Annotated in this window: 190 protein-coding genes, 4 tRNA genes, 5 pseudogenes and 3 riboswitches; of the genes and pseudogenes, 100 read left to right on the forward strand and 99 right to left on the reverse strand. The window is 60.0% G+C overall.

From position 1 onward, the window contains the following. Positions 1-219: 219 nt before the first annotated feature. Complete coding sequence (galU, locus tag ACVWYU_RS17765) at positions 220-1,059, reverse strand: UTP--glucose-1-phosphate uridylyltransferase GalU (protein ID WP_047529432.1); 840 nt, start codon at positions 1,057-1,059, stop codon at positions 220-222. Between the two features lie 291 nt (positions 1,060-1,350). On the opposite strand from galU, the gene ACVWYU_RS17770 reads away from it, so the two are divergent. Continuing rightward, on the forward strand, positions 1,351-1,539 hold the full coding sequence (locus tag ACVWYU_RS17770) for a hypothetical protein (RefSeq protein WP_090322268.1): 189 nt from the start codon (positions 1,351-1,353) through the stop codon (positions 1,537-1,539). 238 nt (positions 1,540-1,777) lie between these two features. Beyond that, positions 1,778-2,059, forward strand: a complete 282-nt coding sequence (locus tag ACVWYU_RS17775; protein WP_090327335.1) for a hypothetical protein — start codon at positions 1,778-1,780, stop codon at positions 2,057-2,059. Between the two features lie 11 nt (positions 2,060-2,070). Here ACVWYU_RS17775 and ACVWYU_RS17780 read toward each other — a convergent pair whose 3' ends face one another. Together ACVWYU_RS17780 and ACVWYU_RS17785 are read right to left on the reverse strand one after the other, a co-directional pair. Continuing rightward, a complete protein-coding gene (locus ACVWYU_RS17780) occupies positions 2,071-2,301 on the reverse strand; it encodes a hypothetical protein (protein WP_457373286.1) in 231 nt (76 codons plus the stop codon). 72 nt (positions 2,302-2,373) lie between these two features. Continuing rightward, positions 2,374-2,730: a hypothetical protein gene (locus tag ACVWYU_RS17785; protein ID WP_090322272.1), complete on the reverse strand. Its 357-nt coding sequence runs from the start codon at positions 2,728-2,730 to the stop codon at positions 2,374-2,376. Between the two features lie 212 nt (positions 2,731-2,942). On the opposite strand from ACVWYU_RS17785, the gene ACVWYU_RS17790 reads away from it, so the two are divergent. The 5 genes from ACVWYU_RS17790 to ada all read left to right on the forward strand — a co-directional run bounded on the left by ACVWYU_RS17790 (position 2,943) and on the right by ada (position 6,089). Then, positions 2,943-3,245 (forward strand): DUF1883 domain-containing protein, encoded by a 303-nt coding sequence (locus ACVWYU_RS17790; RefSeq protein ID WP_057400164.1) that lies wholly within the window; start codon positions 2,943-2,945, stop codon positions 3,243-3,245. A 33-nt stretch (positions 3,246-3,278) separates the two neighbouring features. After that, positions 3,279-3,449: a hypothetical protein gene (locus ACVWYU_RS17795; protein WP_090327338.1), complete on the forward strand. Its 171-nt coding sequence runs from the start codon at positions 3,279-3,281 to the stop codon at positions 3,447-3,449. A 127-nt stretch (positions 3,450-3,576) separates the two neighbouring features. Next, positions 3,577-4,263, forward strand: a complete 687-nt coding sequence (locus ACVWYU_RS17800; RefSeq protein ID WP_457373287.1) for a 2OG-Fe(II) oxygenase — start codon at positions 3,577-3,579, stop codon at positions 4,261-4,263. Positions 4,264-4,268: 5 nt separating this feature from the next. Then, positions 4,269-4,934: a DNA oxidative demethylase AlkB gene (alkB, locus tag ACVWYU_RS17805; RefSeq protein ID WP_390959941.1), complete on the forward strand. Its 666-nt coding sequence runs from the start codon at positions 4,269-4,271 to the stop codon at positions 4,932-4,934. Positions 4,935-5,021: 87 nt separating this feature from the next. Beyond that, on the forward strand, positions 5,022-6,089 hold the full coding sequence (gene ada, locus ACVWYU_RS17810) for a bifunctional DNA-binding transcriptional regulator/O6-methylguanine-DNA methyltransferase Ada (protein WP_457373288.1): 1,068 nt from the start codon (positions 5,022-5,024) through the stop codon (positions 6,087-6,089). Here ada and ACVWYU_RS17815 read toward each other — a convergent pair. Then, positions 6,086-6,545: pseudogene (locus tag ACVWYU_RS17815) on the reverse strand (GyrI-like domain-containing protein). The gene ada and the pseudogene ACVWYU_RS17815 overlap by 4 nt on opposite strands. Before the next feature lie 62 nt (positions 6,546-6,607). After that, entirely contained in the window at positions 6,608-7,591 is a 984-nt protein-coding gene (gene acuI / locus ACVWYU_RS17820; RefSeq protein ID WP_090322281.1) for an acrylyl-CoA reductase (NADPH), read from the reverse strand. A 314-nt stretch (positions 7,592-7,905) separates the two neighbouring features. Here acuI and ACVWYU_RS17825 point away from each other — a divergent pair, with 314 nt between their 5' ends. The 9 genes from ACVWYU_RS17825 (at position 7,906) to ACVWYU_RS17865 (ending at position 14,342) form a co-directional block, all read left to right on the forward strand. Continuing rightward, positions 7,906-8,970, forward strand: a complete 1,065-nt coding sequence (locus tag ACVWYU_RS17825; RefSeq protein WP_457373289.1) for an NAD(P)H-dependent flavin oxidoreductase — start codon at positions 7,906-7,908, stop codon at positions 8,968-8,970. Positions 8,971-9,123: 153 nt separating this feature from the next. Beyond that, the gene (gene modA, locus ACVWYU_RS17830; protein ID WP_457373290.1) at positions 9,124-9,891 is read left to right on the forward strand and encodes a molybdate ABC transporter substrate-binding protein; all 768 of its coding nucleotides are present in this window, start codon (positions 9,124-9,126) and stop codon (positions 9,889-9,891) included. Continuing rightward, positions 9,892-10,572, forward strand: coding sequence for a molybdate ABC transporter permease subunit (gene modB, locus ACVWYU_RS17835; RefSeq protein WP_390955935.1), 681 nt, complete (start codon positions 9,892-9,894; stop codon positions 10,570-10,572). A gap of 3 nt (positions 10,573-10,575) precedes the next feature. Then, positions 10,576-11,655: a molybdenum ABC transporter ATP-binding protein gene (gene modC / locus ACVWYU_RS17840; protein ID WP_457373291.1), complete on the forward strand. Its 1,080-nt coding sequence runs from the start codon at positions 10,576-10,578 to the stop codon at positions 11,653-11,655. A 76-nt stretch (positions 11,656-11,731) separates the two neighbouring features. Beyond that, positions 11,732-12,751, forward strand: a complete 1,020-nt coding sequence (locus tag ACVWYU_RS17845; RefSeq protein WP_457373292.1) for a DNA topoisomerase IB — start codon at positions 11,732-11,734, stop codon at positions 12,749-12,751. A 72-nt stretch (positions 12,752-12,823) separates the two neighbouring features. Next, positions 12,824-13,045 carry a hypothetical protein gene (locus ACVWYU_RS17850; protein WP_248916300.1) on the forward strand — a complete coding sequence of 74 codons (222 nt, stop codon included), beginning with the start codon at positions 12,824-12,826 and terminating at the stop codon, positions 13,043-13,045. Between the two features lie 131 nt (positions 13,046-13,176). Further along, positions 13,177-13,407, forward strand: a complete 231-nt coding sequence (locus ACVWYU_RS17855) for a hypothetical protein (RefSeq protein ID WP_008055683.1) — start codon at positions 13,177-13,179, stop codon at positions 13,405-13,407. A 207-nt stretch (positions 13,408-13,614) separates the two neighbouring features. Beyond that, entirely contained in the window at positions 13,615-13,899 is a 285-nt protein-coding gene (locus ACVWYU_RS17860) for a hypothetical protein (protein WP_090322299.1), read from the forward strand. A 236-nt stretch (positions 13,900-14,135) separates the two neighbouring features. Beyond that, entirely contained in the window at positions 14,136-14,342 is a 207-nt protein-coding gene (locus ACVWYU_RS17865) for a hypothetical protein (RefSeq protein ID WP_090322301.1), read from the forward strand. 139 nt (positions 14,343-14,481) lie between these two features. Here ACVWYU_RS17865 and ACVWYU_RS17870 read toward each other — a convergent pair whose 3' ends face one another. From ACVWYU_RS17870 to ACVWYU_RS17885, 4 genes are all read right to left on the reverse strand, one after another. After that, positions 14,482-14,877 carry a hydrogenase gene (locus ACVWYU_RS17870; protein WP_390955932.1) on the reverse strand — a complete coding sequence of 132 codons (396 nt, stop codon included), beginning with the start codon at positions 14,875-14,877 and terminating at the stop codon, positions 14,482-14,484. 195 nt (positions 14,878-15,072) lie between these two features. Then, positions 15,073-15,420, reverse strand: coding sequence for a DUF190 domain-containing protein (locus ACVWYU_RS17875; RefSeq protein WP_090322304.1), 348 nt, complete (start codon positions 15,418-15,420; stop codon positions 15,073-15,075). Positions 15,421-15,430: 10 nt separating this feature from the next. Further along, a complete protein-coding gene (gene crcB, locus ACVWYU_RS17880) occupies positions 15,431-15,814 on the reverse strand; it encodes a fluoride efflux transporter CrcB (protein ID WP_090322306.1) in 384 nt (127 codons plus the stop codon). A 140-nt stretch (positions 15,815-15,954) separates the two neighbouring features. Beyond that, a riboswitch (Fluoride riboswitch) is annotated at positions 15,955-16,015 on the reverse strand. 190 nt (positions 16,016-16,205) lie between these two features. Continuing rightward, a tRNA-Leu gene (locus ACVWYU_RS17885) sits at positions 16,206-16,292 on the reverse strand. Between the two features lie 616 nt (positions 16,293-16,908). Between ACVWYU_RS17885 and ACVWYU_RS17890 the strand changes: the two genes are divergently transcribed. Beyond that, positions 16,909-17,451: an Hsp20/alpha crystallin family protein gene (locus ACVWYU_RS17890; protein WP_247257474.1), complete on the forward strand. Its 543-nt coding sequence runs from the start codon at positions 16,909-16,911 to the stop codon at positions 17,449-17,451. 102 nt (positions 17,452-17,553) lie between these two features. Here the strand turns inward: ACVWYU_RS17890 and ACVWYU_RS17895 are convergent, their stop codons facing one another. From ACVWYU_RS17895 to ACVWYU_RS17925, 7 genes are all read right to left on the reverse strand, one after another. Continuing rightward, positions 17,554-18,696 (reverse strand): ABC transporter permease, encoded by a 1,143-nt coding sequence (locus ACVWYU_RS17895; protein WP_457373293.1) that lies wholly within the window; start codon positions 18,694-18,696, stop codon positions 17,554-17,556. Beyond that, complete coding sequence (locus ACVWYU_RS17900; protein ID WP_390955854.1) at positions 18,693-20,120, reverse strand: efflux transporter outer membrane subunit; 1,428 nt, start codon at positions 20,118-20,120, stop codon at positions 18,693-18,695. Before ACVWYU_RS17900 ends, ACVWYU_RS17895 begins: the two co-directional genes overlap by 4 nt. Positions 20,121-20,179: 59 nt before the next feature. Further along, the gene (locus tag ACVWYU_RS17905) at positions 20,180-21,067 is read right to left on the reverse strand and encodes an efflux RND transporter periplasmic adaptor subunit (protein ID WP_247257471.1); all 888 of its coding nucleotides are present in this window, start codon (positions 21,065-21,067) and stop codon (positions 20,180-20,182) included. Further along, positions 21,064-21,783, reverse strand: a complete 720-nt coding sequence (locus tag ACVWYU_RS17910) for an ABC transporter ATP-binding protein (RefSeq protein ID WP_247257470.1) — start codon at positions 21,781-21,783, stop codon at positions 21,064-21,066. Before ACVWYU_RS17910 ends, ACVWYU_RS17905 begins: the two co-directional genes overlap by 4 nt. Before the next feature lie 25 nt (positions 21,784-21,808). Beyond that, positions 21,809-23,182: an MBL fold metallo-hydrolase RNA specificity domain-containing protein gene (locus tag ACVWYU_RS17915; RefSeq protein WP_390955852.1), complete on the reverse strand. Its 1,374-nt coding sequence runs from the start codon at positions 23,180-23,182 to the stop codon at positions 21,809-21,811. 97 nt (positions 23,183-23,279) lie between these two features. Next, on the reverse strand, positions 23,280-24,200 hold the full coding sequence (locus tag ACVWYU_RS17920) for a universal stress protein (RefSeq protein ID WP_457373294.1): 921 nt from the start codon (positions 24,198-24,200) through the stop codon (positions 23,280-23,282). A 66-nt stretch (positions 24,201-24,266) separates the two neighbouring features. After that, positions 24,267-24,521, reverse strand: coding sequence for an Lpp/OprI family alanine-zipper lipoprotein (locus ACVWYU_RS17925; protein ID WP_390955850.1), 255 nt, complete (start codon positions 24,519-24,521; stop codon positions 24,267-24,269). 237 nt (positions 24,522-24,758) lie between these two features. Between ACVWYU_RS17925 and ACVWYU_RS17930 the strand changes: the two genes are divergently transcribed. Then, positions 24,759-25,406: a BON domain-containing protein gene (locus ACVWYU_RS17930; protein ID WP_090322524.1), complete on the forward strand. Its 648-nt coding sequence runs from the start codon at positions 24,759-24,761 to the stop codon at positions 25,404-25,406. A gap of 63 nt (positions 25,407-25,469) precedes the next feature. Continuing rightward, entirely contained in the window at positions 25,470-27,311 is a 1,842-nt protein-coding gene (gene ftsH, locus ACVWYU_RS17935) for an ATP-dependent zinc metalloprotease FtsH (protein ID WP_457373295.1), read from the forward strand. A gap of 23 nt (positions 27,312-27,334) precedes the next feature. On the opposite strand, the gene ACVWYU_RS17940 is transcribed toward ftsH, so the two are convergent. Then, positions 27,335-28,219, reverse strand: coding sequence for a universal stress protein (locus ACVWYU_RS17940; protein WP_390955848.1), 885 nt, complete (start codon positions 28,217-28,219; stop codon positions 27,335-27,337). 9 nt (positions 28,220-28,228) lie between these two features. Next, positions 28,229-30,625: a phosphoketolase family protein gene (locus tag ACVWYU_RS17945; RefSeq protein ID WP_457373296.1), complete on the reverse strand. Its 2,397-nt coding sequence runs from the start codon at positions 30,623-30,625 to the stop codon at positions 28,229-28,231. A gap of 221 nt (positions 30,626-30,846) precedes the next feature. Between ACVWYU_RS17945 and fnr the strand changes: the two genes are divergently transcribed. Further along, a complete protein-coding gene (fnr, locus tag ACVWYU_RS17950; RefSeq protein WP_457373297.1) occupies positions 30,847-31,593 on the forward strand; it encodes a fumarate/nitrate reduction transcriptional regulator Fnr in 747 nt (248 codons plus the stop codon). Between the two features lie 48 nt (positions 31,594-31,641). On the opposite strand, the gene ACVWYU_RS17955 is transcribed toward fnr, so the two are convergent. Beyond that, on the reverse strand, positions 31,642-32,565 hold the full coding sequence (locus ACVWYU_RS17955; protein ID WP_457373298.1) for a universal stress protein: 924 nt from the start codon (positions 32,563-32,565) through the stop codon (positions 31,642-31,644). A gap of 288 nt (positions 32,566-32,853) precedes the next feature. Here ACVWYU_RS17955 and ACVWYU_RS17960 point away from each other — a divergent pair, with 288 nt between their 5' ends. Both ACVWYU_RS17960 and ACVWYU_RS17965 read left to right on the forward strand, forming a co-directional pair. Next, on the forward strand, positions 32,854-33,780 hold the full coding sequence (locus tag ACVWYU_RS17960) for a universal stress protein (RefSeq protein ID WP_457373299.1): 927 nt from the start codon (positions 32,854-32,856) through the stop codon (positions 33,778-33,780). Positions 33,781-33,895: 115 nt separating this feature from the next. Beyond that, positions 33,896-34,459 (forward strand): N-acetyltransferase family protein, encoded by a 564-nt coding sequence (locus ACVWYU_RS17965; protein ID WP_457373300.1) that lies wholly within the window; start codon positions 33,896-33,898, stop codon positions 34,457-34,459. A 52-nt stretch (positions 34,460-34,511) separates the two neighbouring features. On the opposite strand, the gene polX is transcribed toward ACVWYU_RS17965, so the two are convergent. Further along, positions 34,512-36,296, reverse strand: a complete 1,785-nt coding sequence (gene polX, locus ACVWYU_RS17970; RefSeq protein WP_457373301.1) for a DNA polymerase/3'-5' exonuclease PolX — start codon at positions 36,294-36,296, stop codon at positions 34,512-34,514. After that, the gene (locus ACVWYU_RS17975; protein ID WP_457373302.1) at positions 36,296-36,940 is read right to left on the reverse strand and encodes a c-type cytochrome; all 645 of its coding nucleotides are present in this window, start codon (positions 36,938-36,940) and stop codon (positions 36,296-36,298) included. The genes polX and ACVWYU_RS17975 overlap by 1 nt, the downstream gene beginning before the upstream one ends. Before the next feature lie 268 nt (positions 36,941-37,208). Between ACVWYU_RS17975 and ACVWYU_RS17980 the strand changes: the two genes are divergently transcribed. Next, positions 37,209-38,576 carry an erythromycin esterase family protein gene (locus ACVWYU_RS17980; protein ID WP_457373303.1) on the forward strand — a complete coding sequence of 456 codons (1,368 nt, stop codon included), beginning with the start codon at positions 37,209-37,211 and terminating at the stop codon, positions 38,574-38,576. A gap of 14 nt (positions 38,577-38,590) precedes the next feature. Here ACVWYU_RS17980 and ACVWYU_RS17985 read toward each other — a convergent pair whose 3' ends face one another. The 3 genes from ACVWYU_RS17985 to ACVWYU_RS17995 are packed head-to-tail and all read right to left on the reverse strand — an operon-like array spanning position 38,591 to position 40,898. Continuing rightward, entirely contained in the window at positions 38,591-39,256 is a 666-nt protein-coding gene (locus ACVWYU_RS17985) for a dienelactone hydrolase family protein (protein ID WP_090322552.1), read from the reverse strand. Further along, complete coding sequence (locus ACVWYU_RS17990) at positions 39,249-39,956, reverse strand: phosphoribosyltransferase (RefSeq protein WP_457373304.1); 708 nt, start codon at positions 39,954-39,956, stop codon at positions 39,249-39,251. The genes ACVWYU_RS17985 and ACVWYU_RS17990 overlap by 8 nt, the downstream gene beginning before the upstream one ends. A 36-nt stretch (positions 39,957-39,992) precedes the next feature. Then, positions 39,993-40,898: a universal stress protein gene (locus ACVWYU_RS17995; protein WP_457373305.1), complete on the reverse strand. Its 906-nt coding sequence runs from the start codon at positions 40,896-40,898 to the stop codon at positions 39,993-39,995. A gap of 450 nt (positions 40,899-41,348) precedes the next feature. Here ACVWYU_RS17995 and ACVWYU_RS18000 point away from each other — a divergent pair, with 450 nt between their 5' ends. Further along, complete coding sequence (locus ACVWYU_RS18000; protein ID WP_457373306.1) at positions 41,349-41,915, forward strand: phosphoribosyltransferase family protein; 567 nt, start codon at positions 41,349-41,351, stop codon at positions 41,913-41,915. Positions 41,916-41,957: 42 nt separating this feature from the next. Beyond that, the gene (locus ACVWYU_RS18005) at positions 41,958-42,923 is read left to right on the forward strand and encodes a ribose-phosphate diphosphokinase (protein ID WP_457373307.1); all 966 of its coding nucleotides are present in this window, start codon (positions 41,958-41,960) and stop codon (positions 42,921-42,923) included. Positions 42,924-42,951: 28 nt separating this feature from the next. Here ACVWYU_RS18005 and ACVWYU_RS18010 read toward each other — a convergent pair whose 3' ends face one another. Next, the gene (locus ACVWYU_RS18010; protein WP_247257454.1) at positions 42,952-43,512 is read right to left on the reverse strand and encodes a nitroreductase family protein; all 561 of its coding nucleotides are present in this window, start codon (positions 43,510-43,512) and stop codon (positions 42,952-42,954) included. Positions 43,513-43,766: 254 nt separating this feature from the next. Between ACVWYU_RS18010 and ACVWYU_RS18015 the strand changes: the two genes are divergently transcribed. The 3 genes from ACVWYU_RS18015 to ACVWYU_RS18025 are packed head-to-tail and all read left to right on the forward strand — an operon-like array spanning position 43,767 to position 48,222. Then, on the forward strand, positions 43,767-44,615 hold the full coding sequence (locus ACVWYU_RS18015) for a polysaccharide deacetylase family protein (protein WP_457373308.1): 849 nt from the start codon (positions 43,767-43,769) through the stop codon (positions 44,613-44,615). Continuing rightward, on the forward strand, positions 44,612-45,880 hold the full coding sequence (locus ACVWYU_RS18020; protein ID WP_457373309.1) for a putative glycoside hydrolase: 1,269 nt from the start codon (positions 44,612-44,614) through the stop codon (positions 45,878-45,880). The genes ACVWYU_RS18015 and ACVWYU_RS18020 overlap by 4 nt, the downstream gene beginning before the upstream one ends. Beyond that, positions 45,832-48,222: an exo-beta-N-acetylmuramidase NamZ domain-containing protein gene (locus tag ACVWYU_RS18025; RefSeq protein ID WP_457373310.1), complete on the forward strand. Its 2,391-nt coding sequence runs from the start codon at positions 45,832-45,834 to the stop codon at positions 48,220-48,222. The genes ACVWYU_RS18020 and ACVWYU_RS18025 overlap by 49 nt, the downstream gene beginning before the upstream one ends. Positions 48,223-48,261: 39 nt before the next feature. On the opposite strand, the gene ACVWYU_RS18030 is transcribed toward ACVWYU_RS18025, so the two are convergent. The 6 genes from ACVWYU_RS18030 to groL all read right to left on the reverse strand — a co-directional run bounded on the left by ACVWYU_RS18030 (position 48,262) and on the right by groL (position 55,072). Then, positions 48,262-48,525 (reverse strand): acyl carrier protein, encoded by a 264-nt coding sequence (locus ACVWYU_RS18030; RefSeq protein WP_457373311.1) that lies wholly within the window; start codon positions 48,523-48,525, stop codon positions 48,262-48,264. A gap of 11 nt (positions 48,526-48,536) precedes the next feature. Then, positions 48,537-49,655, reverse strand: coding sequence for a dihydrolipoamide acetyltransferase family protein (locus tag ACVWYU_RS18035; RefSeq protein WP_457373312.1), 1,119 nt, complete (start codon positions 49,653-49,655; stop codon positions 48,537-48,539). A gap of 11 nt (positions 49,656-49,666) precedes the next feature. Beyond that, positions 49,667-50,647, reverse strand: a complete 981-nt coding sequence (locus ACVWYU_RS18040) for an alpha-ketoacid dehydrogenase subunit beta (RefSeq protein ID WP_457373313.1) — start codon at positions 50,645-50,647, stop codon at positions 49,667-49,669. After that, on the reverse strand, positions 50,644-51,627 hold the full coding sequence (gene pdhA, locus ACVWYU_RS18045) for a pyruvate dehydrogenase (acetyl-transferring) E1 component subunit alpha (RefSeq protein ID WP_390955829.1): 984 nt from the start codon (positions 51,625-51,627) through the stop codon (positions 50,644-50,646). Before pdhA ends, ACVWYU_RS18040 begins: the two co-directional genes overlap by 4 nt. Then, complete coding sequence (acsA, locus tag ACVWYU_RS18050) at positions 51,624-53,387, reverse strand: acetate--CoA ligase (RefSeq protein ID WP_457373314.1); 1,764 nt, start codon at positions 53,385-53,387, stop codon at positions 51,624-51,626. Before acsA ends, pdhA begins: the two co-directional genes overlap by 4 nt. A 68-nt stretch (positions 53,388-53,455) precedes the next feature. Then, a complete protein-coding gene (gene groL, locus ACVWYU_RS18055) occupies positions 53,456-55,072 on the reverse strand; it encodes a chaperonin GroEL (RefSeq protein ID WP_457373315.1) in 1,617 nt (538 codons plus the stop codon). 272 nt (positions 55,073-55,344) lie between these two features. Here groL and ACVWYU_RS18060 point away from each other — a divergent pair, with 272 nt between their 5' ends. Continuing rightward, a complete protein-coding gene (locus tag ACVWYU_RS18060; RefSeq protein ID WP_457373392.1) occupies positions 55,345-55,842 on the forward strand; it encodes a BCAM0308 family protein in 498 nt (165 codons plus the stop codon). A 109-nt stretch (positions 55,843-55,951) separates the two neighbouring features. Here the strand turns inward: ACVWYU_RS18060 and ACVWYU_RS18065 are convergent, their stop codons facing one another. Together ACVWYU_RS18065 and ACVWYU_RS18070 are read right to left on the reverse strand one after the other, a co-directional pair. Next, a complete protein-coding gene (locus tag ACVWYU_RS18065; RefSeq protein WP_457373316.1) occupies positions 55,952-56,854 on the reverse strand; it encodes a universal stress protein in 903 nt (300 codons plus the stop codon). Positions 56,855-57,005: 151 nt separating this feature from the next. Further along, positions 57,006-57,461 (reverse strand): hypothetical protein, encoded by a 456-nt coding sequence (locus ACVWYU_RS18070; protein WP_247257443.1) that lies wholly within the window; start codon positions 57,459-57,461, stop codon positions 57,006-57,008. Between the two features lie 17 nt (positions 57,462-57,478). Between ACVWYU_RS18070 and ACVWYU_RS18075 the strand changes: the two genes are divergently transcribed. Further along, positions 57,479-57,646, forward strand: coding sequence for a hypothetical protein (locus ACVWYU_RS18075; RefSeq protein ID WP_248916345.1), 168 nt, complete (start codon positions 57,479-57,481; stop codon positions 57,644-57,646). Between the two features lie 80 nt (positions 57,647-57,726). On the opposite strand, the gene ACVWYU_RS18080 is transcribed toward ACVWYU_RS18075, so the two are convergent. From ACVWYU_RS18080 to ACVWYU_RS18095, 4 genes are all read right to left on the reverse strand, one after another. Beyond that, positions 57,727-57,800 (reverse strand) — tRNA-Cys (locus ACVWYU_RS18080). Between the two features lie 314 nt (positions 57,801-58,114). Further along, on the reverse strand, positions 58,115-58,651 hold the full coding sequence (locus ACVWYU_RS18085; RefSeq protein ID WP_248916346.1) for a dihydrofolate reductase family protein: 537 nt from the start codon (positions 58,649-58,651) through the stop codon (positions 58,115-58,117). A gap of 93 nt (positions 58,652-58,744) precedes the next feature. Then, entirely contained in the window at positions 58,745-61,639 is a 2,895-nt protein-coding gene (locus ACVWYU_RS18090) for a sensor domain-containing phosphodiesterase (protein ID WP_457373317.1), read from the reverse strand. A 241-nt stretch (positions 61,640-61,880) separates the two neighbouring features. Next, a complete protein-coding gene (locus ACVWYU_RS18095) occupies positions 61,881-62,852 on the reverse strand; it encodes an isopenicillin N synthase family dioxygenase (RefSeq protein ID WP_457373318.1) in 972 nt (323 codons plus the stop codon). Between the two features lie 416 nt (positions 62,853-63,268). On the opposite strand from ACVWYU_RS18095, the gene hutH reads away from it, so the two are divergent. The 9 genes from hutH (at position 63,269) to hutC (ending at position 72,596) form a co-directional block, all read left to right on the forward strand. Further along, positions 63,269-64,798, forward strand: coding sequence for a histidine ammonia-lyase (hutH, locus tag ACVWYU_RS18100; RefSeq protein WP_248916349.1), 1,530 nt, complete (start codon positions 63,269-63,271; stop codon positions 64,796-64,798). 77 nt (positions 64,799-64,875) lie between these two features. Next, entirely contained in the window at positions 64,876-66,072 is a 1,197-nt protein-coding gene (locus ACVWYU_RS18105; protein WP_457373319.1) for an alpha-hydroxy acid oxidase, read from the forward strand. A 4-nt stretch (positions 66,073-66,076) separates the two neighbouring features. Beyond that, positions 66,077-67,453 (forward strand): FAD-binding oxidoreductase, encoded by a 1,377-nt coding sequence (locus ACVWYU_RS18110; protein ID WP_457373320.1) that lies wholly within the window; start codon positions 66,077-66,079, stop codon positions 67,451-67,453. Positions 67,454-67,583: 130 nt separating this feature from the next. Beyond that, complete coding sequence (locus ACVWYU_RS18115) at positions 67,584-68,420, forward strand: transporter substrate-binding domain-containing protein (protein ID WP_090322617.1); 837 nt, start codon at positions 67,584-67,586, stop codon at positions 68,418-68,420. 73 nt (positions 68,421-68,493) lie between these two features. Then, entirely contained in the window at positions 68,494-69,153 is a 660-nt protein-coding gene (locus ACVWYU_RS18120) for an amino acid ABC transporter permease (RefSeq protein ID WP_090322620.1), read from the forward strand. Beyond that, complete coding sequence (locus ACVWYU_RS18125; RefSeq protein ID WP_090322622.1) at positions 69,150-69,821, forward strand: amino acid ABC transporter permease; 672 nt, start codon at positions 69,150-69,152, stop codon at positions 69,819-69,821. The genes ACVWYU_RS18120 and ACVWYU_RS18125 overlap by 4 nt, the downstream gene beginning before the upstream one ends. A gap of 104 nt (positions 69,822-69,925) precedes the next feature. Then, positions 69,926-70,726: an amino acid ABC transporter ATP-binding protein gene (locus ACVWYU_RS18130; RefSeq protein ID WP_457373393.1), complete on the forward strand. Its 801-nt coding sequence runs from the start codon at positions 69,926-69,928 to the stop codon at positions 70,724-70,726. Continuing rightward, on the forward strand, positions 70,723-71,859 hold the full coding sequence (hisC, locus tag ACVWYU_RS18135) for a histidinol-phosphate transaminase (RefSeq protein WP_457373321.1): 1,137 nt from the start codon (positions 70,723-70,725) through the stop codon (positions 71,857-71,859). The genes ACVWYU_RS18130 and hisC overlap by 4 nt, the downstream gene beginning before the upstream one ends. Beyond that, a complete protein-coding gene (gene hutC, locus ACVWYU_RS18140; RefSeq protein WP_090322630.1) occupies positions 71,859-72,596 on the forward strand; it encodes a histidine utilization repressor in 738 nt (245 codons plus the stop codon). Before hisC ends, hutC begins: the two co-directional genes overlap by 1 nt. Positions 72,597-72,620: 24 nt before the next feature. Here hutC and ACVWYU_RS18145 read toward each other — a convergent pair whose 3' ends face one another. Continuing rightward, a complete protein-coding gene (locus ACVWYU_RS18145) occupies positions 72,621-73,574 on the reverse strand; it encodes a LysR substrate-binding domain-containing protein (protein WP_247257434.1) in 954 nt (317 codons plus the stop codon). Positions 73,575-73,786: 212 nt separating this feature from the next. On the opposite strand from ACVWYU_RS18145, the gene ACVWYU_RS18150 reads away from it, so the two are divergent. The 3 genes from ACVWYU_RS18150 to ACVWYU_RS18160 all read left to right on the forward strand — a co-directional run bounded on the left by ACVWYU_RS18150 (position 73,787) and on the right by ACVWYU_RS18160 (position 76,849). Next, complete coding sequence (locus ACVWYU_RS18150) at positions 73,787-74,563, forward strand: ABC transporter substrate-binding protein (RefSeq protein WP_247257433.1); 777 nt, start codon at positions 73,787-73,789, stop codon at positions 74,561-74,563. 71 nt (positions 74,564-74,634) lie between these two features. Beyond that, on the forward strand, positions 74,635-75,708 hold the full coding sequence (locus ACVWYU_RS18155) for an aromatic ring-hydroxylating dioxygenase subunit alpha (protein ID WP_457373322.1): 1,074 nt from the start codon (positions 74,635-74,637) through the stop codon (positions 75,706-75,708). A 1-nt stretch (position 75,709) separates the two neighbouring features. Beyond that, positions 75,710-76,849 (forward strand): FAD-binding oxidoreductase, encoded by a 1,140-nt coding sequence (locus ACVWYU_RS18160; RefSeq protein ID WP_457373323.1) that lies wholly within the window; start codon positions 75,710-75,712, stop codon positions 76,847-76,849. 399 nt (positions 76,850-77,248) lie between these two features. Here the strand turns inward: ACVWYU_RS18160 and ACVWYU_RS18165 are convergent. The 6 genes from ACVWYU_RS18165 to ACVWYU_RS18190 form a co-directional block, all read right to left on the reverse strand. Further along, a tRNA-Gly gene (locus ACVWYU_RS18165) sits at positions 77,249-77,324 on the reverse strand. Positions 77,325-77,387: 63 nt separating this feature from the next. Further along, positions 77,388-77,948 (reverse strand): CDP-diacylglycerol--glycerol-3-phosphate 3-phosphatidyltransferase, encoded by a 561-nt coding sequence (gene pgsA / locus ACVWYU_RS18170; RefSeq protein WP_247257430.1) that lies wholly within the window; start codon positions 77,946-77,948, stop codon positions 77,388-77,390. A gap of 32 nt (positions 77,949-77,980) precedes the next feature. Beyond that, positions 77,981-79,804, reverse strand: a complete 1,824-nt coding sequence (uvrC, locus tag ACVWYU_RS18175) for an excinuclease ABC subunit UvrC (protein WP_090327357.1) — start codon at positions 79,802-79,804, stop codon at positions 77,981-77,983. Between the two features lies 1 nt (position 79,805). Next, positions 79,806-80,447 (reverse strand): response regulator transcription factor GacA, encoded by a 642-nt coding sequence (gene gacA, locus ACVWYU_RS18180; RefSeq protein WP_008015884.1) that lies wholly within the window; start codon positions 80,445-80,447, stop codon positions 79,806-79,808. A 126-nt stretch (positions 80,448-80,573) separates the two neighbouring features. Next, entirely contained in the window at positions 80,574-81,017 is a 444-nt protein-coding gene (locus ACVWYU_RS18185; protein WP_457373324.1) for a GNAT family N-acetyltransferase, read from the reverse strand. Next, complete coding sequence (locus tag ACVWYU_RS18190; RefSeq protein ID WP_457373325.1) at positions 81,017-81,775, reverse strand: carbon-nitrogen hydrolase family protein; 759 nt, start codon at positions 81,773-81,775, stop codon at positions 81,017-81,019. The genes ACVWYU_RS18185 and ACVWYU_RS18190 overlap by 1 nt, the downstream gene beginning before the upstream one ends. A gap of 636 nt (positions 81,776-82,411) precedes the next feature. Between ACVWYU_RS18190 and ACVWYU_RS18195 the strand changes: the two genes are divergently transcribed. The 11 genes from ACVWYU_RS18195 to ACVWYU_RS18245 all read left to right on the forward strand — a co-directional run bounded on the left by ACVWYU_RS18195 (position 82,412) and on the right by ACVWYU_RS18245 (position 96,840). Beyond that, the gene (locus ACVWYU_RS18195; protein ID WP_457373326.1) at positions 82,412-83,500 is read left to right on the forward strand and encodes a 3-deoxy-7-phosphoheptulonate synthase; all 1,089 of its coding nucleotides are present in this window, start codon (positions 82,412-82,414) and stop codon (positions 83,498-83,500) included. A 317-nt stretch (positions 83,501-83,817) separates the two neighbouring features. Then, on the forward strand, positions 83,818-84,699 hold the full coding sequence (locus tag ACVWYU_RS18200) for an esterase/lipase family protein (RefSeq protein ID WP_247257426.1): 882 nt from the start codon (positions 83,818-83,820) through the stop codon (positions 84,697-84,699). 106 nt (positions 84,700-84,805) lie between these two features. Beyond that, on the forward strand, positions 84,806-85,087 hold the full coding sequence (locus ACVWYU_RS18205; RefSeq protein ID WP_007984657.1) for a peptidylprolyl isomerase: 282 nt from the start codon (positions 84,806-84,808) through the stop codon (positions 85,085-85,087). Between the two features lie 134 nt (positions 85,088-85,221). Next, the gene (locus ACVWYU_RS18210) at positions 85,222-87,090 is read left to right on the forward strand and encodes an extracellular solute-binding protein (RefSeq protein ID WP_457373327.1); all 1,869 of its coding nucleotides are present in this window, start codon (positions 85,222-85,224) and stop codon (positions 87,088-87,090) included. Continuing rightward, complete coding sequence (locus ACVWYU_RS18215; protein WP_457373328.1) at positions 87,090-88,151, forward strand: microcin C ABC transporter permease YejB; 1,062 nt, start codon at positions 87,090-87,092, stop codon at positions 88,149-88,151. Before ACVWYU_RS18210 ends, ACVWYU_RS18215 begins: the two co-directional genes overlap by 1 nt. Then, positions 88,151-89,173 carry an ABC transporter permease gene (locus ACVWYU_RS18220; protein WP_090322654.1) on the forward strand — a complete coding sequence of 341 codons (1,023 nt, stop codon included), beginning with the start codon at positions 88,151-88,153 and terminating at the stop codon, positions 89,171-89,173. Before ACVWYU_RS18215 ends, ACVWYU_RS18220 begins: the two co-directional genes overlap by 1 nt. A 13-nt stretch (positions 89,174-89,186) precedes the next feature. Then, the gene (locus ACVWYU_RS18225) at positions 89,187-90,764 is read left to right on the forward strand and encodes an ABC transporter ATP-binding protein (RefSeq protein WP_457373329.1); all 1,578 of its coding nucleotides are present in this window, start codon (positions 89,187-89,189) and stop codon (positions 90,762-90,764) included. Positions 90,765-90,924: 160 nt separating this feature from the next. Next, on the forward strand, positions 90,925-92,340 hold the full coding sequence (locus ACVWYU_RS18230; RefSeq protein WP_457373330.1) for a sigma-54 interaction domain-containing protein: 1,416 nt from the start codon (positions 90,925-90,927) through the stop codon (positions 92,338-92,340). A gap of 288 nt (positions 92,341-92,628) precedes the next feature. Then, a complete protein-coding gene (locus ACVWYU_RS18235; RefSeq protein WP_457373331.1) occupies positions 92,629-94,020 on the forward strand; it encodes a GntP family permease in 1,392 nt (463 codons plus the stop codon). Between the two features lie 7 nt (positions 94,021-94,027). Then, positions 94,028-94,801, forward strand: a complete 774-nt coding sequence (hbdH, locus tag ACVWYU_RS18240; protein WP_090322663.1) for a 3-hydroxybutyrate dehydrogenase — start codon at positions 94,028-94,030, stop codon at positions 94,799-94,801. Positions 94,802-94,884: 83 nt separating this feature from the next. Beyond that, the gene (locus ACVWYU_RS18245; RefSeq protein ID WP_457373332.1) at positions 94,885-96,840 is read left to right on the forward strand and encodes an acetoacetate--CoA ligase; all 1,956 of its coding nucleotides are present in this window, start codon (positions 94,885-94,887) and stop codon (positions 96,838-96,840) included. A 462-nt stretch (positions 96,841-97,302) separates the two neighbouring features. On the opposite strand, the pseudogene ACVWYU_RS18250 reads toward ACVWYU_RS18245, so the two are convergent. Continuing rightward, positions 97,303-97,803, reverse strand: a pseudogene (locus tag ACVWYU_RS18250) (ATPase, T2SS/T4P/T4SS family); the annotation flags it as partial. A gap of 130 nt (positions 97,804-97,933) precedes the next feature. On the opposite strand from ACVWYU_RS18250, the gene ACVWYU_RS18255 reads away from it, so the two are divergent. Both ACVWYU_RS18255 and ACVWYU_RS18260 read left to right on the forward strand, forming a co-directional pair. Further along, entirely contained in the window at positions 97,934-100,471 is a 2,538-nt protein-coding gene (locus ACVWYU_RS18255; RefSeq protein ID WP_457373333.1) for a PAS domain-containing protein, read from the forward strand. A gap of 65 nt (positions 100,472-100,536) precedes the next feature. Continuing rightward, complete coding sequence (locus ACVWYU_RS18260; RefSeq protein WP_007933743.1) at positions 100,537-100,812, forward strand: peptidylprolyl isomerase; 276 nt, start codon at positions 100,537-100,539, stop codon at positions 100,810-100,812. Between the two features lie 164 nt (positions 100,813-100,976). On the opposite strand, the gene ACVWYU_RS18265 is transcribed toward ACVWYU_RS18260, so the two are convergent. The 19 genes from ACVWYU_RS18265 to cobW all read right to left on the reverse strand — a co-directional run bounded on the left by ACVWYU_RS18265 (position 100,977) and on the right by cobW (position 126,275). Further along, positions 100,977-101,912: a sugar kinase gene (locus ACVWYU_RS18265; protein ID WP_457373334.1), complete on the reverse strand. Its 936-nt coding sequence runs from the start codon at positions 101,910-101,912 to the stop codon at positions 100,977-100,979. An 86-nt stretch (positions 101,913-101,998) separates the two neighbouring features. After that, a complete protein-coding gene (locus tag ACVWYU_RS18270; RefSeq protein ID WP_090322677.1) occupies positions 101,999-103,216 on the reverse strand; it encodes an amino acid deaminase in 1,218 nt (405 codons plus the stop codon). A gap of 39 nt (positions 103,217-103,255) precedes the next feature. Then, positions 103,256-104,020 carry an IclR family transcriptional regulator gene (locus ACVWYU_RS18275; protein ID WP_090322683.1) on the reverse strand — a complete coding sequence of 255 codons (765 nt, stop codon included), beginning with the start codon at positions 104,018-104,020 and terminating at the stop codon, positions 103,256-103,258. Between the two features lie 171 nt (positions 104,021-104,191). Next, a complete protein-coding gene (locus ACVWYU_RS18280) occupies positions 104,192-104,581 on the reverse strand; it encodes a RidA family protein (RefSeq protein WP_457373335.1) in 390 nt (129 codons plus the stop codon). A gap of 30 nt (positions 104,582-104,611) precedes the next feature. Next, complete coding sequence (locus tag ACVWYU_RS18285; RefSeq protein ID WP_247257414.1) at positions 104,612-105,409, reverse strand: amino acid ABC transporter ATP-binding protein; 798 nt, start codon at positions 105,407-105,409, stop codon at positions 104,612-104,614. Continuing rightward, positions 105,406-106,068 (reverse strand): amino acid ABC transporter permease, encoded by a 663-nt coding sequence (locus tag ACVWYU_RS18290; RefSeq protein ID WP_090322690.1) that lies wholly within the window; start codon positions 106,066-106,068, stop codon positions 105,406-105,408. Before ACVWYU_RS18290 ends, ACVWYU_RS18285 begins: the two co-directional genes overlap by 4 nt. An 8-nt stretch (positions 106,069-106,076) precedes the next feature. Then, positions 106,077-106,739: an amino acid ABC transporter permease gene (locus tag ACVWYU_RS18295; protein ID WP_008015908.1), complete on the reverse strand. Its 663-nt coding sequence runs from the start codon at positions 106,737-106,739 to the stop codon at positions 106,077-106,079. Positions 106,740-106,790: 51 nt separating this feature from the next. Then, positions 106,791-107,639: a transporter substrate-binding domain-containing protein gene (locus ACVWYU_RS18300; RefSeq protein WP_047529745.1), complete on the reverse strand. Its 849-nt coding sequence runs from the start codon at positions 107,637-107,639 to the stop codon at positions 106,791-106,793. 410 nt (positions 107,640-108,049) lie between these two features. Continuing rightward, on the reverse strand, positions 108,050-109,114 hold the full coding sequence (locus ACVWYU_RS18305) for a hypothetical protein (RefSeq protein WP_457373336.1): 1,065 nt from the start codon (positions 109,112-109,114) through the stop codon (positions 108,050-108,052). Between the two features lie 3 nt (positions 109,115-109,117). Then, on the reverse strand, positions 109,118-109,573 hold the full coding sequence (locus ACVWYU_RS18310; protein WP_457373337.1) for a hypothetical protein: 456 nt from the start codon (positions 109,571-109,573) through the stop codon (positions 109,118-109,120). Between the two features lie 69 nt (positions 109,574-109,642). Continuing rightward, entirely contained in the window at positions 109,643-110,704 is a 1,062-nt protein-coding gene (locus ACVWYU_RS18315) for a hypothetical protein (RefSeq protein ID WP_457373338.1), read from the reverse strand. 3 nt (positions 110,705-110,707) lie between these two features. Continuing rightward, positions 110,708-114,436: a hypothetical protein gene (locus ACVWYU_RS18320; RefSeq protein WP_457373339.1), complete on the reverse strand. Its 3,729-nt coding sequence runs from the start codon at positions 114,434-114,436 to the stop codon at positions 110,708-110,710. Beyond that, positions 114,433-115,128: a DUF4123 domain-containing protein gene (locus ACVWYU_RS18325; protein ID WP_457373340.1), complete on the reverse strand. Its 696-nt coding sequence runs from the start codon at positions 115,126-115,128 to the stop codon at positions 114,433-114,435. Before ACVWYU_RS18325 ends, ACVWYU_RS18320 begins: the two co-directional genes overlap by 4 nt. Continuing rightward, positions 115,125-117,191 carry a type VI secretion system Vgr family protein gene (locus tag ACVWYU_RS18330; protein WP_457373341.1) on the reverse strand — a complete coding sequence of 689 codons (2,067 nt, stop codon included), beginning with the start codon at positions 117,189-117,191 and terminating at the stop codon, positions 115,125-115,127. Before ACVWYU_RS18330 ends, ACVWYU_RS18325 begins: the two co-directional genes overlap by 4 nt. A 383-nt stretch (positions 117,192-117,574) precedes the next feature. Then, a complete protein-coding gene (locus ACVWYU_RS18335) occupies positions 117,575-119,134 on the reverse strand; it encodes a TerC family protein (protein WP_457373342.1) in 1,560 nt (519 codons plus the stop codon). Between the two features lie 416 nt (positions 119,135-119,550). Beyond that, a complete protein-coding gene (locus ACVWYU_RS18340) occupies positions 119,551-120,096 on the reverse strand; it encodes a vWA domain-containing protein (protein WP_457373343.1) in 546 nt (181 codons plus the stop codon). A 119-nt stretch (positions 120,097-120,215) separates the two neighbouring features. After that, positions 120,216-121,214: an ATP-binding protein gene (locus ACVWYU_RS18345; RefSeq protein ID WP_457373344.1), complete on the reverse strand. Its 999-nt coding sequence runs from the start codon at positions 121,212-121,214 to the stop codon at positions 120,216-120,218. A gap of 147 nt (positions 121,215-121,361) precedes the next feature. Beyond that, complete coding sequence (cobN, locus tag ACVWYU_RS18350; RefSeq protein WP_457373345.1) at positions 121,362-125,204, reverse strand: cobaltochelatase subunit CobN; 3,843 nt, start codon at positions 125,202-125,204, stop codon at positions 121,362-121,364. Positions 125,205-125,207: 3 nt separating this feature from the next. Continuing rightward, positions 125,208-126,275, reverse strand: coding sequence for a cobalamin biosynthesis protein CobW (gene cobW / locus ACVWYU_RS18355; RefSeq protein ID WP_248915816.1), 1,068 nt, complete (start codon positions 126,273-126,275; stop codon positions 125,208-125,210). Positions 126,276-126,374: 99 nt separating this feature from the next. Continuing rightward, positions 126,375-126,586: riboswitch (cobalamin riboswitch) on the reverse strand. Positions 126,587-126,711: 125 nt separating this feature from the next. Continuing rightward, a riboswitch (cobalamin riboswitch) is annotated at positions 126,712-126,937 on the forward strand. 119 nt (positions 126,938-127,056) lie between these two features. On the opposite strand from cobW, the gene ACVWYU_RS18360 reads away from it, so the two are divergent. From ACVWYU_RS18360 to cobM, 4 genes are all read left to right on the forward strand, one after another. Next, positions 127,057-127,251: a CbtB domain-containing protein gene (locus ACVWYU_RS18360; protein WP_090322714.1), complete on the forward strand. Its 195-nt coding sequence runs from the start codon at positions 127,057-127,059 to the stop codon at positions 127,249-127,251. Positions 127,252-127,262: 11 nt separating this feature from the next. Next, positions 127,263-127,967, forward strand: a complete 705-nt coding sequence (locus ACVWYU_RS18365; protein ID WP_457373346.1) for a CbtA family protein — start codon at positions 127,263-127,265, stop codon at positions 127,965-127,967. Then, positions 127,964-128,377: a cobalamin biosynthesis protein gene (locus ACVWYU_RS18370; protein ID WP_390955792.1), complete on the forward strand. Its 414-nt coding sequence runs from the start codon at positions 127,964-127,966 to the stop codon at positions 128,375-128,377. The genes ACVWYU_RS18365 and ACVWYU_RS18370 overlap by 4 nt, the downstream gene beginning before the upstream one ends. 82 nt (positions 128,378-128,459) lie before the next feature. Next, on the forward strand, positions 128,460-129,206 hold the full coding sequence (cobM, locus tag ACVWYU_RS18375) for a precorrin-4 C(11)-methyltransferase (RefSeq protein ID WP_248915820.1): 747 nt from the start codon (positions 128,460-128,462) through the stop codon (positions 129,204-129,206). A 166-nt stretch (positions 129,207-129,372) separates the two neighbouring features. On the opposite strand, the gene nfuA is transcribed toward cobM, so the two are convergent. Then, entirely contained in the window at positions 129,373-129,957 is a 585-nt protein-coding gene (gene nfuA / locus ACVWYU_RS18380; RefSeq protein ID WP_024781251.1) for a Fe-S biogenesis protein NfuA, read from the reverse strand. 294 nt (positions 129,958-130,251) lie between these two features. After that, a complete protein-coding gene (locus ACVWYU_RS18385; protein WP_457373347.1) occupies positions 130,252-132,549 on the reverse strand; it encodes a fatty acid cis/trans isomerase in 2,298 nt (765 codons plus the stop codon). A 155-nt stretch (positions 132,550-132,704) separates the two neighbouring features. Here ACVWYU_RS18385 and metH point away from each other — a divergent pair, with 155 nt between their 5' ends. Further along, complete coding sequence (gene metH / locus ACVWYU_RS18390; RefSeq protein ID WP_457373348.1) at positions 132,705-136,415, forward strand: methionine synthase; 3,711 nt, start codon at positions 132,705-132,707, stop codon at positions 136,413-136,415. Between the two features lie 68 nt (positions 136,416-136,483). On the opposite strand, the gene ACVWYU_RS18395 is transcribed toward metH, so the two are convergent. After that, entirely contained in the window at positions 136,484-143,113 is a 6,630-nt protein-coding gene (locus tag ACVWYU_RS18395) for an NEL-type E3 ubiquitin ligase domain-containing protein (RefSeq protein WP_457373349.1), read from the reverse strand. Positions 143,114-143,291: 178 nt separating this feature from the next. Here ACVWYU_RS18395 and ACVWYU_RS18400 point away from each other — a divergent pair, with 178 nt between their 5' ends. Next, positions 143,292-143,510: a DUF2970 domain-containing protein gene (locus ACVWYU_RS18400; protein WP_457373350.1), complete on the forward strand. Its 219-nt coding sequence runs from the start codon at positions 143,292-143,294 to the stop codon at positions 143,508-143,510. A gap of 6 nt (positions 143,511-143,516) precedes the next feature. On the opposite strand, the gene ACVWYU_RS18405 is transcribed toward ACVWYU_RS18400, so the two are convergent. Beyond that, positions 143,517-144,602, reverse strand: coding sequence for an ABC transporter substrate-binding protein (locus tag ACVWYU_RS18405; RefSeq protein ID WP_457373351.1), 1,086 nt, complete (start codon positions 144,600-144,602; stop codon positions 143,517-143,519). Positions 144,603-145,125: 523 nt separating this feature from the next. Between ACVWYU_RS18405 and ACVWYU_RS18410 the strand changes: the two genes are divergently transcribed. Next, entirely contained in the window at positions 145,126-146,784 is a 1,659-nt protein-coding gene (locus tag ACVWYU_RS18410; RefSeq protein ID WP_457373352.1) for a nitrite/sulfite reductase, read from the forward strand. Beyond that, positions 146,768-147,262, forward strand: a complete 495-nt coding sequence (locus ACVWYU_RS18415) for a DUF934 domain-containing protein (protein ID WP_090322739.1) — start codon at positions 146,768-146,770, stop codon at positions 147,260-147,262. The genes ACVWYU_RS18410 and ACVWYU_RS18415 overlap by 17 nt, the downstream gene beginning before the upstream one ends. A 49-nt stretch (positions 147,263-147,311) precedes the next feature. On the opposite strand, the gene ACVWYU_RS18420 is transcribed toward ACVWYU_RS18415, so the two are convergent. Beyond that, the gene (locus ACVWYU_RS18420) at positions 147,312-151,169 is read right to left on the reverse strand and encodes a dermonecrotic toxin domain-containing protein (RefSeq protein ID WP_457373353.1); all 3,858 of its coding nucleotides are present in this window, start codon (positions 151,167-151,169) and stop codon (positions 147,312-147,314) included. A gap of 236 nt (positions 151,170-151,405) precedes the next feature. Next, positions 151,406-152,428 (reverse strand): protease SohB, encoded by a 1,023-nt coding sequence (gene sohB / locus ACVWYU_RS18425; RefSeq protein ID WP_457373354.1) that lies wholly within the window; start codon positions 152,426-152,428, stop codon positions 151,406-151,408. Between the two features lie 200 nt (positions 152,429-152,628). Here sohB and ACVWYU_RS18430 point away from each other — a divergent pair, with 200 nt between their 5' ends. From ACVWYU_RS18430 to ACVWYU_RS18455, 6 genes are all read left to right on the forward strand, one after another. Continuing rightward, positions 152,629-153,339, forward strand: a complete 711-nt coding sequence (locus ACVWYU_RS18430) for a histidine phosphatase family protein (protein ID WP_090322745.1) — start codon at positions 152,629-152,631, stop codon at positions 153,337-153,339. A 64-nt stretch (positions 153,340-153,403) separates the two neighbouring features. Then, a complete protein-coding gene (locus ACVWYU_RS18435) occupies positions 153,404-153,718 on the forward strand; it encodes an SCP2 sterol-binding domain-containing protein (RefSeq protein ID WP_457373355.1) in 315 nt (104 codons plus the stop codon). Between the two features lie 293 nt (positions 153,719-154,011). Then, entirely contained in the window at positions 154,012-155,850 is a 1,839-nt protein-coding gene (locus ACVWYU_RS18440; RefSeq protein WP_457373356.1) for an amidohydrolase, read from the forward strand. A gap of 210 nt (positions 155,851-156,060) precedes the next feature. Then, positions 156,061-156,924 carry a LysR family transcriptional regulator gene (locus ACVWYU_RS18445; RefSeq protein ID WP_457373357.1) on the forward strand — a complete coding sequence of 288 codons (864 nt, stop codon included), beginning with the start codon at positions 156,061-156,063 and terminating at the stop codon, positions 156,922-156,924. 105 nt (positions 156,925-157,029) lie between these two features. Then, entirely contained in the window at positions 157,030-158,175 is a 1,146-nt protein-coding gene (locus ACVWYU_RS18450) for a sterol desaturase/SRPBCC family protein (protein ID WP_457373358.1), read from the forward strand. After that, complete coding sequence (locus ACVWYU_RS18455; protein ID WP_457373359.1) at positions 158,172-159,260, forward strand: SMP-30/gluconolactonase/LRE family protein; 1,089 nt, start codon at positions 158,172-158,174, stop codon at positions 159,258-159,260. The genes ACVWYU_RS18450 and ACVWYU_RS18455 overlap by 4 nt, the downstream gene beginning before the upstream one ends. 52 nt (positions 159,261-159,312) lie before the next feature. Here ACVWYU_RS18455 and ACVWYU_RS18460 read toward each other — a convergent pair whose 3' ends face one another. Further along, positions 159,313-159,501, reverse strand: coding sequence for a hypothetical protein (locus ACVWYU_RS18460; RefSeq protein WP_247256633.1), 189 nt, complete (start codon positions 159,499-159,501; stop codon positions 159,313-159,315). Between the two features lie 107 nt (positions 159,502-159,608). Further along, entirely contained in the window at positions 159,609-159,842 is a 234-nt protein-coding gene (locus tag ACVWYU_RS18465; protein ID WP_090322766.1) for a DUF465 domain-containing protein, read from the reverse strand. Positions 159,843-160,059: 217 nt separating this feature from the next. Between ACVWYU_RS18465 and ACVWYU_RS18470 the strand changes: the two genes are divergently transcribed. After that, positions 160,060-160,581, forward strand: coding sequence for a DUF4142 domain-containing protein (locus tag ACVWYU_RS18470; RefSeq protein ID WP_457373360.1), 522 nt, complete (start codon positions 160,060-160,062; stop codon positions 160,579-160,581). A gap of 54 nt (positions 160,582-160,635) precedes the next feature. On the opposite strand, the gene ACVWYU_RS18475 is transcribed toward ACVWYU_RS18470, so the two are convergent. The 4 genes from ACVWYU_RS18475 to ACVWYU_RS18490 all read right to left on the reverse strand — a co-directional run bounded on the left by ACVWYU_RS18475 (position 160,636) and on the right by ACVWYU_RS18490 (position 166,713). After that, the gene (locus ACVWYU_RS18475) at positions 160,636-160,824 is read right to left on the reverse strand and encodes a hypothetical protein (protein WP_090327362.1); all 189 of its coding nucleotides are present in this window, start codon (positions 160,822-160,824) and stop codon (positions 160,636-160,638) included. A gap of 135 nt (positions 160,825-160,959) precedes the next feature. Continuing rightward, the gene (locus ACVWYU_RS18480) at positions 160,960-163,596 is read right to left on the reverse strand and encodes an excinuclease ABC subunit A (RefSeq protein ID WP_457373361.1); all 2,637 of its coding nucleotides are present in this window, start codon (positions 163,594-163,596) and stop codon (positions 160,960-160,962) included. 157 nt (positions 163,597-163,753) lie between these two features. Beyond that, positions 163,754-165,865: an ATP-binding protein gene (locus tag ACVWYU_RS18485; protein WP_457373362.1), complete on the reverse strand. Its 2,112-nt coding sequence runs from the start codon at positions 165,863-165,865 to the stop codon at positions 163,754-163,756. Positions 165,866-166,023: 158 nt separating this feature from the next. Then, positions 166,024-166,713: a GntR family transcriptional regulator gene (locus tag ACVWYU_RS18490; RefSeq protein ID WP_247256629.1), complete on the reverse strand. Its 690-nt coding sequence runs from the start codon at positions 166,711-166,713 to the stop codon at positions 166,024-166,026. A 140-nt stretch (positions 166,714-166,853) separates the two neighbouring features. Here ACVWYU_RS18490 and ACVWYU_RS18495 point away from each other — a divergent pair, with 140 nt between their 5' ends. The 7 genes from ACVWYU_RS18495 (at position 166,854) to ACVWYU_RS18525 (ending at position 174,203) form a co-directional block, all read left to right on the forward strand. After that, positions 166,854-167,939 carry an ABC transporter ATP-binding protein gene (locus ACVWYU_RS18495; protein WP_247256628.1) on the forward strand — a complete coding sequence of 362 codons (1,086 nt, stop codon included), beginning with the start codon at positions 166,854-166,856 and terminating at the stop codon, positions 167,937-167,939. A 1-nt stretch (position 167,940) separates the two neighbouring features. Then, the gene (locus ACVWYU_RS18500; RefSeq protein ID WP_090322776.1) at positions 167,941-168,858 is read left to right on the forward strand and encodes an ABC transporter permease; all 918 of its coding nucleotides are present in this window, start codon (positions 167,941-167,943) and stop codon (positions 168,856-168,858) included. Then, a complete protein-coding gene (locus tag ACVWYU_RS18505) occupies positions 168,855-169,643 on the forward strand; it encodes an ABC transporter permease (protein ID WP_090322779.1) in 789 nt (262 codons plus the stop codon). Before ACVWYU_RS18500 ends, ACVWYU_RS18505 begins: the two co-directional genes overlap by 4 nt. Positions 169,644-169,660: 17 nt before the next feature. Beyond that, positions 169,661-170,719 (forward strand): extracellular solute-binding protein, encoded by a 1,059-nt coding sequence (locus tag ACVWYU_RS18510; RefSeq protein WP_248915882.1) that lies wholly within the window; start codon positions 169,661-169,663, stop codon positions 170,717-170,719. A gap of 128 nt (positions 170,720-170,847) precedes the next feature. After that, positions 170,848-172,044 (forward strand): amidohydrolase family protein, encoded by a 1,197-nt coding sequence (locus tag ACVWYU_RS18515; RefSeq protein ID WP_457373363.1) that lies wholly within the window; start codon positions 170,848-170,850, stop codon positions 172,042-172,044. Then, positions 172,041-173,528, forward strand: coding sequence for an amidohydrolase family protein (locus ACVWYU_RS18520; RefSeq protein WP_457373364.1), 1,488 nt, complete (start codon positions 172,041-172,043; stop codon positions 173,526-173,528). The genes ACVWYU_RS18515 and ACVWYU_RS18520 overlap by 4 nt, the downstream gene beginning before the upstream one ends. Before the next feature lie 12 nt (positions 173,529-173,540). Then, the gene (locus ACVWYU_RS18525; RefSeq protein ID WP_090322788.1) at positions 173,541-174,203 is read left to right on the forward strand and encodes a flavin reductase family protein; all 663 of its coding nucleotides are present in this window, start codon (positions 173,541-173,543) and stop codon (positions 174,201-174,203) included. A 131-nt stretch (positions 174,204-174,334) separates the two neighbouring features. On the opposite strand, the pseudogene ACVWYU_RS18530 reads toward ACVWYU_RS18525, so the two are convergent. Next, positions 174,335-174,466: pseudogene (locus ACVWYU_RS18530) on the reverse strand (hypothetical protein); the annotation flags it as partial. Between the two features lie 140 nt (positions 174,467-174,606). On the opposite strand from ACVWYU_RS18530, the gene ACVWYU_RS18535 reads away from it, so the two are divergent. Beyond that, positions 174,607-175,593, forward strand: coding sequence for an alpha/beta fold hydrolase (locus ACVWYU_RS18535; RefSeq protein WP_457373365.1), 987 nt, complete (start codon positions 174,607-174,609; stop codon positions 175,591-175,593). A gap of 1 nt (position 175,594) precedes the next feature. Here ACVWYU_RS18535 and ACVWYU_RS18540 read toward each other — a convergent pair whose 3' ends face one another. The 5 genes from ACVWYU_RS18540 to ACVWYU_RS18560 form a co-directional block, all read right to left on the reverse strand. Continuing rightward, positions 175,595-178,693, reverse strand: coding sequence for an error-prone DNA polymerase (locus tag ACVWYU_RS18540; RefSeq protein WP_457373366.1), 3,099 nt, complete (start codon positions 178,691-178,693; stop codon positions 175,595-175,597). Beyond that, positions 178,669-180,084: a Y-family DNA polymerase gene (locus tag ACVWYU_RS18545; protein ID WP_090322792.1), complete on the reverse strand. Its 1,416-nt coding sequence runs from the start codon at positions 180,082-180,084 to the stop codon at positions 178,669-178,671. The genes ACVWYU_RS18540 and ACVWYU_RS18545 overlap by 25 nt, the downstream gene beginning before the upstream one ends. A gap of 7 nt (positions 180,085-180,091) precedes the next feature. Beyond that, on the reverse strand, positions 180,092-180,709 hold the full coding sequence (imuA, locus tag ACVWYU_RS18550; protein ID WP_090322795.1) for a translesion DNA synthesis-associated protein ImuA: 618 nt from the start codon (positions 180,707-180,709) through the stop codon (positions 180,092-180,094). Next, the gene (gene lexA / locus ACVWYU_RS18555; protein WP_090322797.1) at positions 180,709-181,326 is read right to left on the reverse strand and encodes a transcriptional repressor LexA; all 618 of its coding nucleotides are present in this window, start codon (positions 181,324-181,326) and stop codon (positions 180,709-180,711) included. Before lexA ends, imuA begins: the two co-directional genes overlap by 1 nt. A gap of 109 nt (positions 181,327-181,435) precedes the next feature. After that, complete coding sequence (locus ACVWYU_RS18560; RefSeq protein WP_457373367.1) at positions 181,436-182,380, reverse strand: LysR substrate-binding domain-containing protein; 945 nt, start codon at positions 182,378-182,380, stop codon at positions 181,436-181,438. Positions 182,381-182,483: 103 nt separating this feature from the next. Here ACVWYU_RS18560 and ACVWYU_RS18565 point away from each other — a divergent pair, with 103 nt between their 5' ends. Together ACVWYU_RS18565 and ACVWYU_RS18570 are read left to right on the forward strand one after the other, a co-directional pair. Next, positions 182,484-184,226: an amidohydrolase gene (locus tag ACVWYU_RS18565; RefSeq protein ID WP_457373368.1), complete on the forward strand. Its 1,743-nt coding sequence runs from the start codon at positions 182,484-182,486 to the stop codon at positions 184,224-184,226. 108 nt (positions 184,227-184,334) lie between these two features. After that, positions 184,335-185,072: a TorF family putative porin gene (locus tag ACVWYU_RS18570; protein WP_457373369.1), complete on the forward strand. Its 738-nt coding sequence runs from the start codon at positions 184,335-184,337 to the stop codon at positions 185,070-185,072. A 108-nt stretch (positions 185,073-185,180) separates the two neighbouring features. Here ACVWYU_RS18570 and ACVWYU_RS18575 read toward each other — a convergent pair. Together ACVWYU_RS18575 and ACVWYU_RS18580 are read right to left on the reverse strand one after the other, a co-directional pair. Then, positions 185,181-185,309 (reverse strand): annotated as a pseudogene (locus ACVWYU_RS18575) (gamma-butyrobetaine hydroxylase-like domain-containing protein); the annotation flags it as partial. Next, positions 185,302-186,540, reverse strand: coding sequence for an MFS transporter (locus ACVWYU_RS18580; RefSeq protein WP_457373370.1), 1,239 nt, complete (start codon positions 186,538-186,540; stop codon positions 185,302-185,304). The pseudogene ACVWYU_RS18575 and the gene ACVWYU_RS18580, both read right to left, overlap by 8 nt. A gap of 1,511 nt (positions 186,541-188,051) precedes the next feature. On the opposite strand from ACVWYU_RS18580, the gene ACVWYU_RS18585 reads away from it, so the two are divergent. Further along, positions 188,052-188,771 (forward strand): AAA family ATPase, encoded by a 720-nt coding sequence (locus ACVWYU_RS18585; protein WP_090322826.1) that lies wholly within the window; start codon positions 188,052-188,054, stop codon positions 188,769-188,771. Between the two features lie 53 nt (positions 188,772-188,824). Here ACVWYU_RS18585 and ACVWYU_RS18590 read toward each other — a convergent pair whose 3' ends face one another. From ACVWYU_RS18590 to ACVWYU_RS18630, 9 genes are all read right to left on the reverse strand, one after another. Further along, positions 188,825-189,103 (reverse strand): DUF971 domain-containing protein, encoded by a 279-nt coding sequence (locus ACVWYU_RS18590; protein ID WP_457373371.1) that lies wholly within the window; start codon positions 189,101-189,103, stop codon positions 188,825-188,827. Further along, a complete protein-coding gene (locus ACVWYU_RS18595) occupies positions 189,100-190,062 on the reverse strand; it encodes a HEAT repeat domain-containing protein (RefSeq protein ID WP_457373372.1) in 963 nt (320 codons plus the stop codon). Before ACVWYU_RS18595 ends, ACVWYU_RS18590 begins: the two co-directional genes overlap by 4 nt. Then, a complete protein-coding gene (locus ACVWYU_RS18600; RefSeq protein WP_457373373.1) occupies positions 190,059-190,907 on the reverse strand; it encodes an ABC transporter ATP-binding protein in 849 nt (282 codons plus the stop codon). The genes ACVWYU_RS18595 and ACVWYU_RS18600 overlap by 4 nt, the downstream gene beginning before the upstream one ends. Continuing rightward, positions 190,907-191,689 carry an ABC transporter permease gene (locus ACVWYU_RS18605; RefSeq protein WP_457373374.1) on the reverse strand — a complete coding sequence of 261 codons (783 nt, stop codon included), beginning with the start codon at positions 191,687-191,689 and terminating at the stop codon, positions 190,907-190,909. Before ACVWYU_RS18605 ends, ACVWYU_RS18600 begins: the two co-directional genes overlap by 1 nt. Before the next feature lie 128 nt (positions 191,690-191,817). Further along, positions 191,818-193,236: an ABC transporter substrate-binding protein gene (locus tag ACVWYU_RS18610; RefSeq protein WP_457373375.1), complete on the reverse strand. Its 1,419-nt coding sequence runs from the start codon at positions 193,234-193,236 to the stop codon at positions 191,818-191,820. Between the two features lie 219 nt (positions 193,237-193,455). Next, positions 193,456-193,701, reverse strand: coding sequence for a 4Fe-4S dicluster domain-containing protein (locus tag ACVWYU_RS18615; RefSeq protein WP_457373376.1), 246 nt, complete (start codon positions 193,699-193,701; stop codon positions 193,456-193,458). A 26-nt stretch (positions 193,702-193,727) separates the two neighbouring features. Next, entirely contained in the window at positions 193,728-195,458 is a 1,731-nt protein-coding gene (locus ACVWYU_RS18620) for a fumarate reductase/succinate dehydrogenase flavoprotein subunit (protein WP_390955754.1), read from the reverse strand. Beyond that, a complete protein-coding gene (locus ACVWYU_RS18625; RefSeq protein WP_457373377.1) occupies positions 195,455-196,207 on the reverse strand; it encodes a GntR family transcriptional regulator in 753 nt (250 codons plus the stop codon). The genes ACVWYU_RS18620 and ACVWYU_RS18625 overlap by 4 nt, the downstream gene beginning before the upstream one ends. 164 nt (positions 196,208-196,371) lie before the next feature. Further along, positions 196,372-197,259 carry a Dyp-type peroxidase gene (locus ACVWYU_RS18630; RefSeq protein ID WP_457373378.1) on the reverse strand — a complete coding sequence of 296 codons (888 nt, stop codon included), beginning with the start codon at positions 197,257-197,259 and terminating at the stop codon, positions 196,372-196,374. A 328-nt stretch (positions 197,260-197,587) separates the two neighbouring features. Between ACVWYU_RS18630 and ACVWYU_RS18635 the strand changes: the two genes are divergently transcribed. Further along, the gene (locus ACVWYU_RS18635; protein WP_457373379.1) at positions 197,588-199,213 is read left to right on the forward strand and encodes an NADP-dependent glyceraldehyde-3-phosphate dehydrogenase; all 1,626 of its coding nucleotides are present in this window, start codon (positions 197,588-197,590) and stop codon (positions 199,211-199,213) included. Positions 199,214-199,257: 44 nt separating this feature from the next. Beyond that, a complete protein-coding gene (locus ACVWYU_RS18640; protein ID WP_457373394.1) occupies positions 199,258-200,301 on the forward strand; it encodes an FUSC family protein in 1,044 nt (347 codons plus the stop codon). 7 nt (positions 200,302-200,308) lie between these two features. Here ACVWYU_RS18640 and ACVWYU_RS18645 read toward each other — a convergent pair whose 3' ends face one another. Next, positions 200,309-201,202, reverse strand: a complete 894-nt coding sequence (locus ACVWYU_RS18645; protein WP_130204108.1) for a DMT family transporter — start codon at positions 201,200-201,202, stop codon at positions 200,309-200,311. Between the two features lie 136 nt (positions 201,203-201,338). On the opposite strand from ACVWYU_RS18645, the gene ACVWYU_RS18650 reads away from it, so the two are divergent. Continuing rightward, on the forward strand, positions 201,339-201,776 hold the full coding sequence (locus tag ACVWYU_RS18650) for an Lrp/AsnC family transcriptional regulator (protein WP_010461024.1): 438 nt from the start codon (positions 201,339-201,341) through the stop codon (positions 201,774-201,776). Positions 201,777-201,842: 66 nt separating this feature from the next. Here the strand turns inward: ACVWYU_RS18650 and ACVWYU_RS18655 are convergent, their stop codons facing one another. Further along, positions 201,843-202,514 carry a Bax inhibitor-1/YccA family protein gene (locus tag ACVWYU_RS18655; RefSeq protein WP_247256609.1) on the reverse strand — a complete coding sequence of 224 codons (672 nt, stop codon included), beginning with the start codon at positions 202,512-202,514 and terminating at the stop codon, positions 201,843-201,845. 123 nt (positions 202,515-202,637) lie between these two features. On the opposite strand from ACVWYU_RS18655, the gene ACVWYU_RS18660 reads away from it, so the two are divergent. The 5 genes and pseudogenes from ACVWYU_RS18660 (at position 202,638) to ACVWYU_RS18680 (ending at position 205,985) form a co-directional block, all read left to right on the forward strand. Further along, positions 202,638-202,725 (forward strand) — tRNA-Ser (locus ACVWYU_RS18660). Between the two features lie 205 nt (positions 202,726-202,930). After that, positions 202,931-203,137: pseudogene (locus tag ACVWYU_RS18665) on the forward strand (hypothetical protein). Between the two features lie 492 nt (positions 203,138-203,629). After that, positions 203,630-204,859, forward strand: coding sequence for an alanine racemase (gene alr, locus ACVWYU_RS18670; protein WP_247256937.1), 1,230 nt, complete (start codon positions 203,630-203,632; stop codon positions 204,857-204,859). 729 nt (positions 204,860-205,588) lie between these two features. Beyond that, entirely contained in the window at positions 205,589-205,810 is a 222-nt protein-coding gene (locus ACVWYU_RS18675) for a Rid family hydrolase (RefSeq protein WP_457373380.1), read from the forward strand. Then, on the forward strand, positions 205,803-205,985 hold the full coding sequence (locus tag ACVWYU_RS18680; protein ID WP_457373381.1) for a Rid family hydrolase: 183 nt from the start codon (positions 205,803-205,805) through the stop codon (positions 205,983-205,985). The genes ACVWYU_RS18675 and ACVWYU_RS18680 overlap by 8 nt, the downstream gene beginning before the upstream one ends. Positions 205,986-206,164: 179 nt before the next feature. Here ACVWYU_RS18680 and ACVWYU_RS18685 read toward each other — a convergent pair whose 3' ends face one another. The 3 genes from ACVWYU_RS18685 to ACVWYU_RS18695 form a co-directional block, all read right to left on the reverse strand. After that, a complete protein-coding gene (locus tag ACVWYU_RS18685) occupies positions 206,165-208,405 on the reverse strand; it encodes a TonB-dependent receptor (RefSeq protein ID WP_457373382.1) in 2,241 nt (746 codons plus the stop codon). A gap of 110 nt (positions 208,406-208,515) precedes the next feature. Beyond that, positions 208,516-208,917 (reverse strand): ParB N-terminal domain-containing protein, encoded by a 402-nt coding sequence (locus tag ACVWYU_RS18690; protein WP_247256963.1) that lies wholly within the window; start codon positions 208,915-208,917, stop codon positions 208,516-208,518. 26 nt (positions 208,918-208,943) lie between these two features. Next, positions 208,944-209,834, reverse strand: coding sequence for an HpcH/HpaI aldolase/citrate lyase family protein (locus tag ACVWYU_RS18695; protein WP_457373383.1), 891 nt, complete (start codon positions 209,832-209,834; stop codon positions 208,944-208,946). Between the two features lie 610 nt (positions 209,835-210,444). On the opposite strand from ACVWYU_RS18695, the gene ACVWYU_RS18700 reads away from it, so the two are divergent. The 11 genes from ACVWYU_RS18700 to ACVWYU_RS18750 all read left to right on the forward strand — a co-directional run bounded on the left by ACVWYU_RS18700 (position 210,445) and on the right by ACVWYU_RS18750 (position 224,432). After that, positions 210,445-211,839, forward strand: a complete 1,395-nt coding sequence (locus ACVWYU_RS18700; RefSeq protein WP_457373384.1) for a Y4yA family PLP-dependent enzyme — start codon at positions 210,445-210,447, stop codon at positions 211,837-211,839. A 14-nt stretch (positions 211,840-211,853) separates the two neighbouring features. Beyond that, entirely contained in the window at positions 211,854-212,897 is a 1,044-nt protein-coding gene (locus tag ACVWYU_RS18705) for a PLP-dependent cysteine synthase family protein (RefSeq protein WP_281439313.1), read from the forward strand. A 25-nt stretch (positions 212,898-212,922) separates the two neighbouring features. Beyond that, a complete protein-coding gene (locus ACVWYU_RS18710) occupies positions 212,923-214,083 on the forward strand; it encodes an NAD/NADP octopine/nopaline dehydrogenase family protein (RefSeq protein ID WP_457373385.1) in 1,161 nt (386 codons plus the stop codon). Positions 214,084-214,122: 39 nt separating this feature from the next. Beyond that, a complete protein-coding gene (locus ACVWYU_RS18715; protein WP_457373386.1) occupies positions 214,123-215,973 on the forward strand; it encodes an IucA/IucC family protein in 1,851 nt (616 codons plus the stop codon). A gap of 13 nt (positions 215,974-215,986) precedes the next feature. Next, complete coding sequence (locus ACVWYU_RS18720; RefSeq protein ID WP_457373387.1) at positions 215,987-217,231, forward strand: MFS transporter; 1,245 nt, start codon at positions 215,987-215,989, stop codon at positions 217,229-217,231. Positions 217,232-217,372: 141 nt separating this feature from the next. Beyond that, positions 217,373-217,888, forward strand: a complete 516-nt coding sequence (locus ACVWYU_RS18725; protein ID WP_247256970.1) for a sigma-70 family RNA polymerase sigma factor — start codon at positions 217,373-217,375, stop codon at positions 217,886-217,888. Further along, entirely contained in the window at positions 217,889-218,866 is a 978-nt protein-coding gene (locus ACVWYU_RS18730; protein WP_457373388.1) for a FecR domain-containing protein, read from the forward strand. A gap of 94 nt (positions 218,867-218,960) precedes the next feature. Then, a complete protein-coding gene (locus tag ACVWYU_RS18735) occupies positions 218,961-221,375 on the forward strand; it encodes a TonB-dependent siderophore receptor (protein WP_457373389.1) in 2,415 nt (804 codons plus the stop codon). A 62-nt stretch (positions 221,376-221,437) separates the two neighbouring features. Then, a complete protein-coding gene (locus ACVWYU_RS18740) occupies positions 221,438-222,625 on the forward strand; it encodes an ABC transporter substrate-binding protein (protein ID WP_457373390.1) in 1,188 nt (395 codons plus the stop codon). After that, positions 222,622-223,683 carry a FecCD family ABC transporter permease gene (locus ACVWYU_RS18745; protein WP_090322925.1) on the forward strand — a complete coding sequence of 354 codons (1,062 nt, stop codon included), beginning with the start codon at positions 222,622-222,624 and terminating at the stop codon, positions 223,681-223,683. Before ACVWYU_RS18740 ends, ACVWYU_RS18745 begins: the two co-directional genes overlap by 4 nt. Continuing rightward, the gene (locus tag ACVWYU_RS18750; protein ID WP_248915928.1) at positions 223,677-224,432 is read left to right on the forward strand and encodes an ABC transporter ATP-binding protein; all 756 of its coding nucleotides are present in this window, start codon (positions 223,677-223,679) and stop codon (positions 224,430-224,432) included. The genes ACVWYU_RS18745 and ACVWYU_RS18750 overlap by 7 nt, the downstream gene beginning before the upstream one ends. 45 nt (positions 224,433-224,477) lie before the next feature. On the opposite strand, the gene ACVWYU_RS18755 is transcribed toward ACVWYU_RS18750, so the two are convergent. Next, positions 224,478-225,263, reverse strand: a 786-nt coding sequence (locus ACVWYU_RS18755) for a heavy metal sensor histidine kinase (protein WP_457373391.1), incomplete at its 5' end; no start/stop codon positions are given.

The following is a 225,263-nucleotide window of genomic DNA, read 5'->3' on the forward strand; positions in this document are numbered from 1 at the left end:
ATGGCCTTGGCGGTGAATGCTTATAACCTCAAACGAGCAATTAGCGTGCTCGGAGCCCGCCAGCTGATGGCGCTAATGGGCTGAAAGGCCTTTTTCCGCCTGTTGCCCGCACAAAAAACAAACGCCCCGAACAAGTCGGGGCGTTTGTTGGGCTGGCCTTCAGTGTGTTTTCACACAGTCTTCGAAGGTGGCTTTTCAGTACAAGCAGCAAAGGCGCTATCAGTAAGCCTTGCCAGTCTTGTAGAAGTTCTCGAAGCAGAAGTTGGTGGCGTCGATGTAACCTTCGGCGCCGCCGCAGTCGAAACGCTTGCCCTTGAACTTGTAGGCAATCACGCAACCATCCTGCGCCTGCTTCATCAGGGCGTCAGTGATCTGGATCTCGCCACCTTTGCCTGGATCGGTCTGTTCGATCAGGCTGAAGATGTCCGGCGTCATGATGTAACGACCGATGATCGCCAGGTTCGACGGAGCATCTTCCGGTTTTGGCTTCTCGACCATGTTACGCACGCGGTACAGGTCGTCACCGATCAGGTCGCCTGCAATCACGCCGTACTTGCTGGTTTCTTGCGGGTCTACTTCCATGATCGCGACGATGGTGCAGCGATACTGCTTGTACAGCTTGACCATCTGCTTGAGTACGCCGTCACCTTCGAGGTTGACGCACAGGTCATCCGCCAATACCACGGCGAAAGGCTCGTCGCCGATCAGCGGACGACCGGTCAGAATGGCGTGCCCCAGACCTTTCATTTCCGTCTGGCGCGTGTAGGAGAACGAGCACTCATCCAACAGGCGGCGGATGCCGACCAGGTATTTCTCCTTGTCGGTGCCCTTGATCTGGTTTTCCAGCTCGTAGCTGATGTCGAAGTGGTCTTCCAGGGCGCGCTTGCCGCGACCGGTGACGATGGAAATTTCGGTCAAACCAGCGTCCAGTGCTTCTTCGACGCCGTACTGGATCAGTGGCTTGTTTACCACCGGCAGCATTTCTTTGGGCATGGCTTTAGTCGCTGGCAGGAAGCGAGTACCGTAACCGGCTGCTGGGAACAAGCATTTCTTGATCATAAAAGTCCTTGAAAGGGCTGTGTGTACGAGTTTCGGCGCAGTCTAATCAGGCGGCGAGCACCTTACAATGCCCCGCACCAGCTAACCGATGCCATCATAGAGAAATTTTCTTGCGGATAGTTCCGCAGACAGCTGCGCCGATCGCCCGGCGGCCTGTTATTGATAGCAGACGCCGTAAGACTTGCACGTTTGTCAACCGAACGGCAATCGCACCACCATACGCCCATCGACACCCGTTGCATGCATTTGGCGCTATCATGGCGCAATTGAACCAGCCAACGAGGCAGATAGATGTCGGCAGCAAAGAGCGTCAACGGTTTCCTGATCAACAAGGCGAAGGACGGACAATGGTGGGTAGGCAGCGTGGCCGGTGAAAATATCGCCGGACCCTTTGCGACCGAAGCCCTGGCGATTGAAGTGGCATCGGTGCTGGAGCTGGAGCACCCGGAACCCAAGCGACGCGGCAAGGACAAGAGCTGATCGACACCCTACACGCCCCATAAGCCCTGCCATTGTGCAGGGCTTTTTTAGGGGCATTGCAGCGTGGGCACCATTCTTAGTAGGAGCTCGCTCCTACAGGGTATTAGGTTAGCTTCGTTTCACGGGATTGCGTGAAGAACCCTTTTTATGAATTTCGGCAAGAAGTGGCCTATCGCTATAACCTTTTGCCGCCGGCGCTGTCACAGCTTTTGCCCACCTCCTTGACGATGACAACGACATGACTAAATTCTTGCCACTGATTGCGATACTGGCCCTGAGTGGCTGCGCAACATCCCAAACCACGTACCTCAATGACGGCGAACAAGGTCTGGCCATCGATTGTTCCGGGGAAGCCAACTCCTGGGCCACCTGCTACGAAAAGGCTGACGCCTCCTGCGCCGGCACCGGTTACCGGATCGTGGGCACCGATGGCACGCCAGCGACCAAGGAAAGCGACAAAACCCTGGGTGTCGACGTCGGTAACTACAAGAACCGCAGCGTCGTGGTGGTCTGCAAGTAAGGTATTTGGCCTTACATGTGGATTTCGGCGAACTTGATGCCGAGGCCGCGCACGGTCTCGATCAGATCGTCGAGGCGACTGAAGGATTCGACTTCATCGTTGTCATCCACCAGAAAAAAGCTGCGGCCGCCGCTTTTCTTGAAAAACACGATCCACTCCCCCCGATCCGCCGGGTTCTGAATCACATGGATGCCAGAGATTTGCCCCTGTGCATGGCGCTCCCGTACCTGCTCTCGCTTCATGCTCGACTCCAGAAATGACAATGCCGCCAAAGCCTTGCTTTGACGGCATCGATGCTGACTGTCGGCATTGTATCAGCCGGAAATGCACACGGTGGCGGCATCGCGCACATCCCGTGGGCGCAGGGGCACATTGGACATACGTTCATGCAGCTTGATGCTGCTGCCGCCGGAACGATGTTCGATATCAAATACCGCGGCCGGCCCCGACGAGAACTTCTGCGGCACGATTACCCGCACGTCATCCTTATGCGTTTCGATCTGCAAGGCACCACGGCTGCTGGCGAGCTTTTCGCTCAAGCATTGCGCGTACTCATGGGGCTTCTTGCCTGAAATGACGTTCATGGTGGGCAAGGTCTCGCTGATTTCCGCGACACTTGCACAACCACTGATTGCCAGAAACAACGGCAGGACCCACGCACCCCACTTCATAGAAAACCTCCGATAAAGACTCTCCGACAGCAAAGACGCTGTTTTTCTCCAAGGCATACTGTATTTAACGCCCAAGGAATGCCCGATATCAGTTTTTTATTGCCAAATCGGGCGTCAACGACCGGATAATAACGCCTGCGGGCTGATAAACTGCGCCAATCGCCCATTGCTATCGTTTTGATTTTGTAGAAAAAGCCCTTCTGGAGGCGCCCATGAAATTTATCCACCAGCGCGAGCACCTCAATGAAGACGACATCGTCGTCATCCAATGCTCCCAAATGTGCAATATCCGCTTGATGAACGACGCCAACTTCCGCAGCTTCAAGAATGGCGGCCGTCACACCTACCACGGTGGCGCGTTCGACACCTTCCCGGCCCGCATCACCGCGCCGAGCACCGGTTTCTGGAATATCACCATCGACACGGTCAACCGCCGGGCGATCAGCGTGACCCGCAAACCGACCCTGACTCACTCGATCAAGATCATCCGCCGCTCCAGCTCGAAATTGAGCTGAGTGCCCCCAGTCCGCACACAGACAGGTATGACCGTGGCCCAAACGACCAAATACGTCATCAAATACAAGCTCAACGGCGAGCGTCGCTTCGAATTTGCCCAGCTGGAACACGGCACCCCGGAAGAGGCCAAGGCCGCGCTGGACGCCATTCACGGCCAGAGCGAAGACGTCATCAGCGATATCAGCGTCAGCAAAGCGCTGTAATGCCTTGGGGAGCGGCAATACGGTTGTCTGCTCCCGGCGTTGAAAATTCGACCGCAAGTGTCGGAGTGTTCGCGCCATCACCGCCCCTTAGACTGGCCGTCTCACCTTTATTCAAGGAGTCGGAACCATGTCCATCGACTGGGCGCGAGTGGAACAGCAACTCGATCAGGACGGTTGCGCAGTCCTGCGGTCGCTGTTGAACCCTGATGCCTGTGACTCGATCAGCGCCCTCTACCCTCGATCCGAGCCCTTTCGCTCGCAAGTGATCATGGCTCGCCACGGATTTGGCCGTGGTGAGTACAAATACTTCCGATACCCGTTGCCGGATCTTGTCGCCCGATTGCGCAAGGCGTTCTATCCACGTCTGGTCCCGATTGCCAATCGCTGGCAGGAACGGATGGGGTTGCCGAACCGTTTTCCCCAAGACCATGAAGATTTTCTCGCCCTTTGCCACGCAGCCGGCCAGCAACGCCCGACGCCATTGCTCCTGCAATATGGGCCCCAGGACTACAACTGCTTGCATCAGGACCTGTACGGCGAATGCGTGTTCCCGCTGCAAGTGGCGATTTTGCTGTCAGAGCCGGGGGAAGATTTCACCGGCGGCGAATTCGTGCTGACCGAACAGCGCCCACGCATGCAGTCACGCCCACAGGTTATCGATCTGAGGAAAGGTGATGGCGTGATCTTTGCGGTCAGTCAACGGCCGGTCAAAGGTAGCCGAGGCGACTACCGGGTGACGATGCGACACGGCGTGAGTCGCCTGCACAGTGGAAAACGGCATACCCTAGGCATTATTTTCCACGACGCATTATGAACACCATGAAGCCGACCACCCTTGATCTGTTCGCCGACGCGGAGCCCGTGCAGCAACCCCGACGCGAGCAGATCGGCGAACAGTCATATGTCTTGAGGGGCTATGCCCTGCCCTGGCTGGAGCGTTTACTGCCGGCACTGGCGGCTGTGCTGACAGCGGCACCGTTTCGGCAGATGGTCACGCCTGGCGGTTTTACCATGTCGGTCGCCTTGAGCAGTTGCGGCCATTTGGGCTGGACCACCGACCGCAGCGGTTATCGCTACACGCGCCACGACCCGCAGACCGGCCAGCCCTGGCCGGAAATGCCGGAAGTGTTTTTGCAATTGGCACAAGCCGCGGCGCGGGAGGCCGGATTCAGCGATTTTGTCCCCGATTCATGCCTGATCAACCGATACGTCCCGGGGGCGAAAATGTCATTGCATCAGGACAAAAACGAAAACACCTACGCCGCACCGATCGTCTCGGTATCGCTCGGATTGCCAGCCATGTTCCTCTTCGGAGGTTTCGAACGCAGTGAAAAAAGCCAGCGTATACCGCTGCTGCACGGCGACATCGTGGTCTGGGGCGGTGTCGATCGCTTGCGATATCACGGCGTCCTGCCGATCAAGGAAGGCCAACATTCACTGCTGGGTGAACAACGGATCAACTTCACCTTCCGCACGGCGGGATGAATCTTTCGGATTTGACCGCAAGCAGCGGAGTGTGACGACACTCCAACGTGGTTAATCTGCCGCAAACAGGTCAACGGACGTACCGCCATGACAAGCCAATCGCCAAACATCAGCACCGAACAAGATCCTCGCTGGGCCGCCGTCGTCGCTCGTGACCCGCAGGCAGACGGACAGTTTGTTTATGCGGTGAAAACCACCGGAATCTACTGCAACCCCAGCAGCCTGGCGCGTTTACCAAAGCCGCAGAATGTCGAATTCTTCGATACCGCCGAACAGGCGCAAGCGGCGGGTTATCGTCCGAGCAAACGCGCGGCGAAGGATCAAAGCGCCGTTGCCGCGCAGCATGCCGCCACCGTGGCCGCTGCTTGCCGGCAGATCGAAAACGCGGACGTGCTCCCTGCGCTGAATGAACTGGCTGCGTCTGCGGGCCTGAGCAGCTTTCACTTCCATCGTGTGTTCAAGGCGGTCACCGGCCTGACGCCCAGGGGCTACGCTGCAGCGCATCGTTCACGCAGGGTTCGGGAGCGCTTGACCGATGGCGGTTCGGTAACCGACGCGTTGTACGACGCCGGTTTCAACGCCAACAGCCGCTTTTATGAAACCGCGGATCAACTGCTGGGCATGAAACCCACGGATTACCGCGCCGCCGGCCAGAACAATGACATCCGTTTTGCCGTCGGCCAATGCTCCCTCGGCGCGATTCTGGTGGCGCAAAGCGCACGCGGGGTGTGCGCGATTCTGTTGGGCGACGACCCGCAGCAACTGGTCTGCGATCTGCAGGACAAGTTCCGCCGGGCCAATCTGATTGGTGCCGATCAAGACTTCGAGCAACTGATCGCCAGGGTTGTAGGGTTCATCGAGGCTCCGGCGCTGGGCCTGGACTTGCCTTTGGATGTGCGTGGCACGGCGTTTCAGGAGCGGGTCTGGCAAGCCCTGCGGGACATTCCCGTGGGCAGCACGGCCAGCTACGCCGATATCGCCCGGCAAATCGGCGCGCCGAAAGCCGTTCGCGCGGTGGCTCAGGCCTGTGGCGCGAACAGCCTGGCGGTCGCGATCCCCTGCCACCGCGTGGTGCGCAGCGATGGCAATCTGTCGGGGTATCGCTGGGGTGTGGAGCGCAAGCGGCAACTGCTGGAACGGGAAGCGCAGCCCTAGCGGATGCCGATGTACACCGCCACGGCCTGCTCGGCGCTGTAGCGTTCGAAGTCAGTGGCGTAGCGCCGCTGGATCTGCGGGTTTTCCTGGAAATAGCCCCAGATGCGTTGCCAGGCCTCGATAACCGCCTCAGGCATCGGTCCCTTGCCTTCGAATACCAGGTACTGGCCCGCTTCGATGCTGATCGTCTCATAACCTTGGGCCGGGCTCGTGACGGCGATCCCGGCGGTCACATCGAATGCCCCGCCGGCATCCGACTCGTACCCGGAATACACGCCGTAGACCGCTGATTCGGGTTGTTCCGGGGCAATGCGCTCAAACAATCGTTCGCTGTAGAAACGCCCCCCACATCGGACCGATCTTCGCCGTTTCGGCCGATAGTTCCGCACTGTTGAAGGTCCGTACCTTCAGCCCCGAAATGTTCATCGGAGCCACGTAGACCTGTTTGATTTCCATTGAGGCGCCACTCCCTGTCGTGAGGTATGCGGCCCCCACGAGCCGCAATGGCGCCCACCTTGTCAGCGATTGACGTCGACGACAACCCTGCCCCGCAGTTGACCGGCGAGCAAGCGTGGTGCCGCTTCAATCGCTTCACTCAGACCGATCTCATGGCTGATCAGCGGCAACAGGGCGAAATCCAGATCCCTGGCCAGACGGTCCCACGCCTGCACGCGCTTGGCCTTGGGTTGCGTCACGCTATTGATGCCCGCCAGGGTCACGCCGCGCAAAATGAAGGGGGCGACAGAGGCCGGGAAGTCCATGCCCTGCGCCAGACCACAGGCCGCGACCGTCCCGTTGGCCTTGGTGCTGGCGCAGGCATTGGCCAGGGTGTGACTGCCGACCGAATCGATGACCGCGGCCCAGCGTTCCTTGGCCAGGGGCTTGCCCGGCTCGGACAACGTGGCGCGGTCGATGATTTCGCTGGCCCCCAGTTGCTTGAGGTAGTCGTGTTCCGAAACACGGCCGGTGGACGCCACCACCCGGTAACCGAGCTTGCTCAGCAGCGCGATGGCGAAACTGCCTACGCCGCCGTTGGCGCCCGTCACCAGGATTTCACCTTGCTCGGGGGTTACGCCGTTATGCTCCAGCGCGAGAATGCACAGCATGGCCGTGTAGCCCGCGGTGCCGATGGCCATTGCCTGGGCAGCGGTAAACGCCTTGGGCAGCGGAATCAGCCAATCGCCATTCAGACGCGCCTTCTGCGCCAGGCCACCCCAGTGCCCCTCGCCAACTCCCCAGCCATTAAGCAGGACTTTGTCACCCACCTTGTAATCCGGATGCTCGCTGACTTCGACGGTACCCGCCAGATCGATCCCCGGCACCATCGGGAATTTTCGCACCACCGGGCTGCTACCGGTGATCGCCAGGCCGTCCTTGAAGTTCAAGGTGCTGTAGTCGACACGCACGGTCACATTGCCTTCAGGCAACTGATTGTCGTCGATCTGCTGCAGCGCGGCGCGGTAACCGCTGTCGTCTTTCTCGATCAAAATACCTTGGAACATGACTGCCTCCTGGTGAGATCACTCGTTGTGGTGCGATTTAAATACCACATCGTAAAAAAATGCCGCATTCGACTTTAAGCCAATCCATAATACCGCCGGTTTTTTCCATGACCTGCGGTCATGCTTTTTTTGGCGTTCAGGCTGGCTCGTCCGGTAACTCGCGAATCGATGCCTGACCCATCACCTTTTTGGCGCCGATGGCGGGCTGCGTCGCCGCTGATTCAGCTGCAAACTTGACTGGCCTTGGGTCAGCCTTTGCTGCTACAAAACCGCTTAAACCCTCCTGCCCGGTTTCAACGTCGGAGACCTTCCAAATGAACCCATGGCCAGACACGCGAATTCTTGATCTGTTCGGGATTGAACTGCCCGTTATTCAAGCCCCCATGGCCGGTGCCACCCAGTCGTCCATGGTGATTGCGGCAAGCAATGCCGGTGGCCTGGGCTCCATGCCCGCCGCCATGCTCAGCATCGAGCAATTGCGCGCGGAGCTGACGACCATTCGTCAACACAGCTCGCGCCCGTTCAACGTCAACTTCTTCTGCCACCAGCCGCCGGCTGCCGATGAGCAACGCGCACGAGACTGGAAAAACCTGCTGGAGCCCTACTACCGGGAGCTGGGCGTCGACTTTGATGCGCCGACGCCAGTGTCCAACCGCGCGCCTTTCGATCACGCGGCCTGTGAGGTGGTCGAAGAGTTTCGCCCCGAAGTCGTAAGTTTCCACTTCGGTCTGCCGGAACAATCCCTGCTGGATCGGGTGAAAGCCACCGGCGCAAAGGTCGTGTCCTCGGCCACCACCGTCGAAGAAGCCATCTGGCTTGAGCAGCATGGCTGCGATGCGATCATCGCCATGGGCTATGAAGCAGGAGGACATCGCGGGATGTTTCTCAGTGATGACCTGAGCAGCCAGGTTGGGGTCTTTGCCCTGGTGCCACAAGTCGCCGATGCGGTACGGGTGCCGGTGATCGCTGCTGGCGGCATTGCCGATGCACGAGGCGTCGCGGCAGCCTTCATGTTGGGTGCGTCGGCGGTACAAGTGGGTACGGCCTATCTGTTCACCTCGGAAGCCAAGGTCAGTGCGTCTCATCACCGGGCGTTGCGCACCGCCCGGGAAAGCGAGACCGCCGTCACCAACATTTTCACCGGACGCCCGGCGCGCGGAATCCTCAATCGGGTCATGCGCGAGCTGGGGCCGATGAGTGACAAGGCGCCGGCCTTTCCGCTGGCCGGCGGCGCGTTGATGCCTTTGCGAGCGAAGGGCGAAGCGGATTTCAGCAACCTCTGGGCCGGACAGGCGTTCTCGCTGGGGATGGAAATGACAACGGCAGAGTTGACCCGGCGGCTTGCCGAAGAAGGGTTGGCCAAGTTGCTTGGGCGCTGACGATCCCTCAAGCCAACACCAATCTGTGGTGAAGTGGGCAAGCTCCCTCACCACAGTCCAGTGCAACTCATTCCGTTGGCAGGCATTTCGCTATATATTCCTGTATATAGCGTTACCACCCCTTCTCTGTAATGCCTGTCACGGAGCCGTTTCATGTCCCTTAGCGCCTCACGTTTTGCCCCCACTTGTCTGGCCAGCCTTCTCGCTGTATTGACCTTTGGCTCTGCCCACGCGGACGAAGTCCAGGTGGCGGTTGCAGCCAACTTCACCGCGCCGATCCAGGCAATCGCGGCAGACTTCGAAAAGGACACCGGTCACAAGCTGGTGACCGCCTTCGGCGCGACGGGTCAGTTCTACACCCAGATCAAGAACGGCGCGCCGTTCGAAGTGTTCCTTTCGGCGGACGACACCACCCCGAAAAAACTCGAAGACGAAGGCGACACGGTCAAGGGCTCGCGCTTTACCTACGCTGTCGGCACCCTGGCGTTGTGGTCGGCCAAGGAAGACTATGTCGATGCCCTGGGCAAGGTCCTGAGCGACAACCAGTACCAGCATCTGTCCATTGCCAATCCAAAAGCCGCGCCGTATGGCCTGGCGGCCACCCAGGTACTGGCCAGGGAAGGTCTGACCGACAAGGTCAAGGACAAGATCGTTGAAGGCCAGAACATCACCCAGGCCTATCAGTTTGTCTCCACCGGCAATGCGGAATTGGGCTTTGTCGCGCTGTCGCAGATTTACAAGGACGGTAAAATCACCAGCGGTTCGGCCTGGATCGTTCCGGCCAGCCTGCACGACCCGATCAAACAAGACGCGGTGATCCTCAACAAAGGCAAGGACAACCCGGCTGCCCAGGCACTGGTTGACTACCTTAAAGGGCCAAAAGCTGCCGCCATCATCAAGTCCTACGGTTACCAACTCTAAATGACGCTATCGAGTGCCGATTTTTCCGCCATCTGGCTGACCCTGAAACTGGCGTCCCTGACGACCGTCATCCTGTTGGTGATCGGCACTCCGCTTGCGTTGTGGCTCTCGCGCACCCAATCCTGGCTGCGCGGCCCGGTCGGGGCGATCGTCGCCCTGCCCCTGGTGCTGCCGCCCACGGTGATCGGCTTTTATCTGTTGCTGGCGCTGGGCCCGAACGGCTTTGTCGGCCAGCTCACCCAATCACTGGGGCTGGGTACCCTGACCTTCAGTTTTGCGGGGTTGGTCATCGGTTCGGTGCTGTACTCGATGCCGTTTGTGGTCCAGCCTCTGCAAAACGCTTTTTCCGCTATCGGCACGCGCCCGCTGGAAGTGGCCGCGACCCTGCGCGCCAATCCCTGGGACAGCTTCTTCAGCGTGACTCTGCCCCTGGCCCGCCCCGGCTTCATCACCGCTGCCATTCTCGGCTTCGCCCACACGGTCGGCGAATTCGGCGTCGTGCTGATGATCGGCGGCAACATTCCCGATAAAACCCGGGTGGTCTCGGTGCAGATCTACGATCACGTCGAAGCCATGGAATACGCCCAGGCCCATTGGCTGGCCGGGGCCATGCTGGTGTTCTCCTTCGCGGTGTTGCTGGCGCTGTACTCCAGCCGTAAAACCAGAGCAGGCTGGAGCTGAGTGATGATTCAAACGCGCCTGAAATTGACTTACCCGGGGTTCCACCTCGATGTCGACCTGCAACTGCCCGGCCGTGGTGTCACGGCACTGTATGGGCATTCCGGCTCGGGCAAAACCACCTGCCTGCGCTGCATCGCCGGTCTGGAAAAGGCCGATCAAGGCTTTATCCAGGTCAACGATGAAGTCTGGCAGGACAGCGACAGGAAGATTTTCGTGGCGCCGCACAAGCGGGCCCTGGGTTACGTGTTTCAGGAGGCCAGCCTGTTTGCGCATCTCTCGGTGCTGGGCAACCTGGCGTTCGGGCTCAAACGTATCCCGAAACCGCAGCGTCGGGTCGACATGGCCCACGCAACCGAACTGTTAGGCATCGGCCACCTGCTGGATCGCCATCCACAACACCTGTCGGGAGGGGAGCGCCAGCGAGTCGGTATCGCCCGCGCCCTGCTCACCAGCCCGAAACTGTTGCTGATGGATGAACCGCTGGCCGCGCTGGATGCCCAGCGCAAAAGCGAAATCCTCCCCTACCTGCAACGGCTGCACGACGAACTGGACATCCCGGTGTTGTATGTCAGCCACTCCCAGGATGAAGTGGCGCGCCTGGCCGACCACCTCGTCCTGCTCAGCGACGGCAAGGCGCTGGCCAGCGGCCCGATCGGCCAAACCCTGGCGCGCCTGGACTTGCCTCTGGCGCTGGGCGACGACGCCGGTGTGGTGATCGAAGGCAGCGTCAGTGCCTACGACAGTGACTATCAATTGCTCACCCTGCAACTGCCTGACACGGACTTGAACATTCGCGTGGCGCACACGCTGATGGCCACTGGCCAGGCGTTGCGTTGCAAGGTTCAGGCGCGGGATGTCAGCCTGAGCCTGCACGGTGCCGAGCAAAGCAGCATCCTCAATCGCCTGCCGGTCACCGTGGTCAGCGAGTTGGGCGCCGACAATGCCGCCCATGTGCTGATCCGTCTCGATGCGGCGGGGACCCCGCTACTGGCGCGTATCACCCGCTTCTCCCGCGACCAGTTGAACGTCCACCCCGGCCAGCAACTCTGGGCACAGATCAAAGCCGTGGCGGTGCTCGCGTAACGGCATTGGCACGACTGGGCCGGCGTGGGGTCAATGCCTTTAACGGCCCCCTGACGCCTTGCCAAGGACTATCGCCATGCCCGATGCGCTGCCTTCCGACTTGCACTATGTCGATGACACCCAACCGGGAATCAGCCGCAGGAAACTGCGCGGCAAGTTCTGCTATTTCGATCCGACGGGACAACGCATCACCGAGCCGGACGAGATCCAGCGCCTCAACGCCCTCGCGGTGCCACCGGCCTACACCGACGTCTGGATCTGCGCCGATCCGCGCGGGCACCTGCAGGCCACCGGCCGCGACGCCCGGGGTCGCAAGCAGTACCGCTATCATCCGCGCTGGCGAGAGGTTCGCGATCTGGACAAATATTCGCGCCTGCGGGATTTCGGCCTGGCCTTGCCGAAACTGCGCAAACGGCTGGAAGCCTTGTTGGCCGCTCCGGGCTTCAGCCGCGACAAGGTCATGGCCACGGTCATCACCTTGCTCGACGCCACGCTGATCCGCGTCGGCAACACTCAATATGCCCGGGACAACCGCTCCTACGGCCTGACCACGCTGCGCAACCGGCATGTCGAGATCAACGGCAGCGCAATCCTGTTCCAGTTCCGTGGCAAAAGTGGCGTCGAACATCAGATCACCGTGAAAGACCGGCGACTGGCACGCATTATCAAGCGCTGCCAGGAGATCCCCGGACAAAACCTGTTTCAGTACCTCGATGAAAACGGCGAGCGACACACCGTCACGTCCTCCGACGTCAACGCCTACCTGCAAACCCTGACCGGTGCCGACTTCACCGCCAAGGACTACCGCACCTGGGCCGGCAGCGCGCTCGCCCTGGCGGTGTTGCGAGAGTTGCAATGGCAACCGGAATCGGAGGCGAAACGGCATGTGGTGGAGATGGTGAAAGACGTCGCCCGTCAGCTGGGCAATACGCCGGCGGTGTGCCGCAAGTGCTATATCCATCCAGCCGTGCTCGAAGGATTTCTACTGGGTGCGTTGGCTGAGTTGCCCAAGCCACGAATGCGTAAAGGCCTGCGCGCCGAGGAAGTCGGATTGGCCATGTTGCTGGAGAAATGGGTGTCTGAACCGACGAATTGACTTGTCTATTTTTTGCACGATTGCAAATGACTTCTATAGTTGATCTGTACACGAATCAGCTGCGGTGACGCCATGGAAGACATTTTCGTCGTGAAGCGATGCAACAAGATCATCATTCACGGCCGCCGGGCCGGAGAAACCGCTCACCTACCCCCTGACGCCGCCGTCTGGTATCGCATCGCCGATACCCGAACCCACGGCTTCATTGGTGACGGTTACGATCTCGAGGAAGACGCCCGGCACGTTTGCCGACAGCTCAATGCCAGGTCACACGTCATGGCCCGTCAAGGCTGACGCGCTCTAGCATGCCCCATACGGGTCTATACTCAAAGGAGCTGAAGGATCAGCGCCCCATCGGTAGAAAGCTCGCCTCCCGCGGGCTTTTTACTGCCAACTGCCAGGTTTCTTAAGCGGAGGTGTTTCCCATGTCCGAAAAAGAGTCCATCACCACCCTGCTCACCTTGCTTGATTCGCGCCAGGTTCGCCTGGCTGCGGCGTGCAAGGAAATCGCCGACTGGGTCGATCATCAAGGCGGACATCCGACAGCCCTCAGAATTCGTGATCGTCTGAACGACATCGAAAAGGATACGCCGCTGATTCGTAACACCCTGTCGTCGCTCAAACCTGTCGACCCGCCGCTACCCCGGTTCAGATGATTCGATCCGGACGCTCGATGCGAAGACACGGCCCGACGCGGCACGCATGATCGGCGACGCCATCGTCACCGGTCGCGTGCCTGCCTGATCGCCTTCCACCTTTTCCTCGCCCCAGCCACGCGCCGGGATTTTTTGTGCTCCGGCAAATACCGAACGTCCCTGGTTGTGAGTGGTCCAACGCTTACACGTCACCAAGGAGACGTTCTAATGGTCACTCACTTCAAAGTCAGCGGGCATTTGGCCTGCGGTCACAAGGGCAGCAATCTCACCTCCACGCGTGAACTCAACCGGGTGAAATGCAGAAGCTGCCGCAACACCGACGTTTTCAAGGAAGCACGCCGGAACGAGCGTAACGCGGCACGTCGCGCCGCACGCAAGGCCAAAGTCGCGCATATCGTCACTGACTGGCGCCAGGCCTGGACCGAACGGTTGGCGGCCATGGCCGGACGGCAAAGACTGCCCCGGGGATTTGGCAGTCAGGCTTTCGTCTAGACGCACACATCGGGCCCATAAAATCGGCCCGATTTTCATCGGCCCGGACGACACCCGCACCTTCACGGTCGCCTCCCGCAAACGGCCAGATCAGAAAAGCACTCTCAACGTTGTTTAGACCTCTGGAGCTGATGTCCGACGCGCTGCATTGGCGATAATCGGCTTCCTCGACTAGGGTCTCAGACGTATCGAACTGCGACACCTTTTTTGACAGGAGCCTGATCAAGGAGGAACCGATGTCACCCACTCGTAGTGCCGAACAAACCTATCGTCAATGGTCCAGCCCCATCCTGCTGGAACTCAAAGCACGAGAGCACCAGTTGACCCCGTCAGACCGCGAAGCGTTGCAAAATATTCTGCTGGAAAGAAGGTTGATAAACAGCGGCAATCCCGCAGGCCCGGATCGGCGCATGTCAGCGCCGCCCGGTGACGCAAAGAGTTAAAACTGCTTGTATTGGAGAGCCCGGCCCCGATGTCGGGCTTTTTCATTTTTGCCGCTTGTCAGGCTCCCGGCACCTTCCCCGCCGATGCGGATAACTGAACGTCGCCGGCCAGGGCATGCATTCCACGGAAGGCGTGGATTCATTTATTGACGGGTGGTAGCTGGCGTAACCCCCAGAGCAGCAACAGCGCCGCCATGATGATTGCGATCCCCACACTCGCAAAACCGGCGGTCACCAGCCCCTCCTGCCATGCCCTTGCAGCCTGCCTTGCCCCGGTGAACGGCGACATGGCGGTCGTGCCGAAAATGGCCGCCAGTGTCGTGACCGCCCAGTTCGCATAGGCCCCGTAAAGCAGCGTCCAGTAAGCAATCGCCTTGTTGCGCGAAGAAAGATTCACCTCCATCCAGACCGCGCCGACTGCCAAGAGCAGGATTCCGTTCATCACCCCCTCTAGGTGCGCCGTAAGCCCCATGCGCGGATTGCTGAATTGCTGTTCGACGAGGCCGGTACACAGGCCCAGGAAGAACAGAAACATGCCATGCCACATCAATCTGCGTCGGGTGTGAACCATGAGCTAGTGCCTCTCGAGACTGACCGGAAGCTGATCCTCCAATCCATCAGAGATCAACTCTAGAGGGTTCTGCGACAGAGCGTGGGCCTGAGGCGGGCTGTACGTGGCTTGCGGATCGCCCTCACCGGTCGAGTTTGAACGACGTCAAGCAATGAGCATTCAGGGTGCCTGGAAACTCTGGAGCGATTCAGCCTTTCTTCCTGCGAACCCCATTTCGATGGGCGTTTTCAAGAAGAACACGGAAATGTCCTCAACCTCCAACCTCCTGAACAACCTTTCAGATTCATCCTCGGTGATAGCCATGCGAATCTCCGTAGGTTGATCCGCAAGCTCAAAAAAGTGCGAGGAATGCATTCGACCTGTGTGTCCAAAACCTTCAATGCCCGTGGACAACGTTGCGCCACGCAGCCCCATTTCTTTCGCCAGATCAACGATCCAGTCGCCGAGCATTTTCCCCTGATACCGGCGGTTCTGTTGAGTAAAGAAAATCACCAGGAACCCGTTCATTTTCATCTCCTCACCGCATGCCAATCATTTGATAGGTCAAGAGCCCGGCAGCGGTCATCACCAATGAGCCCACGACGTGCAATGAAACCGAGCCGAGTGCCCACAGGAGCCTGCCTTCCTGAATCAGGGCAACTGTTTCGGCTGAAAACGTGGAAAAGGTAGTCAGTCCCCCACAGAACCCCGTGATAACCAGCAGCCGCCACTCGGGGCTCAGGGAGGGGGATGCGGCCAGGAACGCGATAGCGAAGCCGATGATGTAGCCCCCGACCATGTTGGCCGCCACAGTGCCGGGAGGAATCGTCGGGAACAGCGCATTGAGCTTTATACCCAGCAGCCAGCGAAGCCAGGCACCAAGCGATGCGCCGACAGCAATAACCAGGAGTGATTTCAGCATGGTTGCAGGTCTCCTCCTGGCTGATCTGGCCGAGGGGATGCGAATAACCGCGTGGCACGAGAGCAAGCTGGCTGAAGAATGGGTGTCATGATTCTGTCCTGAGTTGAAGGACAGGTGCACGCCTACGCTCCCTGTCCTGGGTTGACGCAGGCATCATCAGCACAAGGCGGTTAAAGGAGGAATACCATCTCCTGTATTGAACCTATAGTACGCCGCCGCGCGGGCTCAAGCGTCACTTAACAGAGCCAGGCCGGGCATGCCAAGGAAAGTTTCAGGTGCACGACTGACAGGCAAAGGCGGCTACAGGGCGCGAATGCGGAAAAGACTTTTTGATGGCGAAAAAAGAAAGAAGGGCTTGCATGAGGTATCTCATGCAAGCCCTTGATATTCATGGTGCCCGAAGCCGGAATCGAACCGGCACGCCCTTACGAGCGGGGGATTTTAAGTCCCATGCGTCTACCAGTTTCGCCATTCGGGCGGTAGCGCGGTGAAGCGGTCTGAAGTCTGGCCAATACGATCCGGCAGCCCTGACCTTGTGCAGCAGAGGGGGAATATATACATCCCGACCTGGTGAAGCAAGTTCGCATATGCCCTTTTGCAGACTAAATCTTACCAGCCGGCGCGAATAAAAAAGCTCCGTAAATCATGGATCTACGGAACTTGTTTAACAGTGGACACCAAAGTCGGAACCGTAGCGCCCCAGGCAAGTGGCTCATCCACTGACAAAGCCAAGCAGATCAATAGGTTAGCACGACACCCGAAACGCAAGCCACTGATTTTCAAGGGATGAACCTGTTCGAAACCGCCGTCTGGACTGATTACCGACGGCCTTGGACAAAGGAAGTGATGACGGTTCCAGGCCACCAAAAGCGTTCGCCCTCTTCCTGATCTAAATCAAACACGCCTTGGGCGTTTACGCCGACATTAGAACCAGCACTCGCCCTCGAATTCGGCGTCTGCGCAAACGCTCGTCTCGTGAAGGCTTTCCATCAATGCGCGTCCGCAAGGCCCGAGACAGCCACATCGTTGACTACCCGTTTGATCTGGGCGGACTGGCATTCGCAGCCTGCCCTTCACCATAGGAGTCATGAAAAATGAGCAATTCCGTGAAAAAAATGCCCGAGCATCCCGACGAAAAGGCCAGTCAACACCCCGTGACGACAGACCTTTGGCGGCCCCTGGAAAAGCTTCGGCAGCAGGTCGATCACCTGTTCGACGACTTCAATCGCGGTTCGAGCCTGTCACCCTTCGGTCGCGGGCTGTTTGATGTCGAGCCCTTCTGGAAGCGTGAGCTGACAGGGCATGGCATGCCGGCCGTGGACATCAGCGAAAAAGACGCAAGTTTCGAAATCACTGCCGAATTGCCCGGCATGGATCAAAAGAACATTGAGATCAAAGTGTCGAACGGCAACCTGATCATCAAAGGCGAAAAGAAAGAGGACAAGGAAGAGAAAAGGAAGGGCTACTACCTTAGCGAGCGTCACTATGGCTCCTTCGAGCGGGTGTTCAACCTGCCCAAAGGGGTCGACGCCGACAAGATCGAAGCGAGTTTCAGCAAAGGAGTGCTGAGTATCTCGTTGCCGAAAAAGCCCGAGGCCATGAAAGCGGATAAAGTCGTGCCAGTCAAAGGCGAGTAAATCCCAGGCGGCTGCACCCTTGCCGGGAAACCGGCAAGGTTTTTTTTTGCCTCGCGGATCCGAGTGAAGACCGATGGTTTTAACCTTTGGCCCCGCCCCGCCTCACCCCCTGAAAATATCGAACGGCTCGATCCTCAGGACTTTGCGGATCCCCAGGTAACTGGAAAAACCGGCAATCAACAGCACCAGCCCAAACGCCAGGCCAAGATTCCAGAACGTGATGATGGCGGCATAGTTGGGCAGGTAGGTCCGTGCGATAGCGATCATCAGGGTCACCAGGCCGATGCCCAGCCCGTAACCGGTCATGGCCGTAAACGTTGCCATGAACAGGATCATGTAGACCAACTCCCGACTCTTGGCCCCAATGGCCTTGAGGGCGGCGAACTTGTCCAGGTTTTCCAGAATGAAGGTGTAAAACGTCTGGCCGGAAATCGACAGGCCGACCAGAAAACTGATGATCGTCATCATCAGGATGTTGGTGCCCACCCCGGTTTGATAGATGTAGTAATTGGCGATGCGCTGGTTGAACTCCTGCCTGGTCAGGGCGACATAACCCAACTGCGCTACTTGTTGCTTGATCGCGGCCTGAGCCTGTTTGCTCCTGGATTTGAGCAAGATGTAGGACACCTTGAAACGGGTGGTCGGAATGTACTCGGTGGCGCGCCGGTAGGTGGTGTACAGCGTCGGTACGCCGGTCAAGCCGCCGACCAGGACCTTGGCGATTCCAACAATGGTGCCGCGGTGGTCGTTGAGTTCAAAGGAGGTGCCGATCGTCGGGTTGCCCAGTTTCGAAAACTCCGCATCGTGGACCATGATGAAGGCGTTCTCGGCGTAGATATCCTCGATAACGCCCTGCTCCAGCGCCGGACGGCCAAACAGGCTGGTGTCGTCCAGGCCGATCACGCTGACCCCCTGGTAATTGCCATTGGCCAGGCGCACCTGCGCACTGCCGATGAAAATCGGCACGGCGTATTCCACTTGCTTCATGCTGCGCACGGCATCGAGCAGGTAGTCAGGCAAAGGGATGACACTGGTCGGGGTGTTCACCGCCGGATCAATGATCCACATCGGTGCGCCGATGTTAGTCACCGTCGAGTAGGCCCTGTTGAGGATGCCGGCAAACATCGCCGTCATCTGCATCATCAGGAACACCGAAAACGTGATACCCACCAGCAACGCGGAGAATTTGGCCCGGTCATTGACCAGGAGTTTGTAGCCGATGCGCAGGATGCCGTTGTACTTCATGGCGCGGGCCCGCCAGCACCGGCATCGGGCCGGTTCCACCACCCGCCTCCCAACGCCACGAACAGCGCGACGGTGTCCTGATGCCGCTGGGCCAGTGCCTGCAAGTAAGCGATGTTGACCTGATGCAACTGCACATCGGCCACCAACAGCTCCAGATACGTCACCAGGCCCGAGCGATAGTTGGCTTGCAACAGCCTCAGGGCCTCTTGGGCAGTGGCTTGCGCCTCGGCCTGTTTTTGCAGGACCTGCGCATCGTACTCCAGCGCCTTGAGGACATCGGCCACCTGGGCGAAAGACTCCAGCACCACCTGCCGGTAGTTCGCCGACGCTTGCTGATAGGCATCGATCGCGGCCTGGCGGCCGTACCACAGGCGACCGCCCTCGAACAGCGGGATGTCGACCGATGGCCCGACACTCCAGAATCGTCCGGCACTGCTGAACAATGAACCGGTGGAAGAGCCGGCGGTTCCGTAGGTGCCCGTAAGGCTGAAACTGGGAAACATCGCCGCCGTTGCCACTCCGATATCGGCGCTGGCCTGGTGCAACAGCGCTTCAGCGGAAAGGATATCCGGCCGCTGGCGGACCAGCACCGAGGGCAGGCTGACGGGCAGATTTTCGGGCAGCGACAGGCCCGTCAAGCGGATGTCGGGGAGCCTGGCGTCCGCCGGCATCACCCCTTCGAGCGTGGCCAGCAGATGCTCGGCCTGGCTGACTTTCTGCTGCAGCGCCGGCAACAACGCCTCGTTGCTGGCAATCAGGCTTTGCAGACTCAAGGTCGCCGAATACGGCGAGGTTCCGCTGCGCACCTGTACCTCGGTGGATTGCAGCTGCTGGCGTTGCAGCTCAATCAGCTGTTGCGTGGCCTCGATCTGCGCAGCGTAGGCGGCGCGGGCGATCGCGGTGTTGACGACGTTGGCCGTCAAGGTCAGATAAGCCGCCTGGGTCAGCCAGGTTTGATTCTCCACCTGGGCTTGCAGGCCCTCGATCGCTCGCCGTTCACCTCCGAAGACATCGAAGGTGTAGCTGATCGTGCCGCTGAGGGTCAGGACATTGAAGATTGAGCCGGTATTGGTCAGTCCTTGCTGAGCAAGGGTGCTGCGCTGGCGACTCGCACCGAAGCGGGCATCCAGCTGCGGGTAGAACACCCCATAACCGGCCATGAGCGTGTCCTGGCTTTGGCGCAAGCGCGCTTGTGCCGCCTGCAAGGTCATGTTGTCAGAGATTGCCTGCCGCACCAGCGCATCCAGCGGCGCCGATTGAAAGAACCGCCACCAGTCCGGCGTCACCTCGCCTCCGGGCACGAAGCGCTGGACCTGCCCCTCAGCCGCCACCGCAGCCGGCGTGGGCTCGCGCAGGTAAGCCTCCTGCCTGGGAGCTGCCGGGCGCGAAAAATCGGGCCCGACCATGCAGGCGCTGCTCAGCACCAGCAGACTCAGGACGAGACAACCGCTCCCTACACGACCCAACCGGCCTGGCCTGTCCATCATTTCTGACCTATGAAGACATCCACCAACTGCCCGGGGTAAACCCTCGGCAGATCTTTTTTCTCGAAACGGAAAACCACCGCCAGCACCCTCAGGTCGACCTTCTCCTGGCGCTGATTGGACAACTCGATCTTCGGCGACACATAGGGCTGAACCCGGACGAACTCCAGCGGCACCTTGATATCCGTGCCATGGATCAGCATCTGCGCCTGAATGTGCTCGGGGGCAGGCAAACGGGCAATCAGGATCTCGTCGACATAACAGCGCACCGCCAGATGATTCTGGTCGCCACTCATGACGATGAGCGGGCTGAATCCCTGGGTGTATGCGTCGTACGCACCTTGGGGCGACACATAGCTGCCGACGGTGCTGTTGATCGCCAGCACCACGCCGTCGGTGGGTGCGCGGATGACGTATTGCGCCAACGCCACCGCCGAGGCCTTGAGTGCGGCTTGGGCCTGGCTGGCCAGGTCCCTGGCCGTGTCCAGGGTGTCCTTGCTGATGGACTTCGGATCGATGCCATAGGAAACCAGCCGTTTGTTGTACTGATCCCGAGCGGTGGTCAGCGTGGCTTGTGCCAGCTCGAAATTGGCCTTGGGCAAGGCATCGTCCAGGGTCACCAACGGCATACCGCGGGTCACCTCTTGCCCCTCGTGCACCAGCACTTGGGTCACGGGCCCGGCCACCTGCGGGTAAATCACGATGTTGCTGCCACTGGACTGCTCACTTTCGATAATGCCGTTGGCATAGATGGCGGTTTCGTAGCTACTGCTCGCGGGGGCGAACGCTGGCGGCAGTGTCTGCGGCGTACGTCCGAACAGATAGGCCGCGATCAATCCGCCCAGGACACCCAAGATCGCCAGTGTGAACAGCAGGGGCTTGTTCACGGCGAAGTTCCCCTGGGCTCTGTGATCCGGCCGTCTTCCATGTAAATGATCCGATCGGCGTACTCGTTGATCCGCGCATCGTGGGTAACGATCAAGATGCAGCGCTGCTCATTGAGGACCCGCTCCTTGACGAAGGCAATGATCATTTTCCCGGTATCACCGTCGAGGGATGCCGTGGGCTCATCCAGAATCAGGATCTGCGGCCTGCTCACGATCGCACGGGCAATGGCCACCCGTTGTTGCTCACCGCCGGAAAGCTTGACCGGCAGGATGTCCCCCCGATCCTTGAGCCCCACCACTTCCAGGCTTTGCCTGGCCTGTGCGATGGCATCGTTCCAGTCGTGGTGCTGGAGAATCAGGGGAATGGCAACATTCTCCGCAGCAGTCAACCGTGCGAAGAGGTGGTAGTCCTGGAACACGAACCCGATGTTGTTGAGGCGCAGCTCTGCCAGTTGATCGCTGCTCAGGCTCCAGATGTCCTGACCATTGATCGTGACCGTCCCGGCGTCGGGCCGCAATATGCCGGAAATCATGCTCAGCAGTGTGGTCTTGCCACTGCCCGAAGGCCCGACAATGAACACCATTTCGCCAAACTGCGCGACCAGCGCCACCTCATCGACCGCCTTCATCCGCGCATCCCCTTCGCCAAACCACTTGCACAGCCCGCTGGAAACGATTGCCGGATGATGTTCCGTGGCGACGGCGGTGGTGCTCATGCGCTTTCCTGCCCTGTGCTGAATGTCAAGACGGGTCGACGTGGGTCAGTTCGACGCTGTCGCGATACTCCGGCACCGACACCGACCAGCCCAGTTCCAGACTGATCCGTCGACGCAGCACATCCGAGGCGTTGGGCTCTCCGTGCACGACATAGGTGTGTTTCGGTGGCCGCTTGAATCCGCGCAGCCATTGCATGATTTCGTCGGCGTCCGCATGGGCGGACAAGGTTTGCATCGGGACCACCTCGGCGCGTATCGGTACTTCCTTGCCGTGGATCCGCACCGAAGGCGCGCCCGCGACAATCTGCGCGCCACGGGTACCACCGGCCTGGAAACCCGGGACCAGCAGGGTGTTGACCGGGTTGGGGGCCAGGGTCTTGAGGTGGTGAATCACCCGTCCACCCGTGGCCATGCCACTGGCGGCGATAATCACGGCCGGGGTGTTGCGCTGATCCAGTTCAATGGAGTCCTTGGTGGTGCGTACGAACTGCGCCACATGGCACATGCCCTCGCATTCCTCCAGGGACAACCGGTGCTCGTTGCGAAACCGTTGGTACAGCAGCGTGACGTCGGTCGCCATGGGGCTGTTCAGGTAGATCGGCAAGTCCGGGATCGCCCGTTTCTGCATCAACCGGTACAGGTGATACATCAACAACTGCGCACGCCCGACGGCAAACGATGGCACCAGGGTGATGCCATGGCGCAACGCGGTACGGGTGATGACGTCCGCCAGCTGCGCTTCAGGGTCCTCGGCCGGGTGCTGGCGATCGCCGTAGGTCGACTCCACCAGCAGGTAGTCGGTCTGTTCGATGAGCTCCGGGGCGTACATCAAGGGATCGTTCGGCCGCCCCAGGTCACCTGAGCACACCAGCGTGGTGCCGTCGGCGACAACCTCCACCGTGGCGGCCCCGAGAATATGCCCGGCGCAGCGCATCAGAATGCTCATGCCGGGAACAATGTCCACCCGGTGATGCAGCTCTATGGGTCGCAGCAGTTTCAAGGCCCGTTGCGCATCGTCTTCGGTGTAGAGCGGCAACGCGGGCGTGTGTTTGGAGAACCCGTGCCGGTTGGCAAACTCGGCTTCCTCTTCCTGCAAGCGGCCACTGTCGAGCAGCAGGATCTTCACCAGTTCGCAGGTCGCGGGCGTGGCGTAGACCGGCCCGCGATAGCCATTGCGCACCAGCACCGGCAGGTAGCCGCTGTGATCCAAATGAGCATGGGTCAGGACGATGGCATCGAGGTCCTGGACGGGCAAGCGGAACGGTTCCCAGTTGTGCAAGCGCAGTTGCTTGTAGCCCTGGAACAACCCGCAGTCGATCAGTACATGCTGGTCACGATGCTCGAGTAAGTACTTGCTGCCAGTGACCGTGCCCGCCGCGCCCAGAAATGTCATTCGCATGGCCGTTTCCTTGAAGGTTCATCGGAGCGTTATTGATTGCTCTTTGCGGCCCATGTGCTGTTGATTTTTATCAACGATGGGTGCGACGACGGGTGTGTCAGTCAAGCCACGGCAATGGCTTGACGATCACCAGACTGCACGGCGCCTTGTTCAACACGCTTTCGGCGGTGCTGCCAATAAACCGGTCGATCCCATGGGCGTAGGTCGTGCCCAGCACTACGATGTCGAAGGCGTGTTGTCGGGCGACCCGTGTAATCACCCGATGCGGGATACCCGTCTCCAGATGCCGGCGCTTCTGTTCAATCCCGTAGCGATCGGCCAGTTCATCAAACGCCTCTTGCTGCGCATCGTTGATCGCGTCCCGCAAACTGTCATCCAGAGCGGGGGTCGGCAGACTCGCTGGCGAGTCGCCCATCACTGACCAACTGTTGACGTTGAGCAGGTGCAAGGCGGCGCCACAGGAGGCCGACAGGGTCGCTGCCAAATCGAGAATCCGGTCATTGAGGCCCTGGGTCAGTTGCTCCAGATGCGAAAGGTCAACGGCAGCGAGAATCTTCAACGGTTTCGGGTGTTGCGCCCCGGTCACCAGGTGCAGGTGCGCCGGACAGTCGCGTAGCAACAGCCAGTCCAGGGGACGGTGGAACGCGCGGTCGAGGGCCGGGACATGGTGGGTGTCCTTGATCACCAGGTCCGGATGGAAGTCATTCACATACTCAAGCACATGCGCCAGGCTGGTCCTGGCCCAGACCACCTCGGTGGTTACCGGCCGCCCGACGCAGCGGTGAAACCTGGCTTGCTGCTCCAGCCACTGGCGATGCACCTGCAAGTAGCCTTCCCGAGCCTGGGCCATGGCGTCGTGGTCAAACAGCCCGGCCACCGCCAGTGACTGCACATAATCGAACGCAACGATGTGCAACAACGCCCCGGTGGCACTGGCCAGGGCATGGGCCCGGTCAAACGCCGGGGTGCGAACCATTTCGTTGGGGGCAATCAACAGGATACGTTTGAGTTTCACCATCACAGACCTCGCCCTGCCTACCGGCGTACAGCCCACCCGACGTCCAGTCGTGCGGGCTATCACTCATTACTTGCGCGTGGCCTTTTCCAGCATCCGGCTGGCGCGGGTATTGGCTTCATCGGCCGTGCGTTGCGCCTGGGCGGCTGCTTGCGCCGCCTGTTCGGCCTTGTTGTAGGCTTCATCGGCCCTTAACCGGGCCGAAGCGGCATTATTTTCGGCGGCCTCCAGGCGGGAATCGACTTCCTGAGCGTGCTTGTTGCTGCACCCTGCCGTCGTGGCCAGAAATACACTCAGCAATGCAACGGACCAATACTTGTTCATGGTGTTTACCTCGTTTGGATGCAGCCGAAAAAATTCGGAGCACTTGACCGAGTATCGGGTGCCCGCGCCTGCGCACTCTGATTTTTGTCAACAGATCGCTGGCTGGCGGTTTGCACGGGCGCTCACTGGAGCCTTGTTGATTTAACTCAAGGTCTTCGCGTCGATCAGGCGTACAAAAAAACAAACCGGGTTCATGTGACCCTCTGCCATTCCGTACATCCGCCACAGGACACGATCATGAGCGACTTGAGCCTACGTAAAACCATTCTGGAAGAACTGGAATTCCAGCCGCACATCGACGCCGCCAACATTGGCGTGAGCGTGGAGAACGGCATTGTCACCCTCTCCGGCCACGTCAATACCTATGCCCAGAAGGTCAACGCCGAACGCGCGGTCAAAGCCATCAAAGGCGTACGCGCCGTGGCCGAGGAAATCCAGGTCAGGCTGGAAAAGGGCGCTGGCACGGCGGATGACACCATCGCCAACCGCGCCTTGAACATCATCACCTGGAGCTCCGACATTCCCGAGGGCGACATCAAGCTCACCGTGCAAAAGGGCTGGATTACCCTCGAAGGCCAGGTGGACTGGCAATACCAGAAAGAAACCGCAGAGCGTGCGGTGCGCAAATTGTCCGGCGTGGTGGGCGTGGACAACCGCCTCACCCTACGTCCGCGGGTGGATGTCGTCGATATCCAGCACAGCATCGAAGAAGCCCTCAAACGCAATGCCGAAGTCGACGCCAAGGCGATACGCGTCAAGGTCGAAGGCGGCGTGGTGAAACTCGAAGGCCGGGTGCATTTCTGGCGTGAGCGTCAGATCGCGGAACGGGCCGCCTGGGCGGTGCCGGGGGTCAGCCAGGTGGACGATCAGTTGCTGATTGCCTGAGCCCGCCCTGGGTGATTCAAGCGCCGCCTGCCGGCTCCCTGCGCCCATTACCGAGCCAAGGTCATGAAAAAAACTCACCAGTGGAACCTGTCTTACTTCTTGGTCGCGTTCGTCATGCTCAGCATGGTGCAAATGCTGTTTATCGAACGGCGGGTGGTGCAGAGCATTCCCTACAGCCAGTTTCTGCAATTGCTCAGCGAGCAAAAGGTCAGCGATTTGCAGATCGAGAAGGACCAGATCAGCGGCAAACTCCAGGAGCCGATTGACGGGCACACCCAGTTCTCGACCGTACGGGTCGACCCGACACTGGCGACCGACCTCGCCCACTCCGGTGTCGGGTTTACCGGGGTCAACGAAAACACCTTCCTCGCCAGCCTGCTGGGCTGGATTCTGCCCTTTGTCCTGATCATGGTGCTCTGGCATTTCCTGTTTCGCGGGCTGGCGGAAAAGCAAGGCATGGGCGGGTTGATGAGCATTGGCAAGTCCCGGGCCAAGGTGTTCGTGCAGCGCGACACCGGGATCACCTTTGCCGATGTGGCAGGCATCGATGAAGCCAAGGCCGAACTGGTGGAGATTGTTTCGTTCCTCAAGGACAAGGAGAAATACGGGCGCCTGGGTGCCCATATTCCCAAGGGCACATTGCTGGTCGGCCCACCGGGCACCGGCAAAACCCTGGTCGCCAAGGCCATCGCCGGTGAAGCCGGCGTACCGTTTTTCTCGATCTCCGGTTCTGAGTTTGTCGAGATGTTCGTCGGGGTCGGTGCCGCCCGTGTCCACGACTTGTTCGAACAAGCGCGGCAGGCGGCGCCCTGCATCATTTTCATCGATGAACTGGACGCCCTGGGCAAAATGCGCGGCGTCGGCGCGTTCGGCGGCAATGACGAAAAAGAGCAGACCCTCAATCAGTTGCTGGCCGAACTGGACGGCTTCGACCCGCGCGAAGGCGTGGTGCTGCTGGCCGCGACCAACCGGCCGGAGGTGCTGGACCCTGCCCTGCTCAGGGCCGGTCGCATCGACCGGCAGATTCTGGTCGATCGTCCTGACCGCAAGGGCCGCCAGGCGATCCTCAAGGTCCACCTGCAAAAGATCACCGTGGAACCGGGCCTCAATGAAGAGCGCATTGCCGACATCACCACGGGCTTCACCGGCGCCGATCTGGCCAACCTGGTCAACGAAGCGGCCATCGTGGCCACCCGCCGCGGCGCCGACGCGGTCAGCCTGAACGATTTCACCGCCGCCGTGGAGCGCATTGTCGCCGGGGTTGAACGCAAGAGCAGCGTGCTGCGCCCCGAAGAGCGCCAGGTGGTGGCCTATCACGAGATGGGGCATGCCCTGGCCGCCAGCAGCCTGCCGGCCATGGACCCGGTGCACAAGGTGTCGATCGTGCCGCGCGCCATCGGCTCGCTGGGCTATACCCTGCAGCGGCCGACCGAAGATCACTTCCTCATCAGTTGCCAGATGCTCAAGGACCGGATCGTGGTGCTGATGGCCGGGCGTGCGGCTGAATTCCTTGCCTACGGCCAGATTTCCACCGGCGCGGCCGATGACCTGGCCCGCGCGACGGATATCGCCCGGCAATTCATCACCCGCTTTGGCATGAGCCCCGAACTCGGTCAATCGGTATTGGAGCGGCAAAGCGCAACGTACCTGGGTGAGCGCATGCAGGGCGTCGGCGAGAAGGACTACTCGGAACAAACGGCCAGGGAAGTCGACATCGGAATTCGTGCCTTGCTCGACGAGGCCTACGGACGGGCCAAGGTTTTGCTAGAAAGCCGACGCGCCGACCTGGATGCCGGTGCGCGGTTGCTGCTGGAACGGGAAACCCTGACGCCTGAAGAGTTTCCCGCGCTTCTGCCGCTAAAACCCGTTGCAGTGGCTGGCCGGGTGACAGAGACCTCACCCTGAGGGTCTGTCACCCCTCGCCGCCTTTAGATCGCCATGACGCAGCAAGGGACCTGGTACAGGATGTGTTCGGTCGTACTGCCCAACAGCTTGTCCACTCCACCGGACTGGACTTTGCCCATCACGATCACATCGACGTTCTGCTCATTGGCAAACTCGCTCAGCACAGTGACGGGGTGTCCGATCACAAAGTGTCGATGATCGGCGGACACACCGTATTGGCTCGCCAGCTTGAGGAAGTTCTTTTCCAGGTCCTTGCGCAATGCCTTGGTCAGGTCCGCGAGGGTCAGACCGTCCATGTCCGCCAGGTAACCCGCCGAAATGTTGCAGGCGTAGAGCAAATGCAGATCGGCACCGCATTGCATGGCCAGGGCGGTGGCTTGCTGAATGATCCGCTCATTGAGTTCGTTGTCGGGCGACTCCTTGTCGGACACCTCCACCGCGGCAACAATCTTGCGCGGCAATACGAAACTGCTCGCACCCACCAGGTACACCGGTATCGGGCAGTGACGCAGCAAGTACCAGTCCAGGGGCGTGAAAAAGGCCCGCTTGAGCAAGGATTCATGCTGAACCTCCTTGATCAGCAGGTCGGGCTGCATTTCCGCGACATGCGCCAGGATGTCTTCGCGCAGGTCATCGGCCCATGCCACCTCGATCGTCACCTCGAGCCCCCGGGTACGCAAATTGTCGGTCTGCGCCTTGAGCCAGTCGCGGTGATCCTGCAGGTAGGCCTCCCGCGCCGTTTCCCGGTCACCCTGTTCAAGAAAGGACAAAAGGTCCAGCGGCCCTATCAATCCTGCGATGTGCAAACTGGCGCCGCTGGCCTTGGCCAGCGCGGCCGCATGATTGACTGCCGGGGAATGGCGCAAGGCCGGGTTGATGATCAATAACAGCTTTTGGTACTGGCTCATGATCTGCCTCTACTCGGGTGAGTGTTCGATTGCGCCGGCGGCCACGGGCGTCCATTGCCAGTTTAGGACTTCAGGCATGTCCTGCCCGTGTTCAATGAGATAGAGCTTGTGCTTCTCCATGGTCGACCAGTAGCGCGACCGCGCACCTTGCACCTGATCGTGCAGCCGGGGCACACGCTCGATGACGTCCAGGGCCAACTGATAACGATCCAGGTTGTTGAGTACCGCCATGTCGAACGGCGTGGTGGTCGCCCCCTCCTCCTTGTACCCGCGCACGTGGAAATTCTCATGATTGGTGCGCTTGTAGATCAGTCGATGGATCAGCGCCGGGTAGCCGTGGAAGGCAAAAATCACCGGTTTGTCGAGGGTAAAGAACTCATCGAAACGACTGTCCGGCAGACCGTGGGGGTGCTGGAACGACGATTGCAAAACCATCAAGTCCACGACATTGACCACCCGCACCCGCAGGTCCGGCACGTACTCGCGCAACAGGGTCACGGCGGCCAGGGTTTCCAGGGTCGGCACGTCACCGGCGCAAGCCATTACCACGTCCGGGTCGCCATCATCACGGCACGCCCAGGCCCAGCGACCGATACCTGCCTGGCAATGGCGGATGGCGGCATCGATATCCAGCCACTGCCATTCCGGTTGCTTGCCGGCGACGATGACGTTGATGTAGTTGCGACTTCGCAGGCAGTGGTCGGTCACGGACAGCAGGCAATTGGCATCCGGTGGCAGGTAGATGCGCACCACGTCCGATTTTTTATTGGCCACCAGATCGATGAACCCCGGGTCCTGGTGGGAGAAACCGTTATGGTCCTGACGCCAGACATGGGAGGTCAGCAGGTAGTTGAGCGAAGCGACCGGTTTGCGCCATGGCACCTCGGCGGCGATCTTCAGCCATTTGGCATGCTGGTTGACCATCGAATCGACGATGTGGATGAAGGCCTCGTAACAGGACAGCAGGCCATGGCGCCCGGTCAGCAAATAGCCCTCCAGCCAGCCCTCGCACACCTGTTCACTGAGGATTTCCATCACCCGGCCATCGGCTGCCAGATTGAGGTCGTCCGGCTCCAGCGGCTCCATCCAGGCCTTGGCGCTGACCTCATAGACGGCATCCAGCCGGTTCGAGGCGGTTTCATCCGGGCCGAACAGGCGAAAGTTGCTGGCGCTCAAGTTGTTTTTCATCACGTCGCGCAAATACGTACCCATGACCCGTGTGGCCTCAGCACGCAGGCCGCCCGGCACTTCGAGCGGCACGGCATAGTCGGCAAAGCACGGCAGATCCAACGCTCGCAACAGTGCGCCACCGTTGGCATGGGGGTTAGCGCTCATGCGTCGATGACCGGTCGGTGCCAGCGCCGCCAGTTCGGGCAACAACGCACCATTGGCATCGAACAGTTCGTCGGGGCGATAGCTGTTGAGCCACTCTTGCAGCTGGCACAAATGGGCCGGTTGCCGGAAATCGGCCAACGGCACCTGGTGCGCGCGCCAGGTGCCCTCGACACGATGGCCATCGACGAATTTCGGGCCGGTCCAGCCTTTGGGGGTCCGTAACACCAGCATTGGCCACAACGGCCGTTCCGGCGGCGCGGATCGCCAGGAGCGGCGCGCGTCGAGCTGAATGCCCTGGATCTTCAGCACCATGGTGTCCAGCGTCCGGGCCAGGGCCTGATGCACTTGCACCGGGTCGTCGCCTTCAACGAAATAAGGATCGTAGCCATAGCCATACAGCAGCGCCGACAGCTCGTCCTCACTGATTCTGGACAGCACGGTGGGGTTGGCGATTTTGTAGCCGTTAAGGTGCAGGATCGGCAACACCGCGCCGTCACGCACCGGATTGAGGAACTTGTTGGAATGCCAACTGGCGGCCAGCGTACCTGTTTCCGCCTCGCCGTCACCGATCACGCAAGCGACGATCAGTTCAGGATTGTCGAACGCCGCACCGTAGGCATGGGCCAGGCTATAGCCCAGTTCGCCGCCTTCGTGGATCGATCCGGGAATCTGTGCCGAGACATGGCTGGAAATGCCATAAGGCCACGAAAACTGCCGAAACAGGCGAACCAGGCCGTTGCGATTGCACTCCACCGACGGACAGAACTCGGTGTACGTGCCTTCAAGGTAGGTCTGGGCGACCACCGCCGGGCCGCCATGACCGGGGCCGGCGATGAAAATCATGTTCAGATCGTACTGCTTGATCAAGCGATTGAGGTGGGTATAGATCAGGTTCAATCCGGGTGTCGTGCCCCAATGACCGAGCAGGCGTGGTTTGATGTGCTCCAGGGACAACGGCAGCTTCAACAGCGGGTTGTCCTTGAGGTAAATCTGCCCAACGGCCAGATAGTTGGAGGCCCGCCAATAGGCATCCAGTCCCTCCAGTTGCTCAGCATTCAGAAAATCGCTCATGCCCTTCTCCGCCACAGCCCGGCCCATTGATAGGCCTTTGTCGATTCTACGAGCCTGGATCGCTTGAGACTTGATTTACATCAGATACCCAGGCCACTGCTCCGGTAGAAATGCGCAAGGACGTTTCCCGTTGGTCGATAACATCGGCCGACGCACGAATGAGGCGCGCGCCCGAAGTCCTGGCGCCTATGCTTAGTAGATCCACTGAGGCGTCATCTCTCATGCCGGAAACCCGCCCCCTGCAAATTCACTACCTCAAGGCTGCATGCTCCAACTGCAGCGTGCATGAGCTGTGCCTGCCGATTGGCATGACCGGCAAGGAAATCGAACGCCTGGACACCTTGATCGTGCAACGTTTCAAGGTCAAAAAAGGCGTCGCGCTGTACCGCGCCGGCGACCCGTTGCGCTCGCTGTATGCCGTGCGAATCGGCTCGTTCAAGACCAGCGTGCTGTCGGTCGATGGCCGCGAGCAGGTCACCGGCTTCCAGATTCCCGGTGAAATGCTCGGTCTGGATGCCATCAGCACCGATCTGCACGCGTGCAATGCGGTTGCCCTGGAGGACAGTGAGGTCTGCCCCATCCACTTTGCGCATCTGGAAGAGCTCGCCCATGAGCTGCCCTCACTGCAACACAACCTGAACAAAATCCTCAGCCGGGAAATCGTGCGTGATCACGACATGCTGATGATGCTGGGCAACATGAATTCGGATGAGCGGCTGGCCGCTTTCTTGCTCAACCTGTCGCAACGTTTGTACACCCGTGGTTATTCGTCCACCGACTTTGTCCTGAAAATGCGCCGCGAGGAAATCGGCTCTTACCTGGGGCTGCGTCTGGAAACCGTTTGTCGCGGCATCGCCCATCTGCGCGATCAGGGCCTGGTGGCAATCACTGGCCGCAACGTCAAGATCCAGAATATGGAAGGACTCAAGCAACTGGTCGTGGGCTGCCATCGACCGGCTCCTTGCTGATTCCCGCTCGCCCAACGCATCACCACACGACTCATCGCACCCCATTGCTCAGGATTGCAACATCCGGCCAGGCTTGATCGCCAACACACTGCACGGCGCCCGATGCAACAACTGCTCGGCCGTGGTCCCCAGTAGCTTGTCCAGTCCCTTGTTCTGAACCGTGCCCATGACGATGACATCCGAGTCGTGCTCGGCGGCGAACTCACAAATGCTCGGCACTGGCATGCCCTCCATGAAATGGCGACTTTCAGGCGGCACGCCATGGCGTTCGGCGATCGCCGCAAACGCATCCTGCTGAGCGGCGCCCAACGCTTCATAGATTCCGGTGGCCAGCGGCAGTGCGCCAAAGCCCATGTCCTGGGTGTACAAAGACGTCCAGTCAAACACATGCAGCAGTTCCAGCCGGGCATTACAGACTTCGGCCAGTTTCACGGCGGCGTCGATGATCTGATCGTTGAATTCATGGTCCTGCTCTTCACTGCGCAGCACATCGATGATCGCCAACACATTGCGAGGGCGCGGATTCAGCGAATGGGTCACCAGATGCACCGGTACCGGGCAGTCGCGCAACAGTTGCCAATCCAGCGGCGTGAAGAACACCCGTTTCAAGGCCGGTTCTTCCTGCGCATCCTTGACGATCATCACCAGCGACATCTCATTGACGAATTGCACAATCTCTTCGTAGGGGTGCTGGACCCACACCACTTCGCTGGTGACCTCGATGCCGAGTTTGCTCATCGACCCGGTTTGCTCCGTCAACCATTGCCGATGGGTTTGCAGATAGCCTTCAACGGCCTGGCTGATCTGGTCGGGGGCAAAAAAGCCGGCCACCGCCAGGGCCTGGACATAATCAAACGCCACAATGTGCAGGGGCAATTGCATGGCATGGGCCAAGGCGGCAGCCCGGTCGAATGCCGGTGTACGGGTCATGGCGGCGGGAGCAATCAACAGTAAGCGCTGGAGTTGCGACATGGAACACCTCGGCACGCGGGCAATGATATGGAACAGGCCTCCAGAATGAGCGCGCCACGTTCAACCGACTTGATATTTGTCAGTTAGCCGCGATCAACCGGGCACGAGGCGACTGGACAGGCTGCGTGTCACCGCAGGTCGGGCGCCATTGGCATTGCCATCTCTGTTTGACAAAGATCAAGCCCCGCTCCAGAGCCTGCTGCAGGATAAAGACGGGTTCCACTGCGCTGACGCACCGTTGCCATTGCGCACAAAAGCGTCCACGCCATTATCGACGGGAGATGTGCCATGCCTGATCAACCACGTTTCATGCTGGTCGTTTCGCACCAGATGGAAATCACACCGGCTTTCGACCGGGCCGCTGCGCTGGCCCAGGCTTCGGGTGCGGCACTGCACATCGTGGCGTTCGATTACCTCGAAGGTCTGGCGAGCGCCGGCATGGCCAATGACGAGGCGCGCGAGCAGATGCGCATTGACTACGTCGAACGTCATCGCCAATGGCTGGAGAGCCAGGCCCGTCCGTTGCGCAAAACCGGCATCCCCGTCACCACCGAAGTGGTCTGGGTGGAAAGACCCTTGCAGGAAATCCTCATTCATATCAAAGAGCAGCCGATGGCCTTGCTGATCAAGGCCCTGGAACACGAGTCGCTGCTGTCACGCCTGATGTTCACCCCCCTGGACATCCACCTGCTGCGCGAATGCCCGGTGCCGTTGCATTATGTCAGCCATGTACATCACGACTTGCCGCGCCGGATCGTCGCCGCCGTCGACCCGTTCCACCGCGACGGTCAGTACAAGAATTTCAATGACCGGATCCTGCACGAGGCGGCGAAACTGGCGAGTACCTGCAACGCCGAGCTCGATGTGATCTACGCCCATGACCTTTCCTCCATCAGCGCCGACGAATTCGGCTTCGATAATGCTTCGGCGTTTTTTTCTTCGAACAAAGCCAAGACCCTGTTCGATGCGCAGGCCGATGCCTTCCGCGAACTGGCCGAACGCAACGGCATTCCGCCTGAGCACCAGCACATGATCATGGGCGATCCGGCCAAGGTTCTTACCCTCTACGCCGATGCCTATGACATCGACGTGATCGTCATGGGCCGTGTCGGCCATCGCGGCATGGGCCGCCTGGTGGGCAGTACGGTGGAACATCTGCTGTACAAGATGCCTTGCAGCGTCTGGGTGGTTTCGCCGCAGGTATTGGCTGATTGACAGTGTTCAGTTCTGATCCAGATCATGTTCGCCAGCGGCCAACGGTGTAGAAAGAAGTGAACGGCGTCGTTCATCACGATGCGCCCACCTTTGTTACCGGACGGAGGATCACCCGATGTTCACTGCCAAAAATCATCCGTATCGGGCCGCTGAAGGCTATGCCAAAGTCACTGGCCAATACTGGATCGAAACCCTGCGCGATGGTCGTCACGTGTTGATCCGGCAATTGACGGATAAAGACCGCGAACGTGAATACGCCTTCATCAAACGCCTGGCCCCCGAGTCCCGGCACATGCGTTTTCTCGCACGGGGCAACGAACCGCAAAAAGCCATGCCGGGACGCTGGGTGGACAACGAAAATAAACAGCGCATGGCGTACATCGCCCTGGTCCACGAGGATGGCCAACTGATCGAGATCGGCGTCAGCCGCTATGGCGCCACGGGCGTGCACAAATGCGAATGCACCGTGACAGTCGCCGAACAATGGAAGCAACTGGGGTTGGGTACGCTACTGATGGAGCATTTGATCACCGCCGCGCGCAAGAATGCCTTCCACCACATTTACGCGGTCGACGAGTCGAGCAACGCACCCATGCGCGCCCTGGCCAGATCCCTGGGTTTCGAGACGCGCGACGATCCTTTCGAGACCCGCAAGGTCGTTCATCTCCTGTACCTGTAATCATCCCGGGCTCCGTTTGGCCCGGGTTGCTGATCAGCCTTGATCGTTCAGATCACCCGTTGCCGCCATTGCGTAAAAACGTCTTGAGCTCACTCAGCGAGCGGGTATTGAGAACGTCTTGTTTTTCGAGCCAGGCACGACGGGCCTGGGCGACGCCATAGCGCAAACAGGAAAAATCAGCGCTGCGGTGGGCATCCGAATTGATACTGATGAGCACGCCCTGCTCTTTGGCGGACTGGCAATGGATGTCGAACAGGTCCATGCGCTGCGGCTGCGCGTTGAGCTCCAGGCAGCAGCCACGGACGGAAGCGGCCTTGATGACAGCCGGCAGGTCCATGTTCAGCGGCGCGCGCTCATTGATCAGCCGACACAGCGGGTGAGCCAGAATGCTGAAGTAGCGATGCTCCATGGCTTTTAGCAGGCGTCGGGTTTGTTGCCGAGATGGCAGGCTGAAATGACTGTGGACGGCGCCCACCACCAGGTCCAGACGGCCGAGAACGTCGTCCGGCAAATCCAGGCTGCCGTCCTCGAGAATGTCGACCTCGATGCCCTTGAGCAAGGTCATGCCCTGCAAGCGGGCGTTGAGTGCATCGATCTGGTCGATTTGCTGCAACAACCGGTCAGTGTCCAGACCATGGGCCACCCTCAGGGAACGGGAATGGTCGGTAATCGCCAGGTAGTGCAGCCCGGCCGTCTGGGCCGCATTCGCCATTTCCTCCAGGCTATTGCCGCCATCCGACGCGCGGGTATGGGCATGCAAGTCACCCTTGAGGTCGTTCAACTCGATCAGACTAGGTAAACGACCTGCCAGCGCCGCTTCGACCTCGCCTCGACCTTCGCGCAGTTCCGGTACGATCCACACCAGACCCAATGCCCGATAAACCGAATCCTCGGTGGCGCTGGCCACGCATTCCCTGGCCTTGAACACGCCATATTCATTGAGTTTCAGGCCCTGCTTCTGGGCCCGCTGCCGAATCGCAATGTTATGCGCCTTGCTGCCGGTGAAATACACCAGTGCCGCACCATAGGCCCCCGGCTTGACCACCCGGATGTCCACTTGCAGACCAGAACCCAGGAGGACGCTGGCACGCGTGCGCCCTTTGGCCAGCACACGGGTCACGTCCGGATGGCGGATGAAATGCCCACTGACGTCCACAGACGGCCCGGCAGCCACGAGGATATCGATGTCGCCAATGGTGTCGCGCAGGCGTCTCAGGCTTCCGGCGACCGTTGCAATCTCGACACCGGGCATCTGCCGCAGGTACTCGGTCATCCTTTGAGCCACCGGTTCGACGAACGCCAAGGGCCAACGACGTTCCTTTGCGAGGCCCTCTTGCACGGCTTTCAACAATCGGGCTTCCAGCTTTTCGCCGAAGCCGGGCAGATGGCGAATATGCCCCTGCTCAGCGGCCTGGCACAACTGCTGCGCGGTTGCGATCCCCAGGTCGTGGTAGAGGTGCTTGACCCGTTTGGGTCCCAGACCGGCAATGGACAGCAGTTCGACCAGTCCGGGCGGCACTGCCGACTGTAACCGCTGGCGCAAGGCGCAATCGCCGGTGACGACGATTTCATTGATCTTGCCGGCCAGATCGACGCCGACACCCGTCAGCTTGGGCAGCGATTCACCGCGGGTGATGAGCGGCGCCAGGCCAAAGGACAACGCTCTTAAGGTCCGCGCCGCATTACGGTAAGCGCGGATCCGGAAGGGGTTGGCGTCCTCGATGTCCAACAGATCGGCGATGTCATCAAAAATCGCGGCAATCTCGTCATTGCCCATCAGACGCCCGGCCTGCGGCGACGAAGGCTGCAAGGCGGGCACCGGTGGTGCAAAAGGCATTATTTCTTCGTCCCCAGCGACGCCAGGTAATGAGCGACCGATTCGGCGTCCTCATCCGCCAGCGCATGAGCAACCTGCTGGGTCAGGTCGCCCCGGGGATGCTGTTCGGTGCGTTGAAAAAGCCTGATCTGCCCCATCAGGTAGGCGGCATGCTGACCGGCCAGGCGCGGCACCTGGCCACTGCCCTGACCTTGAGCACCATGACAGGCGCTGCATTGAGCAACGCCCGCCCCGGGCACCCCCTGGCGAAAAATCAATTCACCCCGCGCATCCGGCGTATCGGCATCAGCCTTCATCGGGCTCTGGGTTGAAAAATAGTCCGCCAGCTCGGCGATCTGGGTCGGCGTCAAATGGGTAAAACCCCACATGTACTGAGTGCCGGTCTTATCGCTGCGTCCATGGTTCTTGAAGTCAGCCAGTTGCAATTTCAGGTACTCCTTTTGCTGGCCGGCCAACTTGGGAAACGTCGGTGAGATGGACTCGCCCGTCAGTCCATGGCACTGGGCGCACACCTGGTCCGCCATGGCGATGCCGGACATGGGCGAAGTGCCTAGCCCGGCCTCCTCGTTCGAATGGGTACAACCCGTGAGCATCGCTACGCAGAGGGCAAGAACCCAGTGTGCCTGGTGCAAAGTACGCTTCATGGCGGTGGCTCCCATGGTCTATGCCCTGCGTCCAACTATCCGGAAGCCATTCGGAACACCACCTGTCGCTCAGGGCCTATCGGGCGGTCTGCGAATGCTTGATCCAGACACCTTCTCCCAAGCCGTTGCAGCCTTTATTGACGAATCTCAATTTTCCCTCCGAATCAGGGTGTAGGAATAAACAATCAGCTCCGAAGCGACCCTCAGGGCCGAGCCTGGACGCTGGCTTCTGCAGGCGGGCTAACCCACTTCTAAGGGAACGATGGTCATGAATACAGCCTCGCAAGACCTGCTGGACTCATTGGATGGCTCGTTGCGGCGAATCGACGATGCCGCCATCACGCCGCTTCTGCGCCAATACGCCGAGCCGCTGCCGGAACTGGACGCTCCGGCCTTTGGTGAAATGTTCGATCGCTACGCCGATGCCCGTGTGGTGATGATCGGTGAAGCCAGTCATGGCACCCGCAACTTTTATCGAACCCGCGCAGCCATCACCCGACGGCTGATTGAGCAGCACGGGTTCAACATCGTGGCCGTAGAGGCCGACTGGCCGGATGCAGGCCATGTCGATCGTTATGTCCGGGGGCTGGCCCCCACGGCCTGGAAGCGCCACATCTTCAGCCGATTCCCGACCTGGATGTGGCGCAACGCCGAGGTGAAGGAATTCGCCCACTGGCTGCATCACTACAACCATCAGCAGGCCCCGGAACGTCGCGTCGAATTCCGCGGCCTGGACGTCTACAGCTTGCGCAACTCGATTCATGAAGTGCTGGCTTATCTCGACGGCGTCGACCCGCAACTGGCCCACGAAGCCCGGCGCCGCTATGGCTGCCTGACCCCTTGGCAGGATGACCCGGCGCTGTACGGTCACTTCGTCGAACGCGGCGGCCTGATGCCCTGTGAACAGTCGGTCATCGACCAGCTCAACGCCATGCTTGCCGAACAGTTGGCCGGGGACATCAAGGACGACGAGGCTTTTTTCAACGCGGCGCAAAACGCCCGGGTGGTGCAGGCGGCCGAACAGTATTACCGGGCGATCTATCGAGGCTCGACCGCCTCCTGGAACCTGCGGGACCGGCATATGTTCGACACCTTGCAGGCATTGCTCGAGCATCGCGGCCCGCAGTCCAAAGCCGTGGTCTGGGCCCACAACTCCCATATCGGCAATGCGGCAGCCACGGAAATGGGCTGGAAGGGTCAGTTCAACATCGGCCAGCTATGCCGCAGCGCCTTTGGCCGAAACGTGGTGCTGATCGGCATGAGCACCGATCGCGGCCAAGTCGCCGCGGCCGACGACTGGGACGGCGAGATGCTCATCAAGGACATTCGGCCGTCTCGCCCGGACAGTTGGGAACATCAGTTCCTCAAGGCCGGCGTGCCGGCGTCGTTGACGGACTGGCGCGACCCTCAGCGCACGGCGCTGCGCCGGGTGCTGTCCAAACCATTGCTGGAGCGCGCCATCGGAGTGATTTACCGCCCCGAAACCGAACGCGCCAGTCACTATTTCGAAGCGATGCTGGTCGAACAGTTTGACGCGATGATCTGGATTGAACAGACCCAACCGGTCACGGCGCTGCCACTGCCAAGGCGCCAGACCCTCGAACCCGAAGACGAAACCTTTCCGTTTGGCGTGTGAAGGATCAAGGTTCATCAGGCCTTTGGATGGCGACGCTGCAGATGCGTTCCAAACCAGTCGCGAGCCAGCCTGGCGACTTCCTCAAGGGTTCCGGGCTCTTCGAAAAGATGCGTAGCGCCCGCCACCACTTCCAGACGCTGCTCGCAGCGCAAGACATGACTGATTCGCTGGTTCAACTCGAGCACCATCGGGTCCCATGCGCCGACGATCTGCAAGGTCGGCGCCCTGACTTGCAACAATGCCGCCTCCGCCAGGTCGGTTCGCCCTCCCCGGCTGACCACTGCATGCACCACGTCTGCGCGCGCGGCGGCAGCCAACAGCGCCGCCGCCGCACCGGTGCTGGCACCGAACAGACCGATGCGCAGCGAGCGCAACTCCGGGTCCCGGCCCACCCAGTCGATCACCTCCACCAGCCGCCCGGTAAGCAAATCGATATCGAAACGCAGCTGGCCGGTGAGGTTATCCAGGCGTTGCTCCGCCTCCGTCAGCAGGTCGAACAACAGCGAACCCAGTCCCCGCCTGGCCAGCGACTCTGCGACAAACTGATTGCGCGGGCTCAAACGGCCGCTGCCGCTGCCATGAACGAAGATCACCAGACCCTCAGCATGCGGCGGCAGTCGCAAATCGGCGGATAACTCAACATCTTGCAATTCCAGCTGTCGAGATTGAGGCTCAGTCATCGAAAGGCTCCCGAGAGGAGGAATCGCTGGCGGCCTCTCGCTGCCAGGCCCGTTGCAACAATTCAATGACTTCTTCGTCCGAGGTCTGGGGGAAGCTCAAGTACCAATATCCGATCGACATCATCCATTCCGGCATGAGCGGGCAGATCACCTCGTCGACTTCGAAGCTCAGCGTCTCCACTGTTTCCAGTGGCGCAACCGGCACGGCGACGACGATGCGAGCCGGTGCCTGCAGGCGCACCGCGCGGATCGCCGCCATCATCGAGGCGCCCGTCGCCAGGCCGTCATCGATCAGGATCACCACCTGCCCCTTGAGCTGCAAGGGTGGCCGGGCGCCCCGGTACAATTGCTCGCGCCGATGCAATTCGCGTGTTTCACGCGCCACCACCGCCTCGAATGCGGCCGGGGAAACCGGGTGTGCCCGCAGCGCTTCTTCATTGCGGATCTGGATACCGCCACTGGCAATGGCGCCCATGGCGAATTCAGGGTTGGACGGCACGCCCAGCTTGCGCACCAGCATCAGGTCCAGGCGCACATCCAGGGCCTTGACCACTTGATAGGCGACCGGCACGCCGCCACGGGGCAAGGCCAGGACGATGACATCGGGTCGACGCGCGTATTTGAGCAGCGGTTCCACCAGACGACGACCGGCTTCGCTGCGGTCCTGCAAAGTGGTTTGCAATGAGGGACTTTGAGTCATGGAATACCTCCACCGGCGATGACGCCTGGGGTTGGGTTACACAGGGTCTGGACCGTTCCAGATCGCCAGAACACTGCAAGGCACCTGATACAGGATATGTTCGGTCGTGCTGCCCAGAAGCTTCTCCAGGCCATGGTGCTGAACCCTGCCCATCACGATCACATCCACGTGCTGCTTGTTGACGAACTCACTCAGCCCAGCGACGGGATGCTCAAGGATGAAATGGTGACGATCGGAGGGTACGCCATAGCGAGCGGCCAGATTGAGGAACGCTTTTTCCTCGGTCGAACGCAGCTCTTCGGTGATGTCCGACGCCGACAGGCTGCCCATGTCCGCCAGATAGCCCGGGGTCAGATCGCAGGCATACAACAGGTGCAACTCGGCATCGCACTGCAGCGCCAGTTGGTTGGCTTGTTGAATGATCCGGTCATTCAGCTCGCCGTTTGCGGGTGCTGTATTGGAAACGTCAACCGCGGCCACGACCTTGCGCGGCAACGCATGGGTCGCGCCACCCACCAGATAGACCGGTATCGGGCAGTGGCGTAACAAGTGCCAGTCCAGGGGCGTGAAGAATGCGCGTTTGAGCACGGATTCGTGCTGCACTTCCTTGATCAACAGGTCAGGTTGCATTTCCTTGACGTGATCGAGGATGTCTTGCTGCATGTCGTCCGCCCAGGTCACTTCCGTCGTCACCTTGATCCCGAGTGCCTGGAGCTTCGCGACCTGATTCTTCAGCCAGTCACGATGGTCCTGGAGGTAGCTTTCCCGGGCTTTTTCCCGCACACCCTCTTCGAGGAGTAAAAGTATGTCCAACGGTTTTGCGAACGCCGCAATATGCAAGCTCGCGCCACTGACCTTCGCCAGGGCGGCAGCATGCTGTATCGCAGGGGAATGGCGCAGGGCCGGGTTGATGATCAGCAACAGGCGTTGATATTGACTCATGGTTTGACTCCAGCCAGGTGGGACTCGACGTCCACCACTGCCCCGTTGCCCGGGCCGACGGTGACGCCTGCGCCGGATCAGCCACCAGCGTGGATTCAGGTTCCTCCGTTGAAGTCTTCATGGCTTTGATTAATGTCAATTCCCCGCGCAAGACCGTAATGCTGTTCAGTTAAGGACGAACACTGTACCTGTGGCGAGGGAGCTGCTCGCTCCCGCTGGACTGCGCAGCAGTCCCATTTTTTGGGCCGCTACGCGCCCCAGCGGGAGCGAGCTCCCTCGCCACAGGTTACTGATTGCTCGCTCTACCTCTTAAATGAACAGCATTACGCGCAAGACCGAGCATTCGTGGAATGGAGGCGAGTGTCATTTCAGCGCACTTGATCAATATCAATAGGGCCCGATCAAAGGGTACTAAGTTGAAAACGAATCGGTTCCCGTCAGGAGATGGTCATGTCGCCTCACATTGCCAGTCAGCGCTTGCGCTTGTACGACAGCGAAGAACTCGAGGGCGTACTACAGGTGATGGCCCGCCAGGCTGAGGCCTTGTTGCCGCCCACTCAAGCGGCACTGATTGGTATCCAGCGCCGTGGCGAGCCTCTGGCACAGCGTTTACAGCAGCATTTATCGCGCCTGACCGGGCAACCGGAACTGCCGGTCTACCCATTGAAGGTCAAGCGCTATGCCGACGATCTCAAGGTGCTGCACGCACACACCGAATTGACCGAAAACCCGCTGCTGGGTGAACTGGACCTCGCCAACACCACCTTGCTGGTGGTCGATGATGTGCTGTTCGAAGGCCATTCGCTGCTGCGTACCTGCGCGTACCTGGCGCAACTCGGGGCCCGTCGGGTCTACACTGCAATTCTGGTCGACCGGCATGTCTGCCAGCAGCCAATCCGTGCCGACATTGTCGGCGTGCATCTTCAAGTTGCCGCCCGGGACATCGTCGAATGCCATGTCCCACCCTATGAAACGGAGTTCTGCATTGAGGTCTGGCGTCATGGTGCCGCCCGATGACGGCGTGACTGTTCGTTCGATGAGCCTCAAAGGAGCCAAACCATGCTCAGCCATCGCCCGCTTCTTTTCGCTCTGCAAGGCAGTGAGGACTACGCAACCGCTGTCGCACAGCGACTGGGCTGCGCGCTGGCGCTTCATGAGGAGCGCGACTACGAAGATGGCGAGCATAAATGCCGGCCGCTCGATTCGGTTAACGGTCGCGAGGTTGTGGTGTTCCATTCCCTGTATGGGGATGGCCGGCAGAGCGCCAACGACAAGCTGTGCCGCCTGTTGTTTTTTTGCGGTGCGCTCAAGGATGCCGGCGCTCGCCATGTGCAGGTCGTTACGCCTTACCTCTGCTACGGACGCAAGGATCGCCGCAGCCAACCACAGGACCCTACGATCACGCGTTACGTGGCGACCCTGATTGAAGCCTGCGGCATCGATCGTCTGATGGCGCTGGAAGTGCACAACCCGGCGGCGTTCGACAATGCCTTTCGTATTCCCGCGCGGAACGTGCAGTGCGCAGAATTGTTCGCCCGGCACTTCGCCAGGCATGTCGGCGACGCCGATGTGGTGGCGGTATCCCCGGATTCCGGCGGCGCCAAGCGCGCCGAGCAGTTTCGCCAGGCCCTCGAACGACAACTGGGGCGTCCGGTGGGCAGTGCGTTGATGGAAAAACACCGTGTTCACATGACGTTGACGGGCACCCTGCTGGTCGGCGACGTCGCGGGCAAGACCGCCATTGTGTTCGACGACCTGATCAGCACCGGTGAAACGCTCAAACGTGCCGGCCTTGCCTGCCAAAGAGATGGAGCGGCGCGGATATTCGCCGCCGCCACCCATGGTTTGTTCACCAATGGCGAGCAGCTGTTTGACCCGCCGTTGTTCGAGCACATTGCGATTGCTGACGGCATACCGCCATTTCGCCTGTCTACCGATTGTGTGAAGCAGCATGTGCACGTCATCGACAGCACCGCCCTGATCGCCACCTTGCTCGCGGAAAATGGCGCATTTGAATGCGATTAGGCAGGTGCATCGGGCTTGGCCGTGAAGATCAACCCATCCAGCGAATCACCGGTTCCCTGTGCGCAACAGGCACCGGGCTGGTCTCCGGATAGCCGACGATGATGGGCGCCACTGGCGTCCACTCGGCAGGCAGACCGAGGGTCTTCTTGCCCTGCGGCGTATTGAGAAAGCCTTGAGCGAAACCGATCCAACAGCTACCCAGCCCTTCGGCATACGCGGCAAGCATCAGGTTCTCGGCGGCCAGCGAGCAGTCTTCGACGATCCACTGGCCCGGCATATTTCCAGAAATGAGGATGAGCACTGGCGCGTGGTAGAAAATCTGGAAGTCTTCGTCCGTCAGCAACCCATGGAAGTGCCCGGAGTGCGGGCCGGCCGGCATTGTTGCGAGCATGTAGGCCTTTGCTTCACGGGAGATCCGGTCCAGCAGTTCCTGGTCACGAATCACCGTGAACGTCCAGGGTTGCTGGTTTACCGCACTGGGCGCCTGGACGGCGGCATTGATCAAACGACGAATGATTTTTTCATCAACCGCTTCAGTCGTGTATTCGCGCGTCGAGCGCCGTCCGGAAATGGCTTGGTCAATGTTCATGAATGCGTACCACAAAATGGGGTCGTTCCATAAAGTCGGCCAGGCACGGGCACCTGCTGTTGATTTAGATCAATTCAACGCTGAACCGGCCTTTCGTTTCGTCCGAAGTCTCGCCCACGGCAGTGCGAGGCGACCTCGTACGAATTTGATCTGCATCAGAAGGACGCTGTGCGCTCGCTGCACACTGAATACGCCGGGCTCGCTTTCGCGAGAGGGGCAATGCGGGTGGAAATGACTCGCGCAGGAGCACTGACATGTGCGTAAAACTCAGGCTGCATCGCCACGGCTGGGCCACGCTGCGGTGGCTGATGGGCGTCGCGCTGCTGTGCCTCGGCGCACTGGCCTGGGGAGCCGACAGCGCCGTGCAGCGCGTCGAGCCGCGTGTGACGATACTGGTTTACCACCGTTTTTCGGACTCGGCGGATGACTCGATGACCGTGCGCATGAGCACCTTCGAAGCCCAATTGCGTGTCCTGCGCGAGCATGGCTACCAGATCGTGCCGTTGCGCGAGGTCGTCGACTGGCTGCGCAGCCCGGATGCAACGCTACCGCCCAAGCCAGTGGTGATCACCGTCGACGACGGGCACCGTTCGGTCTACGAAAAACTGCTGCCGGTGCTGCTGCGCGATCGGTTCATGGTCACGCTGTTTATCTACCCGTCGGCGATATCCAATGCGTCCTATGCCATGACCTGGGAGCAATTGCGTGCCCTCAAACAGACCGGGCTGGTGGACATCCAGTCGCACACCTTCTGGCATCCCAATTTCAAGGTTGAGCGTCGACAGCGCACGCCGGAGGATTTCCAGCAATTTGTGCGCATGCAACTGAGCAAATCGCGACAACGTCTCGAAGCGCAAACCGGTGCGCAGGTCGACATGCTCGCCTGGCCGTTCGGTATCTACGATGACGAGTTGATCAGCCTCGCCACAGCCGAAGGCTATACCGTCGGCTTGACACTGGACGCCCGCAAGGCCGACCGGCACGCACGGCTGCTGGCACTGCCGCGCTTTCTGATGACCGATGCCTACGGCGCAAAAGCGTTCGCCCGCCTGCTCGGTGAACCCGACACTCCGCCCGTGCACGCAACGGGGAACTCACCATGAGCTTGCCGCGCCTGTTGAAGCCTCGGGGGATCCCGGTGTTGTTTGTCTTCACAGCCCTGCTGGCGGGTCAGGCCCTGGCCATCAGCGGCGTCGTACTCGACGCCAGTACCCGGAATCCCTTGACCGGCGCGATCGTCACGACCTCGGCGGGTGTGACGCGAACCGACGAGCAGGGGCGATTCGACATCGATGGCGCGAGCGAAAGCGTCGCGGCCCGCGCTCCGGGTTATCTGCGCAGCGAAGCCAAGGTGTCCGACGAAACGTCCGTGACACTGGCGTTAACCCCCTTTCGCCCGAAAGCCGTTTACCTGTCGGTGTTCGGCGTGACCAGCGCGACCCTGCGCAACAGGGCCGTCAGCCTGGCCGACCATACCGTGATCAATGCCCTGGTCATTGACGTCAAGGGCGACCGCGGCCTCACCCCTTACCGCAGTGCAGCGCGCGAGGCAATTGGCGCGGCGGCTCGCGCGACCACGCGCGTACCCCATGTGCGTGACTTTCCTGCGCTGGTTGCCAGGTTGCATGCCCAACACCTGTACCTGATCGCGCGGATCGTGGTGTTCAAGGACGATCCGCTCGCCGACGCCCATCCGCAGTGGAGCGTGCACACCGCCGACGGCACAACCTGGCGCGATGGCGAAAATTTGCAATGGATGGACCCGTTTTCGCAGGACGTCTGGCAGCACAATCTTGATGTGGCCGAGGAAGCGGCGCGGATGGGTTTCGATGAAGTCCAGTTCGACTATGTGCGCTTTCCAGACAAGCGTGGCCTGCATTTTGCCCGGGCCAACACCCGGGCCAATCGGACCGAGGCGATCGTCGGCTTCCTTGAGGCTGCACGCACCCGGCTTGCGCCCTATAACGTCTTCGTCTCCGCGGACATCTTCGGCTACGTCTGCTGGAACCTCGACGACACCGCGATCGGCCAGCAGATCGAATTGCTCGGTGCACCGCTCGACTATATTTCGCCGATGCTGTACCCGTCGGGCTTCACATGGGGGCTGCCGGGCCTGACCGATCCGGTGAGCGATCCCGGCCAGATAGTCAGGCGCTCACTGGCCGAGGCGATGCATCGCACCCGTCTGCCGGGGGTGCGTTTTCGTCCGTGGCTCCAGGCCTTTCGTGACTATGCATTCGATCATCGCCTGTTTGACGCGACGGCGATCGGGACGCAGATCAACGCTGCCGATGCCGCTGACTCCGATGGATGGATGCTATGGAACCCACACAATCACTACGACGCCGCCGATCTGCCCCAACGTTGATCGGAACGCTGATACGCCGGGCCGTGCTGGTTGGCCTGTTGACCGCCGCGACAATCGCCGGCGCCGTCGAATTCGATGCGCCCGCGCGTCTGCAAGTCGCACGGATCGTCGAGGGGCAGATCACCGCCGGACGCCTGCCAGGGGCCGTCGTGCTGATCGGTGATTCCACCCATGTGCTCTATCGCCAGGCGTTCGGGCAACGCGCGACCCTTCCTTTTCCCGAGCCGATGACATTGGAAACCGAGTTCGACCTTGCGTCGCTGACCAAGGCCATCGCCACCACCACCGCAGTGATGCAGCTGGCCGAAGCGGGCCGTATCGATCTGGATAAACCCGTCGCTCACTATTGGCCTGCCTTTGCCCTGCATCGCAAGAACGCGGTCACCGTGCGTGAGTTGCTCGCGCATACGTCGGGGCTGCCGGCGGATCTACCTGCGCGGCCCGCAAAGGCGGGACGGGAAGCGGTGTTGAGCGCCATCGCGGCTCAGATCCTGCGTAGCGAACCCGGCGAGCGGGTCATTTACAGCGACCTGAATTTCGTGGTGCTTGGCGAGTTGGTCGAACGCATCACCCACCTGCCACTCAACGCTTACTGCCGGATTCACATTTTCAGCCCATTGGGCATGCGCGATACCGTTTTCCTTCCGGACCCAGCGCGAGCGGCACGCAGCGCCCCAACCCTTGCCAACGACACCGGCACCCTGCGCGGGCATGTACACGACCCGACGGCGCGCTGGATGGGCGGCGTTTCCGGCAATGCCGGACTGTTTTCCACCGCCGACGACCTGGCCCGCTTCGCGCAGATGATCCTCAACCAGGGGCGCGCGGGAAGTACCCGGATTCTGCGCCCGGAGAGTATCGCTGCCCTTGCTGCCCCTGCCTCTGCGCTCGCGTCCACGCCATGGCGCGGCCTCGGCTGGGAACTGAGCGCACCGCTCGTGCAGAATCATGACCGCCTGCCACCGATCGGTGTCATCGGCCACACCGGCTACACCGGGACGGGCCTGTGGATCGATCAGGTCACACGGCAGTTCATTGTCATCCTCACCAACCGCGTGTACCCGGACGACCACGGTGACGCTCGCCCGCTTCGTGCGCAGTTGCTTGCGCTGCTGGCAAGCCGCGCCGCGCCGGCGAGCGTCGCGCAAATCGGGCGTTTGATGCCGTCAGCATTGCCGGCGCTGCAGGCCGCCGCTCGACTGCCGACTTCCACGGGCCCGGTCCAGGTCGGTATCGACGTACTGGAGGCCCAACAGTTCGCCCCACTCGCCGGCCTGCGGGTGGGTTTGGTCACCAATCGCAGCGGCTTTGACGCCCGGGGCAGGCGCACCATCGACGTACTTGCCCATGCACCAGGGGTCAGGTTGGCGGCGCTGTTCTCGCCGGAGCACGGGCTTGATATCGATGTCGACCAACGCGTCGGTGACACCCGCGACACCGCCACCGGCCTCACCGTACACAGCCTCTACGGCGCCACGCAGCGCTTCCCGGCGCAATCGCTGCAGGCTCTGGATGCGTTGGTGTTCGACATACAGGACGCCGGCGTGCGCTTCTTCACTTATGAGACGACGCTCGGCTACGCGCTCGAGGCCGCTGCGGCCCGGGGCATTGCGCTGTTCGTGCTCGACCGGCCCGACCCGCTGGGTGCGCAGCGATTCGGCGGCCCGGTGCTGGACAGCCGCCACCCATCGTTCACCGGCTACTTCCCGGCGCCGCTGCAACCCGGCATGACGGTCGGTGAGCTGGCGAGCCTGTTCAATCGCAACAAGCACATTGGCGCGGACCTGCGCGTCGTGCCGATGCAGGGCTACCGACGCGCCATGACGTTTGCCGACACCGGCCTGGGTTGGGTACCGCTTTCACCGAACCTGCGCACGCTGAGCCAACTCGACTTGTACCCGGATGTCGCTTTGCTTGAGGGTGCGAATGTGAGCGTGGGACGCGGCACACCGCATCCGTTTGAATGGATCGGCGCGCCATGGATCGATGCGAAGCGGCTGGCATCCGCGCTGAATGCGCTTGGGGCTGGCGCACATTTCGAGCCGGTTGATTTCGTCCCTACCGAGGCCACGTGGCGCGGTCAGCTCTGTCACGGAGTGAGCATCACCCGCGATGCGCCGGCCGATGCCGTGCCGGTGGCAAACCTGGGATTATCGTTGCTTGCCACCCTGCACGGGCTCTATCGCGACACCTTCGACTTTGCGGCAACCCGCGATTCGGTCGGCTCGCCCACCGTGTGGCAAGCCATTCGCGACGGCGCTACACCGCAGGCAGCACAAGCACTCGACGCCGCGTCGCTCGCACGCTTCGCGCGACTTCGGCAGCAGAACCTGCGTTATTGAGCCCGCGAAGAAACCACTCGGTCAGTTCGACAGCGCCGCTCAAATGCGCGCTGGCGCGGGGTTGGACTTTTGCTCGAGGTAGGTGATGAGCGTGTCCAGGGTGTCCACGTACTGGTAATCGCTTTCAGCAATGGCAATTCCCAGACGCCGGTTCAGCGCCTCGATGAAACGAAGCCAGTCCATGGAGTCCAGATCAACCTCTTCGCGCAGTGACCTGTCGGCACGCAACAGCTCGGTCTCCAGTTCCGGAGCAATGCCCTTCAAGGCACTCAATACTTCATTGCGGATCATTTGCCGGTCCATGTGTCCTCTCCTCAAAGAGCCTCCGGGGATTGCAACAAGCGGCGGACTTCGCTCAAGAATCGCGCGCCATAATGCCCGTCGCTGACTCGATGATCGGCGGACAGACTGCTGATGACCGTCGGCATGACACACAGCTGTCCATCTTTTACCCAGGGCCGTTCGCTGATCCGACCGAAGCCGACCAACGCCACTTGGGGTGGGTAGATCACGCCCAATACGCTGTCCACGCCCTGATCGCCGAGTTGAGTGACCGTGATCCCCGCACCGCCCAACTCGGAGCTGCGCAGGGAGCCGCTGCGGGCACGTTCTACCAGGCTGGCCAGTTCACTCATCAAATGAATCAGGGGGGTGTCGGCCACACGATGCAGGACCGGGGCCACCAGCCCGCCCTGGCGCAAGGTGATGGCCACCCCAAGGTCAGTATCGGGTGCCGGCGTGAACGCATTGTCGCGCCAGAAGCCGTTGAGTTGAGGATAGTTGCGCAGGGCCAGCGCCACCGCTTTGAGCAGCAATACACTGGGCAGCAGGCGCTCCTGAAGCGTGCTTTGCGCATTGTGTATCTGCAGCCAGGCCATGGCGTTATCCAGGGCGATCGTGTCGCTGAGGTAGTAATGGGGAATCTCGCGTTTTGAACGACTCATGGCCGCAGCGATCGTGCGACGCATGGCCTGCTCAGGGTCAGGCGTGGGCGCCACACGCGCCGCTGTTTCAATGTCTTCCAGGGTAATGACGCCCTGTGGACCATGGCCTTTCAATTCACCAGTACTGATTCCCAACTCGGCAGCACGCTTGCGCGCCGCGGGAGAAATCCGCAGGCGCCGCTCAGTGGACGGTTGCTCTTCGATCAGCAACGGTGCGGGCGACGCTGGTCGTTGCACACTTTGCGCACTTTCTCCCGGTTCCAACAACCAGGCGATGGCGGTACCGACAGGGACCTTGGCCCCGATATCGATCAGCAGTTGCAAAACCGTGCCGTCATGCCAGCACTCCACGTCGATGGCCGCCTTGGCGGTATCGACGACGGCGATGACCTGCCCCGGTTTGACCACATCGCCCGGCTGGACTTTCCATTCCAGCAACTTGCCTTCATCCATATCCGCGCCCAGGGAAGGCAGTTTGAATTCGATCATGGTGCTCCCCCTTACAGGCCCTGGCACAGGGCATGCGCCGCCGCAACGATGCTCGACACGTGTGGCAGCGCCGCTTCTTCCAGATGCCGGGGATAAGGTATTGGCACCTCGGCGCTGCACACCCGTGCCGGCGGCGCATCCAGCTCGAAGAAGGCTTGTTCGATGATCCGCGTGATGATCTCGGCGGACAGGCTGCCACTGCGCCATCCCTCATCGACCACCAGGGCTCGACGGGTCTTGCAGACGGACGCCATCAGCGTCTTGTCATCCAGAGGGCGCAGTACCCGCAGGTCGATGACCTCGCAATCAATGCCCTCCCCGGCCAGTTGTTCGGCGGCCTCCAGGGTTTTGCCGAGCATGCCGCCATAAGCGATCAGGCTCAGGTCCTTGCCGGCACGGCGTACCTTGGCGCAACGGATGTCCACGGCGCCCCACTCGCCTGTATCGCCCTCCAGATTGTAGAGCTGGGCATGTTCGAATATCAGCACCGGGTCCGGGTCCAGCAGCGCGGGCCAGAGCATGCCGCGCGCATCTTCGACGGTCGCCGGTGCAAGGATTTTCAGCCCGGGAATATGAGCGTACCAGCCTTCCAGGCTGTGGGAGTGTTGCGCTGCAAGCTGACGTCCGGCACCGGTCGCCATGCGCACGACCAAGGGCACGGAAAACTGCCCGCCGGACATGTGCCTCAAGGCGGCAGCGGTATTCATCAGCGGGTCCAGGGCGAGCAGGCTGAAGTTCACGGTCATGATTTCCACAATCGGCCGCATGCCGCCCAAGGCCGCGCCGATACCGGCCCCCACAAAACCCAATTCGGACAGCGGCGCGTCGCGAATGCGCTCAGGGCCGAACGCTTCGAGCAAACCCAGCGAGACGGCATAGCTGCCACCGTAGCGGCCGACGTCTTCGCCCATCAGAAATACCCGCGGGTCCCGCTGCAGCGCTTCACGCATAGCCTCGCGCAATGCTTCGCGATAGGTCATTCGGATGCTCATGACGTCGCCCCCGGTGTGTACACATCACGGGACAGATCCTCTAGCGGTTCCAGAGTGCCGCTCTCGGCAAAGGCAACGGCGGCCTCCACTTCAGCGTCCACCTGAGCCAGGATCGCCAGAAATCCAGGTTCGTCCAAAAGGCCTTCTGCCTTGAGTTGGGCGCTGTATGTATGAATCGGTCCACGGCGCTTCCATTGCTCTACCTCTTCCTTGTCCCGGTAAAGCTGTGGATCGAACATCGAGTGAGCACGGAACCGATAAGTACGAAACTCCAGGAAAAAAGGCCCATGCCCGGCGCGGATGTGTTCAACCGCCTGACACGTTGCTTCATACACGGCCACCACGTCCATGCCATCCACAGACCGGTTGTCGACGTTGTACGCCGAGGCCTTCGCACACAGGTCGGTTTGCGATTGTGAACGCTCCAGGGCAGTCCCCATCGCATAGAGATTGTTTTCGCAGCAAAACAGCATCGGCAGTTGCCACAATGCCGCCAGGTTGATGGACTCATGAAAGGCCCCTTCGGCCATCGCGCCTTCGCCAAAGAAACAGGCAGACAGGCGCGATCCACCTTGCATGCGCTCAGCGAGCGCCAGGCCGACCGCCAGCGGCAAGCCACCTGCCACGATGGCGTTTCCGCCGAAGAATCGTGTATCGGCATCGAACAGGTGCATTGAACCACCACGCCCTCGCGAGCAGCCTTCCTGGCGACCATACATCTCGGCCATGATCGCGTTCATCGCAACCCCCTTGATCAGGGCGTGGCCATGCTCACGATACGTCGCGACCACCGCATCGTTGTCGGCCAGTGCATGCAGAACGCCGACGGCGACCGCCTCCTCGCCGATGTACAGGTGCAGAAAACCACGAATCTTGCCCTCCCCGTACAACTCACCCGCCCGCTCCTCGAGCCGGCGGATGCGTACCATGTCCCGTAACAGGTCGAGAGCGAACTCCGGGGCCAGCCGTGGCAGGTTCATGACGGACGCTCCATGCTGGACGTGTCGCCTTCAGGCAAACCCAGTTCCCGGGCCTTGAGCAGACGCCGCATCAGCTTTCCGCTGCGGGTGTGTGGCAGCACCTCGACAAACTCCAGCTCCTTGGGCGCTACGACCGCTCCCAGGCGCTTGCGTCCATGACCAAGCAACTCGTCGTGCAGGGCCTGGCTGGCAGTGAAACCGGCCTTGAGTGAAACAAAGGCCTTCACGGTTTCACCCAGCAGCGGGTCGGGCTTGCCAATCACCGCGGCCTCCGCCACGGCCGGATGTTCCATGAGGGCGCTTTCGACTTCGAACGGACCGATCAGGTGCCCGGCCGACTTGATGACATCGTCGCTGCGGCCAATAAACCAGTAGTAACCATCGGCATCGCGACGCACCAGGTCGCCGCTCAGATACCACTCTGCGACAAAGCAGCGACGATAGCGCTCCTCCTGCCCCAGGTAGGTTCGGAACATCGCAGGCCATGGCTGCTTCAAGGCAAGATCACCGACCTCGTTGTCCCCCAGAAACACCAATTGCCCTTCGTCGCCCCGTGCCACGATGGCTGCTTCTACGCCCGGCAGCGGCTTGCCCATGGAGCCTGGCTTGATGGGCATGGCGACCGTGTTGGCGATCATGATGCCGCCGGTTTCGGTCTGCCACCAATTGTCGTGGATCGGCAGCCCAAGCACCTCTTGGCCCCACCAGACGGCCTCGGGATTGAGCGGTTCGCCGACACTGGCAATGAACCGCAGGCTCGCAAAGCGATGGCTGCGCGCCAGCGCTGCACCGGCTTTCATCAACAGGCGAATAGCCGTAGGGGCTGTATACCAGACCGTTACCTGTTGTTTCTCAAGTATCCGGTACCAACGCTCGGCATCGAACTCACCGCCCTCCACCACACTGGTAACGCCAAGCAACAACGGTGCAAAAATCCCATAGGACGTCCCGGTCACCCAGCCCGGATCGGCCGTGCACCAATAGACATCGTCGGGGTGCAGGTCCAAGGCATATTTTCCGGTGACGCGGTGGGTCAGCACCGCACCATGAACATGCAACACGCCTTTCGGGGTGCCCGTCGTACCGCTGGTGAAGTGTAAGAGTGCGGGGCTTTCGCTTGTTGTCGATGCGATGGTGAACGCCTCTTCTGCCTGTGCCAGCAGTTGATGCACATTCAGCGTCCCTTCCAAAGGCGCTATTTCCCCACCCCTTTCGTCATACAGCAGAACATGCTTGAGTGCCGGCAAGCGCTCGCGAATAGCCGCAACTTTGCGGCGGTAAAGGCTTTCGCTGGTCAGCAACACACTGGCTTCGCCAAGACGCAGGCGGGTTTCTATGGGTTCCGGGCCGAATGCGCAAAATAATGGCGACACCACGCAACCCAGTTTCAGGCCGCCGAGCACACCGAGATAGAGCTCCAGCCCCCGGTCACAGAGCACAAAGAATCGCTCGCCGGGCAATACACCCAGCGTTTTCAAAACGTTGGCAAAACGGTTGGTCTGGATGCTCAGTTGGGCGTAGCTGATGTCGCGACCGCTGCCATTGCGATCAAGAATGCGCAATGCCGTATGCAGTCGATTCTTGCCCTGCGCGTGCCGATCCACGGCTTCAAAGGCGAGGTTCAAACCGCCTCCCGGCAAACCAGCCAAAGCGCTGGCTTCGCTCTGCCATGAAAAGGCCTCTCGCGCTTGCACGCTATCGATCCAATTCGGCGTCAACGGCAAGTTCGCCAGGGTTTTCTCAATGAGCGGCGGATGCATGATTGCCCCCTTCAGTCGCGTACTGTTCAACCGAGTCAGCCACCCTGGCGGGTGCCCACTCATCGCCATCACTCAGGAAACGCCGGCTGGGCGGGTGATTCCTTTTCGGGAATGTCGGTGATGGTCGCCTCGGTCAACAGCAGGATGCTGGCGACTGAAACGGCATTTTCGAGGGCGATGCGCACCACTTTGGTCGGGTCGATAATGCCGGCTTCGTACATGTCCACGTAGCGATTGGCGGACGCGTCGAAACCAACGTTGCCGGGTTCGGCCAGCATGCGCGCGACCACGACGCCAGCATCCACGGCCGAGTTCTCGGCAATGAGCCGGGCCGGCGTTTCCAGTGCCCGACGCAGAATCTGCAGGCCGGTCCTGGCATCTCCCTCATACCGCGCTTCCTCGGCGGCGATGATCGGCACGGCCTTGAGCAGCGCCAGGCCTCCTCCCGGAACAATGCCTTCCGAGATCGCTGCCCGTGTCGCGCTGATGGCATCATCGAGTGCATCTTTGCGGGCTTTCATTTCCGCTTCCGAAGGCGCACCGACACGAATCACCGCGACACCGCCGGACAACCTCGCCAAGCGTTCCTGGAGTTTTTCACGGTCGTAATCGCTGGTGGTGCTGTCGATTTGCGCACGGATCTGCTGCAGGCGCGTTGCGATGGCCTCGGGGCTGCCTGCACCGCCAATCAACGCGGTACCGTCCTTTTGCACCACGACTCGATGCGCTCGCCCCAATTGGCTCAATTCCATCTGTTCAAGGGTGATGCCCAGGTCATTGGACGCCACAGTTGCCCCGGTGAGAATGGCGATGTCCTGAAGCATTTCCTTGCGCCGATCACCAAAGCCCGGTGCTTTGATCGCTACGGCCCGCAGGACGCCGCGTATCTGGTTGACGACCATTGTCGTCAACGCTTCACCTTCGATGTCGTCGGCGATCAGCACCAGCGGCTGTCCGCTTTTGGCAATGAGTTCAAGCAACGGCAGCAAGTCTTTGAGGGCACCGATCTTGTGGTCACAGAGCAGCAGGTAGGCATCGTCGAGTTCGACCAGCATCTTCTCAGCGTCCGTGACGAAATAGGGCGAGACATAACCCCGGTCAAAACGCATCCCTTCCATGACCTCGACCACGGTTTCGGTGGTCTTGGACTCCTCGACGCTGACGACGCCTTCAACGCCGACCTTTTCCAGCGCGTCTGCCACCAGTTGACCGATCACGACATCGTTATGCGCCGACAGCGTGGCGACCTGAGCTTTTTCCCTGGGCGTGCTGACCGGGCGCGACTGGGCTGCCAGTGATGCCACGACCAGCGACAGCCCCAGATCCAGGCCGCGCTTGAGGTCGATCGCACTGGCACCGGCAACGACGTTGCGTATGCCATCGGCCAGGATGGCATGGGCCAGTACCGTTGAGGTACTGGTGCCGTCCCCGACCGCTTCGCCTGTGCGTTCCGCCGCTTGTCGCAGCATTTGGGCACCGAGGTTTTCCTCGGGATCGAGCAGGTCGATGCGCTTGGCGATGGTCACGCCGTCATTGCACACCGTCGGATTGCCCCATTTATTCTGGATCAGCACCGATTTCGATTTCGGCCCCAGCGTCACGCGTACGGCGTCCGCCAACTGTGTGGCGCCACTCAGGATTTTCTCGCGAGCAGTCGCGCGAAACACGATTTTGCTGTGGGCCATCAGGGTGCACTCCTGCCAGTTCGCTAACAAATGCCTTCCTGCAGCTTGTAGGAAATGCCCCCTGAGACCTTGACTTTTATCAACAATGTCAGCCCATCGCCGCGCCCTTTTCGGCAGCTCCGCAGGTCAGTCTCCGCACGGTTAGACCGACTGTCAGCACTCGCCCCCGAGTTGATAAAAATCAAGCCGGGCGACCAGAAATCGAGTCCCAATGGATGGGCGAAATCCACAACGGTTGGATTTTTTCGATCTCACAGGCGAGGAAAAAAACCATGGACAAGTATCAACAGAGCCAGAAAAACCAACTGTTCAAGACGGATACCCACGACCCTTATCGTTCGCAGCGCTTTGAAGGTTCCGCCATCTGCCCGCAGTGCGACTCGGTTTACCATGCCGGCAACTGGACCTGGAAAAGCCCTGAAAACACGGTGATCCACGACGCGCAAACAGTGACGTGCCCGGCATGCCGACGCATCGATGACAACATGCCTGCGGGTACGCTGACGCTATCGGGCAGCTTCTTGCTCAACCATCGCAATGAAATCATCAACCTGATTGAAAACACCGAGAAAAAGGAAAAGGCCGATCATGCCCTGGAGCGCATCATCAAAATTACCGACTCAGGGGATGACTTGATCGTCACCACCACCGGCATCCATCTTGCCAGTCGCCTGGGCCATGCACTGGAAGCCGCCTACAATGGCGACTCTGACTACCAGTACGGCGATGATGAGTATGTTTTGACCGTCAGTTGGAAGCGTGACGAATAGCACCAGGCATGGTTGTCGCTGACCCTGCCTGGATCAGCCCTGGCGCTGCGGTTTGCTTGAAACCGGGCGCCCTGGGCAATCAAGCCAAATGGCAATCGCCATTCACCTGCTAGTTCCTGATCAAGTCCGGTTCCAACTGCCGCGCCTCTTCGACGGCTTTGGGCGATTGGGCGCCCGCTGGCAGTTTGATTGCCAGGACGCTGCAACCGGCGCCTTCGAGAATCCCTTCAGCGGTCAAGCCGATATCGGACGCCAGCAGATGGTGATTGGCCGCGCCAATGACCAACAGGTCGTAGGCACTGCGCTGCAGGTAAAAACGAATGGCATTGGCCGGAGCACCGGGGATGAAGTGCCGATGTTCACTGGAGATACCATGCTGACTGGCCAAGGCATCGAACGCCTGCTTGCGGGCATCGAACAAGGCCAGGTCGCCGTGACTGCTGGTACCGCTGTCGTAAACACTGATCAGATGCAACGCAGCACCACAGGCGTTCGCCAGGTGCCGCGCAGCCTCAATGATCGAGTGATTGCCGTTGTCCTCAGCCTTTGACTGAAACGCCATGTCGACCGCGACCAGAAACTTGCCGCAGGTCTGGATCGGACCCGGCCGGACGAAAAGCACGGAGACCGGACTGGCACTCAATAACTCCCAATCCAGCGCTGACAATCCGGGCCGCGCCTGCATGTCCTTGATGATCAAGTCCGCTTCGACGCGTTGCGCGTAGGCAGCGCACTCCACCGCGCTGGAACAGATCACGTCCGGGTGGACCTCCACGCCCTTGGCCTGCAGGCGAATGCTTTCGCTCTTGAGCCATTGGTGACGCTGCGCCATCACCCGTTCACGTGCCATGTCAGGGCTTTCTGCGCCCGTCTGGCTGGCGAGCTCAGCCCCGTGAGGATCGATGAACGCCGTGAGGTGCAAGGGCACACCCAGGGTCAATGCCAGATGACCGGCATATTCCAGGCCGGCGCTGTGGACCGCCTGGGGATAGGCGAGAAAAAGCAAACGCATTGGAAGGAACATTTCACACCTCAGCATCGGATGAAACTGTCGGCATCCCTGCGTAAATGCAACGTGCGCCACGCTCAACCGCACGCAGCAACTCTTTGGCGCGAGAACAGGGGCGGCCTGGGCGCTACCCGGAACAATTCGACAACTTGACTCACAGTGTGAGGCGCGTGGCCAATTCGGCATTGGGCACCCACAGGGTATTGATGCAGACCGTCTCGTCCGCTTCCGTCACCGGTTCAAGGGACACCGGATCAAACCAGTGCCTGTTGACCATGGCCAGGCGAACAATACCGTTCTTGTCGAGAAGCGCCTGAGCCAGGCATTGGCACAAGGACCGAGGCAGCGCGCTTTCGAGGGGGGCCATGTCGGATCCTTCAAGCTCAATCTCCAAACGCGCAGTGCATGTCCCCACCAAGTCCTGCACCGTATAGGAGGCATAGCGAAACGCCGTGAGATATCCCACCGTCAGCGTCAGCAAAATTGACATCAGGATGGTGGCCTCGCGTTTCCAGGACCTTGTGCCTGGCCAGCGCAGCAGCCTGAGCACGGTACCCCGGCCCCAGTGCCCGACCGCGTGAACCCCGCTGATGAGTTTGTCGTAAGCCATGACCGGATCTCGCGCCCATGTTTATCAAAAGCATGGCGCTGATCGCCGTAGGGCGTTTGATCTGGATCAACCTGCGTGCAGCGGGGCATCGTTGGATGACGTCCGGTGCCATTTGGCAACGATCCGGTTTGTGGGGGGACCGCCAGGTTGAACGGCTGGCGCCGACAAGAATCCACTGGACCTGAGTCTTCAAGGTTTTGCGGACAAATGAATTTTTAAGGCAATAAAAAACCCCGCAGACGTTAATCTACGGGGCTTTTAATAGTGGAGGCCGAGGTCGGAATCGAACCGGCGTAGGCGGATTTGCAATCCGCTGCATAACCATTTTGCTACTCGGCCTCAAAACATCTGCTGTCAGTAGCACAACAACAAATGCGTACAAACCTGGGTGAGATACCACACATTGATTAGTGCCTATCTCATTGAAAACATTGAACTTTTTCAGCGGTCAGTGCTTTCGATGGCGTGAATTATGTACTCATTTCTTGAGGCTGGCAACCCCTTGATTTCAAAAAAAATTCCGGGGACTGGTTTCATTACTCCAACGAGGTGCGATCCCCTTCCACTGCGGCGCAATCACCCCCATGGCCCCATACAAGGCTGGAAAATGACAGCCTATGACTCGATTAGCGGGTTTCGATCACTCGAGCAGATCATGGCGTCAGCCGGTAAGTGGACTGCACCAGACCCGAGGGAAAACAGCGGCTGGACACCAGCTTCAAATCTACATCTTGCTCAAGGCCACCGAACAATGGCCTTCCCGACCCGATCAGCACCGGCACGGTGGTGATTACCATATCAGCGACTAACCCATCGCGAAGGAATGATTGCACCAACTGCCCGCCATCGACATAGACCCGGTGCATGCCCTGTCTCTCCAGCTCTGCCATTACCTCCCTCGGAGCGAGGTCGGAAAATCGCAGTTTGCCCTCGAGCGCCTCGGGCACCGGCGAATTGGCCAGTTGTTCGGACAGCACCACCACGGGCAGGTCGTAGAACCAGCTATCGAAGGTCCGCACCTTCTCATAGCTGCCCCGCCCCATCACGATCACATCCTTGTCGGCGATGAAGGCTGAGTAGCCATGATCCTCGGTCTGATCATCGCGTTGCAAAAGCCAGTCAATGTCGCCATCGGGGCGGGCGATGAAACCGTCCAGACTGGTGGCGATGAAAACATGTGCGGTGGTCATCTTCAGGGGCCTTTTTTGAGGGACAGGGGTAAAGCTCGATCGGGTTGTTGGGGGATGCACGCCGGACATCTGTAGCCGCCCGACCTCGAAACATCAACGGATCAGCGAACTCGCCAGCAACGCCTCCAACCCCATCGGTTTGGCGAAATAATAACCCTGGGCCTGCCCTGCGCCCATTTCACGCAGCAAGTCCAGTGTCGCCTCGTCTTCGACACCTTCGGCCACCACACTCAGGTCCAGCGATTCGGCCATCCGCACAATCGCCCGGACGATCGCGCGACTGCGGGCACTGGTGGTCAGTTCAAGGATGAACGACTTGTCGATCTTCAAGCCGCTGAAACGGTATTGATGCACATAGCTCAGGGATGAGAACCCGGCACCGAAGTCATCGAGCACCACCGACATGCCGTTGTCGGCCAATTGCTGCATGGTCAGTCGGGCGATCGCCGGCTCCGCGACCAGCGCACCTTCGGTCAACTCCAGGCAGATCCGCGACGGCGAGACCTGATACCGCGCCAGCAACGCAAGTACATCATTGGCGAAGTCAGGCCGCGTCATGCTGTAGCTGGAGCAATTGACGTGCACTGGCGGCCAATTGGCGTGCCTTGGCTGTGCGAGGATCACTGCAACGCTGGTGAGCATGTAAAGATCCAGCCGCCCGATCAGTCGCAAGCCCTCGAAATCCGGCAAAAACTCGCCCGGCGCGATCACCCGGCCGCCGGGCTGATGCCAACGCACCAGCGCTTCAAGGGCCAACAGTTCGCCGCTTTCGACGCTGACAATCGGCTGGAAATACGGCAGCAGTTCGTCGGTACGCTTGAGCGCGTTGCGCAAGGCCCCTTCTCGCTCAACCTGGTCCGAGACTTCACGGCGCACTTCCTGGTTGAACACCGCGTAGCTGTCACGCCCGGCACTCTTGACCCGGTACATTGCCGCGTCGGCATCGCGCAGCAAGTCGGCTGGCTCGTGATGGAACTGGCTGTCGGCACTGACAATGCCGATGCTGCAGGACGAAAAAACTTCATGGCCATTGATGAAAAACGGCAGGTCGAACGCCACCAGGATCCGTTCGGCGATGTCGATCAACACATCCAGCGGTGCCTCGGGCGCCAGTACCGAAAACTCATCGCCGCCCAGGCGAGCCAGCATGTCGGTGTCGCGCAGGCAACCGCGCAAACGGTGGGCGGCCTGCCTCAACAGCAGGTCGCCAAAATGGTGACCGAGGCTGTCGTTGACCAGTTTGAAACGGTCGAGGTCGATGAACATCACCGCCAGGTGCCCGCCTTCGCTGCCGAACCGCGTCCACGCCAGATTGAGACGCTGTTGAAGGTAGGTGCGATTGGGTAGCCCGGTCAGGGCATCGTGGGAGTTTTCGTGTTGCAACTTGGCATTGGCGTGATCGAGTTCGCGGGTGCGGCTCTGCACCCGGGCTTCCAGCTTGAGGTTGGCGGCATGGATCGCTTCGGCCGCCGTGCGTCGCGACAGTGCAGTGTCAATGTGGCGCGACACAAAGGTCAGCAGTTCCTGGTCACGCAGGGTGTAACGCACCTGGGAGGTATAGCTTTGCACCGCAAGCACGCCACGCACGACGTCGCCATCGAACAAGGGAATGCCCAGCCACGAGTAGGATCGGACAGACTCCTGGGCAATTTCAATTTCGCCGACTGCGGACAAGCGTTCAGCCTCGCCGACGTCAATCAGGCAAGGTCGACGCTGGCGAATGACGTACTCGGTCAAGCCGCGACGACCACGCCGCGCCGGCGGGCAGGTCGTCTGCCGCTCATCGACATAATAGGGAAAGGTCACTTCACTGGTCGCGTCGTCGAACAGCGCGATGTAGAAGTTCTGCGCGAACAGCAGATCACCGACGATGCCATGCAAGGATTGAAACAACTCAGCCATGTCGCCCGGTTGGCTGGACAATTCTGCAATCTGGAACAACGCGCTCTGCAGATGCTCGGCTCGCTCCCGGTCGGCCACTTCCTGCCTCAGTGCGTCGTTGACTGCCGACAGCTCGAGGGTGCGACGTATCACCGTCTCTTCAAGGTCCTCGCGGTGCAGAATCCGGTCCAGGGCCATGGCGACGTGGCGCGCCACCACAAGGAACAGCGCGCGGTCTTCAGCGCTGTAGATACGAGAAACGTCGTAGACCTGCATCGCGAGCATGCCAAACACGTCATCCGATGCGTTTTTCAACGGGGCGCCCATCCAGAACTCGGGACGGTCACCCACGCAATAGAATCGGCCTTCGGCCTCAGCCGCGAGGATGCCGGCGGCATCGATCAGCAATGGCTGCTCGGAGGTCAATACCTGGCCGGTCAACGACAGGCGCGCGCGGTCCAGGTATTCGTAGTTTTCGGCCTCCAGGGCATCGACGTCGATGATGTCGACGTAATACGGGTAGTCAATCTTGCCCGTGCGCGGGTCGTACAACGCGAGATAAAAGTTCTCGGCATCGATCAGGCTGGCCAGCAGCCGGTGTACCCCTACGAGAAATACTGAGCGATCGCGGGTCGAACTGGCCAGGTAGGTAATTTCATACAGCACGCGCTGGGTAATTTGCGCACGGGCCAGGGTATTGGTCTGCAGCTCAATGCCCAGGCGCAGGGCAAACTCGGCGAGCGCCGGTTGCGCAGGATCATCGACTGGCGCCAACAACCAACCCAGTACACCTTCCCCTCTGCCGGTCGGCCAGCGTTGCAAGCGCCGGTTCGAGCAAAAGGCTTCAAACGCTTCGTTTGCGACGCTGGATGGCCACTGCATCCCTGGGTCGCCCTGCCCGACCAAATGCATTTGCTCACCGGCGCGGTAAACCGCCCACCCGGTGGTGTGGGCCCAGTGACGCGCTGAGTCCAGCAGTTGTTCGATCGTGTCTTCGTTGCCAGCGTATGTCATCCCGACCGTATCCGAGTTCCCTTCCAGTTGAGATGCGGCCACGTCGCAGCCTTTCGATTGTCTCGGGAGGTCTGTCAAAGGACGAAAACCCATCAACGCTCCCTGAGCCAAAAACTGGCGATACCCACCGACCGTTTACTGGCAATGCCAGTGAGCCTTCCGTTTAAAGCCTGCTGAGGTTTTTTTCAATAGATTTATTCGCTTTGTGCCAACGATGGCGCGCAATTCCTTGATAGGAGGAAGCTCCCTCGGCCTCATGCCTCACATTCGGCCTCAGGAGACTTCCTCAATCACCTCATGTCCAAACCTGCGCGCCCCCCAGAAACTGGATCCTCTACTTGGCACTGGCTTTTTTACGATAGGCCATCGAGTCATCGATACGCTTGAGAATGTAATCTCCCGCGGCCACCGGCGGATACAGACTCTGGGCCGGGTCAATACCCAGATCGCAGGGATCGACAACCGCGCTATAGGTCGGGTCGTAGAAGGTCGCGATGGAGTAGCGTTCATGACCTGAAGTGTTGATCACCCGGTGCAGGGTTGAACGAAAACGATCATTGGACCAATGCGCCAGCAGATCCCCGACATTCACGACCAGGCTACCCGGGATCGGCGTGGCTTCGATCCAGCGATTGGAGCCCAGTTCGCGGACCTGCAAACCACCGCTGTTATCTTGATAGAGCAACGTGATGCAGCCGTAATCGGTGTGCGGGGCCACACCGAACTGGTCGGCCTCAGCCTTGGGCGGCTGCGGAGGGTAATAGACCATCTGCGTACGCTGCAGCGGTTTTGTGTATTTATCCGTGAAAAAACCCTCTTCGATTCCCAACCCGACCGCCACGGCGCGTAACAGATCAGCGCCGGCCTTACCGATTTCCTCATAGTATTCAGCCAATGCCTCACGCAGCTGTGGCATGAATGCGGGCCACTGGTTCGGCCCACGCAAGGCCTCGCCTGCAAGAACGCAAGGATCATCTTCCGCCAGCTCAAGACCCATACTGAAGAACTCTTTGTGGTCCGGCTTGGTCGCTTCATACATGGTCGCCCCACCCAGTGCATGCCAGCCTCGATGGCGGTTATTGACTGCCACCTGGCGTTTGACCTCAACCGGAAAGGCAAAAAACTGCTCGGCAGCGGCCATGGCTCTGTCGATCACCGTTTGCGGTACGCCGTGATTGATGATGTAGAAGAAGCCGGTCTCGCTACAGGCTTTTCGGATGGCGTCACCGGCTCGACGAATGCTCGCCTGATCACCTTCGCGGACACCGGACATATCGATCAGGGGCAGATTGGCGCTAGAGGTCATGTTAACTCCTGGGTGCATCGTGCATACCGTGGTGGGAGAACAGGGTGCGTCAGCGAACGACGAACCGGTATATACAGGATAAAGCATTTACTGTGCCGCTTATCCAGGCAGGTGCCGGCGATCCTCGGGCTAAAGCGAAAAGCACTTTCCAATAACAGAAAAAGATTCCAATCGATCTGTTACCCGCCTGTTTCCATTGCCCCATCAGGGCGCGCATAGTTCCCATTTGGTGCAACTTTTGGTTACAGGCCTGCCCGATGAGGCGCCTGTAATTGTCTTTCAGTCTTGGGTTAACTGGGTCTGGAACGCTGACCGGCGAGCGGAATTGTGACGTTGGCCTGCATCTTGCCTTACCTGTATATACAGGAGCATATAGCTACACTGTTTCCCACCACCCTGACCTCAGGACACTCTCAATGTACGCATCGCTGCAGCTCAAACCCGGTCAACTCACCCTCGATCAATTGCGCGCCATTTACCAGCTGCAAAGTCCTTTCGAACTGGACCCGGCCGCACGCGACGTTGTCGAAGCCAGTACCCGTACAGTAGACGAGATCATCGAAAACCAGCGCACGGTCTACGGCATCAACACCGGTTTCGGCCTGCTGGCACGGACCTCGATCCCCACCGATTCGTTGGCCAAACTGCAACGCAACCTCCTGCTGTCGCACTGCACGGGCACCGGCCCTCTATTGGATGACGCCAGTGTCGGCTTGATCATGGCGCTCAAGATTGGCTCCCTTGCCCGTGGCTTTTCCGGGATTCGCTGGGAAGTCATTCAGGCCCTGAGCAAGCTCTATGCCGCCAGGGTTTATCCGTGCATACCGTCACAAGGCTCGGTCGGCGCTTCCGGCGATCTGGCACCACTGGCGCATATGTCCGCCGTGTTGATCGGCGTCGGCCGGGTGCGCCATGAAGGCCGTGAAATGGATGCCGTCGAAGGCCTGGCGATTGCCGGCCTCGAACCCATGGTGCTGGGCCCGAAGGAAGGCCTGGCGCTGATCAATGGCACCCAGGTTTCGACGGCGTTGGCCCTGCGCGGTCTGTTCGCCTGCGAAAAGCTGTTCAGCGCAGCGGTGGTCGCCGGCAGCCTGAGCGTGGAAGCCCTGAAGGGCTCAGACGTGCCTTTTGATCCACGCATCCAGGCGGTTCGTGGACAACCGGGGCAAATCGACGTGGCAATGTTCTACCGTGATCTGCTGGCCACGAGCGAGATCCGTGAATCCCATCGCGACTGCGACCGGGTGCAGGACCCTTACTCGCTGCGTTGCCAGCCTCAGGTCATGGGCGCGTGCCTGGACCACATGCGCTTCGCCGCCGGGGTCTTTCTGCGTGAAGCCAACGCCGTTTCGGACAACCCGCTGGTGTTCTGTGCCGACGGCGACGTGCTCTCCGGCGGCAACTTCCACGCCGAACCGGTGGCCATGGCCGCCGATGTACTGGCCTTGGCCATCTCCGAGATCGGCGCGCTATCCGAGCGGCGAATCGCACAACTGGTTGATCCGGCACTGTCGGGCCTGCCGGCCTTTCTGGTGCGCGAAGGTGGCCTGAACTCCGGCTTCATGATCGCCCAGGTTACCGCTGCCGCCCTCGCTTCGGAGAACAAGACCCTGGCGCATCCAGCGTCAGTCGATAGCCTGCCAACCTCAGCCAACCAGGAAGATCATGTCTCGATGGCGACCTTTGCGGCACGTCGATTGCTGGACATGGCCGGCAACAGCAGTGCGGTGGTCGCGATCGAACTGCTGGGCGCAGCTCAGGGCGTGGATTTGCATGCGCCATTGCAGACTTCGGAAAAACTCAGAGAGGTGCTGACGATGATTCGCCGTGAAGTGGCTCACTACGATGAAGATCGCTATTTCGCCCCGGATATCGCCACGGCACGAGCCTGGGTCGAGAACGCGGCGTTCACTCGCTGGTTGCCCGCAGAACGCCTGTATGCCTGATTCGTACAACTGAGCTGAACCCGTTCGCCGCCTTGTTGCGGCGAACGCCGACTCTTACGTAGCCGATGGGATATGCCATGCGCCGCTATTATTCAGGCCCGGACTATCGTCGAGCCCAAAGCATTGCCGAGCTGGCAGTGATGGCCCGCCGACGCTTGCCGCATTTCGCGTGGGAATACCTGGAGGGTGGTGCCGAAGAAGAATTGACCTTGCGCCGCAACCGTCAAGGCTTCGCGGACATTGCCCTGCTGCCGCAGACCCTGGTGCCCTGCTCGGTAACGCACCCCCAGCGCTTGCTGCTTGGTCGAGAGCTGCCGTTGCCCATGGCGATTGGTCCCACCGGCTACAACGCCATGCTTTATCGCGATGCCGATATTCACCTGGCCCGCGCTGCAACGGAGCGCGGCCTGCCCTTTACCCTGAGTACCGTTTCCACCAGCTCTCTGGAGCAAGTGGTCGCGGCGGTGCCGGAGGTTAATCTCTGGTTCCAGCTCTATTGCCTGCGTGACCCAAAGGTCCAGGAAGACCTGCTCCTGCGCGCGGCCGCCGTGGGCTGCAAGACCTTGTTGCTGACCAGCGACGCGGTACTGCTGGGCAACCGGGAGTGGGACAAACGAAACTTCATCCGCCCCCGGCAACTGAGCCTGCGCAACAAGCTCGACGTGTTGAATCATCCACGGTGGATGGCCCAGACGCTTTGGCCACATGGCCTGCCAAATCTGGGCAACATCGAACGCTATCTGCCATCCGGGAAACGCACTATCGAAGGTGCTGCCCATTTCATCGGCTCGCAAATGGACACCGGTCTCGATTGGGATGCCCTCGCCCGCTTGCGCGACCGCTGGCCACAACGGTTGTTGCTCAAAGGGGTGCTGCACCCGATGGATGCCGAGAAAGCCATCGCACTGGGTCTTGATGGCGTGGTGGTCAGCAACCACGGCGGCCGGCAACTCGATGGAGTCCCTGCAAGCATCGACTGCCTGCCAGCGATTGCCGCCGTCGCCAAAGGCAAGCTCACGCTATTGCTCGACAGTGGCATCCGCCGTGGCACTGACATTCTCAAAGCCTGCGCACTGGGTGCTGACGCGGTTTTGCTCGGGCGCGCTACCTTGTATGGAGTGGCAGTCGGCGGGCAGGCAGGTGCCGGACATGCGCTCGACCTGCTTGCACAAGAATTGCGCCTGGCCCTGTCACTGCTCGGAACACCCGACCTGAACCAGCTCCACCGTCGCCAGTTGTCCGCGACGCCCTCCACCTCCTTCACCGTGAGTTGAACCGATGAACGATTTGCAACAGACCCTCGAACAATTGCGCCTGGCGCTGGGTGATGCCGCAGTGGTGACCGGTGCCGATATCAGTCAACGGCACTACAGCGACTGGACCGGCCACGCGCCGGCCTGTCCTGCCGCGCTGTTGCTGCCGCGCACCACGGAGCAGGTCGCAAGCGCCTTGCGCATCTGCAATGACGCAGCGCAATCGGTGGTGCCCCAAGGCGGCATGACCGGGTTGGCTGGTGGCGCAGTGCCTCGCGAGACAGACATCGCCCTGTCCCTTGAGCGCCTGCGCGGCATCGAAGAAATCGACCCGGCGGCAGCAACCATCAGCGTCTGGGCCGGCACTACGCTGGAGGAGATTCAGCAAGCGGTTCTCGAGGCCGGCTTTGTGTTTCCCCTCGATCTCGGCGCGCGTGGTTCATGCCAGATCGGCGGCAACATCGCCACCAATGCTGGCGGCAATGCCGTCATCCGCTACGGCATGACCCGAGATCTGGTACTCGGCCTGGAGGTGGTCCTGGCCGATGGCCGGGTGCTCAACCTGCTCAACAAAATGATCAAGAACAACTGCGGTTATGACCTGAAACAGTGCTTCATCGGCAGTGAAGGCACCCTTGGGGTGATCACCCGCGCGGTATTGAAACTGGCCCCGACACCCGGCGAAACCACCACCCTGCTCTGCGCCCTGCCCGACTACCCCAGCGCGGTCAGCCTGCTGCGCCGGGTGCAACGCAGCGTCGGTACGCCGCAAGCGTATGAATTGATGTGGCAAGACTTCTTCCGCCTGGGGGTTTCCTGGCTGGAAAACCCGACCGCACCGATGTCGCTGGATCATCCGCTGTATGTATTGCTCGAGTCGGCCGGCCCCCGGAACCTGCTTGAAGAAACACTGGAGCAGGCCTTCGCCGCCGGTGAAGTGGTTGACGCGGTACTGGCCAGCTCCCAGACCCAGGCTCGGGCACTCTGGAAAATCCGTGAAGCAACCGGCGAGTTTCCCCTGCGCATGACCCCATTGAACTTCGACGTCAGCCTGCCGATCGGCCTGATCGGCGACTTCGCCGAACGCTGTCGCCAGCGCCTGGGGCAACGTTGGCCGGGTAACCACAGCGTGTATTTCGGTCACATCGGTGACAGCAACCTGCACCTGACTGTCGACTGCGCCTCCTTGCCCCAGCCAGCCCCCATTCTGGAGGTCGAAGAGCTGGTTTACAGCGCGGTCGGCGAACTGGGCGGCTCGGTCTCGGCCGAACACGGTATCGGCCTGCTCAAGCGCGAGTTTCTCCACCACTCAGTCAGCCCCGAGGCTCGCCAGGCGATGCAGCAACTCAAGGATTGCTTCGACCCCAAGGGCATCCTCAATCCGGGAAAAATCCTCGGTTGAGTGACGATTCAAGCTGTATATACCGCTGTGGCACGTTAACTGCTTTAGCAGCATTGATTTACCTGCAACACATAACCAGAACCAACACACACACCATAAGCCTCACTGCACCTGATGAAGGAGTTACACCATGCAACTCGATTCTCTGTTCAGTAAAAAATTCAACAGCCTGTGTATCGCTTTGGCCCTGACTGGCGCCTGCATGGCGGCCCAGGCCGATCAACTCGCCGACGTGAAAAAATCCGGTGAGCTGGTGGTGGGCACCGAACTGCAATTTGCGCCTTTCGACTTCACCGAGAACGGTAAACAGAAAGGCCTGAACTCCGAGCTGTTCGAACAGTTGGGCAAAGAATTGGGGGTCAAGGTCAGGTTCATGGACCTGCCATGGCCGAGTGTGTTGCCAGGGCTGGAAGCCAAGAAATTCGACATCGTCGCCGGGCCTATCATCGTGACCAAGGCACGCAAGGAGCGTTACCACTTTGTCATGCCGATCGCCGAGGCAACCGTAGCGTTGCTGGTCAGCGCCAAGGACAGTCCCGTCAGCAAGCCTGAAGACATCGCCGGCAAAGTCGTAGGCGCCGGCAAAGGTTCGGCGCAACTCGAAGAACTGAAAACCTTCGCTGCCACCCTGCCGAAAAAAGTCGATGTGCGTGAATACATCGACAACAACCAGGCCTACGCAGAACTGGGGACCAAGCGCATCGTCGCCGTCGCCAACTCACTGCCGAACATCTCCTACGTCGCCGCCCAACACCCGGACAAGTACAAAGTGGTGATGCCTCCCTTTGGCAAGAAATCCTACTTCGCCTACCTGGGACGCAAGGATGACGACGCCAACAGCCTGATAGCCGCTCTCGACGCCGCCATGCTGAAAATGCACGAAGACGGTCGTCTTGCCGCCCTGCAGAAGAAATGGCTGGGTACCGAGATGGACGTGCCAAAAGCCGACTTCGAGCCCACCTGGTAAACAAGGATTGCAGGGTTCATGAACGGATCGCCGGCTCAGCCGAGCCGGCGATTTATCCACTGGAGGCACGACGATGTTCGATTGGCCTTTACTGCTGCAAAACCTGCCCCTTCTACTGGACAGCCTGCTGGTGACCCTCGAGATTTCCGTCGCGGCACTGGCCATCGGCTTTGTCATCGGCGTTATTGTGGGCAGCCTGCGTCTTTCCCCCCTGCCGCTGCTCAGACGATTGGGGGGAGCTTATATATTCGTGTTCCGTGGCATACCGCTGCTGGTGCAACTGCTGTTCATCTATTACTTCCTGCCGCGTATCGGCCTGCCCAACGTTTCGCCCATGGTGGCGGCGGTGATCGGGCTGTCCCTGGCGGCCGGTGCCTATATCGCTGAAATCATGCGCGGTGGCTTTCTCGCCATCCCCGGCGGTCAGTTGGAAGCGGCCGGTCTGTTGGGTCTGAGTTCAGGGCAAATGCTGGTGCGCATTCGCGTCCCTCAAGCCGTGCGCCTGACACTGCCGGCACTGGTCAATGAAATGATCCTGCTGATCAAGGCTTCGTCGCTGGTGTCGGTGGTCGGTCTGGCCGACCTGACCCGCACAGCGCAGAACATTGCGGCCAGCGACTACATGTTCGTTCAGGACTACCTGATGCTGGCCGGCTTCTATTGCCTGATCAACATCCCGCTGGCGTTCTTCGGCGGCCTGCTGGAACGCCATCTGAAGGAGCGCACGGCATGATCTTCGACCCCACGATCATCACCCATCACCTCGCCGACATCGGCCAGGGCTTCATGGTTACGCTCGGCACCTGGTCCGCCGGTGTCGCACTGGGTCTATTGCTGGGCTTGTTGATTGCCGTCGCGCAACTGTTCGGCAACAGCCTGGTGCGCGCGCCGTTGCGAGTGTTCATCGAGATGATTCGAAGTACGCCGTTTCTGGTCCAGTTGTTCCTGGTGTACTACGGCGGCCCGTCTTTCGGTTTGAGCCTGGACCCCATTCCGGCCGGCATCCTCGGTTTGGGCATTTATGGCAGTGTTTATTTCGCGGAAATTTTCCGTACCGGTTTTGAATCCGTCGCCCGCGGGCAACTGGAAGCCGCCGACTGCCTGGGCATCACCCGCCTGCAATGCATCACGCGCATCCAGATCCCACAAATGCTGGTGATCATCCTGCCCGCGCTGGTCAATCTGATCACCATCCTGTGCAAGGAAACCGCCGTGCTGTCGATCATCACCATCCCCGAACTGACGATGGTCCTCACCGGCATTGGCTCGGAAACCTTCGCCTTTGTCGAAACCCTGCTGGTGCTGTGCATCGGCTACCTGCTCTTGGTGGAAGCCTGCTCGCGGCTGGGCATGCTGCTGGAAGTACGCGTAGGGCGATTCATGCAGAAGCAGCCGCAATGAGCCACCTCCATTCGACACCGACTGCTGCACCACACTCATCCGTATTGAACGAATCAGGTGAAGCGATGAAGACTTCAAAAACACTCTCCGACAACAGCGCGCCGATGCTGAAACTGCACAATGTCGGCAAGAGCTTCGGCAACCTGCGCGTGCTCAAGGGTATCGACTTGCAGGTCCGGCATTCTGAAGTGGTGTGCCTGATCGGCCCTTCCGGCTCGGGCAAAAGCACCCTGCTGCGCAGCATGGCGTTTCTTGAGGAGTACGACGAGGGCGAAATCTATATCGAAGGCCAGTTGCTTGGCTGGGTGCCGGACAACGGCAGAGGCCGCAAGCGCGCGGCGCAGTCGCAGATCAATCAGGTGCGGCGCAATGTTGGCATGGTCTTTCAGCAATTCAACCTGTGGCCGCACATGACCGCCCTTGGCAATGTCAGTGAAGCCTTGCTGCGTGTGCGAAAGCTGTCCGCCGATGAGGCTCGCCAACGCGCCATGGCGATGCTGGATAAAGTCGGTCTGGCCCATAAAACCTCGGCCTATCCGGCGCAGTTGTCCGGTGGTCAGCAACAGCGCGTGGCGATTGCCAGGGCATTGGCCATGGAGCCGCACATCATGCTGTTCGATGAACCCACCTCTGCCCTCGACCCGGAACTGGTCGGTGAAGTACTGCAGGTCATGAAAACCCTCGCCAAAGAAGGCATGACCATGGTGGTGGTCACCCATGAGATGGGTTTCGCCGCTCAGGTCGCCGACTCGGTGGTGTTCCTCGATCAAGGCCAAGTGGTCGCTCAGGGCACCCCTCACGAAATCTTTCACAACGCCGAACAGCCACGTCTGCAGCAATTCTTGCAGAACTACCTGGACCGCAACGCCTTCTGGCAGGACACCAAAGAGGTTACCCCGGTATGAATTCCAACGACCTGAATCTGCTGGCCCGCGCCGAAGTACGTGACCTGGCCAGCTACAACGCCGGCCTGGGCTCGGACGCAGTGCGCAAGCGCTTTGGCCTGACCCGCATCGCCAAACTGGGCAGCAATGAAAACCCGATGGGGCCGGCTCGCGCCGTCACCCCCGCGATGACCCGGGCCTGCAGTGAGATCGCGCTGTATCCCGATGCCGGTTGCCAGGCATTACGCGCCGCACTCTCGAAAAAACTCGACGTACCAGAAGATCAATTGGTCTTCGGCAATGGTTCGGAAGATTTACTGAGCGTCATCAGTCGCGTGTTCCTGGACCATGACGATGAAGTCGTCACCGTGGTGCCGTCCTTTGGACTGCATTTCATCTACCCAATGGCTGCCGGTGCCCGGGTAGTGGGCGTGCCGATGACCGATGAAGGCACGTTCGATGTGGCGGGCATGGTCGCCGCGCTCACGCCCCGCACGCGTTTGTTGATGTTTTCCTGTCCGTCCAATCCGGTGGGTTGCACCCTGAGCGCCGACGAGTTGCAGCAGTTGCTCGGCGCATTGCCCGCACAGTGTTTGCTGGTATTCGATGAGGCCTATTACGAATACGCCCGATGGGAGACCGACTATCCGGATTGCCTGGGCTTGATTCAGGCCAGTGGCAAACCCTTCATACTGCTGCGGACCTTCTCCAAGGCATACTCCCTGGCGGGCTTGCGAGTTGGTTACGGAATCGTCAGCGATCCACTACTGGCCGATTTGATCAACCGCGTGCGCACGCCCTTTAACGTTAACCGCGTGGCCCAAGCCGCGGCGGTTGCTGCGCTGGCCGACGATGAATATCTGCAAGCCTGTCTTTCCCATGTCGCCAGCGAACGCCGGAGGGTGGCCGTCGCGCTGCAAGAGCAAGGCATCGTGACGGCACCCTCCATGGCAAACTTTCTGTACTTCCGCACGCCTTATCCTGCCGAAGACATCAATCAGGCACTGCTACGCGAAGGCGTCATCATCAAGCCATGGCGCGAAGCCGGCTATTCTCAGCACTTGCGGGTATCCATCGGAAGCTGTGAGGATAACGACCTTTTTCTCCAGGCACTGGCAAAAGTACTTGCCGCACAAGCATTACGGACCGACTAATGATTAAAAATGCACCGCAAGCGCTCTATCAGCGCGCGAAGGATTTTGTGCAAGGCCAGCTTCGCGCGGGCGTTTGGAAACCCGGCGACCTGATCCCTTCAGAGAACCGCTTGGTGCAAGAACTGGGCATGTCGCGCATGACCGTCAACCGGGCATTGCGCGAACTGACCGAAGAAGGGCACCTGGTGCGGATTTCAGGCGTAGGCACCTTCGTCGCCGAAAGCAAACCGCAATCGAATCTGCTGCGCATCACCAACATCGCTGACGAAATCCTCGCTCGAGGTCACAGCTACACCTGCCGCGTCCTGCACCTGGGACGCGAGGCGGCTTCCATGCCGGTGGCCGCCGCCCTGGCACTGCCCACCGGCTCTTCGGTTTTTCATCTGGTCTGTGTGCATTGCGAAGAAGGCGTGCCGGTGCAGCTCGAAGATCGTTACGTCAATCCCGAGCTGGTGCCGGATTTTTTGCAGCAAGACTTTGGTGAGCACCTGCAACCCGCCAGATACCTTCTGCAAATCATCAGGCCCGATGAAATGGAGCATATCGTCGAAGCCAGCCACCCCAGCAGCGACGAAAGCAAACACATGCAAATCGATGCCAATGAACCCTGCCTGGTCCTCATGCGCCGGACCTGGAGTCAGGGCAAAATTGTCACCTACGTGCGCCTGATCCATCCCTCCTCACGTTATCGCCTGGGAAGTCGCCTGCCGGTGAATGGCGCACACAGAGACAGTTAAGGCCTGTGTATTGAACCCTGTGTGTCACTCTTCTACTTGAGCCCCTGATCGGGTCAACAGCTGCTCATTGATTGCCATCTGATCCCGCCCACGCGCTACCAGCCATCGATGGAAATCGCGGCAGTGTGCCTTGTCGAAAACATCCTTGGCCCCGACCAAAAAATAGGATGAAGGCAATTGCAGCGCCTGGGCGAATGGCATTACCAAACGCCCATCCGTTAACGCATCGGTGATCATTGAACATTGCGCCAACACTACGCCCTGTCCCGATATCGCAGCCTGAACAGCCATTGATGACAACGAATAGACACGATAGCCATCGCGTATTTGTGAACTGTCGACTGCTTGGGCGCTGAACCAATCACGCCACGAGGGCGGAGAGGCGAACTTCGGCAACCAGTCAATCGACAACAGTGGATAGGCCAGCAAGTCGGCCGGAGTCCTTAGCGGTGCATCGGCTCGCAACATAGTTGGACTACAGACTGGAACGACGCAATCGCGGAACAGTTCAATAGCGTGCTCGGTAGACTCATAGTCCCCGTAAGTGACCCGAAAATCGATTTCGTAGCCATCGGGCGCGGGTTCCGCATGACTGCCGTCGAGGAAGAGATTGAGTTCGGGGTGATCGCTCTGCCAAGTGTAAATAAGCGGCGCCAACCAATCTGACAATAAGGAGGGCAATGCACTGATGCGTAAGTTGCTGGCGCTCTTCGACCTCTCGACGTCTACCTGGGCAATGCGCAGTATTTCAAACGCTGCCACACAGCTGTCGTGATATCGCTGGCCCGCCGCCGTCAAGCGAATGCGCTTGCCTACTTTGAAGGTCAAGCTCAAACCCAGACTGTCTTCCAACAAGCGCATTTGCTGACTGACGGCACCGGCAGAGATGCCGAGGCGCCTTGCAGCTTCGACAATTCCACCATAGCGGCCTACGGCCTCGAAAACCTGTAAAGCACGCAGGGAAGGCAAGCTGTTCATAAGCGTCTCTAGTAACGAACTCGCCGATTAATACTTTAGCTCAGCTACACGAAGCAACAGTTTTTAACATCTTTTCGAATATTCAGACTCTCGTATTCTGGTCCTGTCACTGCCGGCTCCGAAGGCACTGAACAACACAGTCAGGCAACGGCCATAACGTTGCTCAAACAACATACAGCGCAAAACCCTATGACAGACAAAGGAAAATAAAAATGAAAAAATTTGTCCTTGCGGCTTTATTCGCATTCGCTTCCGCTTCCACCGGCGTCCAGGCCAAAGACCTCAGTGTCATTCGATTCGGTGTAGACCCGACATTTGCACCCTTCGAATCAAAAGCACCAGATGGGCAATTGGTCGGTTTCGATATTGATCTCGGTAACGCTATTTGCGCTCAACTCAAAGCTAAGTGTGTCTGGGTTGAAATCGCTTTCGACAGCATCATCCCGGCACTCAAGGCGAAAAAGTTTGACGGCATCCTTTCGGCGATGACCGTTAACGAAAAGCGCAAAGAAAATGTCGCGTTCTCTGACAAGCTTTACAACTCACCCAATCGTCTCATCGCCAAGTCCGACAGCGGTCTGATTCCCACCGTAGAGTCGCTCAAGGGCAAGCGAATCGGCGTGGCCCAAGGCAGCACCCAGGAAGCCTACGTTAGAGCCGCCTGGGCGCCGCACGGTGTCACCATGGTCTCTTACACGAACCAGGATCTACTGTACCCAGACCTTGTCAGCGGTCGTATCGATGCCACCTTGACTGATGCGGTAGTTGCGGATATCGGCTTTTTGCAAACACCCAGAAACACCGGTTTTGCCTTTGCGGGCGATACCGTTCAAGACGAAAAGCTACTAGGAAGTGGAATCGCGATAGGCCTGCGCAAGGAAGACCAGGACCTGATTAACGCGATCAATGGCGCGCTGGCGGAAATGCACAAAAACGGCACCTACGACGCGATTCAGAAGAAGTACTTCACCTTCGATATTTATGAATGAAGCATGAGCAAAGGTCGTTAACCATCGCTCGCCTGCAAAAGGCCAACAACAAAATAATAGGGAGAGAGCCCATGTTTTTACGAAACGCATGGTATGTAGCTGCCAGTGAAGCTGAGTTAGGCGAAGAGTTGTATCCCGTCACCCTTCTTAATGAACCCGTGGTGCTTTACCGCAAGAGTGACGGCACACCGGTAGCCCTCGAAGATGCCTGTCCACACCGCAAGCTCCCGTTGTCGATGGGCCGTCGCAAGGGGGATGACATCGAGTGTGGCTATCATGGACTGACCTTCGACTGCTCTGGCAGCTGTGTGCATGCTCCTGGTAGCCGACGCATCCCACAAGGAGCCAAGGTTCGCAGTTATCCTCTGGCAGTACGCTACGGTTTGATCTGGATCTGGATGGGTGATCTCGAACTGGCAGACGAAACGAAAATTTGCCATGTGCCGGAATGGGGGGACCCGGCATGGGGACTCAATCGTGGCGATAGCATGGTCATTCCTTGCAACTACCTGTACATGACCGACAACCTGCTCGATCCGGCTCATGTAGCGTGGGTGCATCAATCCTCTTTTGGTAACTCTGCCTGTGCAGAAGAACCGCTGCAAACGACAGTAACCGATGCCGGCGTGATAGTTTCTCGCTGGATGCGCGATGTCGAAGTGGCACCTTTTTATGCCAAGTTCGTCAAGTTCAAAGGCAATTGCGATCGCAAGCAGCACTATGAGGTGCACTACCCTGCACAGGCCATTATCAAGGCCTTGTTCACCCCGGCAGGGACAGGTTCCGACGAAGGTGCACTGCACGAACATGTGTTCCTCATGAATTCCTACAACTTCATGACACCCATCGACGAATCGAACACGCGTTACTACTGGTTCCAGGTGCGTAATTTCGATACCGAAAACGAAGATGTTTCCCGCCAGTTTGACGAAGACGTGCGCCACGCCTTCGCCGAAGATCGAGTAGTTCTCAGTGCCGTACACAAGGGCATGGCCAATAAACGCAGTCCCAACATCGATCTTGCCTCCGATTCAGGGCCGCTACGTTTTCGTCGAAACCTGAGTAAGTTAATTGCTCAGGAACAGCATGGCAGCTTGATTCCGCTGACCGAACAACACACCGCGGAACAAAAGACGGAGGCATGAGATGGGCACTCAACTACAACCTCAGACTTCCTCTTTGGGCTTTAAGTCCTTCCGGGTGATTGAGAAGACACAAGAAAGCGCCGTCATCACCTCCTTCATCCTGACTGCGGTCGATGGCGTTTCCAACCCTGGCTTTCGCCCGGGGCAGTACCTCATCGTTCGCCTCATGCTGGACGGCGGTGTCAAGGTGCTGCGCAACTACAGTCTCTCCGGGGACGCTAACGACAGGTCGCGCATACGCATTTCGGTCAAGCGCGAACCTGCACCTTTCGACCGACCCGAACTGCCGCCAGGCCAAGGCTCCAATCACCTGCACGACCATGTGCAGGTCGGCGATTTACTCGAGATCGCTGGCCCCACGGGTACCTTCGTGCTGGACGAAGAGAGTTCGAGGCCCGTGGTGCTGTTCAGTGGTGGCGTGGGACTCACGCCGATGCTGAGCATGCTTCATCAACTAAGTAATCGTTCGTCGCGGCCGGTGTATTTCATTCATGCCTGTGAAAATGGTGCAGTGCATGCTTTTCGTGACGAGGTGTTGTCACTGGCCAGCCGTCGCCCAGGGATCAGCGTGCACTTCTGCTACCGTAACCCTGATGCCGACGACCAGGCCAATGATGTCTTTCACAGCCAGGGCCTGGTCAACCGGGATACCTTGCAACAGCTGCTTCCGCTGGATGACTACGACATCTACCTCTGTGGCCCCAGGCTCTTTATGCAGGCGAACTGGCGCCTGCTACGCAGCCTTGGGATCGCCAGCGAGCGCATCCATTATGAATTCTTCGGCCCTGCGACCATCCTCGAAGAAGACGACGTCATACCAGTGACGTCATCAATACCCGCGGTAACCGAGCCCAAGACGCCGACCGGGACAACTGAAGGTGCACCGATCGTAGAGTTTCTTCCGACGGGCACCCGTGTGGTCTGGAATCAGAACTGCCAATCACTTCTCGAACTTGCTGAAGAGGCCGGTCTGACGCCGCCATTCAACTGCCGGGCCGGTCTGTGCAATACCTGTCAGGTCACCCTCCGTGAAGGTTCCGTCGAGTATTTCGAAACGCCGCTGGACACTCCTGAAGACGGCAATATTTTGCTTTGTTGCACACGGCCGACCACTGCAGTAACGGTGGATTTTCGGCGGTGATATGCCCTATTACGATCACCACCGCTCAAGGTCGAGGCCGGTGGGGTCGTGGAGGCGGATATCAATCCAGCGAAGCTCGAGACCGCCAAACAATTGGGTGCTACCGACTTCGTCAATTCAAAGGAAAGGTTGCGGTGAGTTACCGTCATCTGAGGGTCTTCTCCTCGCCTGCAGCCTGCAGCCTCGTCTCGATCAAATGAGGAGAGATGTAAGGATCCGGCAATGCTTTATCTATCTGGACGCTGCTAAGCGCAAACCCGGATTTCAACGTACTGATTGATGTACTTGAAATGCATGGCTGGCCGAAACCGATAGAATTCGCCGGACGAAAAAAAAGAGGCCTAAGCCTCTTTCTTTTTTAGCCTTGCAGTCTTCAATGAAGCGCTGCCAGACAATGTTTGGAGCGGGAAACGAGACTCGAACTCGCGACCCCGACCTTGGCAAGGTCGTGCTCTACCAACTGAGCTATTCCCGCGTCTTGGTGTGGCGCATTCTATAGAATCTGGAAGCCCCGTCAACCCCTTGATTCAAAAAAGTTTTATTTCCTTTCAACGTCCGTCTTCAGATGTGGCCACGCCGCCCGTAAGTATTGGACCATGGACCACAAAGTCAGGCCTGCAGACACCATCAGCAAGGCATACCCCATCAGGACCCAGAAGCTGAAATCCGATGGATTGGCCAGCAGGATAACCAGCGCCAGCATTTGCGCGGCGGTCTTCCACTTGCCCAGGTTCGACACCGCGACGTGAGCACGGGCACCGAGTTCCGCCATCCACTCTCGCAAGGCAGAGACGACGATTTCGCGACCGATGATGACGGCAGCCGGCAGCGTCAGCCAGAGGTTGCCGTGTTCCTGCACCAGCAGCACCAATGCAACGGCAACCATCAACTTGTCGGCTACGGGATCGAGAAAAGCCCCGAACGGCGTGCTTTGCTCCAGACGGCGGGCCAGGTACCCGTCCAGCCAGTCCGTGGCAGCGGCAAATGCGAAGACAGAGGCTGATGCCACGTAGCTCCATTGGTAAGGCAGGTAGAACAGTAAAATGAAGATCGGGATGAGCAGGACGCGTAGAACGGTAATCAGATTAGGGATATTCATCGGCACAACTGGCTACGAGGTGAGGTGGCATTCTACTCGCTGTGCAGATTTGCATAAATCAACTCTGCGAGCTTTTTACTGATCCCGGGTGCTTTGGCGATCTCGTCGATGCTGGCACGAGACAGCTCCTGCAATCCACCAAAATGTTTCAACAAATCGCGGCGACGTGTCGGTCCAACGCCGGCAACGCCCTCCAGTGTAGACGTACGCCGGGTTTTGCCACGGCGGGCGCGGTGCCCGGTGATAGCAAAACGGTGAGCTTCGTCGCGAATCTGCTGGATCAAATGAAGCGCGGGGGAATCACCGCGCAACGTGAACTCGTGAGCGGCATCATTGAGGTACAGGGTTTCGAAACCGGCCTTGCGCGTCGCCCCCTTGGCCACGCCAAGCAGGATCAGATCCGGCACCGCCAACTCATTGAGCACGTCGCGCGCCATGGACAACTGCCCCTTGCCGCCATCCACCAGCAGAATGTCCGGCAGCTTGCCCTCCCCGTCTTTCAGCTTGCTGAAGCGCCGAGTCAGCGCCTGGTGCATCGCCGCGTAGTCATCGCCCGCGGTAACGCCTTCGATGTTGTAGCGGCGGTAGTCGGACTTGATCGGACCCTCAGGGCCGAACACCACGCAGGAGGCGACGGTCGCCTCGCCGCTGGAGTGACTGATGTCGTAGCACTCAAGGCGCTGAGGCGGTTCGTCCAGTTTCAGCACCTGCGCCAGGGCTTCAAAGCGCTCGGCAACGTGCTGGCGGTTGGCCAGGCGCGCGCCCAGTGCCTGTTCGGCATTGGTCACTGCCAATTGCTGCCAGCGCGCTCGTGTGCCACGCACCCGGTGACTGATGGTCAGTTCGCGACCGCGCAGCTCAACGATGGCCGCAATAAGTGTCGGGAAGTCTTCGTGAACCACGTTGACGATCAGCTCGCTCGGCAAGTCGCGTTCCGGGCTGCTGATGAAATACTGGCCGAGAAACGCCGCCATGACTTCGGAAACGTCCTCTTCAATACCGACCTGCGGAAAGAAGTTCTTGCTTCCCAGCACTCGCCCACCGCGCACGCTGATCAAATGAACGCAGGCACCGCCGGGATTGACGAACGCCGCGATCACATCGACATCGCCCGTCCCGCCTTCCATGCTTTGCTGATCCTGTACCCGACGCAGCAATGCGATCTGGTCACGCAATTCTGCGGCGCGTTCGAACTCGAGATTGATCGCCGCCTCTTCCATTGCAGCGGACAACTCGTCACTCAGTGCATTGCTGCGGCCTTCCAGGAACATCACCGAGTGTCGCACGTCTTCGGCATACACCTCCGGCTCCACCAGGCCGACACAAGGCGCCTTGCAGCGTTTGATCTGGTATTGCAGGCAAGGCCGCGTACGATTCTTGTAGTAACTGTCTTCACACTGCCGGACGAAAAAGGCCTTCTGCAACAGGCTCAGGCTTTCGCGAATGGCGCCGGCACTGGGGTAAGGACCAAAATATTTGCCCTTGGCCTTTTTCGCGCCGCGATGGATGCTCAAGCGCGGGAACTGGCCGTCGGAAAGGAAAACGTAAGGATAGGATTTGTCGTCACGCAGCAGGATGTTGTACGGCGGACGCCATTCCTTGATCAACGTCTGCTCAAGCAACAGGGCTTCGGTTTCGTTGGCCGTGATGGTCGTTTCGACTTGGGCGATTCGCGCCACCAACGCAGCGGTCTTGGGTGCCAGACCGGTTTTACGGAAGTAACTGGACAGGCGATTCTTGAGGTTCTTGGCCTTGCCGACATAGAGCAGGCGGGCATCGCTGTCGAACATGCGATACACACCGGGACGCCCACTGACGGTCGACAGAAAGGCGCCGGGATCAAAATTATCAGTCATTTCAGAGGCTGGCATCGACCATGCCGTGACGAACCGCCAACAGCGTCAACTCGACGTCACTGCTGATCGAAAGCTTTTCGAATATGCGGTAACGGTACGTATTCACGGTCTTCGGCGACAGGCACAGCTTGTCGGAGATGATCTGGACTTTCTGGCAACCGACAATCATCAACGCGATCTGGATTTCACGCTCCGACAAGGCATCGAAGGGCGAGTCGTTGGTCGGTTGAAAGGATTTGATCGCCAACTGCTGGGCGATCTGCGGACTGATATAGCGCTGCCCGGCGAACACCAGGCGGATGGCCTGGACCATTTCCGGCAACCCGGCGCCCTTGGTCAGGTACCCGGCGGCTCCGGCCTGCAACAGCCGTGTAGGGAACGGATCTTCCTCGCACACGGTCACGGCTACGACCTTGATGTCCGGATGACTGCGCAACAATTTGCGAGTGGCTTCGAGACCGCCAATACCGGGCATTTTGACATCCATCAATACCACATCAGGCTTCAGCTCACGCGCCTTGAGCAGGGATTCCTCCCCCGACTCGGCCTGGCCGACTACTTGCAGGCCATCGATGTCAGCCAGCATTCGTGTAATGCCTGTACGAACGAGATCATGGTCATCGACTACTAGAACCCTAATCAAGCAGACACCTCGCGATATGGTCTTATTGGGTTGCCGACACCTTAGCAAAAAGCAACTGGCAGACCTAGCGCCAAGCGCTATATAAAAAGTTTCAATTCATCTTGAAAGGCCTGTGGCATGCGTGTTTCAGCGATGCGATGCATCGACATCGCGCTGCATCCTCAGGAAACATCCGTCCGTGCCCACCACGTGTAGGCCCTTTCTTTCATACAAAGTTCGCGCCGGATTATTTTCAAAGACCGTCAAGCGCAATGCCGGGCGTCGTTCCTGGCGAGCCATGGCAAATACCTGATCGATCACCCAGGAACCAGCGCCCTGCCCCCGGTGCGTTTCGACAATGTGCAGTTCGCGGATGTACAGGGCCCTGGCATCCCGACTCAGGCTGACAAAACCCACTCGACTGTCGTCATGCATGATGATCCGGGTTTCACGCCCCGCCCAGGCGACATCGAACGCCTCGTCCTGCCATAAAAGGTCATACCGGATGTAATAGCGCAGCATATTGCTGCGGGTCAGGTCGCGGGCGAAATCGAGATCACCCGCATTCGCCGCGCACCATTCGAAGCCCATCAAGCCTCCATGACCGACACGACTTGTCCGCTCCAGCCGTCAACATCGCGACGAGCAATGACTATCAAGTCGCCCGTACCCGGCGCCGCAGCAACCAACGAACCGTTCGCCGACCAGATTGCGCTGCGCCCTGCGGATTCCCAACCTCCCGTGGCACCCCCATGGTTAGCCATCAGCACGACCATCGAATGGGTTTGCGCATAGCCTTTCAACAACCCCGTATCCGGGCCATAGCCCTTCTCCGTGATCAGCACCCCGGCAGCGTAAACATCGGCACCCTGCTCTGCCGCCGCAGCGGCATGGGAAGCATGGGTGAAGTCTGCACACACCGCCAGGGCGATGGTATCGGCACCGACAAGCAGCGTCTCGCCGCCATATCCAGGTGCAAATGCGACTTCTTCTCCCAGGTGCAAATGCTGCTTGCTATAAACCCCCAGTGAACCGTCGGCGCCCATCACAAGCGCTCCGATCAATACCGGAGCAGTGTCCGACAGACGAATCGGCATCCCGACCACCGTCGTCACCCCGACTTCCTGCGCAAAATCACGCAGTGGTTGCAACGCGGCAGCGTCCGGCGCGAGCGCCAACTCAGCCGCGACCCCGCGCTCGTAACCGGTCAACGACAACTCCGGAAACACCAGCAATTGCACGCCTTGCTCGGCAGCCACCTTTATGAAGCGTTGATGCCGGGCGATGTTGCCCGCAAGGTCGCCGGCAATGGAAGACGATTGCGCGGCGGCGATGATCAGAGGCGGCATGTTCCATCCTTATGACGTGATGTTTTCGAGAGCGCAGAGTGTGTCACAACCTCCAGCGCGCTCAAGTGATAGAAAATGCCCTGAATCATCGATAGCAATTTCTGATTGAATCCTAGTGCCTGGCTCTAGTAAGCTCGGGCAATCCATCGGAGACACACCATGATCAACGCCCTCTCACCGCTTAGTACCGTCAGCGCCCTGCGCTCGGTTGCGGCTGCCCGGGTGAACGACATGTGTGCTCCGGTAAGCTTTTATTTTGGGTATTGGTTTAGCCACTGGCGCGCCTGATACCCACACGGCGCCCACTTTAAACGGGTCGCCACCAGAGAATTCTCAACCCCCGGTCGGCCTCCCGACCGGGGGTTTTGTTTTTCTGGCCCGGAACAAACAGCCCCAAACACTTTTAGCGACACCCGACAACTTGAGGATCAACGCAATGAACTACGCCACTTATTACCGTTACGACAGCTTTACCGCCTGGCGATTTACCACCCTCCGCTCGGGACAGCCTGCCGCCTCCGATCGGTCACCCACAGGTGGCAAGCACACACACGTAGCCAATCCGGCCAACTGTCGAACACCCCAGTAGGGCCGAGTGCGCGGGAACAACCCGCCATCCGCCCAGGAAGCCTGAACATGAATTCGTCCGTCTCTGCTCTGCCACTGTCTACCCTGAGTCCTGCCAATGAAGCGCTGACCCTGCGTCTGCCAAGCTCGTTGCAACTCAAACAGCAATTGCCCCTCACCAGCGCCCTGACCCAGCAAGTCGCAGCCCACCGCCAGGCGGTTCGGGCGATCCTCGACGGTGAAGACTCCCGTCTGCTGGTCATCGTCGGCCCCTGCTCGATCCATGATCCTGAGTCTGCGCTCGAATACGCCGGCAAACTGGCTCGACTCGCCGCCGACGTCAGCGACGAGATGCTCCTGGTGATGCGTGCCTACGTCGAAAAACCCCGGACCACCATCGGCTGGAAAGGCCTGGCCTATGATCCGCACCTGGACGGCAGCGACGACATGGCCGGCGGCCTGACCCTGTCTCGTCAACTGATGCGCGAAATGCTCCTCATGGGTTTGCCGGTTGCCACCGAGTTGCTGCAGCCCATGGCTGCCGGTTACTTCGACGACCTGCTGAGCTGGGTGGCCATTGGCGCCCGCACCACGGAATCGCAGATCCATCGCGAAATGGCCAGCGGCCTGGGCATGCCGGTCGGTTTCAAGAACGGCACCGACGGCGGAGTCGGGGTCGCCAGCGACGCCATGCGCTCGGCAGCGCATCCGCATCGTCATTTCGGCGTCGATAGCCAGGGACATCCGGCGATCATCCAGACCCCGGGCAATGCGGACACTCACTTGGTATTGCGCGGCGGTCATGGCGGGCCGAACTACGACCGGGCCAGCGTCGCCAGGGTGCACGGTGATTTGACCCGGCTGAAGATCCCGGCACGGATCATGGTCGACTGCAGCCATGCCAACAGCGCAAAAGATCCGCTGCGCCAACCGGCAGTGTTCAACGATGTACTTGAACAACGCCTGCAAGGTGATCGTTCGCTGATCGGCATGATGATCGAAAGTCATTTGTTCGAAGGCTGCCAGCCACTGAGCCCGTCGCTGAAATACGGCGTTTCGGTCACCGACGGTTGCCTGGGCTGGAACGGAACAGAGGAGTTACTGCGTCAGGCAGCAGGACGCCTGCGCGTGAAGCGCGGCATTCAAGCACTGGCATGAATCTCGCCCGCCGACCAGTTTTCATTCGGGAACTGGTCGGCGGTGGCGATTCGCTGCATCCACCGATATCGCGACCTCCCTCGACGGCACGGAAAAACGACTGGCGACAGGTAGGTCATTTATTCAAACGCACTCGGCGCGGGTTGAATGGATGGCCGGACATTCCGATCCAGACCTCATCCACATCCGAACTCTCATACTGCTTCTATTCCGTTTTCATCAGGTTAGCGCGGCTTTTTCATACATCGCCGAGGCGTTGGAGTGCTTTAGAGTGAGGCACCAATCACCTCCCTGAAAGGCTGAAATAAGGTATGAACATGCAACGGAATGCAGACACTCAATATCCTATCCTGCTGGTCCACGGGCTCTTCGGCTTCGAGCGAATCGGCACCTTCGAGCTCTTTCATGACATCAAGCAAGCGCTGCGCAACGCTGGCGCGAGGGTGTTCGTGCCGCACCTGTCGGCAACCCACAGCAACGAAACGCGGGGCGAGCAGTTGCTGTCGCAGATCGAACGGGTTCTGGAAGGGACTGGCGCGAATAAAGTCAACCTGATCGGTCACAGTCAGGGCGCACTCGCCGCGCGCTACGCGGGAGCGGTTGCACCATACGCCGTGGCTTCGGTGACATCGGTCAGTGGCCCCAACCACGGCTCGGAACTGGCCGACTACCTGCGCAAGGCATTAACGCCCGGACGTCTGCCGGAACAGGTGGCGGAGACGATCGTGAACCTGTTCGCAGACTTTCTCTCGTTAATCAGCGGCAATCGTCAGCTGCCGCAAAATGCCATTGCCGCTCTGAACGCCCTGACCACCGAAGGCGTGGGCGCCTTTAATGAAAAGTACCCCCAGGGGCTGCCGAGAACCTGGGGCGGCAAGGGGCGCGAACTGGTCAACGGCGTACGCTACTACTCCTGGAGCGGCATCCTTCAGGGAAACATCCTGGACGAGGGAGCCCATGCACTTGATCCACTGCACGGTTTCTTGCGGGCCTTCTCTCAATATTTCACCACCGAAGCGGCGCAGAACGATGGCATGGTCGGCCGCTACAGCTCCCATCTGGGCACTGTCATCCGCTCCGACCATGCGCTGGACCATCTGGGCACGCTCCGCCAGCCCGCTGTTCAGATCGGCAAGAAAGTCGACCCCGTCGACCTCTATGTACAACACGCCGAACGTCTTAAAAAAGCCGGTCTCTGACCATCACACCGCCGTCCAGGCGACTCGAAGGGAACTTTGAGGAGAAATAGCCTACCGAATCCGGTAGGCTCAACACTTTACCGAATATTGAAAGGAGCATTTTCCCATGGCTAAAGCCACTGCCCGTCATATCCTTGTTGCCAGCGAAGCCAAGTGCAACGAACTCAAGGCCCAAATCGAAGCTGGCGCAGACTTCGCCGAAGTTGCCAAAGCCAACTCCACCTGCCCTTCCAGCCGCCAGGGCGGTGACCTGGGTTCCTTCGGTCCAGGCCAGATGGTCAAGGAATTCGACACCGTGGTGTTCAGCGCACCGATCAACGTGGTGCAAGGTCCGGTCAAGACCCAGTTCGGCTACCACTTGCTGGAAGTGACCAGCCGTCAGGACTGATCGACACCCGAGCTCTGCGCGCAACGGCCCGCCTTTTGGTGGGCCGTTGCGTTTGCGACACGTAACAGGCTGGCGAGGGACGCGCCTCTAGCGTACAAATTGTCGTTAACGACCACCCGGCTCTAAGGCTGACAATGCGACTGGCTTTCCCGACTTTAATATTCACTGCCGTGGCCTTGCTGTTGGGCGCCGCAGGCGTGAATGCCGCACCGCAACATGCGTTGACCGTCTATGGCGAACCGGCCAAATACCCTGCCGGCTTCAGCCATTTTGCCTACACAAACCCCCAAGCCCCCAAGGGTGGCACCATGCGTCGTTCGGCGATCGAAATCGGGCAATTCGATCATGTATTGCCGTACATCGACAAAGGCATAGGCGTCTCACAGATTGACGGCCTGATCTATTCGCCTCTGGCCCAGCGTTCGCTGGATGAACCCTACACCGTATACGGCCTGGTGGCGCAACAGATGGAGCGCTCCGATGACGGTTTGTCCCTGCGCTTCTATCTGAACCCCAAGGCGTGCTTCGCCGATGGCAAGCCGATCACTGCCGAAGACGTGCGCTACACCTTCGATCTGCTGATGACCCAGGGCAGCCTGCGCTATCGCACCCAATTCGCAGACGTCAAGGGCGTTGAGGTCGAGGGGCCCTTGACCATTCGCTTCAACTTCAAAAACAACGAAAACCGCACGCTGCCGCTGGACATCGCGACCTTGCCGGTGTTTCCCGAGCATTGGTGGAAGACCCGCGACTTCGCCGGTGGCGGCGGTTACGAGGCACCACTGGGCAGCGGACCCTATCGAGTGAGCAAGGTCGACTCCGGCCGCAGTATCACCTTCGAGCGCAACCCCGACTGGTGGGGCAAGGACCTGCCGGTCAGCCGCGGCCTCTACAACTTCGATCATTTCAGCATCGAGTACTTCGGCGATACCGATGTCGCGCGCCAGGTGCTGCGCGGTGGTGCCTATGATTACAACCGCGAGTTTTCCGCCACCGGTTACTCCATCGGTTATGAAAGTCCGGCATTGAGCGACGGTCGCCTGCAAAAAGCACATCTGGCCACCGAAGCGCCGCAACCGAGCCAGGGCTTTGTGTTTAACCTGCAAAAGCCCATGTTCCAGGATCGCCGGGTGCGTCAGGCACTGGCCATGCTCTGGGATTTCGAATGGAGCAACCGGCAGATGATGCGCAACATGTACATCCGCCAGCAGAGTTTCTTTTCCAATACCATCCTCGCCGCCCGGCAACTGCCGGACGCTGGCGAACGGGCGATTCTCGAACCACTGCGCGGACAGATTCCCGACGAAGTGTTCACCACCGTGTTCGAAGCGCCAAAAACCGATGGCAGTGGCGTGATCCGCGACAAGCAGCTGCAGGCCCTGGACCTGCTGGAACAGGCCGGCTGGAAACCGGATGGCGATCAATTGGTCAACGCTGACGGGGAGCCGCTGAGCTTCACCTTCCTGGTCAGCCAGAACGGCATGGACCGATTGCTGCTGCCCTACAAGCGCACCCTGAAACAGATCGGCATCGACATGAACATCCGCCGCATCGACTCCTCGCAGTACGTCAATCGCCTGATGAGCCGCGACTACGACATGATCGTCACGGGTTACCCGGTCACCACCTCTCCGGGAGGCGAACTGCTCAACTATTTCGGCTCGGCGGCGGCCACCGACCCCGGCTCCAACAACTACATGGTCCTGAAGAACCCGGCCGTAGACACCCTGATCAGCGGGCTGATTCGCGCCAACACCCAGGCTGACATGTTGCGCTACGCCCATGCCCTGGACCGGGTGTTGCAGTGGAACTACTACTGGATCCCCAACTACTACCCGCCGGGCACCTCCACCGTGTGGTGGAATCGCTTTGGCATACCCGACGTGCAAGCGAGCAATGACGAAGCCATCGAGAGCTGGTGGGAAGTGAGCACCACGCCACTGACCAACCAGCAGATGACCGCCGAGCGCATCCGCCGTGGCAGACCCGGAGGACCACACTGATGTGGGCTTACATACTGCGGCGCCTGCTGCTGATCATTCCGACGCTGATCATCATCCTCCTGGTCAACTTCGTGATCGTCCAGGCCGCGCCCGGCGGGCCGGTCGAACAGGCCATCGCCCACCTGCAAGGCATCGGCGGGGTCAGTGTCGGCGGTGGCGCCCGCGAAGCCTCCAGCGGCAGCTCGCGGGCCAGCCGCGGCCTCGATCCGCAACTGATCAAGGACATCGAAAAACAATACGGTTTCGACAAGCCGGCCCACGAACGCCTCTGGCTGATGCTCACCAGCTACGCGCGCCTGGACTTCGGCAAGAGCTTCTTCCGTGGCGCCACCGTCACCGACCTGATCCTGGAAAAAATGCCGGTGACCATCTCCCTCGGGCTGTGGGCGACGTTGATCACTTACCTGGTGTCGATCCCGCTGGGCATCCGCAAGGCCGTGCACCACGGTAGCCATTTCGATATCTGGAGCAGCACTGCGATCATCATCGGCTACGCGATGCCGGCGTTCCTGTTCGCGATGTTTCTGATCGTGGTGTTCGCCGGGGGCACGTCGCTGAACTGGTTCCCGGTGCGCGGGCTGGTCTCGGACAATTTCGAGTCGCTGTCGACCCTGGGCAAGGTCGTCGACTACTTCTGGCACCTCGTACTGCCAGTGACGTCACTGGTGATCGGTGGTTTCGCAACCCTGACGATCCTGACCAAAAACTCATTCCTCAACGAAATCACCCGACAGTACGTAGTCACCGCCCGCGCCAAGGGCTTGAGCGAGCGCCGCGTGCTGTACGGCCATGTGTTCCGCAATGCGATGCTGCTGGTGGTATCGGGGATTCCTCAGGCGTTTATCAGCGTGTTTTTTGCCGGTTCGCTGCTGATCGAAGTGATTTTTTCCCTCGACGGCCTGGGCCGCATGAGCTACGAAGCGGCGGTTTCGCGGGACTATCCGGTGGTGTTCGGATCGCTGTTCATCTTCACCTTGTTCGGCCTGCTGATAAAACTGGTGGGTGACCTGTGCTACACCCTGGTCGACCCGCGTATCGACTTCGCCGCGAGGAACGCCTGATGTTCAAGCTCTCGCCGTTGGGCCGTCGTCGCTTCGAACGCTTCAAGAAGAACCGTCGTGGCTGGTGGTCGCTGTGGCTGTTTGTCGGTCTGTTCATGTTGAGCCTGGGTGGCGAACTGATCGCCAACGACAAACCGTTGATCGTCAGTTACCAGGGCTCGTTGTACTTCCCGGCCCTCAAGCGCTACACCGAGCAGGAGTTCGGCGGGCAACTGCCGTTCCAGGCCGACTACCGCAGCGACTACGTGCAGAACCTTATCAAGAAGGACGGAGGCTGGCTGCTGTTCCCGCCCATTCCGTTCAGTGACGACACGCCGAACTATGACCTGAACAAACCGGCTCCGAGCCCGCCCACGAGCGTGAACTGGCTGGGCACTGACGACCAGGCGCGGGACGTATTGGCACGGGTTATTTTCGGCGCGCGGGTGTCGATTCTGTTTGCCTTGATGCTGACATTCGTCAGCGCGCTGATCGGCATCGCTGCCGGCGCCCTGCAAGGCTACTACGGCGGCTGGGTCGACCTCATGGGTCAGCGGCTGCTGGAGGTCTGGTCCGGGTTGCCGGTGCTGTACCTGCTGATCATCCTGTCGGGCTTCGTCGAACCGAATTTCTGGTGGTTGCTGGGGATCATGGCGCTGTTTTCCTGGCTGGCGCTGGTGGACGTGGTGCGTGCCGAATTCCTGCGCGGGCGCAATCTTGAATACGTCAAGGCCGCCCGGGCGCTGGGGCTAAGCGATCGCAAGGTGATCGTGCGGCATATCCTGCCCAACGCCATGAACGCGACGTTGAGTTACCTGCCGTTCATTCTCACCGGCGCCATTTCCACCCTGACGGCACTGGATTTCCTCGGTTTCGGCATGCCCGCGGGCAGCGCCTCCCTCGGCGAACTGATCGGTCAGGGCAAGCAGAACCTGCAAGCGCCATGGCTGGGGCTGACGGCGTTTTTCACCCTGGCGTTGATTCTTTCGTTACTGGTGTTCATTGGCGAAGCGCTGCGCGACGCCTTCGATCCCCGATCCTGATGCGGATATTGATATGACCAACCTGATCGAAATCCGTGACCTCAGCGTGGCCTTCAGCGGCCAGACTGTGGTGCGCAATCTGTGTCTGGACATCCGCCCCGGCGAATGCCTGGCGCTGGTGGGCGAGTCGGGCTCCGGCAAATCGGTGACCGCCCACTCGATCCTGCAATTGCTGCCCGAGGGCGGCACCGAAAGCCGTGGCAGCATCCGCTATCGAGGCCGCGAACTGCTCGGCGCCCCTTCCAGGGTGTTGCGCGAGTTGCGCGGTAACCGCATCGCGATGATTTTCCAGGAGCCGATGACCTCGCTCAATCCGCTGCACAGCATCGAAAAGCAGATCGGCGAAACCCTGCTGGTGCATAAGGGCCTGGCCGGCAAGGCGGCGCAAGCGCGGATTCTGGAGTTGCTGCATCTGGTCGGCATCCAGAAACCCAAGGAGCGGCTCAAGGCTTATCCCCATCAACTGTCCGGCGGACAGCGTCAACGGGTGATGATCGCCATGGCCCTGGCCTGCGAACCGGAATTGCTGATTGCGGACGAACCCACCACGGCCCTGGATGTGACCGTGCAGCGCAAGATCCTGCTGCTGCTCAAATCCCTGCAACAACGCTTGGGCATGTCATTGCTGTTGATCAGTCACGACCTCAACCTGGTACGCAGCATCGCCCAGCGGGTGTGCGTGATGAAGGCCGGGGAAATCGTCGAGCAGGCGCCCTGCGAAACGCTCTTCACCGAACCGCAGCACCCTTACAGTTGCATCCTGCTCAATGCCGAGCCGGAAGGCGAAGCCCTGCCCCGGGACGAGCGCGAAAAGGTCCTGGAGGTGCAGGACCTGCGGGTGCAGTTTGCCGTCAGCGGCGGGTTGTTTCAGCGCAAGACTTACCTCAAGGCCGTGGACGGCATCAGCCTGAATGTCCAGCGCGGCAAAACCCTGGGCATCGTAGGCGAATCCGGTTCCGGCAAATCCACCCTCGGCCAGGCCATCCTGCGCCTGCTCGACTCCGAGGGCAGTATTCACTTCCAGGGTCACGCATTGAATGGCTTGACGCAGAAACAGCTGCGGCCATGGCGCAAGAAAATGCAGGTGGTGTTCCAGGACCCCTTCGGCAGCCTCAGCCCACGGATGTCCGTGGCACAGATCATCAGTGAAGGCCTGGAAGTGCACAGCCAGTTGAGCGCCGACGAATGCGAAGCCGAAGTGATACGGGCACTGCAAGAAGTCGGCCTCGACCCGCAGAGCCGCCATCGCTATCCCCACGAGTTTTCCGGTGGCCAGCGTCAACGCATTGCCATCGCCCGGGCACTGGTGCTGAAACCGGCGTTGATCCTGCTGGACGAACCGACCTCGGCCCTGGACCGCACCGTGCAAAAGCAAGTGGTGGCCCTGCTCCGCCAGCTTCAGGAAAAACATGGCCTGACCTACCTGTTCATCAGCCATGACCTGGCCGTGGTCCGCGCCCTGGCGCACGACATGATCGTGGTCAAGGACGGCAAGGTCGTCGAGAGCGGCGCCAGCCACGACGTTTTCGATTCGCCGCAGCACCCGTATACCAAGGAGCTGTTGGCGGCGGCGCATACGGGGCAGGCATGATCCGGCGCATGTCGATAGACCGGGTCGCCGCCATCGCGGGCAAGTCCGCTCCCACAGATTTTGTGTTGCGCCCGAATTCAGCGGTAGCCTCATACCCTGTGGGAGCGGGCTTGCCCGCGATAGGGCCGGCACTGACAACACACCATCAGGATCTGCACCCATGAACACCACCGAAAGCCTCAAGGACTACCAGCGTGTACGGCTGCTGGCGATCCGCTCATTGTTCGAGATCATCGAGCAGTCGAGCGAGGGCACGGTGATTGTCGACCGCGACGCCAATATCGTGTGGATGAACGAGCGCTACGCCAAGCGTTTCGGCCTGCAATCGGCGCACAATGCGATCGGCAAGGCCTGCGAAAGCGTGATCCCCGGCAGCCTGTTACGCGAAGTGGTGCGCACCGGACGCCCGATTTTGCTCGACATGCAGGACACCCCCAAAGAACCGTTGGTGGTCATGCGTCTGCCGATTCAAGACGATTCCGGCGAGGTGATCGGCGCCATCGGCTTTGCCCTGTTCGACGAACTGCGCAGCCTGTCGCCGATGCTCAAGCGCTACATGAGCATGCAGGAAGAACTGGCATCGACGCGCTCACTGTTGCGAGCGCGGCAGACCAAATACAACTTCGCCCATTTCATCGGCACCAGCGCCGCCAGCCTGGAAGTCAAACGCCGCGCCCGCCGCAGCGCCAGTACCGATTCGCCGGTGTTGCTGCTCGGTGAAACCGGCACCGGTAAGGAACTGCTGGCGCAGGCAATCCACAATGCTTCGCCGCGCGCGCACAAGGCGTTTGTCAGCATCAACAGCGCAGCGATCCCCGAATCGCTGCTGGAAGCCGAATTCTTCGGCACCGCGCCCGGCGCCTTTACCGGCGCCGACCGCAAGGCCCGTGCCGGCAAATTGCAGATCGCCCAGGGCGGGACGCTGTTTCTCGACGAGATCGGTGACATGCCCCTGCCGCTGCAAAGCAAACTGCTGCGGGTGTTGCAGGAAAAGGAATTCGAACCGGTAGGTTCCAACGACGTGATCCAGAGCGATGTTCGGGTGATTGCCGCGACTTCAACCGATCTGGAAGCCGCCATCAAACGCGGCGAATTTCGCGCCGACTTGTATTACCGCCTCAACGTCCTGCCCATCCAGGTTCCGCCGCTGCGCGACCGACTCGACGACCTGCCCGCCCTCAGCGAAGCGATCCTTGAGGAGCTGCGCAGCCAGCACGAACTCAACGGCGAGGCCTTGGGACTGCTGGGGCAGCATGCCTGGCCAGGGAATATCCGCGAACTGCGCAACGTGCTGGAACGGGCCGCGTTGCTCAGTGACGACCTGCGGCTCACGGTGGCGGATATCCGCGCGGCAATCGGGACGTTTACACCCGTGCAGCGCATGGCGTTGGCACCAGTCGAACCGGTGGAGCATGAGACCTTCAACGCTGCCCGGGCACGCTTTGATCGGCAATTGATTGAGACCACCCTGGCGCAATGCGGGGGCAAGGTGATTGAAGCGGCGGCGCGGCTGGGGCTAGGGCGATCTACGCTGTACAAGAAGATGCTGGCGTTGGGGATTGCGGAGTCTCAATAAAGAGACTCGAATCTCCGTTGTTAGACAGACCATCGCGAGCAAGCTCGCTCCCACAGGTTTATTGGATCGAAAGCAAGAATGCGATCAACTGTGGGAGCGAGCCTGCTCGCGATGAGGTCGGCCCAGTAAACAAAAATCTCAAAACAGAGACATCCGCCCGAACCCAGCCCAAAGAAAACCCTAATATCTCCATATATTTCAGACACTTAAGCATCTGGCACACAATTCGCTATAGCGCTCTCCTACAAAAGATCCACCCTACAAAAATAACAACCCAGGAGACACACCATGAGTGTGATCATTGCCTTGGCAGCCCTCGCGCTGTTGATGCTGGCTGCTTACCGTGGCTACAGCGTTATCCTTTTTGCCCCGATCGCCGCCCTCGGCGCCGTTCTGCTCACCGACCCCTCTGCTGTCGCGCCCGCGTTCACCGGCGTGTTCATGGAGAAAATGGTCGGTTTCATCAAACTGTATTTCCCGGTGTTCCTGCTCGGTGCCGTGTTCGGCAAGCTGATCGAGTTGTCGGGTTTCTCGCGCTCGATCGTCGCCGCGGCCATTCGCTTGCTGGGCACTCGCCAGGCGATGCTGGTGATCGTGCTGGTTTGCGCCCTGCTCACTTACGGCGGCGTGTCCCTGTTTGTCGTGGTGTTCGCGGTCTACCCCTTTGCCGCTGAAATGTTCCGCCAGAGCAACATCCCCAAGCGCCTGATTCCGGCGACGATTGCCCTCGGCGCGTTCTCCTTCACCATGGACGCCCTGCCCGGCACCCCGCAGATCCAGAACATCATTCCCAGCACCTTCTTCAACACCACGGCCTGGGCCGCGCCCTGGTTGGGCTTGATCGGCACGATCTTCGTGTTCTGCGCCGGCATGCTGTTTCTGCAGCGCCAGCGCAACAAGGCCCAGCGCGCTGGTGAAGGCTATGGCACCGAACTGCGCAACGAGCCGGAAACCGCCGCCGACATAAAGCTGCCCAACCCATGGATCGCCCTCTCGCCGCTGCTGGCCGTAGGCATCATGAACCTGCTGTTCACCCAGTGGATTCCCCAGTGGTACGGCAAGACCCACAGCCTCGCGCTGCCGGGCATGGCGGCGCCTGTGACCACCGACATTGCCAAACTGACGGCGATCTGGGCGGTGCAGGCGGCGCTGCTGGTGGGCATCGTCATGGTGCTGGCGTTCGGCTTCCAGGCGATCCGCAGCAAACTCGCCGAAGGCAGTAAAAGCGCGGTCAGCGGTGCGTTGCTGGCGGCGATGAACACCGCGTCGGAATACGGCTTCGGTGCGGTCATTGCTTCGCTGCCGGGTTTTCTGGTCCTGGCCGACTGGCTCAAGAGCATTCCCAACCCGCTGGTCAACGAAGCGATCACCGTGACCCTGCTGGCCGGCATCACCGGTTCGGCCTCGGGCGGCATGAGCATTGCGTTGGCGGCCATGTCCGAACAATTCATCGCCGCCGCCCACGCCGCCAACATTCCGCTGGAAGTGCTGCACCGCGTGGCCGCAATGGCCAGTGGCGGCATGGACACCCTGCCGCACAACGGTGCGGTGATCACCCTGCTGGCGGTCACCGGCCTGACCCACCGCGAAGCTTACAAAGATATTTTCTGTATTACGCTGATCAAGACCCTGGCGGTTTTCGTGGTGATCGGCACTTTCTACGCCACTGGCATTGTGTGAGGTATTCATGACGACTCTTTCGGGCAAGACCGCGCTGGTTACCGGTTCCACCAGCGGCATTGGCCTGGGCATCGCCCTCAGCCTGGCCAAGGCCGGCGCCAACCTGATCCTCAACGGCTTTGGCGACGCCTCCCAGGTGATAGCCGAAGTGGCGCAGTACGGCGGCAAGGTCGGCCATCACCCGGCCGATGTCAGCGACCCGGCACAGATCGCCGAGATGATTGCCTATGCCGAACGGGAATTCGGTGGCATCGACATTCTGGTCAACAACGCCGGCATCCAGTATGTGGCGCCGGTGGAAGAGTTCCCCGTGGAGCGCTGGGATTCGATCATCGCGATCAACCTGTCGTCGGTGTTCCACAGCACTCGCCTGAGCCTGCCGGGCATGCGCGCCAAGGGCTGGGGCCGGGTGATCAACATTGCTTCGGTGCATGGCCTGGTCGGCTCGGTGGGCAAAGCGGCTTATGTCGCGGCCAAGCACGGGGTCATCGGCTTGACCAAGGTGGTCGCCCTGGAAACCGCCACCAGCAACGTCACCTGCAATGCCATTTGTCCTGGCTGGGTGCTGACACCGCTGGTGCAGAAGCAGATCGATGACCGCGCCGCCACCGGGATTGATCCGCAACAGGCACAGCATGATCTTCTGGCCGAAAAGCAGCCATCGCTGGAATTCGTGACGCCGCCGCAACTGGGGGAACTGGTGCTGTTCCTGTGCAGCGAAGCGGGCAGTCAGGTGCGCGGTGCGGCATGGAACATAGACGGTGGCTGGTTGGCGCAGTAAGGCACCGCTGCCCGTTGTGGCGAGGGAGGTCGCTCCCTCGTTACAAATGCCCGTTTGAATTCATGAATAAGAAGAGGCAAACCATGTCCGACATCCTCTGGCAACCGAGTGCCAAACGCATCGGCAAGACCCGCATCGAGGCGTTTCGGCGCTTCATCAATCAGCGGCACCACCTGCACATCGATGACTACCCTGCCCTGCACCAATGGTCCATCGATCAACGCGCGGACTTCTGGCAGGCCATCGTCGACTTCTTCGATATCCGCTTCCATCAGCAACCCGACGCGGTGCTGGTTGAAGGCTCGAAAATGCCCGACGCCCAGTGGTTCCCCGGCGCCACCCTGAACTTCGCTGAACACCTGCTGCGCCGTCGCGACGATGCCGTGGCCGTCGTGGCCGTGGCAGAAAATGGTCAGCGCGAACACTTGACCTGGGGTGAGCTGGCCGAGCATGTCGCCGGCTTTCAAAACGGTCTGATCGCCGCCGGTGTCGGCCTCGGCGACCGGGTGGCCGCGTGCATGCCCAACACCTGGCAAACATTGGTGGCGATGCTCGCCACCACCAGCCTCGGGGCGATCTGGTCCTGCTCTTCGCCGGACTTCGGCACCCAGGGCGTAATCGACCGTTTCGGCCAGATCGAGCCGAAAGTGCTGGTCACCTGTGCCGGCTATCGCTACGCCGGCACGGAGATCGACCAGACCGTCAAGGTCAACGAAATCCTCGAACGCCTGCCATCGCTGCAGCAGTTGATCGTAGTGCCCTACGCCCGGCCGCAGGCTCGCATCGAAGACTTCCGCACAGCCGCCAATGTGACGCTGTGGGACGATTTCTACGACCCCGGCGGCGAGCCGGATTTCGTCGCCGTGCCCTTCGCCCATCCGCTGTACATCCTCTATTCCAGCGGCACTACCGGCGTGCCCAAATGCATCATCCACATCACTGGTGGCGTGCTGCTGCAACACGTGAAAGAGCACGGTTTGCACAGCGATCTCGGCCCCGGCGAACGCTTGTTTTACTACACCACTTGCGGCTGGATGATGTGGAACTGGCTGGTCTCGGCCCTGGCAGTCGGCAGTGCCGTGGTGCTGTACGACGGCTCACCGTTTCATCCCGATCCCGAACGCTTGATCGACCTGATCGATGACGAGCGCATCAGTGTTTTCGGCACCAGCCCCAAGTACCTCGCCACGCTGGAAGCCAACGGCGTCAAACCCCGGCAAAGCCATGACTTGAGCAGCCTGAAAACCCTGCTTTGCACGGGTTCCGCGCTATCACCGCAGAGTTACGACTACGTCTACCGCGATTTCAAGGCTGACGTGTGCCTGGCGTCGATGTCGGGCGGCACCGATATCGTCTCCTGCTTTGTCAACGGCAACCCGTTGCAACCGGTGCGGCGCGGCGAGATGCAGGGCAAGAGCCTGGGCATGGCGGTTGAAGTGTGGAACGACGAAGGCCGACCGGTCGTTGGTGAAAAAGGCGAGTTGGTGTGCGTCCGACACTTCCCGGCGATGCCCATCGGCTTGTGGAACGACCCCGACGGCGAAAAGCTGCGGGCGTCGTATTTCAGCCAGTTCCCCGGCGTCTGGGCGCAAGGCGACTACGCCGAACAACTGCCCCACGGCGCGATGTTGATCCACGGCCGCTCCGACGCCGTGCTCAACCCCGGCGGCGTGCGTATCGGCACGGCGGAAATTTACCGCCAGGTGGAAAAAATCCCGCAAGTACTCGACAGCGTGGCCATCGGGCAGCAGTGGCAGGATGACGTGCGAGTGGTGCTGTTCGTGCGGCTGCGTGAAGGCGTCGAACTGAATGAAGCGCTTGAGCAACAGATTCGCCAGACCATCCGCGCCAATACCACGCCACGCCATGTACCGGCGAAGATTGTCGCGGTCACGGATATTCCGCGGACCATCAGCGGCAAAATCGTCGAATTGGCGGTGCGCAATGTGGTGCATGGGCAAAAGGTGAAGAACACCGATGCACTGGCCAATCCCGAGGCTTTGGAGCAATTCCGCGACCGTCCGGAACTGCGGGATTAAAGTGCTCCAATAAGGCCTGCTCGCGAGGGCGGCGTGTCAATCAATGTCAAAGTTGAATGTGCCGCCCTCATCGCGGGCAAGCCCGCTCCCACAGGAATTGCTTGTCAGATGCAAAATGCGCATACAACCACTATCCCTGTAGGAGCGAGCCTGATCGCGATGGTTGTGAACGATAACGCAGGGAGCCTGATGCCCCGCGGCGGTCTCCAGTTCATCGCGAGCAGGCTCGCACCACAGGGAATGGCGGTGCATGCAGATACAGCGCCCGCCACAAAACCTGTGGGAGTGTGGCTTGCCCGCGATAGCGTCGGTTCAGTCGACGTAGACGCCAGCTCCCCCCAGCCATATTGGGCAGGCTCACCTCAACCTGCGCTTGCGCTTGAAGTTGCATGCGGAGGGATCGACAGGTCTGGATGCACCAACGGGTGAGTGGGGACTGATGGACTAACGCACATTCGCCGGGCGATGAAGGTATTCGATCGGGTCTTCGATGGTGACGATATGCCCATGATCGTGGCGATTGCGGTAGTCAATCAGTGCCGCCAGCGAGGTAGACTTGCCGGAGTCGGTGGCACCGACGAACAGCATCAAGCCCTGCTTGAGCATCACGGTTTCGAGTAGCACTGGTGGCAATTTGAGATCTTCGAAGCGTGGAATGTCGAGTTTGACATTACGCACCACCATCGACACATCGTTACGCTGTTTGAAGATATTGAGCCGAAAGCGTCCGATGTCCGGCAGGGAAATTGCCAGGTTCATCTCCAGTTCCCGTTCGAACTCAAGTCGCTGTTCGGCGTCCATAATGGACGCGGCGATGGCCGCGAGCTCTCCGGGCCTGCACGGCTGATCCGCCAGCGAGGTGAGAACACCGTCGAACCGCGCACAGGGTGGTGCGCCCGTGGACAAGTAAAGGTCGGCGCCATTGCGGCTGGCCAGTTGTCTTAATAACGCGTCGATTTCCATGGCAAAAAACACCTACGAAGCATTCAATGAATAAAAATGACCCGAACCTCTGAAGTGCCGGGTCATCCAGCGTCTACCGCTCAGCCAGCTTAGTAGACGCCGTCACACCGACTTGAAGCAGGACACCTTGATGAACGCCTCACCGACCGGCAGCGATGCCCAGGCCCTGATTGCCAGACTGGACTGGGAAAGCAGCCCACTGGGCGCGGCCAGTACCTGGCCACAGAGCCTGAAAACCGCCGTGGACATCGTGATTCATTCACCGATGCCGATGCTGTTGCTCTGGGGGCCGCAGTTGACGCAAATCTACAACGACGGTTTCGCCCTGCTCGCTGGCAACAAGCATCCGTACGCTTTCGGACAGCCAACACACGATATCTGGCCAGAGTTAAAGGATTTTACCGACCCGATTTACCGAGCCGTCCTACAAGGACAGGTGCGGACCTACAGCGAACAACGCTTCACCCTGCAGCGCGATGGCAAGGATTCCGACTTCTGGCTCGACCTGACCTACAGCCCCATTCGCGACGAAAGCGCCGAGGTGGCCGGGATTCTGGTCACGGCCATCGAAACCAACGAGCGTCGACGCATCGCGCTTGAACTGGAACAGCGATCGGCTGCCAGCCTCAAGGCCCAGCAAGAAACCGAGGAACGCCTGCAACTGGCCCTCGCCGCCACCGACGCGGTCGGCACCTGGGACTGGGACATCAGCGAGGATCGCTTCCTTGCGGATGCCCATTTCGCCCAATTGCACGGCATCGACCCGGCCATGGCCAGCCAGTTGCCGATCACCGAGTATCTGCACGGCGTGCACCCGGAAGACCGCGCCCTGATCGCCCGCAGCATCAAACATTGCATCGCCCATGGCACCGAATACGCCGAGGAATACCGCCTGCTGCAACCCGATGGCGAATTGCGTTGGGTATTTGCTCGAGGTCGTTGCTACAAGGACCACCATGGCCGGCCGATCCGCTTCCTGGGCGCCGCCCTGGACCTCACCGAACGCAAAAACACCGAGCAGGCCCTGCGCCAGAGCCAGACCGAGCTGCAACTGATCATCAACGCCATGCCGATCCTGATCAGCTACGTCGACCGCGAGGAACGCTTTCGCCTGAACAATGCCGCTTATCTGGACTGGTACGGTCTGACGCCTCAGGAACTCTATGGCCGCACCATTCGCGAGGTGCTGGGCGACGAGGCCTACGCCCTGCGCGCCGAGCACATCGCCGAGGCCCTGTCCGGCAGGTCCTGCTGTTTCAGCATCAACACGCCGCACCGTGATGGCAGCATCCGTCATGCACTGATGAACTATTTGCCGCGCCACGGTGCGGACGGCGCGGTAAACGGTTTTTACATCTTCGTGATCGACGAAACCGAGCGTAAACAGACTGAAGAAGCCCTGCGCAACCTCAATGAAACCCTCGAAGAGCGGGTCAGCGCCCGCACCCGGCAACTGGCCGAAGCCAATGAAAAACTGCTCAAAGAGATGTTCGAACGCGAGCGCGCCGAAGAAGCCCTGCGCCATGCCCAGAAGATGGAAGCGGTCGGCCAGCTCACCGGTGGCATCGCCCATGACTTCAACAACATGCTCACGGGGATCATCGGCAGCCTGGATCTGATGCAACGCTACATCGCCGACGGCCGTGCCGCCGAGATCGCCCGTTTCACCGAGGCCGCGGTGTCCTCGGCCAACCGCGCCGCCGCGCTGACCCATCGTCTGCTGGCGTTCTCCAGGCGTCAGTCGCTGGACCGCAAACCGCTGAACCCCAACGACCTGATTCACTCCCTGGAAGACCTGTTCAGTCGCACCAAGGGTGACCATATCGCGCTCAAACTGCGCCTGGCCAAAGACGCCTGGATGGTCAGCACTGACGTCAGCCAACTGGAAAACGCCCTGCTGAACCTGGTGATCAACGCCCGGGACGCCATGCCCGATGGCGGCGAGTTGTGCATTGAAACCGCGAACGTCCACCTCGACGGCAGCGACATCACCACCCTGGAACCGGTCAAGGCCGGGGATTACCTGATGATCGCCGTCAGCGACAACGGCACGGGCATGACCCCGAAGGTGCTGGCCAAGGCGTTCGATCCGTTTTTCACCACCAAACCCATCGGCCAGGGCACCGGGCTGGGCCTGTCGATGATTTATGGTTTCGCCCAGCAGTCCGGCGGCCATGTGACCCTGTTCAGCATGCCCGACCAGGGCACCAGCGTGCGTTTGTACTTGCCGCGTCTGCACGGCATGGAACCGCAGGACGTGTTATCGCCGGTCATCAGCGAGGCGCCCTCGGCGATTGCCGGTGAAACCGTGGTCCTGGTGGAGGACGACCCGGCCGTGCGCATGCTGGTGTTCGACCTGCTCAAGGAGCTGGGCTATCACGCCTATGAAGCCGAAGACGCGAAGAGCGCCCTGCCCTTGCTCGAGTCCGAACTGCGGGTCGATTTGCTGGTGACCGATGTCGGGTTGCCCGGCATGAATGGCCGGCAACTGGCGGAAATTGCCCGTCAGCACCGACCTGAACTCAAAGTGCTGTTCATGACCGGTTACGCGGAAAAAGCCGCCGAGCGTCAGGGTTTTCTCGAAGAAGGCATGGACATGGTGGCCAAACCGTTTTCGATTGATCTATTGGCCAACAAGATTCGCACGATGATCGGCCAACCGCAGTGAGTTAGGGCATAATCGCGCGCCCCGCTTCACCACCCACGCCACCACCGTTGCAAGGTACCCGCCCCATGAAAGCTCAAGCCCGCCATATTCTGGTGAAAACCTCGGAAGAAGCCGAGCAGCTCAAACAACGCATCGCCAAGGGCGAAGCCTTCGATGTGCTGGCCAAGAAGTACTCCACCTGCCCGTCCGGCAAGCGCGGCGGAGACCTGGGCGAAGTGCGGCCGGGGCAGATGGTTGGAGCCATCGATGCGGTGATTTTCAAGAAGCCGCTGCGGGTGGTGCATGGACCGATCAAGAGCAAGTTCGGTTATCACCTGGTGCAGGTGTTTTACCGGGATTAAAGCCGCCTGTTGCGAGGGAGCTTGTCGGAGCGCCTTCGTCCCGCTGGACTGCGAAGGGGCCCCAAAACCTGCAACCTTGAAATGCCTGAAAAATCGAGTTCAAAGGATTTGCGACTGCTGCGCAGCCGAGCGGGAGTAAACTCCCTCGCCACAGGGCATGCATTTCAAGGTCTGGGAATAAGCGCCCCCGGCACCTGGATCACCCGACTCGCCAACCGGTGCCCCGCCTCGGCCGCTTCGACCGGGCTAGCGCCCTTGAGCCGCGCAGCCAGGTACGCCGCACTGAACGAATCCCCCGCCGCCGTGGTGTCCACTACTCGCTCGACTTTCTGCGCCGGCACTTCGAACGCCTCCCCCTCACACCGAATCAGGCACGCCTCGGCGCCACGCTTGAGCACCACTTCGGGCGTGCCGATCTGCTCATAGGCGTCAAACACCGCCGCGCAATCGGAGAAGTGGAACAGCGCCTGTTCGTCATCGACGGTCAACAACGCCAGGTCGACATAAGGCAGCACGCTGCGATAGGCCGCCCGCGCGTCCTCGACCGAGCCCCACAGCCGTGGCCGGTAGTTGTTGTCGAAGACGATTCGGGCATCGCGCTGCCGGGCCTGGATCAGGGTTTCCAGCAATTTTTCCCGGCCCTTCACGCCCAGTACCGCCAGGGTAATGCCGCTGAAATACAGCACGTCATAGTCTGGAAGCGCCGCCAGGATCGGCGCGGCGGCCGGCGTAGTGAAGCAATCACGCACCGCCGCTTCATTGCGCCAGTAGAGGAAACGACGCTCGCCAGCGGCGTCGGTCTGGATGCAATACAGCCCTGGTAAACGTCCGGGCAGGCGCTGGACCATGCCCAGGCCGATGTTTTCCTCGGCCCAGCTCCGGCACATGGCATCGCTGAAACTGTCATCGCCCAAAGCCGTGACGTAGTCCACCGTGCCAGCGCCGGCCAGTTCTCGGGACAGGTACACCGCCGTGTTCAAGGTATCGCCACCGAAGCTCTGTTGCAGGCTGCCATCGGCACGGTGTTGCATCTCGATCATGCATTCGCCGATCAGGGCGATGCGCGGGGCGTGGGGGCCCAGGGTGTTGAGGGTGTTCATGGTTGTGGGGGTCTCTGGTGTTCTTTGTTGTCTGGTCGGGCCACTTCGCTGGCAGGCCAGCGAAAGGCTCTGCGCAGTCTCAAACCTTAGAAACAGGTTTCCATGGTTTCGATGACGTTCAATTGCTCATCCACCAGACACCCCGTGCGCCACTTGTCGAACGTCAGGCACGGGTGCGAAGTGCCGAACGAAATGATGTCGCCTACCCGCAACTCGACGCCCGGCGCCACGGTCATGAACGCATGCTGGTCCATCACCGCCGTCACCTTGCAGGCACTCACGTCGTCGCCTTTGGCGGGCAGCACGCCGGCCTTGTAACGCAGCAACGGCACCGGCAAACCGGCGTCGTAGGCCACGTCACGCTTGCCCAGGGCAATCACCGCGAAGCCCGGCTCCGGCAGCGACTGCACGTGCGCCCAGACTTCCAGCGCCGGGCGCAACCCTTCGTGCAGGTCGCTGCGGCGGTCGAGCACGCAGCATTGCGCCTCCTTGTAGATGCCATGGTCGTGGGCGACATAACTGCCAGGACGCAGCACGCTGAGGAAGCGCCCTGCAGCGTTCTGCGCTTCGAATTCCTCGGCGATCAGGTCATACCAGGCCGAGCCCGAAGCGGTGATGATCGGCTTGGCGATCGCGAATGCGCCGCTGTCCTGCAACTGCACCGCCAGGCGCACCAGGGAACCGGCGAACGCGCGGATGCCGCTGATGGCGTGATCACCATGAATCACCCCTTCATAGCCTTCGATCCCGGTCAGGGCCAGTGCCGGTTGCGCGGCGATGGCTTTCGCCAGGTCGATCACTTCCTGTTCGCTGCGGCAGCCGCAACGCCCGCCAACCACGCCGTACTCGATCATCACGTTCAGGCGCACACCGCGCGAGGCGAAATAGGCACCGAGGTCGGCAACGTTGTCCGGGTGATCGACCATGCAGTAGAAGTCGAACGTCGGATCGGCCAGCAGATCGGCGATCAGCGCCATGTTCGGTGTGCCGACCAGTTGGTTGGCCATCAGCACCCGACGCACACCATGGGCATAGGCGGCGCGGGTTTGCGTGGCGCTGGCCAGGGTAATGCCCCAGGCACCGGCGTCCAGCTGCCGGCGAAACAGCGCCGGGGTCATGCTGGTCTTGCCGTGGGGCGCGAGCTCGGCGCCGCTGTTGCTGACGAAATCCTGCATCCAGCGAATGTTGTGCTCCAGCGCTTCACGATGCAGCACCAGCGCGGGCAGGCTGACGTCACGGACAAGACTGGCGCCCGTGCGGGCAAAACCCTTTTCCACGGCGGCGGTATTTTCGGCAGTAATCATGGTCGAACTCCTCACATTCGCGGTCGCAAGCAGCCGCTGTTATTCGTTGATGCGACGGGCCAGGCTGTTGGCGCTTTCGATCAGCACCCGGCGGTAGTCGTCGTAATTTTTCTTGGCATCGGCCCGGGGGGCGACGATGCACAGGGTCGCGATGGCCACGCCGCCGGGGTCTTTGACCGGCGCGGCGAAGCAATGGGTAAAGGTGTCGGCGACGCTATCGAAGGAGAAAAAACCATCGATGCCGGCCTGACGGATCTCCTTGAGAAACTGCTCCAGCGGCAGGCGTTCACCATCGGGCAGGATGAAGTCGTCATGGTCGATCAGATCGATGATTTCCTGGTCGCTCAGGTGCGCCAGCAACAGGCGCCCGGACGCAGTCCAGGGGATCGGTGCGTTTTCGCCGATGTCCGAGGAGATACGGAAATGCCGCTCCCCCTCTTTCATCAACGCCACGGTGTATTTGCGCCCGTTGAGCAGGCACATCTGCGCGGTTTCATGGGTTTGGCTGACGATTTCCTGCAAGGCGTGATCGGCCTCGCGGGTCAGGTCGAAATGGCGCAGATGCGCCTGTCCGAGAAAGTACAGCTGGCGCCCCAGGTAAACGTGACCGTCCTTGCCCACCGGCTCCAGTATCCGTCGCTCCAGCAACGAGGCCACCAGTTCGTAGACCGTGGATTTGGGGCTGCCGATGCCACTGGCGATTTCATTCGGGCGCAGGGGCTGGCCGATCTCCTTGAGGAAATCGAGGATGTCGAACGCCCGGTCCAGACCGCGCGCCCGGCGTTTGATGGTGTCTTCGGTCATGTCAGTGGTTCCCATTCAAAGTGCCGGGAGTTTACCGAGAGTGCGGTAACGACTGTTAGGCCGTCTTCGCTGGCAAGCCAGCGCCCACAGGTATTGATGGCCTGTCTGCAATCTGTGCCAGCCTGCAGAGCCTGTGGGAGCGTGGCTTGCCCGCGATGGGCGCGACTCGATTCAAGCCTTTTTCTTGTACGCGATGCAGTCGATCTCGACCTTGCAGTTGACCATCATGTTCGCCTGCACGCAGGCCCGGGCCGGGGCGTGTTCGGGTTTGAAGTACTCGGAGAAGACCTTGTTGAAACTGGTGAAATCCCGCGGGTCCTCCAGCCACACGCCTGCACGCACCACATCTTCCAGGCCATAACCGGCCTCTTGCAGAATCGCGATCAGGTTCTTCATGGTCTGGTGGGTCTGCTCGACGATGCCGCCGGTAATGATCTCGCCATCCACCGCCGGCACCTGCCCGGAAACGTGCAGCCAGCCATCGGCTTCAACGGCTCGGGCGAACGGGCGAGGCTGACCGCCAGCGGCGGTGCTGCCGGTGCCGTAACGAGTAATGCTCATGAGTGTTTCTCCTGATTGAAAATCGAATGTTTAAAAGCGCGTGTTCTTGAGGAATTCCGCCAGGCGTGGCGATTTCGGACGCTCGAACAGTTCCTTGGGCGGCCCCTGCTCTTCGATGCGCCCCTGATTCATGAACACGATCTTGTCCGAGACTTCGAAAGCGAAGCGCATTTCGTGGGTCACCAGCAGCATGGTCATGCCGTCTTCGGCCAGTCCCTTGATGACGTTGAGCACTTCGCCGACCAGCTCAGGGTCCAGCGCCGAAGTCACTTCGTCGAACAGCATCAGGCTCGGGTTCATCGCAATCGCCCGGGCAATCGCCACGCGCTGCTGCTGCCCGCCGGACAACTGGCCAGGATAGTGATCGCGACGTTCCAGCAAACCGACGCGTTCCAGCCATTTTTCCGCCAGCGCCACGGCCTCGTCCTTGTGCAGTTTTTTCACTTTGAGCAAACCCAGGGTGACGTTCTGCAACGCGGTGAGGTGCGGGAACAGGTTGAATTGCTGGAACGCCATGCCGGTCATGGCGCGATGACGGGCGATGACCTTTTCCGGGTGACGGATGCGTTTGCCATTGACCTCGTCATACCCGATGGATTCGCCGTCGAGCATGATCTGCCCGCCCTGGAACTCTTCAAGCATGTTCACGCAGCGCAGCAGCGTGGTCTTGCCCGAGCCGCTGGAGCCGATCAGCGTGACCACGTTGCCACGCTGCATCGTCAGGTCGACGCCCTTGAGCACTTCCAGCGGGCCGTATTGTTTGTGCAGGCCGCGAATGTCCAGCAGAGGCTGTCCGCTCGGGACGTTGGATTGTTGTACTTGAGTCATGGCAGGGCCACCCGCTTTTCAATGTGCCGGCCGAGTAATTCGATGCCGTAGTTGATGACAAAAAACAGAAAACCGGCGAACAGGTAAAACTCCAGGGTCATGAAGGTCCGGGCGATGATCTGCTGGGTGCTGAGCAGCAATTCGGCCACGCCGATCACCGACAGCAGCGTCGAGGCCTTGACGATCTCGGTGGACGAGTTGACCCAGGTCGGCAGGATTTGCCGCAGTGCCTGGGGCAATAGCACGTAACCGAGGGCCTGATAGAACGTCAGGCCGATGGCCTTGCTCGCTTCCATCTGCCCACGGGGCAATGCCTGCAATGCACCGCGCACGATCTCGGCGACGTGGGAACCGCAAAACAGCGTCAGGCCCAGTGCACCTGCCTGAAACGCGCTGATCTGCCAGCCCAGTGCCGGCGCCATATAGAAGCAGGCCAGCACCAGCACAAACACCGGGGTACCGCGAATCACGTCCACGTAGAAACGAAACGGCGCGCGCATCCAGAACCTGCCGTAGGTCAACACCAGACCGGCGAATACGCCGACCACGGTGCCGAGCAAAATCGCCAGGGCCGACACCTGAACACTGGTCAGAAAGCCTTGCCACAGCACTTCCCGGGCGACCCACAACTCATGTAACCAACTGGGGGATTCGTACATGGGGCCTCCTATCGGCGGATCGCCAGGCGCTGCTCGAGGTAACGCAGCATCATGGCAATGAGGTAACAGGCCGCGACATAGAGCGCCGTGGTCACCAGCCAGGTTTCGATCACCCGGTAGCTCTCGACGTTGATCTTGCGCGCGTAATAGGTCAGCTCCGGCACGGCAATCGCGGCGGCCAGCGAAGTGTCCTTGAACAGAGAAATGAAGTTGTTCGACAAGGCCGGCAACACATTGCGCAACATCACCGGCACGGTGACGTAAGCCTTGACCTGCCACTCGCCCAGGCCGATCGCCAGCCCCGCTTCACGCTGCCCCTTGGGAATGCTCAGCAGCCCGCCACGAAACACTTCGGTCAGATACGCCCCGGCGTACAGCGACAGCGTGATGATGAACGAGGGAATTTTGTCCAGCCGAATGCCGAGGCTCGGCAAAGCAAAGTAGATCAACAGAATCAACACCAGAATCGGCGTGTTGCGAATCACCGTCACATACACCGATGCCAGCACCCGCAATGCGCGGTGCTTCGACAGCAAAGCAAACGCCATCATCAGGCCGATCACGCAACCGATGGCGATAGACACCAACGCCAGCTCGAGGCCCAGGCCGAGCCCCGCCAGCAAGGTGTCGAAATCGCGCCACACCGCGGCAAAGTTCAACTGATAGTTCATGGTTGGCAGTACCTTGAGCGGGGCGCATTTCGGCGCCCCACTCTCACGGGATCATTTGAATTCGACAGGGAAGCCAATCGCCGGAGTAGGCAGATCGACACCAAACCACTGCTTGAACGACGCCGCGTAAGCCGGGAACTCAACACCGGTCATGGCTTCATGCAGCGTGGTATTGACGAAGTTCAGCCAATCCTGATCGCCGCGTTTCACGGCACACGCGTAGGTCTGCGGGCTCCAGGCGTAGGCCGGGCTGCGGTAGCGACCGGGGTTTTGCACCATCAGGTATTTCACCGAGGACTGGTCGGTGGCTGCCGCGTCGGCACGTCCCGAGTTCACCGCTTGGTACATCAGGTCCACGCTGTCGTACTGATCGACCTTGGCCTTGGGCAACGCCTGATGCACCAATTCCTCGGCATAGACGTTTTGCAGCACCGCTACGGTGAGGCTGTCACCGGCGGCTTTCATGTCATCGATTTCCTTGTACTTGCTGTTGGCTGGCAACAACAGGCCAACACCTTCGCGGTAGTACGGCAGCGTGAACGCCACTTGCTGGGCACGGCTGGCGGTCACGGTGATGAACTGGCAACTGATGTCGACCTTGTCGGTCAGCAAGTTGGGAATCCGCGCATCGGAAGACTGCACCACGTACTCAACCTTGCTCGGGTCGTTGAACAAGCCCTTGGCAATCATGTGCCCGATATCGATATCGAAACCCTGCAACTTGCCATCCGCCCCCTGAAAGTGCCACGGCGCGTTGGTGCTGCCGGTACCCACGATCAGTTTGCCGCGGGCCAGAACGCTATCGAGCTTGCTGTCGGCCGCCTGGGCCACGCCCACGGCAGCTGCAGAGGCTGCGAACAGAAAAACACACGCTTTGAACAAGGAAGGTCGGCGATGCATGGCAAGCACTCCAAATGATGTTTATTCCGTTACACCGGAACTAGGTATGCAACAACGGAATAGACAGCAGAAAGTGTGCCACAGGTTGCGGGGAGCGTGTTGGGGAGTTTGAAAACTGTGTTGAATCAGAGGGATGCGTAAAAACCGGGAAAGCGTGTTACGAAAGGAACAATTCGCGAACGCTACCGTTGGCTACGAAGGACGGGTATCAGGTTCACATTTGGTGCGCTTTTGCTCCTGAAAGGAAACGCATCGTTGATGCAACGTGTAGCCGACAATGGCCCCTGTACTGACAGAAGCGAAAACCGGCCAGTGCATGAGTGGCTTCACATTACTGGCGAGTGGAACCCGTCGCGAGCCCTCCCGGTGGATAGGCCTCCCCCGCCGGCACACCGCACATCTTTTGTCGTTCAATCGACATAGGTCACGTGTCCCGCCATCAGGTTCGGCCGCTCGAACGTATCGATTTCCTCGACGCGCTGGTGCATGTCATTGACGACCTGCTTGAACGTCGCGTCGTCCATGTCGATCCAGTAACGGGGGTTGCGGCCGGTGAGGCGGTCGTATTCGGCGGTGGTGGGGTCGAGGTGGCGGTATTCCTCATATTGGGGCAAGTCCGGCAGCGGGCGGCTGACGTTCATGTAGTTCTGGATGAAATCCCACAGGGCGCAAGGCGGTTGGACGTCGGGTCCGGGGCACAGCAGCGCGCCGAAGTTGATCATGATGTTGCGGTAGCGATGGGCAAGGTAAAGCACGTTCAACGGCATGCCCTGACTGTCCGGGGACGTGGCGATATAGGCATCAAACTCGTAGAACGGCGCGGTGAGTTCACCGATGGTGCCGTTCTTTTTATATTCGCCGTTGTTTTTGTAGTCGAAGACCGTGACCAGGCCGGTGCGGCGGTTGAGTTCCCAGATGGGGCCTCGGGAGGGTTTTATCCAGAGGTTGGGGAAGTGCTTGATGACGAATGAACCGATGGCCCAGGAGAGAAGTGGTAGGCCGAGAACCCAAGAGAAGAACTCGATAAACATAGTCTTGGTTAGCTCCCATATTGGCTTATATCCTGTTGAGATAACTAAAAAATAGGTAGGGATGCTGACAAAAAAGAACAGAAAAAACAAAGCGCGCCCAACACCTGACATATATATCCAGAGGTGGGAGCTTGCGGGAAGAAGTGCATATCTAAAACTTTCGTGATTATCCCTCATATGAAAATCAATATGCTCGAATGGGCTCGGAGTATAAGTGCCTTTGGCTATTTGCTCTTCACGCTCTCTTTTCAGTTGCTCCTGATCTCGAAGGTCTCGTGGTGAGTAATCCTCCACAAAACTGACGGGCGTTACTTCATCGGGGTTACCCCAAGGCAGTCTCACCTTGGCAATACGCATGATCCATGGCCGCTCAGTTGATTGCTCTTGCTGGGGCACCTCGGTCGACCCATAGGCCGTCTTGGCGTAATACGATTCCTGGGTCATTTGTTAGCGTCTCGTGATCTTATTTGTCACTTCATCTGCCCAATAAAGTTCACCCTCACTGCTGAAGTCGGGTTTTATATGGGTGGCATCAAACGGCGTACCGTCCTTCGGGGGTGGTGCAGGAAAGTGCCAGCGTTGATGATGTTGTTCCAGTACGCACTGAGCCCGGACTTGCCACTGATGGGCGATACCGGCTGAGCCTGTTACCGGGTCGAAGGCGTAGCTCGCTGGCGTTTTGAAAAACAGCTCCAGACCCTGCGGCAGCAGCCGTTGGGCATTGGGTGGGACGAGGCGGCTATCGATCAGCTTTGTGAACGGCACGGTTTCACTTTTGAGGCGACCACCTTTGAGTTCAAAGGTATTAAGTCGGCAGTGGGCATTGATGTTGAGCGTACCCAGGTTACCCATTAAGCCCGGCAAGTTACTTTCGATGCGAATGCAGGTGTTGGACGAGATCACTGGAAAAGGTGTCCTGGCGCGAAAGTCATGTTTGAGTCTATGAACAGCACACCGCACATTTTTCGTCGCTCAATCGACATAGGTCACGTATCCCGCCATCAGGTTCGGCCGCTCGAACGTATCGATTTCCTCGACGCGTTGGTGCATTTCATTGACGACTTGCTTGAACGTCGCGTCGTCCATGTCGATCCAGTAACGGGGGTTGCGGCCGGTGAGGCGGTCATATTCGGCGGTGGTGGGGTCAAGGTGGCGGTATTCTTCGTATTGCGGCAGATCCGGCAGCGGGCGGCTGACGTTCATGTAGTTCTGGATAAAATCCCACAGGGCGCAAGGCGGCTGGACGTCGGGTCCGGGGCACAGCAGCGCGCCGAAGTTGATCATGATGTTGCGGTAGCGATGGGCGAGGTACAGCACGTTCAACGGCATGCCCTGACTGTCCGGGGACGTGGCGATATAGGCATCAAACTCGTAGAACGGCGCGGTGAGTTCACCGATGGTGCCGTTCTTTTTATATTCGCCGTTGTTTTTGTAGTCGAAGACCGTGACCAGGCCGGTGCGGCGGTTGAGTTCCCAGATGGGGCCTCGGGAAGGTTTTAGCCAGAGGCTTTTGAATAACTTAATTACCACAGTGCCAGCCAGCCAACACATTAATGGCAACCCAAGCAATACAGCAAGAGTTGCGCTGTAATCAGCGATGATGTTGCTCAAAGTTTTTTTGGTATCTATAAATTCGGCTGTCAATATAAAAAAAGAAAGCGTAAAAAAAATTAAAAATAAAATACGCCCTACTCCCACCATATAAATCCAAAAGTGAGAGCTCACAGGAAGGAGTGCATACCTAAAGCTTTCGTGATTATCCCTCATATGAAAATCAATATGCTCGAATGGGTTCGGAGTATAAGTGCCTTCGGCTATTTGCTCTTCACGCTCTCTCTTCAGTTGCTCTTGATTTCGAAGGTCTCGTGGCGAGTAATCCTCCACAAAACTGACCGGCGTTACTTCATCGGCACTCCCCCAAGGCAGTCTGACCTTGGCAAAACGCATGATCCATGGTCGCTCAGTGGATTGCTCTTGCTGGGGCACTTCGGTCGCCCCATAGGCCGTCTTGGCGTAATACGATTCCTGGGTCATTTGTTAGCGCCTCGTGACTTTATTTGTCACTTCATCTGCCCAATAAAGTTCACCCTCACTGCCGAAGTTGGGTTTTATATGGGTAGCATCAAACGGCGTGCCATCCTTCGGGGGTGGTGCAGGAAAGTGCCAGCGTTGATGGTGTTGTTCCAGTACGCACTGAGCCCGGACTTGCCACTGATGGGCGATACCGGCTGAGCCTGTTACCGGGTCGAAGGCGTAGCTCGCTGGCGTTTTGTAAAACAGCTCCAGACCCTGCGGCAGCAGCCGTTGGGCATTGGGTGGGACGAGGCGGCTATCGATCAGCTTAGTGAACGGTACGGTTTCACTTTTGAGGCGGCCACCTTTGAGTTCGAAGGTATTAAGTCGGCAATGGGCATTGATGTTGAGCGCACCCAGATTACCGATTAAGCCCGGCAAGTTACTTTCGATGCGAATGCAGGTATTGGACGAGATCACTGGAAAAGGTGTCCTGGCGCGAAAGTCATGTTTAGCGTTGGGGATGAATTGAGGGTTGCGGCCTATGCTGACGCGAATGTCGGCAAACAAACTGATCAGGTAATGGAAACCACGCTGTGGATCCAGCAGGTGCGCATTTTCTGAATGAACTTGCGTGCCGAACGGGCCATTGACCAGCCATTCTTCGATGGGCTTGTTGCTCAGCCACCAGGCCAATCCCGCACCGATCACGATCAATATCAGCGCTGCCCAACCACCTGGACCCAGACCGAGAAAGGTGACGCTACTGACGATCAAATTACTGAGAGCGCTGATGGAGCCGCCCGCAGCCATCATCAGATACCCCCAACTGGCATCGTCCCCCCACCGCCGGGCGTACCAGGTGTCGTAAAAACTGATAAAGGCGAAAACAGCCCCGGTGGCTACTTGCGCCATGAGACGAACAGTTAAATTTCTGACTAAGTGTTTTTCGAAACGACGGAAGACTAATTTCGCGGTGTCATCTGAAATAGTGAACATAATTTTGCGACTAGCCGCTAAAACAGACTGGGTACCGGCAAGTTTTACCGTTAACATCTCCAGCGCTAAAGCTAGATCAAGGCTCGCTCCGAACCCAGATAGGATTAGGCGAAATACCCCCTTTTCCCGCGTCACCTGCTCTGCCGCCTCCCACTCCACCCTCACATTCCAAACCTCCAACATCAAAACCCCCGCCGCAAACGGCAACGAGCCCAGCACGCGATGAACCCGGCTGTTAGCCGACTCGACATGCTCATCCACGCCCCGCTGCAACGGACTTTTCACGTACGCATCGCCCGTCGCCCGCGCCTCCACATCGGCTTTGTAAACCGCGTTTATCCGCTGATTCAGCACGCTGAGGTTGTTCGCCGTCGTATGCTTGAGCGGGATCGCCAGCAGTGTGTGATGGGTTTCGCGAAGGGCGTACGGGGTGTCGAGCACGTCGTCGTACACCTTCAGCGGTCGGCCCTGGGCATCCAGATACTCACCCATCACCCGGTGTGGCCGCTGATCGCCGGACGGCACATCGGTCAGGCCAAAGACGTAGTAATGCTGCGGATCGGCGTCACGCCGCGGGATGAAGTGCGCGTCGCCGAAGGTCTTGGGCATCAGGCTGCGCAACAGCCCCACGCCCAGGCCGTGCAGATAGGTGCTGGCGGGCATGGCCTGGGCGGTGTGTGGCCCGGACGGTTTGTTCACCGCGCTGCTGGCGGTTTCCAGGGCGCCCGCGAGGTTTTCGTAGATACCGATCAGGCTACCGGCGGCCGCTTTCGATTGCCCGGTGAGGGTGTTGTTCAGGCTGCCGCTGGCCAACAGGTCCTTGAGCAAGTGGCCGTCGAGGTGGTCGACCTGCGGGTAATAGGGCCCCGGGTGGCTTTCGAATGCGGCGAGGTCATCGGCGCGCAAGTGACCATCGCCCTCGTTGAGGGTTGTCTGGCTGGGCGGCACATAGGGTGCGGCCAGCGCCGCCTCATCAACGGCGGGCCAGAGCATCCGGTGCAGCGGGTGCGCCGGGTCGTGGGCGATGTCGTTGAGCAGGGTCTGGCCGGCGCTGGCCCGTGGACTGTAGAGGCTCACACCGGTCAGCGCGTTGGTGACGTCGCCGTTGCTGGCCAGCGGATCGAGTTGCGCGGGCACCGTGGCCAGGGCCGCGAACGTCTGGCTCACGGCAAACAGCGCGGCGAGGTAATCAAAGCCGTCCTGGCTCAAATGATCGGCCAGGGTTTGCTGCGTGACCGGCTGCTGCAGGCACTCGGCCAGCAGCGCCTGGGCCATGTTCAGTTGTTGCCAGATCAGGGCGCGCTCGGCGCTGGCGGTGAAACGGTTGATATCACGACGCCCGGCCTCCTTCACTTTGTGGAAACAGGCATGCAGCGGGTTCTTCTGGCCACTGATGTTGGCCGGCACGATCAGTTGCTGGATCATCACCGCGCTGGCGTGGTGGGGATAAAGGCTGGCGCGCTCGGCATACAGCGCCAGCAATTGCTGTTGCTGCCGGATCTGCGCAAGCAGGTGCCGCAAGCGGTAACGCGGGTCCTCCAGCAGCACTCCGCACACCCGGCGTCGGCGGGCAGCCTCCAGCACATCGACGACGGCGGGCTGGGGTTGCCACAGGTCCGCTTCATCGTCTGGCGGGGTCTTGCCGTGCAAGCGCTGCAACAGCGTGGCCAGGCAGTCGGCCCAGGCGCTGCTTTCGAAGGTGGCGGGCACATCAGGCATGGCGCCCTGCTCCCACTGAGCCAGGCAGCGCCTGGCTTCGAATTTGCGCTGAGCGGCGAACTGCCCGGACAGATCGCATACGTAACGCCCCGGATGCTCCAGCATGTATTCGAACCCGCTCTGGCGAGCCCGTTGCGGGGCGATCAGGTGGAGCGGAAAGGCACGCCCGGCCAGGTTGCGCCAGGTGACGCTGGCTTTCGTCGCGCTGTCGGACGCCCGGGCATCCCACGCATTGAAACGACCGAAAGCCTCGAGCATCGCCTGGCCATCGGGCTGCTGGTCGAAAAGTCGTTCGAACGTCTGGCTGTCGCACGGCAACGTGGGGCTCTGGCAGCGCCGGGCGCGTAACACCGGGTCCTCCTCCAGGCGCTTGACGCGGACAGCACTGAGCTGGATCTCGCTGAAACACAGCTGCACCGCTTCGGCCGGTTGCCGGTTCCAGGTGGCGGGCAGCCAGATGTCGCTGAGTGCGACGCCCCTGGCCAGTCGGTAGTCGTCGCACAGATCCTGGCCTTCGCGAAACATCGACACGTCAATGTCGTGATAAGTCGTGCGTTCGCCGTCCTGCCGCACTTCCAGTTCACGCCACAGGCGCCCGCGGTAAAACACATAGACAAAGCCGCTGCGGCACAGGACCGGCGTACCGAGGTCGTGGCGGCTGCGCGTACCGGGTAGCGCGACCAACGGCACGACGGGAACGATCTGATTCCACTGCGCTTCCAGTTGACGCGGGGTAATCCGCAGGTCCTCCAGCAACGGCAGGCGAATGGGCGCTCCATGGGTCGTGGCAATCTCCAGCCACAACTGATGCTCGAACCGGGCGTACCAGTTCCACGCAAACACTTCGCTGTGGACACTGAATAAACGCTCCGTTTCGCACTCCATCTCATCGGTCAGGGCCTGCAGCGGTTCAAGGCCCGACCGATCGAAGAGCACCAGTCGCTGGTCCCTGGAATGGCCGGTGCCGATCACCTGGACAATCAGCTTGTCGGGCTCGCAGCAAGGGCCGGCGGACAATCTTCCCAGGCGCTTCATGGCCGGGCCTGCGTGCAGTGGGTGCCCAGGTATTCGCCGATGGCGTTGCTGTCGTCGATGCCTTGAGCCAGCGCTTGCTCCATCAATTGATTGGCATGCACAAATGAATGCTGTGGGTGTTGCTGCCACCACTCATGGAGAAATTGCTCATTACGTAGGCGCGTCAGGGCCTCTTCCTGGGCAGCGCTCAGAGACAGGGACCGGCGCGTGTTTTCAATGGTCCAGTGGGTCGCATGCGGGTTATCCAGCTGCTTCCAGTCGGCCTCACCGGACGCTTTGCTGGCCCATGTCCCGCCAAACCAGCGCAGGCGTCTGATCGGTCCCAGCCACAGGCCGAGGTCTTGCATCGGGCAGGCCGCAAAGAAATAGCTGGCGACGGTTGGGTCGCAGTAGCGCAGGACGCCTTTACGTTGCTGGTGGAAGTTGACGATCAGAATCTGCCGCAGATGCGCGAGTATTGACGGCGTGTCGAAGGTACTTTCGATCAGCAGACCAGGCCATTCAGCCGGGGATTGCTCAATCGCCTGATTGAATGTCGGCTGGTTGTTCAATCTGACGAGCAAGGGGCCTTGCTCGGCGAAACTGTTTAAGGAGGTGCCGGCGTACAGCATATGAGTGTCGGGATGCGTCGCCAGGCTATACAGCATTTTCAGTTGCGCCGCCGGGCGCTCCAGCAAAATCCAGGTATTCATGTCCGGTCTCCATAGCCCAGGGCTTTACGGCATTGGCAATCACTCAGCGGGCAGTCCATGGGCGTCCCCCCCGCAGGCATCTGGCAGAGTTCAATCAGTGCTTCGTCGCCGAGCAGTCGTTTGAGTAATGCCGTTGAAATCGCGTCGGGCAGTGGTGGTTCGCTCGCATCAAGCATCACCGGTGTGGCCGCGATGACCGGCTTCGGCACGCCGCCTACCTCAACGGGCACGCTGCTGAAAATCCCCGCCGCATTGATCGTGATCCACACACCGCCGGCCTGAATCGTGGTGCCGGCGCCGCCATCGATCACGATGTTCTGGTTGGCACTGACATTGACCTGCTGCTGAGCACTCAACCGATGGCTGGCGGCGCGAATGTGGCGGCTGCCCTGCACCGTCAGATGATCGTCCTGCCTGACTTCCGTGCGCCGGTCTCCATGGGTGATGCGCCGCTCTTCGGCGCGCTGTTCATGACGGGCGTTACCCGCAACCACGACGCTGCGCTGGTTGTCGACTTGAACCCGCTCGTCGTTCAGTACGTGTTGCCTGTAGTCGCGCTGGGCCCGGATGGATATTTCCTCCGCGCCCTTGCGATCCTCGATGCGCAATTCGTTGAAACCTCTGCCACCGGGGCTGGTTTGGGTCTTGAAGATGCTGCGGGTTTTCTCGGCCGGGAGGTCGAGCGCAGGGCGATTGGCGCCATTGCTCAAGCAGGCGACGATCAACGGTTTGTCCGGGTCGCCCTGATAGAAACCGACGACCACCTCCATGCCGATGCGGGGGATCAACACGCTGCCATACCGGTCATGAGCCCAGTTGCTGGCGACTCTCACCCAGCAACTGGAATGATCGTTGTGGGCGCCGTCGCGGTCCCAGGGAAACTGGACACGAACACGGCCGTATTTATCGCAATGGATTTCTTCGCCGGGCGGGCCACAGACGACGGCATGCTGATAACCGTTGATCGTGGCTTTGGGGTGGGCAAGCGCAGGCCTGAAAGGCGCGTCCCACGGCGTGGCGAGAAAGGTGTTGCGATAGCCTTGGGACAGTTCGTCGTCCGGGCCACGGGTGATCGACGCTTCGAGCGATTGGGGTTGTTTGCCGGAGTGGATGACTTCGGTCAGTAACCACAGATCATTCCATTGCTGGCGAGGGTGGCCGGTGAGCGTCAGGAAATGACCACTCACCAGCATCGTCTGATCGCTGTGTCCGGTGGCTTGCCGATAATCACTGCGGTGTCGTTCAAGTGCTCGTTGAGCGCGATGGTTGCCGAGCTCGCGGTCGGTGAAATGACCTGGAAAGCCGTAGTCTTCGAGTTGCAGCGGCGAAGCATCCTTCGCACCGCTTTCCAGTCGCAGCAAAGGCTTTTCGAAGTCGTAGTCGCGTCGGGTCACGGCCGTGGGTCGGGTCTCCATGGCAAGGGTGAAGGCCTTGATCACCGGTTCTTTGGCGACCATTGCGCTGTCTTGCAGGTACGCGGTGGAACATTGGAGCCTGGGGAACACTGTCTGGTCATCCCCGAACACCAGCACATGCCCCTGGCGGCTGTGCTCGAAGTGGTAATGCAGGCCTTCTTCTTCGCAGAGGCGCTGCAGGAAATGCAGGCAGCTCTCGCCATATTGGACGCAGTAGTCCCGTGGTGGGTAATCCGTGCCGAGGGCAAAGCGATAGGCATTGCTGAAGATGCCGTGGCTTTCCAGTACCTGGGCGATGATCTGCGGCACGCTCAGTTTCTGGAATATTTTCTGGTCGAAACGGTGGCCCAGATAGGCAAGGCTGGGCATCAGGCAGAGTTGGTACTGGGTCAGGCGTTTGCCTGCGTCGCCCTGGCCGACACTATAAACCTGACCATGAACACCAGCGCCCTGACGGTCAAAACCAAGGAAGGCCATGCGATGCAGAAGGCTTTCCAGATCGAGGTCGGGACGTTCGCTGACCAGTTTCAGATCAAAGCGGAAGGGTTGGCTGATGGCTTCCTTGCCGGTGAACTCAAGGACTTGCAGATCGTGCTTGAGCCCCTCGATATCAAGGATAAAGCAGGCTTGGTCGGCAGGGCTGAACATCCCACATCCCTTGTGCTGATTTGGAAGGGCGGGACTGTGAATGAGTGAATGCGGGATTGATGCCGGGCAACTCTGCTTCTGGCGTAGGAATGGCGTCTTTGTTGCGTGGGATTTTTCGCCTTGAGTATTTCCGAAATACTTGGCCGGCAAGCCAGCGTCTACAGCACCACCGTATCTGTAAAGGCTGGCTCGGCTGTCAAGGGCCCTTGGGCCTCATGCCGATCGGTCAGACGAAAGCTGACATTTGCAGGAGCGAACTTGCGTCGGGCGGTGTTCCGACGATGGACCTGAGAACGCCGCGTTTAATCAGTAAACACGCGTTATCGTTAACGACCATCGCGAGCGGGCTCGCTCCTACAGTGGCCCGTAGGCCCGCCTTAACATTACCCGTCGACACGCGCCAGAAACACCCGCGTCACCCGCCGCTCTTCGACCTTGAGGACGGTCATGCGCCAGCCCTGCCACTCATGGCTGTCACCGATCATCGGCAGGCGATCCAACAAGCTCATCACCAACCCGGCGAGGGTTTGATAGTCGTCCGTCGGTGGCGCGTCAAACCCTGTGCGTTGCCGCACCCGCGCCAGGTTCAAGGCACCACTGACCACAAACCCGCCATTGTCCTCGTGCACATCCGGGCCTTCGATTTCGCTGGCATCGGGTAACTCGCCGGCAATCGACTCCAGAATGTCGGTCATGGTCAGCACGCCAACGAAATCCCCGAATTCATTGACCACAAAGGCGATGTGGGTCGATGCCTTGCGCATCTGCTCCAGGGCATTGAGGATCGAATAACTGTCCAGCAAGTTGATGGTCTGGCGCGCCAGATGCGCAAGATCAGGCTCGTTACCGGCCAGGTATTCCTTCAGCAGTTCCTTCTTGTGCACGAAGCCCAACGGCTCATCCACGGCACCGTCACGAATCAATGGCAGACGCGAGTAGGACGAATGCATCAACCTTGTACGAATGGCCTCAGCGTCATCGGCCAGGTCGATATGATCGACGTCGGCGCGCACGGTCATCAGGGTACGGATCGGCCGTTCAGCCAGTTGCAACACGCCGCTGATCATCACCCGCTCGCGACGGTCGAACAGTTCTTCAGTCGGTGCTTCGCCGTTGTCCAACAGGTCGGCAATGTCTTCACCGACCTCCTCCACGGCCAGTTTGCGACCGCCCAGCAAACGCATTACTGCATGTGCCGTGCGCTCGCGCATCGGTCGCAGACCCTGCATCGAGCGCTTGCGGCGAGCCCGGGCAATCTGGTTGAACACCTCGATCAGGATCGAGAAACCGATGGCCGCGTACAGGTAGCCCTTGGGGATGTGGAAGCCGAGGCCCTCGGCGGTCAGCGCAAAACCGATCATCATCAAGAAGCCCAGACACAGCATGATCACCGACGGGTGCGCGTTGACGAAACGGGTCAGCGGCTTGCTCGCGACGATCATCAGGCCGATGGAAATGATCACCGCGATCATCATCACCGCCAGTTCATCGACCATGCCCACAGCGGTAATCACCGCATCGAGGGAGAACACGGCATCGAGCACCACGATTTGCGCCACGATCGGCCAGAACAAGGCGTAGGCCGTATGGGAGGAGCGCTGGCCGACATGCCCTTCGAGGCGTTCGTGCAGCTCCATGGTGGCCTTGAACAACAGGAACACACCGCCAAACAGCATGATCAGGTCACGGCCGGAGAAGCTCTTGTCGAACACCTCGAACAGCGGTTGGGTCAACGTCACTAGCCACGAGATACTCGCGAGCAAGCCCAGACGCATCAACAACGCCAGGGACAAACCAATGATGCGCGCACGGTCGCGCTGCTCAGGCGGCAATTTGTCCGCGAGGATCGCGATAAACACCAGGTTATCGATGCCCAACACCAGTTCCAGCACAATCAGCGTCAACAAACCCAGCCAAGCGGTGGGGTCAGCTATCCATTCCATGTAAACGTCTCGATCTCGTCAGTGAATTCAGAATGCCGGGCACGGCAAGACGCGGCGCAATGGCCGTGAAACTGCAAAAACAAGGGCGTTTGAATGGTCGAAGACCGGGTGTATGGCGTGCGTCAGGAGCGCGCATTGGCGCGAAGGGAAAGGGTAACCGGGGGGCTCCGTGAAGGTGTTCATGCAAATCCTGAATGGAAAAAGGACTTGGATCGTACAGGTGATCGGGATAATTCCTACAGCCGAAAATCATTACAAAATCTGTAGACGTCAGGAAAGCGGGATGTCCGGGGACCCTCTTCGCGAGCATGGGGCATCCGCTGTCAATCGAGTCTGTGCTTCACCCGGACCATTGTGGGAGCGACCTTGCTCCGGTCGACGTTCCGACGATGACGAGAGCCCGCACACCGCACCTCTCAGCCGGGCAGCAACCCGTCGATATGCCGATACTCAGCCTGAAGCTGCGCCGCCAGGACCCGGCTGCGCCCCAGGCGAATCGGCCCGCGCTCGATGTCGATGACCAGCCCCGGACAATCGAGCGCGGGCAACGTCGGCCAGTCCTTCAAGCGGCCATCGGTCACTATCAGCAACCGTTGCTGCTCCGCAGGGAAGCGCTTGTGCCGCGCTCCCAGCCAGCGCCCCGCTTCACTCAACGCCGCCAGCAACGGCGTGCCACCGCCGGCACCGAGTCCGTCGAGCCACGTGCGCAATCCGCTGGATGCCTTCAACCCTTGCACCTGCCATTTCGGCTGCGTCCCGCTGGCGGTTAGCAGGGCCAGCCGCGCGCGTTGGCGGTAAGCATCGTCGAACAGCTGTGCCAGCAAGCCTTTGGCATCACTCAAGGCCTGATGGCGTTGCGTCGACGCCGACGCATCGACGATCACCAGCCACAGCTCATGGGCGGAACGGGTACGCAGGTGGAACAACAGGTCGTCGCGCTGACGTGGCCGACCGTTCAGCAATGTGCCGGGCCAATTGACCGCCCCGTCGCGCGCGGCCTGACGTTTGCCCTGCTTGCCGTGGTCGAGGCGTCCGGCGCGGGGTCTGGCATTCGCCCCCGCGTCAGAGCGAGGGCGAATGCCTAGGGCTTTTTTGGCCAGCTCGGCACTTCACGGCGAGCCCCGACCGGCAGCGCCTGGGCAGGCATTTCGCCCCACTGTCCCTGGCCTGAGTCCGGGTTTGGCTGTTGACTGGCGTGGGACTGCTGCTGTTGTGGGGCCGGTGGCGTTGGCTCACGACGACGATGGCGCAATGCAAATTCGGCGACCGCATCGATATCTTCGACGGCGATGGCACCCACCCCACGCCAGGCGGCATGGGCCCGCGCCGCCCGCAACCAGACCAGGTCGGCGCGCAAACCGTCGACCCCGGCGGCAAAACAACGCTCGGTAATCTGTGCCAGGGCGTCATCGTCCAGGGCAATGCTGGCCAACGTGCTGCGAGCCTGCTGGCAACGCTCGCGCAACGTCTGCTGGAGGCTCTCCCATTCGGCGCAGAAGCCGTGCGGATCGCTGTCGAAGTCCAGGCGCCGCCGGATGATCTGCCCGCGCTCGGCCGGCGCGGTGTGACCACCGAGGGCGACGTTCAAGCCAAATCGATCGAGCAGTTGCGGGCGCAGCTCACCCTCCTCCGGGTTCATGGTGCCGATCAGTACGAACTTCGCCGAATGCCGGTGGGAAATGCCGTCGCGCTCGACCAGATTGGTGCCACTGGCCGCCACGTCGAGCAGCAGATCGACGAGGTGGTCGGGCAGCAGATTGACCTCATCGACGTAGAGCACGCCGCCGTCGGCCTTGGCCAGCACGCCCGGGGAAAATTGCGCGCGACCTTCGCTCAATGCAGCGTCGAGATCGAGTGTGCCCACCAGGCGTTCTTCGGTGGCGCCCAACGGCAAGGTGACAAACTGACCGCTGGCCAGCAGGTCCGCCAGGCCACGGGCCAGGGTCGACTTGGCCATGCCGCGCGGGCCTTCGATCAACACACCGCCGATCTTCGGGTCGATGGCGGTCAGGCACAGCGCGAGTTTCAAATCGTCGGCGCCGACCACGGCGGAGAGCGGGAAATGCGGGGTATCGGTCATTGTTCAATCTCGGTCATGGTCGGTGATTTCACAAACACCTTGATCCCTGTGGGAATGAGCCTTCTCGCGAAAGCGCTGTGTCAGTGGGTATTGAGGCGACTGACGCTCCATCGCGAGCAAGCTCGCTCCTACAGGGTCGGCGGTGTTTCAACTGTCTTCTTCTATATCCAGCAACAGATTCTCCAGTGCCTCGCGATACGCGCCCGGCTCTTTCCACATCCCCCGCTGTTGCGCTTCGAGCATGCGTTCGGTCATGTCGCGCAAGGCATGGGGATTGTGCTCGCGAACGAAGTCACGGGTATTGGCGTCAAGCAAATAGGCATCCGCCAGCAGCGCGTATTGGTGATCGTCGATCAATTGCGTGGTGGCATCGAAGGCGAACAGGTTGTCGACCGTCGCGGCCATTTCGAACGCGCCTTTGTAGCCGTGACGTTTGACGCCGTCGATCCACTTCGGATTGGCCGCCCGGGAGCGGATGACCCGGTTCAGTTCTTCCTTGAGCGTGCGGATTTTCGGCAGGTCCGGCTGGCTATGGTCGCCGTGATAACTGGCAGCCGTTGCACCACTGAGATTTTCCACGGCGGCCAGCATGCCGCCCTGGAACTGGTAATAGTCATTGGAGTCGAGCAAATCGTGCTCGCGGTTGTCCTGGTTTTGCAGCACCGCTTGCACCTGGCTCAGGCGCTGGGCGAACTGTTCACGGGCGGCGGTGCCTTCGTCGGAACCGCCGTAGGCATAGCCGCCCCAGTTCAGATACACCTCGGCCAGATCCTCGCGGCTCTGCCACAGGCGACCGTCGATGGCGCCCTGCACACCCGCGCCATACGCGCCGGGCTTGGCACCGAAGATGCGCCAACCGGCCTGGCGTTTGGCCGCGTCTTCGTCCAGTCCCGATTGCAACAACGCTTCACGCTCGGCGCGCACCTTGGCCGCCAGGGGGTTGAGGTCGTCCGGCTCGTCCAGTGCGGCAACCGCCTGCACGGCGGCGTCGAACAGGCGGATCAGATTGGCAAAGGCGTCGCGGAAGAAACCCGAGACACGCAACGTCACGTCGACCCGCGGGCGATCGAGCAAACTCAGCGGCAGGATTTCAAAATCGTCGACCCGCTGACTGCCCGTCGCCCACACCGGACGCACGCCCATCAGTGCCATGGCCTGGGCGATGTCGTCGCCGCCGGTGCGCATGGTCGCGGTACCCCATACCGACAGGCCGAGCTGACGCAAGTGATCGCCATGGTCTTGCAGGTGACGCTCAAGGATCAGGTTGGCGGACTGGAAACCGATGCGCCATGCGGTGGTGGTCGGCAGGTTGCGCACGTCCACCGAGTAGAAGTTGCGCCCGGTGGGCAGCACATCCAGGCGCCCGCGACTCGGTGCGCCGCTGGGGCCGGCCGGAACGAAGCGACCGCTAAGGGCATCGAGCAGGCCGCGCATTTCGGCGGGGCCACAGGCGTCCAGTCGTGGTGCGACCACCTCGCGCAGGTTATCGAGGATGGCTTGCACCTCGGTCCAGCCGGCCTCTTGTAGGCGCGAACTTGCTCGCGATGGTGTGTCAGTTGGCATCAATGTGGCTGATAAACCATCGCGAGCAGGCTCGCTCCTACAGGAGGCATTCAGCGTCTGCGAGATCAGTTGTGTGGCGAACAGTTCCAGGCGTTCACGAGTGTCGCCGGCTGTGCGCCAGACTTCGTCGGTGACGGTTTGCAGTTCGATTGGACGCGGCCCGCTCCACGGCTCGGCCAGCACACAATCGAGCGGATCGAAGCCCAGTTCAAAGGCTTTCGCCAACGCCCTTGGCAGGCTTGACTGCGCACCACGCCCATCGCCCCGAGGAATGCGCAGCAGTGCGAGCAAGGTGTCAATGCGCAGGCGCCCGGACGGTGATTCGCCGAACACATGCAGGCCATCGCGGATTTGCGACTCTTTCAAATCACATAGGTAGGTATCCAGACGTGGCAACCAGATCGCCGCGTCGGCATCACTGTCGAGTTGCTCGTCCAGTTGCAGTTCGCGGTCGATGTGCGTGTCGCGCACCAGCTGCAGGATGTCACGCTGCAACTCGCGGGCACGCCGCGGATCGAGCAGTTGCGCTTCGTAGTACTCATCCGCCAACAGCTCGAGATGGCGCAACGGGCCGTAGGTTTCAGCGCGGGTCAGGGGCGGCATCAAGTGGTCGATGATCACCGCCTGGGTGCGCCGCTTGGCCTGGGCGCCCTCGCCCGGATCGTTGACGATGAACGGATAGATATTTGGCAACGGCCCGAGCAACGCGTCCGGCCAGCAGTGTTCGGAGAGCCCGACCCCCTTGCCCGGCAGCCATTCGAGGTTGCCATGTTTGCCGACGTGGATTACGCCGTGGGCGCCGTAGGTGTTGCGCAGCCAGAAGTAAAACGCCAGGTAGCCGTGGGGCGGCACCAGATCCGGGTCGTGATAGACCGCGCTCGGGTCCACCTGATAACCCCGCGCCGGTTGAATGCCGACGAAGGTCAGGCCGAAACGCATCCCGGCAATCATCATCCGTCCGTCGCGGCACATCGGATCGCTCTCGGGCGCGCCCCAACGCCCCAGCACCGCTTGGCGGTTGGCTGCGGGCAGCGCGTTGAACATTTGCAGGTAATCGTCCATGGCCAGGCTCTGCTGGCAAGGACGCTGGTCGAGGGTATCGAGATCGTTGCTGACGCCGCCGAGCAGTTGTTGGATCAGGGCCGTGCCGCTGTCCGGCAACTGCGCCGGCAATGGATAACCTTCGGCATGCAGTGAACGGAGGATATTCAGTGCCGCCGCCGGCGTATCAAGGCCGACGCCGTTACCGATGCGACCATCGCGGGTCGGGTAGTTGGCGAGGATCAGCGCAATGCGTTTTTCGGTATTCGGCAGCCGCGCCAGATCGATCCAGCGCCGCGCCAGTTCCGCGACAAAGTCCATGCGCTCCGGTTGCGCGCGGTAGCAGACTACATCGGACTGACTGCGCTCACTGCGCCAGGCCAGATCCTTGAAGCTGATCGGTCGACTGATGATCCGCCCGTCCAGTTCCGGCAGGGCGATATGCATTGCCAAATCACGCGGGCCGAGCCCTTGTTCACTGGCGCGCCATCCCGGTTCGTTATCCTGGGCGCAAATTGCCTGAATCACCGGGATGTTGCGGCGAAACGGACGCAAATGCGGAGCTTCAGGGCTCGACTGGGCGAAACCGGTGGTGTTGAGAATCACCGAGGCGCCGACCTCGTCCAGCCAGTCCTCGACCACCGACAGGCAGCCGGGCTCCTTCAAACTGGCCAGGGCGATGGGCAACGGGTTCAACCCCGCTGCCTGTAAACGCTGACAGAAAACATCGATGAAAGCGGTGTTCGCCGCCTGCAAGTGCGAGCGGTAGAACAGCACCGCCGCCACGGGTTGGTCGGCCCGCCATTCGGCTTGCCAATCGCTCAGTTGCGCGGGACTTTTGTGCGGGTGATAGATCGCGGTGCGTGGCAGGACTTGCGGCTCGGACCAGGCGTAGTCACGACCCAGCCAGCGATTGGCCAGGCAGCGAAACAGGTCCAGCGCATTGCCCATGCCCCCCTGACGCAGGAAGTGCCAGAGCCGCTCGCGGTCCTGTACGGTCACTGTGCTGAGGTCGCTGAGTTCCGGATCGGGACGGTCATCGCCCGGCACCAGAATCAGCTGCACCCCACGCCGGGAAAGCTCCACCAACCGCTCGACGCCATAACGCCAATAGGCGATGCCGCCGTGCAGCGAAATCAGAATGACCTTGGCGTGGCGCAGCACTTCGTCGACGTACAGATCGACCGAGGCATGGTTCTGCACCTGCATCGGGTTGGCCAGGCGCACGCTCGGGTAATCGTCGGGCAACTGCTGCGCCGCTTCGGCGAGCAGCGCCAGACTGGAGTCACCGCTGCACAGGATCACCAGTTCGGCGGGGGTTTGCCCAAGGTCGGCAATGTTGTCATCCGACACGAAACCGCCGGGCTGGGTCCTGAGCAGGTGCATGGCTTACACGCTGAGCGCGGCGCGCAATTGCGTTTCGAGCAATGCGGCGTCCAGGGCCTGGCCAATCAACACCAGACGCGTGGTGCGCGTTTCTTCAGTGCTCCACTGACGGTCGAAGTGCTTGTCGAAACGAGTGCCCACGCCCTGGATCAGCAGGCGCATCGGTTTGTTCGGGATCGCCGCGAAACCCTTGACCCGCAGGATGCTGTGCTCGACCACCAGTTGCGTCAGTGCGTCCATCAGCAGGCTTTCGTCAGAGGCCGGCAGCTCGATGGAGATAGAATCGAAAGCGTCGTGATCGTGGTCGTCATGATCGTCATCGTCGTGGTGATGATCGTGATGGCTGTGGCGGCTGTCGATGTGTTCTTCGGAGCTGGCGCCCAGGCCGATCAGCACGTCCAGTGGCAGGCGACCGCTGCTGGCTTCGATGACCTTGACCGCTGGCGGCAACTCTTCGGCGACTTCCAGGCGGACACGGGCCAGGTCTTCCGGGCTGATCAGGTCAGCCTTGTTGAGGATCACCAGATCAGCGCTGGACAACTGGTCGGCGAACAGCTCGTGCAGCGGCGATTCGTGATCCAGGTTCGGGTCGAGTTTGCGCTGGGCATCCACCTGATCCGGGAACGCGGCGAAAGTGCCGGCGGCCACGGCCGGGCTGTCGACCACGGTGATCACCGCGTCGACGGTGCAGGCGCTGCGGATTTCCGGCCACTGAAAAGCCTGGACCAGCGGCTTTGGCAGGGCCAGGCCCGAGGTTTCGATGAGGATATGGTCAAGATCGCCGCGACGGGCGACCAGTTCGCGCATCACCGGAAAGAACTCTTCCTGAACGGTGCAGCACAGGCAGCCGTTGGCCAGTTCGTAGACCCGGCCATTGGCTTCTTCTTCGGTGCAACCGATGGAGCACTGTTTGAGGATTTCACCGTCGATGCCCAGTTCGCCGAACTCGTTGACGATCACCGCAATGCGGCGCCCCTGAGCGTTGTCGAGCATGTGCCGCAGCAAGGTGGTTTTGCCCGAGCCGAGGAAGCCGGTAACGATGGTAACGGGGAGTTTGGCCAGTGTTTTCATCGGATGCCCTTTGGCAAGGTGGCGGGCATACGGGACGAGTACCGGCAACGCCTGTGCGCGCCTGAAGCGTTCGCCACCGGATCACCCCGCCCGGTTGTAGTGAGAAACTGTATCGAGGCAGGTCTCCTGGCTGACGGTGTGCCAGTCGCTTGACTGGCGTTGGCTGCGCCTTCCCGCGGGCTCAGGACTTGAGCGTGCAGTGGCGTGGCAGCGAACATCACCGTTCACAGTTGCGGGGGCAGCCGCGGCTTCGACCGCGTTCCCTTCTTAGCTTCGACAAACGCCGAAGAACCTCGAAAGCGCAAGGCTACGCATCGTATTGGGGCGGGTCAATGTTCATGCTGAGTTCTACAGCGCCTCAACGCCGTCATCGCGAGCAACTGCGCCCCGAGTTGAGAACGCTTGCCAATTGACGCCCCACCCTTGCCCATGCTCTCCTACACGCCTTGTTACGGGTGCCCTTCACAGGGTGAAACGGGAAACCGGTGAATCATGTGCTTTACTCTTAAGCCATGTCAGTCCGGTGCTGCCCCCGCAACGGTAAGCGAGCGAAGCGTCAGATCCACTGCGCCCGTGCGGCATGGGAAGGTGATGCTTGCAGGTTCAGGCGATAGCCAGCACCCCTCGTGAGCCCGGAGACCGGCCCGCAACACAAAGTGAACCTTACAATCACTGAATGACAACCCGCGGTGGGCGGGCGCTGTTCGAACCTCTGCGCGCTCGCTCGTGCAGGGATTTGCATGCGCTCTCATTCCCCGCTGACAGAACTGAGGGAAGCGCCATGTCGATCATCAGCACCACCGGCCACAGCACCACCACGAGCAGCACCACAACCCTGACTCAACGCCTGACCGCCGCCGTTTGTGCGTCGATCCTCGGCGCGTGCCTTGTGTATTTCGCCGGTTTCTCGCACATCGAAGCGATTCATAACGCCGCTCACGATACCCGTCACAGCGCCGCCTTCCCGTGCCATTGAGACCTGCCGACATGATCAAGCGTATCGCGCAAACCGCAGGCTTCACGGGGTTGCTGGCCGCCCTGCTGCTGACTCTGCTGCAGAGTTTCTGGGTCGCTCCACTGATTTTGCAGGCCGAAACCTACGAAAAAGCGGAACCTGCGGCGGTCGAAATGCATGAACACGCCGCTGGCGTCGCCGCACACAGCCACGATGCCGAAGCCTGGGAGCCGGAAAACGGCTGGCAGCGCGTGTTATCGACCACCGGCGGCAATCTGGTGGTGGCTGTCGGTTTCGCGCTGATGCTCGCCGGCCTGTACACCTTGCGCGCGCCGACCAAAACCTCACAGGGGCTGCTCTGGGGCCTGGCCGGTTACGCGACCTTCGTGCTCGCGCCGACCCTCGGCCTGCCGCCTGAACTGCCAGGCACCGCCGCTGCCGATCTGGCGCAACGGCAAACCTGGTGGATTGGCACTGCCGCCTCAACCGCGGTCGGGATCGCGTTGATCGTGTTCAGCCGTCACTGGCTGATGAAAGTCCTGGGTGCAGCCATCATTGCCGCCCCCCACGTGATTGGCGCGCCGCAGCCGGAAGTGCACTCGATGCTGGCACCGCAAGCACTGGAAACCCAATTCAAAATTGCTTCGCAGTTGACCAACGTCGCATTCTGGCTGGCCCTGGGCCTGATCAGCGCCTGGCTGTTCCGCCGCAAGCGCGATGACCAATACCACGCATGACCGATACCGGCACAGCGCCGACCCTGGTGGTCGGCCTGGGCTGCCAACGAGGCTGCCCCGTCAGTACTTTGCGGGCGCTGCTTGATCAGGCGTTGCAAGCGCATCAGATCGGACTGCATCAGATCAAGGCCCTGGCGAGTATTGATTTGAAGCGCGACGAACCAGCCCTTGTCGAACTGGCCGAGCAACTCTCACTGCCATTGACGTATTTCAGCAGCGCCCAGTTGGCCGGCTATGAGCCTCAACTCAGTCATCATTCGCAGATCGCCTTCGAGCGTACCGGCTGCTACGGTGTCGCGGAAAGTGCCGCCCTGGCCCTGGCCGAACAGTTGACCCAGACGCCGGCCAAATTGCTGATTACCCGGCAAAAATATGCCCAGGCCACCCTGGCATTGGCCAGCTCGACGTAAAATCCCGATAATCCGCGCGTTCAATCATGAGCAATCTTCATCTGGCGCCCTGCCCAGCCCCCTTTTCCCACAGGAATCGACGATGACCGTCTACTTCATTGGCGCAGGTCCAGGCGACCCCGAGCTGATCACCGTCAAAGGCCAGCGGCTGATTCGTAGCTGCCCGGTGATCATCTACGCCGGTTCGCTGGTGCCCGCCGCCGTGCTGCAAGGCCATTGCGCCGAACAGGTGGTCAACAGCGCCGAACTGCACCTGGAACAGATCATCGACCTGATCAAGGCCGCCGATGCCAAGGGTCAAGACGTGGCACGCGTGCATTCCGGCGACCCGAGCCTCTACGGCGCGATCGGTGAGCAGATTCGCTACCTGCGCGAACTCGGCATTGCCTTTGAAATCATTCCCGGGGTCACCGCTACGGCGGCCTGCGCGGCGCTTTTGGGGGCGGAACTGACCCTGCCCGATGTCTCACAAAGCGTAATCCTGACCCGCTATGCCGACAAAACGGTGATGCCGGCCGGCGAAGAATTGGCCAGCCTGGCGCAACATGGGGCAACCATGGCGATTCATCTGGGGGTCAATCATCTGGAAAAAATCCTGGCCGAATTACTGCCACATTACGGCGCGGACTGTCCGATCGCGGTGATTCATCGGGCAACCTGGCCGGATCAGGACTGGGTGGTGGGAACGCTTGAGGACATTGCCGGGAAGGTTCAGGCCAAGGGGTTTCGGCGCACGGCATTGATTCTGGTGGGACGGGTGCTGGGCAGTGACCATTTCAGCGAGTCGTCGCTGTATCGCGCCGGCCATGCGCATTTGTACCGCCCCTAAAGCACTTGTGGCGAGGGCGCTTGCTCCCGCTGGACCGCGAAGCGGTCCCAACATCAGCCAAGGCATTCATCACGGAAAAATGCATCGGTTGTATTGTGATGGCTACGCCATCAAACGGGAGCAAGCTCCCTCGCCACAGCGCCGTTTTTTTTTCGCAGCGAACGCCTTAGTAGTAGGCGTTTTCTTTCTGCGTATGGTCGGTCACGTCACGAACACCCTTGAGCTCGGGGATACGCTCAAGCAACGTGCGCTCGATGCCTTCCTTCAGGGTGACGTCCGCCTGGCCGCAGCCCTGGCAACCGCCGCCAAACTGGAGAACGGCGATGCCGTCTTCAACCACATCGATCAGGCTGACCTGACCGCCGTGGCTGGCCAGCCCCGGGTTGATCTCGGTTTGCAGGTAATAGTTGATGCGCTCGTTGATCGGGCTGTCGGCATTGACCATCGGGACTTTGGCGTTTGGCGCCTTGATGGTCAGCTGGCCGCCCATGCGGTCGGTGGCGTAGTCGACGACCGCATCATCCAGGAAAGCTTCGCTGAACGAATCGATGTAAGCGGTGAAGCTTTTCAGCCCCAGAGCGGTGTCTTCAGGTTTTTCTTCGCCCGGCTTGCAGTAGGCAATGCAGGTTTCGGCGTACTGGGTGCCAGGCTGGGTGATAAAGATGCGGATGCCGATGCCCGGGGTGTTCTGCTTGGAGAGCAGATCAGCCAGATAATCATGGGCGGCGTCAGTGATGGTTATAGCGGTCATGGAAACTCCTCGCAGGCTTGGGCGCAGTTTACGCCAATCATCGCGCCGGACAAAGTCCTAGTATTTTTGTCGGGAAAGAACCGAAGCTGCCTCGCTCTCCGATTCGCCGTCAATCCATACTTTAAGCCACCGATAGCTGCATTTTTCCACCCATTCGTAGCTTAGCCATGATCCCGGCCCGATGATGGCAGCACTAACCGCGATCATCACATAGGAACAGTCTGTTGCGCTCGGGAAAGGATTTCGACACGGTGCCTAAAGCGTCCGGCATCGGCCCATCGTGTCAAAGGTTGATCAAAGGTTCTCGTAGCGGTTCATGTCCAGCACGCCCTCTTCCACCGGATCGGTTTCGTGGATGTAGCGGCTCAGGTCATGGAAGTACTCCCAGAACTGCGGGTGACTGCGCCTTACCCCCCAGCGCTCGACAATCTTCTCGAAGCTGTCGGCGTCCCTGGCGTTTTCCATGGCGTCGACAAAGGCCGGGACTTGCTCGGCGGGAATGTTGAACATGAAGTTCGGGTAGCTGCTCATGACCCCCGGATAAATGGTCAGCGTGTCAAGCCCCGGCTGATAGCGCAGCGACTCGCCCAGCAGGAACGCCACATTGCTGTGTGCCCGGTTGCGCAGCAGGCTGTAGACCACACGCTGGCCGCTCGCGGCCTCGACGCGCAACATGGTCGCTTCGGGCAATTGGTCGATGACCTTGAGTCCGGCTGCCGGGCGCGACGTCAGGCGACTCAAGGCCTGTTCGGCGCCTTGCAGGTCCGGGTCGATGTTGGGTCGCGAGCAGTAGGCGCCGTCACAGCGATTGATCGGGTCCGGATTGGCGTTGAGCTCGCCATAGCGCGCCAGCAACTGCATGGCGAAATCGCGCTTGGGGTCATCTGGATCCAGTTTCAGCGCCGTCGGCGTGTCGTCGTCGATCGATTCGTAGTCCAGCCACATCTTGAATTTGCCACTGCTCTGGTACCAGTCATCCAGGTAACGGTCGCGGGAATTGGCCGGCATCAGGCGCAGGAAGTTCTGCTCGGCGCCATTGCGAATCAGGTCGAAATACAGGCGCGTCTGGGCTTGATGCGAGACGTTGCCGAACACGTCGAAATTCACCGCCAACTGATAGTACGTGCGCTCCAGCAACGGGAAGTCGAACAGCCAGATGGTTTGCGGCACGTCACCGATCAGGCCCTTGGTCACCGAAGCACTGTCGAAATGGCGAAAGATGCTCAACAAGGCGTTGTCATTACCGGCCCACAGGCTCGACCAACTCGGCGGCGGCAGTTCGGCGTAGCTTTCCCGGCGCAGGGCTTCGTACTCGTTACGCTTGTCGCGGTAGTCGTGCCACAGGCTCAGGACGCTGCCCACGTCGTCGTTCTGCCCCGGCATTGCCAACAAAGGCGTCGCCTGGCCGCGGTAGTTCGGGTCGGTGATGTAGAGGTCGTGTTCCGGGGCCTGGAACAATGCCCAGAAATTATCGCGAATCACATCCGTGGCAATCTGCCCCCGGCAGACCGGACCGCGAATAAAGGTGCGCACGAAATACTCGGCGTTATCGAGCATGAACTGATAACGCGCCTGGGCCGGGATGGCTTCGAACGTGGTAAACGGATTGGCCCGGCGTTCCGGCCCGTAGCCCGGTAGCGCATTGACCTGCCAGTTGCCGTTGTAGAACAGGCTTTTTATGCGCGCCATCTTCGCCGCGCTCAGCGGATAGGTGATGTGGGTCTTGTGCACGATCACGCCCTGCACCGGCCACAGGCGGTAATAGAACTGACTGCCGGGATCGTCATTCGGTCGGCGGGTATTGATCAGGTCGATAGGCTGGCCGCTCGGCGTACGCGAACGCACCCACTGGAAGAAATGCCCGGGTTCGCCGTCCTTGAAATAGAGGTGCGCAAGAAACCAGTGCTCGAACAACCAGCGCCCCACCAGGCTTTGCCGTGCACCCGGCGCATTGAGCAGGTTCTCCCACTGCACCACCTGTATGGCCTCATTCGCGCTGGGCTCCAGGCCTTGCTCATCGATGGGCGCGCCGGAGGCGAGCCAGCGTTGCAACGTCTGATATTGCTGATCGGTCAGGCCGGTAACGGCCAGCGGCATGCCCTGTTTCGGGTGGGAGCCGGCATAGCCATCGAACTCCGCCGGCATGGCACACATGTTTTCCCGGTTCAGGCCAAGGACAATGTCGTCGGGCAACCTGGCATAGGGCTGCATGGGCGCCTGATGGCCCAATTCGAGCATCCGCGCCATCAGCGCGGCCTGACTGCCCTGGGCGTCAAGTACCGAATAGAAGCCCTTTTGCTGCCAGGCACGTTTGCCGAAGGCGTCATAAAACAACCGGGTCGGCGCGGCGGCCTGACTGCGATTACCGTCATAAACCAGGGATTTGTTCGCACCGCGAGCGGCGCCCTCGCCGCTGGCCAGGTTGAGCTGGCAGGGAGAGTCATAGCAGGCGTGGCAGGCCACGCACTTTTCAGTGAAGATCGGTTGAATGTCGCGAGTGTAGGAAATGCCCGTAGAAACAGCGGGACTTTGCGCTACGGCGCCCCAGCTTATAAACAGCAATGCAATGCTGATGACGACGCGATACGACATGTCCCTGGTCCCGATCGTTAAAAAACGCCGCGATTCTACCGGGCCGGCCGCCCCGTCAACATGAGCGATATTCACGTTAAATCCGGATATGCTCCAAAAGCGCACAGGTTTGCTATTATCCCGGGCCTTCGTCATGGCCTTACCGAGTAGTCCAAATGTCCGATCGCAGCGTTCGCCTTCAAGCTCTCAAGCACGCCCTCAAAGAGCGCATTCTGATTCTCGATGGCGGCATGGGCACGATGATCCAGAGCTACAAGCTTGAGGAGCAGGATTACCGCGGCAAACGCTTCGCCGACTGGCCGAGCGACGTCAAAGGCAACAATGACCTCTTGGTCCTGACGCGCCCGGATGTGATTGCCGGTATCGAAAAAGCCTACCTGGATGCCGGCGCCGACATTCTGGAAACCAACACCTTCAACGCCACTCAGATTTCTCTGGCCGATTACGGCATGCAGGGTCTGGCGTACGAGTTAAACGTAGAAGGTGCACGGCTGGCCCGCAAGGTGGCCGACGCCAAGACCCTGGAAACCCCGGACAAACCGCGCTTCGTCGCCGGCGTGCTTGGCCCGACCAGCCGTACCTGCTCGCTGTCGCCGGACGTGAACAACCCTGGCTACCGCAACGTGACCTTCGATGAACTGGTGGAGAACTACACCGAGTCCACCAAAGGCCTGATCGAAGGCGGCGCCGACCTGATCCTGATCGAAACCATATTCGACACCCTCAACGCCAAGGCCGCGATCTTTGCCGTGCAAGGTGTGTTCGAAGAACTGGGCATCGAATTGCCGATCATGATCTCCGGCACCATCACCGACGCCTCCGGCCGAACCCTGTCCGGCCAGACCACCGAAGCGTTCTGGAACTCCGTGGCCCATGCCAAGCCGATCTCTGTCGGCCTGAACTGCGCCTTGGGTGCCAGCGAGCTGCGCCCGTACCTGGAAGAACTGTCGAACAAGGCCAACACCCACGTCTCGGCGCACCCGAACGCCGGCCTGCCCAACGAATTCGGCGAGTACGACGAACTGCCTGCGCAAACGGCCAAGGTCATTGAAGAGTTTGCCCAAAGCGGCTTCCTCAACATCGTGGGCGGCTGCTGCGGCACCACGCCAGGCCACATCGAAGCCATCGCCAAAGCCGTGGCCGGTTATAAGCCGCGCGAGATTCCGGAGATCGCCAAGGCTTGCCGCCTGTCGGGCCTGGAGCCGTTCACCATCGATCGCAACTCGCTTTTCGTGAACGTTGGCGAGCGCACCAACATCACCGGTTCGGCCAAGTTCGCCCGCCTGATCCGTGAAGACAACTACACCGAAGCCCTGGAAGTCGCCCTGCAGCAGGTCGAGGCCGGCGCCCAGGTGATCGACATCAACATGGACGAAGGGATGCTGGATTCGAAGAAGGCCATGGTGACCTTCCTCAATCTGATTGCCGGCGAACCGGACATCTCCCGCGTACCGATCATGATCGACTCCTCCAAGTGGGAAGTGATCGAAGCCGGCCTCAAGTGCATCCAGGGCAAGGGCATCGTCAACTCCATCAGCATGAAGGAAGGTGTCGAGCAATTCATACACCACGCCAAACTGTGCAAGCGCTATGGCGCCGCGGTGGTGGTGATGGCCTTCGACGAAGCCGGCCAGGCCGACACCGAAGCGCGCAAGAAAGAAATCTGCAAACGCTCTTATGACATTCTGGTCAACGAAGTCGGCTTCCCGCCGGAAGACATTATCTTTGACCCGAACATCTTCGCCGTGGCCACCGGTATCGAAGAACACAACAACTACGCTGTGGACTTCATCAACGCCTGTGCCTACATCCGCGACGAGCTGCCGTATGCGCTGACCTCGGGCGGCGTGTCCAACGTGTCGTTCTCGTTCCGTGGCAACAACCCGGTGCGCGAGGCGATTCACTCGGTGTTCCTGCTGTACGCGATCCGCGCCGGCCTGACCATGGGTATCGTCAACGCCGGTCAGCTGGAGATCTACGACCAGATCCCGGTGGAGCTGCGCGATGCCGTGGAAGACGTGATCCTCAACCGTACCCCGGAAGGCACCGACGCCCTCCTCGCCATCGCCGACAAGTACAAGGGCGACGGCAGCGTCAAGGAAGCCGAGACCGAAGAGTGGCGCAACTGGGACGTCAACAAGCGCCTGGAACATGCGCTGGTCAAGGGCATCACCACCCATATCGTTGAAGACACCGAAGAGTCCCGTCAGTCCTTCGCCCGCCCGATCGAAGTGATCGAAGGCCCGCTGATGGCCGGCATGAACATCGTTGGCGACCTGTTCGGCGCCGGCAAGATGTTCCTGCCGCAGGTGGTGAAATCCGCCCGCGTGATGAAACAGGCCGTGGCCCACTTGATCCCGTTCATCGAGCTGGAAAAGGGCGACAAACCGGAAGCCAAGGGCAAGATCCTGATGGCCACGGTGAAAGGCGACGTGCACGACATCGGCAAGAACATCGTGGGCGTGGTGCTGGGGTGCAACGGCTACGATATCGTTGACCTTGGCGTGATGGTGCCGGCGGAAAAAATCCTCCAGGTCGCCAAGGACGAAAAGTGCGACATCATCGGCCTGTCCGGCCTGATCACCCCGTCGCTGGATGAGATGGTTCACGTAGCACGCGAGATGCAGCGCCAGGACTTCCATCTGCCGTTGATGATCGGTGGCGCAACCACCTCCAAAGCGCACACGGCGGTGAAGATCGAGCCCAAGTACAGCAACGACGCGGTGGTGTATGTGACCGACGCCTCCCGTGCCGTCGGCGTGGCCACGCAGTTGCTGTCCAAGGAACTGAAGGCCGGTTTCGTCGAGAAAACCCGCGAGGAATACATCGAGGTCCGCGAGCGCACCGCCAACCGCAGCGCTCGCACCGAACGCCTGAGCTACGCCGCAGCGATTGCGAAAAAACCGCAGTTCGACTGGAGCACCTACGAGCCGGTCAAACCAACGTTCACCGGCACCCGGGTGCTGGATAACATCGACCTGAACGTGCTGGCCGAGTACATCGACTGGACGCCGTTCTTCATTTCCTGGGACCTGGCCGGCAAGTTCCCGCGCATCCTCCAGGACGAAGTGGTCGGTGAAGCCGCCACCGCGCTGTACGCCGACGCCCAGGAAATGCTCGCCAAACTGATCGACGAGAAACTGATCAGCGCCCGTGCGGTGTTCGGTTTCTGGCCGGCCAACCAGGTGCGCGACGATGACATCGAAGTCTACGGCGATGACGGTAAACCCTTGGCCAAGCTGCATCACCTGCGCCAGCAGATCATCAAGACCGACGGCAAGCCGAACTTCTCACTGGCCGACTTCGTCGCGCCCAAAGACAGCGAGATCACTGACTACGTGGGTGGCTTCATCACCACCGCCGGTATCGGTGCCGAAGAAGTGGCCAAGGCGTATCAGGACGCAGGCGACGACTACAACTCGATCATGGTCAAGGCACTGGCCGACCGTTTGGCCGAGGCCTGTGCCGAGTGGCTGCACCAGCAGGTGCGCAAAGAGTACTGGGGTTACGCCAAGGACGAAAACCTCGACAACGAGGCGCTGATCAAGGAGCAGTACACCGGTATCCGCCCCGCCCCGGGTTACCCGGCCTGCCCGGACCATACCGAGAAAGCCACGCTGTTTGCCCTGCTCGACCCCGAAGCCCGCGAAATGCAGGCTGGCCGCAGCGGTGTATTCCTCACCGAGCACTACGCGATGTTCCCGGCGGCGGCGGTCAGCGGCTGGTACTTCGCCCACCCGCAAGCGCAGTATTTTGCCGTGGGCAAGATCGACAAGGACCAGGTGCAGAGCTACACGTCGCGTAAAGGTCAGGAGCTGAGTGTGACTGAACGCTGGCTGGCACCGAACCTCGGCTACGACGACTGAAGCGCCCATGAAAAAAGCCTCGCGGTGCCGGAAGAAACGGCACCGCGAGGCTTTATCGGCACAATCACCTAACTGTTGGAAGGTCCCGGTTTTGGCTCGGCGACCGACGAATGCTCAATCGCTTCGACTTCTTTTCGAGACAGCTCGATCAGCTTGGCATTGCGGGTAGCAGCCAGGTCGAACAGCTGGCTTATCAGCGCCTCATCATCAACCGCCTCACCCTCCTCTGGCGCCGTAGCCGCCTCGTCGATTTTCCTCACCTCCTCAGGGTATGTCTCGCGCAAGTAGCTCAGCCAGTAATCGCGCTGGATAAGGTCTTCGTAGAACGCATCGGATCGCTCGGCATTCATGACCGTAGTGCGAGCATCCGCCAGTTGTTGAGGCGATACGCCTGAGGCGTAGGTCATGTGTCTCGGCTGCCCGGGCAAGTCCAGTCCGTCGCTCCATCCCCGCGTCAATCCGATTCGATAACCCAGGCGCACCTCTGCCTGGTCCTGGCCGGCATGGACAGCGGCCTTGCTCGCCAGGTCATCGACCTTGTCCAGCCGGAACAGTTGCCTTGACAGGTTCAACAGCGCCCGGCCTTTCGCCCCCGCACGCCCGACAGGAATGTCGAGCAAGGCGTTGTGGGTGAACACCGTGCTTTCCAGCGCACTGAAGGTGAGGATTCGACCGTCGACACAGGTGCCATGGGTATTGGAACTGGCGAACAGAACTTCTCTGAGCTCGGCATTACTCGCGGCGGCTTCAAGGACTGTCCACACCCGACGGGTCAAGTCAGCGTTCGCCACCTGGAATTCCCGCGTGTCCTGCAATCTTGAAAGCAAATGAAAGAACGCCGCATTATCCGGCTCGGCCGCGAGCTGATTCCAGATCCGCGTTTTGCCGGCCAGATCCTCGGAGGCGGCGCTGGACAACCAGGGCTTGCTCTGTTCAGCGTCGGGCTGTTCATCCGGCAGTTCCTCATCCGGCTCGACGCTTTCACCCGACTCCTCGCCTGGGTCAGCAGCATCATCGATCATTTCGTCCAGGTCCGAACGGGAAATCCCCAGCACTGTGTCATGGACGCCAGCCTCGCGGTAACTTCTGAGTCGATCGAGACTTTCCGGCAACAGGTTGTAGTTATCGCTCAGATCGGTGCCGGCGATCAGGGTTTCATGGCTGCCATCCAGCGCCTGCTCAGGAATCGACGTGATGTCGTTGCCGCTGAGGTTCAGGATCCCGAGGTGATCGGCGTCCAGCACGCCGTCGGGCCACTCGGTCAAATTGTTGTTGCGCAGGTCAAGGGCCTCAAGTTGCGAAAAATACGAGACATCGAAGGCATCCAGTTCGTTGTAGCTCAGGTCCAGCCAGCGCAAGCGCTCCAGATGGCTCAATGAGGAAAACAGCGACTCGGTGTCACGCAACCGGTTAGCGGATGCCGTCAGGCGTTCGAGCGTGACCATGGACTGGACCGGCTCGGGCACCACGTCCAGGTCATTACCGTTGAGTTCCAGGGTTTCCAGCCGGGTAAAAGCCTTGAGGAAGCCGTTGGAGCCTTGGGCGGAAAGCCTTGTCCCGGTCAGGTTCAAACTGGCCACATGGGGCAAGTCCACCGGTAGCTCAGGGAGATCGCCCAATTGCAGGCCATTGAGACTCAGAACAGAGGTGGCACCGCCGTCACTGGCTATCAGGCCCTCGCCCCAGCATTCGAGAATGCGCAAGGCACCCAACCTGCGGCTGCGAGAGGAAATCACCCAACTCGGGCCACGGGACTCCCGGGTGTACAGCCAATCATTCAACCGACGCGTCAACGCGGCATGTGCCTGCTCCCAATGATCGATGCGCTGTCGAATCTGCAAGTCGCTGGCACCGCTCGCGCGCATCCGCTCGATCACTTGGGTGGCTTCATCCTCCGCGAGGCTCGGTCGCAGCCGTTGCAGAAGCCGGGCATTAGGCACAACGTCTGCCGCCGGGATTTCGGGCAGCGGCAACAGGTCGCCTGCTATCGAGAAGCCGCTCTCGGCGGGCGGGAACGTCGTGGGTATCGCCTCCCGGGCGAACCTTTCCAAAGCACCGGCGGGCAGGCCTTTGGCAATCTCCAGTCGCGTTCGGGCGGCTTTGAGCGCGGCCTTCGCTTGCTGATTCAGCGGTGCGCCATCGAGGTTGATTTTGAGCACGCTATCACCTTGCAGCACCGCTTCCGGCAGCGAGGCGATCTTGCTGTCGCGTAAATCCAGCCATGTCAGGTGCGGCAGATCTTGCGCACCGGTCGGCCACTCCCTTAGATCCGTCGCCCGCAGATTCACCGCCTTGAGCTGACCCATGGCGCTGACATCCAGCGCATGCAGCGGGTTGTCGCTCAAGTCCAGGTATTGAAGCGCGGGCATACCCTCGAATCCCTGTTGCACCGCAGGGGTGACGACGATCCGGTTGCCGGAAAGATCCAGTCGGGTCAACTTCGCCAGATCGCCTGGCGCAACCGGCACGTCGGTCAATCCGCTGCCACGCAGGTCAAGTCTTTGCAGCTCGCTGAACACGCGCACAAAGCCACGCACCTGTTCGGCAGTGGCTTGGGCGCCATTCAGGTACATCGTCTGGACCTGCGGGAATGCCCCCTCCGGCAGTTCGGGAAACCCGCTCAGTTCCAGATTCGACAGATCCAGCACCGAAGCCTCGGCGGCGGCGCCATAGCGATTGAATGCGCCGTTACGCCAGCAGGCTCTGAGCGAAACCGTTGCCATCGTTCGCTCAACCACCTCATGGACGTCCAGGCCCGCCTCCATCGAACGCAGGGTCCAATCGTTGAGTTGTCGGTCAAGCACCTGGTATTGCTCGCTCATGGCCTCGATCGCCTCGAACCTCGCCTGCGCGTGCGGCCATTGAGTGAGAAACTGGCTGAACATATCCTCGGATGACCTGCCGAGACCTTCGCCCAGACGCCTCAATTCAGTCCTGCAATAGCCCCGGACCATCTCGTCCAGATCGATCAGGTGTTGTGGATGGTTCTTGACGTACTCATACGCGGGCTTGAAGTTTTCGCGAGAGAAATTCGACCAGTCCAGGGACAGGCCGGACCACAGCCGTTCATGCCCCTCGAAGAGGCCGTCGGGCAATGTTCTGATGGCGGTGCCTCGAAGATTCAGACGTTCAAGGTGAGGCAGCTCAAGAACACCGGCAGGCCACTGATCCATGTTAGGCGCCAGCACATCGAGCATGCGCAGGCGGCGTAGCGGGCTGACGTCCAAGGCCAACGGAACGCCCCAGGTTGAATACACACTGAGCTCTTCAAGCCTGGTCAAGGCACTCAGCCTTGCCGGCATGTCCGCCGCGTAGGGAGCCGTCGAATACAGGCTCAACCCCGTGAGCTCCTGCAGTGAGCCCAACGATTCGGGTACATTGCTGAAGCTGTTTCCTGTGGCATTGATCCTGAGGTTTTTCAGCCGGGGGAACCGTCCTGACAACCCCTCTACAACAGCATCCGTGACCCACTGCCCACGGATATGCAGATCGGTGACGTGTGAAAAGTCCGCCGACAAGGGCGGAAGCGGATCATCGCAAACCAGTTCGAGAGTGCTGAAACGGGGGTGCTGGGCGGCCAGTGGCGAGTTGCGCCAGCATTGCTTGATGTTGCGTGCCACGGCGGCCTTGCCCCCCAGCATCGAATGCAGGGCGGATTGCTCAGTCCCCCCTGCGACCCACTGATCGAGCGTCGACTGAAGCTGCTCCCACTCACGTGCCCGCGCCTGCAGCAGGCTGTAGATCTGCGCGTCGGATTTCCCCGCCCGTAACTGCTCCAGGATGAACCCGTTGGCTTGTTGATCCGTCAGTGCCGGATAAACATCCTGCACCCGCGTCGTCAGAGAAGGATTGACGCCCTGTCCGCGACCACTGGCGTAATACCCCAACTGGCGTTCATTGATTCGGACCGGCGGTTTGAACGCCCGGTTCCTGCCGCTGCGCTGCTCCAGCAGGCGGGCCAGTTCAACTCGATGCTCCGCGGCGTAGCGGACGATGGTCATGCGCAGATCAGCGCCCTGCCCCACATGCGGCATGCCCAGCGCCTGTCGGGCTTCATCCGGCAACGCATGCAGGATAGAGGCATAAAAATTGTCGCCATCGCGGGGTATTCCGTTGAGTTCTTCGCCTCGTTCGTCAAACGCCTGGTAGGCCGGCCCTTTCTTGACCAGATATTTGCGACTCGCAGCCGTCTGGCTACCAATTCCATCGATGAGCGGCCCGTCAACGTGGCCATCGCGTATTTCCAGGCGCACCTCCTCAGACCAACCCGGCAGCTTTTCCAGCGAGTGCAGCGCCAGCCATTGAGTGTCGGCCGATGCCATGCTCTCCAGGTGCAGACCGGCAAAGGCAGCGCTGACACGCCCCTGTTGTACATACCAACGGGCTTGCTCCAGCATGTTCAAGGGAACACGCCCCGTTGTTTGCCAGCGAGTCAGCTCCTCGGCACTGGCATCCGCCAGCACGCGTTTCGCTGCGGACTCGCCGAGTCCAGGGCAAGCACGCTGCAACTTCGCCACCGGTTCCGCCACCGTGCCGGGCGCTCCCGGATCGGCGACGAACAGTCGAAGCGCCTCCGTCCACTCAGGCGGCGGAGGCAGATGATCCAGGTGCATCTTGCGCAAGGCATTGTCGTCGACACCGCTGGCATCGGCGATCTTGAGCAACTGTTCGTCGGTCAGGTCCTCGGTGGTGTGACCCATGCGCCGCAACAGGGTCAGGCGATCCCAATCGAGGGGGCGCTCCATCGTATGGCGCCAGGCACCGTGCCCGTTATGTTCCAGTATCGGCTGCCAGGCCTGTGCATCGGTTGGATGCTTGATTCGCCATTGTTTCAGCGTCGGCTCAAAGGTTGTCTCGTAGGTTTTACCCGCCTGACGGATGAAGGTCCGGCCGTTCAGCCGATACAGACCAAGGGCGTCCGGGCCGGCGTCATGATCAGGCACCACGTCACATTCGTAGGCACTCAGGTCGGGCTTCCATAAGCGGGTCTTGCCGTCGGGGCGCCGGACTTGTTCAAGATGCTCAATCACAGGCTCCGGTTTAACGGCGCCCAGCCGGGCCACACCTTGGCCCGCGCCCGCCATCACGCCAATCAGCGCCAGGTTTTCCGCTACGTCAATCAAATGCGCCTTGGCCGCAACGCGATCGCCCTCGCTCCACTCGATCACGCCCTCGAACGATTCGTACAGCAGTTGCCCAGCCATCACCGTCAACATGACCTCGCCCAGCACCGGTACGAACATCGACACCATGTTCAGGCCCAGCATGCCGAACTGCAGCAGATGATTGAGTTTTTCCGCCCGCGCCTTCGCATCGACATCCGCCGTGGGGACCGCATGACTGCGCGCATCGGCGATGACTTTGGCGCGGTTTTGTTCGTAGAGATAACTCCACAGGTCGGTGTTAGCGGACCAGATGCCCGCTACCCCTTCCCGGGTAGTGCCAACGGGATCGAGGTAGGGATCCTCGACCGGTTCCCGATCAAACGGTTGCTCGGGAGGCAACTCCTTGATGCCGGCGATGGTGGAAAATGGCGGAACCACTTGCGCGACCTTCACCCAGATGGAGTGCAACGGGTCGGTCGCGGCCCCCGCTGCCTTGCGGGTGAACTGGCTGAAGTAGTAAGGACGGTCAGCGTAGGCCACGAACTGGCTGAAAAAGCGTTGGTAGTCCGTAGGCTCACTCGCCGGCCGCGTCGCATCGCGGGCCGTGAACTGCTGCTTGAATGCCTCACGCAATTGCGCGGTACTGCAACGCCTGAGCGGTTGCACGGGATCGTGGGGGATGTAGACGAAGAACTCGTCGGTATAGCGATACTGTTCGCTGATACTGAACACGACGCACCCGGTCATTCTGCGCTTCATCAACATCAGGTCGCGAAACCACACCTGTTTATCACCCAGACTAGGGTGGACCTCACCGTCGATGACCGAGAGGATCATTGTGTAGTCGTCGGGTTCGATGTCCTTTTTCAACAAGGCTTGTTCAGCGGCAGCCCTCAACGCCGCTTTCTGGCTGGTGATGAAGTTGCGACGCAGGGATTTTTCGGCTTGCGTATCCGTCTGATGGAAAAACGCTTTCACATAGGTTTGATATTGGGCGCCGATATCCAGATCGCGGCATAACGACAGAAACTGGCTGACCGTCAGGCTAAGGGCGGTAGCCTGGAATGTGCCGGGGGTGGCGGTCTCGACAACGAACCCTGACAGCTCATGAAAAGCGCCCGCTTCACACTCGGGTGCCTCGAAGTTGTGCAACGTGGCCTGCAACAACGAAAGCTTCAACACCTCGAAGGTAGAGATTTCGATCTCCAATACGCCGATGTCCAGAGGTCGCCTCAGACACAACAACGTCTTGTGGACGTCGACCTCTACGCCGAAGCGATCCTTGAGCGCCTCGGTCAGTAGGGGTTCGGCAAAGGTGTCGATGTCTTGTAACGTCGACATCGCCTTGTCCAGCACGGTCTGCGCGGCAAAACTTCGTTTATAGCTCTCCGCCAGCGCCCGTTGTTGTTCGAGGGAGGCACCCAGATACCAATTGGGTGGCTGCGTGCCAGTCTCCTTTATTGCGGTCCTTCTTGCCGGCACGGCATCGATCAGCCAGCCGGGCGTCATTTCACTGATTAATTCGCTGTGGATGCTGCTTTTCCCTGGCCGCAGCGATTTCGACAGTGATGAACGAGAGGGTGAGGTGGACATGCTGTCGCTCCTGATAATTGGAGCGTCAGAACATCATTTCGTACAGGCCTGACTGCGGTAGATAAATATGGCGTCAGTGGCAATCAGTAACTGACTGCTTCAATCGCGCAACGACAGGCCACGGCACGAATCAGCGGATTGGCTATGCTTGAAGGATCTACCTTCAGACGGGGGATTTATGGACGATCCAGTCGACAACAAGTCGCCGACCTTCTGGCAAATGCTGCATAGCGTCATGGCAGCGGCGTTCGGGGTGCAAAGCGGGAAGAATCGGGCGCGGGATTTTACCCACGGCAAACCCAGCCATTTCGTGATCCTGGGGGTGCTGTTCACGGCCGTGTTCGCTCTGGCGCTGTTCGGCATCGTGAAACTGGTGCTGCTTATGGCCGGTCTCTGAAGCGAATCAGTGCATCAAGGTCTGCAGGCTGAACGGGTAACGGTATGAGATTGGCCGCCCCCTGGCCGACAGCTTGTGAAAATCCACACCGAAATTCTGAGCGTTGCCCATCGCCAGCAGTCGCCGGGCCTGTGCCCGATCAATTACCTGCAATAACGGAATCTGCCGGTCACGACCGCCATACTGGCTGACATCGACACCCTGGTCGTAGTCATGCAACTGCACCAACGCCCAGCCACCCAAGCTGAAATGCCCGCCCAACAACACGCTCAATCGCTTATCGAGCAACGCACGCAAGGCGGCGGGTGAATTGTTGATGCTGCCGAACAGCGCGTCCTTGCCGGGCTTACCGCCCGCTTCTTCGAAAGCCTGCATCGCGCCAAAACCCATTTCGTCGTTGGCCGTCCACACCAGGGATGTCTGTGGGTAGCGCTTGAATAGCAGCTTGGCCTGCTCATAGGCCCGTTCCCGGGTCCAGCCACCATAAACCAGCTGCCGCAGACGCACTTCAGGGTGTTCGGCCAATGCCCTTCGCATGCCTTTCTCGCGCAACTGCGCCGATGGTGTGATTTTCAATCCCGAGAAGGCCAGCAGGTCAATGGCCTGGCCCGGGGCGGCCGGAGGGTGCAGGCGAATCAGCTCTTTGAGCATCAGGTAGCCGCCCTCCTCATCATTGGGCACCAGGCTGCCCACCCAATCGGGATACTTGTCGGGACGTGCACCGAGCAGACGCATCTGGTCCGGGCTCAGAGCGTTATTGACCATGAACAGCTTCACACCGCTGCCCTTTGCCAGACGCAAGATTTCAGGGGCGACGTTTTCTTCGTTGACGAACACCAGATAGTCGGGGCGACTTGGTCCCAGCAGGGCTTCTCGCGCCTGGCCGATGGTGATTTCGGAGGTACGGTCGGAATAGACGATGCGCAAGTCGATGCGCAGATCATCGGCGGCGGCCTGCATGAACTGCGAATAGCTGGTCCAGAAAACTTCCCTGGGTGTCCCCGGATTCAGGAACAGTACTGATTCCGCTTGGGCAGAAGGTCCCACGACCGTGCCCAGCGCCAGTAATGCACCACACAGAAACTTCAACATTGGTCGTCCGAGCCCCCGGAAATACGCCGCGCATTATAGCCAGCGAACGTCCGTAAAACGGCGTTTATTCCGGTTTTTGTCCGACAATCGTCAGAACAAGGCCCGGACGGGGTCGTTTACTGGTGACTCACCCAATATACCGCTGTGCCGACGACCAGAATGATCAGGAACAGAATCGCCCAGGCGTCGACCGTGCTATCACTTTTTGTCGCTTTGGTAGGGTTGCTCATTGCATCGCCTCTTGTCGGTTTTATCGGTGATTGCATAAAGACTCGATCACAGTAAAGACGACGATTGCCCGCACCACAAACAGGGTCATTGCCACAACGATTCTCATTAGGCGATTTGGTTCTTTACATATACTCAAACATCACTTTTGCGCATAACTGCAAACTGGTATCGTGCCCCGGCTCCGTGGGGAGTGCGCGGCCGTGCGCGCAGAATTGCCGAGGTATTATCGGATTCCAGCAAGCAAAAAAACGCCGCTGTTTCCGACCGGCCCAAGCCTGAGAACAGGACTTATATGTACGTATACGACGAGTACGATCAGCGGATCATCGAGGACCGCGTCAAGCAGTTCCGTGATCAAACCCGACGCTATCTGGCAGGCGAGCTGAGCGAAGAAGAATTCCGCCCCCTGCGCCTGCAAAACGGGCTTTACATCCAGCGCTTCGCGCCAATGCTGCGGGTCGCGGTGCCTTATGGCCAACTGACTTCGCGCCAGACGCGAATGATGGCCAGGATTGCCCGTGACTACGACAAGGGCTATGCCCACATCAGCACCCGGCAGAACGTGCAGTTCAACTGGCCGGCGCTGGAAGACATTCCGGACATCCTGGCTGAATTGGCCACCGTGCAGATGCACGCGATCCAGACCAGCGGCAACTGTCTGCGCAACGTCACCACCGACCAGTTCGCCGGTGTCGCCGCCGACGAGCTGATCGACCCGCGTCCGTGGTGCGAGATCGTCCGTCAGTGGACCACGTTCCACCCGGAATTCGCCTACCTGCCGCGTAAATTCAAGATCGCCATCAATGGTTCGACCTCTGACCGCGCCGCCATCGAAGTCCACGACATCGGCCTGGAGCCGGTGCACAACGCCGCTGGCGAGCTGGGTTTCCGTGTTTTGGTGGGCGGTGGCCTGGGCCGTACGCCAGTGGTGGGCGCGTTCATCAATGAGTTCCTGCCCTGGCAAGACCTGTTGAGCTACCTCGACGCCATCCTGCGGGTTTACAACCGCTACGGTCGTCGCGACAACAAGTACAAGGCGCGGATCAAGATTCTGGTCAAGGCGCTGACGCCAGAAGTCTTCGCCCAGAAAGTCGATGCGGAAATGGAGCACCTTCGCGGTGGCCAGACCACGCTGACCGAAGCCGAAGTTCATCGCGTTGCCAGACACTTCGTCGACCCGGACTACAAGGCGCTGGACAACCAGAACGCCAAGCTGGCCGAACTCGACCAGCAGCACCCGGGCTTCGCCCGCTGGCGCGCGCGCAACACCCAGGCCCACAAGCAGCCGGGTTATGTTGCCGTGACCCTGTCCCTGAAGCCGACCGGCGTTGCGCCGGGCGACATCACCGACAAGCAGCTCGACGCCGTGGCCGATCTGGCCGACCGCTACAGCTTCGGTCAACTGCGCACGTCCCACGAGCAGAACATCATTCTGGCGGATGTCGAGCAGGACAAACTGTTCACCCTGTGGGGCGAATTGCGTGAGCAAGGCTTCGCCACGCCGAACATCGGTTTGCTGACTGACATCATCTGCTGCCCGGGTGGCGACTTCTGCTCCCTGGCCAACGCCAAGTCGATCCCGATCGCCGAATCGATCCAGCGTCGTTTCGATGACCTGGATTACCTGTTCGACATCGGCGAACTGGACCTGAACATTTCCGGTTGCATGAACGCCTGTGGTCACCACCACGTTGGCCACATCGGCATTCTCGGGGTGGACAAGAAAGGTGAAGAGTTCTACCAGGTCTCCCTCGGTGGCAGCGCCAGTCGCGACGCCAGCCTGGGCAAGATCCTCGGCCCGTCCTTCGCCCAGGACGACATGCCGGACGTGATCTCGAAGCTGATCGACGTATACGTGGAACAGCGTACCGAAGACGAGCGCTTCATCGACACCTATCAGCGTATTGGCATCGACCTCTTCAAGGAACGCGTCTATGCAGCGAATCATTAAGAACAACGAAGTCGTCGACGAAACCTGGCACCTGCTGCCCAAGGATTTCAGCATCGACGAGATCACCAACTGCGACGACTACATCGTCCCGTTGGCGCTGTGGCGCGAACACAGTCGCATGCTCAAGGCCCGCGACGGCGGCCTGGGCGTTTGGCTGGATGCCGATGAAGAAGCCGAAGAAATCGGCGAAGACGTGGCAAACTTCAAGGTGATCGCCTTGAATTTCCCGGCCTTCACCGATGGCCGCAACTATTCCAACGCCCGCCTGCTGCGTGACCGTTATGGTTTCAAAGGCGAACTGCGGGCGATTGGCGACGTGCTGCGCGACCAGTTGTTCTATCTGCGTCGCTGCGGTTTCGATGCCTTTGCATTGCGCGCCGACAAAGATCCGTATGAAGCGCTGGAAAGCCTCAAGGACTTCTCGGTGACCTACCAGGCCGCCACCGACGAACCGCTGCCGCTGTTCCGTCGCCGTTGATCGTGATGCCTTGAACCCTTTGCGGGGTTCAAGGCGTTTCACCTTTCGATCAAGGATTCGGAAGATTGGCCATCGGAATTGGCCGCCCCAAGGCGACCCAGTCCACGTAAAGCCGCACGCGGTCCTCCAGAACAGTGAACAGCCTGAACGGATTTTCCGCATCGGGCGTCCTCGCTTCCATGCACTGGCGTAGCCAGCCCCACAGCTCCTCTGAAGCCTCTGCTGCATTCAGCAATCGCCATACCCGGGCTTGCAGGATCAGGTAACCCACCTGGAAATCAGCCGTCAGGCTCAATCCATCGATGACACGCAGAAACGCGCCGCCCAATGGCCTGGCCGCCAGCCGTTGCCAGACCTGCTGCCGCGCCGCCCGCAACATTTCATCACCCTCTTGCAGCCACGGCATGGCACTGCCATACCCCGCACCCGGCTGGCTTAGCCACAGATTGATGCCCGTGCGTTCACGGTGGTCGACCAGACGCGACAGTGTCTCCTCGTCCGTCAGCGGATTGTCCCAGAGCCAGACCCGGTCCCGGGACACCGCCTGGTTCAGTATCGCCTGGGGAACCCGGCTGATCCGGTTGTGACGCAAGTCCAGCGAGGTCATAAACGGCTCATCGACGATACCGATCGGGCAGTGACTGATCCCGGTATTGCTCAGCTTCAGCACCCGTAGTGCCTTCATCCCCAATACGACAGGCGCAACGTCCAAAGGGTTGTCGCTCAGGTCCAGGTTCTGCAAACCGACCAAGTCGCTCAATTGCGCAGCCGTATTCTCCTTGAACGTCAGAAACGTCGACCTGAGGTTGAGCGAAGTGAGCCGCTTCATTTGCCGGATTGCTGGCGGCAGGCGACCTTCCAGCACGCCATCCGGGTTGGGCAGACGCAGGTCGATACGCTCCAGATTCAACGTGCGCAGGTTAGGGAAACTTTCCAGAAACCCATTCAGAGATTCGCGTTCGACCAGGTGCAGCGCCTGCATCGACAGCTCGATGACTTCATCGAATCGAACGTTCATCACCGGCAAGCGGTGGTAGTCCTCAAACCCCAGATCGAGCCGGTAGCCGGCGAATACCCCCTCGGACATGACTTTATTGCCTTCGGGCGGGCACTTCTGCCAGAGGAGCATCAATTCGTCGGCCAGCTCTCTCCTGGTTTCGCGCTCGTACTCGATCACGTGCTCCAGCATTTCAGCATTGTGCGCCGCCACCTGCTGAGGGGTCATGCCCGCGGCGCCTTCATCGCCAACGGCAAGAAAATCCAGATCCATGTCATCGAGATCCGACACGGTCTGGTCGATCCAATGCACCAGATCGGTATGAAGTTGTCGCAATTGCAGGGTAAGGCGCTCCAGCAGCGCCTGCGCCCCGGCACCGGCGCCCGCCAACAACTCGTCGACCTGTGCATCGGTGAAGTCCGGGTAAAGCTCCCTGACCTGCAATCGCACGACTTCACGGCTCAGGGACGCCCCCTGAAGCGTATTTGGAAATCCGCCGCCGCGAAGTGCAGGGGTTTCGAAAGGCAATTTCGAATCCATTCTGCTGAGGCCAAGCATCAATTCGGTACGGGACAACGTTCGCTCGCCAAGGCGCAGGCGCAACTCGCCTGCCGGAGCGGGTGCGGGCAATGACAATGCGGTGCGCTCTTCGACGGACAACAGGTCAACCAGCGCAGTGAACAGGTCCGAGCCTTCACGGCCAGGTTTCAACGCCGCAGACGGCCAATAGCGATCCGCGATCTTGATCAACCGTCGGCAATCGAGCGCATCAAGTGGGCCGCAGCGATCCAGCAGCCGGCCACCCTCCGCCCCTTCCAGCACCTCAATGCGCAAGGATGTCGGCCACCCAGGTAACCGTACCAGTGAATGCAAGGCCAGGACGTCAGACTCAGGGTGGACAATCGAGCGCAAGTACAGGCCTTCATAGGCTCGATTGAGCCTGACATGCTGCTGATATTCTCGCGCCTTGCCATCCAGTCGCCTGAGCACTTTCAGGGCCTCGGCCACATCAACCGGACGTTCGATCTCCACGCCCGAACGGTCGAGGATTTGCTCCACCACTGTTTTTGGCAAACCGGGGTACTCGCGCTGGAACAAGCGGACCCACTCATGATCCGAGTGCTGGAGCGCCCGATAGCGGGAGTTGAACAAGCCGGTGCGTGTCGCCGGATCGGCGATCGCTTCAAGCTCCCGGTCAAGCTTGAAGCGGGTGATGGTATCGGCCAGCAGCGGCGTCGGCGGGCGTCCGGCCACCATCAGACGCAACATGTCGTCGTCGACCGTGCTGACTCGGGCGATCTGGCTCAGGACCTCGTCGCTGAAGGAAGCGAAGGGTGTGCAGACTCCGCGCATGAGTTCCAGGCGTGTCGTGGGCGACGACAAAGCCGGCGCGGACGCGGGCTGAAGCGTTGTGTCGGTAACTGGCTGGATGCTCGACTCGCTGCTTGGCTCCGGTGACTCGTGCAGCGTTTCGGCCACATGGCCTTCGACCTTGAGTTCGGCAATCGATCTGGCCAGCGGCAGCGCATTGAGCAAGCCGAAGATCGTGCGCGTCACACCTTCCGAGCGCTTCTCGGGAGTGTCACCGTTGACGGCCTGGTTGATGCCATAACCGGCGTCGATGATCCCGGCCAGCACCAGCACGCCCTCGCCTCCGGGAATGAACAACGCCAAAGGGCCCAAGCGGTTGATCCACTGCACGAGCGGTTCCACCACCGCGCTCAAGTCGTCTCGGTTGACCTGGGCATCATCACGGATGCTGTTGACGCTGGCCATGGCGGCCTGCTTCATGGTCAGCACCAATTCAGCGAACGGGTCAGTGGCCGCGGGTGAGCGCTCGATGCCCACATAATCCTGCGGGTCCCAGAACCCGTCATTGTTGAAAAAACCGGCGTTCTTTTTCAACCAGTGCTCTTTGGGGAAGACCACCATGCCCTCCAGCGCAGTCAACACGCCCGCATGGAAGGTGCCGTCCTGGCGATCCTCTTCGGCAAAGTGCGCAGCCAACGCCTGACTTGTCTCGGCCACCTTGCCTTGGGCCACGACCCATTGGCGCAGGTGCTGGATATCGACGAACTCATGCATCGGTGAGGAGTTGCCCGGGATGTACAGCAAGACCCTGGAGCCGGTGTGCTGGCGAAAACACCAGAGATCGGTCGAGGTGTAACGGTAGATCGTCAGGCGACCGGCGACGATGGGCGAATGGACGCGGGTTGCGGCGCTCAATTGAGCGATGGTCAATGCCTCCCAGGTCTGCCGGGCCGGCAAACTGCACGCCAGCAGCGCCAGAGCCAGCCCTTCGCCGGTCAGGCTGCCTTCCTGATGTTGCAGGAACGCACTCATGACGAAGGCGGCCTTGGCTGAGGTCCTCAGGTCGCAAGGTGCGGCACCTGCGATTTGCTCATCCGAGGGCCAGGCACTTTCGAGATAGGCCTGATAGCGGGTTTTCAGATTCAGCTGCCACACCCACTGCTTGAAGTCTGCTGGCCTGAGGGCGATTTGCGTGGCTGGCCCATAGACCTGTGGCACGGTTTGCCGATAAATGCCTTCGTAGGTGTGGTGGTTGCCATTGCCGTGGTCAGCGAATTCATCGACGTTCTGGACAATGCGAATGGACGGGCCGACGTCGGGCGGCGTGTAAAGACCGAAAACGGTTTCCGCGAAACGCCCGTCACCGACGGTTTGATAATTGGACAGCAAGGCCTGCACCAGCGTCCGTGAGCTCGCCACCTGTCCTTGCTCGATCCCGTCCTGTGGCGGGTGCCCCCGGTAGTGGTAATCCAGTGTTGTCAGGTGGGCGGTCTGCGGGTCGATGTCCTCGCCCCATTTTTTCCGGATCAATTGTGTGCCGAATTGCTCGGGAGATTGTGGCAAAGCACTGCTGACCAGCGAATTCAATGCTTCGTGCATGGGCCGATCAGTTGTGGTGAGCGCAATGTGAGGGTCACGCGGTTGGTCATTCATGTGCATTCCATGGCAAATAAAAGGAGCACCAACATAACCAGCCGCCACGCCCTCGAAAGCAGGACGGATCGCCGCCTGCCCTCGGAGAATTCGCCGCGTCCTGGAGGACAACCATGGAGATTGCCAGGCGAAAAAAAACCGGGGCAAATGCCCCGGCCTGATTTCTCTCGATTCCGCCTGAGTTACCAGAAGCGTTGCTGGGTCAATCGGTTCCACCAGCTCAGCAGGACGCGGTCGACCGAGCTGCTGGCCGCCATGCCGATGCGCTCCTGCAGGCTTTTACGCTCGGCGTAGTGCAGGTGATAAAGCTCGGACTGCTTGGCGCGTTCGGCCAGATACTCGTCACTGGTCTTCAGTTCGTCCACCAGTTGCTTGTCCAATGCCGCGACACCGAGCCAGATTTCACCGGTAGCCACCTCGTCGATCGCCAGTTGCGGGCGATAGCGCGAGACAAAGTTCTTGAACAGTTGATGGGTGATGTCCAGGTCTTCCTGGAATTTCTCCCGCCCCTTCTCGGTGTTTTCGCCAAACACGGTCAGGGTGCGTTTGTATTCACCGGCGGTGAGCACTTCGAAGTCGATGTCATGCTTTTTCAGCAGGCGATTGACGTTGGGCAACTGCGCCACCACGCCGATAGAGCCAAGGATCGCGAAAGGTGCGCTGATGATCTTCTGGCCGATGCACGCCATCATGTAGCCACCGCTGGCCGCGACCTTGTCGATGCAGACAGTCAACGGCACGCCCGCTTCACGGATACGCGCCAGTTGCGAGGAAGCCAGGCCATAGCTATGGACCATGCCGCCGCCGCTTTCCAGGCGCAACACGACTTCATCCTTGGGCGTGGCGAGGGTCAGCAGTGCGGTAATTTCATGGCGCAGGCTTTCGGTCGCCGATGCCTTGATGTCGCCATCGAAATCCAGCACGAACACCCGGGACCTGGCCTCGGTTTTTTTCTTCTGCTTTTTCTCGGTCTTAGCCTGGGACTTGCGCAAGGCCTTGAGCTGGTCCTTGTCGAGCAGGGTTTGCTCCAGGCGCTCACGCAGGCCCTTGTAGAAATCATTGAGCTTGCTGACCTGCAACTGCCCGGCAGCCTTGCGTCGACCTTTGCTGCGCAATGCCGCAAAACTGGCCAGGACCACCAGAATGGCGATCACCAGGGTCACGGTCTTGGCCAGAAAACTGGCGTACTCGGTGAAAAACTCCACAGGGACTCCTCAAACGATGCGCGGCATGAACGCGCGCGGATGACTCCAGCATACCCATGCGCCGGCCTTGCGACCAGCTGTGAAACCTCTGACAACAAGCGTCCAACGAGCATTTCAAACAAGCGTATGTTTTTTCATTGACAGCTCACCGCCATCCTCATAACCTCGCCAAACCTTCAACGTACCGGGACGACGCGGACGTGGGCAGTATCTATTTGATTCGACATGGCCAGGCCTCCTTTGGTGCAGACGACTATGATGTCCTGTCGCCTATCGGTATTCGCCAGGCGGAAATACTTGGCCAACACCTCGCCGAACTCGGTATCCGCTTCGATCGATGCCTGTCCGGCGACTTGCGCCGCCAGCAACACACGGCCAACAGCGCGCTGGAACAGTTTGCTGCCGTAGGCCTGCCGGCTCCGATCCTGGAAACCGATTCCGCGTTCAATGAATTCGACGCCGACGCCGTGATCCGCGCCCTGCTCCCGGCCCTGTTGCAGGATGAGCCGGAAGCATTGGACATCCTGCGCAATGCCGCGCAAAACCGCGCGGAGTTCCAGCGCATATTCGCCCTGATCATCGATCGCTGGCTCGCTGGCACCTACGACACACCAGGTCTGGAAAGCTGGCCAGGCTTTGTCGAACGTGTACAGGCCGGTCTGAACCGGATCCTCGAACAAGCCGGCAATCACCAGAAAATCGCCGTATTCACTTCCGGCGGCACCATCACGGCCCTGCTTCACCTCATTACGCGAATACCTGCCGCACAGGCGTTTGAATTGAACTGGCAAATCGTCAACACCTCGCTCAACCAATTGAAGTTTCGTGGTCGCGAGGTGGCACTGGCTTCCTTCAACAGTCATGCGCACCTGCAACTGCTGAAGGCCCCGGAACTCATCACGTTTCGCTGAGTCCGGACTATTGTGACCCTGGCTGTAATCACCCAGCTCTAATTACCCAAGAAAGGATCGAACCATGACCTCCGTAGCTGATGCCGTACAAGCAATGAAAACCAAGTTCAACCCAGACGCTGCTGCCGGTCTGGACCTGGTTTTCGGTTTCCGCATCGACGACACCAAGAACTTCTCGCTGGTTGTCAAAGACAAAACCTGCGAGCTGAAAGAAGGCGAAAACCCGGACGCCCAGGTCACTCTGGTGATGGACGGCGAAACCCTGCAAGGCATCGTCAGCGGCGAAACCGACGGCATGCAAGCGTTCATGGGCGGCAAACTGCGCGCTGAAGGCGACATGATGCTGGCGATGAAACTGTCCGAACTGTTCCCGGGCTAAGCCTGTCGCTCCCAACCATCGGAGCACGCCCGATTGCCAACGAATCCCGCCCCAGTGGCGGGATTCGTCGTTTCTGGCGCAAGCAATACGGCTAGCTGCGAAATAGCCGACTATATTCTTTCTGGCCGCATGCGTCAGACATCGACCGATTGCCCCTCGATCCTTTTACGCGGAGCACTGCCATGAGCCCACCTGAAGAGCACGACGGCGTCAATCGCCGAAGTGTACTGCAAGGCCTTTCGGCAGGCGCCGCGGGTGCCCGGATCAGCCCGCTGTCAGCAGGGAGTAAAACCATGCCCGATACCCCCGCCGATCTCATTTTGTACAACGGACGCCTGCACACCGTTGATCGCAAGAAACCCCAGGCCAGTGCTGTGGCGATCAAGGACGGGCGCTTCGTGGTGGTCGGCAGCGATGCCCAGGCCATGGCTTTGCAAGGCCCCGCCACACAAGTCGTCGACCTGCATGGCCGTACGGTAATCCCCGGCCTCAACGACTCGCACTTGCACCTGATCCGCGGCGGCCTCAACTACAACCTCGAGCTGCGCTGGGAAGGCGTGCCGTCCCTGGTCGATGCCCTGCGCATGCTCAAGGATCAAGCTGACCGCACGCCAACGCCGCAATGGGTACGGGTGGTGGGCGGCTGGAGCGAATTCCAGTTCGCCGAAAAACGTCTGCCGACCCTCGAAGAATTGAACAAGGCAGCACCCGATACCCCGGTATTTGTCCTGCATTTGTACGACCGCGCCCTGCTCAACCGGGCCGCGCTGAAAGTGGTGGGCTATACCCGCGATACACCGAACCCTCCGGGCGGCGAAATCCAGCGGGACGCCAACGGCGACCCCACCGGCATGCTGATCGCCCGACCCAACGCGATGATTCTGTACTCAACCCTGGCCAAGGGACCGAAGCTGCCGCTGGAATATCAAGTCAACTCGACACGTCAATTCATGCGCGAACTCAATCGCCTGGGAGTCACCAGCGTGATCGATGCCGGCGGCGGTTATCAGAATTACCCGGACGACTATCAAGTCATCCAGCAACTGGCCAAAGCGCAACAACTGACCGTGCGCATCGCCTACAACCTGTTCACTCAAAAGCCCAAGGAAGAACTGACCGACTTCAAGCACTGGACCAGTACCTCGCAGTACGGTCAGGGCGACGACTTCCTGCGGCACAACGGTGCCGGGGAGATGCTGGTGTTCTCCGCCGCCGATTTCGAAGACTTCCTCGAACCTCGCCCTGACCTGCCGTCCAGCATGGAACAGGATCTGGAGCCGGTGGTTCGACACCTGGTTGAACAACGCTGGCCTTTCCGCCTGCACGCCACGTACAACGAATCCATCAGCCGCATGCTCGACGTGTTCGAGAAGGTCAATCGCGATATTCCCTTCGCCGGTTTGCCGTGGTTTTTCGATCACGCCGAAACCATTACCCCGCGGAACATCGAGCGGGTCAAAGCCCTGGGTGGCGGTATCGCGATTCAGGATCGCATGGCGTTCCAGGGCGAATACTTCGTCGACCGCTACGGTGCCAAAGCCGCCGAGCACACACCGCCGATTGCCCGCATGCTGGCCGAGGGCTTGCCAGTGGGTGCTGGCACCGATGCCACGCGGGTGTCCAGCTACAACCCGTGGACCTCACTGTATTGGCTGGTCAGCGGCCGGACTGTCGGGGGGCTGGCGCTTCAACCCCAAGGCCTGAGCCGCGACACCGCGCTGGAGCTGTTCACCCATGGCAGCGCCTGGTTCTCGTCTGAACAGGGCAAGAAAGGCCAGATCAAGGTCGGGCAATTGGCGGACCTGATTGCGCTCTCGGCGGACTATTTCCACATCGAAGACGACGGCATCAAAGGCATCGAAGCGGTGCTGACCATCGTCGACGGCAAGATCGTGTACGGCAGCGTCGAGTTCGAGAAGCTCGGTCCGCCACCGATCCCCGTGGTGCCGGAATGGTCACCGGTGGCCAAAGTGCCGGGGCACTGGAAGCCGCTGGCGGCGCAAGTTCATCAATGCGTCGGCGCCTGTGCGGTACATGCACACAGTCACGAGCGTGCGCGGTTGTCGACTGCGCCGGTGAGCGACTTCCGTGGGTTCTGGGGCGCGTTTGGCTGTTCGTGTTTTGCGTTTTAAACGACGTTCTCACCAGCACCACCAATCAAAATGTGGAGCGCGCCTGCTCGCGAAAGCAATGTGGCATCCAAGATTGACGTCGGCTGACACGACGTCTTCGCGAGCAGGCTCGCTCCCCCAAATTGCGCCTCTTATGGCAGGGATCAGTCCAGGGTATCGGCGGGCCACCGAGACTCTTACAATGCGTGCACCTCTCGAACCGGCCACCCCATGGACATCGATCTCGCCCGCACCTTTCTGGAAATCGTCCGCCATGGCAGCCTTGCCGCAGCGGCCGAGAAGCTCCACGTCACCCAGACCGCGATCACCGCACGGGTACAGAAACTCGAAAGCCAACTGGGCAGCACCCTGTTTGTGCGCAACCGCGCCGGCGCCCGCCTGACGCCCAACGGCGAAGCCTTCGTGGTGTATGCCAATCAACTGGTGGCAACCTGGGAAGCCGCGCGACGGGACCTGCCATTGCCCGAGGGATATCACAATGTGTTGCACATCGGCGGCGAGGTCAGTCTGTGCAACCCGTTGATGCTCAGTTGGGCCGGCGAGCTGCGCAAGAAAATCCCGAGCCACGCCCTACGCATGGAAATCCGCGACGGCGAAAACCTGCTGCGCCAGCTGGAACTGGGGGTGCTGGACGCGGCGCTGGTCTATCAGCCCGAATACTGGCCACGCCTGCAGGTCGAACAAGTGCTGGAGGAAAAACTGGTCCTCGTGCGCCTGCCCGGACGGGCCGAGCCTTACGTCTACATTGACTGGGGCCAGGACTTCCGGCGTCAGCACGATGCCGCACTGCCGGAAAAAGCCAAAGCCGCCCTGACCTTCAATCTCGGCCCGTTGGGCTTGCAATACATCCTGGAAAACGGCGGCAGCGGCTACTTCCGCACCCGCGTGGTGCAGAGCTACCTGGAGAGCGGCGTGCTGGAACAAGTCCCGAAAGCCCCGGAGTTCAGTTACCCGACCTATCTGGTCTACTCCCGCGACCGCGATTCGGAAACCCTGCAACGGGCCTTCGACCTGCTGCGCGACGTCATCCAGTCCGATGAAGACTGGTCGCAGCGCTGGAACCCGCTGATCTGAGTCCGCCTTGCACCGGATCGTGGCACTTGTGTCATCGAGGTTGGCCAGCCAAAACGCCGGGATCGTCTACGCTGCTGGAGATAACAATAACGACAGGTGATTGCAGTGAGGCAGACCACCGAGGGATTCCGCAGCCGCTACCGCGCCAACATTCACCCGCTCTATAACCCATGGCTGCACGGTGCCTTCGTGCTGCTGTTCGGCTTGCTCGCCATCGCCGTTTTCTGGAGCAACGTGCACCAGGTACAACCGGCTGAATGGCTGGCGGTGCCGCTGACGCTATTGTTCTTCAACTTCGTTGTGTACAGGGTGCATCGGCACCTGGGCCATCAGAAAAAAAGTTACGCGCGACTGTTCTATTCCCGTCACGCTGGCGACCATCACAGTTTTTTCGCGCCGGGCCACATGACCTACGACAGCGCCCGCGACTGGCGGGTGATTCTGTTTCCCGCCTGGTTGATCGTGTTGCACACCCTGCTCATCACCCTGCCCCTCTGGTGGCTGCTCAAGCAACTCGACGTCAACGTCGCCGGGTTGGTCGCAGGTTTCCTGGTCCTTGGCTACCTGGCCTATGAAGTGTTCCATGCCTGCGAACATCTGCCGCCGCACAATCCGCTGGCGCGCCTGCCGTGGATTCGCCAGATGCGCCGCCTGCATGAACTGCATCACCGTCGCGAGCTGATGCATGAGCGCAATTTCAACATCGTTTTTCCATTGATGGATTACCTGTTCGGCACCCTTTACTGGGAACCGGAGCCGGCGATCCCGCAACCGACGAGCACGCCCATGACCCGCATGCAACATCAGATCGAGATCGCCGGAACGCCCTTTGCCGTGCTGGCCTACGCCAGCAACGTGAGCCACTGGCCGCAGTGGCATCCATCGTCCCTCAGGATCAACGGACAAAAGGGCTCGCTGCACGCCGGCGCGCGGTTCGAGGAAGACATCCGCGCCGGTGGACGCGACGGGCATTTGAGTTGGGTGGTTGATGAATACCTGCCGGGGCTGCGCTGGCGTGCACAGGCGCTTGGCGACCATGGGCTGTCGCTGGCACTGACGTACGAATGTGAAGCCCGGGGTGATAGCACGCGGTTTATCCGCACACTGGAGTATCAATTCAGTGGCGTGACGATGCGCCTTGCCAATCGATTGTTGCTCAAGCGCCGGATTGAGCGTGAGTCAGCGGCCTCGATGCTGGCGCTGCGCGAGATGGCGGAAAAACACCTGGCCCTCGCGGAAGTCCGCGCGTGAGTCGCTCGATCCGGTTTCGCCATGGGTTACTGCTGGTGGTCATTGTCGTGGCTGCCTTCTTGCTGCTGATGCCAACCAGGGTCAAACCCGTGGCCTGGATGCCAGCACCCGCGCCCTCCCTCATCAGTGGCACCTACGCTGACAATCAGCGCCTCAAGGGCGTGGAGCCTGTCGGCGCTGCGGACATCGACGGCCCCGAAGCATTGCTGCTGGAAAGCGATACGCTGATCACCGGTTTGCATGACGGCCGGGTGATTCGCACCAGCCTTGACGGCAAGGTCACCAAGGTTCTGGCCGATACCGGTGGCCGCCCCTTGGGCCTGGCTCGCCACCCCAACGGCTTGCTGGTGATCGCGGATGCCGTCAAGGGGTTGCTGTCGCTGGACGCCCAGGGTCGCCTGGTGGCCTTGTCGACCGAGGCCAACGGCCTGCCCTTCGGTTTCACCGACGACGTCGCCATCGACAAGCCGGGGCACTATGCCTATTTCAGCGATGCCTCCAGCCGCTTCGGCTATGGCAAGGATGGAGAAGCAATCATCGAACACGGTGGCGATGGCCGCTTGTTGCGGTATGACTTCCAGACCGGCAAAACCTCCGTGCTCCTGGATAAGCTGGAATTTGCCAATGGCGTGACGCTCGGGCCGGACGATGCCTATGTACTGGTCAACGAAACCGGCGCCTATCGGATCAGCCGTTACTGGTTGAGCGGCCCCAAGGCGGGCACCCACGATCTGTTCATCGACAACTTGCCAGGCCTGCCCGACAACTTGGCGTTCAATGGTCACGACCGTTTCTGGGTAGCGCTGTACGCGCCGCGCAACGCCTTGCTCGACTCCACGGCGGCCCATCCCTTCATACGCAAGGTGATCGCACGTGCCATGACCGTGCTGCCCAAACCGGTGGAGAAACGCGCTTTCGTACTCGGACTCGATGTCGAAGGCAGGGTCATTGCCAACCTGCAGGACGGCAGCAGCGGCAATTACTCACCGATCACGACCGCGCGCGAATATGGTGACTGGCTGTATTTCGGTTCGCTGACGGCGAAAAACATGGTGCGCTTGCCGCTGCGCGCGACGTTGCAATAACAAACTGATCAAATGGCAGGAGCGGGTTTGCCCGCTCCCACAGGGTCAGGAGTCAATCGGAATCCAGGTCAATACCCTCGCGCCTTTTCGGCGGTTTGCCTGCTTCATCATCCGGCACTTCGTCGAGGCCGGGTTCTTCTTCAGGATTGACGGTATTGCGCCCCGGGCTCAAAGGCTCGGGATGGGTGGGGATGGGATCGAAGGCTCCCTGTTCTTCGCTGGGGAATTTTGGATGAGTCATGGGGCACCTCGTCTGTCGCCGTAATGACGGACTCTGATCATTCGAGGTGCCGTCGTTAGCGCCGTTCCAATTTTTCAGCCACCGATCGTCAGTGGCTCATGGGGTCTTCAGGACGACGACTCGAGTTGTTTGACGATCTTGTCCTTGACCATCAGGCGCGTCTCCTTGAGCTTCTTCACTGCGTCATCACTGGACTTGGCCTGCTCTGCCTTGACCACTTCGGCATCTGCCTGCGAATACTTGTTAAGCAGCGAATCCAATAACGGATCCTTGGTGCGTTTCTGCTGGATTTCTTCCTTTGAGCGTTTCAGATCCTGATAAAGGTCGTGTGACACCGGCATGGAACACCTCCGTTTGTTAATCGGTAGCAACCGCGACTGATTGCGTTCGCCAACTATCAGAATGGCCTTGGTTGACCGGTTCTGTCGACCACCTGTCAGACCAGCGGTGTCCGTTCGTCGTCCTGTCGCAATCGCGATAAAACCTTTGCCCGCCTGCCAGCCTCCACAGCTTAACGATCATCCCGATCACCCATGAAAATTGCGTGGAGATGCACCTATGGACGGATTCAACCTGCGCCACCTCACTCTGGCCGTCGCCTTGAGCACCTGCATGGGCACGGCGTTCGCCTCCACTTCCAACGACTTTGTCGATCACGCCGCCGCAGGTGGCATCGCAGAGATCGAAACCAGCAAGCTGGCGCTGGAAAAAAGCAGCTCGGCCGACATCAAGGCCTTCGCCAACATGATGATCACCGATCATTCCAAGGCCAATGATGAACTGGCGGCCATTGCGAAAAGTAATGACATCAAGGTGCCGGACAGCACGACACTGACCAACCAGGCCAAGGAAAAAATCCTCGACCTGCGCGATGAATCCTTTGACGCGGCGTATGCCAACAACCAGGTCAAGGCCCACGAACAGACCATCGAGTTGTTCAAGAAAGAGGCCAACACGGTGACCGACGACAAGACCAAAGGCGGGATGGAACTCAAAGGCTTCGCGCAGAAAATGCTGCCGGGGCTGGAAAAACACCTGGATATGGCGAAAAAACTTCAGGCGGCACACCCAAGCAAATAGCCCCCATACACACAAAAAGGCCGCATCAAGGGATGCGGCCTCGTTGCATTCAACCTAACCGCCATCGGTATCAATGTCGGCGTCGGTCTCGTCACCCGGCTTTGGTCGATCCGGATCGGGCTTGAAACCCGGACTGAACTCATTGTCGTTATCGCTGTGAAGGTTTTTCTGGTCGACCGATTTGTCGGCGCTTTCCGGCTCGGCAGTTATTGCGTCGTCCTCTGGACCCCTTTTATCGCTCATGATGACCTCGTTCGTCGCTGTCATTGCGGGGCTGGAACAGCCCGGCCATGCAGGTTCGAAGCCATCTCGCGGGCGGCGTTCCATCCGTTGGCCGAATTGGCACAAGAAACACCGGCATAAGCTCCCACCGCCCCTTCACGCCGCGCCAAGCACCCGACCCAAAAACGGCGCGGTCCGGCTCTTCTTGCTCTTGGCGACTTTCTGTGGCGTCCCCGCAACAACCACTTTGCCACCTTGATCCCCTGCCCCTGGACCGATATCGATCACCCAGTCACTCTGCGCCACCACGCGCATTTCGTGCTCGACGACAATCACCGTGTGCCCCGCCGTCACCAGGTTGTTCAATTGTTCCAGCAAACGATCGACGTCCCGTGGGTGCAGTCCGGTGGTGGGTTCGTCGAGCACATAGAGCGTGGCCCCGCGCTGGTTGCGTTGCAGTTCGGTGGCCAGTTTGATGCGCTGGGCTTCGCCGCCGGACAGCTCGGTCGCCGGTTGACCGAGGCGCAAATAGCCCAGGCCGATGTCGCGCAGCACCTCCAGCGAGCGGCGGATGGCCGCTTGTTCGGCGAACACTTCGACGGCTTCGTCCACCGTCAATTGCAACACCTGCGCAATATTGCGGCCCTGCCAGGTGATCGCCAGTGTCTCGGGGTTGTAGCGGTCACCGTGGCAGGTCGGGCACGGTGCATAGACGCTGGGCATGAACAGCAACTCGACGCTGACAAAACCCTCGCCCTCGCAGGTCGGGCAACGGCCCTTGGCAACGTTGAAGGAAAACTGCCCGGCGTCATAACCCGCCGCTTGCGCCTCGGGCGTGGCAGCGTAGAGCTTGCGTACGTTGTCGAACAGCCCGGTGTAGGTCGCCAGGTTGGAACGCGGGGTACGTCCGATGGGTTTCTGATCGACTTGCACCAGGCGTTTGATCGACGCCAGTCCCGCCGTCACCTGACCACCGCTGACCTGCGGCGTGTCGTCTTCCAGATTCAATTCCTGGGGTTCGCTGTCGGCGGCCGGGCGCCCGAGGTGTGCGCCGACCAGTTCCAGCAACGCCTGGCTGACCAGGCTCGATTTGCCCGAACCCGAGACCCCGGTCACCGCGGTGAAACAACCCAACGGAAACTCGACATCGAGATCATTCAGGTTGTTGCGGGTAATGCCTTCCAGGCGTAGCCAATCCCGGGCCTTGCGGCTGGTACGGGCCTGGCTGGCTTGCTCGGCAAACAGGTAGGCACGGGTTTGCGATTCGGCCACTTCAGCCAACCCGGCCGGTGGACCGCTGTACAGCACCCGCCCGCCATGCTCACCCGCCGCCGGGCCGACGTCGATCAACCAGTCGGCACGCTGCATGGTTTGCAGATCGTGCTCGACCACGAACAAGGTATTGCCGGCGGCCTTCAAGCGTTGCAGGGCGTCGAACAGCGCCTCGCCATCCGCCGGATGCAGGCCGGCCGACGGCTCATCCAGCACGTAGATCACGCCGAACAACTGCGAGCCCAACTGCGTCGCCAGGCGCAGACGCTGCAACTCACCCGATGACAGCGTCGGCGTGCTGCGCTCCAACGCCAGGTAACCGAGGCCAAGGTCGGTCAGGGTACTGACCCGTTCCAGCAGATCCTGGGCGATTCGTTGCGCAGCGAGGCGCTTCTCCACCGACAGGTTCGGCGTATGGCGTACATCAGGAGCGTCGGCGTGGCCGCTGGCGCCGTGGGCGACGCGCTGCTCTCGGGCCTCGCGGGTCTGGCTGTGGGTCAGCACCTCGCCCGCTTCATCACCCTCCTCCAGGTAATGCTGGGCCGCCACCGGCTTGAGCACCTCAGCGACCTGCAACAACGGCATCTGTGACAGCGCGCCGATGTCGTAGCCGGCAAAGGTCACCGACAGCGCCTCGCGCTTGAGCCGCTTGCCGTCGCACAACGGGCACGGGCTGCCGAGCATGAACTGCGAGACGCGCTTCTTCATCAGCGCACTCTGCGAATGGGTGAAGGTGTGCAGGATGTAGCGACGCGCGCCGGTGAAGGTGCCCTGGTAACTCGGTTCCATCTTGCGCTTGAGGGCGACCCGGGTTTCTTCCGGGGTGAGGCCGGCATACACCGGCACCGTCGGGGTTTCCTCGGTGAACAGAATCCAGTCGCGCTGTTTTTTCGGCAGGTCACGCCAGGGAACATCGACGTCATAGCCCATGGTCACCAGAATGTCCCGCAGGTTCTGGCCCTGCCAGGCCAGGGGCCACGAGGCGACGGCACGCTGGCGGATGGTCAGGCTCGGGTCCGGGACCATCAGCGCCTCGGTGACTTCATACACCCGGCCCAGGCCGTGACATTCCGGGCAGGCACCCTGGGGCGTATTGGGCGAAAAATCTTCGGCGTACAGCATCGGCTGGCCTGGCGGATAACTGCCGGCGCGGGAATAGAGCATGCGAATCAGGCTCGACAACGTCGTCACGCTGCCCACCGAAGAACGCGTGCTCGGCGTGCCCCGTTGCTGCTGCAAAGCCACGGCCGGAGGAAGGCCTTCGATGGAGTCCACATCCGGGACGCCGACCTGATCGATCAGGCGCCGCGCATAAGGAGCGACGGATTCGAAATAGCGGCGTTGCGCTTCAGCGTAGAGGGTCGAAAACGCCAGCGACGATTTTCCCGAACCGGACACCCCGGTAAACACCACCAGGGCATCGCGGGGAATATCGACATCGACGTTCTTGAGATTGTGTTCCCGGGCACCGCGTACCTTGACCATGCCGGAGGTTGGAGTGGAGGTGCGGTTTGAGGTCATCAGGTCGCCTTGATTGGATATTTGAAAAAACACCGGTCCTCGTGGGAGCGAGCTTGCTCCGGGCGGCGTTCCGACGAAAACGTCGGCACAGTCAACAGGTGGGTTGCCTGACACACCGCCCTCGCGAGCAAGCTCGGCTCCTACAGATGGAATGTGTTCAACCGTTGAGCACCGTACGAATCATCCGGGTCAGCGCGTCGGGGCCGTAGGGCTTGCCCAGCAAATGGGTATCGGGGCTGAGTTGGTGGTTGCGCGAGATAATGTCACGGGTATGCCCCGAGGTGAACAGCACCGTCACGGGTGGATTCTGCACCTTGGCCCACGCCGCGAGATCCGAGCTCTTGATCAGGCCCGGCATGACCACATCGGTAAAAATCAGGTCCACTGCGACGCCTTCCAGCAACATCTGCATGGCGATGTCGGCATTGGCGGCCGTCAGCACCTGATAGCCCTCTTCGCGCAACAACTCCACCGTTGAAACGCGCACCGCTTCATTGTCCTCGACCACCAGAATCCGTTCGTAGCCGCCACGTTGCTGCACGTCTGCAGTGGTTGTCTCTTTGCCCACCGTGCGCAGGCTGCGCGGGAAGTACAACTGCACCCGGGTACCTTCACCAACGACGCTGGACATTTCGATGTGCCCACCGCTTTGTTTGACGAAGCCGAATACCATGCTCAAGCCAAGCCCCGTGCCCTGGCCGTCGGGTTTGGTGGTGAAGAACGGTTCAAACGCCTGGGCGAGCACCTGCGGCGGCATGCCTGCACCGGTGTCCGCCACCGATACCCGTACATAGTCGCCGGCGACAATGCCCTTGCCCGTGCAAAATGCGCGATCAAGGCGAATGTTTTCCGCGCTCAGGTCGATGGTCCCCTCACCTCTCATGGCATCCCGGGCATTGATGGCCAGGTTGAGAATGGCATTTTCCAGTTGATTGCGATCGACGAACACCGGCCAAAGGTTGGCCGGCGCACTCATATGCACCTGGAAGGTTTCACCCAGCGCGCGCTGCAACAGCTCACCCAGGCCATCGAAAATCTGCTCAGGCGTATAAATGGCCGGGGACAAGGGCTGCCGACGGGCAAACGCGAGCAATTGCGAAGACAGTTTTGCCCCGCGTTCGACGGCGGCAATCGACGCCGCCACCCGGCGCTGGACATTGGCGTTGTTCGGCTCATGCCGGGCCAGCAAGTGCAGGTTGCCGGCGATCACCTGCAACAGGTTGTTGAAGTCGTGAGCCACGCCGCCAGTCAGGCCACCGATGGCTTCGAGCTTCTGCGATTGGCGCAGTTGTTCTTCCGCCGCCAGCCGCGCCCCGACTTCGTCGGCCACGCGTTGCTCCAGGTTACGGGTGAACCTGAGCAAGGACTCCTCGGCGATCTTGCGTTCATGGATGTCGATCAACACCCCGGGGAAACGAAACGGCTCGCCCTGTTCGTTGAACTCGCAACAGCCACTGGCGAGTACCCACCGATAACTGCCATCAGGGCGAATGACCCGATATTCGGCATTGAAGGGTTCGCCAGTCGTCATCGATTGCCGGACCTGTTCCTGCAGCCAACTGAGGTCGTCGGGGTGGATATGCGCTTGGGCGATGTCTTGTGGCAGGTTGTCCAGCGGTTGTTCGGCGGGATAGGAAAAGGTACGGGCGAAACGCTCATCACCGCTCAACACATTGCTCTTCACGTCCCAGACAAACGAACCGAGCAAGGCGCCGGCATTCAACGCCAGGCGTACCCGTTCGTTGTCGGCGCGATAGGCATCTTCGGCGGCCTGTCGACGGCGTTCGGAAATCACCCGCTCCGTGGTCTCGACGACCATTGCCATGACCCCGGCGGGCTTGCCGTCATCATCGGCGACAGGGCTGTAATAGAGGTCCATCCACACGTCTTCGGGGATGCCGCTTCTGAGCAGCACCAACTCTTTATTGCGGTAGGACAACGTGCCGCCGGCCAGGCAGGTATCGACCACATGTCGATTGAATTCGGCGACTTCCGGCCAGCCCAGCTCGACCGGAGAACCCAATAGATAAGGATGCCGCCCGCCGGCAAACTCCGAATAGGCGTCGTTATAGATCATGTAGCCGGGCCGCCCCCAGAGCATCACCATCGGCAGTGGCGAGGCAAGCATCAGTTGCACCGAACTGCTCAGGCTCTTGGGCCAGGTGTCGATGTTGCCCAGCTCGGTCCCGCGCCAGTCGAACGCACGAATGCGCCCGGCCATTTCGCCGCCCCAGCCGGCACACCCGTGGCTATCCTCTAGAAACTGCATCGGTTGACCTTGTCCAGGAAATCACACCCGTTTGTTTCGAGCATCGCGGATGGCATTGGTTTCATAGAGGTATAGCTGATTCTCGCGGTCCATCCTGAACGACCAGAATCCGTGACTGGCAAACCCTGTGGGAGCATTTGCAGTATCAGACCGGATGATTACACCTCAATCAGGTGTTTAAGCGGGTGATAACCGGTTTTCAACGTGGCGGCCACATCCAGAATCGCCTTCTCGATGCCATTCAAATGCATGCAGGTCAGCTCGATCGCCGCGCTCTGGTTACCGGCTTCGATGTACTCGATCAATCGCAAGTGTTCGTCATCGCGACAGGCTTCGTGGCTATCGTCATCCAGCGCAGCAGCGTAGAGCGAGGCGCGGGAGATCAGTTTCTGGAACCAGTCCAGCAACACCGGGTTGTTCAGGCTGCGGGCCAGTTTGATGTGGAACTCGCCGAGCAAATGGATCAGGCGCTCGTGATCGCCGCTCTGATGCGCTTCGTCCTCCAGCAGCAAGTGATCGCGCAGATCCTGGGTCACCGCGGTATCGCGGCGGCGGCACAGTTCGCTGACGATGCCGATTTCGATCAAACGCCGGGTTTCGAACAGCGAACGGATCTCTTCGTCGCTCGGTAACGATACCGACGCACCTTTATTGGGCTCGGTGGTGACCAGGCCATCGGCTTCCAACTGCTTGAGCGCGGCACGAACCGATGTGCGGCTGACACTGAAAAGTTCCGCCAGCGATGACTCGCCCAGCTTCATCCCGGGACGCAAGGTGCGCTTGCTGATCGCCTCGTAAACCCCTTGGTAGACACGGTCGACCGTGGTTTCCAGTTTCTTTTCCGCCATTCGATCACTCCTTCAGCGCCATGCAATCAGCCCCAGGCGAATCAACAGCCTTTCAAAAGGGGGTTGCACGAGCAGATTAATCCGGGTATTTCTAAATTGCATCCAGATTTTGCATACAATAATTAGAGGAATGCACCATTATGGGTCATCCAGTTGCAATCGAAGTGCGTAACGTCTTTAAACGGTATTCCGACGATCCGGGGCTGGCTCCAGCCCTCGACAACGTTTCAGTCGACATTGCCGACAACGAGTTCTTCACCCTGCTCGGCCCTTCCGGCTGTGGCAAAACCACCCTGCTGCGCACCATCGCCGGCTTCGAGCACGTCAGCGACGGCGAGATTCGCCTCGCGGGCGAACCGGTCAATGACTTGCCGCCGTTCAAGCGTCGGGTCAACACGGTATTCCAGAGCTACGCGCTGTTTCCGCACATGAGTGTTGCGCAGAATATCGCCTTCGGCCTTGAGATGCAGGGTCTTGATCACAAGCAGATTGCGCAGCGGGTCGACGAAATGCTCGCCCTGGTGCAAATGCAGCACCTGGCCAAGCGCAAACCGGCGGAATTGTCCGGGGGCCAGCAACAGCGCGTGGCTCTGGCACGGGCCCTGGCGCCGAAACCGAAAGTGCTGTTGCTCGACGAACCGCTGTCGGCCCTGGACCTCAAGCTGCGCAAGGAAATGCAGGTCGAACTCAAGCGCGTGCAGAAGGAAGCCGGGATCACCTTTATTTTCGTCACCCACGACCAGGAAGAAGCCCTGACCCTGTCCGATCGCATTGCCGTGATGTCCGCCGGCAAAATCCTGCAGATCGGCACGCCCAATGACATCTACGAACGGCCGCAGCATCAGTTTGTCGCGCAGTTCATCGGTGACATCAACTTCCTGCCCGGCCACCTCAAGCGCGGCCAGCAGAACGAAAAACTCTTCGTGCCCAATGGCATGCCGGTGGAAATCCCCTGCCCGGCCCAAGGCTTCGATGGCGCCAGCGTGCAACTGGCGTTCCGTCCGGAGCGCTCGCAACTGGTCGATCCGACGCAACCGCATCACCTGCGCGGGGTGATCGAGGCCGTGTTGTATGTCGGCACCGCAACCCTCTATCAGTGCCGCCTGAACAACGACATCAAGGTCATGCTGCGCGAGAACAACGAAGGCCTGAATCGCGGACGGGGGGTGGGCGATCGCGTCGCGGTCAACCTGCCGCCCCACGCTTGCCTGCTGATGGAGGCCTGAGATGAGCGTCAGCAGCACTTCTCCCGCCCTCAACCGCGCGCTGTTGCTCAGCCCGGTGGTTCTGACCCTGCTGGCCCTGATCGCCATCCCGTTGGGCATCATGGGCTACATCAGCCTGTTGCCGCGCAACGTGTATGGCGGTGTCGACTGGCAGGCCAACTGGCAATTGCAAAGCTACGTGCAGCTGTTTTTCCAGGAAGGTTTCGACGGTGAACTGGAGCTGAACTGGGTCTACGCCCAGGCGCTGTTGCGCTCGGTGTTTCAGGCCGGTGGCACGACCGTGTTGTGCTTCCTCTTTGGCTTTCCGGTGGCGTTGTGGATGTCGAGCCTGACACCGCGCCGGCGCAACCTGATGGTCTTGCTGATCACCATCCCGTTCTGGACCAACCTGCTGATCCGCAACTACGCCTGGCTGATCATCCTGCGCGAACAGGGCTGGGTCGCCCAAACCCTCAATGCGCTGTTCCCCCAGGCCGGTGGCATCACCTTGCTCTACAACGACTTCGCGGTCAGCGTCGGGCTGGTCTACAGCTTCCTGCCGTTCATGATCCTGCCGATTTATTCGACCCTGGAAAAACTCGACTGGCGCCTGGTAGAAGCCGCCTACGACCTCGGTGCCAATCGCTGGCACGCGCTGAAGCGGATCATTTTGCCGCTGTCGATGCCGGGGGTGATTGCCGGTTCGCTGCTGGTGTTCGTGCCGAGCCTTGGCGCGTTCATTACCCCGGCGATTCTCGGCGGCGGCAAGACGCTGATGATCGGCAACCTGATCCAGCAACAGTTCGGCACCGCGCGCAACTGGCCGCTGGGCAGTTCGCTGTCGTTCCTGCTGCTGGGGATCATGATGCTGTCCCTGGTGCTGTACGCCCTCTATAGCCGCAATGCCGCCAAGACCCTGCGTCGGGGAGCCCAAGCATGATCGCCTTGCACCTGAAAAAACTGCCCCTGACCCGTGAAGTCAGTCTGTTGATGCTGGCTTATCTGTACCTGCCGATCCTGGTGTTGATTGCCTACAGCTTCAACGCCAACCGCTCGGCGACGGTGTGGACCGAGTTCTCCTTCGCCTGGTACGGACGGATTCTGGCCAACCCGTCGATCCAGACGGCGGCGCTGAACTCGATCATCGTCGCCAGCATCGCCACGGTCTGCGCCACGGCCATTGCCTTGCTCGCGGCGCTGGCCACCTACCGGCCGTTCTACGGACAGAAAATGGTCGAGGGCGGGATCAACCTGCCGCTGATCCTGCCGGAGATCGTCACGGCGGTCGCCACCCTGCTGCTGTTCATGGCGCTCGGCATCAAGCTCGGATTGCTGACGGTGATCATCGCGCACATCGGTTTCTGCATTCCGTTTGCATACCTGCCGATCCGCGCGCGGCTCAACGACCTGGACAAGAGCCTGCTGGAAGCGGCGAACGATCTGTACGCCAACCCGTGGCAGGTGTTTCGCCGGGTGACCTTGCCGCTGTTGTGGCCGGCGGTGTTGTCCGGTTCGGTGCTGGCGTTTGTGGTCAGCCTCGACGATTTCATCATGACCTTCTTCGTCGCCGGGCCGGGTTCGACCACCCTGCCGGTGTACATCTTCTCCGCGATCAAGGCCGGCGTGACGCCGGAGATCAATGCGATTTCGACCCTGATGCTGGTGATTTCCATCGTGCTGGTGGTGCTGGCCTTCTGGCTGGGACAGCGCGGTAAACAACAATGAGCCTGGAGCCTGTTTTTATGAACAAAAAAGTGAAAAGCATGCGTTTCGCCGTTGCCAGTCTGGCCTTGAGTTGCTTCACCGCTTTCAGTGCACAGGCCGCAGAGCCCAAGGAACTGTTCTTCTATAACTGGACCGATTACTACCCGGTCGACCTGCTGGCCAAGTTCGAAAAGGAGACCGGGATCAAGGTCACCATGGACGGTTATGACAGCAACGAAACCCTGCTGGCCAAGTTGCAGGCCGGGGGCGCGGCGTATGACGTGATCGTGCCGTCGCAGTCGATCATGCGCACCCTGATCAACCAGAACCTGCTGCTGGAAATCGACACCCCGACCCTACCCAATTTCCAATACGTGAAACCGGCGTTCCGCGACCCGAGCTTCGACCCCGGCCGCAAATTCTCGGCACCGTACTTGTGGGGCACCACCGGGTTTTCCTATGACAGTGCGCGGGTGCCGGGCGGCAAACTCGACGACTCGTGGAAAGAGTTCTTCGAACCGCGCAAGGAACTGCAAGGCCAGCTCGCCGCGCTCGACACCTCCAGCAGCGTGATCAATGCCGCCAGCCATTACCTGAACGTCGACGAATGCAGCGAAAACCCGCAGGACGCCAAGCGCATCCTCGAACTGCTGCAAAAACAGAAACCGTTCCTGAAGATGTACAGCTCGGACAACACCGTCGATCGCATGGCCTCCGGTGAAGTGATCATGATGCAGAACTGGAACGGCTCCACCGCGCGAGCCACGTTGCAGAAGAGCACCATCAAGTACGTCTACCCGCGCGAAGGCCTGGCGATGTTCCAGGACAACTTCGCCGTCCCGAAAAGCGCCCCGCACCCTGGCAACGCGAAGCTCTTCATCGACTGGATGATGAAACCGGAAAACGCCGCCGCCGTGTCCAACGCCATCGCCTACGCCAACGGCATCCAGAGCGACACGTTGATCGACGCCAAATGGCGCGTGATGGACGCCATCAACATGCCCGACGAATTCGCCTCGCGCCTGCGCCCCGAGAAAGAGTGCAGCAACAAGGCGCGGGAACTGCAGGACCGCATCTGGGCGAAGCTCAAGGGCTGATTGCCTGACTGAGACCGAGTCGCGGCCATCGCGAGCAGGCTCGCTCCCACAGGTGACGCATTCCACATGTGGGAGCGAGCCTGCTCGCGAATAGGCCGGCCCTGACAATATACAACTTGAGGTTTGCAATGAATCAACCCCGCTGGCTACGCAATGTACGCCCCTACGGTTCAGCCGCCGAAGACCTGCTGATCGAAAACGGCCGGTTCACCCAACGTCGCCCGGCCTCGACCACTGAATTACTCGCCACCGACCTAGATGGCCAAAACCAACTGCTGACCCCGACCCTGGTGGAAAGCCACGTGCACCTGGACAAAACCCTCTGGGGCCAGCCGTGGCGCCCCAACAGCGCCGGCCCGACCCTCAAGGACTACATCGCCAACGAACGGCGGATCCTGCGTGAAGTCCAAACCCCGATCGCGCAACGGGCCGGGGCCCTGCTGGAAAACTGCATCGCCCGTGGCTCGCTGACCATGCGCTGCCATGTCGACATCGACCCGGAGTTCGGCCTGCGCCACGTCGAAGCCATGCAGCAGCTGCGGGAGCAGTACCGCGACCTCATCGACCTGCAACTGGTGGTGTTCCCGCAAACCGGCCTGATCAGCCGTCCCGGCACCGCCGAACTGATGCGCGAAGCCATGGCTCTGGGCGTGGAGAACGTCGGCGGCCTCGACCCGTGCGGCATCGACAACGACCCAATCGCCCAACTGGACTTCGTGTTCAAACTGGCCAGCGAGTTCGACCGTGGGGTGGACATTCACCTGCACGACAAGGGCGAGTTGGGCCTGTGGCAAATCGCGCTGATCGCCGATTACACCGAACGCTTCGGGCGTCAGGGCCGGGTCATGATCAGTCATGCCTACTGCCTCGGCATGCTGCCGTGGAGCCAGGTCAAACCCGTGGCCGAACGCCTGGCGGCGCTGGGTATTTCGTTGATGAGCTCGGCACCGGCCGACTGCGCGGTGCCGCCGTTCCTCGCTCTGCGCGAAACCGGGGTGAATGTCTGCCTCGGTTCCGACGGCATTCGCGACGCCTGGTCGCCCATGGGCAATGGCGACATGCTGGAGCGAGCAATGTTGCTGGCGTTTCGTTTCGACCTGAACAAGGACGATGAACTGGCGGCTGCGTTCGACGCGGCGACGGTGAATGGCGCGCGGGCGCTGGGCGCTTCGGACTATGGGCTGGCGCTGGGTGGGCCGGCGGACTTTCTGTTGATGCCGGTGCAGACCCTGGGTGAAGCCTTGGTTTCACGGCCGGTTCGCCAGGTTTATCGCAGTGGACGGTTGATCGCTTCGGGCGGTCGCTTGCTGGACAGTCGTTTGTGAATCGCATCGGGCTTCGAGCCAGTTGTGTGGTCGGCTTCGACGGCACGCAACACGTGCTGTGGCGCAATGGCGAGGTAGTGTTCGAGGGCTCGCGCATTGTATTTGTCGGGCGCGGTTATCCGGGGCCGGTGAGTCAATGGATCGACTACGGCAATGCGCTGATCGGCCCCGGTTTCATTGATCTGGATGCCTTGGGTGATCTTGACTCCACGGTCCTGACCCTGGACAACGGCGACGAGCGCGACATGGGCCGGATGTGGTCGGCGGACTATCTGGCGCGCGGATCACGGGAGAGCTACAGCCCTGAAGAGGAAGTCTTCAAGTATCGCTATGCCTTCACCCAACTGATCCGCAATGGCATCACCACCGCCATGCCGATCACCTCGATGTACTACCGCCAATGGGCGGAAACCTACGACGAATTTGCGGCGGTGGTCGGTGTGGCAAGCGAATTGGGGCTGCGCACTTACCTCGGTCCTTGTTACATGAGCGGCATGAGTTACTGGCAGGCCGACGGTACGTTGGCGCATCACTGGGATGAAGCCCGAGGCCTGGCCGGACTTGATGCGGCGGAACGGTTTTTCCGTGATTTCGACGGCGCCAACGGCGGCCTGATTCGTGGGGCGCTGTTGCCGGACCGCATCCAGACCTGTACGCCGGCACTGCTGCAACGCACCGCTGCGCTGAGCCGCGAACTGAACGCACCGATGCGTTTGCATTGCTGCCAGGGGCTCGGCGAGGTGGCGATGGTCGAACAACTGCGCGGCGCGTCACCGTTGGGCTGGTTACAACAGCTCGGGCTTTTGAATCCGCGCAGCCTGCTGCCCCACGGCATCTACACCCAGGGCGATGACGACCTTCAGCGGCTGGTGGATGGCGGTGCGAGCCTGGTGCATTGCCCGGTGGTTTTCGCCCGGGATGGCGAGGCGCTCAACTCCTTCGGCCGCTATCGGGCCAAGGGCATCAACGTCGCCCTGGGCACCGACACCTGGCCAGCGGACTTACTCGACAACATGCGCCAGGGCCTGAACATCGCGCGATTGATGGAGGGCGGCAACGCGCTGACCAGCACACTGGACATGTACAACGCCGCCACCCTCGGCGGCGCCAAGGCACTGGGCCGTGACGATATCGGTCGTCTGGCGCCGGGGGCCAAGGCCGACATCACCGTGTTCAGCCTGCGCGGCTTGCACCTGGGGCCGCTGTTCGATCCGTTGAAAAACCTGGTGCTGGCCGGACGCGGCGACGACTGCATTGCCAGTTACATCGATGGCCGCTGCGTGATGCAGGACGGCCAGGTCCTGGGTGTCGACTACCCCACCCTGCAACGCCAGGCCCAACGACAATTTGAAAAACTCATGCGCAGCCACAGCGACCGGGCCTTTGGCCAACCGGACTGGAAGACCTTGTTCCAACCGGCCATCCCGTTCGCCGACGACTACAGCGCGCAGGCGCCATTGAGCGCCATCGATCCACTTCTTTAGAGAATCCTGCCCATGCAAAGCTTCGACTTCAGCACGCTGAGTGCGCGAGACAAATACAAGATTCTGATCGGCAGCGTGGTGCCACGGCCGATTGCCTTGGTCACCACTGTCGACGGTGAAGGCCGGATCAACGCCGCCCCGTTCAGCTTTTTCAATGCACTCTCGGCCGATCCCCCGATCCTCGCCCTGGGCGTTGAAAACTACGGCGACCAGAGCCCCAAGGACACCACGCGCAACATCCAGCTCAACCAGGAATTCACCGTCAACATCGTCAGTGATGCGCTGGTGGAAGCCATGAACGTCTGCGCCGTGCCCTTCGCCCCCGGCTTCGACGAACTCACCGCCGCCGGCCTCACCGCCATTCCCGGCACCACGGTCAAATGCCCACGGATCGGCGAAGCGCCGGTCGCGCTGGAATGTCGCCGGATGATGGCGCTGTCCATCGGCCAGTCGCGGGAAATCATCTTCGGCGAAGTGCTGATGGCCCATGTTCGCGACGAACTGATCGACCCGAAAACCCTGTACATCGATCAACTGGGACTCGACGCGATCGGGCGGATGGGTGGGCATGGCTATGCACGCACGCGGGATTACTTCGATCTGCCGACACGCTCGTTGCAGGCCTGGACGGAAGCGCCGGGGGGTGGGGAGCGGTTTTGGCCACTAGCCAAGTAGTACGCAGCGCATATCTCCTGCAGGAGCGAGCTTGCTCGCGAAAAACGTCAACGCTAATGCGGGGTGCCTGATGAACTGCGGTGTTCTTGCGCCCATCGCGAGCAAGGTCGCTCCTACAGGGGGATGCGTCGTTAGCGAAAATCCCGGCTACGCACAGTGATACCGTCGAGAAGCGGACTCAAGTCGCTGAGTCGTCCGGCAATCAGGTGCCGGACCTCACCCTCCTTCTCCCGGCGTCCATCGACCTTGTTTAATCTGAAACCTGAGGTCGTACATTTCCCGGTTGCCAGTATTGGCGCCGCGCCATATTCAACTTCAAATCAACTGTTCTTGCTGGGCAGCTCATCAATCCATTCCCTGGCAAGACAAAACAACCGAACAGCGTAATCAGGACGTTAATGACATGGATACCCGTCAGCGATTTTCCCCTTTCCATACGATTCGAAGCAGCAGGTACATCCTTCTGTTCACTGCGATACTCCTCCTTGCAACACTCCCGTATTCGGGCACCGCACACTCAACCCCCCCGGATATCAATCCGACAGCAAAGTCCTCCCTGCAGACCAGATCAATCCAGGCAGGCGACACGACCTGGTCGTATTACGAGGGCGCAAAAAACGGTCCGGTCCTGTTGCTGGTACATGGCTTTTCTTCAAGCAAGGACGCCTGGCGCACGTTGGGCGAGGACCTCGGCGTACGCTTTCACGTGATTATTCCCGACCTTCCCGGCTGGGGTGATTCGACGCGCCTTGCCGGCGAAAGTTATGACATCGATGCACAAGCAGCGCGGCTCAATGACTTTCTGCTTGCGCTCGACCTGCGTGAAATCAATCTGGTCGGCCATTCCATGGGAGGCGCCATTGCCGGCGTATTTGCCGCCCAAAGGCCGGAGCGTATTGCACGCCTGGTGCTGGTCAACCCGTTGGGATTGAGCTTCGCCGAAAACGATTTCGTCCGGTCATTGAATGCTGGTCACAACCCGTTTATCTACGATGACCGTGCCGGCGTCGAACGCACTGCCCGACTTGTCTATCTCAATCCTCCCGAGATGTCCGACCAGGAAGTGGAAAATGCCATTGCGGGCAATCGGCATCAACGCAGCTTTATCGAGTCCACCCTGGCGCAGATCCGTCTACCATCCCAGTGGTTCGCGCTGGATCATCGGCTGGCGCAGCTCACCCTGCCGGTACTGGGCATCGGCTGCCGCGAGGATAAGGTGATCGATATCTCCGCCTTGCAGACGATGCAAAACGGTCTGCCCGATGATTGGGTCGGGCAGGTTGTCACCCTGGAAGGTTGCAACCACTTGCCCATGATTGAACGCCCCGTGGCCACGGGGCAGTTACTCACTGACTTTGCTGCCGGTGCCCAGCTGCCTGAAACCCTGTGACTCAATGAAAGTCCCGGCTCCGCACAGTAATGCCATCGAGCAGCGGGCTCAGGTCACTCAAGCGTCCGGCAATCAGGTGCCGGACCTCACCCTCCTTCTCCCAGCGTCCATCGACCTTGAGCAATTGTGAGCCGACCAGCACCTTGCGTTGCCGCTCGGCCAGGTCACGCCAGACCACCACGTTGACGTTGCCGAACTCGTCTTCCAGGGTGACGAAGGTCACACCGCTGGCGGTGCCTGGTCGCTGCCGTCCGGTCACCAGCCCGGCGATGCTGACCGGCCGCCCGTGCTCGACCGCCAGCAATTCCTTCGAACTGCGGCAGCGCCGGGCCTTCAACTCGTCTCGCAACAACGCCAGCGGATGGGGCCCGAGGGTGGTGCCGAGACTGTTGTAATCGGCCAGCAGGTCCTCGCCCACCGTGGGTTTGGGCAGCGACACCGCGCTCTCTTCCTGACTGGGCAGGCCGGCAAACAGGCCAAGCTGCTTTTGCACCCCCGCCACGTCCCAGCGCGCCCGATGCCGATCACCGGCCAACCCCCGCAGCGCACCGGCATCGGCCAGAAGCTCCTGAGCGCGGGCATCGAGTCGCGCCCGTTCGCCAAGGTCGGCAACGTCGGCAAACGCACCGTTCGAACGCGCCGCCTCGATACGCCGGGCATCGTCCTCGCGAAAGCCCTTGATCATGCGCAAGCCGAGGCGAATCGCCGGTTGCGCATCGCTGAGCGGTTCCAGGCTGCAATCCCAGTCGCTGGCCCGCACGTCCACCGGGCGAATCTGCAGATGGTGGCGACGCGCGTCCTGCAGAATCTGGTCCGGGCTGTAGAAACCCATGGGCCAACTGTTGATCAGCGCACAGGCGAAGGCTGCCGGTTCGTGGCATTTCAACCAGCAACTGGCGTAGGTCAGCAAGGCAAAACTGGCGGCGTGGGATTCGGGAAAGCCGTAGCTGCCAAAGCCCTTGATCTGCTCGAAAATCTGCGCGGCGAATTCAGCCGTGTAGCCTTTTTTCTTCATGCCGGCGGCCAGTCGATCCTTGTGCGGCTCCAGCCCGCCATGACGTTTCCAGGCCGCCATGGAACGACGTAGCTGGTCGGCCTCGCCGGGGCTGTAGTCGGCGGCGACAATGGCGATCTGCATCACTTGTTCCTGAAACAGTGGTACGCCCAGGGTGCGCTTCAATACCTCCCGCAACTCTTCCGAGGGATAGCTTTCGAGTTCTTCCTTGTTTCGCCGGCGCAGGTACGGGTGCACCATGCCGCCCTGGATCGGTCCGGGGCGGACGATGGCCACCTCGATCACCAGGTCATAGAACTTGCGTGGCTTGAGCCTGGGCAGCATCGACATCTGTGCCCGGGATTCGATCTGGAACACGCCGATGGTGTCGGCGCGGCCGATCATGTCGTAGGTTGGCGCGTCTTCGGAGGGGATCGACGCCAGGCTCAGGTCCAGGTTGCGATGACGGCGCAGCAAATCGAAACAGCGACGAATCGCGCTGAGCATGCCCAAGGCCAGGATATCCACCTTGAGCAACCCGACCGCATCGAGATCGTCCTTGTCCCACTGAATGATGGTGCGCTCGGCCATCGCGGCGTTCTCCACCGGCACCAGATGGTCCAGCGGCTGCTCGGAAATCACGAAGCCGCCGGGGTGCTGGGACAGGTGCCGGGGAAACCCGATCAGTTGCCGGGTCAGGCTGAGGACCCTGCGCAACACCGGACTGTCGGGGTCGAATCCGCCTTCACGCAGGCGCTCCACGGGGGGAGCCTGATCGCTCCAGTGGCCACAGCAGTCGGCCAGGGCGTTGACCTGATCCGGCGGCAACCCCAGCGCCTTGGCCACGTCGCGCACCGCGCCGGCACCGTGGTAACTGCTGACGACGGCGGTCAGCGCGGCACGCCCCCGGCCATAACGCTGGAACACATACTGCAAGACTTCTTCGCGGCGTTCATGCTCGAAATCGACGTCGATGTCCGGCGGTTCGTTGCGTTCCCTGGAGAGAAAGCGCTCGAACAGCATGTTCATGCGATCAGGGTCGATCTCGGTGATGCCCAAGGCGAAACACACCGCCGAGTTGGCCGCCGAGCCCCGGCCCTGACACAGAATCTTCTCGCGCCGGGCGAAGGCGACGATGTCCTGCACGGTCAGGAAATAGCTTTCATAACCCAGCTCGGCGATCAGCCCCAGTTCCTTGTCGATCAGGCCGCGTACCTTCTCGCTCGCCCCGCCGGGCCAGCGCTCGCGCATGCCGCGCTCGGTCAACTCGCGCAGCCAGGACGCTGCGCTGTGCCCTTGCGGCACCAGCTCTCGCGGATATTGATAACGCAGCTGACCGAGGTCGAACGTGCAGCGCCGGGCGATGGTCAGGGTTTCGTCGAGCAAGGCCGCTGGATAGAGATCGCGCAAGACGTCGAGACTGCGCAGGTGCCGTTCACCGTTGGGGTGCAGGCGCAACCCGGCATCGGTCACCGACAGGTGATAGCGGATCGCGGTCATGGTGTCCTGCAAGGCGCGCCGCCCGCGAGCGTGCATGTGTACATCGCCGCTGGCCACCGCAGGAATCCGCAGTTCCCTGGCCAGCGTCAGCAGCGCATCGAGGCGCCGGACATCGTCCTGACCACGGTGCAACTGCACCGCCAGCCACAGCCGTTCAGCGAACACCTGTTTCAGCCAGTCACCCTGTGCGAAGTCATCGACCGCGTCCGGCACCCACAGCGCCAGCAGCCCCGGCAACGGCTCGCTGAAGTCCTCGCGCAACACCTGATACTGGCCTTTTTGCGTACGGCGGCGGGCTCGGGTAATCAGTCGGCATAGCGCCTGGTAACCCTCGAGGTTCTCCACCAGCAGCACCAGTTTCGGGCCGTTCTCGATGCGCACTTCACTGCCGATGATCAGGGGCAGCTCCACGGACTTCGCCGCTTGCCAGGCACGGACGATGCCGGCCAGGGTGCATTCATCGGTGATCGCCAGGGCCTGATAGCCCTGCTTTTTCGCCCGCTGAAACAGCTCAAGGGCACTGGAGGCACCGCGCTGGAAACTGAAGTTCGACAGGCAGTGCAGTTCGGCATACCCGGCGCTCATGCGAACCAGCCCTGCAGCCACAACGGACCATCCTCGCCGACCGCACGATAAGCCCAGCCCTGCTGGCCGCTACGGGTTTCGATCAGGTAGTAGTCACGGCGTACGTCGTCGCCGTCCCACCAGCCGGACTCGATGCGTTCCGGCCCCATGAGGATGCGCGTCGAGCCTTCGTGTACCGCCAGCGGTTCGGCCAGCAGCCAGCCTGGCCGTTGCACGCTCGGGAATCCGGCGCAGGGCTGGTGGTCGGCACTGGCCTGCCACGCACACTCCGGACGGTGATCGGCCTGAAAGCGCAAGCCGTGCACCGCGTCGTCCCCCAGCCGTGCGCGCAAGCGTTCGCGCAGTTGCTCCCAGGGCAAGGTTTGCTGTGGGCGATCGTCGAACAGCTCCTGAAACTGCGGAACGAAGCTCGGCAAGTCTTCGGCGCGCAGACGAAACCCACGCACCGGCGCCTCGACCTGCACTTGCTCCAGCCGCCCCCGCGCCAGTTCGAAGAGCATCGCCGGATCGCGTTCGGCGCTGAGCAGCCCCACCTTGATCAACGTGTCCGGCAAGCCGGCGTGTTCCAGATGCAGGTCGAAGCGTTGCACGCCGCTGTCGCGCCCGCAGAGAAACGCCGACAGATCGCCGGTCAATCGACGCAGCGGAAACAGCAAGGCCTGATGGGATTGCACATCGAAGTTGAGCTCGATGCGCACATCGAAGCGGTCCGGTGGCAGATAGAACGCCAGCGCCAGGCGCCGCAAGCCAAGCAAGGTGTCCAGGTGCTTGAGCACCGGGGCCTCGAAGCGTCGCGCCAGGCTGTGCCGAGGCAACGCCTGCACCTGGCTCAAGGTGCGCAGGCCCATGCGCGACAACGCGGTGGCGACGTTGGCCTCCAGTCCGATGCGGTCGACGGGCAATTGTCCGAGGTGATACTGCAAGGCTTGATCGTCGGGCACCACCAGGCCGTCATGGGCGTTGGCCAGCATCCGCGCCGCCGCCGGGTTGGGCGCGGCGACGATGCGGTGACGGAAACCCAACTCGCCGAGTTCGCTGCGCAAACGCGCCTCGAATGGCGGCCAGCCACCGAACAGCCCCAGGCTGGACTCGATTTCAAACACCAGCGCGCGCGGGTAATGCACGCTGACCTGGGAACTGAAGCGATACGCCCAGGCGGCCAGGAACTGCTGCCAGTGTTCGATTTCAGCCGTGTCGTATTCGGCCGTGGCAAAGCCCTTGCTCAAGGCCTGGGCGGCGCTCATGGACTGGCCGGGACGCAAGCCCAGCGCCCGCGCCGGGCCGTTGACCGCCTGCAACACCCGGCGCTGGGCCGGGCCGGTCAGCAACGCCAGCGGCGCTTCGGGGTCGGCGCGCTGACGCAGTACCGCGTCCAGCGCCAATTGCGGGAAAAGAATGCAGACCCAGCGCATGGCAACCTCAATGCCCCACGGCAAAGGCAATCGGCGCCGAACGGGCCAGGCCGCCCCGGCACTTGAGCACCCGCAATTGCGCAGGCTTGGCATCAATGGCGATGCGCAGGGCCGCTGGCGACGGGTTGATCGCTTCACTGATCGAGCGATAGGCGAACGCCAGGGTCGAGCCGGTTTCCGCCGCCACCTGCAAGCGACGCAGGGCGCGGTCATCGGCCTTGTGCGGCCAGCACAGCACCGCGCCGCAACTGCCCGAACGCAGGCATTGCTCGGCCGCCCACAGCGCATCGCGCTCACTGGCCTGGATGATCGACAGCTGGCGCAGATCGACCCCGGCGCTCTGCCAGGCCTGGGGATACGGCACATGGGGCGGCGCCACCAGCACAATGCGCTCGCCCGCCGCCGACAGCCGCGCCAGTGCCGGCCATACCAATTGCAACTCGCCGACGCCCTGCCCGGCCAGAAGGATTTCGGTCAGCGCCGCTTCCGGCCAGCCGCCCGTGGGCAACGCCGCATCCAGCGCGGCATGCCCGGTGGGTTGCGGGCTGACGGCAGGCGGCGCAGGCCGGCCCTTCCAGACCTGGCCGCCATTGAACAGCGTATCCAGCGCAACGACGGCACCCATCAGCCTTGCCTCACCAGACCGCAGAACACCCCTTCGATGGCCAGGTCCCGGTCGGCTTCGACGATGATCGGCTGGTAGGCCGGATTGCGCGGCAACAGGCGAACCCGGTCGCCGACCCGTTCGAAACGCTTGATGGTGACCTCGCCGTCCAGGCGCGCCACGACGATCTGGCCGTTGAGCGCCTCGGGGTTGCGGTGCACGCCCACCAGATCGCCGTCGAGAATGCCGTCTTCGATCATCGAGTCGCCGCGTACCCGCAGCATGTAGTCCGGCACCCGGGAGAAGATCGACGGGTCAAGCAGTAGACGGCTATGGATTTCGGCATCAGCGCCAATGGGCGCACCGGCCGCCACCCGACCGAGCACCGGGATGTCCAGCAACTCGGGGCGCGGCGGTTGCCCGAGCAGGCGAATGCCCCGGGCCTGATGCGGATTGACCTCGATAAACCCGGCTTCGGTGAGCGCCAGCACATGCTTGCGCGCCACGCTGCGGGAGGCGAAACCGAACGCCTCGCTGATCTCGGCGAGGCTCGGGGACTGACCGTGTTCGGCGATGCGCTCGCGGATAAAGGTCAGGATGGCGGTACGGCGGGGAGTTAAAGTCGTCATGGAGTACATTTGTACTCTTTTCGGTTTTTTCTTACAAGGACTTCTGCAGGAGCAGCCGGTCGACGCTCGATTGCTCGCGAAAAACCCGAGGCCGCCGCGGGGTATCAGGCACCCCGCGTTATCGTTGACGACCCTCGCGAGCAAGCTCGCTCCTACAGGGGTCGGCCAGATACGCGGTGATGTAATCGATAAACGCCAGCACTTTGGCCGTGGCCCGCCGATGGCTGGGGTACACCGCCAGAATGTGCGGGCCAAAGCTGTCGGGGTCGATGTCGTAGTCGGCCATCAGATGCACCAGTCGCCCGTCGGCCAGGTACGGCGCGGCACTCCACAGCGGGGTGTGCAGCAGACCGCGCCCGGCCAGGGCATTGGCCAGCAACAGGTCGTAATTGTCGCTGCGCAATCGTGGCGTCTGGGGCTGCGGCAGGCTCAGGCGCTGGCCGTCGCGCTCGACCCACCAGAATTCGCGGCTGAGCAATGGGTGGCGATACAACAACCATTCGTGCTGATCAAGGGTTTGCGGGGTGACCGGCAGCCCCTTGCGCGCCAGATATTCCGGGCTGCCACACAACGCCAGGCGATTGCTCCCGACCACCCGGGCGATCAGCCCCGGCAAGTCGTCATGCCCTTCGCGCAACGCGAGGTCGTAGCCGCTTTCGAGCAAATTGACGAACGCATCGCACAGGTCCACTTGCAGGTCGATCTGCGGGTATTGCTCAAGAAAACCGCCCACCACCTGATCGAGAAAAGCCTGTCCATAGGCCAGCGGTGCGGTGATTTTCAGACTGCCGCGCAAGCCATGCTGCAACTGCTCGATTTCCTCACCCGCCTCGTCCAGCCGCTGCAACACCTGACGCGCGGTTTCCAGGTAAAGCCGTCCGGATTCCGTGAGCGAAATCCGCCGGGTACTGCGCTCGAACAAACGCGCACCCAGCTCCGTCTCCAGATGGTTGACCGCTTTGGTCAGGGCCGAAGGGGTCTTGCCCAACTGCTCGGCGGCGCGACTGAAACTGCCCAGTTGCGCGGTGACCACGAACATTTTCAGTGCCCCTAACTTGTCCATTCTTTTTCCATTCAGGCAAAAACGTTTTTCGTGAGTGAGGCGTTCTGCCGACGGCGGCAAGCCACTAATCTGGCCATCAGACGCAATAACAAGGAAACATTCAATGAAAAGATTCATCCCGAATCTACTGATGGCGGCAATGAGTTTTGCCTCGTTGGAAGCCATGGCGGCGACTGATCTGGTGTTGTTCAACGGCAAGATTTTCACCGCCGACCGCAACCAGCCCAAGGTTCAGGCCCTGGCAGTACAGGACGGCAAAGTGCTGCAAGTGGGCAGCGATGCGCAGATCAAGGCCTTGATCGACTCAGGGACCCAAGTCATCGACCTGGGTGGCAAGACCCTGATGCCCGGCCTGATCGACAGCCATTCCCACGCGATTTTCGGCGGCCTGGAAATGGTCGCAGCGAACATGGAAGACGAGGTGGTCGAGCTCGACGAACTGGAAAAACGCCTGCGTGGCTGGCGTGACGACGGCAAGGCCCGGCATGGCGACGTCCTGACCGTGGCCGGCATGAGCTCCGCTTACTGGGCGCAGTCCGAAGCCCTGGGCAAGACATTCAACAGCGGCGAATGGGCCGACGTGCCCGTGGTGTTTACCGGCAGCGATTACCACACGGCCTGGGCCAACAATGTGATGCTCAAGCGCGCCGGCGTCGACGCGACACTGCTGAAAAACCTGCCGGACGCCGAGAAAGGCACCATCGGCAAACTCGCCGATGGCAGCCCCAACGGATTTCTGGTGGACGCCGGTTGGGACCGGGTGTCCTCGAAAATGCCGTCGCCGAATGCCGCCGACATGCTCAAGGCGGCGCAAACCGCCGTGAGCTACAACAACAGCCTCGGTATCACCGCGTGGATGGACCCTGCGGCCAACGCCGCGCCTGGCGAACCGCTGTTCGCCCTCAAGCCCACGGAGAAAACCGTGGGCGTGCTGCCGGTGTACAAAGCCCTGTCCGAAAGCGGCGGCATGACCGCCCATGTCGCGGCGTTGCTGGTGGCCAATCCGAAAAGCGTGCCGGCCGATCTCGACACGCTGGACAAGGTCCGCCAGCAGTTCCAGGGCATTTCCAACCTGACGCTACCCGGCGTCAAGATCTTCGCCGACGGAGTGATCGAGTACCCGGCGCAGAGCGCGGCGATGATCGATCCCTATACCAACTCGCACAAACCAGGCGAACTGCTGATCGATCCCAAGCACTTCGGCGAGCTGGTCAGCGCCATCGATCAACGGGGCTGGCGGGTGCACATCCACGCCATCGGCGACCGCGCGGTACGCGAATCGCTGAACGGCATTGCCCAGGCGCGCAAAGACCGGCAGAGCGGAGTGACCCACTCGATCACGCACTTGCAGATCGTCAATCCGAAAGAATTCGCCCGCTTCAAACCGCTCGATGTCATCGCTTCGATGCAACTGTTGTGGGCCAGTGCCGACGACTACACCACGGACATGATCAAGCCTTACGTCAGTGCCCTGGCGTTCCGTTACCAGTACCCGGCGCACTCCTTGCTCAAGCAAGGCGCGACCATCGCCGGGGCCAGCGACTGGCCGGTGTCTTCGCCCAACCCGTGGAACGCCATGGCCCAGGCCATGACCCGGATCGGGCCGATGGGGGTGCTCAACGCCGATGAACGCATTGACCGCGAGACCATGTTCTACGCCTATACCCTCAACGCCGCTCGCACCATTGGCCTGGACAAACAGATCGGTTCCTTGACCGCTGGCAAACAGGCCGACTTCATCGTGGTCGACCGCGATGTGTTCAGCGTCGACGAAAAAGCCCTGCACGACACCCAAGTGCTGCAAACCTGGTTCGCCGGTCGTCAGGTCTACGCACCAACCCTCTGATAAAAACAGCAACCCCTCCGCTGCCCGACTCCGTGTCTCTCGACACGGGGCCAGGCGCAGCCATGTCCGACTTCTGCCCATAACAATCAAAATAGCGGGACGTACCCCATGAAAGCTTTCACCCTGTTCGCCCTCAGCTCCTTGAGTTTGCTGCCCTTAAGCAGCCAGGCCGTGCCCTTGAATGATGATTTCTCGTTGCTGCTGGACGTCAACCTGGCCAGCGACTACCGCAGCCGTGGCATCTCGCAAACCCAGAACGACCCGGCTCTGCAGGCCGGCGCAACCCTGACCCACAGCAGTGGGCTGTACCTGGGCGCATGGAGTTCCAACGTCGATTTTGGCGGCGGTTTGAAGACCCGACAGGAGATCGATTACTACGCCGGTTGGCTGTGGCAAGCCACCGACGCGGTCAATCTCGACCTTGGTTATCTCAAATACAGTTACCCGAAAGAGAGCCAGTTCAATCAGAGCGAGGTCTACGGCATTCTCAGCGTTTATGGGGTGAAGCTCGGCGCCTATTACTCCGACGATGCGCCGGGCATCGATAGCCAGCAGAACTCGCTCTACACCTACATCGGTTATGAAACCGAGTTGCCCTATGACACCGGCCTGAAACTGCGTTACGGCAACATGGACTTCAAGGACCCGACCCTGTATTCGAACTCGGGTGAAGCCGAGGACTCGTACCGCGAATGGGAAGTCCGACTGACCCACGAACTGGCCGGAGTTACGCTGGGCCTGAGTTACGTCGACACCAACCTGTCGAAGAGCCAATGCGCCAGCAATTGGGGGTTCGATGATGTGTGCAGCGCGACGGTGGTGGCGAGCGTCAGCAAGACTTTTTGACTACCACGGATCCCTGTGTGGGAGCTTGCTCGCGATAAGGCCCGTCCAGTCACTATCAATAGCGACTGTCAGGCCATCGCGAGCAGGCTCGCACGGTTTAGATTCCAGTCAATTCGGGGCGAGTTGTGCCAGATAGGGCCATGGATAGATGCCACGATCGTGGCTGTCGCTGAAGATCAGCTGCAAACCATATCCCTGCGAGTGCAAATCGATAACCCGAACCTGCGCATCAACCCGCGAAATCTTGAGCACTCCTTGGAATGAGCGCAAAGGACGCCAAACCAATTAGCAGTGTGCCTACGGCACAGAGAATTGCCGTGAGGGAAAGGGTCTGGGAATAACCGACCATCCCGCCGACGACTCCGCTACCGAGAAAAATGAAGGGGTGTACGCCACTGGTAAAGAGTGTATCGACTGCCACCACTTTACCGAGGTCCTTTTCAGGAGCCAGTGTCTGCATCGCTGTGGCCCATCCAGTCAACCAGGACGCTTCGACGACACCTACCAGAGTCGCCCCCAGTATCGCCATCCAGAACGAGCTTCCCATGCCGAGTAGTGCCATCGCGCCAGCCAGGAACAGGCCGCAGGTCACTGCAAGTCCGATCAGTCGTTCATGCCCGGAAACAAGCACCGTGACGATTGATCCAATGCACGCACCGAATCCCGAGGCGGCCAGACATACCCCCCACATTTCTTCGTTGAATCGATTGCTGATGGCATAGGGAGCGACAACCAGGAAAATCGGGAAACACAATACGTTCACCACGAGGGTAGCCGCGAAGCCAAGCAAAAGTTTGGAGTTGCCGGTGACGATGGCAATGCCATTGACCGTTTCCCGGATCGAGAACTCCTCCTCGAACTCACAGGGCTCAACATTGGGCAACATCGCCGTGTAAATGGCGGCGCAGAAGAATGTCAAACCATCGATCAATATGCCCCAGACCGGATCCCAGAAAATGATGAGTACACCCAGCGTCGCGGGAAACAGCACAGCGACCAGGTTGTCGACAAAATTCATCGCACCATTGCCCGCCACCAGTGCTTGCTTGGGCAGCAATTTGACGAGCAGTACCTGAGCACACGGACGGGAAACCCCAATGCCGATGCCGAATATCAGGTAGACAAAAACCAAGCACCACCACGGTGTACCGGAGAAGAACATCGCCACTGCGGCCAATTGCGCACAACCCCGCGCCGTGTCGGTGTAAATCAGTACTTGCTTCGGCGACTTTCGATCCGCCAGCAAGCCTCCTACCAGGGCCCCGATCACGCTCCCTACCCCGACTGCAGCCATAACAAAACCAAATACTTCTGCTCCGTAGCCGGTCCGGATAAGCGCTATCGGCAGAGCGGCTAGACAAATAGCGTCGCCGGCCATCGAGAGACTTTGGCCTATCAGCAATTTGCGAAAAGACGAGACGCTCAGCGCTTCGGTATAAGGTGATAAGCGATCGGCAATGGAGATCATAAGTAGTCCTCCTTGAGACCTATGTTTGCGTCCTGGTTTAAGTGCGTAGCGAGCTTCCCCCCCTCTCCGGACTTCAAGTTCTCCTCGACCGTGAATCGAGACCTTGAGCCGCTGTCCACGGAAGCGGTATGTCAGTCAATACTTCATTGGCTGACCCACCGCTTTCGCGAGCAGGCGCGCGTGCATCAGATTAGGTTGGATTCGGGGACGAGTTGTGCCAAGTAAGCCCATGCCCACGGATAAATCCCGTTCATGCCCATTGGATAATACCTGTTGCAGTTCATACCCCTAAGCGTGCTGTTAGACAACCCGCAAACGCAATGCCCTGCAGTCCTTACTCTAACGAAGCGGACAATCAACAAATAAGGCCTACCGCTCGTCGTTTTTTTTGAGAAAAATCAGTACTTGAAAAAATAAAAATCATAAAACGCACATTTAATCCTACAGAAATGCCCTACTCGACATAGCAAGATCATTTCTACTTACCGAAAACTAAAATACGGGTTGAAAAAGAAATTTCAAAATTCCACGCTAGACACTATCCGCACGAAAACCAAACCAAACCACCAAGACTCCGAATCTCATGCAGGACACTTCTTGAAATTGAGTAGGAATACCCCTACAACACAAAAAACCTCTCACTTGAACCCAGCAGAAAAATCAACTAACTCTTGCAGAACCACTTAATTTCAAGTGGCAAAATTTTCGCCTTGCAATACATATCGAAAGAAAAGAAGCAACGATTCCACTCCCATAGAGAATTCGATCATGACTAAAAATATCTGGCCCAGAATTTTTTCTCTAACATCCATATTCCTCAAGGAACAACTAAAAGAACCCATCTCATTGTTTTGGCTTATGATATTACCTTGCGCGATGTTCTATTTTTTTGCAGCAACCAGGCAAGACGCCAACTACTTCTCCAGCAACTACATTACAGTCTCAGCATGGTTTTATGCCTATATTTCCTCGAGCGTTGCATTATTCGGATTCGCCTTTTACATAATCGGAAGAAGGGAAAGCGGATTCACACGATCATTTATTTACTCCAAGGACTCAAAATTAATTTTCCTTTTATCACACTTCATTACTTATTCACTAATATCGACATCCTATTGTGCGACCTTTTACCTAATGACGAAATTTCCATTTGGAAACTACAACCTCAATGAATTACTAAATATCACACTACGCTTCTACGTCTGCTTCATCATGTTTTGCACTCTCGGGGCTGTATTTTCATGGCTACCGATTAACTTTCAGAACTCGAACACGTTGCTTTCCATCTTTTCGTTCTGCATGCTAATTCTCGGAGTAATGAGTACCGCCACAGCAAACCACATCACTGACACTTTGAATCTTGCAAACCCACTAACTCTTGCAAGCAAAATAATGGAACAAGGCCTTCAATCCAATCAGCCCACCACAATCGCAATAGTTTTTTTGTTCACTTTTACACTATTTAAGACATTCAAACATCTTAGAATAAATCCTGTATGGAGCCGATATTAATGAAAAAGTTCAGGGCGCAAAACATTGATTTTTCCTATTCAACCACCCCCCTCTTAACCCAGGCGTCTCTTGAGGTTACTCAAGGCGATATTGTCGGAATTCTCGGGCCCAATGGCTCTGGAAAAACAACTTTTTTCGATATCATCTGCGACCTTAAAAAAGCAAAGTGCGGCTTTATAAAAAACGACTTCAGTCATTTCTTATACCTTTCTCAAATCATTACCACTTCTCCACCGTTGCGCATGCGCGACATTTTTAAAATGGTGACTGCGCTGTCATCAAGCGAACCAATGACACAAGATAAAGCCCTAATAAAATTAAGTGCATGGAGTCCTGCGATAGTTGACCGGTACCAAGACATTTGGAACAAAAAATCATCGCTATGCAGCTACGGAGAAACACGCTGGTTCTTTACGCTTTCTCTTCTTTCAATCTCTGCAGACTTCGTGATTCTCGACGAACCTACTGCTGGTGTAGATCCAGAATTTCGTCACTATATTTGGCAATGTCTTCACGGCGCAGCCAGAGAGGGCACTGCCATTCTAGTTTCCTCGCATAATGTTGATGAAGTCATTAACCATTGTGATTATTTTTACATGCTCAGCCAGCACCGCTTCAATCGCTTTGCCAATGGTAGTGAGTTCATGAATAAGTATGGAGCAAAGACTGTGGACGATGCATTTATCCGAGCCATTACTGAACCTGAATTCGCGACATAAAAAACTGGAACCGCACATAGGGGGAGATGCTCCAGACTGAAATAGCTCCCTATTCAGTCCCTAAATCCAGCCAAATAAGTCCACGGATAAATCCCCCGCTCATGCCCATCACTGAACACCAGCTGCAATCCATACCCCTGCGCATTCACTTCGACCACCTGAACACGGTCATCAACCAGCGGCGCCATTCCCCGCATTCGAAACGCCCGGCATTGCGAACACGGGCATTGGCGACGCAACTCGACGTGGTCCAGCCGCTGTTCGCGACCGTCCGGCCAGTTCAGGCGCAATTGTTGTTTGCTTCGGGAATTGCCGATGGCCAGCGGGTTCATTGCAGTTGACTCAAGGCAATGCGTACCGCCTTGCGCACTTCCGGGTCGCCGTCGTCCTGGGCGGCCAACAACGGTGCGATGGCATCCCGCTCGTTCAACTCGCCCAAGGCCAGCGCGGCTTCCTTGCGCAGATTGCTGATGCGGTGGCCGAGGGTTTCGATCAAGGCATCCAGGGCCGGGGCATAACGTAAACGCCCGAGGCTGCGGGTGGCGCGCAGGCGGACTTGCCAGTAATCGTCACCCAAGGCTTCGACCAGCGCGGCACCGGCGTCGAGGTGTCCGACCTTGCCCAGCGTGGTGGCGGCCTCTTCGCGCACTTGCCAGGCCTGGTCCTGCAGGGCCTGTCGCAGGGCCGGCAGCACCTGTGCGTCTGACGCCAGCCCCAAGGCCCCGGTGGCCGCGCGACGGACTTCGGTGTCCGGGTCATCGCTGGCCAGCCGTGCCAGGGCCGGCAAGGCATCAAGCTGCTTGAGCCAGCCCAGCACGCCAACCGCTTCACGCCGGACGTTGGCGTCGTGATCGTCCAGCGCCAGCAGGGCCGCCGGGGCAGCCAGGGGATAGCGCAACTCGCGCAAAGCCCGGAATGCAGCGATGCGCACGCCGATGTCGGCATGCCCGGTCCACGGCAGAATCACCCTGCCGGCCGCTTCAGTCTTGAGCAGGCTGAGGCTTTGCGCGGCGGCGGCTTGCACCGCTGGCGCGGGATCGGTCAGGGCCTGGCACAACGCCTCGACCACGGGCTCGTCCTCCCAGGCTTCGAGCAAGCGCGCGGCTTCGGCGCGAACCTCCTCGGCCGGGTCGTGCGCCAGGCGATCGACCAGCCACAGCAGGCCATCCGGTTCTTCCAGGTCAGCCAGGTCGATCAGGGCGATACGGCGCACACCGGCATCCTCATCGGTCAGGCGTGGTTGCAGGGCGAGAATGTCGTCGTTATCGGTTACATCAAAGAGTGAGGTCATAGGGCAAATCGCGGCAGTTTGTTTTCAGGAGGAAGTCCGAGAGGGTTCAGGCGCGGTAGCTGCCGACCGTCTTCGTGACGCAGAAGCTCGAGGCAGTGACGCTTCAAGCGCGAGAAGGCGTGGCTGGTCACCAGCTCGGTGGTGCGTGGCCGGGGGAAGTCCAGGTGCAGGTCTTCGATGATCCGGCCGGGGCGCGAGCTCATCACCAGCAAGCGATCGGCAAGGAACAGCGCTTCATCGATGTCGTGGGTAACGAACACCACGGTGGTGCGAATCCGTGTCCAGATGTCCAGCAGCAGTTCCTGCATGTTCAAGCGCGTCAGGGCGTCGAGGGCACCGAAAGGCTCGTCCATCAGCAACAACCGTGGACGATTGACCAGCACCCGGGCGATTTCCACCCGCTGCTGCATGCCGCCGGACAGCTGATCCGGCCAGCGCTCGGCAAAGCCTTCAAGGCCCACCAGAGCGAGGATTTCATCGGCGGCCCGGTGCCGTTCGGCTTTACCGACACCGCGCATTTTCAGGCCGAAGGCGACGTTGTCGCGCACCGTGCGCCAAGGGAACAGCGTGTGCTGCTGGAACACCATGCCGCGCTGTGGCGACGGGCCAGACACCGGCGCGCCGTCGACGTCGAGGACGCCGGTGCGCGGTTGCAGGTGACCGGCCAGCGCACCGAGCAAGGTGGATTTGCCGCAACCGGACGGCCCGAGGATGCACACGAACTGTCCCGGTTCGATCTGGCAATCGAGCCCTTGCACCGCTTCAAAAGCGGCGCTGCCCTCGCCCAGGCTGATCGACAGGGCGCGAATATCGATACGCCCTTCCGGGTGTTGAAAAACGCTCATCAGGCTTTACCTCGTGGTCGATGCCAAGGCGTGAACAGTCCGCCGAGGCGCTTGATCAATAGGCTGCTGCCCATCCCGAGTACCCCGATCAGCAGCATGCCGACCACGATGTCGGCGTAGTTCTGGATGGTGTAGGACTCCCAGGTGTAATAGCCGATGCCGTACTGGCCGGAGATCATTTCGGCGGTCACCAGGCAAAACCACGAGGTGCCCATGCCGATGGCCAGGCCCGTGATGATGCTTGGCGCAGCCCCCGGCAGAATCACTTCCAGCAGAATCGCCCGCCGCCCTGCCCCGAGGCTTTTCGCCGAGGCGATCAGCCGTGGATCGACACCTTCGACGCCGTGCACGGTATTGAGCAGGATCGGAAACAACGCGCCGGTGAAGGTGATGAAGACCATCGACAGTTCTGACGAGGGGAACATCAGGATCGCCAGGGGGATCCAGGCCACGGCGGGTATCGGCCGCAGTACTTCCAACGGCGGCAGCAACAGGTCTTCGGCCCATTTCGAACGGCCGATGGCCAGTCCCAGGGCAATGCCGATGACCAGTGCTGCGAGGTAACCGGCGAACACCCGGCCAAGGCTGCTGCTCAAGTGCCGGGCCAATTTGCCGGAGTCACCGAGACCAAAAGCTGCCTGAATCACGGCCAGCGGTGTCGGCACATTGGCGAATGTCACCAGGCCGAAGTTCCAGTGATGGCTGGCGGCGAGTTGCCAGAACAGCAGGCAGAGCAGCAAGGAGGCGGCTCGGGGAGGCCAGCGCTTAAAGGGTCCGTTCACAATTGTTCCTCTCAACCGATTTCCTGTAGGGGCGTGCCTGCTCACGATGAGGTGCCAGTCGACATTTCCTTGGCTGACACTCCATCGCGAGCAGACTCGCTCCTACAGGGGACTGCGGTGTTTTTGAATTAGCGCACGGCCACCGCCTGGGTGGTGGCATCGGTGAAGTCGAACACCTTGCCGCCCTGGGCCGTGGCGAATTGTTGGGCCTGTCCCTTGAGCAAAAACGCACTGAGGCGCCCTTTCGCATCACTGGCAAACCACGCTTGATCCGCCAGTAACTTGATGCCGCTGTCGCTGGCCTGGGCATACACCGCGCGGATGTTCTTGCCTTCCTGCTTGAGGCTGGCCAGCGCGGTGAACGCGGCTTCCGCCGACGCGTACTGACGGACTTTCGCTTCGCCACGCACCCAGATCTCGGCCACGTGGCTGAAGTCGGTGATGGCTTTGCCAGTGGACGCATCGACCGCTTTGAGCGGGGTTTGCGCGTAGTTGGCCAGTTGCGCGGTGTAGTCCAGTTTCGAGGCCTTGAAGGCGGCGCGGATGTACTGGTCGTCAATGAAGGTATTCAGATCGAGCCCGCGATCCGCCTTTTTCAGCAGTTTGAGGGTGTCGATGGCGGTGCCGACGGCCTGGCGATATTCAGGTTTCCAGCTCAGGTCACGGGTCTGTACGCCCAACGGACCGTGGAACAGGTAATTGACCTCGGCATCGACCCCGGTGACCTTGGCGATCAGTTCGCTGTACTTCTCCGGTTCGGCGGCGAGCAACTGATTGGCCTCGATGCTGGCGCGCAGGTAGGCGACGACGATCTCCGGGTATTTATTCGCGTAGGCCTGGTCAACCAGCGCACCGTGGAAGGTTGGCGCGCCAGCCTGGGAGCCATCATAGATCTTGCGTGCGAAGCCCCGGCTGGGAAACAGCTCGGCGAACGGCACGAAGTCGGCATGGGCGTCGATCTTGCCGGCCTGCAAGGCGGAGCCGGCGACTTCCGGTGGCTGGGCAATGATGTTCACGTCCTTGAGCGGGTCCCAACCCTGGGCCGCCACGGCGCGCAGCAACATGCCATGGGCGGTCGAAGCGAACGGCACGGAAATGGTCTTGCCCTTCAGCTCGGCCAGCGACTGCACGCCCGAGGCACTCGGCACCACGATGCCGTTGCCACTGCCCTTGATGCTGCCCGACAGCACGCTGATGAACAGGCTGTGCTTGCCCGCCGTTTCGAACGCCACACCGTTGAATGAACCGGGGAAATCGGCCATGGCGCCGAAGTCGAGTTTGCCGGCAACCATCTCGTTGGTCAGGGGCGCGCCGCTGGTGAAGTTCTTCCACTCCACGTCGTACTTGGCGTCCTTGTATTGCCCGTCATGGGGCAGGTATTTGTCGAGCAGGCCCAGTTCGCGGATCAACAGACCACCAGCGGCGCAGTTGATCGTGGTGTCCTGGGTGCCGATGGCAATGCGGATGGTTTCGGCCGAGGCCGACAAGGTGAATGAGGCCAGTACCAGACCGGCAAACGCTGCACGCAGCGATGTTGGCAAAACCATGGTGAATCCCCTCGAATCGTTTATTGGATGTTCGTCTCCGCCACGATCAGGGCGTGGTGGGAAACGAGGGGTGTTTGAAACAGGCGTCCGGTGGTGGCCGGATGGCTTTAACGCATTTTTTCAACACACGATCTGGAGCCGGCTTGAACGGCGAAAGCGGTGTGTCTGTTGCAGAGGTGGTGAATGTGAAATCGTTTTCGCTGGCAAGCCAGCTCCAAGTCAGCGCAACAAATAAGGGATGTCCACTTTCACCGCCCCGGTCGGGCAATCCTTCTCACAGGGCATGCAGTACCAGCACTCATCGAAGGCCATGTAGGCCTTTTGCGTGGCCGGGTTGATGGCCAGCAAGTCCATCGGGCAGACGTCGACGCACACGGTGCAGCCTTTGTGGGCGATGCACAGGTCCTCGTCGACGGTGACCGGCGCGTTGGAGCGGAAGAAGATTTCCTGGGGTTGATAGGTCATGTTCGGTCTCTCTTTTGTTGACGGCATCAAGCCGCGTCGGCACCGACCCGCAACCGGTCGTAGGCCTGCATTTCATCGGCGTCGAGCGGGATGATGTAAGGCTCGACGGCTTTCTTGAAACTGGTCATCAGGCCGTTTTCATCCTTTTTCAGGTGGCAATGGCAGAACCAGTCGTTGTCGTTGCGTTGCGGATGATCGACCCGATAGTGGTAAAGCCCCCAGCGACTTTCAGCGCGGAACAACGAGGCCCGGGCGGCCATTTCGGCACAGTCGCGGATCATGCTGACTTCCATGGCACGCATCAGTTCGTGGGCGTTGTGGGCCTTGATCTGATCGAGGTCGCGCTGGATATCGCTGAAGCGTTGCAGGCCGATTTGCATCTTCTTGGTCACTTTCGGCGGTTGCAGGTAGTCGTTGACGAAGCGCCGTAATTTGTACTCGACCTGGGCCGGTGGCAGGCCGTGTTCGCGGTCCAGGGGCGCGTAGACCCGTTGTTTCTCGGTTTCGATCTGCGCCGCATCCAGCGCCGAAAACTCACGCCCGGCGACGAAATCCGCCGCATTGGTCCCGGCAAACCAGCCGTAGGTGAACGCGCCGAGCATGTAGTTGTGCGGCACTGCTGCCATGTCCCCCGCCGAGTACAACCCCTTGACCGAGGTTTCGGCTCGCTCGTTGACCCACACCCCCGATGCCGAATGCCCGCTGCAAAAACCGATCTCGGAAATGTGCATCTCGACCATCTGCGTGCGGTAGTCGGTGCCGCGATTGGCGTGGAACTGGCCGCGACTCGGGCGCTCGTTGCTGTGCAGGATTTCTTCGATGTTCTGGATGGTTTCCTCGGCCAGGTGATCGAGTTTGAGGAACACCGGACCATTGCCGCTTTCCAGTTCCTGGTGGAACTCCCACATCATCTGCCCGCTCCAGTAGTCGCACTCGATGAAGCGTTCACCCTTGTTGTTGGCGGTGTAGCCGCCCAGCGGACCGGTGACATAAGCGCAGGCCGGGCCGTTGTAGTCCTTGATCAGCGGGTTGATCTGGAAGCATTCCAGGTTCGCCAGTTCGGCCCCGGCGTGATAGGCCATGGCGTAGCCGTCGCCGGCATTGGTCGGGTTTTCGTAAGTGCCCATCAGGTAGCCCGAGGACGGCAGGCCCAAACGCCCGGCGGCGCCGCACGCCAGAATCACCGCCTTGGCCTTGATCACATGAAAGTCGGCCGTGCGGCAATCGAAGCCCATCACACCGTTGACCGCGCCCTCTTCGTCCTTGAGCAAACGGGTACAGACCAAGCGATTGGTGATGCTCACCCGCGCCCGCTTCAACTGGCGATACAGCACTTTCTTGATGTCATGCCCTTCGGGCATCGGCAGCACGTAGGCGCCCATGTGGTGGACCTTTTTCACCGCGTAGTCGCCGGTTTCGTCCTTTTCGAACTTCACGCCCCAGCGGTCCAGTTGCTCGATCGTTTCGAAGCTGTGGGTCGCGTAGGCGTAGACCGCCGCCTGGTTGACGATGCCGTCGTTGGCGATGGTGATTTCCTTGGTGTACTGCTCTGGCGTCGAGTGGCCGGGGATGATCGCGTTGTTCAGGCCGTCCATGCCCATGCTGATCGCGCCGCTGCGCTTGACGTTGGCCTTGTCGATCAACAGCACCCGCAGGTCGCGGTTGCGCTCCTTGGCCTTGATCGCCGCCATGGGCCCGGCGGTGCCACCGCCGATCACGACGATGTCGTATTCCTGCTCCAACGTGTTTCGGCTCATGCCTGCTCCCCTTTTTGCCGGTCGATCCGCAGGCGGTACTGGAACGCGTCGCCTCGGTAGTAAAGGTGTTCGAAATCCAGGGGCCGCCCATCAGCGTCATGGGTCAGACGCTCGATGCGCATGATCGGCGAGCCCGGTTCGACGTTCAGCGCCTGGGTCAGGTCGCTGTCGGCCAGCACCGCATCGATGGCCAGATCGGCGTGACCGAGGGCCAGGCCGCAGTCGTTTTCGAGGATCAGGAAGATGTCGCGGGTGACCAGGTCTGCCTTCTCCAGGCGCTCGCCGATGGCTTTGGGCAGGTAGGTGATTTCCAGCGAAATCGGCTCGCGATTGATCAAGCGCACCCGTTTGATCTGCGCCACGACTTCACCCTCGGCGACCTGCAAACGCTCGGCCACCTGTTTGTCGGCGGCAATGAATTTGAAACTGCGCAGGCGGTTGATCACCTCGTAGCCGCGACCGGTCATGGACTCGGCCAGGCCTTGCAGGGTGCTGACGTTCTGGAAGGTCTTGGGTTTGGCGACGAAGGTGCCCTTGCCGTGAATCTTGAAGATCAGCCCTTCCTTTTGTAGGTCACCGAGGGCCTGGCGCACGGTGATGCGGCTGACCTTGAACAGCGCGCCGAGCTCGCTCTCCGAGGGCATCTGGCTGTCTTGCGGGTATTGGCCATCGAGAATGCGGGCGCGCAACACATCCCGCAGCTGGGTGTGCAAGGGAACGCTAGTGAGGGATAGAACGTTATCGGTCATGAAGATCACTTGTCATAACGAGTTATGACGTGATCTTAGAGTTCTAAAGAGAGGGTTGAGAAATACTGTTTGGGAATAAGGTTAGAGCGCACGATCAAGCGTGCGGTGAAACACCTGTGGCGAGGGAGCTTGCTCCCTCGCCACAAAAGCCAGCTCGTGATCGATCAGTCGATACGCAGTGCACGCAGGTCCAGTCGACCGTCCTTGAGCGGCGGACACCAGTAATAGCCGCCGGTAATCGGCCGGCTGATACGGTACAAACCGTCGGTGATGCCGTCTTCCAGGCCACTCATGCGCCGCAGCTGGACTTCGAAGGCGTCGAGGGAGAAACCGAACGCGAGGAACATCAGGCCAGCGCGGTCGCCTTCGATCCATGGCATCGAGCGACGCACGATGAACGCCTCGGGCGCGAAGCTTTCCTGGGCTGTGCGTTTGACGTGGGCGGAGATTGGCGCGTCATCGAGTTCTTCGTTGTCGCTCAGGCGTCGGCCCATGATGTGGTCGGTTTCGTGGGAAGGCAGAGCATGAAAGCTCTTCAAATCGTGCTGCCACTGCTGGATCGCGGCAAAACTGCCACCGACCGTGCCGTCGACGCCTTCAGCCACCAGCGCGGCAGCCGCAGCGGCTTCGTCCTGGGGGTTCTCGGTGCCGTCTTCGTAGCCGGTCAGGTCATGGCCATCGCGATGGCGGAAGCCTTCGGTCATCTGCACCAGGCGCAAGGCTGGCGCCAAGGCCGCTTCAAGGGCATTGCTGCGATTGAGCAGCTCACCACGGTCGACGCCATGCAACCAGCACCAGAGCGCGTGTTGGGTCGACGGGTTGTCAACGCCCACGCCCGTCAGCGCCGGGAACACCCGCAGCCCTTCAATGTTGCCGTTCAGGGCCTTGACCAGGGATTCACCGAAGCCGACCACGGCCGACTGGCCGTCCACCAGTTGCATCAAATTGCCGAGCGCCGCCGGCAGCGCAGCGGCGGATTCGAGGGCGAAGAACATATGGCGAGCTTGAGGCGGAACAGGGGTGGCGAGAATGCCCGGCTGGTAATGACTCATATGAACTCCTTATGAAAGAGCACGAAGTTTAACCGCAGCACCGGCCGTTGTGTGTGCTCAGGTCAATGTCCATGTACAAGAACTGCGTAAAGCGGTCTACGCTAGAGACACAAGATCCAGACCCTCAACCCCTCTACTCTGCCTGTCGCCGCGCGATCGACTCAACATCCGGGGCATTGAACGTTGAATGTAGGAGCGAGCTCGCTCGCGATAAACCCAAGACCACCGCGAGGCGTCTGATTTTTACGCGTTATCGTTAACGACCTTCGCGAGCGAGCCCGCGCCTGCCATGGCCCGGGCTCGCCAACATCTCTTCAGGGGTAGCGACATGACCACAGCGAACATCCTTGGCAATCTGTTTCCCGAGGCCGGCAGCATCCCGGAAAAATACCGCCTCGACGGCCCCACCGAACAGCGTGAATACCTGGTCGACGGCATATTGAAAACCTGGCCCGGCCCCCTCGCCCAGGTCCGCAGCCCGGTGTATTTCAGTGGCCCGAATGGCGATGAACAAGTCATCCTCGGCAGCACGCCATTGCTCGATGCCGAGACCGCCTTGACCGCCCTCGACGCCGCTGTCCGCGCTTATGACCGCGGCCAGGGCTTGTGGCCGACCTTGCGCGTGGCCGAGCGCATCCAGCATGTCGAATCCTTCCTCGGCCGCATGCGTGAACAGCGCGAGGCAGTGGTCAAGTTGCTGATGTGGGAAATCGGTAAAAACCTCAAGGACTCGGAGAAAGAGTTCGACCGCACCTGCGATTACATCGTCGACACCATCAACGCCCTCAAGGAACTCGACCGCCGCTCCAGCCGCTTCGAACTGGAGCAGGACACCCTCGGCCAGATCCGTCGCGTACCGATGGGCGTGGCCTTGTGCATGGGCCCCTACAACTACCCGCTGAACGAAACCTTCACCACGCTGATCCCGGCGCTGATCATGGGCAACACCGTGGTGTTCAAACCGGCCAAACTCGGCGTGCTGCTGATTCGTCCATTGCTGGAAGCCTTCCGCGACAGCTTCCCGGCCGGGGTGATCAACGTGATCTACGGCAGCGGTCGCGAGACCGTCAGCGCCCTGATGGCCAGTGGCAAGATCGATATCTTTGCGTTCATCGGCACCAATAAAGCCGCCAGCGACCTGAAAAAACTCCATCCAAAACCCCACCGTTTGCGCGCGGCGCTGGGCCTGGATGCGAAGAATCCCGGTATCGTCCTGCCGGAGGTGGATCTGGACAATGCGGTCAATGAGGCGGTCACCGGGTCCCTGTCGTTCAATGGCCAGCGCTGCACGGCGCTGAAAATCCTCTTCGTCCACGAAGACGTGGTCGAGCGCTTCATCGAAAAATTCAACGCCAGGCTCGCCACACTCAAACCCGGCATGCCGTGGGAAAGCGGCGTGGCCCTGACGCCGCTGCCGGAGTCGGGCAAGGTCGCTTACCTGCATGCGCTGGTGGCGGATGCGCTCGACAAGGGGGCGAAAGTGGTCAATCCCCATGGAGGTCAGGCACGCGCGTCGTTCTTCTATCCCGCGCTGCTGTTCCCGGTGACGCCGCAAATGCGCGTCTATCAGGAAGAGCAGTTCGGTCCGGTGGTGCCGATCGTGCCGTACCGGCATCTGGATACGGTGATCGATTACGTCCTGGAGTCGGACTTCGGCCAGCAGTTGAGCATCTTCGGCACCAACCCGGTGGCGGTCGGGCGACTGGTGGACACCTTCGCCAACCAGGTCGGGCGCATCAACCTAAATGCCCAATGCCAGCGCGGCCCCGACACCTACCCGTTCAATGGCCGCAAGAATTCGGCCGAGGGCACATTGTCAGTGCATGACGCACTGCGGGTGTTCTCGATCCGGACACTGGTCGCCACTAAATTCCAGGAGAGCAACAAGGAACTGATCAGCGAGATCATCAGCGGCCGCAGTTCAAGCTTCCTGACCACCGATTACATTTTCTGAGGAGTGCCGACCTGAGCCAGTCCAGAGCCCTTCAACTGCCGCCGCTGCTGCGCCGTTTACTGCGTCCGTTACTGGACCCGTACCGGCGCTATCGTCATGCCAGGGTCATCCACGCCGTACGGGTGTCACTGGGGTTGCTGGCGTCGATCCTGCTGACCACTGGCATCCACCTGCCCCACGGTGAGTGGGCGTCGGTGACGATGCTGGTGGTGATCGGCGGCTTGCAACACCACGGCAATATCGGCAAAAAATCCGCCGAGCGGGCCATCGGCACCCTGGTCGGGGCCACGATCGGCCTGGTGCTGGTGGTGCAACAGGCGTGGCTTGGCATGCCGTGGCTGACCTATTTCGCCATGGCGGTGATTTGCGGTTTTTTCTCGTACCACGCCATCGGCAAGGGCGGTTATACGGCACTGCTGGCTGCCATTACCGTGTTCATCGTCGCGGGTCATGGTGACAATCCGGTTTCCGACGGGCTGTGGCGTGGGGTCGATATCCTCATCGGTATTGCCCTGGCCCTGGCGTTTTCCTTCGCCCTGCCGCTGTACGCGGTCTATTCCTGGCGCTACAACCTGGCCGACGCCTTGCGTGATTGCGCGACGATCTACGGACGCATCATCAACGGTCAACCCGTCACGGCGGACGAACATCTCAAGCTTATGGGGCGCCTGAACACGGTGATGGTGCAGTTGCGCTCGCTGATGCCCTCGGTGTCCAAGGAAGTGAAGATTTCCATGACCGAACTCGATGCCATCCAGCGTCACTTGCGCATGTGCGTCAGCACACTGGAGATTCTCGGCAACATCCGGCCGGATGCCAGCGACCCGGACGCCATGGCCCATCTGCAATCGGCGTTGAAAGCGGAGCACCGGCTGATTCGGGTGCAATTGATCGGCATGGCCAGGGCGTTGAAATCCGGCGCGTCCCAGCGGCTCAGCCGCCCCGTCGAAGTGCTGCCGGATTCAAGCCTGGACACGCCGGTCTATAGCTCGCTGGACGGCTATCGATTGCTGGTCCGGCAGTTGGCGGCCAACATTGGCGAGATGCGCCAGCGCCTGGCGAAGACTTCGCCGCGCTGGAACATCTGACCCTTGATTACTGTGCAACCGTGCGACGCAACTTCAGGCCCCAGCCCTGTTGCATCCCCGCCGCCGCCAGCAGAATCGCGGCAACGCCGATCCATTGCAGGGGCTCCAGGCGATGACCGAAGGCAAACCAGTCGACAAAAATCGCCGCAATCGGATAGATGAACGACAGCGCGCCGGTCAGGGCGGTCGGCAGTTTCTGGATCGCGCCGTATAGCAGCACGTACATCACCCCCGTGTGCACGATGCCCAGGGTGACCAGGCTGGCCCAGGCACTCGGTGCCTGCGGCAGCGCCGAAAAATGCGCGAATGGCGCCAACAGGAGCACACCGGTGCTGACCTGAATCAGTGCGATCAGATGCGGCGGCGTGCCGGTCAGGCGTTTGATGATCAACGCGGCAATCGCATATAGAAATGCAGCGCCCAACGCCAGAACGATGCCGATCAGGTACTCGTTGCCGCTCTCGCCCTGCCCGCCATGGGCACTGACAATCGCCAGCATCCCGAGAAACGAAACGCCCAGCCAGGCCATCTTCTGCAGCGTGATTTTCTCGTTGAGGAATAGCGCGGCCAGGCCCACCAGCATGAACGGCTGCACGTTATAGACGGCGGTGCCGATGGCAATCGACGCGCGGGAATAAGAGGCGAACAACAAAACCCAGTTGCCGACAATCGCCACGCCGCTGAGCACCGCCAGCAGGAAGGTGGTGCGGGTCAGGATACCGGGGCGCAGGAAACCGAATGCAGCGCAAATCAGCAGCAAGGTGCCGGCCCCGAACAGGCAGCGCCAGAACACCACATCCAGTACCGGTTGCCCGGACACCAGCACAAACCAGCCGATGGTCCCGGAGATCAGCATGGCGGCGGTCATTTCGAACGAGCCGCGACGTATTGTTTTGTCCATCATCAGACTCCTGTGTTTGAGGCCAAAGTATGCCAATCCAACCGGGAGCTTCTCCAGTGCATAAATCAGGCTAAACTCGGATTCTGCCTTTTTTATCAAGGTGACTTTGAAGAGTTGCCTAATCGAGGATTGCACCATGACCGATGACATCGACCAAGTGCTGATCACGGCGCTGATGGACGACTCACGACGTTCGCTCAAGGCCCTGGCGCAGATCAGCGGCCTGTCATCGCCGAGCGTCGCCGAACGACTGCGACGACTTGAAGAGCGTGGCGTGCTCAAGGGTTATACCGTTGAAATCGACCCGAAATGCTTTGGCTATCAGCTCCAGGCGATCGTGCGCATTCGCCCGCTGCCGGGTCAGTTGCAGGAAGTCGAACGGCAGATCCAGGCGATTCCCGAATTCACCGAATGCGACAAGGTCACCGGCGACGACTGCTTCATCGCCCGCTTGCATGTGCGTTCCATGGAACAGTTGGACACCCTGCTTGACCGGCTCAATACCCACGCCGAAACCAATACGGCAATCGTCAAGAAAACCCCGGTCAAACGCCGGTTGCCGCCAATGGCCTAGCGGTTTTCGGCAAATCACAGGCAAGAAAAAACCCGCCGAAGCGGGTTTTTTACTCAAGGCTGGCGATCAATCATCGCGACCCATGATGCCAAACAGCTGCAACAAGCTGATGAACAGGTTGTAGATCGATACATATAGGCTGATGGTCGCCATGATGTAGTTGCGCTCGCCGCCGTGAATGATGGCGCTGGTCTGGAACAGAATGCAGACCGAAGAGAACAGCACGAAACCGGCGCTGATCGCCAGTTGCAGACCGCTGATGTGGAAGAACATGCCCGCCAGCGTTGCACCCAGCAGTACGAAGAAGCCGGCAGTGATGAAACCGCCGAGGAAGCTCATGTCCTTGCGGGTGATCAACACATAGGCCGACAGGCCACCAAATACCAGTGCGGTCATCGCGAAGGCCGAGCTGACCACTTCAGCGCCGCCCTGCATGCCCAGGTAACGGTTGAGAATCGGGCCGAGCAGGAAACCCATGAAACCGGTCAGGGCAAATGCCGACACCAGGCCCCAGGCGGAATCACGGAGTTTGTTGGTAAGGAAGAAAAGCCCGTAGAAGCCGATCAGCACCACGAAAACGTTTGGATAACCGACACGCATCTGCTGCGCAACGAAGGCCATCACACCGCTGAATGCGAGCGTGAGTGCAAGCAAGCCGTAAGTGTTGCGCAGGACGCGGCTAACCTCTAGCTGCTCAGCCTGCAAGCTGTTATTAACTGCGTAATCCTGTTCGCGCATGGCGACACTCCTGTTGGTTTGAAACGTTCAGTCGCAAAGATCATAACAGACGCCCTGTAACAAGCTATGCAGAGAGTTTGACAGTGTGTTTCATTCAGGTATTATGGCGCCCGCAACACAAACGGAGGTGTGGCCGAGTGGTTTAAGGCAACGGTCTTGAAAACCGTCGACTGTAACAGGTCCATGAGTTCGAATCCCATCGCCTCCGCCATCTTTATATGACAAAGCCCTGATTTTTCAGGGCTTTGTCGTTTCTGGGAGTTGGTAAAAATCCTGAGCGCCGGCAAGTGTTCCATAACTTTATATGGACGTATTCCAGAACTAAGCCGCTATATCCCTTCTCCGGCATCCTGCAGACAGTAAAAAACTATCTCAAAATGCGCTGCAAAGCTGCCCCTCAAGACTGAGGATTTGCGATGCCACATTCAGACCTGCTGCCTTCCCGCCTCTTCAAAATCGATGAAAACCGGCTCACACCGGAAGCCGCCATCATGGCACTTACGCTTTGGGCTTAACTACACGGAGCGACCGAGGGCGACGGAAATGTTCGCGGAGCCCTGGAAGTGATCGACCGGAAAGAGGAACTCATCAGGACGACGCTGACGATGATGACGCCGCAGTGACTGCTAGCGCGTAGGAGCCGTGACTGAATGAAGCATAATGCGTCCTCTTTGAGCGTCACGTTGTTGCCACAAAGAAGTCACTCTAACGGGTAGAGCCCAGAGTGACGGTCAGGTCATTCGGACCGTTGCGAATCACGGAAAACGTCGACAGAGGCAGACGACTGCCCGCAGCTCACGGGCTTGCTATCGCGCGCGGAACCAATTGTCGTAAATCCGCGGGTGCGTACCGTCCTCACTCATGGACAGCAACGCAAGGTTGGTCTTCTCGCGCAGCCTGCTACGCCCCTCCCATGTCGCGACACAATGTGCTGATTCGCGGTAGCCGTCCGAGCAACAAACCTTGCTGATGCCATTGCATAGGGCCAAGGTGAGCGCGAACAAATCCCTTACAAGTTTTTACATCTTCGAACCCAGCGTACAACGGCAACTTACATCGCCTTCCAATAATCGGCGCCGGAATAATAAAAAGACCGATTACATGGAGAGTTTCAGATGCCCTTTACCCGCACTGTTCTAGCGCTGTCCCTCGGCCTGATTTTTTTGCAAAGCCAAGCCCAGGCGGCACCGCCGCTGTCGCTCACAAACGGCAACTCCGAGCTGACTGCGCAAATCAGTAATGCCTGGATTGAAATCAACAAAACCGCGCTAGAGCACAATATCCGTACCCTGCAAGCCGAGCTGGCCGGCAAGTCGAAACTCTGTGCAGTACTGAAGGCCGACGCTTATGGTCATGGCATAGGGTTGGTGATGCCTTCGGTGATCGCGCTAGGGGTACCGTGTGTGGCGGTCGCCAGTAACGAAGAGGCTCGAGTGGTTCGCGAAAGCGGCTTTAAAGGCCAGTTGGTCCGTGTTCGCACCGCCTCCCTGGGGGAGCTGGAAAATGCGCTGCAGTACAACGTCGAGGAACTGGTTGGCAACCTCGATTTCGCCCGCCAGGCGGCCGACCTTGCACATAAACACGGTCGCAAATTGCAGGTGCACATCGGCCTAAACTCAAGCGGCATGAGCCGTAACGGCCTGGAAATGGCTACCGAGCAGGGTAAACAAGACGCGCTGGCGATCACCAAACTGCCAAATATCGACGTGGTTGCGATCATGAGCCACTTCGCCGTGGAAGATAAGGACGACGTACGTAAAGGGCTGGCCACCTTCAATGAGCAAGCCGCCTGGCTGATGGACGTCGCGCATCTCGACCGCAGCAAGATCACCCTTCACACTGCTAACTCCTTCGCCACCCTGGAAGTACCTGAATCGCGCCTGGATATGGTGCGCACCGGCGGCGCGTTGTTTGGCGATACCGTCATCACGCGAACTGAGTATCAGCGCGTGATGCAGTTCAAGTCGCATGTGGCCTCGGTCAATAGCTACCCCGCTGGAAACACCGTGGGTTACGATCGCACGTTCACCCTGACACGTGATTCGAAACTGGCCAACATCACGGTCGGCTACTCCGATGGCTATCGTCGGGTGTTCACCAATAAAGGTGTGGTGTTGATCAATGGTCATCGCGTGCCGGTGGTGGGCAAGGTTTCGATGAACACTGTAATGGTCGATGTCACGGATGCACCCGACGTCAAGGCGGGTGATGAAGTGGTGCTGTTTGGCAAGCAAGGTGCAAGCGAAGTCAGCCAGGCTGAAGTCGAAGAGATCAACGGTGCGCTACTGGCCGACCTCTACACCGTCTGGGGCAGTGCCAACCCGAAAATATTGGTCGAAAGGTAATCCCGTCATTATCGTAATTCAGGGGCGCGCGTTCATTCAGGCACAGTTTTGAAGAGCGCTGAAACGCTCCAATGTATGACAGGGCCCGACAAGAGAGAGCTTGCTTTCTCTTGTCGGAAGATGACCGTCATACCTTTTTCCGTGCTGACTCAATGCGGCACCGGCTACGGATACATCAGGTTGCTGGCATTCTCACGACCCGTCGCGGATTACTGCCCCGCACCACTCAGCTTTTCTCGTCGAAACTGCCCTGGTGCCAACGCCGCGATACGCTGTTTCTAAAGGTTTTCGCCCAAAAGCTGACGCTGGTGACAGGCAGAAATCGGCCGATTCTGCCCCTCATAACAGCCAGGAATCTGCCACGAACAGCCCCAGATACCGCTTCCGCCTCCCTTACATCGCAGCCTGCAGTAGCGGCACCGGTCCGCGTTGCAGGAGACGTCTGATCAGCCCGTCGACGGGAAGCGACTGGCTTTCAACGCCTTCAGAAACGTGTACGAGGCGTGATTGAGTGAGTCTCGGGGCTGCTAGCTTTCCTTCTCCGGGGCTACCCAATTCGACCCGCGTTCTGATCGCTGGGTACGCATCAATATGTATCAGAACGCCCCCTTTCCTCATGAATTGAACCAGGTCCTGCCAGCTCCGAGTCCTCGCGATTGCTGGGTGCAGGGGCCGGGCTAAGCGACAACAACTGAATCATCCAATCTGGAAACCCAACGGATCTCGACCATGAACCCTGCTATTCAACGCATCGGCACAACCAAACGCTTCAGCCAAGTAGTCATTCACAACAACACAGCGTATCTGGCGGGCCAGGTCTCACCATTGACTGAGGGCGATATCACCGCACAGTCACAAGACGTGTTCGACAAAATCGACACCCTGCTGGCCAAGGCTGGCACGGACAAAGGCCAGCTTCTCTGCCCAGATCTGGCTGGCCGACATGGCTGACTATGACGGCATGAATCAGGTTTGGGACGCTTGGTTGGCGGACGCGCACGCACCTGTGCGCGTGTGCGTGGAGTCACCCATGGCCAAGAAACATTATCGGATTGAAGTTCAGGTCATTGCGGCGCTGATGGAGAGACCGCTTCTGCTCACGGGCTCTTTCGTCCGAAAGCAATGAACACATTGAACGGTCGTCGCTGCCTCACAGCGGCGCCGTCACTCTCTATAAACCCGAAGATCCCTGACGCCCCTTCAGCCCGAATCGCCTCCTGCGGCAGTGGCTGCGGTTACGCCTGCCAAGACATGATCAAGTCAGGGTAACAACCGCTCAATAGTCCCTACCCCTTCCCCTCCTTCTCAAAAATCAACCGTCGCCGATAACTGCAAGGTGCGCGGATATCCAGGAGAGAACGCGCCATAGGAGGCAACGCCTGACCAGTACTCACGATCGAACACATTCTGTACGGTGGCGCGGAACGTCGTCGGTCGACCTTCGATTTTGGTGGCATAACGCGCGCCGGCATCGAAGCGAGTCCAGGCATCCAGTTCCTGGGTATTGGCTTGATTGACGTATTGGCGGTCGGTGTAAATGGCACCGCCAGTGAGGGTAAAGCCCTCAAGCCAAGGCGTGTCCCATTCGGCCCACAGGTTGGCTTGCACGTCTGGCACGCCTACCGGTTTGTTGCCGCGATTGGCGGCAGTGGCCGAATCGGTCAACTCGCCATCGAGTAGCGTCACCCCGCCCATCAAGCGCGTGCCCTGTGCCACTTCGCCGAACATGCTCAACTCGATACCGCGATTACGCTGTTCGGCCTGCACGGAAAACACGTTGCCGGCGCCGATTTCGCCACTCGGTTTTTCAATCTGAAACAACGCCAGGGTGGTCATGAACGTGCCGTGTTCATACTTGACGCCGATTTCATGCTGCTTCGATTCGTAAGGTGCGAACGTCTCGCCAGCGTTGACCGCCGAGCCCGGTGCGATATCACCTTTACTCAAGCCTTCGACGTAGTTGTAGTAGAGCGAAACATCGTCCCAAGGCTTAACCACCACGCCAACCAGCGGGGTCGTGGCATTGTCGTTATATTTCGAGCTGACCGAACCTGCAGCGTTGTAATTGCGTGATTCGATGTCTTGCCGGCGCACCCCCAGGGTCAACTGAAAGCGGTCATCAAGCATGGACAGCGTGTCGGTCAATGCGACCCCGGATAGATCCGATTCGGAAATGCGCAGCACTTTTGGCGCGTTGATAAATTGCTTGGGCACATCCACCGGTTGGTAAATGTTCGAACGGACTTCGGTGCCGTTGTTGATCCCTCGGGACAGCTCATCCTGGTATTGGGTGGCCATCAGCGTAGTCGTGTGAGTGACCGGACCGGTCGCGAACACTCCGCGGATCCCGACGTCGGCGGTAGAGCGGTCGACGTTGAATTTGTAATACCCGGGAATGTTGCTGGTATCGCCTGCCTCGTTGATGATTCTCGGCACCTGGTCAGACATCCGCTTGACGTCTGACCTGCCGCCCCCCGCATGGGCAAACACGGTGACCGCATCATTCAGGTCATATTCGCCGCCCAGCAATGCCGACTGCTCTTTCGTATCGGACCAACCCCAGTCCTGCGACACGTTGGTCCGGCCATTGGGTGCCGATGGGATATCAATGCCAGGCGCGACTGTGAATGGCCTCGACGGTGCATCGAAACTTTCTTTCTGGCTGATGTAATCCAGGTTCAAGCGCAAGCGCTCGCCACGATAATCCAGCGCGATGGCGCCGATACCCAAATCTCGCTGCTGATTATCAACGGCAGTGTCACCCCCTTGCAGGTTGCCGTTGAAGCGCACGCCAAACTGATTTTCTTCACCAAAGCGACGGCTGACATCCAGATGTGCACCGACTTGGGAGTCGGAGGCGTAGCTGGTGGTAACGCGGGTCAGGTCTTCGTCCAGTGGACGTTTGGGAACGATATTGATCACGCCACCGACGCCACTGTTTGGCGAAATGCCGTACATCAAGGCGCCCGGTCCCTTCAGCACTTCGACCCGCTCGGCATACTCGGTGAATACCCGGTAGTTGGGCGCCACGCCATACACGCCATCGAACGCCAGTTCGCCCAGGTTGCCTTCACCGACCGGAAAGCCACGAATGAAAAACGAGTCGACGATGCCGCCGGTCTGCCCGGTGGAGCGCACCGAAGGGTCACGCTCCAGCGCATCGGCCACGGTCACCGTTTGCAGGTCGGCCAATGTCCTGGCGGTGTAACTGGTCACGCTGAACGGAGTGTCCATCACGTCTTTGTTGCCCAGCATGCCCAGTCGGGCGCCCCGCGCAACCTGGCCACCGGCGAACGCTTGCGGCAATGCGGAGGGACCACTGTAGCTGGCGTTGATGTCGGTGGTGTCGAGGGTCAGCGAATAGGTGCTGTGATCGGCCGGTGTCGCGATCGGAGTGTTCGAGGTCTCGTCAGCGGCAACGCCCTGTTGCTCGGGGGCTGCAGCCCAGGCGTTGGCGCTTGCTGCGACCAGGACAACATTCAGCATGGCGGTACGAATGGCGAGTGTTAATGCGCGCTCACCGCAAGGACGACTGACAACAGGCATGACGTGAGGATCCTTTTCAAACAGGGAAAATGGTAATCACTCCTATTGCCAGTCTATTTGCGAAAAAGTATCACTCTCAGTAGAAACTTTTTTCCGCTGCGCTGCCAAAGCTAGGCATACAGGCGTTCCAGCGGTATCGCGATCACCGGCAGCGCCGGATCAAACGCGTGCCGGGTGGTCTTGTATGGAAAGATCTCACCCCGGGCAATCGTGGTGAAAATCCGCGCCACTTCGAACGCCTGCCCGGTCCGCCAATGCCGCACACATACCCGCGGATCGGTGTAATCGAGCTGGATGCAAGGCACCCGCTTCAATCCCAATTGCAAGGCCGCGTTGAACCGGTGATTGCCGTCCATGACGATGCCCTGCGAGCGCTCGACGATAATCGGCTCCAGCCAATGCCCGGCCCGTGCAATCGACTCGCACAGCCTCGTCACATTGGCAAGGTCGACCTGCTCGGACTGCTGCACTTCACTCAGCGGCCGCAACGTAATCCGATAACCGTGTTCCATGGTTGATCTCCTGATTCGCCGAGGCTTCAGCAAGCGCCTGCGCGAGCAATGGGCGCGTATTGGCTGGCCACATCAAGCAGGCGCCGGGCATGTTCGATCAGCGGCAAATCAACCATCTCGCCATCCACCTGCACCGCATGACTGCCCGTGGCCACGGCCCTCATCACACGATCGGCCCACGCCAATTGGCGCGAATCCGGCAGGAAGGCGCGCTGAACCGTGACCAGTTGCGAGGGGTGGATGCACAGCTTGGCGCCGAACCCCAACGATCGCGCGTAAAGGGCGTCCTTGGCGACCACCGCCAGATCACTGATCGCCGGCGTGACGCCGTCAATCGGAGACGGTAAGTCCGCCGTGCGAGAAGCCAGCACGATGCGGTGGCGGGCGAAGAGAAACGCTTCAGGGATCTGGCTGCAATTGATATCGAGGGAGAAATCCAGCGAGCCGAACGCCAGGCGCGCCACCCCTGGCATCGCGGCAATCGATTCCACCTGCTGCAATCCTTTGGCCGTCTCGATGATCGCGATGATCTTGAGTTCCGGTTGCCACATCAGCAACTGTTCGACGACCCGGCCAAGGGCATCCGGGCATTCCACCTTGGGCAGGAAAATGCCGTTGCAATGCTCGGGATAGCGCATGTCGTACAGCCAGGCCTGGTCCTGGTGGAACAGGGTACTGCCGACGCTATTGAGGCGGATGTAACGCTCGCAGGAAACGCTCGGCGTACTCTCCTGCCATGCCCAAATTGCTGCCCGAGCGGCGGGTTTGCTGTCCGGATGAACGGCATCCTCGAGGTCGAGAATGATCGCGTCAGGATTCGCTTCGACGGCTTTGGAAAACCGTTCGGGGCGGTTGCCCGGCACGAACAGGTAGCTGATCGCGAGTGGGGTTTTGCTGCTGTGTCGATCGGATGTCATGGCGTTGCTCCTTGGCGTGAATCGTTGTGAATCTGAAAAAAATCAGGCCCTGTCAGCGCCGGGTTTCCGCGCCTGCCCGTGGCGGCCTGCACCTCGCCGTAACGCCTTGTTCATCAGGGTATTACGGGATTTTTTAAACAGGACGAACGCGTACTTGAACGTTTAAATGCACGCTCATTCATTCGCCCTGTGCAGGTCGTTATTCAAAAATATTTGAAAACCTTACTTGATAATGGTTCGCATTAGCAATATTGTTCACATCGCCAAGAGGAACGATCCTCGCTTCAAAGAACGTCATCAGTCGCAATGGGAAGTGCATACCGGTAATGGCACAAGAATGTCAGTTACGGGCCACTTACACAGGCTGGTCATCAACTAGTGGCCGATCAGAATGTCCGTACAAACCTTATGGAGTGGGGTTTTCATGCAATTGTTCTATCAATCATCCATTACGGTCCGCGCTAAAAATCCCTCTTCAGGTTTCGCGTGGCATCCGCCTCCACTGCATTAAAAACTCGTATCTGACGAGCAAAAAAATACTGCTTCCATCGATAACTGCTGGTTGTCGAATATCAATGGCCACGTTCTATTTCGAGCCAGAGGATTAACTATGCCTGCAATGAATGCGCAGCCCATTGAACAGCGAATTGAAGTTCACCATCCGGACAGGCTAAAACCGCTTATCGACTTTGTTATTGCCACACTGATCAACCATTTTCCGGGCACACTTTCAGCTCTGGTCAAACAACATGGCTCACCATTGAATCTGGTCTGGCCACATGCTTTCGAATTGAATACGAAGGCGCTGCAAACGGTGTTGAACCAACACAATGTGCGTCACGCTATCTTCTATGGCGCCAAGGCCAACAAGTCCCAGAGCCTGCTGAGCGCTGCGGCAAATTCGGGTATTGGTGTCGATGTTTCGAGCATTCATGAGCTGGAGGCAGCCCTGCGAGCCGGTACGCTGGCGGCAAAAATCTGCGCGACCGGCCCGGCCAAAACCGCTGTGTTTCATCAAGCGCTGATCAGCGCGAGTTCACTGATCTGTGTGGATTCGCTGGAGGAATTGGATCACCTGAAAACAGTGATCGAATCCCTGACAACTCCTGCAAAAGCACGGATTTTACTGCGTTACAGGCCTGCAAGCTGTCCGAAGAGTCGATTTGGAATGGGCTTTGAGGACTTGCTTGAATGCCTTCATCGGCTGACCCGAAAACCCAGGCACTTTCACTTCGAGGGGTTCCATTTCCACTTGGGCGGTTACGGATTCGAATCCCGTGCGCAAGCCTTCCGTGAAGTCTCAGGGTTTGTCCAGGCGGCCCGTGAAATGGGTCTGAATCCACAGATGATCGACATCGGCGGAGGCCTGCCGATTCGTTATGTCGAGCCTCAGGCCTATCGTCAGTTTTTACAGCACGACAATAAGTCCGAGCATTATTACAACAATACAGTGCCCAACTTTTATTATCCCTATGGCAGTGAGCTGACAGCGCCTCAATGGTTGACATTGTTCCTCCAGGCCGACCACTCGCCCGGACTGTCTATTGCCAACTATTTGAACATGCAAAAGATAACACTGGCACTGGAGCCCGGCCGAAGTCTGGTGGACCAGGCGGCCATTTCATTGTTTCGGGTCACACGCACAAAAAAACTGGCCGATAACAAAATCGTCATTTTTGTTGAAGGCAGTAGTTTCAGCGCCTGTGAAACCTGGTTTTCGTCGGAGTATCTCGTTGATCCGATACTTATCAGTACAAGCGAACTACCGCACACACCGACTCAAGCTTATATCGCTGGCCATAGCTGCCTGGACGACGACGTCATTACCCATCGCCTGATCAACTTTGCCACCACCCCTCAGGCAGGCGACTTATTGGTTTACGTCAATACCGCCGGTTATCAGATGGACTTGCTGGAAAACGAGTTTCATCGCCATCCCCTGCCCCGGCGCTTGATGGCGACCTGTTGTACGGAAGGTAACTATGCATTTGCACCTGACTACTAAAGGGAATGATTGAAATGATATTGAATAAAGTTTCTGATCTTATTGGCAATACACCCATGTTGGGTATTGATGTTCCGGATACCGACGCCAGGCTGTTACTCAAGATTGAAAAGAACAACCCCGGCGGCAGCATCAAAGACCGCATGGCGCGGAACATGGTGCTGGCCGCGCTCAAGTCCGGACGCCTGAAACCCGGCGGCGTCATCGTCGAGTCGTCGTCCGGCAACACCGGCATCGGCCTGGCCATGGCCGCCGTCGAATTCGGCCTGCAGTTTATCGCCGTGGTCGATCATCACGCGGCTCAGGACAAGATCGCCGTCATGAAGGCGCTGGGCGCCGATATTCGATTCGTTAAAGGCACCTATCGCGAAGACGAAGTGGCGGTGGTCGAACGCCAACGCATGGCGGCTGAACTCGCGACCGACATTCCCGGCGCCGTGTTCATGAACCAATCCGACAACGCCGCCAATGCAGGCGGTTACAGTGATTTCGTCCGCGAAACGATTGCTCAGGTACAAGGCCCTATCGGGGCCTACGTCGGTTGCGTCGGTACCGGCGGTTCGATGACCGGGATCGCCCGGGGTTTGAAACTGCACAATCCCGACACCGTGACCGTTGCGGTGGAACCGGCCGGCTCCATTGTCTTCGGCCATCCCGGCTATCCCTACTACCAGTCAGGCACCGGCACTCCGGCCGGTGACACGGTCGGCCTGGTGCTCGACTACAGCTGCATCGATCTGGGCGTGCAGGTCACCGATTCCCAAGCCTTCGAAACCGCCCGCTACATCGCCCGACACCTGGCGCTGTTGGTAGGTGGTTCGACCGGCGGTGCGATTTTCAAGGCATTGGAGCTGATCCACAAAGGCGTGCTGACCGGGAACGTGGTCGTGCCAATCGCCGATGGCGGCGAAAAATATCTGCACACCGTGTTCGACGATAAGTGGCTGCAAGAACGTGATTTGCTGGATACGAACGTCGCACCGCAACTGGATGCCTGGCTGGGCAAGACCCAATGGCTGGACACCGTTTCCGCGCCGCTGCAATTAAACGTCGCATGACCCACCCACACAGGAACGCCTCTCGATGAATCTGTTGAAAGTCGCCATTTGTGGTGGCGGCAGGACCGGCCATCTCAACGCCATTCTGTTCAAGCAGCTGCCCAATGTTCAGGTTTCGATGCTCACCAGCAATCTGGAAATCATCGAACAGCATGCCCGTCAGACGCCGATGCAGGCGTTGTTGCCCAACGGTTCGACACTGCAAGCCCGACTGGATCGGGTGACCACTGACGCCAGGGCCGCCGTCGAGGATGCCGACATCGTCATCGTCACCGTGCCGGCCCATGCCCGGCCGCAAACCCTGAAGGACATCGCACCGCATCTGAACGCGAGCAAACCGGTGTACATCGGTGCGATTCCCGGTTTTTGCGGTTTCGACTGGCTGGCCGAAGCCACCCTGCCCGACCGCCCGAACCTGGTGATCTGGGGCATGAAGGACGTCCCGCATACCGCATTCGAGCTGACGCCTGGACGCTCGATCAAAATGGGCGGCGGCAAAAGCCAGCTGTACGTGGCCACCCATGCCCGAGAGCCGCAAACCGCGCGCCGACAGCTGGAGAAAATACTGACCAGGCTGTACGGCCCCTGCGTGACGATGCTGGAAAATTACCTGGAGATCACCCTGACGCCGGGCAACCCGATCATGCACAGTTCGGTGATCTACGGGCTGATCGGTCCCTTTGGCCAATGGCATCGCAAGATCTTCCCGCAACGCCTGTGCTGGTGGACCGAGTGCCCGGAACTGGGCGCCTACTTCCTCGAACGCATGGATCAGGAAAGCCAGGCGCTGTGCGCGGCCATTAGCCAGCGCATGGGCATCGACCTGTCATCGGTCAAATCCTTGAAACAGGAAATTGTCGAGGCCTACGGCGAACAGATCCGCGACAAGAGCAGCATGCTTTCGATTCTGCGCACCAATCAGGCCTACAACGACATCCTTGCCCCCATGGTGCCAGCCGACGGCAACCGCGCCGGCTACGTCATCGAACGCGAGAGCCGCGCCTTCAACGAAGACGTCGCCTACGGCCTGGTGCTGCTGGTGGAAATGGCCAAGCGCTTCGACCTCAAGGTGCCCCATATCGAAGAAGTCCTGCAGTGGAGCGTTGGCTACATGCATGGCCTGCGCGACTCCGCGCTCGACTACTTCCCAAGCCAGTGGCCACACGCGACCAGCGCCGCCGCTTGATCCCTTTATTCACATTATTTCGACGAGCAGACCGCTGATATGGATGACTTCAAGACACTGATCGCCTATTCCCGTAAAAACGCCATGCGACGTTTGATCCGTTGCCTGTTTGCGGAAAACATCCTTGATCGTTCGAGCCTGATTTTTTCGGCTGAAGGGAATCAGGCCACCTACCCGCTGAAGGATGCCCGCGCCCACCTGTTTTTCTCCGACATCGCCAAGGGTCCGGCCGATACCGTGGTCAATGACGGTGATGTGGTGCTGTTGACGGACGAAGGCGTACGCCAGGTGATCACCCGCCATCAGGATTTGCTGGATGTGCTGCGCGACAGCTTCGACTTCGAGCCGACCGACGAAGGCGTGGCCGGGCTCAAGGCCGACATGGAAAACAGCCTGACCAACGATGCCCACGCCCGTCAGCATCGCCAGCAATGGAACGCGCGAATGGAGCAGGCAGCCAGGGATCAGGGCGTCAACAGCTTCACCGACTACCTGCGCCAACATACCAATACCAAAGACGCCGCCATCCTTCTGGACCAGTGGGGTTCGCTGGAAGGCCATCCGTATTACCCGACGTGGAAATCCCGTCCGGGCCTGACCGATGCCGAAGTCGAGCAACTGTCACCCGAGTTCAATGCCCAGGTACCACTGCGCATCGCCTCCTTGCGGGCCGAGCATTCGAAAAGCGAAAGCATGCCGCACGTGACCGGTTACCACGAATGGTTCGCCAGCCACTTCCCGGCGCAATGGGAGCAATGGAAAGCCTCGCTCAACGGCAAAGGGCTGGATGAAACCCAGTGGCTGCCGCTGCCGATTCACGCCTGGCATTTGCAGGCCTATGTGCTCAAGACGTTTGCGGCGGAAATTGAGGAAGGCATCCTGATCACCGACGGCCCGGACATTCAAACCCTGCCGACCATGTCCTACCGAACGATGATGCCGGTACTGGACGATTGCGCACCGCTGATCAAATTGCCGATCGCCGTGTGGATGACCAGTGAATTGCGCAGCCTGCAAGCCAAATCGATTCACATGGGGCCGCGTATCAGCACAGTCATCACCAGGATTCTGGCGGCCGAAAACGGCCTCGATCAGCGTCTGGAAATTTTCCCGGAAGAGATAGGCGTGCGTTACAGGAACGCGGTCACTCAGGAAGATCACCCAGGCCGCCATCTGTCTGTGGTCTATCGCGCCAGCAAACCAGCGTTCGAGCGCAACGACCATTGTCTGCCGATTACCGTGGCATCACTGTTCACTCGGTTGCCCGGCAGTGGCCGGCCGTTGTTCACCGATCTGATCGAGCGGGATGGCGCCAGGGCCAATGCTGATCAGGTTGAAAGCTGGTTCCGCGAGTACGCCAAAGTGGTCACCCACCCGGTGGTGGCGATCTACCTGTTGTATGGCATCGGGCTCGAAGCGCATCAGCAAAACACCATGGTGCTGTTCTCCCCCGATGGCAAAGCACGTAGTCTGCTAATCCGCGATTTCGGCGATGGCAGGACTTACGCTCCGCTGCTGGAAGCACGTGGCTACACCCTGCACCCGCATGTGCAGCCGGGTATTCTGCCGACGGTATTCTCAGGCGATATAGAACCGGTACGCATGTTCGTGCTGGACGCGGCGTTCCTGACGCATCTGCACGAAATGGCCCTGTGGTTGACCAGGGAATACGGATTGAACAACAGGCGGTTGTGGGAGGTGCTGCGCGAGCAAACCGATCTTGCATTCGCGGCCGTACGCGACCGGGTCTCGCCAGATCTGTGGGAGGTGGAACATCAGGCGTTTGTGGAAGATCCGTGGCCAACCCGGTCGTTGTTGCGCATGCACTTGATGCAGTACTCCAACTATCGTTTGCAACACACCCTGACCAACCCGCTCGCTAGCGTTTAATCGAGGCTGTCCCATGTCCCATGCAGGTGTCGTCCAGGGTTCAAGCGTCAGAATCCTGATTTATCTTCTCTTTGCGATCCAGTTGGTCTCAATGGGTGCGATGGAAATGAGCGGGCCCTTCTGGCCCGTCCACCTGCGTGGGCTGACCTCCTCGGAGTCGGTGTTCAGCTTCGCCAGCATCGCGGTGTACGTCGGGCCGATGCTGGGCATTATTCTGACCAGTGCGTTCTGGGGCCGTATCGGCGATCGCTACGGCCACAAGTTGATGATGATCCGCGCCCTCGCCGGCTTGTCGTTGACCCAGCTTGGGCTGGCACTCTTCAGCGATATCTGGGTGATTCTGATCCTGCGTTTTCTGCAAGGCGCTTTCGCCGGGTATATCGCACCGGCCCAGGCGTATGGCGTCAGCATTGAAGCCCCTTCGCGGCGCGCACGGCTGTTCGCCATCCTGCAGATCTCCACCAACGTCGGCTCGTTACTCGGCGCGGTTGTGGGCGGACTGATCCTCGACTACGCGACGTTCTTCTGGATCAACATCATTGCCTCGGCACTGTGCGCGGTATGCACCGTGGTGGCGGCGGTTACCTTGCCCGATGTACCGCCGGTAAAGAAAACACCGGTCGCAGACAACGCGACACCGGCCAGCCGCTCGGCCAGCGTCTGGCAAGGTTCACCGTTACTGTCGTTACTGGGTGTGATGGGCATTCTGCTGCTGGCGCGCATGCTGCCGCAGACGTCTTTCTCGCTCTACGTCAGCTCGGTGTTCGAGGTCAGTCACTCGGTGGTCGGCCTGTGCTACGGCTTGTTGGCGCTGGGTTTCATTCTTTCCGCAACGGCCTGGTCGCGTTATTTCGAACACCGCACCGAGCAGGAAACCCTGCACCGCCTTACCTACGTCGTCATCGGCTGTATCGCCCTGACGGGGGTGGCAGGCGTCACGCACAACCCTGTGGTGTTTGTCATCGCCTACTTCATCTGGGGTGTGCTGCTGGGGGCCACCACGCCAGTGCTCATGGCGTTGATCTCGAAAACCGCCGACAGCTCGCAACAGGGTCACGTGCTGGGGATTGCCCAGGGCACCGCGCAATTTGCTTCGATTGCGGGGATCTCGGCCGGTGGTTTGCTCAGCCAGGTCTATGGCTTGCAATACACCTACCTGTTTGTTTGCCTGGCCTACGTGGTGGCACTGATCCCGATTGTCGCGCTGCGTTACTGGCCTGCGCAGATGCAACCGAGTCATGCCCCGCCCGGGGATTGATCAAGCAGACTGGCGTTGAACGACGATCCAAGCACTGATCCGCCTGCCACGCGACTGAGGGATACCTGATCGCTGCTTGCGTCCTGGACGCTTTGTAATCTAGCATTGGGAATACTTCTCAATTGCATAAAGTCCGCAGCCATGAGCGAAACCCTTTGCGCGAATAACGACGATCACCTGCGTGCGATCGAAGCCCTGTACAGCGGCCACCACGGCTGGCTGTATGCGACGCTGAGAAAAAAACTGGGGAACGCCATGGATGCGGCGGATCTGGCACAGGACACCTTCACTCGCATCCTCGCCTCCCGGGTCACTGTCATCGAACAACCTCGCGCGTACCTGAGCTGCGTGGCCAAGGGCATCCTGATCAACTGGTACCAGCGCAAGGCACTGGAACGCGCCTATCTGGATGCCCTCGCTCATGTACCCGCAGCTGAAGTGCCTTCGCCCGAATTGCGCTTCATGGTGCTGGAGACCCTGCACGAAATCGATGCGATGCTCGATGCCCTGCCGCCCTTGGTCAAACGTGCGTTCCTGCTCTCGCAGATCAGCGGCCTGAAATACGACGACATCGCCGAACAACTGGGCGTGTCACTGATCACTGTCAAACGCTACATGAAGCAAGCCTTCGTGCAATGTCTGTTGTTGGTGGCGTAAATGCTCAGTCGCCGCCAAGAGCCGCCTCCCGATCACCAAGCCCTTGAAGAAGCTGCAGACTGGCTGATGCGCTTGAGTGGGGGCGAACTCAGCGACACGGAACGTGCCGAATGGGAATGCTGGAAAGTCAGCACGCCCGAGCGTGTTCGTGCCTGGGGGCGCGCTCAGTTATTGCAGAGCAAATTCGGCGGCCTGCCACCGTCACTGGCGATGTCGGCACTGGATCGACCCAGCAGCCCGCAACGTCGCGCAGCGCTGGGCAAACTGGCGATGATTCTGGCGATCCTGCCGGCCGCTTGGGGCAGCTGGAAGCTGGCAGAATCCCGGCAGTGGTCGGTCGACTATCGCACGGCCATCGGCCAGCGACGCGAATTGACGCTGGCCGACGGCTCGCACATCACCTTGAACACCGATACGGCCATCGACGTACTGTTCGATGCCCACCAACGGCTCATCCAACTGCGCGAAGGCGAAATACGGGTGCAGACCGCGCCGGATATGTCCCCGATGACGCGGCCTTTCGTGGTCAGCACCCGCCAGGGCCGAATGCAGGCACTGGGCACAGGGTTCACCGTTCGAGAACTGCAGTCACGCACTCACCTTGCGGTGCTGGAAGGCGCGGTGCAGGTCGAACTCGCCGACAATCGCCAGGGATCGCCATTCATCATCAACGCCGGACAACGCACCGACTTTTCGTCCGATCACTTTGGCCTGCTCACCGCCACCCCTCGCTACATCGACGCATGGACCCAAGGCATGTTGATGGCCGACAAGATGCGCCTGGCCGACTTCGTCGCCGAACTGACCCGCTATCGCCGCGGCTTCGTGCGCCTCGATCCGGCGATTGCCGATCTGCGCATTTCCGGTGCCTATCCGATCAGCGACACCCAGCGCACATTGAACATGTTGGCGCAGACCTATCCGATCCTCGTCAGCGGCCACTTGAATGGCTACTGGATCACGCTCTCTGCGGCCTGAGCCAAAAAAAGTGCACGCAGGTGATACTTTTTTTGATCTCGACTGGCTATGGGGAAGAAGAACCTTTCCGTCCTGTTTATAGGCTCGTCCATTAATGCTCGCTGCACGCCTCCTGCGCCCGGATCGTCAGTTCACCCCAGTTTTTCGCAGTGCGTTGCTAAGCCTCGTCCTGGTCGGTGCCGCTTGCCCGATTGCCTTGGCCGCCGTGCCTGCGCAACTGGACGCTGTCGCGGTCCGTGCCTATGACATGCCTTCCGGGCCACTCGGTGCGGCCCTGTCGAGCGTCGCCGTGGATGCCGGCATCGCGCTGTCGTTCCAGCCATCGTTGACTGAGGGCCTTGTCAGCCCCGGACTGACCGGCCATTACTCCACCCAGGAAGCGGTCACTCGCTTGCTGGCGGGCAGTGGCCTGGACATGGTGTTGCGCAGCGACGGTAGCTACACACTGGTGCGGCGCCAGCTGACGCTGGATGAAACGGCGGTCATCGGCACTGACAAACGTATCGACACCCTGCCGCCTGTGTATGCCGGTGGACAGGTCGCCCACGGCGGGCGCCTGGGCATGCTAGGCAACACCGATCTAATGGACGCACCCTTCAGCGTCAGTACCTACACCTCGACGTTGATCAAGGATCAACAGGCCGTCACCGTTGGCGATGTGCTGGAGCGCGACTCATCGGTGCGCTCCACGGGGCAGGCGGGAGGCATTGTCGACTCGTTTTTCATCCGCGGTTTTCCGGTCGGTGAAGGCAACCTCGGTGAATTGGCGTTCGACGGCGTATACGGCGTGGCGCCCAACTATCGGGTGTTCACCGAGTACGCCGAGCGTATCGAACTGGTCAAAGGTCCCGCCGCCCTGCTCTACGGCATGTCGCCCAACAACGCTGTCGGCGGTGTCATCAACGTAGTGCCCAAGCGCTCCCTCGATGAGGACCTGACGCGTTTCACCGCCCGTTATGCCATGAACTCGCAGATGGGCGGCCACATCGATGTCAGTCGGCGCTTTGGCGAGGAACGCCAGTTCGGCATGCGCATTAACGGCAGCACTCGGCAGGGCGACACGGCGATCGACGATCAATCCCGTCACGTCGACATCGGCGCCCTGTCCCTCGACTATCAGGGTGAACGCCTGCGAACCACCCTTGACTGGCTCAACCAGAAAGAACGCTTCGACGCCGCCTCACGGCCGTTTCTGATCGCCCCGGGCGTGGACATTCCGTCCGCCGCCAATGGCCGTACGAACGTGAGTCAGGAATGGGGCTGGTCCGAGACCCGTGACAAATCGGCCCTGCTCAGCGGCGAATACGACCTCAGCGAGGCATTGACCGTGTTCGCCCACGCCGGCGGTGGACAATCGAATGTCGCGCGAATGTCCGACCAGACCCCGACCATCATCAACGCGGCCGGCGACACCTCTTCTGTTCCCGGCTATTACAAATTCGAAGTCGAGCGTTACACCGTCGACGCCGGCGCACGCCTGCGCTTCGACACCGGGCCGATCAGTCACCGTGCCGCCCTGCAGGTCACCCGTTATCGGGATGTCCTGTCCCGGGGGATCATTTCCGGACCGCCCATCCTGTCGAATATTTATCACCCGGTGGATCGCCCGAAACCCGAAATTCCCAAACCGGACACGACCAAAGTGTCCGAGAGCGAACTGACCGGGGTGGCCCTCGCCGACACGCTGTCAGTGATGGATGAGCGCATCCAGGTAACACTCGGTCTGCGCAAGCAGAACATCCATTCCGACAACTACAACACGGCCGGCAGGGTCACCACCTCTTACGACGACGGTAAAACCACGCCACTGTTCGGTGTGGTGGTCAAACCCTGGGACCACGTTTCGTTCTATTACAACGACATCGAAGGCCTCGGCAAAGGTGACATTGCGCCCTCCACCGCGTCGAACGCCGGCGAGGTCTTTGCCCCTTATGTCTCCCGACAACAGGAACTCGGGGTCAAGGTCGACTACGGCACCTTCACCTCGACACTTGCCTTGTTTGAAATCAAGAAGCCCAGTGGCGAATTGGTCTCCGGTGTGTTTTCGGTGCAGGGCGAGCAGCGTAATCGCGGGCTGGAGCTGAATCTGTTCGGTGAAGTCGCGCCAGGCACACGCCTGCTCGGTGGCGTCACCCTGCTCAATGCTGAACTGAGCAAAACCGGCGTAGCCGCCAACCGTGGCAACAAACCGGTCGGCGTGCCGCAGGTTCAGGCCAACCTCTGGGCCGAATGGGATACCTCGTGGGTCGAAGGCCTGACGCTCACCGGTGGCGCGATTCACACCGGCAGGCAGTACGTGAACCAGGCCAACACCCAGCAACTGGAAGACTGGACCCGCTTCGATGTCGGCGCACGTTACACCACTCGCATCGATGAACGACCGACCACGTTTCGCGCCACCGTGCAAAACGTGCTCGACCACGAATACTGGTCGGGCGTCGCCTCCTACGGCGCGTTCTCCCAGGGTTCACCGCGCACTTTATTACTGTCGGCGACTGTCGATTTCTAAAACGTTCAGCCCGGCAACGGTGTCAGCCGTTGACCGTTCTGACTTTTGCAAAGGCTTTGACCATGGTGATTTTTGATCGACGCAGCCACGCTTTCGCTGCGCTGCTTTTGGCAGGACTGCTGAGCCTGATAGTGCTTTCCCTTGCACCGCGCAGCGTGCTCGCCAATCAAGCGGATCCGGCGCTCACTGAGGTAACCGATCTGCTGGGGCGCAAGGTCAAGGTGCACTTGCCGGTCAGACGCGTCATTCTCGGTGAAGGCCGGCAACTGTATCTGGTCGCCGCACTGGACACACAAAACCCCATCGAGCGCATCGTCGGCTGGCGCAAGGATCTGATCCAGTCGGACCCGGACACCTATGGCGCCTACCTGCGCAAATTCCCCGACATCGCCAGGATCCCCACCTTCGGCGGCTTTGAAGACGGCACCTTCGATATCGAGCAGGCCATATCGCAGCGCCCGGACGTGATCATCCTCAATATTGAGGCGCAACATGCGACCGAAGATGCGCGCTACATCGAGAAGCTCGACGCCCTGGGCATCCCGGTGGTTTACGTCGACTTTCGCAACAACCCGATCCAGAACACCGAGCCGACCATGCGCCTGTTCGGCCGACTGTTCGGTAAAGAGCAACGCGCCGAAGCCTTCATCGATTTTCGCAACCGGCAAATTCGTCGCGTCACCGACGTCATCGAGAAACAACACCCGCCCCGCCCCAGCGTGTTCATTGAGCGCATTGGAGGCTATACCGATGATTGCTGCCTGAGCTTCGGCAACGAGAACTTTGGACTGTTCGTCGATATGGCCGGCGGCAACAACATCGCCCGCCACATCATTCCCACCACGTTCGGCCAGTTGAACCCCGAGCAAGTCGTCGCCTCCAACCCGGCGCATGTCGTCGTCACGACCGCTAACTGGGAAGCCTTTGCACCTGGCGGGCATTGGGTCGGTGTCGGCCCGGGCGCGGACATGGCGCAAGCCAGAAAAAAACTTGCCTGGTACACCCGGCGCCCCGCCTACGCCGGTATCAAGGCTCAGGACGATCAAGCCTTTCACGCCATCTGGCATCAGTTCTACAACAGCCCCTACCAGTTCGTCGCCATCCAGCAATTGGCGAAATGGTTCCATCCGACACTGTTTGCCGACCTGGATCCGGACGCGTCATTTCGCCAATTGCACGAGCGCTTCCTGCCGGTGCCGTATGAGTCGGGTTACTTTGTCAGCTTGCGCAAGCCGGAGGTCAAACCATGAGCTCATTGACCGACGCCGTGGTCGCCCAGCGCGAAACCTATCGTCGCCTGGTGCTACGTAAACGCCTGATTCTCCTCGGGCTGGTGATCTTGCTGTTGTGCAGCGTACTGCTCGATCTGGCGCTGGGGCCGGCGAGTTACAGCTTCAACGAAGTACTCGGCGCCCTGTTCTCGCCCGACAGTGCTTCAGCGCAAGTGCGCGTGGTGATGTGGGACATCCGCCTGCCGGTGGCCCTGATGGCCGTCGCCGTCGGCGCGGCGTTATCGCTGGCTGGCGCCCAGATGCAGACGATCCTCAACAACCCGTTGGCCAGTCCGTTTACGTTGGGCATTTCCGCCGCTGCCGGTTTTGGCGCGGCATTGGGGCTGGCGTTCGGTGTCGCGCTGTTCCCGCTGGCAGCGCAGTACATGGTGCCGTTGAACGCGTTCATCATGGCCATGGTGTCGGCGCTGTTGATCCATTTTTTGAGCATGCGTCGCGGCGTTACCGCCGAAACCATCGTGCTGCTCGGCATTGCCCTGGTGTTCACGTTCAACGCGCTGTTGGCGCTGGTGCAGTTCTTCGCCACCGAGCAAGCCGTGGCCGCCGTCGTGTTCTGGACGATGGGCAGCCTGACCAAAGCCACCTGGCCGAAGCTCGGCGTGATCTGCCTGGTCATTCTCATCACCCTGCCGATCTTCGCCAAACGCGCCTGGGCCCTGACGGCCCTGCGACTGGGCGATGACAAGGCCGCCAGTTTCGGCATCAACGTGCGCCGCCTGCGTTTTCAGACATTGATCATGGTCAGCCTGCTCGCCTCGTTTCCAGTGGCTTTTGTCGGCACCATCGGATTCATCGGGCTGGTCGGCCCGCACATCGCCCGCATGCTGATCGGTGAAGACCAACGGTTCTTTTTGCCTGCCTCGTTGCTGACGGGCTCGTTGATTCTTTCGGCGAGCTCTGTGGTCAGCAAAACCCTGATTCCGGGCGCGATATTCCCCATCGGCGTCGTCACTTCACTGATCGGCGTGCCGTTCTTCATATCCTTGATTCTCGGCGGGAAGAAAAACTCATGGTAAAGCTTCAGCTGGAAAATCTCGGCGCACGCTACGGCCAGCGCGAGATCATTCGCGGTGTCACGACCGCCACTTTTTTCGGTGGACAGGTGGTCGCGGTGGTCGGGCCCAATGCCGCAGGCAAGTCGACGTTGTTCAAACGCATGGCCGGACTGATCGACGGGCCCGGGCATGTCATCCTGCAAGACTCGAAAAAAGGCGCCCAGGGCATTAGCTACATGCCCCAGGGTTTGAATGCCAGCGCTCGACTGACGGTCTACGAATCGGTGCTATTGGCGCGTAAACAACTGACCGCGGGCTGGGTCGTACACGATGATGAATTGAAACGGGTCGACGAGATTCTCGCGGCGCTGGGCATCACCGGACTGTCGTTCCGCAACCTTGGCGAATTGAGCGGCGGTCAGCAACAATTGGTCTCGATCGCACAAACGCTGGTACGCGAGCCGGAAATCCTGCTGATGGACGAACCGACCAGCGCCCTCGATATGCATCGGCAGGTGCAGGTGCTTGACTTCATGCGCACACTGGCCCGCAAGCGCGAGGTCATTGTGTTCATTGCCATCCACGACCTGAACCAGGCACTGCGCTTTGCCGACCAGGTGCTTGTTATCGCCGACGGCACCACTCAAGGCAGTGGTCCAGGCAACGAGGTCATTACCCGACAGATGTTGCGTAACGTCTACAAGGTCGAAGCACGCATCGAACAGTGTAGCCGCGGGCTGCACCATATCCTCATTGACGATATCGTTTAATTCGCCAGCATCCGCTGTGTCAGGTGCAATACCTTCGGTTCGAGTTCAGGCACGCTTAAGGGGAAACGCCAAGTGAAAGCTTGTACCTGCTTCAGTGCTATCAACGCTTACAGAACCGCCATGCAGTTGCATGATTGAGCGCACAATGGCCAATCCCAGACCACCCGAGTCGTCGGGCTGATTACGTGAAGGGTCGCACCGGTAAAAGCGCTCAAACAATCGCGGCAGATGTTCTGCTGCAATCGGCTCGCCGTGGTTGTGCACCGTAATTGCGAGCGTGTCTTGCGTCACCCTGCTGCTGATCGTCACTGCAGATTCGGGAATGGCATAGCGCAATGCGTTGGCCAGCAAGTTTGCCAATGCTCGACGGATCAAGCCTGGATCCCCCATCAACTGATCCTGAGTCTGGTTAAGCAGTTGCACATCTCGCTCTTGCGCCACGCCTTCGAAATACTCACAGAGCTGCTCAATCAGATCGTGCAGGTTGATTTGCTCGAGGTTTACGCAAGCGTTGGCCTGCTCGGTGCGAGCGAGAAACAGCATGCTGTCGATCATTCGTGCCAGCCTTTCATACTCTTCCTGATTGGAAACCAGCAGGTTCTGATAGTCCTCGATAGAGCGACTGCGCCTCAGGGCTTGCTGGGTATGACCCATCAGGTTACCGAGCGGGGTGCGCATCTCATGGGCGAGGTCTTCCGAGAAACGTGAAAGCTGGGCGAATCCGTCCTCAAGGCGGGCAAGCATCTGGTTGAGGGCGCTACAGAGCAGCTTGAGCTCATTCAGTTCATTGAACTCATCCAGCCGCAGATGCAGATGCTGCACGTCAATTGC

The sequence above is a fragment of the Pseudomonas sp. TE12234 genome (assembly GCF_054061835.1).

Excerpts from the sequence above, each read along its gene's own strand:
- pgsA (WP_247257430.1), bottom strand. The coding sequence starts at position 77,948 with ATGAATATCCCTAATCTGATTACCGTTCTACGCGTCCTGCTCATCCCG.
- ACVWYU_RS17895 (WP_457373293.1), bottom strand. The coding sequence starts at position 18,696 with ATGAAGTACAACGGCATCCTGCGCATCGGCTACAAACTCCTGGTCAAT.
- ACVWYU_RS18440 (WP_457373356.1), top strand. The coding sequence starts at position 154,012 with ATGCCCGATACCCCCGCCGATCTCATTTTGTACAACGGACGCCTGCAC.
- ACVWYU_RS18745 (WP_090322925.1), top strand. The coding sequence starts at position 222,622 with ATGAGCTCATTGACCGACGCCGTGGTCGCCCAGCGCGAAACCTATCGT.
- cobN (WP_457373345.1), bottom strand. The coding sequence starts at position 125,204 with ATGCACCTGCTCAGGACCCAGCCCGGCGGTTTCGTGTCGGATGACAAC.
- ACVWYU_RS18655 (WP_247256609.1), bottom strand. The coding sequence starts at position 202,514 with ATGCGCGAACAGGATTACGCAGTTAATAACAGCTTGCAGGCTGAGCAG.
- ACVWYU_RS18645 (WP_130204108.1), bottom strand. The coding sequence starts at position 201,202 with ATGGACAAAACAATACGTCGCGGCTCGTTCGAAATGACCGCCGCCATG.
- ACVWYU_RS18725 (WP_247256970.1), top strand. The coding sequence starts at position 217,373 with ATGAGCGAAACCCTTTGCGCGAATAACGACGATCACCTGCGTGCGATC.
- ACVWYU_RS18020 (WP_457373309.1), top strand. The coding sequence starts at position 44,612 with ATGAGCTTGCCGCGCCTGTTGAAGCCTCGGGGGATCCCGGTGTTGTTT.
- ACVWYU_RS17870 (WP_390955932.1), bottom strand. The coding sequence starts at position 14,877 with ATGTTTCTGTTCTTCCTGGGCCTGTGTACCGGCCTCGTCGAACAGCAA.
- ACVWYU_RS18190 (WP_457373325.1), bottom strand. The coding sequence starts at position 81,775 with ATGCCGCCTCTGATCATCGCCGCCGCGCAATCGTCTTCCATTGCCGGC.
- polX (WP_457373301.1), bottom strand. The coding sequence starts at position 36,296 with ATGCCTTTTGCACCACCGGTGCCCGCCTTGCAGCCTTCGTCGCCGCAG.
- ACVWYU_RS17955 (WP_457373298.1), bottom strand. The coding sequence starts at position 32,565 with ATGTCGCAACTCCAGCGCTTACTGTTGATTGCTCCCGCCGCCATGACC.
- ACVWYU_RS18115 (WP_090322617.1), top strand. The coding sequence starts at position 67,584 with ATGCAACTCGATTCTCTGTTCAGTAAAAAATTCAACAGCCTGTGTATC.
- ACVWYU_RS17925 (WP_390955850.1), bottom strand. The coding sequence starts at position 24,521 with ATGAACAAGTATTGGTCCGTTGCATTGCTGAGTGTATTTCTGGCCACG.
- ACVWYU_RS18535 (WP_457373365.1), top strand. The coding sequence starts at position 174,607 with ATGGATACCCGTCAGCGATTTTCCCCTTTCCATACGATTCGAAGCAGC.
- ACVWYU_RS17800 (WP_457373287.1), top strand. The coding sequence starts at position 3,577 with ATGTCCATCGACTGGGCGCGAGTGGAACAGCAACTCGATCAGGACGGT.
- ACVWYU_RS18230 (WP_457373330.1), top strand. The coding sequence starts at position 90,925 with ATGAACACCACCGAAAGCCTCAAGGACTACCAGCGTGTACGGCTGCTG.
- ACVWYU_RS18480 (WP_457373361.1), bottom strand. The coding sequence starts at position 163,596 with ATGACCTCAAACCGCACCTCCACTCCAACCTCCGGCATGGTCAAGGTA.
- ACVWYU_RS18335 (WP_457373342.1), bottom strand. The coding sequence starts at position 119,134 with ATGGAATGGATAGCTGACCCCACCGCTTGGCTGGGTTTGTTGACGCTG.
- ACVWYU_RS18280 (WP_457373335.1), bottom strand. The coding sequence starts at position 104,581 with ATGAGCATTACTCGTTACGGCACCGGCAGCACCGCCGCTGGCGGTCAG.
- ACVWYU_RS18015 (WP_457373308.1), top strand. The coding sequence starts at position 43,767 with ATGTGCGTAAAACTCAGGCTGCATCGCCACGGCTGGGCCACGCTGCGG.
- ACVWYU_RS18070 (WP_247257443.1), bottom strand. The coding sequence starts at position 57,461 with ATGGCTTACGACAAACTCATCAGCGGGGTTCACGCGGTCGGGCACTGG.
- ACVWYU_RS18225 (WP_457373329.1), top strand. The coding sequence starts at position 89,187 with ATGACCAACCTGATCGAAATCCGTGACCTCAGCGTGGCCTTCAGCGGC.
- alr (WP_247256937.1), top strand. The coding sequence starts at position 203,630 with ATGCCCTTTACCCGCACTGTTCTAGCGCTGTCCCTCGGCCTGATTTTT.
- ACVWYU_RS18560 (WP_457373367.1), bottom strand. The coding sequence starts at position 182,380 with ATGGACAAGTTAGGGGCACTGAAAATGTTCGTGGTCACCGCGCAACTG.
- ACVWYU_RS17930 (WP_090322524.1), top strand. The coding sequence starts at position 24,759 with ATGAGCGACTTGAGCCTACGTAAAACCATTCTGGAAGAACTGGAATTC.
- ACVWYU_RS18700 (WP_457373384.1), top strand. The coding sequence starts at position 210,445 with ATGCCTGCAATGAATGCGCAGCCCATTGAACAGCGAATTGAAGTTCAC.
- hbdH (WP_090322663.1), top strand. The coding sequence starts at position 94,028 with ATGACGACTCTTTCGGGCAAGACCGCGCTGGTTACCGGTTCCACCAGC.
- acsA (WP_457373314.1), bottom strand. The coding sequence starts at position 53,387 with ATGCATCCGCCGCTCATTGAGAAAACCCTGGCGAACTTGCCGTTGACG.
- ACVWYU_RS18345 (WP_457373344.1), bottom strand. The coding sequence starts at position 121,214 with ATGACCGATACCCCGCATTTCCCGCTCTCCGCCGTGGTCGGCGCCGAC.
- ACVWYU_RS18500 (WP_090322776.1), top strand. The coding sequence starts at position 167,941 with ATGAGCGTCAGCAGCACTTCTCCCGCCCTCAACCGCGCGCTGTTGCTC.
- ACVWYU_RS18490 (WP_247256629.1), bottom strand. The coding sequence starts at position 166,713 with ATGGCGGAAAAGAAACTGGAAACCACGGTCGACCGTGTCTACCAAGGG.
- ACVWYU_RS17940 (WP_390955848.1), bottom strand. The coding sequence starts at position 28,219 with ATGAGCCAGTACCAAAAGCTGTTATTGATCATCAACCCGGCCTTGCGC.
- ACVWYU_RS18585 (WP_090322826.1), top strand. The coding sequence starts at position 188,052 with ATGAAAAAGTTCAGGGCGCAAAACATTGATTTTTCCTATTCAACCACC.
- alkB (WP_390959941.1), top strand. The coding sequence starts at position 4,269 with ATGAAGCCGACCACCCTTGATCTGTTCGCCGACGCGGAGCCCGTGCAG.
- ACVWYU_RS18600 (WP_457373373.1), bottom strand. The coding sequence starts at position 190,907 with ATGAGCGTTTTTCAACACCCGGAAGGGCGTATCGATATTCGCGCCCTG.
- ACVWYU_RS18185 (WP_457373324.1), bottom strand. The coding sequence starts at position 81,017 with ATGGGCTTCGAATGGTGCGCGGCGAATGCGGGTGATCTCGATTTCGCC.
- ACVWYU_RS18405 (WP_457373351.1), bottom strand. The coding sequence starts at position 144,602 with ATGTTGAAGTTTCTGTGTGGTGCATTACTGGCGCTGGGCACGGTCGTG.
- ACVWYU_RS17860 (WP_090322299.1), top strand. The coding sequence starts at position 13,615 with ATGGTCACTCACTTCAAAGTCAGCGGGCATTTGGCCTGCGGTCACAAG.
- ACVWYU_RS18730 (WP_457373388.1), top strand. The coding sequence starts at position 217,889 with ATGCTCAGTCGCCGCCAAGAGCCGCCTCCCGATCACCAAGCCCTTGAA.
- ACVWYU_RS18485 (WP_457373362.1), bottom strand. The coding sequence starts at position 165,865 with ATGCAGTTTCTAGAGGATAGCCACGGGTGTGCCGGCTGGGGCGGCGAA.
- ACVWYU_RS18505 (WP_090322779.1), top strand. The coding sequence starts at position 168,855 with ATGATCGCCTTGCACCTGAAAAAACTGCCCCTGACCCGTGAAGTCAGT.
- ACVWYU_RS18035 (WP_457373312.1), bottom strand. The coding sequence starts at position 49,655 with ATGATCGAATTCAAACTGCCTTCCCTGGGCGCGGATATGGATGAAGGC.
- ACVWYU_RS18155 (WP_457373322.1), top strand. The coding sequence starts at position 74,635 with ATGTTTTTACGAAACGCATGGTATGTAGCTGCCAGTGAAGCTGAGTTA.
- ACVWYU_RS18210 (WP_457373327.1), top strand. The coding sequence starts at position 85,222 with ATGCGACTGGCTTTCCCGACTTTAATATTCACTGCCGTGGCCTTGCTG.
- ACVWYU_RS18740 (WP_457373390.1), top strand. The coding sequence starts at position 221,438 with ATGGTGATTTTTGATCGACGCAGCCACGCTTTCGCTGCGCTGCTTTTG.
- ACVWYU_RS18205 (WP_007984657.1), top strand. The coding sequence starts at position 84,806 with ATGGCTAAAGCCACTGCCCGTCATATCCTTGTTGCCAGCGAAGCCAAG.
- ACVWYU_RS18150 (WP_247257433.1), top strand. The coding sequence starts at position 73,787 with ATGAAAAAATTTGTCCTTGCGGCTTTATTCGCATTCGCTTCCGCTTCC.
- ACVWYU_RS18400 (WP_457373350.1), top strand. The coding sequence starts at position 143,292 with ATGGACGATCCAGTCGACAACAAGTCGCCGACCTTCTGGCAAATGCTG.
- ACVWYU_RS18415 (WP_090322739.1), top strand. The coding sequence starts at position 146,768 with ATGCAGCGAATCATTAAGAACAACGAAGTCGTCGACGAAACCTGGCAC.
- ACVWYU_RS18635 (WP_457373379.1), top strand. The coding sequence starts at position 197,588 with ATGACCACAGCGAACATCCTTGGCAATCTGTTTCCCGAGGCCGGCAGC.
- ACVWYU_RS18125 (WP_090322622.1), top strand. The coding sequence starts at position 69,150 with ATGATCTTCGACCCCACGATCATCACCCATCACCTCGCCGACATCGGC.
- ACVWYU_RS17990 (WP_457373304.1), bottom strand. The coding sequence starts at position 39,956 with ATGACTCAAAGTCCCTCATTGCAAACCACTTTGCAGGACCGCAGCGAA.
- ACVWYU_RS18680 (WP_457373381.1), top strand. The coding sequence starts at position 205,803 with ATGGCTGACTATGACGGCATGAATCAGGTTTGGGACGCTTGGTTGGCG.
- ACVWYU_RS18545 (WP_090322792.1), bottom strand. The coding sequence starts at position 180,084 with ATGCGCTGGGTCTGCATTCTTTTCCCGCAATTGGCGCTGGACGCGGTA.
- ACVWYU_RS18195 (WP_457373326.1), top strand. The coding sequence starts at position 82,412 with ATGAATTCGTCCGTCTCTGCTCTGCCACTGTCTACCCTGAGTCCTGCC.
- ACVWYU_RS18200 (WP_247257426.1), top strand. The coding sequence starts at position 83,818 with ATGCAACGGAATGCAGACACTCAATATCCTATCCTGCTGGTCCACGGG.
- ACVWYU_RS18265 (WP_457373334.1), bottom strand. The coding sequence starts at position 101,912 with ATGAACACCCTCAACACCCTGGGCCCCCACGCCCCGCGCATCGCCCTG.
- hisC (WP_457373321.1), top strand. The coding sequence starts at position 70,723 with ATGAATTCCAACGACCTGAATCTGCTGGCCCGCGCCGAAGTACGTGAC.
- ACVWYU_RS17850 (WP_248916300.1), top strand. The coding sequence starts at position 12,824 with ATGGAAGACATTTTCGTCGTGAAGCGATGCAACAAGATCATCATTCAC.
- ACVWYU_RS18315 (WP_457373338.1), bottom strand. The coding sequence starts at position 110,704 with ATGACCCAGGAATCGTATTACGCCAAGACGGCCTATGGGGCGACCGAA.
- ACVWYU_RS18385 (WP_457373347.1), bottom strand. The coding sequence starts at position 132,549 with ATGTCGTATCGCGTCGTCATCAGCATTGCATTGCTGTTTATAAGCTGG.
- ACVWYU_RS18525 (WP_090322788.1), top strand. The coding sequence starts at position 173,541 with ATGCAAAGCTTCGACTTCAGCACGCTGAGTGCGCGAGACAAATACAAG.
- modA (WP_457373290.1), top strand. The coding sequence starts at position 9,124 with ATGTCCCTTAGCGCCTCACGTTTTGCCCCCACTTGTCTGGCCAGCCTT.
- ACVWYU_RS18365 (WP_457373346.1), top strand. The coding sequence starts at position 127,263 with ATGATCAAGCGTATCGCGCAAACCGCAGGCTTCACGGGGTTGCTGGCC.
- ACVWYU_RS18675 (WP_457373380.1), top strand. The coding sequence starts at position 205,589 with ATGAACCCTGCTATTCAACGCATCGGCACAACCAAACGCTTCAGCCAA.
- galU (WP_047529432.1), bottom strand. The coding sequence starts at position 1,059 with ATGATCAAGAAATGCTTGTTCCCAGCAGCCGGTTACGGTACTCGCTTC.
- ACVWYU_RS17780 (WP_457373286.1), bottom strand. The coding sequence starts at position 2,301 with ATGAAGCGAGAGCAGGTACGGGAGCGCCATGCACAGGGGCAAATCTCT.
- ACVWYU_RS18690 (WP_247256963.1), bottom strand. The coding sequence starts at position 208,917 with ATGGAACACGGTTATCGGATTACGTTGCGGCCGCTGAGTGAAGTGCAG.
- ACVWYU_RS18445 (WP_457373357.1), top strand. The coding sequence starts at position 156,061 with ATGGACATCGATCTCGCCCGCACCTTTCTGGAAATCGTCCGCCATGGC.
- ACVWYU_RS18495 (WP_247256628.1), top strand. The coding sequence starts at position 166,854 with ATGGGTCATCCAGTTGCAATCGAAGTGCGTAACGTCTTTAAACGGTAT.
- ACVWYU_RS18695 (WP_457373383.1), bottom strand. The coding sequence starts at position 209,834 with ATGACATCCGATCGACACAGCAGCAAAACCCCACTCGCGATCAGCTAC.
- ACVWYU_RS18610 (WP_457373375.1), bottom strand. The coding sequence starts at position 193,236 with ATGGTTTTGCCAACATCGCTGCGTGCAGCGTTTGCCGGTCTGGTACTG.
- ACVWYU_RS18255 (WP_457373333.1), top strand. The coding sequence starts at position 97,934 with ATGAACGCCTCACCGACCGGCAGCGATGCCCAGGCCCTGATTGCCAGA.
- ACVWYU_RS18025 (WP_457373310.1), top strand. The coding sequence starts at position 45,832 with ATGGAACCCACACAATCACTACGACGCCGCCGATCTGCCCCAACGTTG.
- ACVWYU_RS18065 (WP_457373316.1), bottom strand. The coding sequence starts at position 56,854 with ATGCGTTTGCTTTTTCTCGCCTATCCCCAGGCGGTCCACAGCGCCGGC.
- ACVWYU_RS18360 (WP_090322714.1), top strand. The coding sequence starts at position 127,057 with ATGTCGATCATCAGCACCACCGGCCACAGCACCACCACGAGCAGCACC.
- ACVWYU_RS18000 (WP_457373306.1), top strand. The coding sequence starts at position 41,349 with ATGTCGCCTCACATTGCCAGTCAGCGCTTGCGCTTGTACGACAGCGAA.
- ACVWYU_RS18270 (WP_090322677.1), bottom strand. The coding sequence starts at position 103,216 with ATGATTACTGCCGAAAATACCGCCGCCGTGGAAAAGGGTTTTGCCCGC.
- hutH (WP_248916349.1), top strand. The coding sequence starts at position 63,269 with ATGTACGCATCGCTGCAGCTCAAACCCGGTCAACTCACCCTCGATCAA.
- ACVWYU_RS18630 (WP_457373378.1), bottom strand. The coding sequence starts at position 197,259 with ATGAGTCATTACCAGCCGGGCATTCTCGCCACCCCTGTTCCGCCTCAA.
- ACVWYU_RS17825 (WP_457373289.1), top strand. The coding sequence starts at position 7,906 with ATGAACCCATGGCCAGACACGCGAATTCTTGATCTGTTCGGGATTGAA.
- ACVWYU_RS18570 (WP_457373369.1), top strand. The coding sequence starts at position 184,335 with ATGAAAGCTTTCACCCTGTTCGCCCTCAGCTCCTTGAGTTTGCTGCCC.
- ACVWYU_RS18160 (WP_457373323.1), top strand. The coding sequence starts at position 75,710 with ATGGGCACTCAACTACAACCTCAGACTTCCTCTTTGGGCTTTAAGTCC.
- ACVWYU_RS18285 (WP_247257414.1), bottom strand. The coding sequence starts at position 105,409 with ATGACTCAAGTACAACAATCCAACGTCCCGAGCGGACAGCCTCTGCTG.
- ACVWYU_RS18420 (WP_457373353.1), bottom strand. The coding sequence starts at position 151,169 with ATGCACGAAGCATTGAATTCGCTGGTCAGCAGTGCTTTGCCACAATCT.
- ACVWYU_RS18595 (WP_457373372.1), bottom strand. The coding sequence starts at position 190,062 with ATGACCTCACTCTTTGATGTAACCGATAACGACGACATTCTCGCCCTG.
- ACVWYU_RS18295 (WP_008015908.1), bottom strand. The coding sequence starts at position 106,739 with ATGAACTATCAGTTGAACTTTGCCGCGGTGTGGCGCGATTTCGACACC.
- ACVWYU_RS17875 (WP_090322304.1), bottom strand. The coding sequence starts at position 15,420 with ATGAACGGGTTCCTGGTGATTTTCTTTACTCAACAGAACCGCCGGTAT.
- ACVWYU_RS18370 (WP_390955792.1), top strand. The coding sequence starts at position 127,964 with ATGACCGATACCGGCACAGCGCCGACCCTGGTGGTCGGCCTGGGCTGC.
- ftsH (WP_457373295.1), top strand. The coding sequence starts at position 25,470 with ATGAAAAAAACTCACCAGTGGAACCTGTCTTACTTCTTGGTCGCGTTC.
- ACVWYU_RS18580 (WP_457373370.1), bottom strand. The coding sequence starts at position 186,540 with ATGATCTCCATTGCCGATCGCTTATCACCTTATACCGAAGCGCTGAGC.
- ACVWYU_RS17770 (WP_090322268.1), top strand. The coding sequence starts at position 1,351 with ATGTCGGCAGCAAAGAGCGTCAACGGTTTCCTGATCAACAAGGCGAAG.
- fnr (WP_457373297.1), top strand. The coding sequence starts at position 30,847 with ATGCCGGAAACCCGCCCCCTGCAAATTCACTACCTCAAGGCTGCATGC.
- ACVWYU_RS18590 (WP_457373371.1), bottom strand. The coding sequence starts at position 189,103 with ATGAACCCGCTGGCCATCGGCAATTCCCGAAGCAAACAACAATTGCGC.
- ACVWYU_RS18075 (WP_248916345.1), top strand. The coding sequence starts at position 57,479 with ATGTTTATCAAAAGCATGGCGCTGATCGCCGTAGGGCGTTTGATCTGG.
- cobW (WP_248915816.1), bottom strand. The coding sequence starts at position 126,275 with ATGAAAACACTGGCCAAACTCCCCGTTACCATCGTTACCGGCTTCCTC.
- ACVWYU_RS18145 (WP_247257434.1), bottom strand. The coding sequence starts at position 73,574 with ATGAACAGCTTGCCTTCCCTGCGTGCTTTACAGGTTTTCGAGGCCGTA.
- ACVWYU_RS17775 (WP_090327335.1), top strand. The coding sequence starts at position 1,778 with ATGACTAAATTCTTGCCACTGATTGCGATACTGGCCCTGAGTGGCTGC.
- ACVWYU_RS18395 (WP_457373349.1), bottom strand. The coding sequence starts at position 143,113 with ATGTCCACCTCACCCTCTCGTTCATCACTGTCGAAATCGCTGCGGCCA.
- ACVWYU_RS17865 (WP_090322301.1), top strand. The coding sequence starts at position 14,136 with ATGTCACCCACTCGTAGTGCCGAACAAACCTATCGTCAATGGTCCAGC.
- pdhA (WP_390955829.1), bottom strand. The coding sequence starts at position 51,627 with ATGAACCTGCCACGGCTGGCCCCGGAGTTCGCTCTCGACCTGTTACGG.
- imuA (WP_090322795.1), bottom strand. The coding sequence starts at position 180,709 with ATGGGTGCCGTCGTTGCGCTGGATACGCTGTTCAATGGCGGCCAGGTC.
- metH (WP_457373348.1), top strand. The coding sequence starts at position 132,705 with ATGTCCGATCGCAGCGTTCGCCTTCAAGCTCTCAAGCACGCCCTCAAA.
- crcB (WP_090322306.1), bottom strand. The coding sequence starts at position 15,814 with ATGCTGAAATCACTCCTGGTTATTGCTGTCGGCGCATCGCTTGGTGCC.
- ACVWYU_RS18300 (WP_047529745.1), bottom strand. The coding sequence starts at position 107,639 with ATGCATCGCCGACCTTCCTTGTTCAAAGCGTGTGTTTTTCTGTTCGCA.
- ACVWYU_RS18245 (WP_457373332.1), top strand. The coding sequence starts at position 94,885 with ATGTCCGACATCCTCTGGCAACCGAGTGCCAAACGCATCGGCAAGACC.
- ACVWYU_RS18325 (WP_457373340.1), bottom strand. The coding sequence starts at position 115,128 with ATGAATACCTGGATTTTGCTGGAGCGCCCGGCGGCGCAACTGAAAATG.
- acuI (WP_090322281.1), bottom strand. The coding sequence starts at position 7,591 with ATGTTCCAAGGTATTTTGATCGAGAAAGACGACAGCGGTTACCGCGCC.
- groL (WP_457373315.1), bottom strand. The coding sequence starts at position 55,072 with ATGGCCCACAGCAAAATCGTGTTTCGCGCGACTGCTCGCGAGAAAATC.
- ACVWYU_RS18460 (WP_247256633.1), bottom strand. The coding sequence starts at position 159,501 with ATGACTCATCCAAAATTCCCCAGCGAAGAACAGGGAGCCTTCGATCCC.
- lexA (WP_090322797.1), bottom strand. The coding sequence starts at position 181,326 with ATGTACTCCATGACGACTTTAACTCCCCGCCGTACCGCCATCCTGACC.
- ACVWYU_RS18620 (WP_390955754.1), bottom strand. The coding sequence starts at position 195,458 with ATGAGCCGAAACACGTTGGAGCAGGAATACGACATCGTCGTGATCGGC.
- hutC (WP_090322630.1), top strand. The coding sequence starts at position 71,859 with ATGATTAAAAATGCACCGCAAGCGCTCTATCAGCGCGCGAAGGATTTT.
- ACVWYU_RS17785 (WP_090322272.1), bottom strand. The coding sequence starts at position 2,730 with ATGAAGTGGGGTGCGTGGGTCCTGCCGTTGTTTCTGGCAATCAGTGGT.
- ACVWYU_RS18475 (WP_090327362.1), bottom strand. The coding sequence starts at position 160,824 with ATGAGCGATAAAAGGGGTCCAGAGGACGACGCAATAACTGCCGAGCCG.
- ACVWYU_RS18215 (WP_457373328.1), top strand. The coding sequence starts at position 87,090 with ATGTGGGCTTACATACTGCGGCGCCTGCTGCTGATCATTCCGACGCTG.
- ACVWYU_RS18330 (WP_457373341.1), bottom strand. The coding sequence starts at position 117,191 with ATGTTCAGCCCTGCCGACCAAGCCTGCTTTATCCTTGATATCGAGGGG.
- ACVWYU_RS18040 (WP_457373313.1), bottom strand. The coding sequence starts at position 50,647 with ATGAGCATCCGAATGACCTATCGCGAAGCATTGCGCGAGGCTATGCGT.
- ACVWYU_RS17960 (WP_457373299.1), top strand. The coding sequence starts at position 32,854 with ATGCCTGATCAACCACGTTTCATGCTGGTCGTTTCGCACCAGATGGAA.
- ACVWYU_RS17980 (WP_457373303.1), top strand. The coding sequence starts at position 37,209 with ATGAATACAGCCTCGCAAGACCTGCTGGACTCATTGGATGGCTCGTTG.
- ACVWYU_RS17920 (WP_457373294.1), bottom strand. The coding sequence starts at position 24,200 with ATGGTGAAACTCAAACGTATCCTGTTGATTGCCCCCAACGAAATGGTT.
- ACVWYU_RS17945 (WP_457373296.1), bottom strand. The coding sequence starts at position 30,625 with ATGAGCGATTTTCTGAATGCTGAGCAACTGGAGGGACTGGATGCCTAT.
- ACVWYU_RS18515 (WP_457373363.1), top strand. The coding sequence starts at position 170,848 with ATGAATCAACCCCGCTGGCTACGCAATGTACGCCCCTACGGTTCAGCC.
- ACVWYU_RS17855 (WP_008055683.1), top strand. The coding sequence starts at position 13,177 with ATGTCCGAAAAAGAGTCCATCACCACCCTGCTCACCTTGCTTGATTCG.
- ACVWYU_RS18275 (WP_090322683.1), bottom strand. The coding sequence starts at position 104,020 with ATGACCGAAGACACCATCAAACGCCGGGCGCGCGGTCTGGACCGGGCG.
- ACVWYU_RS18435 (WP_457373355.1), top strand. The coding sequence starts at position 153,404 with ATGACCTCCGTAGCTGATGCCGTACAAGCAATGAAAACCAAGTTCAAC.
- ACVWYU_RS17910 (WP_247257470.1), bottom strand. The coding sequence starts at position 21,783 with ATGAGCACCACCGCCGTCGCCACGGAACATCATCCGGCAATCGTTTCC.
- ACVWYU_RS18750 (WP_248915928.1), top strand. The coding sequence starts at position 223,677 with ATGGTAAAGCTTCAGCTGGAAAATCTCGGCGCACGCTACGGCCAGCGC.
- ACVWYU_RS18130 (WP_457373393.1), top strand. The coding sequence starts at position 69,926 with ATGCTGAAACTGCACAATGTCGGCAAGAGCTTCGGCAACCTGCGCGTG.
- uvrC (WP_090327357.1), bottom strand. The coding sequence starts at position 79,804 with ATGACTGATAATTTTGATCCCGGCGCCTTTCTGTCGACCGTCAGTGGG.
- ACVWYU_RS18105 (WP_457373319.1), top strand. The coding sequence starts at position 64,876 with ATGCGCCGCTATTATTCAGGCCCGGACTATCGTCGAGCCCAAAGCATT.
- ACVWYU_RS17975 (WP_457373302.1), bottom strand. The coding sequence starts at position 36,940 with ATGAAGCGTACTTTGCACCAGGCACACTGGGTTCTTGCCCTCTGCGTA.
- ACVWYU_RS18260 (WP_007933743.1), top strand. The coding sequence starts at position 100,537 with ATGAAAGCTCAAGCCCGCCATATTCTGGTGAAAACCTCGGAAGAAGCC.
- ACVWYU_RS17965 (WP_457373300.1), top strand. The coding sequence starts at position 33,896 with ATGTTCACTGCCAAAAATCATCCGTATCGGGCCGCTGAAGGCTATGCC.
- ACVWYU_RS18030 (WP_457373311.1), bottom strand. The coding sequence starts at position 48,525 with ATGGACCGGCAAATGATCCGCAATGAAGTATTGAGTGCCTTGAAGGGC.
- ACVWYU_RS18320 (WP_457373339.1), bottom strand. The coding sequence starts at position 114,436 with ATGAAGCGCCTGGGAAGATTGTCCGCCGGCCCTTGCTGCGAGCCCGAC.
- ACVWYU_RS17790 (WP_057400164.1), top strand. The coding sequence starts at position 2,943 with ATGAAATTTATCCACCAGCGCGAGCACCTCAATGAAGACGACATCGTC.
- ACVWYU_RS18625 (WP_457373377.1), bottom strand. The coding sequence starts at position 196,207 with ATGACCGATAACGTTCTATCCCTCACTAGCGTTCCCTTGCACACCCAG.
- ACVWYU_RS17915 (WP_390955852.1), bottom strand. The coding sequence starts at position 23,182 with ATGCGAATGACATTTCTGGGCGCGGCGGGCACGGTCACTGGCAGCAAG.
- ACVWYU_RS18510 (WP_248915882.1), top strand. The coding sequence starts at position 169,661 with ATGAACAAAAAAGTGAAAAGCATGCGTTTCGCCGTTGCCAGTCTGGCC.
- ACVWYU_RS18005 (WP_457373307.1), top strand. The coding sequence starts at position 41,958 with ATGCTCAGCCATCGCCCGCTTCTTTTCGCTCTGCAAGGCAGTGAGGAC.
- ACVWYU_RS18090 (WP_457373317.1), bottom strand. The coding sequence starts at position 61,639 with ATGGGTTTTCGTCCTTTGACAGACCTCCCGAGACAATCGAAAGGCTGC.
- ada (WP_457373288.1), top strand. The coding sequence starts at position 5,022 with ATGACAAGCCAATCGCCAAACATCAGCACCGAACAAGATCCTCGCTGG.
- ACVWYU_RS18720 (WP_457373387.1), top strand. The coding sequence starts at position 215,987 with ATGTCCCATGCAGGTGTCGTCCAGGGTTCAAGCGTCAGAATCCTGATT.
- modC (WP_457373291.1), top strand. The coding sequence starts at position 10,576 with ATGATTCAAACGCGCCTGAAATTGACTTACCCGGGGTTCCACCTCGAT.
- ACVWYU_RS18650 (WP_010461024.1), top strand. The coding sequence starts at position 201,339 with ATGACCGATGACATCGACCAAGTGCTGATCACGGCGCTGATGGACGAC.
- ACVWYU_RS18060 (WP_457373392.1), top strand. The coding sequence starts at position 55,345 with ATGGACAAGTATCAACAGAGCCAGAAAAACCAACTGTTCAAGACGGAT.
- modB (WP_390955935.1), top strand. The coding sequence starts at position 9,892 with ATGACGCTATCGAGTGCCGATTTTTCCGCCATCTGGCTGACCCTGAAA.
- ACVWYU_RS18705 (WP_281439313.1), top strand. The coding sequence starts at position 211,854 with ATGATATTGAATAAAGTTTCTGATCTTATTGGCAATACACCCATGTTG.
- ACVWYU_RS18290 (WP_090322690.1), bottom strand. The coding sequence starts at position 106,068 with ATGTACGAATCCCCCAGTTGGTTACATGAGTTGTGGGTCGCCCGGGAA.
- ACVWYU_RS18110 (WP_457373320.1), top strand. The coding sequence starts at position 66,077 with ATGAACGATTTGCAACAGACCCTCGAACAATTGCGCCTGGCGCTGGGT.
- ACVWYU_RS18465 (WP_090322766.1), bottom strand. The coding sequence starts at position 159,842 with ATGCCGGTGTCACACGACCTTTATCAGGATCTGAAACGCTCAAAGGAA.
- ACVWYU_RS18120 (WP_090322620.1), top strand. The coding sequence starts at position 68,494 with ATGTTCGATTGGCCTTTACTGCTGCAAAACCTGCCCCTTCTACTGGAC.
- ACVWYU_RS18010 (WP_247257454.1), bottom strand. The coding sequence starts at position 43,512 with ATGAACATTGACCAAGCCATTTCCGGACGGCGCTCGACGCGCGAATAC.
- nfuA (WP_024781251.1), bottom strand. The coding sequence starts at position 129,957 with ATGACCGCTATAACCATCACTGACGCCGCCCATGATTATCTGGCTGAT.
- ACVWYU_RS18710 (WP_457373385.1), top strand. The coding sequence starts at position 212,923 with ATGAATCTGTTGAAAGTCGCCATTTGTGGTGGCGGCAGGACCGGCCAT.
- ACVWYU_RS18085 (WP_248916346.1), bottom strand. The coding sequence starts at position 58,651 with ATGACCACCGCACATGTTTTCATCGCCACCAGTCTGGACGGTTTCATC.
- ACVWYU_RS18305 (WP_457373336.1), bottom strand. The coding sequence starts at position 109,114 with ATGACCCAGGAATCGTATTACGCCAAGACGGCCTATGGGTCGACCGAG.
- ACVWYU_RS17985 (WP_090322552.1), bottom strand. The coding sequence starts at position 39,256 with ATGACTGAGCCTCAATCTCGACAGCTGGAATTGCAAGATGTTGAGTTA.
- ACVWYU_RS18095 (WP_457373318.1), bottom strand. The coding sequence starts at position 62,852 with ATGACCTCTAGCGCCAATCTGCCCCTGATCGATATGTCCGGTGTCCGC.
- ACVWYU_RS18565 (WP_457373368.1), top strand. The coding sequence starts at position 182,484 with ATGAAAAGATTCATCCCGAATCTACTGATGGCGGCAATGAGTTTTGCC.
- ACVWYU_RS18235 (WP_457373331.1), top strand. The coding sequence starts at position 92,629 with ATGAGTGTGATCATTGCCTTGGCAGCCCTCGCGCTGTTGATGCTGGCT.
- ACVWYU_RS18615 (WP_457373376.1), bottom strand. The coding sequence starts at position 193,701 with ATGACCTATCAACCCCAGGAAATCTTCTTCCGCTCCAACGCGCCGGTC.
- cobM (WP_248915820.1), top strand. The coding sequence starts at position 128,460 with ATGACCGTCTACTTCATTGGCGCAGGTCCAGGCGACCCCGAGCTGATC.
- ACVWYU_RS18735 (WP_457373389.1), top strand. The coding sequence starts at position 218,961 with ATGCTCGCTGCACGCCTCCTGCGCCCGGATCGTCAGTTCACCCCAGTT.
- ACVWYU_RS17845 (WP_457373292.1), top strand. The coding sequence starts at position 11,732 with ATGCCCGATGCGCTGCCTTCCGACTTGCACTATGTCGATGACACCCAA.
- ACVWYU_RS18220 (WP_090322654.1), top strand. The coding sequence starts at position 88,151 with ATGTTCAAGCTCTCGCCGTTGGGCCGTCGTCGCTTCGAACGCTTCAAG.
- ACVWYU_RS17890 (WP_247257474.1), top strand. The coding sequence starts at position 16,909 with ATGAGCAATTCCGTGAAAAAAATGCCCGAGCATCCCGACGAAAAGGCC.
- ACVWYU_RS18685 (WP_457373382.1), bottom strand. The coding sequence starts at position 208,405 with ATGCCTGTTGTCAGTCGTCCTTGCGGTGAGCGCGCATTAACACTCGCC.
- ACVWYU_RS17995 (WP_457373305.1), bottom strand. The coding sequence starts at position 40,898 with ATGAGTCAATATCAACGCCTGTTGCTGATCATCAACCCGGCCCTGCGC.
- ACVWYU_RS18410 (WP_457373352.1), top strand. The coding sequence starts at position 145,126 with ATGTACGTATACGACGAGTACGATCAGCGGATCATCGAGGACCGCGTC.
- ACVWYU_RS18715 (WP_457373386.1), top strand. The coding sequence starts at position 214,123 with ATGGATGACTTCAAGACACTGATCGCCTATTCCCGTAAAAACGCCATG.
- ACVWYU_RS18470 (WP_457373360.1), top strand. The coding sequence starts at position 160,060 with ATGGACGGATTCAACCTGCGCCACCTCACTCTGGCCGTCGCCTTGAGC.